Origin of the sequence: Agrobacterium tumefaciens, from assembly GCF_013318015.2 — a bacterium.
Lineage (GTDB): Bacteria > Pseudomonadota > Alphaproteobacteria > Rhizobiales > Rhizobiaceae > Agrobacterium > Agrobacterium tumefaciens.
Genome location: NZ_CP115846.1, coordinates 1 through 206,366, shown reverse-complemented (window position 1 = coordinate 206,366; position 206,366 = coordinate 1). Strand labels below are relative to the sequence as shown.

Sequence of the window (206,366 nt, the reverse complement as noted above, 5' to 3'; positions counted from 1 at the left end):
GGTGTTATCTCTTGTCACGGTTAATTGGCGCGTATTGCCATTTATCCGTGACGATTACCTAATGCGGGTGAGGTTGCAAGACGTTTTTGGTTAATGAAAGGTTACGCGCGTTTCAATCGAAATCACACTAAATCCCGATTCTTCAAATGCTATCTGTGAGTTAGACCGATTCCCTTCTTCTGTGCGACGTGGCACCAAGTGCAGATCTGCACAACCTTGTCGGCGTCTGGCCGGCCTCACCCGCTCGCATTTCGCGCCTTGGAACACCGACTCGGTAGAATCACCTGAGGTGCAAATCTGCACGTAGGCAAACGCACCGTGAGATGATTTCTGTTCGCATGACCTGTTCATGCGGAGATTACGATGCGGATACTCACAGTTTCGCCGGACCAATACGAACGGTATCGAAGCTTCCTCAAACAGATGCACCGCCTTCGCGCGACGGTGTTCGGTGGCCGTCTCGAATGGGACGTCTCCATCATCGCTGGGGAAGAGCGCGACCAATACGATAATTTCATGCCGAGCTACCTTCTGGCGATTACTGACAGTGGGCGGGTCGCCGGTTGCGTCCGTCTCCTTCCGGCCTTCGGGCCCACGATGCTCGATCAGACCTTTACCCAATTGCTCAATGCAGGCTCGCTCACCGCACATCCGGGAATGGTGGAAAGTTCGCGCTTCTGCGTCGATACCGACCTTGTAACACGGAGAGATGCGAGCCAACTGCACTTTGCGACGCTTACCCTGTTCGCCGGCATCATCGAATGGGCGATGGCCGGCGGCTACACGGAGATCGTCACAGCGACCGATCTTCGCTTCGAGCGTATCCTGAAGCGTGCAGGCTGGCCGATGCGACGGCTGGGTGAACCGGCTGCAATCGGCAACACTATCGCTATTGCCGGAAGCCTGCCTGCCGATCGCGCCAGCTTCGCTCGGGTCTGCCCTTCAGGCTATCATCCGATCCCGCGGACCGACGTGACAGCGATCAGGAGCGCCGCGTGACCCAGCTACGCTCCCACTCCCGTCTCGTCCGCAAGCTCCAGGATGCCCTTGGCGATCAGCTCTGCGTCGCCCTCGACGACGCGACGGTCGTCGAGATCATGCTCAACCCCGATGGCAAGCTCTTCATCGAGCGCCTGGGCCATGGCGTGGCCCCTGCAGGTTTGCTCAGCCCGGCCGCGGCAGAAGTGATCATTGGCAGCGTCGCGCACGCACTGCAATCAGAAGCCGACGACGAGCAACCGATCATCTCCGGCGAATTGCCGATCGGCGGCCATCGTTTCGAGGGCCTGCTGCCGCCAGTGGTTTCCGGACCGAGTTTCACTATCCGGCGGCGGGCTTCGCGCCTGATCCCGCTCGACGACTATGTGAAGCATAAGATCATGACGGCGGCGCAGGTATCGGTTCTGCGCAGCGCGATCGCTTCTCGCATGAACATTGTGATTTCTGGCGGCACCGGTTCGGGCAAGACGACGCTTGCCAACGCGGTCATTGCCGAAATCGTAGCGAATGCGCCGGACGATCGGATCGTCATTCTCGAAGACACGGCGGAGATCCAATGCGCCGCCGAGAACGCGGTCGCGCTCCACACGAGCGACACGATCGATATGGCCCGGCTTCTCAAGAGCACCATGCGTCTGCGGCCCGACCGGATCATCGTTGGTGAGGTGCGCGACGGGGCGGCCCTCACGCTACTCAAGGCCTGGAACACCGGGCATCCGGGCGGCGTCACCACCATCCACTCGAACACGGCGATGTCGGCGCTTCGCCGGCTCGAACAATTGACCGCGGAGGTGAGCCAGCAGCCCATGCAGGAAGTGGTAGGCGAGGCGGTGGACCTGATCGTCTCGATAGAACGAACGGGGAAGGGGAGGCGGGTCCGTGAGGTCATCCATGTCGAGGGTTTCGCAAACGCCCGCTACCGAACCGAGCACTACGCGCAGATCGATGAGGATAGTCATGTCGCATAAGATCAGGATTGCCATCGCGCTTGCGGCATTCGCCGCCGTCTCTTTCATCGGTTTGGCGGATCCGGCCTTCGCCTCTTCAGGCGGCAGTCTGCCGTGGGAATCCCCGCTTCAGCAAATCCAGCAATCGATCACCGGGCCGGTTGCCGGCTTCATCGCACTCGCCGCAGTCGCGATCGCCGGCGGCATGCTGATCTTCGGGGGCGAGTTGAATGATTTCGCAAGGCGGCTTTGCTACGTCGCCCTCGTTGGCGGCGTGTTGCTCGGCGCGACACAGATCGTCGCCCTGTTCGGCGCAACTGGCGCTTCGATTGGCGAGATGGAGGCTCGAACCGGGCCTGGGATCATCGAACTGGTAATGCTTCGCGCGCAAGGGGAGGGGGCCCATGGCTGAGCCGGGTTCCAACCTTGCGCGTTCTCGGGTCCACCGGGCGCTGTCGCGCCCGAACCTGCTGATGGGCGCCGACCGCGAGCTGGTATTGCTCACCGGGCTTGCCGCCGTGGTCCTGATCTTCGTCGTGCTGACGTGGTACGCCGCATTGTTCGGCGTCGCGATCTGGCTCGTTGCGGTCGCGGCCCTTCGCATGATGGCGAAATCCGACCCGCTGATGCGCCGCGTTTATCTGCGGCATGTCTCCTATCGGTCCCACTATCGGCCGACCTCGACGCCCTGGCGCAAGTTCTGAGGTCGCGGGCATGGTGGCACTGAAACAGTTCCGACACTCCGGCCCGTCCTTCGCCGATCTGGTTCCTTATGCAGGCCTGGTCGACAACGGGGTGATCCTGCTGAAAGACGGCTCGCTGATGGCCGGCTGGTATTTCGCGGGTCCGGATAGCGAAAGCTCGACCGATGCAGAGCGCAACGAGGTGTCGCGCCAGATCAACACGATCCTGTCGCGGCTCGGCTCGGGCTGGATGATACAGGTCGAAGCTTTGCGGGTCCCGACGATCGACTATCCGGCAGAGGACGCCTGCCATTTCCCCGATCCGGTGACGCGCGCCATCGATACGGAGCGCAGGTCTCACTTTGAGAGGGAGAGCGGACATTTCGAGAGCCGGCACGCGCTGATCCTGACCTGGCGGCCGCCGGAGCTACGGCGATCGGGCCTGACGCGCTACGTCTATGCCGATGAAGGGAGCCGTTCTGCTACCTACGCCGATACGGCGCTCGATTCCTTCCGGACCTCGATCCGCGAAGTGGAGCAGTATCTTGCCAATGTCGTCTCCATACGCCGCATGGTGACGAGGGAAACCGAAGAGCGTGGCGGTTTCCGCGTCGCGCGCTACGACGAGCTGTTCCAGTTCATCCGCTTCTGCATCACCGGCGAGAACCACCCGATCCGCCTGCCGGATATCCCGATGTATCTCGACTGGCTTGTCACCGCTGAGCTTCAGCACGGCCTGACGCCGACCGTCGAGAACCGTTTCCTCGGTGTCGTCGCCATCGACGGCTTAGCCGCAGAGAGCTGGCCGGGGATCCTGAACAGCCTCGACCTGATGCCGCTCACCTATCGATGGTCGTCGCGCTTTGTCTTTCTCGATGAGCAGGAGGCACGCTCGAGGCTGGAGCGCACCCGCAAGAAGTGGCAGCAGAAGGTCAGGCCGTTTTTCGACCAGCTTTTCCAGACCCAGAGCCGCTCCGTCGACCAGGACGCCATGATGATGGTGGCCGAGACCGAGGATGCAATCGCTCAAGCCGCGTCACAGCTTGTCGCCTATGGCTATTACACGCCGGTCATCGTCCTGTTCGATGAACAGCAACCACGCCTTCAGGAAAAGTGCGAGGCGATCCGTCGCCTGATCCAGGCCGAGGGTTTTGGCGCCCGGATCGAGACGCTTAACGCGACCGACGCTTTCCTCGGCAGCCTGCCCGGCGTCTCCTATGCCAACATCCGCGAGCCACTGGTCAACACCCGTAATCTCGCCGACCTCATCCCGCTGAACTCGATCTGGTCGGGAAGTCCTGTCGCACCTTGCCCGTTCTATCCGGCCGGTTCACCGCCGCTCATGCAGGTCGCCAGCGGCTCGACGCCGTTCCGTCTGAACCTGCATGTCGATGATGTCGGGCATGCGCTGGTCTTTGGCCCGACGGGTTCGGGGAAGTCGACATTGCTTTCGCTGATCGCGGCGCAGTTCCGACGCTATGCGGGGGCGCAGATATTTGCCTTTGACAAGGGGCGGTCGATGCTGCCGTTGACGCTGGCGATCGGTGGCGATCACTACGAGATCGGCGGCGACGCGGCCGGAGAAGGGGAGGGGGCCTCGCCGCGGCTGGCCTTCTGCCCGCTCGCAGAACTCTCGACGGACGGCGATCGCGCCTGGGCGGCCGAGTGGATCGAGACGCTCGTTGCCCTGCAAGGGGTCACTGTCACACCCGACTATCGCAACGCCATCTCCAGGCAACTGGCGCTGATGGCGGAATCGCGCGGCCGCTCGCTCTCGGACTTCGTCTCCGGCGTCCAGATGCGCGAGATCAAGGATGCGCTCCACCATTACACCGTCGACGGCCCGATGGGTCAGCTGCTCGACGCGGAGGAGGACGGACTGGCGCTGGGGGCCTTCCAGTGCTTCGAGGTCGAGGAGCTGATGAACCTGGGCGAGCGCAATCTCGTACCGGTCCTGCTCTATATGTTCCGGCGGGTCGAGAAGCGACTGACAGGTGCTCCAAGCCTGATTATCCTCGATGAAGCCTGGCTGATGCTCGGTCATCCGACCTTTCGCGACAAGATCCGCGAATGGTTGAAGGTCCTGCGAAAAGCCAATTGCGCGGTCGTACTCGCCACGCAGTCGATCTCGGACGCGGAGCGCTCCGGCATCATCGACGTCCTGAAGGAGAGCTGCCCGACCAAAATTTGCCTGCCGAACGGGGCGGCCCGAGAGCCGGGCACGAGGGAATTCTACGAGCGCATCGGCTTCAACGAGCGCCAGATCGAGATCGTCGCGACCGCCATTCCGAAGCGAGATTATTACGTCGTCTCTCCGGAGGGCCGTCGTCTCTTCGACATGGCGCTAGGACCAGTAGCGCTCTCCTTCGTCGGAGCGTCCGGCAAGGAAGATCTGAAGCGCATCCGCGCGCTTCATTCAGAACACGGGGCCGCATCGCCTCTTCAATGGCTCCAGCAAAGGGGGATCGCCCATGCCGATACACTCTTCCCGGCCGACTAGACTAGCCCGCCACGCGATGATTGCGGCCATCCTTCTCTCAAGTACCTCACCGATGCCAGCTGTGGCGGGCGGCGTGACCGGTCAGGCGACCGAATGGACGCAGCTCGCCAACAACACCGAACTCATCTCACTGGTCGGCGAATCGGCGGAGCAGGTCAACAACCAGATCACCCAGATCTCACAGCTGGCCGAGCAGATCCAGAACCAGCTCAAGATCTACCAGAACATGCTGCAGAATACCGCGCAGCTTCCGAACCATATCTGGGGCCAGGTCGAAGGCGACCTGCAGAGCCTGCAAAGCGTCGTTAACCAGGGGCAGGGCGTCGCCTTTTCGATGGGCAATATCGACGATGTGTTGAAGCAGCGTTTCCAGAGTTTTTCCGAGATGAAAAGCAACCTGCCTGACGGCGCTAGCTTTTCCTCGACCTACCAGAGCTGGTCCGACACCAACCGCGATACGATCGCCGGGACGCTCAAGGCCGCGAACCTGACAGCCGAACAATTCTCCAGCGAGGAAAGCACCATGTCGTCGTTGCGCTCCATGTCGGAATCATCCGACGGCCAGATGAAGGCGCTGCAGGTCGGGCATCAGATCGCCGCACAGCAGGTGGCGCAGATGCAAAAGCTTCGCGGTCTCGTTTCCCAGCAGATGACCATGATGGGCACATGGTTCCAGTCCGAGCAGGCGCAAAAGGATCTGGCGCAGGCGCGTCGTGAACAGTTCTTCGGCGGCACAGAGCAGGATATCCGCGGAGGACAGACGATGGAGCCTCGGTGGTGAGCCCGCGCCTGATCATTATCCTCGTGGGCGCAGGGATCGTCGCTGCGGGTGGCGCTGTCAGCTGGAAGCTGATCCAGCCCGAGCCGACCTCGATATCCGGTTCAGGTGCGGCCGCAACCGGTCCCGCCTCCGATGAAGAAAAGCGCCAACATCGCGAGCAGTTCCTCAGTGGTGATACCACCCGCGACATCCGCGGCGGGCAGGAGATGAAGCCACGATGGTAATCGTCCGCACCTCCCGCCGACTTGAACTTACCCTCATTGCAATCGGCGTTGCCCTTGTCGCAAGCACGTCGGCCCTTGCACAGCAGGGCGCAGTGCTCACCACATTGGAAAACTCCGTCGTGACGGCCGCCAAGGGCTGGGAGACGACCGTGATGAATGCGGCACGTTCGCTGTTCTGGATCCTAGCCGGGATTGAGGTCGGGATCGCCGCTGTGTGGCTGGCGATCAATGCCGCCTCGCTCGATAGCTGGTTTGCGGAACTCGTCAAGCGCATCATGTTCATCGGTCTCTTCGCCTTCATCCTCAACGAAGGGCCAGCGTTTGCCAAAGCCGTGGTCGACAGCCTCTATCAGATCGGCGCCGGCAGCGGTTCGGCCTCACCCGCCAATATCTTTGATGCCGGAATCCGCGTTGCGACCAAAATGTCGGAGCAGGCGAAGTTCGGCGTCTTCGAGGACAACGCGCTGGCGATCGCCGCCGTGTTTGCCATGGTGGTTGTCGTCGTGTCGTTCTCGCTCGTTGCGGCAATCTTCGTCGCCGTCATGGTCGAGATGTATGTTGGTCTGCTTGCCGGCATGATCATGCTCGGGCTTGGCGGCTCGTCCTACACCAAGGATTTTGCCGTCAAATATCTGGTCTATGCTTTTTCGGTTGGCATGAAGCTCATGGCGATGGTGATGATCGCCAAGATCGGCTCCGACATCCTGCTCGGTCTGGCCGAAGCGCCGACGGCCACCTCCGAACAGTTCATCACGACGCTTGCCATCGCCGGGATTTCGGTCGTGATCTTTGTCATCGCCATGTACGTCCCGCCGATCCTTCAGGGCGTGGTGCAGGGTGCGTCGGTAGGCGGCGGCATGGAAGCCATCCGCCATGGCGGGCAGGCCGCATCCGCAGCACTCGGCGCCGGGTTCCTGACGATCGGCGCGGCAAATCGGGGATTTGAGGCAGCAAGTGCCGCAAGGGCAGGCGGAGCGTCTTTGGCAAGTGCCGCCATGCGTGGCCTGGAAGCCGGAGTCGGCGGCGCGGCCGGCGCAGTTGGCTCGGCTGCCAAGGACAAGGCCATTGGCTCGCCCGGCGCCTATGCCGGTTCGATGCTCGGCCTCGCCAACGCCAAGCTCGATCAGCAATCCGGCCGGCCTGGTACACCGCCGCCACCACCGATCAATGACAAGAAATAAGAGGCTGACAGCGCATGGCTGGAACCACTCCACCAGACAATCCCTATATCGCTGCGCGAAACGAATGGAACGAGCGCTACGGCTCGTATGTGAAAGCGGCCGCCGCCTGGCGCATCGTCGGCATCACCGGCATGACAATGGCGGTGATCGGTTTCGGCTATGCGCTCTACCAGAGCACGCAGGTGAAGCTGATCCCCTATATCGTCGAGGTCGACAAGCTCGGCACGGCCGTCAATGCCGGCTTTCCGCAACAGATCGAATATGCCGATCCGCGCGTGGTGCGTGCCACGCTCGGCAGTTTCGTCTCGAACTTCCGCTCCGTCACGCCCGACGCCCTCGTCCAGAAACAATATATCGACCGGACCTACGGGCTGCTGCGGACATCCGATCCGGCGACCGAAAAGGTCAATGCCTGGTTCCGCTCGAATTCGCCGTTCGAAAAGGCGAAGACAGCGACCGTGGCCATCGAGGTCAACAACATCGTCGCGCTATCGAACCAGAGCTATCAGGTCGACTGGACCGAATTCGAGCGCGATCGCCGAGGCAAGGAAACGGCGACACGCCGCTTCCGCGGCATTGCCACTGTGACGCTGACGCCGCCCCAGGACGAAGGCATCATCCGTCTCAATCCCATTGGTCTCTATCTCCGCGATTTCGACTGGACTGCACAGCTTTGAAAGGCATGACCTGAACATGAATTCTAGACTTCGATTTTTATCAGTCATGCTGAATGCCACCGCGATCCTTTCTGCATTCTTGGTCGTTTCCCTCATCAACGCGTCAGAGGCGTTCTCCGCTGATGGCGTCAGCCCCAATGAGGGGAAGGGCTTGGGGCTTTCGACCCAATGGCGCGGGTCGAAGGGTCTGGTCACCAAAGGCGCGGACGGTAAGGTGATCTTTCTCTATGGCGAGGTTCAGCCATCGGTCGTCTGCTCACCGCTGCAGGTCTGCGATATCGAACTTCAGGGCGGCGAGGTGGTGCGCGATGTGCTGGTCGGGGATACGGTCCGCTGGAAAGTAGAGCCGGCGACATCGGGCGCGGCCGGCGGCCAGGCCATCCACCTGATCGTCAAGCCATCGGAACCGGAGCTCGTCACTTCGATGGTCGTGACCACATCCCGGCGGACATATCATATCCAGCTCAAGTCGCATCCCACGCAATATATGGCCCGTGTCGGCTTCGAATATCCCGAGGATGTTTCCACGAAACTCGCCGACGTCAACGCTCGGCTTGAAGCCAGTACGATCCCCGGCGCCGGGGTGCCGGCGGAGCACTTAAGCTTTTCCTATTCCATATCGGGCAGTGCCGGCTGGCGGCCGACACGGGTCTATTCCGATGGCCTGAAAACCTACATCCAGTTCCCGCGGTCGATCTCGGGTCAGGATGCGCCGATTCTCTTCGTCGTCTCCGGTGGCCAGAACCGTATCGTCAACTACCGCATGAAGAGCAATATGATGGTGGTCGATTACAACATCGATCGCGCGGTGCTCGTCTCGGGCGTCGGCTGGAAACAACAAAAGGTGACGATCAGCAGGGGAGGGCGGTGATGAAGATTCTTGCCTTCATGCGACGCCCGCTGAACCATAAAACTGGCCTTGCTGCCGCCTGCATCCTCGCCATCCTCCTTTCTGGGTGCCAATCGATCGATACAGAAGGTCTTGTCGCCAGCAACGCGCCGCCCGAAATCTCTGGACCGGCGGCGAGCGCCATTGCTTGCGACATGGTCAGCCGTCTTGTCGAACAGATCGGGCCGGGCAAGGCAACCGTTGCACTAAAGGTCGATACTTCACCCTTCGGTCAGGCACTGGACGCGGCGCTGAAGGGATGGGGCTATGCGGTCGTCACCGACCAGAAGACGGATAGCGGAGCGACCGTCCTCCCACTTGCCTATGTGATCATACCATTCGACGGGCAGGTACTGGCGCGCCTTTCGACCAACAGCGTCGAACTCGGCCGCGCTTACACGGTGACTTCGACCGGTGCCATGGCGACGAGCGCGCTTTCGCTGATGCGGCGCGGGTGAGGGCGAATATCATGGTGCAATCCCTCAACCTCGGCGGCGCGCAGAACAGTCAGGCGGCATCAGGCATTCGCCGGATCAATCGCCTGCCGATCGTCGTCGTCATCGTGCTGGCAGTCGCCTTCCTCGCCATCATCTTCTATGGGCTCGCCTCGCGCGGGCTTTATTTCGGGAGGGATAAAGGCCCGGAGACCAGTTCCGGCGATCCCGCCTCAACTTTTGCCGATCAGATCAAGCGCGGTGTCACCGACGGTATTATCGACGAACCGCAGCAACAGACGACGTTTCAGCCGACCCCTGTCGAGACGAAGCAGGTGGACGAAAAGGCGAGTAATCCGTTCACCGCGACTCCGGAGACGCGTCAGGAACAGCGGCGCGGACAAGAACTGGAGCCGGAGGCGGTCTGGCGTGCACGCCTCGAGCGCGAGCAACGGGAGCAATATCTCCGTGAAAGACAGCGCCAGCACATGGCGCGCATGCAGGCCAACGATGCTGCCTATGATGCGCCGCTCGCCATCGATCGCGGCAAGCTGGAAGCTCGAGCAACAACAGACGAGGTCATAGCAAACAGAACAGCAGCGAACTCGACTTCAACGACAGGAGCTTCCGATCTGTATGCCGCCGCCTTACGCGCCGGCCTCGGCGGTCAAAACATCGATCCCAACGGGCAGAACAGCAAGGAAGACTTCTTCAACGCCGATCTTAAGGACCTCGGCTATCTGCCAAATCGCGTCGTGCCGCAGCAGTCACTCTACGAACTGAAACGAGGCTCGGTCATCCCGGCAACACTGATATCAGGCATAAATTCGGATCTGCCCGGCCGAATTACCGCGCAGGTGAGCCAGAACGTCTATGACAGCGCAACCGGACATCGCCTGCTGATCCCGCAAGGGACGAAACTGCTCGGCCGTTACGACAGCAAGGTATCGTTCGGCCAGAGCCGCGTACTCGTCGTCTGGTCCGATATTATCTTTCCGAACGGCGCGACTCTGCAGATCGGCGGCATGGCGGGAACGGACGCTGAAGGTTATGGCGGGTTTAACGATAAGGTGGATAACCACTACCTCAAAACGTTTGGTTCGGCCGTGCTGATTGCCCTGATCGGAACCGGGATCGACATGGCCGTGCCGCAGAGTTCGACGCTGGCGACCCAGGACACCGCCTCGGATGCCGCCAGGCGGAATTTCGCGGAGACGTTCGGGCGGGTTGCGGACCGGACAATCCAGCGCAATATGGATGTCCAGCCCACGCTGGAAATCCGGCCGGGATACAACTTTAATGTCCTGGTTGATCAGGACATAGTATTTCCGAGCATTTACAAAAAGTGATAATGAATCAAAGCTTTGGCATGGCTTCGAAAAGGTGATGTGCGCGCCATCATCTAGGCCCGCGTTCCCTTCACGTGCCAAGCCATTTAACATTTCTAGTTTCGATCGTGCCTCTCGAAATCCAGCTCTCACGCGATTCGAGTCCAAGATGAATGATCGGCGGTTGGCCGCCGATCATTCATCTTTACCGCTTGAGATGAGGCGCCACGAGTTCAAGGTCGGCGCGCTCAGGCGATCCTTCGCCTCATTCCTCTGGTGCCAATAGGGGTAGATCAGAGGCGGAAGGCTCACGTCGTCCAACCGCTGCCGTTCCTCGGCAGTCAAGATCAGCTCCGCCGCGGCGAGGTTGTCCTTGAACTGCGCCTCGGTGCGACCGCCGATAACAACGGAAGTGATGGGCTTCAGGCCGATGAGCCAGGCAAGCGCAACCTGGGCAACGGAGATGCCTCGGCCGTCGGCAATTTCGACGAGCTTGTCGACAATGTTCCACAGTCGGTTTTCATCGCGGATCGGCGGTTCCTTCCAACCAGCGAGCTGACGGCTACCTTCTGGGGCTGCCTGGTCGCGACGATGCTTGCCTGAAAGAAGGCCCCCCGAGAGCGGGCTCTACACGAGCACGCCAAGGCCCTGGTCGACGGTCACAGGAAGAAGCTCGTATTCTGCATCACGGGCTTCGAGGGTGTAGTGGACCTGCTGGCTTACGAACCGCTCGCGTCTATCGCGCTTCGCTGACACCCATTACCTTCATGATGTGCCAGTCCGAGAAGTTGGAGCAACCGATGTAGCGCACTTTGCCCTGACGAACGAGGGTATCGAGCGCCTCCATGGTTTCGTCAAGTGGCGTGTGCCCATCCCATTCGTGCAACTGATACAGGTCGATGACATCGGTTTTCAGCCGTTTGAGGCTGGCTTCACACGCTTCGATGAGATGTGCCGGGAGTTGCCTGCGTCGTTGGGACCCTTGCCCATCGGGAAGCGCGCCTTCGTGGCAACAAGGACGCCGTTCTTGCGTTTGCCACCAAGAACCTCACCAATGATCTCTTCGGACTTCCCGTCCGAGTACACATCTGCGGTATCGATCAGGTTGACACCTGCATCGATACACACGTCGACGAGCCTTTGAGCTTCGGGGACACCAAGATCTCCGACCTTCCGCGCCCCCCCAAGGTCATCGTGCCCATCGTGATCGTTGAAACCCTGAGACCTGAGCGGCCTAGCTGTCGATATTCCATTACGTCATCCCTCCGTAAACTGCGGAATCGATTCTTGATGCCGCAGCGGCTCGGCAGGCGCAGTCACGCTCCCGAAGGGCGATCGCCCGTCCTTCGACATCGCTGCGAAGGTCGGCCGACCACCCTTCTCCGGGAGGAAGCTTTCAGAATTCACCGAGGCCGATCGCGGAGCCGGCTCCCACCAAACCGCAGTTATTCAGTGAGTTCCCTTATGACCCGGAAGCCGAGTTCAGTCTGCGAAATACGTCTGTTCCGTGATGAGCGGCGCCGACGGCATGGATCCCTTCATCTCGAAGCCCCAATTGAGCTTGCTCTTTCTGGCCCAGGCCCCCAGGTTTTCGGTGAGAGGGATCGCGCACACATTGCCGACGATCAGTTTTTGCGCTTCTTTCCAAAGTTCGATCTGCTTGGCCGGATCGACTTCGGTACGAGCAGCCTCGATCTGCTCGTCGGCGACGTTGCAATGACTGAAGTTTACGACGGCGGTCGGTTTTCCGATCTCGCTGTTCGAGTGGTAGAACTGCGTGAGGTAGTAGTCGGCAATCGGGAACCGCGCCGCGCCGTAGAGGACGATGGGGCTCAGATCCTTGCGGATCATCTGGTGCCAGGTCGCGTGTTCGACGGGTTGGAGAGTGAGGGTGATACCGCCCTCGGCGGCCTGAGCCTGAACCAGTTGCGCCAGGCTCTCCAGGCCCGGCAACTGGCTGGCGAGCATGGTGACGGTTATCCCGTTCGGGAACCCGGCTTCAGCCAGCAGGGCCTTCGACTTCGCAGGGTCGTATTCCAAAACCCCTGCGTCGGGATTGAAGCCGAGATTGTTCGACGGGATGACCGACGGGACTGCCCGGTTAACGCGATCGCCTCTGTACTTAGCAATCTGCGCCGCGTTCACCGCATGAGCGAGAGCCTGACGGACACGGATGTCGTTGAAGGGTGGCTTTGTTATGTTGACGTGAAGGACATTCAGTTCCGCCGGTTCAATGGTATCGACCCGGTTTTCTGGATTTGCCTCGAGCCGCGTCAACCAACGCTGATCTTGATTGCCTTGCTCGACATCGAGTTCGCCGGACTCGAATGCCAGATCGCGAGCAGCGTCATTGTTGAGGAACCTGTAGGTCACCTTCGAAAGCTTGGGCTTCCCTCTGAAGTACTCAGCATAAGCCGTCAAAGTCACGGACTGACCGGGCTGCACGGATGCCACTTGGAACGGGCCGAAACCGACTGGACGACGCTTAAAGTCTTCCCCACGCTCTTCGTAGGCCTTCTTCGAAATGATGAAGCCGCCCGAGTAGTTAGAGAGAAGCGCCAGCAGGCTGGGGACTCGCTTGGAAAGCGTGATGCGAACGGTGCTCGCATCGACCGCTTCAACCTTCTGGATGGCAGCATAGTCTCCAGAGAAGGCCGAGCGCTTGGGGTCCCGGGCCTTCTCCAGGCTGAACACGACGTCGTCTGTGTTCACATCCCCGAAGCCCGACTGCCACTTGACACCCGGTCGGAGCTTGAATGTCCAGACCAGTTGGTCTGCACTCGGGCTCCAGCTTTCCGCCAGGTCGGGTTCGATCGTGGAGGGGTTTGCCGAGCCGGGGGCAAAACGGACCAGGGCGCCGAACACGTATGATGCCAGCGTCCGATCCGATGTGGTCGTCGCGAAGTGCGGATCAAGCGTTGTCACATCTTCGGCGGCTACTCCCATGGAAAGTTCCGTCTTCGCGGCGTAGGCCACGTTCGGAAGCGAAGCGATGCCTCCCACCACGCCGACGGCGATAGCCACAGATGTCCAGTAAGCTTTGTATTTCATGCGAACTCCCCTTTTCACTGATGAATTTTACCTGCATCTGGACCATCCACCGCAGTATCCTATGCGTGTCTCGGCAAGGCTGACCGGGCGCAGCCATCTCGTCGCCCGATCTTGTCAAACGCGCACGAAATGCCTCTCGTCCACCGCGGCCCACTGCTGTCCGTCCGGAGTGAACCCGAGCGGCTTGATCGGGCTGGCGGGCGGCTGGGACTGAGGTGTCGCCACAGTCCGTTTGGAGCGCTGGCTCGGATGCGTGATCGGGACAGCCGAAAGCAGGCGCTTGGTGTAGCTGTGACCCGGACGGCCGATAACATCATCGCGGCTGCCGATCTCGACCAGCTCTCCGAAATACATGACGGCAACCCTGTTGCAGATCTTCTCAATGGCCGCCATGTCGTGGCTGATGAAGAGATACGAGATGCCGAAATCCGACTGGAGGTCCATCATCAGATCGATGATCTGACCCTTGATCGCAACATCCAGTGCCGAGACGGCTTCATCTGCAATGATCAACTTGGGCGACATTGCAAGGGCTCTTGCTATGCAAATCCTCTGGCGCTGCCCTCCTGAGAACTCGTGCGGAAGGCTGGAGGCGCGTGCGGGGTCCAGACCGACTTTCTGAAGGAGCCATTCCATCTTCTCGCGCAGCGCCGGGCCGGAGGCTATTCCGTGCACGTGCATGGGTTCCATGATGGCAGATCCGACCGTCTGACGGCTGTCGAGCGAACCGAACGGGTCCTGAAAGATCATCTGAACATCGCGGCGCAACGCGGCCAAGCTTGCGTGCTCGGAGTAGTCGACCGTGCGACCGTCCACGACGATCGTTCCTCCATGCCGCGGCGCGAGATCGATTATCGCCTTTCCAATCGTCGACTTGCCAGACCCGGACTCTCCGACAAGCCCGAGCGTCTCGCCCTTGCCGATCGCGAACGACACCTTCTCCACCGCGTGCACGTTGCCCTGCACCGTTCCGAGAAGCCCTCCGCGTAGAGGGAAGCGAACGCTGAGGTCGCGAACTTCCAGGACCGGTCCTCCCCCATCGTAGGAAAGAGGAAGACCGTCGATCTTGGAGGTCGGCTGATCGATAGCGATCAGCTTCCCCGCAACCGAGGGAGCGGCTTCGATCAGGACGCGGGTGTAAGGGCTCTCCGGCTCCGTGAAGACAGTTTCGACTGAACCCGACTCCACAACCTGTCCGGCACGCATGACGAGCACGCGGTCGGCGATCTCGGCGACCACGCCCATGTCGTGCGTGATGAAGAGAAGCGCGACGTTCGTCTCGCGTTGAAGTTCCTTCAGAAGCTCGAGTATCTGGGCTTGAACGGTTACGTCGAGCGCCGTGGTCGGCTCGTCCGCAATGATCACCGAAGGATTGCAGGCGAGTGCCATGGCGATCATCACGCGCTGGCGCATGCCGCCGGAGAAGGTATGCGGATAGTTGTTGATCCGCCGCTCGGGATCCGGGATGCCGACCTTCCTGAGCATTTCAAGGACGGCGTTGCGCAGTTCCTTGCCGCGGAGGCCGCGGTGAATGCTAATGACTTCTCCGATCTGAACGCCGACCTTCTGGACGGGATTCAACGATGTCATCGGTTCCTGGAAGATCATGCTGATCTTGCCCCCACGGATACCGCACATCTCTGTTTCCGTCAGGGAGAGAAGCTCGCGGCCGTCCAGCTTGATCGATCCGCTGGCCTTGGCAACGCCATCCGGCAGCAAGCCCATGATCGCCAGCGAGGTTACGCTCTTGCCGGACCCGGACTCGCCCACCACAGCCAGTGTCGACCCTGGCGCTATGTCGAAGCTCAAATCATGGACGACCTGCTTCCTGCCGAAGGCCACCTTGAGGTTCTTTACTGAGAGTACCGCGGGCTGGGTCATCAGTGAGAATCCTTCATTCGGGGATCGATAAGGTCGCGCAGACCGTCACCGATCAGATTGAATGCCAGAACGAGCAGCAGGATCGCCAGGCTCGGAAACAGGGCAAGGTATGGAGAACTCAGGATGACCTGGAAGCCGTCCCGCACCATGCCGCCCCAGGTCGGCGCAGGCGGCGCAATACCGAGCCCGACGAAAGCCAGTGATGCCTCCGTCCTCACTGCGTTCGCCATCCAAAGCGAGGCCAGCACCATCACCTCCGGGAGAATGGCCGGGAGTATGTGACGGAACAGAATTCGCGGTCCGGAGAAACCCATGGCGCTGCACGCCTGCACGTACTCCCTGTCGCGCTGTGTCAGGACGGCGGCTCTCGCAACGCGGGCGAATGCGGGGACGGACGTGAACGCGATGGCGGCAATGATGTTCGTCATCGTGGCGCCCATGAGGGCAACTAGAGCTATACCGAGGATCAGCGACGGGAAGGCCAGGATGACATCCATCACCTGCATGAGGATGATGTCGATCCTCCCTCCCCTGAATCCGGCGATCATTCCGATGAAGGTGCCGATCACCATTGCGGCAAGAACGGCGAGAGAGCCGATCAGCAGCGAGTAGCGCGCACCATAGACCAGCCGGGTCCAGATATCGCGGCCGAACTGATCCGCGCCGAGGAGGTAGTCAGCCCCTGGCGGAGAGAGTTGATCGAACAGGTTTTGCTTGGCAGGCGGATAGAAAGATATCTGCGGCGCCAGGATGGCGGCGGCAACGAGCGCCACGATTATGGCCGTGCCGATCCACATGGATGGGTTCATGCGAATGAGGAAGCTTGTGGCTTTCCGCGACCCTTGGTCGGGACTCGTCGAAGGAACGGTGGAATTGCTCATTTGTACTGCACCCTTGGATCAAAGAGACCGTAAGTGAGATCTGTCGCGAGGTTCACGATCACGACGATTAGCGTGTAGACGACCACCATGCCTTGAAGCAGCGTGTAGTCCCGCTGGCTCAGCGCGGTCAGGATCAGTTTGCCAAGACCGGGCCGCGAGAAGACGATTTCGGTGAGAACCGAGTTACCGATCAGGATGCCGAGGTAGAGGCCGACGACAGTGCTGATTGGAATCAGGCAGTTTCCGAGAGCATGTCTCCAGATGACGACAGCAGGTCTCGCCCCTTTCGCTCGTGCAGTGCGAACGAAATCCTGGTTGAGCACCTCGAGCATCGCGGAACGCGTCACTCTCGTGATGTAGGCCATCATGATCAGCGCGAGCGAGACGACCGGCAGCGTCATCTGCCAGAGGCGGTTGACGATACCTTCATCACCACCAGCGCTGATCACGGGAAACCAGCGGAGATTGATGGCGAACACGATCAGCAGGACGATCGCGGAGACGAAGCCCGGAAGCGACAGCCCGATAAGCGAGATCAGCCGGAGAATGTAGTCCGGCAGCTTGCTGCGCTTCACCGCCGCCCATACTCCCGTCGGAACTCCGAGCGCCAGGCCCACCACCAGGGAGGCGAAGGTCAGTTCCAGCGTGTAAGGGAGGACGTTCAAGACCTCCTCCGTGACTGGCCGACCCGATACCATCGAATTGCCGAGGTCACCTGTCACGGCATTCGCTAGAAAGTGAACATACTGAAGGCCGATCGATTGATCGAGACCGAGACGCTGCCGCAAAGCCGCGACGCTCTCCGCACTAGCCTGATCACCCAGGATCATGAGCACGGGGTCACCAGGAAGTATCCGGACCATTAGGAAGATGAGCGTGAGAACGCTCAGGAGGGTCACAACAGCAAACCCTAGCCGCTTCGCCAGGTAGATTAACATGATTTCGCTCCCCAGGGGCGCGCGTTCGTCCGCACTGCTCCCAATCGTTCAAAAAAGCCAGAGGGACGCTTGGATGGCAGCCCCGGGCGTGGCGAGGTCGAAAGCTGCAATTTATTGCCGCTTACCACACCAGACTTGCAGCGCATAATGCCATTGGTTCAGAAAACGTCAATAGTAAGCGGCGTTTCGCGGAAGATTTTTATCATATTCGAAGTTTTATGACGTTTTTTGATGATTTGAGCTTGCGGATTATGATCATTCCCAATATTTCATGATCGTTCACTGCATTGGCGCGGTGAGCGAGCGTGGGCGCCATGTGGCGAATGCGCTGGTCTAGCGCCATCCGGCAGGCTGGTGTGATTCATCTAACCCAATGAGGAAAGAAATGGTCGAGGTCATCAAGGTTAAGTCTGGCAGCCTTTACGAAACGAAGGAGAGCTATTCGCGTATCGTGGCCGTAGATAACTGGATCTACGTCTCCAACACCGCAGGCCGCAATTACAAGACGCGCGAGATGTCCACCGACCCGGTGGAACAGGCAACTCAGTGCTTCAACAACATCGAGCGGGCCCTTGCCTCTGTCGGCGCATCCCTAAAGGATGTCATCAATTCAACGATCTACATCCCGAACGTTGCAGACGCTCCGACTGTGATGGCCTACGTCGGCGAGCGTTTCAGGGGCATCGACCCGGCCCGCACGGTCCTGTGCACGCCGCTCGGGAACGACGAGTTCAAGGTCGAGATCGAAGTGCAGGCTTACAAGGGAGCTGGCGCTGTCGAAGCGAAGCTGATCGACATCAGCCAGTGATTTTTCGGCTGGAAGGTCGGCGCAAGCCGGCCTCCCAAATGAATGAAACCTTCCATCCATCCGATTTCTCGCATAGTAAATGATCATGGCAGTGAGAACAGCGAGAACACGCTTGAACGATAAGAATGTTGCTCAGGACGACGATTTTCTTCCCGCGGAACGGCGCTCGAAGATTCTGGATTGGTTTTCGACCAATTCGGTTGCTTCCACGCAGGATCTCGCCCGGCGTCTGAATGCGTCAATTTCTACCATCCGACGCGATCTGGATTCGCTGGCGGCGGACGGACTGCTCAAACGAACCCACGGGGGCGCTGTCCGCGTTCGGCAGAACACGACCTACGAGCAGCGGATGGAGGAAGCGCGCAACACCTCGGTTGAGGAAAAGCGCGCGATCGCGAAAGCGGCCGCCAGCATTCTGCAGCCGGGACAGAGCGTTCTCATCGACTCGAAGTCGACCTCGCATCTTCTCGCCCATGCGATTGCTGAGCTCGCAATTCCGCTCACTGTCATCACCAACGATGTCCAGGTTGCCGCGATCCTCGCTAACCGGGACCCGATCTCAGTGGTTGTTCCAGGTGGGACATGCAGGCACGGCGCTTACGTCCTTCTTGGTGAAACCAGCACCAAGTTCGTACGCGAATTGAATTGCGATCACTATTTTCTCTGTACGCATGCTGTGGATCCTAGCGGACCGACGGACACATGGCTGGATCTCGTCCAGCTTCAAAGAGCCATGGTGGGAGCCGCGATAGAGACGACGCTGATCATCGACAGCAGCAAGTTCGGCAGTCGCAAGATCTACAGCGTGGTTCCAATGAAGCAGATCAAGCGTATCATCACGGATGAAGGGCTACCGCAGGATGATCGCGACAGATATTCTGCACTCGTAGACGAACTGGTGATCGCGCCATTCCTTGAGGAGTCTCCTTCAGAACAGGAAGTGTAGTCGAAACCGTCCTCCTCCGATTATTTCGTCCGGAGATCGTATGATCGGCTCCCTGCCCTTTCTAAACCTTGAACTGCTTGAGGCGACGGCACGCATTCGAGGGAGGTTACCCTATCCAGGGAACCGTGTGAAACGGGCTGAGCTGGCGGCCATCCAAGAAGATCTCGAATTTGCTGACCTGCCCCAGCCCGAGATCGAGCTGGATATGGATGCCGGCGGCTGAAAGATCGTAAGTCTCCAAGGACGTCGCCCTTTGAAGTAACCATTCGATACTAAATAAGTGCCGCGGTTGGCATCTGGGCAAAGATTTAGTAGCCGCGCCACGTTGAGCCTGGCGCGGCGAAACGGTTTTCAACTCAGGCGAAGGCTGTCTGCTGATGGCTTTCCACACTCCGGTAGCTGTAGACGCGCTCGGCGAAATCGGAAGTGATCCTCTCTTCCTTGACGTCGCGCCGGACGGCTTCCGGAGAGCGGCCGGACGGCGAACCGTAGCCACCTCCGCCAGGTGTGATGATCTGGATCACCTGGCCTGCCCTCAACTGCACCGTTCCGGGTAGATTGTGTTCGTCATTCCCGAAATCGAAATCGGAGCCCGTTGCCTCCAGGCCGCCGTTCAAGCCCCACGGATGGACCGTGAAGCGGGCCCCGTCCACGTTGCAGCGGCAATCGGCCTCAATGCGGTAGACTCGGCGCAGGCCCATCCCGCCGCGCCAGGTACCTGCTCCCGCTGAACCGTTTACGAGTTCATAGCGCAGCAGTGTCAAGGGGTACTCCAGCTCGAGAGCCTCCACCGGGAGGTTTGAGGTGTTCGTCATGTGGACGTGAATGCCACTCAAGCCATCTGCCGTGGGCCGTGCGCCGCCACCGCCGCCGATCGTCTCAAGATACACCCAGAGAGAACCGTCCTCTCGCGTACCAGTGAACAGGGCACCGGTGCAGGCTCCGTTCCCTGCGGCCGTCACCTTCCCAGGCAGGGCCTTCGCGAGCGCGCCTTGCACCAGATCAGCGACACGCTGGCAGGCGATGATGCGGCCATCGACTGCCGCAGGATGCGTGCAGTTGAGCAGTGAGCCCAGAGGTGCCTTGACCGTGATCGGACGGGACAAACCCGCGTTCGGCAGGATCGTCGGATCGATGACCGCCTTGACCGCGTAGTAGCACGTCGCCAGCAGCGCGGTGTAGATAACGTTCAGGCCCGCAGGCACCTGCGGCGGCGCTTCAAACGCAATGTTCATCGCATCGCCCTTGATGGTGATATCGACCTTGAGCTCCATGATTTCGGAGAACTGGTTGCTGTCGAAGTAGTCGGCGAAGCTGTAGACACCATCTGGTATCGCTGCGATCCCTGCCCGCATCTTACGTTCTGCATAGTCCTGGAGTGCGTCCCCGGCTGCGAGCACCTTGTCAGCACCATATTTGGCGCAGAGGTCCTGCATTCGCTGCACGCACAGCCCATTGGCGGACATCTGCGCTCTCAGATCGGAGAGCCGTTCGTGAGGTACCTGGCAGTTCAGGAGAAACACATCCTGGAGATCCCGCTGCAGTTTCCCCTCGCGATACAGCCGCACGGGAGGCAACCTGATCCCTTCCTGATAGATGTGGGCATGACCGCGGTCTGCGAAGTCCGCGTGATGAGCGGTGTTCACGGCCCATCCGACCATCGTCGATTCGTGGAAGATGGGCTCGGCCAATACGATGTCGGGCAAGTGGGTTGCGCCTCCCTCGTACGCATCGTTTCCGATGAACACGTCGCCCGGTTTGATATCGTCGGCCGCGTAGCGTTTGTTGATATGTGGAATGATCCCGATGAAGCTGCCGAGATGCATAGGGATGTGTTCTGCCTGGCACAGCGTGTTGCCACGGTGATCGAACAGCGCGGTGGAGCAATCACGACGTTCCTTGATGTTGGTGGAGTAGCTGGCCCGTACCAGCGCCTCGCCCATCTCCTCGACGATTGAGGTCAGCGCGCTGCCAATGACTTCTACGGTGATCGGGTCGATCTTGGTCATGCCCGCGTCTCCAAAATAAGGTTGAGATAAGGGTCTACGGTCGCCTGCATGTTCGGGAGGACCACTGTCGTCGTATCCATCTGCTCAACGATCGCAGGGCCCTCGATGCGGTTTCCCGCTTTCAGCCTGTACCGTGCATAGACCGAGCAGGCGACGAAATCTTTGACCTCGTCCATGTACACGTCGCGCTTTCCGATGATGGCCGGCTGGCAATCCGGACCTTCGCTTTCCGTCGGAGCGAACTCGGCCTTGTTGACCAAGCCTGCCGCTTCCAGCCGCAGCGTCACAATCTGGATCTGTTCGCCTTCGGCAATGAAGCCGAACCGTTGCTGATGAGCGCTCTCGAAGCCCTTCACCATGGCCTGCAGCGTGTTTTCATCGACTTGTCCGGCCGGAACGTTGACCTGCAACTCATAGTTCTGACCGACGTACCGCATGTCCGCAGTGCGGTTGACGACGCGACGATCGGCTTCGATTCCTTCCTGGGCAAACCAGGATTCAGCTTGGCCCTCGAGCGTCTCGAACCCACTGATGATCGGCTCCACCGCGTCCTGATCAACCTTCATGAGCCGCGAAATGGCGAAATCGGAACGGAGGTCGGTCAGGAGAAGGCCGAGCGCGCACAGGGTGCCGGGCGTCAGCGGCACGATGATGCGGCTCATGTCCAGCTCTTTCGCAAGCCGCGCCGCGTGGAGCGGGCCTGCGCCGCCAAACGCCATCAGGGCGTAGTCTCGGGGGTCGTGGCCACGCTGGACGCTGATGAGGCGTATGGCCTTGGCCATGTTGGCCGTTAGCACCGAGATGATCCCTTGTGCCGTCTCCATGAGACCGAGACCGAGCTTGTCAGCAAGGCGCTGGACGGCATCGACGGCGAGGTCTCGCCGAACCTTCATGCGGCCGCCAAGGATCTCAATGGGATTGAGCGTATGCAACACGATGTTCGCATCCGTGACCGTTGCTTCGGTGTTGCCGCGACCGTAGCAGGCAGGACCGGGATCAGCCCCAGCGGAGCGAGGACCGACTTTCAGCAGTCCTCCGCTGTCGACGAACGCGATGGATCCACCGCCGGCGCCCACTGTGTGAATGTCCAGCATCGGAGCCTTGATCGGGTAGCCATGAACGTTGGCCTCGCCCGTCAGTTTGCATACGCCACCCTGCATCAGCGCAACGTCGCTGGAGGTGCCGCCGACATCGAACGTGATGATGTTTTCGAATCCGGCCATGCGGCCAACCGCCTGCGCTGCGACGACCCCCGTGCTCGGTCCAGACAGTACCGTGCGTACTGGTAGGCGGGCAGCGGTGTCGAAACCGATGACACCACCGTTCGACTGGGTCAGTTGCGGAGTGATCGTCACGCCGAGATCCGCAAGGCGCTGTTTCAGGCGTTCGATGTAGCGTTGCATTACGGGACCGAGATACGCATTTACCACGGTCGTGGAGAGACGCTCGTACTCACGAAACTCAGGCGCGACCTGATGCGAGACGCTGACGAACACGTCCGGCATCTCTTCACGCAGGATCTCGACGACCCTCTGCTCGTTCACGCTGTTCAGGAAGCCGTAGAGGAAGCAGACCGCGACAGCCTTGACATCCTCCTCCGAGAGCTTCCGCACGGCTGCTCGCAGCTTGTCCTCGTCCAGGGAGAGATCGACCGCACCCTCGCACGTGAGGCGTTCCGGCACTTCCTGCCGCCGATCTCGGCTGACGAGAACCTCTGGCTTTTCCGCGTGCATGTCATAGAGACTCGGCCGCTTCTGACGCCCGATCTCGAGAAGGTCGCGGAAGCCGTCCGTGGTGATGAGCCCGGTCGGCACGCCTTTCAGCTCGATGAGCGCGTTGGTGGCCACAGTCGTGCCATGGCCAAGGAAGGCCACCTGCGACGCCGTGCTGCCAACGGTAGAAAGTCCCTCGGAAACGCCGTTGGAAATCCCACGTGATGGGTCATCCGGTGTCGACGGGACCTTCCAGATGTTGAGCTTTCCAGTTTCGTCGTCGAACAGGCATACGTCCGTGAACGTACCGCCGGAATCAACACCAATTCTCAATGCCATGGTTTCACCCTCTTTGGCCAAGGTCCAGCAAGCGTATCAGGCTGCCTTGGTCTTCTTGAAACGATCGAAGCGGAATGGAGCGGGATCGACACAGGCCTTCGCCCCGGTCACGAGATCGGCCATCAGCTTCCCTGATCCTGGTCCGATGCCGAACCCGTGTCCGGAGAAACCACTGGCGATAAAGAAGCCAGGGATGCCGCCAGCCGGACCTATGACAGGTATGGCATCGGGGGTGACGTCGATGAGGCCAGCCCAGCTCTGCGTGATGCGGCTGTCTGCGAAGGCCGGAAACGCCTTTACGAGATGTGCGAACCCTTCCCTGTTGAACCGCTCGAACGGCATCGGATCGAGAATTCGCACCTGTTCGAAGGGTGAAATCTCGTCGGCCGCCCAGTATCGTGGCGTTCGCCATTCGTCGATGAACCTGCTGCCGACGCGCAGTTTCAATTCACCCCATCCCTTGATCAGTGTCGGCATGAAGTCGGAAAAGAGACGGAAACTGTCAGGGACGATGGGAGCGATGTTTGCGTTGCGCATCGCGATCGAGAAGCTTCCGTCGTGCCGGCGGCGGAACGAGAAGTTGTCAGCGCCGACGGGCATGTCCGGTACGCCGTCGACCGAGGTTGCGCGCGCGACTGTCGCGAGGATCTTCAACTGGGGGAAGTCGACACCCAGGTTACCGCTGAACAGTCTCGACCATGCGCCCCCCGCCAGGACGACGGAAGAACAGGCTATGCGCCCCCGCTCGGTAACGACACCGCTTACAGCACCCCCAGAGCGCTCTATCGATCGGACCGCACAGCCTGTAATGATGTGGGCTCCAGCACGGATTGCGCCGCGAGCGATCGCTGGTGCGGCCTTGAAAGGCTCGGCGCGCCCGTCTGTCGATGTGTGTAGCGCGGCAGTGAAGCCATCACTCATGCCCGGAAGGTGCTGCCTCAACTCCTCTTTTCGGAGCAAGCGCGAGTCCAGCCCATACGCACGCGCATGCTCGAGCCATGCCTCGTATTCGGCCTCTTGGCGCACATTGCGGCACAGGTAGGCGATCCCTGTCTGTGTAAAACCCGTCTCGTCCCCGATACGGGCGTTTAGTCCCTTCCAGAGCGAAAGACTTTCGATCGCGAGCGGAATTTCAGACGCATCGCGGCCCATCTGGCGTACCCAGCCCCAGTTCCTGCCGGATTGTTCGCCTGCGATGAGACCTTTTTCACAGAGCGCAACGGACACGCCCCGCTCGGCAAGTTCCAGCGCAGTTGAAACACCAATGATACCGCCGCCAATGACGACGACATCAACCTTCGCTGGCAATGTTTGCGCTGAAGGAACAGCGTCTGGTATAATACGTGACATGGTTTGAATACCGGCCTTTCAAAGTGTGTCTTCGAGCCGGCAGTTCACCAGCATCTCAGCCATTGCAGCATTGTTTGGAAGCTCAATCGCGGTCCGGACGAGTGATGCCAGCGTGTCGGGCTGGATCATGTCGTCCGGGCTGACCTTATTCGTGTAGGAACTCATCTCGGTGCGAACGAAGCTCGGACATATCGCAGTGGCGCGCACACCCTTTTCCCAAGCTACATGACGTGTCGTGTGGGTCAGGCCCATCACCGCGAACTTCGTCATGTTGTATCCGACGAAGGAATTTCGAACCCGCTTGCCTGACATCGACGCGAGATTGACGATGCGGCCTGATAAGGAGGCTTCCAGATGCGGCATGCACAAGCGCGTCATCCGGAGGGGGCCTTTGACATTGACTGCCCACAGCCTGTCGAGCGCCTCGTCGTTGTCGTCCATGAGGGAGACTTGCTCGCCGAGTCCGGCATTGTTCACGAGCGCATCGATCCTTCCAAACCTGTCAACGGCGGAGGAAACCCAGGATTCCGCGGACGCTGGATCATAGGCATCGTAGTGAGCGTAATGCACCTGATCGCTCTGGAGGCCGAAATGAGCTTCCAGCATCTTGATGTCGCGTGCGCCAAGACTGAGGCGGAATCCGTGCTCCGCTAACTCACGGGCAATGGCTAGACCGATGCCACGCGCTGCTCCTGAGATCATTACGACACGGGAATTGATTGGTTGCATTGCTGATCCTCCGGCCACGACCACTGATTACTCGTGTGTTTCGCTGCGACGGTAAGCGCGCTTTGGATTTATGACAAGCGGCGTCTGATAGAAATTTACAGAAAAACGTCAGCAAACTCCACAAATGAAAAGTTTCTGTCAGATATGTGGACGATCACTTGACGATGTTTGGCGATTTATGCCTTAATCGCGACTGATAAGTGCAAAAAGCACCCTATAACAATGGGAACGAACTCTCCGGCACCGGAGAGCCTATCGCAGATCGGATGACGTATGCCGGGTAGGGAAATTCTTCGGGTTGATAATCTTTCAGTTGCCTTCAAGGGCGACAGCGGCTTGCGGGCCGTGGTCAACAACGTCTCGCTCTCGCTGGTTTCAGGCGAGATCCTGGGGCTGGTCGGCGAGAGCGGCAGCGGAAAGACGGTTCTGTCTCTCGCCGCCATGGGATTGCTTCCGCGCAACGCGGTCGTGACGAGCGGAAGCGTGCAGTTTGATGGCGAGGACTTGCTGAAAGCGCGTCAGGCCACGCTGCGGAAGCTCCGCGGACGGCGCATATCAATGATCTTCCAGGATCCGATGGCGTCGCTCGATCCGGTGTTCACTTGCGGTGATCAGATCGTGGAGGCGATCCGCCTTCATGAAGCCATCACCCGCGGGCAGGCAATGGAACGGGCTCGCAGTCTTCTCGAAAGGGTTGGGATCGCGGATCCGGCCCGCTGCATGCGCTCATATCCTCACGAACTTTCCGGCGGACAATGTCAGCGTGTGATGATCGCGATGGCGGTAGCCTGCAAGCCCGATGTCATTATCGCGGACGAGCCCACCACCGCACTCGATGTGACCGTTCAGAAGCAGGTCCTCGGGTTACTGCGCAGCCTCAATCAGGAGATCGGCGCGGCCATCATGCTGATCACTCACGATCTGGGCGTAATCTACGAGGTCGCCGACCGCGTCGCAGTCATCTATCGGGGCGACCTTATGGAGGAAGCGTCGACTGCCGACCTCTTCGCGTGGCCAAAGAGTGCCTATACTAAGGCTCTCATATCTTCGATGCCGTCCGTCTCGCAGGCGAAAACCCGCCTTCCCGTGATCGGACGAGACGCGACCGGCGCGATCGCAAGCATCGTCAATGAGCCGCGGGCTCTGAAGGCGCAGGTTGCACCATCGCCGAAAGCAGAGATCCTCCTCACCATCCGGAACCTGACGAAGACATTCTGGACGCGGGAAAGCGCGTTCTCGACTCCGCATGCGTTTCGTGCCGTCGACGACGTCAGCCTCGAGATCCCGGCGCGCACGACAGTCGGGCTCGTCGGTGAATCCGGATGTGGGAAGTCGACCTTATCCCGTCTCGTCATGCGGTTGATGAAACCGGATAGCGGCGCCATCGAACTTCTAGGGACAGACCTTGCTGCCCTGAATCCAGAGGAATTGCGCATCGCCAGACGAGACTTCGCGCTCGTATTCCAGAATCCCTACGGATCTCTCAATCCAAGGCAGACGGTCACCGATCTTGTAGCTGCCCCCATCGACATCCACTATAATGGCCGCGATCGCGAGGCCAGGGTGGCGAAACTGCTCGACGCCGTCGGTCTCCCACGCGATGCCATGACACGCTATCCCCATGAATTCTCCGGGGGTCAGCGACAGCGGATCGTGGTGGCGCGCGCCCTCGCCCTCAATCCAAAGCTTTTGATCTGCGATGAGGCGGTATCGGCACTCGACGTTTCGGTTCAGGCCCAGGTCCTCAACCTTCTGCAGGATCTCCAGGACGAGTTCGAACTCACATACCTCTTCATTTCACACGACATGTCCGTCGTTCGCCATGTCAGCGACACCATCGCCGTGATGCAGAAGGGCAAAATCGTCGAAACGGGTTCCGCCGCCGATGTCTTCGACAATCCCAAGGCTGGCTACACCCGTACACTTCTGAGCGCTGTGCCCAAGGTTGGCGAGCGTTCGACCGCTCTGGAGGCGCATCGATGAAGACGCTGACGGTACTTGTTATCACCTTGGGGTCGAGGCTCGCCACCGCGCTGATCCAGCTCTGGGTCATCGCCACCCTGGTCTTCTCCATCATGTACATCATGCCGGGCGATCCCGTGCTGTTGCTTCTCGGCCCCGAGAGCAATCCATCGCCGGAGACGATCGCGGCGATGCGAACCCAGCTAGGTCTCGATCAGCCGGTTCTGACGCAGTACGTCAAGTGGCTGAGCGGTGCCGCCATCGGGGACCTTGGAAACTCGCTCGACGGTTATCCGGTGATTGACTACGTAACCGCAAGCCTGCCGAAGACCATGGAACTCGCCTCGGCAGCAATCCTGATCGCCGCCCTGATAGGCGTGCCGGTCGGCATAGCGGCGGCGCTGCGGCGGGGACGGTTCCTGGACGGATTGCTGACCTCTCTGTCGACACTCGGCATCTCCGTTCCGGTCTACATCCTCGGATCGCTCCTCATCCTCCTACTCAGCATCAAGCTCGGCTGGCTCCCCGCCAGCGGATACACCGATATTTCCCGCAACGTCTATCTGCACTTTCAGAAGCTGACGTTGCCAGGTCTGACACTCGGGCTCGGCCTTGCCGCCTCGATTGCACGCATGACCCGGTCCTCGATGCTGGAGATACTCGGGCGTGACTTCGTGCGGTCGCTACGTGCGAGGGGAATGCGTGAAGGCAGGGTGATCTGGATGCACGTGCTGCGCAACGCCTCCATCCCGATCGTCACCATCGTCGGCCTTCAACTCGGAAACCTCATGGGTGGCACCGTCCTGGTCGAGGCTCTCTTCAACTGGCCGGGACTGAGCACCCTCCTCGTGACCGCAGTCTCGAACCGCAACTACCCTCTCGTCCAGGGAAGCATCCTAACGATCGCCGCGCTCTTCATCCTCATCAACCTGTGTGTCGACCTCCTCTACAGCTTGCTCGACCCACGCATCCGACGGAAACGCGCATGAAGATCTCCATTCTTTTCCGTCGCCCGCTTGTCCTCGCCAGCATCCTCGTCGTCTCGGCAGTCCTGGCTACAGCGCTGATCGGACCTTTGGTCGCGCCACATGATCCGCTTCTCATCAACCAGAACTCCGTCAATCAACCGAGTTCGGTTCAGTATCTGCTCGGCACTGACGAGTTCGGTCGCGACATCCTTTCCCGTCTGCTGATCGGTATCCGGCCAACCATCATCGTTGCCGTGATATCGACGATCATTGCTGCCGTCGGCGGGACGGCTCTTGGAATAATTGGGGCGTACAGTCGCCCGACGCTTGCATTCTTCGTGATGCGCGCCGTTGACATCATGCTCAGCTTCCCGGCCATCCTGCTGGCGCTTCTTGCAGTTGGCTTCTGGAAGAGCGGAGTCGCGAGCCTGAGTGTGGTTATCGGCATCATTTTCATTCCGCAGTTCGCCCGCGTTGCCCAGTCCGCCACGCTTCAGGTCATTCGACAGGAATACGTCGAAGCGGAACACGCGATGGGGGCTCGCTACCTGCGAGTCGTGTTCAAGGCCATCCTGCCCAATATCCTGTCTCCGCTCGTCGTCCAGGGAACGTTGACGATCGCTGCCGCGATCCTGCTCGAATCTGGACTGAGCTTCCTCGGGCTTGGAATCGTTCCACCCGAGCCTTCCTGGGGACAGATGATCGGCACAGCTCGCGGTTACCTCAACCAGAACCCCATGTATGTCGTCTGGCCCTCTGCTTGCCTCGCCTTCACGGTGCTCGCAATCAACATTCTTGGCGACGCGCTCCGTGACCATCTCGACCCGAGATTGCGTGAAAACTAAAAATCTTAACTAGGAAAGGGAACAGCATGAAAAGACTCATTCAACTCGCTGTCGCGGCTGGCCTTCTTGGCCTCCCTGCGACGACAGCCCTCGCTGGTGGTACTCTGTACTTCGGCCTTTCGAGCGAACCTTCCTCGCTCGATACAGTGATCCAGCCGGGCACGTCTGGACGAACTGTGAAGCTCGCGATCCATCGCGGTCTCGTCAACTACGGCATCGATGGCAAGATTTCGCCGGAACTCGCCGAGAGCTACGACATCAGCCCTGACGCAAAAGAATTTACTTTTCATCTCCGACAGGCGACTTTCCACGATGGTTCGCCTGTCACCGCTGCAGACGTGAAAGCGTCCCTGGAGCGGATGATCGATCCGGCGGGCAAAGCCGCATTCCGCAACGAGCTTTCCATCATTTCGAAGATCGAGACTCCGGACGCGAAAACAGTGAAGCTCACGCTGTCCAGCCCCTCCATGGCTCTGGTCGATTATCTGGCGCTTCCGGAATCCGTGATCGTGCCTGCTGCGTGGCTCCAGAAGAATGCCGCGAACCCCACCGCCTCGCCAGTCGGTGCCGGTCCGTTCCAATTCGTCAACTGGACGCGCGGCCGCGAAATCGTCGTCAAGAAGTTCGCGGGCTACTACAAGAAGGGCAAGCCCGATCTCGACGAAGTTCACTACGTATTCTATGGCGACGAGAACACTCGCGTGAACGCGCTGAAATCCGGTGACGTCGACGTGATCGAATATGTTCCTGCGAAGGACTCCGCGGACCTGGAAAAGGGGCCCGGCACACAGCTTCTGCGCAACACCGGTCCGTTCATGGGGTTGCAGTTCAACACGAAGTTCGAACCGTTCTCCAAGCCGGAGGTCCGTCAGGCGATCTCATACGCCGTCGATCGTAGCGTGATCATCAACACGGCATTCAACGGATTGGGCCAGGCGCTCTGGGGCATCGCCATTCCAAAAGGCTACATGGGGTATTCCGAGGCGAAGGCCAACTACTTCAAGCATGATCCGGAGAAGGCAAAGGCGCTGCTAGCCAAGGCGGGGTATCCTAACGGCTTCACCGTGAGGCTGCTCGCGACTTCGCAGTACAGCTTCCATCAGAACACCGCCATCGCGATCCAGTCCGAACTGGCGAAGATCGAGATCAAGGTCACGCTTGACCTCCCGGACTGGGCGAGCCGGATGTCGAAGACGAACAATGGGGACTACGACTTCACCGTGCTTGGAAGCCTTGGCGAGATCACCGATGCGGACTGGCTGAGCAACTACTACTACGGTGGCGACAAGCTCGTCCGAACCAACAACTCGCCTTACTTCAACGATGCCAAGATCAACGAGCTCCTGGACAAGGGCCGCAGCACCGTCGACAAGGCCGAACGTGCAAAGATCTACGACGAATTCGTCGATCGCGCCCTCGAGTTGTCACCGCTCGTCTACTTCATGTGGCGCGAGCAGAGCTATGCCGTCAAGAAAGGTGTCACGGGCTTCACGAACATGCCTGGGTTCCTGACGTTCCAGTCGGGTTTCAGTATCGAGAACACAAAAATCGATTAAATTATGCTGGCCGCCGGAGGTCATCTTGCGGCGGCCAATTTATTCTGATGACCACAGTTTCGGGTCCGCTTACAACTACCTCGTCGTGTGGCCACCGTCTACAACGAGAATATCCCCAGTCACATAGCTAGACGCCTCCGAGGCAAGGAACAAGATCGCGGCTGCCACCTCCTCGGCTTTGCCGAAGCGCTTCATCGGCGTCATCTCACGCCAGATTGGGCCCCGAACAGGATGCTCCATACCTGCTCGTGACATGATCGTTTCGATATAACCGGGAGCAACAGCATTGACCCTAATATTATCTTCGGCCAATTCGCTTGCGAGGCTTTTGGTCATCATATGAACCGCAGCTTTGGAGCTATTATAAGCAACCTGATTCTGGGGAATATTTGAGACGATCCCGGACATCGACCCAACGTTGACAATCGTGCCGCCTCCCGTGTCGCGCATTGAATTGATGACAGCTTGCGAGCACCAGAACACCGAGTCGACATTCAATGCCATCACGTCGCGCCATTGTTCTTCAGTAAATAGAGGCGTGTCACCTCCGTTCGCAAGGCCGGCATTATTGACCAGAATGTCTATTTTGCCAGCATCTTCTATAACTTTATTGACGAGCTCCGTCGCCGCATCACGTGTCGTCAGGTCAGCAGGAATAAAAGTTACGGCATAGCCCGAACTCTGTATCTTGCCGCCGTCTTCATATTCCTCGCGACGCGCACTCAGGTAAAGCTTGGCGCCAGCCTCACCAAAAGCGTGAGCAGCCGCCAGCCCTATGCCGCGCGTTCCGCCTGTTATCAAAGCGACTTTTCCGTCTAATCGGAATTTTTGCAAAACGCTTCTGAGTTCCATTTCTTTTCCAATATCTTGGTGCGCCACAGTGAACCTGATCAGGTAGCGTCGTTGTGAGCAACCTACGCTGTGAAGCACAACGGCCGCGTCACGTGAGCGTTCGACCAATCGATTTTGACGCAATCGGCGGGTCCACGCCACGAATTCTGAAGACTTGCGAGCAAAACCAGAATGACCCAATGCCGGAACGCAAAGCTTCCTGCTGCTGGCGCTGAACAAATATCACCGCCTGTCCAACGCCAGGCGGTTAGCATTCTGACAATGCTACCGTGCTGAGATTTTGCCTCCTTTAGTACGGGGCATCGCCAACCGAACCGCGCGCCACTAGGGTCGCTGGAAGAAGCACCTCTTTTGCAGAGTTGGTAGCCTCACCGTTCAAACGGGCGATCAGATCTTCCGTGGCCGCGGTCGCGAGCTCCTTTATGGGCTGTGAAATCACTGTCAGCGGAGGAGTGGTCGCGGCGGTCCAGTCAGCATTATCGAAGCAAATGAGGGAAATATCGTCGGGAATCGAAAGGTTCATTTCCCGGACGACCTCGAGGAGAACCAGGGCCACCGAGCTGTCTGTAGCCAAAAAGGCAGTAGGACGATCTGAAGAACTGCATAGCACGCGCACTTGTTGCGCCAGATTGCCTGGATCCCAGCCGCCCAAAACTACCAGTTCGGGAGCGATCGGTATTTCAGCATCATGCAAAGCTGCGCGGTAACCGTCGATGCGCTCGCGAACCGACGAAATGAGGTAATGCTGCTCGCCATGTGCTGGAGCGTTTGACACTAGGGCGATACTCCTGTGGCCTCGTCCGATGAGTGTGGTCACGGCCTCATAGGCTGCACGGAAATTGTCGATCGCGAAGGTGTCAGCGGAAAGCACGGGGACCCGTCTGTCCAGAAGAACAATCGGACAGTCTCTCCCGGACGCGTTTACAAGATGCTCTACCTCACTGCTTGAGGTCGGTGAAATGATCAATCCATCGACGCGCTTCGCTAGGAGAACGCGCACCGCATCTCGCTCGAGTTCAATATCCTCGTCCGTCGTCGCCAGGATCACGACAAAACCGTGTGAGCTAGCTGTATCCGTAATGGCTCGGATAGCCCGAGCAAAATACAAGTTCTCAATATCGGCTATCACGACACCGATTGTCTTACTGCGACCGGTGGCCATGCTTCTTGCAAGCTGATTGGGTTGATACGCCAAGCTCGTGGCAGCCTCCTGAACCAGTTGCCGCGTTTGCGCACGGACATAGCCATAGTCACCGAGAACCCTCGCAGCCGTCGCGCGCGAGACACCCGATGCGCGCGCAACATCGGCTATCGTCGGAGCAGCACTTCCGCGACCTTTTTCAGCGATGAAATTCTTAGTTTCGGGCGTATCATCTTGGGCGATGCTGCGGTCCTGACATTGATTGTCATCTTTCACGAAAATTGAAATTCCCTCGTCTTAGACATTTTTCGGCATGCAGGGGGTACCTCCATCCCGGGCGACGTGACGCAACGGAAGAAAGTGTGGCCAGACAGCAGGCGCCTGCTCCAGACCCATTAAGACTTCTTCCTCAGATGAGGTGAGAGCAATTCGAGATCTGCCTCACTCAGCCTGTCTGCTGCATTGTTGCGCTGGTGCCAGTAAGGATAGAGCAAGGGGGGAATACTGACCTCATCGAGCCGTTCTCGTTCTTCGTTCGAAAGCTTCAGATCAGCAGCCGCGAGATTGTCTTTAAACTGCGCCTCAGTTCGTCCACCGATGATAACTGAGGTAACAACCTTGCGGCCCAACAGCCAAGCCAGTGCAACCTGAGCCGCAGAAACGCCGCGGCCCTCAGCAATCGATACCAGCGTATCAACGATATTCCAGAGGCGGTTTTCGTCGCGGATCGGCGGCTCGGTCCAGCCAGCAAACTGGCGGCTGCCTTCTGGAGCCGCTCGGTCGCGGCGGTGCTTTCCGGAAAGCAGGCCGCCCGCAAGCGGGCTCCAGATAAGCACGCCGATGCCCTGGTCGACGGAAATCGGCAACAGTTCATATTCGGCATCGCGCGCTTCGAGGGTGTAATGGATCTGCTGGCTTACAAAACGCTGACGTTTATCCTTCTCACTGACGCCGAGCGCCTTCATGATCTGCCAGCCCGTGAAATTCGAGCAGCCGATGTATCTGACCTTCCCTTGGCGAACGAGGGTATCGAGGGCTTCCATCGTTTCTTCCAATGGTGTCTGCCCATCCCATTCGTGAACCTGGTAAAGGTCGATGACGTCGGTCTTCAGCCTTTTCAGGCTCGCCTCACACGCTGCGATCAGATATTGACGCGACAGACCCCCGTCGTTCGGACCCGGCCCCATGTTAAAGCGCGCTTTTGTGGCGATCAACGTGCTGCCTTTGCGCTTTCCGCCGAGAATATCGCCGACAATCTCTTCGGACTTGCCGTCGGAATAGACATCGGCCGTGTCGATCAAGTTGACCCCGGCATCAAGGCAGAGATCCACAAGTCGCTTCGCCTCTGGTACGCCAAGATCGCCGACAGTTTTTGCCCAGCCGACGCCACCAAAGGTCATCGTACCAATAGTCAAGGTCGACACCTTGAGGCCTGAACGCCCTAATAAGCGATACTCCATAGTTTTCCTCCTCGTGAATTCGACTAAAAGCTACCGAGAATACTGGCGCCTTGATCAGCTGAGCTGACCAACGATCGACAGCGAGCGAAAAGCTCGCGACCAGTGCCATGCTGTTGCGACCGAAGATCGTGGCTTATGGCCGGACGCGCGTGGAACTCCTCCTCATCTCCGAGGAAAGTCAATGTGCCCACGTTGGCATCCAGCTTAATGAGGTCGCCATCGCGAATTTTGGCAATAGCACCGCCATCCGAAGCTTCCGGCGTGATATGGATCGCGGCCGGAACCTTGCCCGAGGCACCCGACATCCGTCCGTCGGTGACCAATGCAACCTTGAAGCCTCGATCTTGCAATACACCAAGCGCCGGAGTGAGTTTGTGGAGTTCGGGCATGCCGATTGATCTCGGCCCCTGGAACCGGACGACGGCAATAAGATCGCCATCGAGTTCACCGTTGCGGAACGCTTGCTGAAGCTCTTCCTGAGCATGGAATACACGTGCTGGCGCTTCGATGACGCGGTTCTCCGGCTTGACGGCAGAGACCTTGATGACTGACTTGCCAATATTGCCCGACAGCAACTTCAATCCACCGTTCGGGGAGAATGCGTGGCTGACCGGCGCAAGCACCTTTGGATTACTCGACGCCAGGGATGTCCGGTGAAACACCACCTCGTTACCCTCTAGCCCTGGTGTGACCGCATATTTTCGAAGACCTCTTCCCCAGATCGTATCGACGTCCTCGTGCAGGAAGCCGCCGTCGATCAATTCGCGGATTAGAAAGCCCATGCCTCCGGCGGAGTGGAAATGGTTCACGTCGGCAGAGCCATTTGGATAGACACGCGCTAGAAGTGGCACAACATCGCTGAGATCGCTCATGTCTTGCCAGGTGACATGCAGTCCGGCTGCTTGTGCAATTGCGATGATGTGAAGCGTATGATTTGTGGAGCCGCCGGTCGAAAGTAATCCCACAATACCGTTTACAATCGACCTCTCATCGATGATGTGACCGATCGGTGTATAGTTTTTTCCTCCGGCTGTCAGCGAAAGCGCACGACGAGTTGCCTCACGGGTGAGGGCTTCGCGCAAGGATGTGTTCGCGTTGACGAAGCTCGAACCCGGGATATGAAGCCCCATAATTTCCATGAGCATCTGGTTGGAGTTCGCAGTGCCGTAGAAGGTGCATGTGCCAGGCGAATGATAAGACTTCGCCTCGGCGTCGAGCAACCGCGCGCGGTCGATCTTACCCTCCGATGAAAGCTGGCGAATGCGCGCTTTCTCATCATTCGAGAGGCCCGATGTCATGGGGCCTGCCGGTACAAAGACCGCAGGAAGATGGCCGAAGGACAGCGCTCCGATAAGAAGCCCTGGAACGATCTTGTCGCAGACCCCAAGGTATACCGCAGCATCGAACATATTATGGCTGAGCGCGATCGCGGTGGACATCGCGATCACGTCACGGCTAAATAACGATAAGTCCATTCCAGGCTGCCCCTGCGTGACCCCGTCACACATTGCCGGCACACCACCAGCGATCTGCGCAGTCGCGCCCACCGCGTGGGCTGCAGCCTTGATGATGTCCGGATAGGTGCCGTAGGGCTGATGGGCGCTCAACATGTCATTATAGGAGGTGACAATGCCAAGATTCAGTGCTTCCGATCCGCTCAGCATCGCCTTTTCGGACGACGAGCATGCGGCGAAGCCGTGAGCCAGGTTGCCACAAGACAGCGCGGAACGATGTACGCCACCCTTTCTCTGCGCCTCGATAAGCTCAAGATAATTTTGACGCGATTGCGCGCTTCGTGCCGCTATGCGGCCTGTCACAGCTTGAATGGTGGTATGAACGGACATCTGATTACCCTACGACGCCAGAATATTTAAATGCCTGGCTTGAGCCAGCCGCTGCCCGGAAGTGGTTTTAGTTGCTGTGCGATCGGTGACACTTCACCGATGTAGACGCGGTCGTGCCTGGTGACGATGAACGCAATGTACTCTGCAACGTCCTCGGGCTGGAGCAGTTGCGAACGGTCATCGATGTGATTATCGGAGCGCTGCTGGGTATCAACGGCACCTGGGCAAACCGCCGTTGCCTTAACGCCGAACTCAATACCTTCCTGGTCCGTGGTCTGGGTGAATCCAAGCATTCCAAATTTCGAAGCAGCGTAAGCGCCGAACTTGGCGGAGGCGACCTTACCAGCACGCGAAACGACGTTAATAATATGGCCATGACGCCGATCGCACATGTGCTGGAAGAATGCTTGTGTGCATAGGAACGTGCCCTTTAGGTTGATGGCCATCATCCAGTCCCAATCAGCTTCCTTGATGTTCGGGATGGTGTTATGGATCGCCACGCCGGCGTTGTTCACGAGAATATCGACTGCGCCGAACCGGTCGAACGCCGCTTTCGCCAAGGCATCTACCTCGGATTTATGCTGCACATCGGTCCGCACGGCCAGTGCCTCGGGGCCGATTGCGCGGATCTCGGCAGCTACTGCCTCGACTTCGTTGAGTTCGATCGCAGCCAGGACGACATTGCAGCCTTCCTTGGCCAGCTCCAGGGCGGTCGCACGCCCAATGCCGCGGCCAGCGCCTGTGACGACGGCGGTTTTGCCTTGCAGTTTCATTTAATCACCTTCGGATTGATATTCCCGTTCTGGGTAAGCGCAGGCGGGAGAGTTGAACTTCGGATCATTGAACGCGATGTGATCGCAAACTGATACCGCTCTCATATGGGACCGCTCTCACCTTGTTGTCAAGAGTGTTCAAGCGTCGGCTTGCGAGCAATCAATTGTGCAAGGATCAGGAGGTGGACGGCGGCGTATTACCCGTGTCGCGTCCCCTGCTTTCGAAAAGCTGCGGGATGCTAACCGAGCCACGGCTAATCAGCGTCGCCGAAAGCAGGGTCTCTTTGGCCTGGCTCTTTAGATCGCCCTGAAGCCGAGCAATGAGTCGTTCGGTCACCGCTGATGCCAGTTCTTTTATCGGTTGCGCGATGACGGTCAGGGGAGGAGTAACGGCAACCGTCCAATCCGCATTCTCAAAGCATATCAGAGACACGTCATCGGGAACGCTCAGGCCAACGTCTCTTAAAACACCAAGGATCACCAAGGCTACCGCGCTTGTCACCGCCAGGAATGCGGTTGGGCGCTCATCGCTTTGGCAAAGCTTGCGCAGCTTTTGCGCAAGCTGTTCATTATTGCCGCCGCCGAAGAGGGCAAGCTTTGGGTCGTTCTGGATTCCCGCGTCGTGAAGCGCAGCCTTGTAGCCCTCCAAGCGCTCGCGAACGGGTGACGTCAGATACTTCTGACCACCTTCAAATCTTGAATTTGAGACCAACGCGATGCGCTTGTGGCCTGACCTGACGAACGTCCCTACCGCCTCACGAGCCGCCGGAAAGTTATCGATCGCAACCGTATCCGCCTTTAGAACAGGCACACGCCTGTCGAGAAGTACGAACGGGCAACCCAAGTTACGCGCTTCAACGAGATGATCGACGTCGACGCTTGACGCTGGTGAGACAATCAATCCATCAACTCGTTTGGCCAGCATGACCCGGACTGCGGAGCGCTCGAGCTCAACATTTTCGTCGGTGTTTGCCAAAACGACATCGAAACCGTTCGCGTTCGCAGTATCCGTAATCGCCCGGATAGCCCTTGCAAAATACAGGTTCTCGATATCGGCAACCACCACACCGATGGTCTTGGTGCGGCCGGTCGCCATACTTCGAGCGAGTTGGTTCGGTTGATAAGCCAGCCGTTTGGCCGCATCGAGAACCAGTTCGCGCGCCTCCGATCCGGCGTACCCATATCCGCCCAGCACCCGCGCTGCCGTTGCGCGCGAAACCCCGGCTGCGCGCGCAACGTCGCTCACTGTCGGCTGAGAGTTCGCGCGTTCACTTGTCTTCATTTGATTGTCCGCATTTTCGCTCGTCCCATCGTCAATAGCAGAGAATGAGTATCTAACAAAACACTTGACAGCACGCCCAAAATTGTGAGACCGGTGTCACATGAGAGCGCGCTCACAGTCTCAACTCAGAAAGCGAAGCATGATGACCAACTACCCAAATCTCGTCTCTCCCGATCCCGAATTCCGCAGCACCATCGAAGCGGCCCTGACCCAGCGAGAAAGGATCGCAGAGGTTGTCAAAGCGGCTGCAAAGGGCGCGCGAAATATTTTCCTGATCGGCTGCGGCGGTTCGTACAATGACTTCTCGGCGGCTGCCTACAGGTGCGATCGCAGCGCGAAAATCCCGACCTTCCACTTCAACAGTGAAGAGTTCAACCGCCGTTCGCCGGCACTGCTCTCCGCAGATTCCGTCGTTCTCGTCGCCTCACATAATGGTACGACGAAAGAAACGATCGAGGCAGCTCGCCATTGCCGTTCAGTCGGCGCCCGTGTCATCGGATTTACCAAGAATGAGACGACACCGCTCGCTGCCGAGTGCGATGACGTGTTTACCTACAATAGCGACCGGACCATTCTGGCGCCGAAGCAATTGCTCGTCGGCATGGTGGTGACGGCCCTCCTTCGAGAAACCGGCGCCGAACTCGACTATGCGGCAATCGAACAGGCTTATGCGGCCGTTCCTGCTGCTTTTGAAAAGGCGATCGAAGAAGCTGAGGCTAATCTTCACGAAACGGCGGTCGCCTTCGGTTCCGAACCCCTCACCTATGTGCTCTCCGCTGGTCCCAATCAGGGCGCCGGCTATGGCTTCGCCATGTGCTACCTCATGGAAATGCAGTGGAAGCACGCCTCGTGGTTCAACGCCAACGAGTTCCTGCATGGTGCTTTTGAAGTCGTTCAGCCTGATACCCCTGTCCTCCTGTTCAAGGGCGAGGACGATACCCGCGCCATAATCGATCGGGTCGAGACATTTCTTACCAAGAACACCCAGCGCTGCCGTGTCGTGGACTCGAAGGACTATAGCCTTCCAGGCGTTCCAGCGTCGGTGCGCGGGGAAATTACGCCTCTTCTCCTTTCGACATTGTCTAGGCGACTGGCCGAGCACTATCAAGCCGTCACAGGTCACGACCTAAACGATCGCCGATACATGTTCAAAACAACTTACTGAGGTCGTCAAATGCGTGTTTGTGGCGTGGGTGACAATGTTGTCGACCGGTATTTCAATCAGAAGCTCATGTTCCCGGGCGGCAACGCGGTAAACTTTGCCGTCCACGCCCAGCGCAGTGGACTAAGTGCCGCTTATCTCGGTGTCATTGGCACCGATTCCCATGGCGATCTCATTCGATCCAGCTTGCAGGCGGAGGGTGTTGAACTCACACGTCTGCGAGTCAAGGAGGGGCCGAACGCTTTCGCAACGGTGCACATGGATGACGACGGCAACAATCGCGTCTGGGGTCTGTGCGAGAAAGGCGTTTCGATGTTCAAACTCGACAGTGCCGATCTCGAATATCTGGCCGGCTTCGACCTTGCTCACACCGGGGAAACGAGCCAGCTTGATAGTCAGCTCCCTGAGATCAGGGAGCGCGTTGCGATCTCCTTCGACTTCTCCGATCGCAGTCTGGATTATGCCGCAGACGTCTTGCCCTACGTCAAGGTGGCGGCGTTCTCCAGATCGAATGCCAGCGATGATGAAGTGAAACACGTTCTGGACACGGCCCTTTCGGCAGGCGTCGAGCTCGTGACTGTAACGCAAGGGGCTCGGGGCGCTACGGTTTGCCACAAGGGCAATGTGCTCTTTGCGCCTGCGGTTCCGGTCGATGCAGTTGACACGCTTGGGGCTGGAGACGCGTTTCTCAGCCGGCTCGTGTGCCGCGTGCTGACTGGAGCATCGCTTAAGGACGCCGCCAGCGACGGAGCGCAATATGCGGCGCACATCTGCGGTACACGTGGCGCATTCGGCCACGCACGCACCATCACACGAGAGATACCGGCTTAACGTCAAGTCGATTTAAGGCTTGCGAGTATCAAAATAACAAGTTGGGGAATGCAATGTATCAAAACCCTGAGACGTCAGAACTGAAATTTCCATCCGACGCGGAGTATCGCAATCGCATTGAGCGCACCCAGGCGGCGATGAAGCATGCCGCCATTGATATTCTTGCCATCTCCGGCTTCGATTACCTGCGCTTCTTCACCGGCCTGAACGGTCTTCCGATCGGCAGGCCGATCTGGCTGGTGTTTGAACAGCAAGGACAGCCGGCGTTCGTTTCCCCTCGCAGCGAAGCCAAGGAGATCAGAGCGAGATGCACGACACCTGTCGAAGCTGAATGGGTCGAATGGGAAGAACCGATACCTGCGCCGATGTCCCATCAGGACGCTCTCGCGAAGTACATCGGCGAGATCGCACCTCATGCTCAGGCGATCGGCGTCGACTTCAACTCAACCTGGGCTTCCAACATCGAACTGGTGAGACAGGTTCTTGGCTCCGAACGCATAAAGGATGCAACATCCTTTTTGCGTGATCAGCTTGCTCTCAAGAATGCTGTCGTCATCGATGGTATTCGTCGGGCGACAGATATTGTCGGGCATCAGTACGCCGCCGCTCGTCAAGCCATCACACCTGGCGCCGCAGAATGGCAGGTTACGCTTGCCTCGCTTACGGCTGCTATCAAGCGGAGCGCTGAGTTTCTGGGTAACGACGCGGAACAGCCCAGATTCTGGCCGCACCAGATGAACATGGTCGGAAGTGGTCCTGAACGCACTGCTCGTTGCCACTGCTCTGGTGGTGGTAGGATCATGAATGACGGCGAGAATGTGCAGATCTGCCTTTGTGGCCAAGTCTTCGCAGGCTACGGAGTTTGTTTCGACCGACCTATCGCCGTCGGTTCGAAGCCGCTCTCTGCTGAGCTTCGCAAGGTAGTCGATTTCGCTCGTCGAGCTCAGGAAGCTGCTTTGGCGAAAATCCGACCCGGCGTCACTGCTGGCGAGGTCCATGCAGCCGCCGTCGACGTTATTGAACAGGGCGGTTGGGACAGCCCGTTTTTGCATCGAACGGGCCGGGGAATTGGATATTCCGACTGGGACGGCATTGAACTCAAGGCGAACTCCGCCGTTCAACTCCAAGCCGGTATGGTCCTCAGCGTCGAACCTGGGATCTACGTCGATGGTATCGGTGGTGCCCGTTTCGGTGACACCGTGCTTGTCACCGACAGTGGTTATGAGGTCCTGACACCATTCGAGCTTGGTAGGGACGTGTGATGAACGACCAGCCGCTACCCGCCGTCTCGTTTCAGGCTGTGACGCGCCGCTATGGTCCTGTCACTGCCGTTGATAAGGTCAGCCTGGATATCGCGCAGGGAGAATTCTTTGCCCTGCTCGGATCGAGCGGTTCCGGGAAGACAACCCTCCTTATGCTGCTGGCGGGGTTCGAAAGGACGACGGAGGGCCGTGTTCTGATGTCGGGTACACCTGTTTCAGACGTGCCGCCACATCGGCGGCAGATCGGTGTAGTCTTCCAGAACTATGCACTTTTTCCGCATTTGACCGCGGCTGAAAATGTCGCGTACCCCCTTAGAATGCGCGGTGTTGGGCGCAGCGAACGAGAAGAGAGGGTTAAGGCCGCTCTCAGCCTGGTTAATCTGACCGACCGCGGAGCGTCATATCCAATACAAATGTCTGGGGGGCAGCAACAACGTGTTGCACTCGCGCGAGCTCTGGTTTTCAGTCCTTCCATTCTCCTTATGGATGAACCCCTTGGCGCCCTCGACCGGCGGCTCCGTGACCAGATGCAGCAGGAACTGAAGCGAATTCAGCATGAGCTTGGCATCACGGTTATCTACGTCACCCATGACCAATCGGAAGCGATGGCCATGGCTGACCGGATCGGCATTATGTCCGGTGGAAAGCTGCTTCAGGTCGCCGACCCGGAGACAATCTACGCTCATCCGTCCAACCACTTTGTGGCACGCTTCATCGGGGAATGTTCGATCCTTCGGGTAAGTGGCACGGACGGAGGCAAGGGTTATGAGATCGGCGGTGCACGTCAGGCGCTGCCGTCCCCGGCAGACGGACCGTTCGATATCGTCGTCAGACCCGAGAACGTGACGATCCTCTCGCCATTGAAACCTTCAACAGAAAGCTCATTCGGCGTTTCCGCCACGATCCGGGATGTGACCTACCTCGGTGCTGGCTGGCGTGTCGCCTTGCAACTATCCGACGGGCAGTCCCTGCTCGCCAACGTCATGCGTGGAGATGATCTTGCCGGGAGCCTTACTCCTGGTGCGGCCGTCATCGCGCAGTGGCCGCCGGCGTCCGTCGCAATTCTTCCGACAGAAGGATGACCCTGAAGCGGAATTTTGAAGTGGGAAAACCCATGACATCCAGAGGAGAAAAACGATGAATTCGACCACATTCTTCAAGCGCATCTCGACCACTTTGCTTGCTGCCACCGGTGTCATCATGCTTTCGGGCGCCGCATCTGCCGCCGACCTCGTTATCTCCTCTTACGGAGGTTCCTTTCAGGAAGCGCAGACAAAGGCCTATTTCGACCCGTATGCCAAGGCGAGTGGGGTCAAGGTAACCGGTACCACTGGTACCGGATATGCCAAGGTCAAAGCCATGGTAGAGAGCGGCAATGTCACCTGGGACGTGATCTCCGCCGAGAGCCCTGCCTTCGCGAGTGAGGTGAAGGACGGCCTGCTTGAGCCGATCGATTACTCGGTCGTAAAGGCCGATAACATTCCGGAAAATTTCCGCACCAAATACGGCGTTGGCTACATGGTTTTCGGGACCAACCTCGCATGGAACAAGGACAAGTTTCCGAACGAAGTCACTCCGGCTCAATTTTTTGACCCGAGCGTAAAGGCCCGGCGTGTCCTCCCGTCTGATGCAACCTACTCTCTTGAATTTGCGCTGATGGGAGACGGCGTGAAGCCGGCCGATCTCTATCCTCTCGACGTGCAACGCGCCTTGAAAGTCATTGACCGGGTGAAAGATCAGGTCATCGGTTACAAGGGCGCATCCGACATCCAGGCTCTCATGCAGCAGGGTGAGGCCGACATGGTTTACGCTGGCACAGGGCGTATCAAGAACGCCATCAAGGCAGGGGCAAATTGGGGTTATACCTGGGAAGGCGCCCTTGCCGATACCGAATACTGGGCAGTACCCAAGGGTGCCCGGAATGCAGGTGAAGCGATGAAGTTCATCAATTTCGCCGCTCAAGCCGAACAACAGGCCGAACTCACGCGCGTGATCGCATACGGCCCGACCAACGTCGATGCGCTGAGACTCCTTGACCCGGCTGTTGCCAAGGATCTGCCAAGCTACCCGGCTAACGCCAAAGTAAGCGCCGTTCTCAACTCGAAGTGGTGGAACGACAACTACGACTCGGTGAAGGCCGAGTGGGCCACGTACATCATGCAATAAGTTCAGGCGGCGAGGAGTAACACAATGAAACAGAATTTACTTGCGAACCGGGGTCAAACTTTACTGCTGGTGCCCGTTTTCGTGCTCTTGCTCCTCGCCTTCTTCATTCCACTGCTCGCAATAGTGCCACAAGCCTTTGGCGGCGACGCTGTGGCGCGCTTCATGCGCATATTCGCAGGCTCAGTCTATCTTAAAATTACCTGGACGACCGTACGCATAAGCCTTGAAGCGACCGCAATAACACTGGTGATCTCGTATCCGCTTGCATGGTTCCTCAGCCGGGCAACCGGTATAAAGGCGCTCCTTCTCGGATTGTTGGTGCTTGTTCCTTTTCTGACGAGTGTTCTGGTGCGCACGTTCGCCTGGATCGCGATCCTCGGCCAGCGCGGCCTTGTCAACGGAACACTGCTCAGTCTTGGCCTCATCTCAGAGCCGCTCCCATTGTTGTTCAGCGAGCCTGCTGTTGTGCTGGCGCTCGTGCATTCCTCCATTCCAATGATGGTTTTCTCGCTCGTCACAGTCCTACGACGTATCGACGGACGTATTCTGCTCGCAGCAAATACACTTGGCGCTAACCCGCTACGCGCCTGGCTGGGAGTGGTTGTTCCGCTGTCGATCCGTGGCATTCAATCGGGCGTCATCATCACCTTCCTTTTCACGATCGCGAGCTTCATAGCGCCGGCACTTTTGGGTAACCAAAGGCAGCAAATGCTTGCACAGGTTATCCAATCGGAGATCGAGACGGGTGCGGATTGGGCCATGGCCGCGGCCCTTGGCATAACGCTTGCCATCGTTGCGACGATCGTGGTCACAGCACTGACGATGGTCGCCCGCTTCCTGTCGCGTTGGCAGCGCCCTGCCCCACTTTCTATTACCTCTCAGGGACATTCAGAGGAAAAGCCGGACACCTCTCTGCTTCGCCGATCGGTAGCGTTGCCGAAAGCAAATCCCGGACTGTCATCATTGTGGAGAGCGGGAAGCGCGGTTGTGCCAGCGATATACCTAGTGTTGATATCGTCGTACATCTTGCTTCCACTGCTCATTCTCTTCCCTGTCAGTTTCAGTTCGGCGGATGTCCTCATTTTCCCGCCTCCCGGCTTTTCGCTACGCTGGTTCGAAACGATCCTCGGCAGCTCCGAATGGATGGGCGCAGCTCTGACCAGTCTCCGGATCGGGATTGCCACCTGCATCCTCAGCCTTCTTCTCGCAATCCTTGCCGTGCTGGGCTTTGGTGGGCGCCGCTTTTGGTTTCAAGGCGCTCTGGAGGCACTTGTGCAGTCGCCGCTTAGTGTACCGGCCGTTGTCTTCGCGCTGGGGGCGTATTTGACCTTCGCGCGAGTGGGGTTGGTAGATACTGAGATGGGTATCATCCTTGCGCATACCGTGCTGATTTTCCCGGTTGTTTATCTGGTCGCCTCAGCAACCTACAGCTCAATCGATCCGGCGCTGTCACTCGCGGCGGCAAGCCTTGGTGCAAATCCATGGCGCGTCTTTCGCACCGTTGTCTTCCCCTTGTTGCTTCCCGGCCTCGCCATCGGCGGTCTTCTAGCAATGCTGCTGTCATTCGATGAATCGGTCGCATCGATCTTCCTGAGTGACCTTTCCGTCAAGACACTGCCACGAAAGCTCTGGGAAGGCATTCGCTTCAATACCAGCCCTGAATCAGCGGCTGTTTCCGCACTGCTGCTCGGCGTGACCTGCACGGTGATCATGATTGGCATGGCATTCACGCTGCGACGTCGAAAGGCAGCCGGGACGCCGGGCGCGATTGCCATTCTCGCACAGCCGTCGACAGACGGTGATTGATCCTTTCTTCGTTCGTGCCTCCCAAGGCAACTTGGCTGCCGCCGGAATTCGACGGCGGCAGCCGGAGAGAAACTGAGCGGGACATTCCGCAGCAGATGAAGCTGAAGCAACGAAATCAGCCAGGAGATGGAGTGACAAAAGCTTGCAAAGACGCGGGCAAGGAAATGCCCGATCTCATCGACAATTACCGACCGCTTCGTCTGAAGGCGGTGGTGGCTGCAACGACGGTAAAGGCAAGCGCGCCAGAACCGACAGGCTGTGAGAATGCCGAGACAGGAAGCTTGCCATGGGTGTTTTCGGAGATGCCTTTTTCAGACTAATCCTGGCTGGTCCGGCAAGGGTGGATGCAGGTGGCGCATGCGCGCTCACTTACGGCGGACCGAAGCCTGATCCGGATCAGTCAGGTGCCTACCCAGTGAAGACTCAGTTGAGCGGCGAAGGGTAACCCGGACCCTACGGGTACCGGGGCCGCTATCCGCCAAAGAGAAAAGTTCGGTCAGGATATGGGCGGAGCGTGATGCTCGCTTTCAGGGAGGGGATGGGAATGAGAAGTTTGAGATCGGTTACGGGCGCTATATCCGGGTTTATAGCGAGACGGGCACCACTTTCCTGCTCTGCAGTGGACAAATTGTTGTCACGTTACAGCATCCGCGCAAAAGTACTTCTTTTCGTATTCCCTTTTGTTATCAGCATCTCTGCCGTTGGCGCCCAATCGGCCGCAGATCTTGCCAAGCGTACTGAACAGCAGGCAGCTTCGCTTGAAGAAACTGCAGCGGCAGTGGACAAGATTACAGCCACCGTCCGTTCCTCAGCCGAACGCGTCAGGGATGTTGAACAGATCGTTCAGGAGGCAAAGCAAAGCGCTGACCTTTCGGCGGGCGTTGTCAGGAACGCTATAGATGCAATGGAGCGCATCGAGAGCGCATCGCGTCACATCGAGCAGATTATCGGCGTCATTGATGAGATCACCTTCCAGACCAACTTGCTGGCGCTCAACGCCGGTATCGAAGCCGCCCGTGCCGGTGAAGCCGGCAAGGGCTTCGCGGTCGTCGCTATGGAAGTCCGTGAATTGGCGCAGCGCTCGGCTGCTGCTGCTCAAGAAATCAAGGATCTGATCAACAGATCAACGAGTGAAGTCGGCTCTGGTTCGCAGTCGGTCCAGGAAACCGGCACGGTTTTGGCGAAGATCAGCGCGCAGACCGCCATTATCAGTCAGCATGTCGAAATGATTGCACGCGCAAGCCACGACCAGTCTGGTGCGCTGCAGGAAGTCAATGCAACGATCAACCATATTGATCACATTGCCCAGCAGAACGCTGCGATGGTGGAGGAAGTGACAGCTGCGAGCCTTGAGCTGGCTGCAGAGGCCGACACCCTTACCACTTTGATTACGCAATTTCAGCTTGAAGCGAAATCGAAAACTGCCGTCGGCCGAGCTGCATAAGCACGTCTGCTCTGGTGGTCTAGACGGCTGTTCTCCGATCGACGCCCGGTGTGCAGTGTACTCAAAACGAATGGCGCCTTTATGAACAAAGGGGAATGAAAATGAGAAAGACAAGATTGATCCAAGTCGCAGCCGCCGTGTCGACCATCCTGGCTCTCGGCACGTATTCAGCCGCTTTCGCAGCTGACGTTGTGATTGCGTCATCGGGTGGCGGATGGCAGGAAGCGCAGGACAAGGCGCTTTGGGCGCCTGCGGCCAAAGCTCTAAATATTACTTACACCCAAGACACTTTTCAGAATTGGGCTGAGGCCCGCGCACAGGTCGAATCTGGTTCCGTGACCTGGGATATAATCCAGATTGGTATTGCTGACGAACCGCAGGCAAAGGCCGCTGGTGTCCTTGAGAAGCTGGATCCTGACGTCGTCAACAAAGCTGACTTCCCCCCGGGCTCTGTCACAGACAACTTCGTGGCCAACAGCAATTACTCGACACTCATCGCCTGGAACAAGAAAACTTACGGCGACAACGGCCCGAAATCGATGGCTGACTTCTTCGACGTCAAGAAATTCCCGGGCAAGCGGGCTCTCTGGAACCAGCCGGTGGGCATGATCGAAGCCGCAGCATTGGCATTGGGGACCCCTCGTGACAAGGTTTACGAGTTTCTCTCGACCGAAGAAGGCCGCAAGGCATCTATCGCCAAGCTGACAGAGCTCGCGCCAAGTGTGTCCGTGTGGTGGGAAAGCGGTGCACAAGCAGCGCAGCTGATCAAGGACGGCGAAGTGGACATGATCATCACCTGGGGCGGTCGCGTACAGGGTGCGATCAACGATGGTGCGAGCTTTGCCTACACCTTCAACGACGCGCAGCTCGGTACCGACGGTTATGCCGTTGTGAAAGGCGCTCCGCATCGCGATGCAGCCATGCGCTTTTTGAAGGAAATGTCTAAAGCCGAGTATCAGAAGGATCTTCCGAACTCGTTCGCAACGGCTCCGGCAAACATGAAGGCGTATGACCTGGCGAAGTATACGCCTGAAAAGATGGCGACGATGGCGTCCGCTCCGGAAAATGTCGCTGTCCAGTACTCAGTCGATCCGAATTTCTGGGCGAAGTACGCAAAGTGGGCCTCGGAAGCTTACGACAACGTCCGCTCACGCTGACTGCTGACCCTGTCCAGCCCTTTATTCCAAAGGGCTGGGTCTCCAGCTTCATTCGCCGCACTTTGTGGCAGCCGAATAGCCAGTCGAATGAAGATGCGCAGTTGTCCCGATGAAGGATCGAACATGCAAACAAAATCAGAATCTACCAACGACAGACTACAACCGTCTTCGCTTCCGATTACGGTCGCGGGCGTAACAAAATCTTACGGCGCTCTTCAAGTTCTGTCGGACATCAATCTCCATATCAAAAGTGGGGAATTCCTGACATTGCTGGGTCCTTCCGGATCTGGCAAGACGACGCTCCTTATGACGCTCGCCGGCTTCATACGCCCTGATCTCGGATCTTTGAAGTTTGGGGAAGAGGAGGTGGTCTTAAAGGCACCTCATCTTCGGCGGGTGGGGATGATGTTCCAAAACTATGCGCTTTTCCCGCACATGAGCGTCGAAGCGAACATCGGATATCCTTTGAAAATCCGAGGTGAAGATCGAGCGACGATAAAATCCAAAGTTCAAGGCGTACTTGAAACGGTCCAGCTGGGTGGTTACGGACACAGAAAGATTTCCGAACTCTCGGGCGGCCAACGGCAACGGATTGCTCTCGCTCGGGCGATCGTCTTCAAACCGAAAATCCTCCTCATGGACGAGCCGCTATCTGCGCTCGACAAGAACCTCCGGGAGCTCATGCAATTGGAGTTGCGCAACATGCATGAGCAACTCGGCATGACCACGGTTCTTGTGACGCATGATCAGCGGGAGGCTTTGACGATGTCAGACCGCATTGCCGTACTGCGGAATGGCAAGATTGCCCAGGTCGATACCTCAGAGACTCTCTACTCCGAGCCAAACTCCGAGTTCGTCGCATCGTTTATGGGCGAATCCTCCTTCCTCGCGCTCGATCACGACGGAACGTCGTTCTCCTTTCACGGCAAGCAGATAGTGGCGCCAACGGCCAACAAGGAAGGTGTCGCTCGCCATCTGCTCGTGCTTCGTCCAGAGAAGCTTGATTTCATTCGTGACGAAGATCGTTCCTCCTACAATTCCTTTGATGGGACCGTTGAGAAGATCTTGTTCCAAGGAGAGAGCTGCCTGATACAGGTCAAACTGACGACAGGCGATCTGATACAGGTCCGTCGAAACCTGCGGGAAAGCAATAGATCCATTCTTCCCCACGTCAATGATCAAATCATTCTCGGCCTTCACCCTAGCGAAACCCGGATCGTGGCGGGAGAATGAGACGATGACAACCTCTTTTGTAACTCCAGAATATCCTGATCGCAGCGAACTCAATCGCAGGGCTTTGCGGACCGACCAGCGAAAGGAAGCGCGAAAGCTGGTTGGCCTGACCCTGCCCGCAACGCTGGTACTACTTGTCGCACTTCTGGTCCCGCTCGGGGTCATGACGTACCTGTCTTTCGTTGGCGAAGACGGAGGTTTCAGTTTTGAGAATTACACCAGGCTATTCGAGAGCGGCATTTATGGAAGGATTTTCGCCACAACATTCATCGTCGCATTTCTGACGACGGCGATCGTCGTCATAATCGGTTATCCCCACGCCTATCTCCTGTCTCAGCTGCCCGCAAGTGTGGCCGGCATCGTTATGCTCGGCGTCCTTATGCCCCTGTGGACGCCGGTCCTGGTGAGAACCTATGCCTGGCTCGCCCTTCTCCAGAGCAAAGGGATTATTAACAATACACTCGTGCACCTCGGTGTTGTCACCGATCCGCTTCCATTGGCGAACAACCTTACGGGGACTTTGATCGGCATGGTCCAGGTGATGCTGCCGTTTCTTATTCTGCCTCTATACGGATCCATGAAGGCGGTGGATGCCAATCTCATGTACGCCGCCTCCAATCTCGGCGCCAAACCGTCCAGAGCATTCCGGGACGTTTTCTTCCCCCTCTCCTTGCCTGGCCTTTCGTCAGGCGCGCTGATTGTGTTTGTGCTTTGCCTTGGCTTTTACGTCACTCCCGCGGTTCTCGGCGGAGGAAAAGTAATCATGGTCGCAATGCGGATCGACGCAAACGTTCGCATTTACTCAAGCTGGGGCGCGGCGAGCGCTCTGGGCGTAGTTCTTATTCTGGTTACAGCCGTGCTTCTTGGCTTGGCCTACTGGAGCAGAAATCGGTTTGGGGGATCGAAATGAATTGGTTCACACGAACGGTTACACCTACGCAGATCAGAAACGTTGACCGCCTATGGCTGTATGCGATCGGCGCCTTGGGCCTCATATTTCTACTGGTCCCGACACTGATCGTCATTCCAATGTCCTTCTCGGATTCGCAGTATCTAGAGTTTCCGCCGAAAGCCCTGTCGTTGAAATGGTACCAGAACTATTTCGGATCCTCCGAATGGATGCGGGCAACGCTCGTGTCCTTGCGGGCAGCTTTTCTAACTTCAATCTTTGCAACGACAATCGGTACCGCAGCCGCTTACGGGACCTGGGTCGGCACTGCGAGATTCAGAACGCCACTTTCCGGACTTTTCATACTTCCACTGTCTGTACCGAGCATCTTGGTGGCCATCGGGTCACTCTTCGTTTTTTCCAGACTGGGTTTGGTCAACACGACGTTCGGCCTGGTTCTGGCTCACACCATGCTGGCGATACCATTTGTGTTCATCGTCGTAACGGCCGGCCTGACGTCCTACGATTTGAACCAGGAGATGGCCGCAAGAAGCCTTGGCGCATCTCGCGTCCGGGCATTCTTCACAGTGACGCTGCCTCAGATCAAATTCTCGGTCATCACCTCAGCCCTGTTTGCGTTCTATGTTTCCCTCGACGAGGTGATCGTAGCGATGTTCATCTCGACAGGCACAGGCGGAACACTCAACAGGAAGATGTTCAACGCTTTGCGTGACCAGGTCGATCCAACAATTGCGGCAATCTCGACATGCATGGTTGCCGTGTCCGTCATCCTCCTGCTTCTGGCGCAGAAATTTCAACCTAAACAGACAAAGGGGTAAATGGATAATGCCTTTTAAACGCCATTGGGGAGCTGCGGACTGTCGGCGCGGATAGTTTACCGCAAAGATGCCGACAACACTCATATGGAGATGAAGAATGCAGCACTGGCTGGACAAGCTGACTGATCTTGCCGCGATCGAAGGCGATGAGTGCATCCTGAAGACCGGGCTGGCGGACATCGCCGACCATTTCGGCTTCACCGGCTATGCCTACCTTCATATCCAGCACAGGCACATCACCGCCGTGACCAACTATCATCGCCAATAGCAATCAACCTACTTCGACAAGAAGTTCGAAGCGCTCGATCCGGTCGTCAAACGCGCGAGGTCCCGGAAGCAGAGCTGGCTCGGGAAATCTGTACAGGGGGGATAAGTGGAATTTCTGCCTGACTTCGGCTTAGATGCCGGGAACAGGAGATACCATGACGAGACGACCGCGCCGGAACCACAGCCCGGCTTTCAAGGCAAAAGTGGCGCTCGCCGCCATTCGAGGCGAGCAGACGCTGGTGGAACTGTCCCAGCAGTTTGACGTGCACGCCAACCAGATCAAGCAGTGGAAAGAGCAGCTCCTTGAGGGGGCGACAGGCGTTTTTGGCGATGAAGCGAAGACGGAACCGGCGGGTCCAACCGTCGATGTCAAAACGCTGCACGCCAAGATCGGGGAGCTGACGCTGGAGAATGATTTTTTATCCGGTGCGCTCGGCAAGGCGGGATTGCTGGGCGGAAAGAAATGATCGACCGCCAGCATAAGCTATCCGTCGTGCGCCAGGCCAAGCTTCTCGGCTTCAGCCGTGGCAGTGTCTATTATCTGCCTCGTCCAGTGCCTGACGGCGATCTTGCCCTGATGCGCCGGATCGACCAACTGCATCTCGACTACCCGTTTGCCGGAAGTCGAATGTTGCAAGGGCTCTTGAGGGGAGAAGGGCTGGAAGCTGGGCGGTTGCACATCGCCACACTGATGAAGAAGATGGGCATCGAAGCTATCTACCGCCGCCCGAACACATCCAAACCGGCACCTGGGCACAAAATCTATCCCTATCTTCTGCGCAAACTGGCGGTCACAAGGCCCAACCAGGTCTGGGCGATGGACCTGACATATATTCCGATGGCTCGCGGCTTTGTCTATCTCTGCGCCGTCGTGGACTGGTTTAGCCGGAGGGTTTTGTCGTGGCGATTGTCGATCACGATGGAAGCAGCCTTCTGCATCGAAGCGGTCGAGGAAGCGCTGGCCCTTTATGGCAAACCCGACATATTCAATACCGACCAAGGCTCGCAATTTACCTCGGTGGACTTCACGGCGGTGCTGAAGAAGGCGGAATGCGTGTTTCACTAATCTCGGGACAGCGCTTCCGGTAATTCGCGGACAGCGATTTCAGTAAATACGGGACAGCGATTCCGCTAATTCCGAGACAGTCTCGGATGCAGATTTAGGTCGATTTTCGCAAGCGCCGTTCTGGCAGATTGCCTCCTCATCATCGGTTGAGAGGGGCCATGCCAAGACGGAAGCAAGCGAGACGAACGACAGTGAAAGACATTCGATCGATACTGCGGCTGACGCATGAACAGGGCCTTTCGGTTCGCGCCGTTTCGGAACGCCTGAAGATCAGCAAAACCTCTGTGGCGACGTATCTGCTGCGAGCGAAGGAGACCGGCCTTTCGGTCTGGCCGTTACCTGCGGGTCTCGATGACGATGCCGCGCTGGAGCGACATCTCTTCCGGCGGGTTGGTCGACCGCCACAAGACCTGGTCGAGCCGGATTGGCGGTCCGTTTCTGCCGAGCTGAAGCGCAAGGGTGTGACGCTGACGCTGCTGTGGCAGGAATACAGGGCGAGCCATCCCGACGGCTACGGCTACACATGGTTCTGCGACCGTTTTGCCGCCTTCGAACGCCGCGCTCACGCAACCTTCCGCAACCGCCATGAGGCGGGCGCGGTGATGCAGACGGATTACGCCGGCCACACCATCCCCATCACCGACCCTTCGACCGGCGTCATCCACTCTGCGCAAATCTTCGTGGCGATGCTTCCCGCCTCGTCACTGACATTCGCTTATGCCAGCTTCAGCCAGAAACTGCCGGACTGGATCGAGGGTCAGGAACGCGCACTGAGCTTCTTCGGCGGCGTCCCGAAGGCGATCGTGTGCGACAATCTGAAGGCAGGCGTTGCCAAGGCTCTGTGGTTCGAGCCCACGCTCAACGCCACCTTCGCTGCCATGGCCGAACATTATGATACGACCATCCTGCCGACCAGAAGCCGCAAGCCGCGTGACAAAGCCAAGGTCGAAGGCGCCGTGCTGATCGTCGAGCGTTGGATACTGGCTCGCCTCAGAAACCGGCGCTTCTTCAGCGTGTCTGATCTAAACGCCGCGATCTCGGTTCTGCTTGACGACTTGAACAACCGCCCGATGCGCCATATCGGCAAGTCGCGCCGAGATCTGTTCGAGGAGGTGGAGAGAAAGGCGCTTGCGCCGCTGCCAGCGACGCCATTCGACTATGCGGAATGGAAATCGGCAAAGGTCCATCCCGATTACCACGTCGAAGTCGACAAGACATTCTACTCTGTGCCGCATCGCTTGATCGGCCGACAAGTTGATGTGCGTCTTACCCATCGGGTGGTCGAGATATTCCTCGATCACAAGCGGATTGCCAGCCATATCAGGCGTTCTCAGCGATCCGGGCATGTCACAATCAACGAGCACATGCCCAAATCCCACCAGCGTTATGCCAACACGACGCCGGCATCACTTTTGAACCAAGCCGCAAGGATCGGGGTGAACACTGCCATTCTGGTCGAGCGGGTGATGCGCGATCGTCCTCATCCCGAACAGGGATATCGCTCGGCTTTCGGCATTCTGTCCCTTGCCCGCCGTTATGAGACGGATCGCCTGGAAGCGGCTTGTGAGCGGGCGCTGGTCATAAACTCCATCACCTATTCCTCTGTCGCCGCCATTCTCAAATCCGGTCTCGATCGGACCAAACCCCAGATCGATTCGGCAAAACCCACCCCGCCGCACACCAACATCCGCGGTGGCTCCTATTACCAGTGAAGGAAAAGGAAAGACCCATGCTGACACATCCAACTCTTGAACAGATGCAGGCCCTTGGCCTTGCCGGAATGGCAACGGCCTATCGCGAACTTGCCGCTCAGAACAACAGCAGCGATCTCAGCCGTGACGAGTGGCTTGGCCTGATGCTTGATCGGGAAACGGCTCTGCGATCCGACAAGCGCCTGACCAACCGGCTTGCAGCTTCAAAGCTCCGCTTTCCCGATGCCTGCATCGAGAACATCGACTTTGCCGCTCATCGTGGTCTCGACCGCCGCAACACTTTGTCGCTTGCGCAAGGGGCATGGCTGAAGGCGCATGAGAATATGATCATCACAGGCCAGACCGGCACGGGAAAAACCTGGCTTGCCTGCGCCTTCGGTCGCCAAGCTGCCCGGCTCGATCATTCCATCCTGTATCTGCGCATGCCGCGTCTGTTCGAAGACCTTAGCCTTGCCAGGCTCGACGGTCGCTTTCCACGGCTGGTCGATAAACTCGCCCGCGTCCCGTTGCTGATCCTCGACGACTGGGGAACGCACACGCTCACCGATCAACAGCGCCTCGACTTGTTGGAAATCTTCGAGGAACGCTATCGCCGGAAATCGACGCTCATCACCGCGCAGCTTCCCGTCGCCCAGTGGCACGACATGATAGGAGAACCGACAATAGCAGACGCAATCCTCGATCGGATCATCCACAATGCGCACCGCATTGCCCTTGAAGGCGACAGCATGCGACGGCAAAAAACACCATCCCACTTGACCGGCGCTGAAAACGGAGAAATCAATCTCTCATGACTTCAACCAGGCAGGCGAAAATCGACCACATCATGCTGTCCCGGAATTAGTGAAACCACTGTCCGCGATTTACTGAAACGACTGTCCCGTTCTCCCGAAATACGCAGGCGGAAATCGCCATCTCGATGGATGGCAAGGGTGCGTGGCGGGACAACGTGTTCGTCGAACGGCTCTGGCGTTCAATCAAATACGAGGAAGTCTACCTCCATGCCTACAAGACCGTGTCCGAGGCCCGCGTCGGCATTGTCCGATATCTGACCTTCTATAATAGCCGACGCCCACATTCATCCCTTGACCGGCAGACGCCGGATCAGGCCTACTTCAACGCGCTGGCACCAATGATGGTGGCGGCATAATCGAGGGGGAAATCCACTTAACGAAACGCCCGAAACTGTTCAGACAAACCGAACCACCTCTGACCTCGTTGGCATATCGCAACTTTCCCTCAACCGCCTGACACGCGATCTCAATGTCTAGCCCAAAAAGAGCCTCGGATACCCTACGCCAGCAGAAGTATTCGCCGTCAATTTGCAGGCTGCCCCCTTCCCTTCAAGCTGGCTATGATGCACTTGGATTAGGGCTTCCAAAAAAATTTACAACCGAACAAACAAACAAATACAGAAATTTAGACAATAAAAATGAATTACAACCGCATATATCCTGCCATCAGTCATCACAAAATCAACAATTAATGAGTTTTAATAAAGTACAGAAACAGACGATAATTTTAAGTCGGTTGACTGTCTACGCGATAAAGAAATCGCGGACTACAGCTCCTCGAAACATTGCACTGGGTCAATAATGCAGCTCTCTCCTAATTTATTAATCATGACGCATCGAATGACGCGAGTGTCATTTAAGTCAGAAATGGCCGACAACGAAACGTATTCCGCACTAAAATCAGGGGCTCGACGTGGACATGATTTGGTATCGCTTACTACACGGTATAAATAGCTCAAACTCCTATCTCAAACCTACATCCAACAGCCCACGCAAAGACAGTCTACGCTTCCTGTGAAGTAGTTTCAGCATTCAAAAATGGACCTGTCCAAGCTAAACTCGCCATCACAAGAGCAATATCACCATCGAGTGCGACGCGCGCAGAATGCGATGATGCAATCCGGGGTCGACGTAATCGTCTTGTCTGGTCCGGACTTCCATAATTATTTTACCGGGCTATGGGGTCTGCCGGTAGGCAGGACAGTCTGGTTAGTGATGCATCAATCTGGAAAACCAATTTTTGTCGCGCCCCGTAGTGAGGCGTTAGAAATAAAGGCGCGATGCGAGACCAAGGTGGCCGCGGAGTGGTTTGAATGGGAACGGAAAATAGCTGGTCCTATGGCACATCAGGATGCGCTCTCTGCGTGTATCAGCCTGACCACCGGCTCGATCGGTTTGGACTATAACTATACGTCTGGTTCAAACCTCGAATTGATTAAGCGGACGTTTGGAGCGGAGCGGGTCAGGGATGTGACATTGCTCTTGCAAGATCTCTGGGCCTGCAAGGATGCAGAAGGAATTGCAGCTATCAAGCAGAGCTGCGACATTGTAGGTCACCAATTCATGCAGTGCCGTCAAGTTATTTCACCCGGGACTTGTGAATGGCGTGTCACCCTTGCTAGCGTCCAGACTGCCATTGAAAGAAACGGTCAATTGCTGGGTGAAAATGAGGAGCTGCCACGTTTCTGGCCTCATCAACTAAATATGGTTGGTAGTGGTGCCGATCGAACAGCAAGATGCCACACTTCCGGTGGCGGCCGGATAATGCAAGACGGCGAACATGCACAAGTTTGCTTATGCGGTCAGTTGTTCCGTGGGCACGCAGTCTGTTTCGACCGCCCTCTCCCTGTTGGTTCAAAACCCTTGTCGGGTGATATTCGCAAGGTTATAAAAACAGCGCGTGACGCGCAGTTGGCTGCTTTGTCGGCGATACGTCCGGGAGTGATGGCAGGTGAGGTCCATGCGGCTGCAGTGGCTGTAGTGAACAGAGGTGGATGGACAGACCCGTTCTTACACCGGACTGGGCGCGGGATAGGATATTCAGATTGGGATGGGATTGAGCTTAAAGCCGGCGCTGAGACCGTGCTCAAGGTAGGCAATGTTCTCAGCGTCGAGCCCGGCATCTATGTCAATGGCATTGGTGGAGCGCGCTTCGGGGATACCGTGCTAGTAACTGAGACCGGATATGAGGCCCTCACTCCGCTTGATCTTGGCAAAGATATTTGACGCATTTATTAGTATACGTTAATCTAGTGCAGTATTTTCTATTCGCTCTTTATGTAATCCGTTACAATGAATAAATATTAAAATCCGATGATTGACTGCTATTTGTATTAAATCGTTTTTAATGGATAGTTTTATTATGATACTTGTAATATCTCGATTAAAACATAGATAATAATAATATTTATTTAATATTTTTGCGTCGCACATTGCAAATCTATCTGAAATTACAAGATATCGACACATTATTTAAGATACACAGACATTAACCCTGAGACTGTTGGACATCAACGGGTAGATTCCTTCATGCATAGCACCTCATTCTTGGGGACAAAAGCACGGTTTGGACGTTCAATTGCTGCGCGAACGAGCTTTGCTATATCCTCGGGTTGGATCATCTCATCAGGTCCAATCAAATTTGTCCAAGAACTCATGTCAGTCGCAACGAAACCGGGGCATATGTCAACGGCCCGCACGCCATGGTCCCATCCCACATGTTGAGTTGTTTTCGTGAGGCCTGCCAGCCCATGCTTGGTCATATTGTAGCCAACCAAAGAATTCGCTACACGCTGGCCAGACATTGAGTTGAGATTAACGATACGGCCAGAACCAGATTCAATCAGATATGGCAAGCATAGCTTTGTCATGATCAGAGGGGCCACGCAGTTGATATCCCATTGCTTTTGAAGCAGCTCAACATTGATCTCTTTCTCGAGGTCAACATGATCGCCACAGCCAGCATTGTTTACTAAGCCATCGATCCTGTTAAATTTTGCGATGGTCGTGCCCACCCAATCTTTCATCGAGCTATGATCCAGTGCATCAAAACGTGCGTAGTGAAGAGCTTCGTTCTCGTCGCCAAAAGCTGCTACCAGGTCTTGTATGTTACGCGCACCCAGACTTACTCGATAGCCGTGCCTGATAAGGTCTTCTGCGATGGCCTTGCCTATGCCCCGAGTTACGCCACTGACCATAACCACAGGACTTTGGATTACACGCACAGACCAGTTGTCAGCAACCAGACTGAAATGTAGAACACGCCCGTTGGCGGTATGCTCGTCAGTTATAGCAGCCCCTAGTAGTGCCGCAACAACCCTGAGTACACCTCCATGGCCGACGAGAAGCACGTTTTCTCTACATCCGTGCTTGAGAGCCTTGGCGACACGGATTGAGAAGATTTCAGTAGATTCACAATCGGGATAGTCGTCCTCAAACATTTGAAGCGGGCCGAAGCCCCCTTCGTGTCTACCAAAATCCCGCTCCTGAAGATCATTTGCAATCTGGAAGCTGGGGCAGCCCGGATTAGCGATGTAGGCAGTCTGAAGTGCACGTAAAAGCGGTGAACAGACAACACCGCTTATTGGAAGCGACCGAAGAACATTGCCGGCCAACAGAGCCTGGCGTTCCCCTTTCGCGTTGAGACCGATGTTCGTTCCGGAACCCTGCACGCCCCAGAGCTTCTCACCGTTCACGACAATTTCTTTCTCGTTGAGGTCGGTCGCGCCATGTCGGATGAAGTAAAAACTTTTGATACCAGCGGGGGCCTTCGCAGAGCCGAGGTAGGTCTGAGAAATTGGCATTTTCACGTGTGGAAGATATGAATTTTTTTGAGAAACTAGATAAGATTAATGAATATCGGTGTTTTGGTTTTTTCTTGTGGCCGTCTTTGTTTATATTGAGATTTTTCAAATCAGTGCGCAAGACATGACGTAAGTATCTGAGTCAGTTTTTATTTTCTATTTTGGTGGCTTATTTCGGCGCGTGGGACATGGCAACCGGGCCTGAATTTCGCCGGTATTCTGTTTCTATTCCAACTTTTTCTTGATCCGCAGCCATTAACGACTTTTGAATAGATACTCCGACACGCCAAGCCTCGCTAGTCAAAAGTGTACCAAACAACGCTTTACAGCAAGAACGGAATGCGCGTGACGCTCGCGGTGACGCCATTTTGCTCTTTCAGAAAAGGATAAATAGCCTTGCTTCCTATTATATCTTCCCTAATTACCAATACATTACACTAGCATCTGAATTTCATAACCAATCTCGATACACCAAATCGATGGACATGCTGTATGCACCCCTCTCAATCGGATCAGCCGAGATCGCTCAACAACTCGACCCTACAATCAGGCAGCTTGAAAATGTCGCAGACGCCGGGCGCCGTGTAGCCGCCACTGGACTGAGGCAGGTGTTCTTCGTATCTGCTGGTGCTGGGTTGGCAATCGGAAAAAGCTTGAATGCGTATACTGACGAGGTTGCGCAAAACCTCCGCTTCATTAGCTACGCCGCTTCGAGATTCGTGGAACTAATGAAAGCCAACCCATCAATCGCTGATGCTCCAGACACATTGATTGTCCTGTCTTCAAAGTCTGGGAAAACTCCAGAAACTGTAGAAGCAGCGAAGCGCCTGAAAAACAAACCTTGTAAAACAGTCGTCTTTACAAAGTCCCAAGACACTCCGCTCGCCTCATATGATCACAGTGCGTTTTTCAGCGGGGAAACAACCCAGGCTTTCCAGGCTACCTACATGCTAATGGCGTCATTTACTGGCGGTATTTTGGAAATCAAGGAAAGTTGGAGCTTTATGCCAGCCCTAACTTCATCCCTGAAAGCGCTACCGGTGGCATTATTCCATGCTGCAAGGAAGTCTGTGTTGGCTGGAGAGGCATTTGCTGAAGACTTCAAGAGTGATACCCCCCTTTATTTCATAGCCTCAGGATCTGGCCTACTCGTCCCGCACGCTTACGGGCTTTGCGTTCTGCAGGAAAGGTTCGGGTTCGACGTGCATGTTGTTAACGCCACTGACTTTTTCCACAGTGTCGTGGAGACAGTGCGTCCTGGTACGAAGGCGCGCTTTATTCTCACCGTCCCAGGAGATGGAAGCCAGGGTAGCATGCTGGATATAAAGACTTTTTTTGAAAAAGCCGCCAAAGACTATCCGGTAAGCTTTCACGTGCTTGATACCAAGGATTTCGACACTTCGGGCATAGACCCAGAAATCCTTAAAATCGTTGGCGCCCTCATTTGCGAAGCTTACCTGAAACCTTGGACTCCCATATTGGCAAAGGCAACCAAACAAACAATGAATGATCCGCTCCTGCATATGGGGCGGTTCAAGTATTACAACTGCCATTTGGGCTGAGTTGAAGACATGCTCCTGTCAGAAATTCCGTGATCTTACTCAATATTCAGTAATCACGACCCATGTCCTAAATGTGTGTGGCTTTATCTGTGTTTGTGTTGTTTCAGCAATTTATGTAACGTTTCCTTTTCTTATGAATTTTCAAATAAATTATCGATAGTACTATGAATATTTCATATCGTGGATCGTCTCAATCACAATGATGCGTAGTGACCCGATAAATAATTTAAGCGTCCTTAATACCAATCCTAAAATAATTGAAACAAATAAAATTTTTTTGTAATTTTTATGATAGCAAATGGATTCTCCAGCAAGCCTGCAACAAAATATTGTGTATTTCTAAATAGATTTGGAGATTAAAATCTCAAGAAAGCAAAATTTCATTTAACAACACAGCAATTTAGTACATAAATCAAAATTATGCTTAACCATATCCATAATATTAAACAGAATTACATTTTTCAACAAAATGTTTTGGGATAATATCTCCTTTCGCTAATCTAGCACTGGAAGCAATTAAAGTAGGCCCACACAGAACGCTTTGCAACACTGACAACGCTAGCGGTTGGTCGGAGCTCAGGCCGCGGAGGAAAGGCCGCTCCAAACGCGACAACTTCAGATAACCGACTTGCTGCCCCGAGAATTATGCAGCAGTTTTTCGGTGCATGCGAGCCCACAAATGAGGTGCAGGTCACACACCTTGCCAAGTGACGACAAATCGTTAGGCGGGCCTAGGGCGACTTTTGCGACAGCGTGCCGGGGCTCAGCAGCTTAAAATTCAAAAGCGCTAATCAATGCTATCAATCTGTCGTGTTTTCACACGGCATCAAACGGTCACCAATGACGTCAATGGGCTTCCCAGGTCAATATAAGAACCAACGGCTCAGACTTACCAGCGGCAGGTATTTTGTAGTACATCCAAAACTGCGATGACGGTAGCTAATTGGCAGGTTCGAGATTTGACGCTTATCCTGCGCACCGGCGAGATGCAGAGTCGCTTGGATCAGGCGAGAACGGATTTCGGAGCTTTACTTCCCGAAACTCTATACTTTCAGCCTTCCGCGATTAGACTTGGTGAGTTTGATGATGAGTACATCCTCACTCGACAAGAGCTGGTCTATGTTTACCTTCGTGAAGATATTGCACGCCAATGCGCCTTGCGTCGACGCCTACCGTCCAACTCCTCTAACTCCGGAATAATGGCAACTGCAATACCGCCGTGGTTGATGGATGCACGCAGGCTGAATCAAGTCATGCAGGAAAGGTGCGATCAAGGTGGCCTCGTCAACTACTATCAAGGCCCGCATACAAATCAGTTCTTTTTAGCGATCATGCCAAGCAACTGCTTTGTTCGGTTCGGGACCGACGTAATCAACAATGAAAACTACGGCTTTTATGCCCGGGGAGGAAATTACACTGAGGAAGGAGAAGATGACGACGATGAAGACGAGACTGGCGGAGCGGAAACAAGAGATTCTCAGACAGGAAACCTTATCAATTATCCGATCATTGCTTTAGGGTCATGCCATCTTTCGGCATAATTCCCGTCGACGACTCCTAATAAAGTCGGCTAATCTATGAGAGTGTGCTTTGGATCTTTGTTATTCTTCATGTTTCCAATGTCATCTAGTAACGAAATAAATACGTTATATTCGTCTAAAAGCAGGGAATTTTTTCGGAAAACATCACCACCCATCATGGGTGTTTCTTGCAGTTTTCGAATCTAGCCTGGTAACAATCTAACGGGCGTCTATTTCTAACCATACCGTGAGATTGTGATTTAAATTAATTCAATGAACAACTTAACATCATTACTCTTAAATAAGAATATAATTATCTCTAAGTTTTACCGGGTTCGATTGAATATGACAAGAACTACAAGTTCAATACTATTTGCCTTATTCCTTTAATACTTAATACAACGAGGTTCTCAGACACACCTTGACATAATAATAGATTTTATAAGCACCTCTATGATGCAACTACTAGAATGACATAGACTTCGAAACCCGGCGCCATTAAAACTAGACAGCACCATCTGACTCCACGTCATCAAGAGCAGCCTCAGGGAGGAAAGCTGAACAGCCCACAGCGATCAAGTGATAATCCAACGGTTGGCTGGCGTCTGGCATTCTCCTTTTCCAAATGTCCTTGCTTTGACCAAAAGTGTTCCGGACGGCTCCTACGTGCTTGAACTCGTTGCTGGCCTGAATTGTTAGAAAGTACGAGGATGAGTGTTCATTTCTGCTGTAGTTGATCCGACCACCGTCTCCGCTGAAGGCTTGCAGTTGCTCCCTCACCTGCCGGAATGTATAACTGTCAGAATAGGGCTCCAACGTCGTGGCAATCAATCCATCAGGAGCATTTGAAACTAGAACCATGCTTTGCCGGCATATCCGATAATTCTCTTCATCGAGATAGACGTACAGAAATTCCCCGCTAGGATCGATGATGTCGCCAGACTTAGTGTGCAGATCGGTTTGGAACTTTTTTCGATAAGCTTTTGAAAGCTCCGAGAGTTCATCCTGCAGTTGATCATCTTTGCCATGAGAAAGGCATGGTACAAGCCAACCTTGCCGAGTCATGCTCTTTCGATCCTGCGTTTTTAAGAAAAGAAACAGCTGAGCTTGGCTGCAATGGTAACAATTAGTGTCAAACTAAATATTAATAGGCAAACTGAAGACACTCCCCGCAAATTTCGCAGTTTTTGTCGCTTTCACGAATATCCGTGACTTTTTGCGCGAATAATGGAAATGATTCCCGGTGTATAAACAACGTATAAGAACTTATTTATAATGTTAAAAAAGGTGTATTTACTCTTATTCGTTCGATGACGAAAATGGAAGAACATTCATAAAACTTATGTTCTAAATGAACACTTAAATAGGTTATTTTACAATCATATCTATATCCAGACATCGTAATTTTAAGACGCAGTCTAGTATTTCCAAAGGAATTAAGAAGCTGTTCGCCAGCATAAATTTTGAAAACAGGATGATGTCTGAAGCACTTGCCGCCCTGCCACAACAAGACAAAGCTAAAAACAATTGCGAACATCTTATTCAAATGAAGACAGGTGTGACGCGGAGCTGGTGCAAACTAATACATTCCGAATGGATGACCTTCGAATCCGTCGTAAGCGGCTGCGTTAACTCGAGGGAATTTCTGTTCTTGTCGGCGTGCATGGATGAGATACTCCTGAGCGATCCCATGAATCAACTTATCCTCCATATCTGCGTCAAGCTGCAATAGCATATCGGATGTGATCTGGTTCTGGCTAGCAAACAACATGGCATATCGATATCCATCGATCTCTTTCAGTATGGGCCTCAGCCGAGGCTCTTTCCAAAGATCAACCAACTCTTGGATAATAGAAAGGCCTGCAGCGGGGCGTAACATCTGCTTAACTCTGGCCTTGGCCACGTTCATGAAGGTCTCCTCGTCTGCTAACTCGTGGCGAATAATATGCCAACGAAAATCCGCACTCCAATAACTGCTTTGCGCCATGCACTTGAGCAACGAGATAGATCCTCCCTCAAGAATAAGCCCGCCGTGGGCCTCATAATTATACACCTCCCCCATCAGCCTTTCATGAGCTTGCTTGGCTGCGATGATACCCTTCACCAGAGGCCGATCATCAAGGTATAGACGGCTCGTTCCTTTCAGTTCTTCCACTGTTGGTCGTCCGCTTCCGGTTGACAGCTGAGGACAACATTGGACCCGATCGAGCGAAAGGACTGGAAGCCCAGTCTGCTGGGCAAGAGCTACCGCGGTCGACGTCTTTCCTGTGCAAGTTGGACCGAAAATTAGACGCAGATCCATAAGTTTTTTGCGGTATCTTGAATACAAATTGATTTTTGGATTAGAGAAGTGTACTACCAGAGGCGGTTATATTGCCTCCTCGAGATTCCTTATTGAAGAGCAACTGGCTTTACCGTCTCCCCAAAGGGCAATTTGTTTTCAGCAAAGTGTGGGGCATGGCTGTCTCCTTGAAAGCAATTTGTCACTAACGAGGGCACCCTTAAGTCAAATAAGGCTGACTAAATCAGCAATACAGAGGCAGCTATTCATGCCACTCGGGGACGTTTTTCCGCGCTTTACTGCCATTTGTCTGCGCTGATTACACCATTGCTGGCGACAGAGTGAGATCTTTTGTAATATTTGATTAGGTGAGACGTCAAAATAAGGGCGACTATTTCACAATTGACGTAAATTTCCCTCTAGTTAGGCACATATGATAGCAATTCTTTAACAACGGCGTCTATTATTTACTTCTTGCAGTCGTTGTCATTGTAACAGAATCAAAGATATGGTTGAAATAACAGTGCCATTTCAATAAATGCGACAGTTAATATTTTAATTATACATCATCATATTATGGCACGCTTCAACATCATGAAAGATCAATACAATAACATACATTTTTTATTTTACGCCATTACCTTCGTTGTTGAAAATCAAGATTGCATTAATATGCAATTTATAAAACGTGCAATACTTGTAACAGGATCCGTAGATTAATTTCTATTGCGGTAGTTATATCTCTTCCAAGAGTGTTCGAGAGGATTGTCCTTTGCCAAAATACCTCCACAATTGTGGATAATTGCACAGACGGCGTTACACGCGGTCTGAATAGCGCCCTCCACCCATCCACCGGTGAAGGAACAACTGCAACCCGCCAAGTAAACTCCGGTATCATTAGTCATGTCCAGCGCTTGAAAGAAAAGTTCTTCAGAATAAAAATCCTCGCCACGCCGGTTGAGTTTGAAAGCTCCCCCGGCATTCTCGTCTGTAAGCCAATCATGTTGAACAACATTTTGGTCGTAATCAGCGCAGGCGGGAACTAGATGCTGGGCAAACTCCGGGAAAGATCTCGAAATTGCGTCCCGCAGCAGACAGAATCGCTCTTTTTTGTCGGGAACCGCCAACAGCTTGTGGGAGTCGTCCTCCCATGTATAACTGATGAGCACCAGACCTTTACCATTCGGATCCTGCGGCTCATAGTCCAGGCAGTACACTGCTTTTGCGATCCCGTCCATGAGGACACAGGACGGGAGGATATGGTCTAACCAAAATTTTCGTTCAGTCAGCAGGAAGAGTTTTGACGAGCCTGTCATATGGCTGTTATCAACCGCTTGGTTCACTGGTGCACGAAAAATGGTGGTATCGCATGTCAGACAATGCCTGAGTTGGATATTTGCGAGTCCAGATGTAACCACCACCTTATCATAAAGTTCAGATATCCCGCTCTTAAGCCTTATCTTTATTTTTGTCTTTTCCTTCTCAATCGCCCTGACTTGAACATGGCGTATACGCTGGCTTACAGACACACCGTTAACCACTTGAGTGGCTATTCGACGTGGAAGTTCTGAGATTCCTTCAGAGCACATCCGCTGATTTTCTTCATATCCGTTTATGACCAAGCGAAGGATCTCAATAAACCCGCTTTCAAAAACTGGACCAAACCCGCCAGATCCTATTCCCATTAGCTTGAATAGGTCCCAATCATGAGGGAAACTCCATGTTTCACCACCAGGAGGATGCGTGCCCAGAAAGATCCTCTCTATCGCTGAAGAGAAGGACTCCCTCCCGAAACGGTTCAGCCAAGTTTGCCAGGAGTCATGAGCCCGCCTAATGTCTCCTGATTTCAAGGCTTGAGTAATAGCAACAGGCGAAGCCAACACAATATCTCCCTCATGGAAACCGTCCTTCAAGAACGCACGCCAACCGCTGTAAACGCGATGGAACAGCTTCGGTGGCTGCTGCCCGGCTTTCCACATGTATCGGAGGCCTTGGTAGACCAAGTTAGTGTCGACTGTGCCGGGATTTGGGAACGGCCTCATCGAAGACAGGCCGTACCGCTCGAGGAAGAAAAACAAGCACGATGCAGCAGGAGGAAATCGCATCGCCCCCATTTCGGCCACCACGCTGGGAGCGTCCTTGAAAGCATGTGACCAAAGCTTGCCTCCAACCCGATCACTTGCTTCATATATTGTAACATCGTCTACAGCAGCATGAAGCAGTTCGCTTGCCACCACGAGTCCGGAAATGCCAGCGCCAATGATCGCCACTTTTGGCTTAGGAACATCTTCCGGAAAGAAGCCGATCCGTCCACTATCGGAACATTGGTCAAAAAACGATCTGTAGTCATAGAGCAAGTCAATTGTTGGAAAGGAACCTGCCGAAGCCTTCAGCATCAGGTTTCGACCATAAGCTACCATGTCAAATGGTACGGCCTCTTCAAGGGTCAGGGTAAACCCGGTAACGCGTTTCGTCGTGCCTTTCTCGTACGGCGGCATTTGCAGGGTTCGGGAGCGGGCAGTCTTAGAGATTGAGATGGCCACGAAATGACTAAGATCGCTGGATGCACATCTTTTACCGCTCAGCAAAAACAGGGTTTGGAGAAGTTGTGCTTCGGAGAAATCCATACAAAATGGTGTAAGGTCGATGGCAACGAGACCACTCACTCTTGCTCGCGCCCAAGGTTCCGATTCAAGTATCCGCCCCAGAATTTCCTTGCCAACATAGATGTAAGCGGAGAGGGCTGCTACCTTCTCACCAGCTGAGATCTCGGGAAAGCGACCGTCGGCCAGCCTTTTGCAAGCTAACCCAGCGCTGCACTCGCCGGAGATTTGAGTAATCCTCCTTCCCCTAGAAGCTTCACGTTCTGAGAAGGCATCGGAAACCCTGCGGTCCAATTCATCAGCCTTATCGACCATTATCAGATCCACCATTTTGGTAGAGAAATGATCGCACTGGTTATCAAGGAGAGCTGAAGCTGACATTGCTAGAAAAGATTGGTCTTTGTGTAGATAACTAACGACATCAACCGTTTCTATTTAAGTTGCAAATCGGGGAACATACTGTTCATTGACATCCCAATGGAAAGCGACAATTTGGGCATTTTTTAATACAATATTCACGCAGGTCCACCTCGCCGCTCAATCAAGTTGAATATTGATTGATACAATACTGTTTCCGTTTGAAAAAGCGACCTTAGTGCCTCCAATGATTAGTATCATACGCCTTGATTGCGGAATTCCCTCCAATAATCGCGCAATTTGGGTCAAAGCGCGGTATATTTATTTAATCTGAAATGGCCCTGAAATCCCCAAACCAGAAAAATGGTGCCCATTACCTCGTTAGCACAAACCCTAGAACGCCTGAGACGGAAAGACTACTCCTGCTTAGAACTAGTAGAAACTCTGATAGCGCGTTGCCAAGCTGCAAAACCATTAAATGCCCTTCTGGCTACAGACTGGGATGGCTTGCGGCGAAGCGCCAAAAAAATTGATCGTCATGGAAACGCCGGATTAGGTCTTTGCGGCATTCCACTCTGTTTTAAGGCGAACATCGCGACCGGCATATTTCCTACAAGCGCTGCTACTCCGGCGCTGATAAACCACTTGCCAAAGATACCATCCCGCGTCGCAGAAAGACTTTTTTCAGCTGGAGCACTGCCGGGTGCCTCGGGAAACATGCATGAGTTATCGTTTGGAATTACGAGCAACAACTATGCCACCGGTGCGGTGCGGAACCCGTGGAATCCAAGTCTGATACCAGGAGGCTCAAGCGGTGGTGTGGCTGCTGCGGTGGCAAGCCGATTGATGTTAGGCGGCATAGGCACCGATACCGGTGCATCTGTTCGCCTACCCGCAGCCCTGTGTGGCGTAGTAGGATTTCGACCGACGCTTGCTCGATATCCAAGAGATCGGATAATACCGGTCAGCCCCACCCGGGACACCGCCGGAATCATAGCGCAGTGCGTAGCCGATGTTATAATCCTCGATCAGGTGATTTCCGGACGGTCGGCGAAAATTTCACCCATGCCGCTGAAGGGGCTTCGGATCGGCCTCCCCACTACCTACTTTTACGATGACCTTGATGCTGATGTGGCCTTCGCAGCTGAAACGACGATTCGCTTGCTAGCCAACAGAGGCGTAACCTTTGTTGAAGCCGACATCCCCCACCTAGAGGAACTGAACAGTGGGGCAAGTTTGCCAATTGCGCTTTACGAATTTCCACACGCTCTAAAAAAGTATCTCGACGATTTTGTGGGAACAGTTTCTTTTTCTGACGTTATCAAAGGAATTCGTAGCCCCGATGTAGCGAACATTGTCAGTGCGCAAATTGATGGGCAACAAATTTCCAACGATGAATATGAACTGGCGCGTCAATCCTTCAGGCCAAGGCTCCAGGCCACTTATCGGAATTACTTCAGACTCTATCAGTTAGATGCAATCCTTTTCCCAACTGCACCCTTAGCGGCCAAAGCCATAGGTCAGGAGTCGTCAGTCATCCACAATGGCTCAATGATGAACACTTTCAAGATCTACGTGCGAAATGTGGACCCAAGCAGCAACGCAGGCCTACCTGGGTTGAGCCTTCCTGCCTGCCTTACACCTGATCGCTTGCCTGTTGGAATGGAAATTGACGGATTAGCGGGGTCAGACCACCGTCTGTTAGCAATCGGGGCAGCATTAGAAAAAGCCATAAATTTTCCTTCCTTTCCCGATGCTTTTAATTAGCTGTATGCCACGCCACTTATTGTCTAATAAATCTGCACTTCAGTTAGCATTATCTGAATGTGATAGAAATTTCTTCAGACAGGCTTGTCGTTCCCGAAATCAAAACAGCTACTTGATATATATATTCTACAGTTATTGCGTCTCCACGGAACAGAATACGCATTATCTTTTGACTCAATAGTGAATTAGATTCCCAAATAAAATTAAAGTAGAGAATTTCGTAGGCTGCACCTACAATTTGTTTTGAGCGCCAGAACGGCTCAAAGATTAGACAGGGGCCCCAAGCCAAAAATATTAACCATATATATCTTTAGCAAATAATTTATCACTCATAAAGCACGCAACAATACAACATAGAATTCATAGTACATATGGGAAATACGCTGATTATCTTAATGCTGGCTACAGCATTTTATTATCATTACATAGGATCGATACATTTCGTTACAATCGGACACTGTTGCTTCATCCCCGCTGACACACCTCTGCGCATTAGACCAAGCGCTTCAACAAGAAGGTGGGAGCCATTGACCACCACACCTTGGGTTCTTTTTCAGCCCGTTATCATGAAAGAGGGCTTTGCCGACCGCGATTATTTCAACACAGAAAGGATCAACCCGGGATGGCGCTAAGAAGCTATCGCAGCCGATCTTCATATGCGAGAAACTTGGATTTTGAAGCGAAGTAGGAAGGAAAGCAATATAAGCATCCAAATCATGTGTTTCATTGCTTGTATTCTGACAGACGTTGTTGTGCCACGACCTCATAGTTTCTTTTGTTATTCCTTCCGCATAGGGTGGAACGGTGGAGATGACTACGCCTTCGTCGGAAACGCCGTCATAAAATCGCTTGTGTGCGTACTTTCGCATTGCTTGAAACGAACAATAAACGTACATTAGTGAATCATTGAGTATAATATACAGGGGTATACCTGCTGGGCCTGGCAAGCAAGCAACTTCGCAAAAGCGCTTGACCACTTCATCTATAGCTGGATCAATGGGAACATCAGTATTAATGATGGAATTCATCCAGGAACGTTGAGCAGGTATGAGATCCTCTTGTGCAAAGCTGCGATAAGCAATCTCTGTGTGACGTAGGACGAGTTTAAGTTCACGCCGATCTTGTATATTCGAGCTGTCGATAATGTTGAATATCGGTCGACTGTGATACATATCGAACTAGTTACTTATTTTTGAATGTAAATTTCAGTCACAGTCAATAATTAAACGCGCTTCAGTGCCCCTTATATTGGGCGACTCTATAGCATCAATCACGGGATTGGTTTGAAATTAATTGAGTCGAATCTCAACACCGAAGTATTTCGTCCTTTTACCCTATTAAACTATTTATCTTGATGGAGGATTTTTCAAAAATGGGGCCTGCCTTTCGCTGAAAACACCGACAAAGGTGTGATGTTAGGTCGAAAATTTGAAGATTTGCGCAACTAATCGGATAGTGGCCGACAAATTGACGCCGAAAATAACAATGACTGATTATCCGTGGAGTGATTCCAGCTAAGTTATGCCCCACAATAAAATATTAGCTAAAACTGTCAGCATTTGTGCATTATTTAAGTACTCCATTTGGCAATATCTATATACTCCACGACAAATTTTGCTTGTCACTTTTAGATCGAAATCGCTGCAATTCCCGCCGTGCACCTGGCAATTCGCTTTAGCTCGCAAATGGCTGTGAATGTAAGAGTACTTTATATTTTACTCACCATGTCGTGTCGTAACCTCCCGTTTTTTTGCGCAGGTCCTTTGTCAACGTAAGCCACTCAAGGTGGAAGGAACCGTTTGGCCGGCTTGGACACTCCATTGGGATCTACCAGAAAACGTTACTCCCCCCGAGGTTCTCGCACGCCATTCTGTCCCAAGGCTTCTAGAGCGGCTCGAGGAAGACCTGCCCTTACAGGTCATTGAGCACAGAGGAATGTTCAATTTAGGGAAACGAATTCAAGAATGCACCGCGAGCTCATTGTTGGCCGCGCTCGGGCAAGGAGGACGCAATCTGAGCGAGTTGGACGTCTGTTTAACTTCAGATAATGTAGCTATCGTTTCTCATGATCTTAACACTTGGCGAGTGTCTGAAAAGTTGGGAGATAAGCTTTTCAATGAAATTCACTCATCAAAAATCAAGGATGTACCTGTTATTATTCGAGAGGTATCAAATGGGATAATACAAGACAAGTATCTTGAAACCATTGATCATATTCCTTTGTTAACTGAAATATTCAGCAAGGTATTTTTGGCTAATCCAGATGCCACCATTTTCCTAGACGGTAGGAACTACGAGGCTCACGTGATTGTGGCTTGGCTTAGCCACCGGCCGGAATACCATCAAAGAGTTGTTGTACTTTTCTATACATTTGAATACCCACACGGCGGTGCCTTCGTTGATGCAGTTTTAAATGCCCAGCCCGCATCTGCTTGGAGGAAATCAATCGCCCTGATGCCCGCTCTTTTTCCTGAAGAACTGTGCCGACTGGCCCGTCTGCGTCAAGTTACTGAACCCACAGTCGATGATTTGTATTTGGCAGGCAAAGCCTGGTTTGATTCCATGCTAATGCAAGACATGAGGATCGTGGCGGCACATGTTGTTTTCTCCGGGGTGACCAGAAATTTGCTGGGCCAAGTTGTCGATAAAGATGTCTTGTTGGCTTTCGATTCAGATCAAGCCGCAGTGAGACTCGCGTATTACCTCAAGGAGGATACGATGATTAGAGCTAAACGCCCTCACCTGAAGTTTGCTGCGGTCACTAGATGCTATGACTTCGCAGCCCTCCTGGATTCCGGCGAGCGGGGTGAGTTCTCCATCGACATTAAAACAGGCAGGGCCCGACGTCATGAGACAGACGAGCGGAAACACATACGTTGGAGAAAAGGAACACCAGGAAATTCGGCAACAATTGCGGACTGGGTAATCTCAGATCGACCTGAAGATGAAATGGCTATCTGGGAATGGCGAAATCAAGGAATCGATCGTGAAGTTTCTCATCTAAGTCCACACTTGGATCTTAATATAGAAACGTCAAAATAAAAGTCTCGTAATTGAAACAATATGTTTATTAATTTCGATATATCAATGTGTTCACGCGTATTCTAAATTGCAGTGGCATAATTGGAGACCAGGTTTCTATTTTTGCGGCACGCCGCACTCGGTGACCCTTGGCCACGTCCATTTGTCTTTACGATTTTTTCAAAAATGCGATAATTTCGGGAAATCACTTCAAACTTAGTCGCTCGGATTCTCGATATTCAATAATTGAACTGCGAAATTATCGGGTTTGTGTTCGACAAATAATACCTATTAAATACCTATCTGATTACCTGTAGCATACAACCATGTTCTATCAATATAGCATGATCGCTATTTTAAAATTTTTATTGATGGCCATATCAGCCAATAAAACATTTGTTTCAACAACATCACAAGGACCGCACTCGAACATAGATAATTATTTAAGCGAAAGCACAACCAGACAGCAAATTAATACAGATTCAGCGATTAAAGTAGAAATGCTTTGAAACAGATCGGAGCTTCTTGAAGAAGCGCTTCCAAGGTCTATGACGTTCATTCGGCACTCGATTTCCCGAAAGCAAGGGTTTGCAAGGATGATCTTGCGTCGGGGTCAGATTTGGAGGCCGCACGGGGTACACGGCGTCGGCTCCTAAAGCCGCTTCGGCCCAATTATCAGTTGTCTCCGCCGTTGGAACGTTGCGTGACAATTCGACACTGGCCCGAACATGATTCAAACGAGAACTCTCCCCGACGCTTTTCCAGTCCCAGGACGAGCCATCAGCTAGTATTTCGCTGAACAACGCTCTACCGAACGCGATGATGTGGCAAGGGAGTTCCAACCCTCCTTCTCGTAGAAAGAATTGGACATTTTCGCCACCCAGGTAAAACCGCGGCCCTCGCCGGAAAGCCGTGGTGGGAAGGAAGGCCACAAAATGACTCAAGTCTTCTTCGCCGGTTCCAGCTTCGACGCGATTTCCATCGCGTAAACGCTTGAACAAACATCGCACCATTTCGATTGTAACTCCGGTTCGGTAAGGAGCTAACGTGCATGCGAGAAGGTTCGCCCTTCCGAATTGGCAAAGATCCTTAGACTGCACATGACTCAGCATAGCTTCCCGGGAACAATAAACATAGATTGGCGCCGCGTCTTTACAGATCACCTCCTGCTCTGCGATGGACTGAAGCGTCGGCGGACGAGGAAATGGGAGACGAAGATATAACGCGGAAATTTCGTTTTTTAGCGCGCTCTCTGCCAATCGTCCCCGCCAGTATTTCGTCCAAATCTCCTGATAAATCAGGAGATTATCGCGGATATAGATATGATATAGGATGCATGCACTGGTCAAAAATAGATGCATTTCCATTCTGTCATTAATAGATTCAAGACTAAGCGGAGCGAAGCCTGGACGTGGTGGAACCATCATATCTATTTGCAAAAATGGTCTTCACCTCATCCGCTCAAAAGGCTTTAAATAGACCCTGCATCCAATTACACAGTTCGTCACACACAAGATAACTTTCGCTTACGACTATTTCCCGCTATTCATTGACTTTGTGTGGCATCAAAACGTATATGTCGTTATATGTATGGTATTTTTTTAAAACTATAGGTATCCGAGGCAATTGCCTGGGGATAAGAACTTTGAACAGCATGTTTACTATTTTACGACATATCGCACTGTTCTGTATGAATATTTGTTTCAAAAACACAAACAAACGAGATAATTTATTTCGCTTAGAAAGATGCTACAGTGCTTGAAAACAGAACGTAGTACATAGTGGCAATAGCCCACGATCTGCTGCCGACGTGCAACAGCAGATTATCATAACTTAAAAGATATTTCACAATAAACCGGTAAACGGCGATGCGGACCTTCTGGCTTCATTCCAACGCTTAGTTTCTTACAGGCAGGTGTTTGTCTTTCCGGTGAAGCAACAACGCAGAATTCCAAGACCAGAAGGCCTTTTTTTGGCAGCGGGATAGGCCAAACCAACCGCTACGACTTCAAAATGAAAGCGGGATCCTGGGAGCAGCGCAAAGAACTTATGAACATAACGATCATTGTGAACCTCATAAACGCTATATGGCAATTTCAGAAACGACTTGCTCGGGAGAAAGGCGACATAGGCTTCCAAAGCATCCGGAAGGAGGCAAGACCCTGGGGATATCAGGTTATGCCCATAGCGGACCTTCTCACGCGTCACGCCTGCATCGAAGGGTGACATGGAGCACACGACCGAGCCGATCTCTGAATGAAAAGACACAATACGTTCTTTTGCATATTCCTCAAGCTTCCTGCGAGGACAGTAAATGTAGAGCGGATTATCATTCACGGCGATTGTGTCCAACGGCCCCAACCTCGGTCCGTGCAAGCATGCACACCTGCTGAACCATGTCAGGATTCCGGTCACAGCATCACCCGGATCGTCGTAGAGTACGAGTGACTTGACCCAATTTTTTTGGGCATCAGCCAAGGTTTGTTCCACAAAATTGCGATAAACCACGACTGCTCCGATCAGCACGAGCTTGGCCTCTTCGCGGTTCCGGATCCGCAGCAGGCTAATCACCCTGAAAACAGGACGCTGATATACCATCATTAAGCTTTATGAGGGGTGTAGCATCCGGAGCTCTTTGGAGCCCCAGAGATTGAATCTTGCTTTATAGCTGAAAAACGCATGTGCAGGGAACTTGATCATGGTAATTTTACGGCTTTATACTGTTGAAATGCCTTCTGGAAACAGCATTCCTGTCTGTTAAACTACAAACAGGACCCGTTACTTAACTATTGGATGAGCGTAGGGCCGTTTTTTCGATAATTGACATGTGAATGACATAAAGCAGGTTTCGAGCTTATCGAGGTGATCCTTATCGCCACATTGTCAAAAAGCATCCACCATAGTCCTATAATTGCTGACAGACACGTAGCGTGCCTCCCTGGCTCATCGCAAAATTGAGGCTTGTGCCTTCGCTTGGCTCGTGACGAAGCCAGCTTTCGATGCCCGAAAACGATGGCCCACATTGTCTCACGAATCATTACGATTCTGTCAAAAAAATACGCTGTTTCACCAGGATGAATTTTCAATTTGTGTAAAATCTGTTCAATAAATAATACTTCCTCAAAGATGTTTCAGAAAAGCATCAAGGACTTATTTTTATTAAATTATTTTTATCACATTCTTATCCTTGCATGAAACATGCATCCATATCATTACATGTCTCATCGGGAGATACACAGTGGCACTAGCATGGTTATATTGATCCCATACACTAGGGTTGTTTTCTATCCATGAATAGAAAACAGATTAAGTGCTGATAAGGTTCTGTAGTTCATCGAAGCTGAGATTTGGCAAACCAAATTCCTCGTCCGACTGGGAGAACAGCGTCTTCCCCACTGCGACGATGTCGTATGGGATTATGTCGTTCTCTTCTCTACTGAAAACGACAAAATGCTCCTCCGCGCCACCACGGGTGGTGATTTTGGACATGCTGATCGTGAATTTCTTACTGGGCAAAATGGCCACGAAGCAGCTTACGGCATGCGGCATGCTATAGGCGCCTGGCAAGATACTGTTGAGTACGTTCTTGAGCTCCTCTGCTGGAATATCCGTTCGGTATGGTGGGAGTGATGAAGCCAGCACAAATTTGCGATAGCACCGCAATAGGGTTTTTCCTTCGACGTATTGCGATAATAAATTCAGGGAGGTGTAGATGTAGATTGGTGAGTCATGTTGGCAAATTCTATCTGGCTGGACGGCGCCAGGAATGCTGCAACACGGCGTGAAGACACAGCTTTTGATTGCGCGCAGAGTCTCTTCGTCTAGGCCGGATTCGGACAGGACTCGGACAACCCAAGATTGCTGGAAGGGGAGAATCTTTCGAGTGAGGAAATCCCTATAATTTGCGACCGCCGCGCATAGGCTCTGCTGAAGTTCTTCCAGGGAGGTGTTTGCGAACAAATCAATTGTCGGAAAGACGGGGCGATCATCCCCTGAGGGTATCATATTTTGATTGTAAGACATTAGTGAGGTGTGCATGGCCGAAGGCTAGTGGCCCTCTATTATAACACTCACCTGCCCAGTGATTGTCAAACATCGCAATAAAGAAAGTTTAGGTTACTATTTCGCTCGTGCCGCACTTGTCAAAGTGGGAAGTGAGCATATCAACATTTTCAAACGCTTGTTCCCAGAACACCGACGAATTCATTTGACCGTCACCAGAGCTTTGATGCTACTCAGATATTTGGGCACCGCGATGGGACCCGTGAAACAGCCTGGGTCCACTTTTGAATTGCGTTGCTCCTGAACATCATACCAACTGCCACGATAAGGACTTGTTTTTCACACTTTCGTGTAAATCAATAGTCAGCAATCGAACCTGCCGACAAATTTGAAAATCTCTCAACAAGTCTCGCAATGAGGTGAAACTGCTGTGTTCGAAACACGGAAGCAACCATGTTTCGGTTGGGTTGGAGAGGTTTATCTTAGCGACTCTCTTTCAAGAACGCGTCCCATGCCATACAGCCAGTCATTCAGGCAACGTCGCGCAGTTTGTCATTTCGCCCTACAATCACAGCGGCGCTAGAGGAAGCGACAGATTTTCGAATGATAGCTGGCTTTCCGAGAGTCGAGTTAAACTGTTGATGTGGGTTCTGCGTGCCAGATTGAATATTTCAATTTCATTGATACAGTTAAATATTCCGCGTATATGCCTCCCCTTTCCTTTAACGTTATGAACGTGCTGTTATACCATTCCAAATGGAAAAATACAAATTCGCTGAAATACCAACAATTGAAATTCATTGAATCGCACTTGGCTCTATAATATTACACGATCCGTCGTACAGATTAAGTCATTGGCATCATTATTAGGCGAACGGCACATTTTCTTTCCGAATAGAAAACTCGTTTTCCTTTAAAAAAACAACTGACTATCGTCTAGTCGACGCCGCTGCTTTGACTTATAGGCCAAAACAGGACCGAGACCCACGCGGTGCATTTTTATTCGGTGGATTCGAGCACAATTAATAAAGGAGCTTTTGCATTCCCTGGATGCCTCAAGCTGTGCCAAGTTATCAATGGAGAACCAGAACACTCCGGTTGAGGCGATAGAAAGAAAGCTCAAAAGCAGCTGGCTTCACTCCCTCCATGTCAGAAAAATCCTCCCTTCACCCTTCTTGGGAGGACCTTACTCTTACATCACTGAGGAAACCGATGTCGGCCAAGAAGCAGACTGCATTCGAGGCCATTCCGTCACTCTACTGCCAGAAGATGAAGGCATGGTATCACATCATATGCAGCAGATCTTTTGTTCAACGCACCAGCCAGCGGCCCATGACCATGTAGATGCGTTTGCTTTAAGAGCAGCACCGGAACCGGCCGTCATTCCTGATGAAGATATTGCCGACAAATCTTATCGTCCATTCGCCAGTTCGGAGAACAGCTTGACGGATATCCTCATGCGCATGCCCCTATCCACGCGAAACGCTTGGGCCACTCAAGCGCGCAAGGAAAGAGACGACGCCTTTCGAGTTATTCTTGAACTCCCCAGCCTGCCCAAAGAAGTTAAAAAGTACCTGCGTCGAAGCGCGCAATCCATTCAAACGCAAGAAATGAGGTGGCAACTAAAATGCCACCTACCCCTTTCGGAGAGGGGTCTGTTCTGGCTTTGGTTGGTCATAATGCAGTTGGCGGTTGTCCTGCCCGACATAGTATCTGCCTCACTTGGAGCGGAAGTTGCCGTCTTGCGCTCTGGGCCTATTACTCTGCAAACACAGCTTATGGTGCTTGCGATTTTTGATTATCCTTGGGCGGACACGAGGCTCGCCGCTCACCTGGCTTGCGAAGTCTTCCTCGGAGGATTGCCAGTTTTAATTTTTGGCTTATTCGCCATTGCTATGCCCCAACATGAGGGAACCACATTTCACACCGCCAAAGATGTAGCATGGAAGGCGTCACTATGCATTCTGTGGCAAATGCTGATGCAGAACAGGAAGAACATCCGGGATTTATTAAAATACTCTTTCTTGCGGATGAAAAGGATTTCTACAGCTCAGAGTTCCGATTTCACTTCTGAATACACAAGATTGAGGAATTCCAGCGCCATCATCTATTCCTGGCTCGACACCTTTGAGGTGAGTAACCGTCTCCGTATTCAGATCGGTTACCACAAACAAGACCATGAAGATGCCCTGAGGGTTCTCCGGTGGGTCGGCCATATTGCCGACGATAAAGACCGCAATCCTCGGGGAGGCAAAGCAGGCATACTAGTAGCAATCCTGACGATGGCTGGCCTGATATGCCTCTCTACGTTTCCAACCGATGCCTATTCAGGCCTTATTGCGGCGGCCAATCTTGTGCCGTTAGCTGCGCGGGCCGCTGTTGACGTTATGGATAATTCGCAAAGCTCGCACGATCTGTTGCGCCTTTTCACCGCAACCGCCGGCGTAAGTTTTCCAAGCACTTTATTCGTGCTGGGCAATTCGAGTTACTGGCTTCTGACGAAAAAAACTTTTCTTGCTGGGTTCGCCAACATTCATTTCTGGATAGCCTTCGTACTGATCTTTTTCCTGAGCCTTTTTCCCAAACTTTGGGGGAGACTATTCATGCACGTTGGCTCGAGACTCCTCAATGATCGTTCAGAGCCGACGTTATAGAGCAAGATGGAAAATCTGTACCGTGATATTATTATAGAATCCTGTATATCAGACATAGGAAGCAATTTATGTTATCTATCTATTCTCTGTAATATTGAATTACTTATATAAGTTTCATATTTTATAATAGTCTATATATCTTGGTATATAAATGTATTTATAACTTTAAATAACTCGTAAAATAATTATAACTGTAATGACTCCGCGCAATATTTACACATAGACACACACATCATCTCATTGATGCTTGGTAATAATTGTCATTAGATTGTTTTTATGCATAGATGCACTCGAAATCAGCCAATTTTAGACAAGTATCAAACGGATGTGAATTCAGTACATTAAAAACGTCCGCAATGTGTTATTAAGTTGTCTAAGCGTCAATTTGTTTACACCACAATATATCCTGCCACCAGCCAGCCAACAGCTCCCCGACCGGCAGCTCGGCACAAAATCACCACTCGATACAGGCAGCCCATCAGTCCGGGACGGCGTCAGCGGGAGAGCCGTTGTAAGGCGGCAGACTTTGCTCATGTTACCGATGCTATTCGGAAGAACGGCAACCAAGCTGCCGGGTTTGAAACACGGATGATCTCGCGGAGGGTAGCATGTTGATTGTAACGATGACAGAGCGTTGCTGCCTGTGATCAAATATCATCTCCCTCGCAGAGATCCGAATTATCAGCCTTCTTATTCATTTCTCGCTTAACCGTGACAGGCTGTCGATCTTGAGAACTATGCCGACATAATAGGAAATCGCTGGATAAAGCCGCTGAGGAAGCTGAGTGGCGCTATTTCTTTAGAAGTGAACGGTTGACGATATCAACTCCCCTATCCATTGCTCACCGAATGGTACAGGTCGGGGACCCGAAGTTCCGACTGTCGGCCTGATGCATTCCCGGCTGATCGACCCTGCCGCTATTGCCCGCCAGGCCGACCTCGATGCGATGAACATCGAGATATACCACTTCGCCAGCGGCGAGGCGCGCCAGCTTCGAGACAAGGGCTTCGCGGCATTCTGCTACCTGCCAGCCGGACATCATGAAAAGCTGATGCAGTACGGCATCAATGTCGAAGCTCAGGTTATCCAGGGAACCCGCGACGGGGAGCTCGACCAGTTTCTCGGAGATGATGTCGCACAGGTTGCAAGGCTGAAAGAAGAAGCAAATGGCTGATCAGAATATGCCAAAGTCTGCCGAGCAGGATACCGCTGCCATTGTCGAGAAGATCGCCCGCAAAGCCGGCGAGCGTGCCCTCGATCACTTTCGTTCCCTGTCGAGCCTTCCCGTCGAGACAAAGGGACACCTCGACCTCGTTACCGAGGCCGACAAGGACGTTGAGGCATTCCTGATTGGCAGCTTGCGGGAGGCGTTCCCCGATGATGGCATCATGGGTGAAGAAAGTGGCGAGATTCCTGGCGCCTCCGGGCGCGTGTGGGTCATCGATCCGATCGACGGAACATTCAACTTCGTCCGCGGCGGCCAGAATTGGGCGATCTCGATTGGTCTGTACGAGAACCGTCGTCCGTCATTCGGCGTGATTTATGCACCTGTTCGAGATCTGATTCTGGTCGGCGGCAAGACCGTTCCAACACGGTTGAACGGTCAACCGATCAAGCCGCTGCCAGCGCTTGATATGTCGCGTGCCTCGACCGGTTTCAGCCGCTTTATTTCGGATGATCTGAAGATCAGCTTCCGGTTCTGCGGCGCCGCGACCTTGTCGATGATCGAAGTGGCGATGGGCGAGACCGACGGCTACGTGTCGCTCGGGGATTTGACCTGGGATGTGATGGCGGCACTGCCGATACTCGGCCATCTCGGCATCTCCAATACGATCGACTGGGACAGGATCGATCTCTCGTCGAAGCTCCGTTTTGCGTGCGGAAGCGAGGAATTCCTCAGCAAGGTGCGCCCACTGATCGAAAAGGTCTCAGCGGCCGCGTAGTCGAAGCCCCGGCGCTTTGATTGAACACTTCTTCGCAATCGTGGCGCAGCGCCTTTACAGGCCGCGGCGCCGCTCAAAAGCCGGATGCGGTTCTTGTTTCGAAGGAATCCTGCATCGGAAAGGAATATTCAGTTCGTTGAACGCGTCGGCACCCGCGCCAGGGATGACCGCTACGCTTTCTCAATTCGAGGGTGGATCACGCCATGCCCGGTGAACCTGCAGGACAAACAGCTTTAGCACGACTGGCAATGGTAGCTGACAAGCTCTGGACCGGCGAAATCAGGACCCAGTACGCCGCTATTTGCTATCGGCGAACCGATGACAGTTCAGGCCCAATCGAGGTTCTCCTTATTACCAGCCGGGGTACCGGGCGCTGGGTATACCCAAAGGTTGGCCAATGGCGAAAAAGAAGCCGCATGAGGTCGCAAGCCAGGAAGCCTGGGAGGAGGCTGGTGTCCGGGGACGCGTCCGAAAAAAGGCTTGGGGTCATTACACCTACGTGAAGAGGCTTGGTGACGGCGAGTTCATTCCGGCAATGGTCCAGGTCCATCTTCTCGATGTCCAGCGGATGGAAGACGACTTTCCGGAACGCCATCAACGCGAGCTTCAATGGTTCAGTCCCCGTCTGGCGGCATCGGCGGTCGGCGAGCCGGAGCTACGCGGCCTCTTTGCGAGGCTCGAAGAACGAGAAATCCAACGGGCCGCCGCCGTCGCCTCCAAAGCGGATTAAGCGCCTCAGAACTGGAAATCATTATGAACAATATTATCGCAACGGGCTTCAATACGGCATCGACGGACGGCGAGCTTGACAGCCTCGAGAGAGAGCTGCGCCGCCTTGAGGCAATCGGCGTCGACACGGTCGAACTCGCCCTTTCCAGCCTCGATCTGATCGCAGGTGGCCGCATCGTCAAAGAGCGTGCCGATCGGCTCAGAACCCTTCTTGAGACGTTTTCCTTCCGCTATACCGTGCACGGCCTCGTGTCCTCGAACTTCATGGACCCGGCAACGCGCCGGCACCAGGTCGATGCTGCAAAGGCACGGGTCGAGATTTGCGACAGCATCGACGCCCGCGTTCTCGTCCAGCACGCGGGCTTTCTGCGCGCCGATCAGATCGCTCAACGCGCCGGCGCTGACGAGCGTCAATGCGAAGCGCTGCTCGAATCGGGCGAGCATGCCAAAGCGTACGGTATTCGCATCGCCTTTGAGAATATTTTCACAACGGAGCCGGGCCAGTATCGTCAGACTCCGGCCGAAGTTGCCGCAACGGTGAAAGCCGTCAATCATCCGGATGTCGTAGCCCTGATCGACTTCAGCCACGCCTACCTGGAATGTAAGCCCACGGTGAAGGCCGTCTTGCGATGACGGCCTGCTGACTGCCAGTCCTAGTGGTAACACTAGGAGTAGTCATATGGCGAAGCATCCAATTGAGGTGATCACGTCTGTGGAGCGCCGTCGGCGTTGGTCACGCGAAGATAAAGAGCGGCTCGTCGCTGCGTGCTTTGAGCCAGACGCGGTCATCTCCGAGATTGCCCGCGCGGCCGGCATCCATGTCAGCCAGTTGTTCCGTTGGCGCAAAGAGCTTTGTCGGATCGAGGAGCCAAGATCTGACACTGCGGCTTTGGTGCCGGTAATCGTGTCCGAGGCCGCTTCGACAGTCTCCCCCGCTCAGCCGGAACCACCCACCAAATTCCTTCCTCGTCGGAAGCGCAGTGATGTAACAATCGAACTAGGTCGGGGTCGGCGTGTCCGCGTGGAAAGCGACATCGACACGGACGCGCTTGGCCGGATTCTCGATTGCGTATTGGGTCTGCGATGATCCCGGTTCCGAGTGGTGTGAAGGTCTGGCTGGCCACGGGCTATACGGACATGCGCAATTATGCGGCGATGATAATTATGCGGAGTCGATGACGTCGATGGACGCCTTGGGCGACTTCTTGACATCCATCGGCTCCACATAACTATGCGCTATCGCGTGGCAAGCATCGCGATCAGTTTATCCGGCGGGCGGAATTTGCCTGGCTTGATGCCGAGTGGCACCAAAGCGTTGAGCATCTCGAGTTTTTCGGTCGGGTCTGCGTGTTTCACTAATCTCGGGACAGCGCTTCCGGTAATTCGCGGACAGCGATTTCAGTAAATACGGGACAGCGATTCCGCTAATTCCGAGACAGTCTCGGATGCAGATTTAGGTCGATTTTCGCAAGCGCCGTTCTGGCAGATTGCCTCCTCATCATCGGTTGAGAGGGGCCATGCCAAGACGGAAGCAAGCGAGACGAACGACAGTGAAAGACATTCGATCGATACTGCGGCTGACGCATGAACAGGGCCTTTCGGTTCGCGCCGTTTCGGAACGCCTGAAGATCAGCAAAACCTCTGTGGCGACGTATCTGCTGCGAGCGAAGGAGACCGGCCTTTCGGTCTGGCCGTTACCTGCGGGTCTCGATGACGATGCCGCGCTGGAGCGACATCTCTTCCGGCGGGTTGGTCGACCGCCACAAGACCTGGTCGAGCCGGATTGGCGGTCCGTTTCTGCCGAGCTGAAGCGCAAGGGTGTGACGCTGACGCTGCTGTGGCAGGAATACAGGGCGAGCCATCCCGACGGCTACGGCTACACATGGTTCTGCGACCGTTTTGCCGCCTTCGAACGCCGCGCTCACGCAACCTTCCGCAACCGCCATGAGGCGGGCGCGGTGATGCAGACGGATTACGCCGGCCACACCATCCCCATCACCGACCCTTCGACCGGCGTCATCCACTCTGCGCAAATCTTCGTGGCGATGCTTCCCGCCTCGTCACTGACATTCGCTTATGCCAGCTTCAGCCAGAAACTGCCGGACTGGATCGAGGGTCAGGAACGCGCACTGAGCTTCTTCGGCGGCGTCCCGAAGGCGATCGTGTGCGACAATCTGAAGGCAGGCGTTGCCAAGGCTCTGTGGTTCGAGCCCACGCTCAACGCCACCTTCGCTGCCATGGCCGAACATTATGATACGACCATCCTGCCGACCAGAAGCCGCAAGCCGCGTGACAAAGCCAAGGTCGAAGGCGCCGTGCTGATCGTCGAGCGTTGGATACTGGCTCGCCTCAGAAACCGGCGCTTCTTCAGCGTGTCTGATCTAAACGCCGCGATCTCGGTTCTGCTTGACGACTTGAACAACCGCCCGATGCGCCATATCGGCAAGTCGCGCCGAGATCTGTTCGAGGAGGTGGAGAGAAAGGCGCTTGCGCCGCTGCCAGCGACGCCATTCGACTATGCGGAATGGAAATCGGCAAAGGTCCATCCCGATTACCACGTCGAAGTCGACAAGACATTCTACTCTGTGCCGCATCGCTTGATCGGCCGACAAGTTGATGTGCGTCTTACCCATCGGGTGGTCGAGATATTCCTCGATCACAAGCGGATTGCCAGCCATATCAGGCGTTCTCAGCGATCCGGGCATGTCACAATCAACGAGCACATGCCCAAATCCCACCAGCGTTATGCCAACACGACGCCGGCATCACTTTTGAACCAAGCCGCAAGGATCGGGGTGAACACTGCCATTCTGGTCGAGCGGGTGATGCGCGATCGTCCTCATCCCGAACAGGGATATCGCTCGGCTTTCGGCATTCTGTCCCTTGCCCGCCGTTATGAGACGGATCGCCTGGAAGCGGCTTGTGAGCGGGCGCTGGTCATAAACTCCATCACCTATTCCTCTGTCGCCGCCATTCTCAAATCCGGTCTCGATCGGACCAAACCCCAGATCGATTCGGCAAAACCCACCCCGCCGCACACCAACATCCGCGGTGGCTCCTATTACCAGTGAAGGAAAAGGAAAGACCCATGCTGACACATCCAACTCTTGAACAGATGCAGGCCCTTGGCCTTGCCGGAATGGCAACGGCCTATCGCGAACTTGCCGCTCAGAACAACAGCAGCGATCTCAGCCGTGACGAGTGGCTTGGCCTGATGCTTGATCGGGAAACGGCTCTGCGATCCGACAAGCGCCTGACCAACCGGCTTGCAGCTTCAAAGCTCCGCTTTCCCGATGCCTGCATCGAGAACATCGACTTTGCCGCTCATCGTGGTCTCGACCGCCGCAACACTTTGTCGCTTGCGCAAGGGGCATGGCTGAAGGCGCATGAGAATATGATCATCACAGGCCAGACCGGCACGGGAAAAACCTGGCTTGCCTGCGCCTTCGGTCGCCAAGCTGCCCGGCTCGATCATTCCATCCTGTATCTGCGCATGCCGCGTCTGTTCGAAGACCTTAGCCTTGCCAGGCTCGACGGTCGCTTTCCACGGCTGGTCGATAAACTCGCCCGCGTCCCGTTGCTGATCCTCGACGACTGGGGAACGCACACGCTCACCGATCAACAGCGCCTCGACTTGTTGGAAATCTTCGAGGAACGCTATCGCCGGAAATCGACGCTCATCACCGCGCAGCTTCCCGTCGCCCAGTGGCACGACATGATAGGAGAACCGACAATAGCAGACGCAATCCTCGATCGGATCATCCACAATGCGCACCGCATTGCCCTTGAAGGCGACAGCATGCGACGGCAAAAAACACCATCCCACTTGACCGGCGCTGAAAACGGAGAAATCAATCTCTCATGACTTCAACCAGGCAGGCGAAAATCGACCACATCATGCTGTCCCGGAATTAGTGAAACCACTGTCCGCGATTTACTGAAACGACTGTCCCGTTCTCCCGAAATACGCACGGGTCAGCTCGCAGGTAGATCTCCGTGCTCTGGAGAGTGGCGTGACCCAGCCACAGCGCTACTTTGCGAATGTCGCGCGTCGCCTGAAGCATGTGCATTGCGCAGCTATGGCGCAGGACATGTGGCGATATCGACTTCGTCGCCAACGTGGGCGCGACGCTGACGGCGGCGGTGGCGTGCTTTTCGAGGATGTATTCGAAACCGGAGCGGGTCATCATCCTACCAGCGTTGTTCAGGAAGAGCGCCGTGTCGCCATTCTTGGGTCTGACCGCGATCCAGGCGCGGATCGCGGCTGCAGTCTCATGCCAGAGCGGTAGCACGCGCTCTCGACGTCCTTTGCCGATGATATGGATGCTAGCGGGTGACCGTCCGTCGAACTGGTCGAGGGTGAGTCCAACGAGTTCGGAAACGCGCAGCCCGCCGGCGAAAGCCAGATGCAGCATGGCTCGATCCCGAATGCCTGATAATGACCGCCGATCCGGTGCACTAAGCAGCGCTTGCACTTCGGCACGCGAAAGCGAAGCCACGAGCGCCTCGTCAATCTTCTTCATCGGAATAGCGTGCACCCTAAAGGCCTGATCCAGCACTGCGGGTACGCGATGCTCGAGATAGCGGAAGAAGGACTTCACGGCCGCCAGCCTGGCGTTGCGCGAACGGGCCTTGTTGCCACGCGTTTCTTCGATGTGTTCGAGAAAGGTGAGGATCATCGGTACGTCGAAATCTTCGATCTGCAGCAGACACGGTCGCTTGCTCAATCGTCGCGCGGCAAACGTCACCAGCAGCTGGAAGCTATAGGCATAGGCATCGCAAGTGTGAACGCTTGCACGTCGTTCCCGGGGAAGATGTTCGCGCAGGAAGGCGGTGAGGTGCTGGGCAAGTTGGGTCATGCCGTCACTCCTCGATGCAATGTCTCGCCGGCTGCCGACATATGCGTCATCAGCTCCGGCGTTGACTGGAGATACCAGTAAGTATCGGTTACATGGGCGTGCCCCAGATAGGTACTGAGTGCGGTGATATGCTGCGCGACCGCCTGGGAATCGTGCGCACAGTGTTCGAGAGAGCGGACGGCGAACGTGTGGCGAAGATCGTGAATCCGCGGCCCTCGCGATCCTGCAGCCCCTCGCAACCCGATCGATCGCATAATCTGCAAGAAGACCGTTATCACTGTCGGATAAGCGAGCGGCGTTCCCTGATGCGATATGAAAAGCGCATCGCTCTGACTTGCTGCCTTCAGGCGAGTGGCGAGGTATCCGTCCAAAGCGCGTCGGGTGGTCGGGTGGAGCGGCAGCAACCGGCTCTTCTTGAACTTGGTCTGGGCGATGATCAACCCATCGTCGGTCACATCCGGCAATCGAATGGCGATCGCCTCCGAAACACGCATGCCCGTCGCGGCAATCAGCCCGAACATCGTGGCGTAGGTGAGCGGCCTGATTGAACCGTCAGGGCCAAGTCGCTGAGCGTCGTCTATCAGCTGTCGGATCTCCCCGGGACTATAAATGTAGGGCGTGCGGCGATTGCGAGTTGCGCGGCCGAAAAGATCAGCGGAGGGAACTTCGTGGCGCGAATCTTCGGCATGCAGCGAGAGCGCGAAGCGACGGACCGCCAATAGGCGGTTGCGACGTTGTTCGCGTGAAGGCGCCTGTAGCGCCCACTCATGCACGGTTGCTGTCGTTATAAAATGCTCACCGCGATGCTCGGCAAAGGTGACGAAGTTGCGCAGGAGAATGCCTGGGGTCCTAAACTTGAATCCCAGGGCTTGATGCAGCGCCGCATGGTCGGCGAGGAGCTGACTCAGCATGGGAGCTCTCCCGGCCAAGGCTGGGCAACCTGCTCCAGCATCGCGACATCGACCTTAGCGTAATGTGCGGTCATATCGATCGAACGGTGACGCAGCACCGTGCCAACAGCTTCGAGTGTGGCCCCCGCGCGGAGCATCGAGGTTGCCGCCGAGTGGCGCAGCAAGCACGCTCCCGACGACGGGGGATCTGAAATGCCCGCACGTTTTAGCGCCAGCGCTACGATCGTGGAGACATGACTGGACTGTGAAAATGACCGGAAGGGAGCAATCATTGTAAGAAAGACCGCCTCTTGAGGCACGCGCGGCCGTTCCTGCTCGATGTATGCGAGAAGTGCATCACCGACGTCCTGCGGTAATGGCAGCCGAACTTGCCGGCGCGCTTTGCCACTTAGGCGCAGCATACCTGACGTCCATTCGATGTCGTCGAGCCTGAGTCCGGCCACATCCCCGGCCCGCAGTCCAAGACGAGCTAATAGAAGCAGGATTGCCCGGTCCCGCAGTTGGCCTCTGCTGAGTTGATCGCAGGATGCAATGACGCTTTCAACCTCGGTGGCTGCAAGATACCGCGGCAACGATGAAAGGCGCCACTGCAAGACCGGGGGAATGGCGTGATCGAGGTTGGGACGGCACAAGCTGGCACCCGCGAGGTAGCGGAGATAGCTGCGCAAGGCGCTTGTTATGGTCCTCAGATTAGCTGGCCCGGTTCGCTCGCGCCACTCCCGGACAACGTTACGGATCAGGGCGGCATCATAGTCGAGGGTCGCCGCGCCGAGCACCGGCAAGAGCTTATGGAGGTCGCGAAGGTGACGGGTGATCGTTCGTTCCGACAGTCCTCGGTGGACGCGCAACCAGCTCTGATAGCCGTCAAGCAGGGGATATGGCGACGCGATCTTCGGGGGTGGACATACGACACCTGCCCCTTGCAGGAAAACAACGAACCTCCCGGCACGGCGAGAGTATTTTGGCGAGACCCGCAGCCACTGTCGCCCACCGGCACATCGACAGCGATGTTCGGCAAAGCGACGAACGACATCACCATCGATGACGTCCATCGAGATCCCCGATTTATCAAGCCAAGCTGCGAAATGACGAGCCGAGGCCGTGTAGCCTTCAATGGTCAGCGGCGTATACCTCTGAGCGGCAAGCTCATCTGCGAACCGATCGATCCATGACGACAAAGGGCCGGGATCGAGGAACCGGTGATTACGACTATTGGCATCCATGTTACTCTCCTCACAGGGTGAACCCATCGTGAGGGAGCATATTATGTGGAGCGACCGCGCCTGCGCATTTTAACTAAGCAGCTATAATGAATACATAATCTATAGAATTGCGTCATCGACTCTGCATAATTATCATCGCCGCATAATTACGGAAGTCGACCGGCTTGCTCGCGACCATGATCCGTACGCGGTTCGACGGAAAGATCATGCCGGAACCGCGCAGGCACGCGCAATAGCGGCAATGCGGGCGGCAGACGCACCTTCTTCCAGGCGGATGGTGACAGCGCCGACGATGATCTCAGGGCGGCTAGTTTTATTGATCAGCGGCTCCGCAACGGGTGGATCGATGACTACCGCTGCGAACTCCACTGGGTCATCGGGTGCAGGTAGAACAAGCTTGCCCTGCCGCGCCATCGTTCGCCAAGTCGAAAGGCGGTTCGCCCGCAATCCATAGCGCTCGGCGCCCTCATTCACCATCGCGCGCCAGGTCTCAAGCTTTCCGAAACGATCTGCGCCTTGACCTCGTCCGGCCAATGCCGGTGAATCTCACGTCCAGACTTCCTGGTTGTGAGAAACTCCAATGTACTCTCCATGGAGAAACTCCCGTTGCTCGTCCATGGAAAGCCGATCACAGATTAGGGCGGCGAGAACAACGGGGGGGTAGGACATCGGTTACGCTGAAGCCCTGTTTTCCGGCATAGGTATCGCGGGGCCGCACGACACGGCAGGTGGGCTTTGATGAGACACTCACGGCATTGCTCCTATGGGCTGGCGGTTCAACATAGCTACATTGCAAGCTACACAAACGTTCTCGCAGAGTCATCTAATATGCGTAGAGGCTGCGCAGCGGGATGTCACAACTCTGAACTATTCCTCGAGCACCACCTCGAAGTGGTGTGTTCCGCACATCTTGGCCTGTTTCAATCAAGCCACTGGGTGGACACTTGAATCGGTAATTTCATTCTAAAGTGAAAGCCCTCCTGACATGGAGCGCTCTCGGCTCCGTGAGCTTTCCAAAACCCTCGGTCGCTCATGATCCGCCTTCGGCAAAGGACCCGGTAATGGCACACTAAGCAGTTCATCCAGTAACGCTTGCTGTTCCGAATTTGTCAAATGGTCGCCTTGCATCGAGAGTTCTGGTCGTGTTTCTGAGACGCGCGACAAGCCCGGTTCGCCAAACAAAGCCTGCGGATCAAAGCGCTCACTTGTCGCATTGGTCGAGTGATCGCGTTCCAAAGGCCCTTGCGAATGTTCATCGAACACACTCTCCGACACTGAACTCGTTCGCACCAGGCTGTCTCCGGAAGCTCCACGGAGGCTGTCCTCAACACGCCCGCCTGGTGCGCCATGTACTTCCAAAGGCGGCGGGACTGGCACGCTATGCAGGAAACTCAAGAGCTCTTGCTCGTTTGGATCCGACTGATGATTATTGATCGGAAATAAGGACATCGGCGGCGCTTGGGAATCCGTTCTGCCGACCGGCGATTGCGGATCGGCGGATGGGTTTATCGAGGCCCGCCGCGAACCTAACATCGTTATTCTTTCCGGCGATCCGGGAAACGACATCTCTGTTATTGACCGGCTTGACCGGAAGAGATTTCCCCGCCTCTCACTGAGGTTTTTTTCCTCTTGCTTTTCCCTTTCATTATCACGCTGGAGATTGACCGCCACTGGCCCTTTTTCCGACTTAGCGCCTTCCCTTGGAAAAACTGGATCTGAGGCACGCACATTTGACGATGGAGGTAGTGTTTGGGAACCGACCCGTCGCTCGGAGTTCGGTTGCCGAAACAAGGGTGAATTTTGTATAACGCCATCAAATCGTCGGTCTTTTGCAGGCACAACCCTAGGCTCAGCCTCATCACGACGGCCGTCTCTAAGAGAGTTGACCAGATGCGACTGCGGCGCCGAATCCACATTTGCCGTCTCCCGTGGAGGCGATCTAGGGATAACTGCGCGCTCTTGCCAAGCCTTCCTATGCTCAATGGATTCCGAATTTCGCAGCTTCTGAGCGTCGTGTTCTTGTTCACTTAGCGTCGTCAGTTTCCGACGAACCGTCACGCCGAGTATCTTTTTTGAGACTTTTTTGATATCAGCGTTCAAATACGCTGTTTCACTCTTGTAGATCTTACCGAACGTATGCTTGGTGCTCGTCAATTGCCCGCTAGCCTCATCGTAGACAGCCGATCGCTTGTTGAAGAGCCGTCGATGACTCGATATATCTCGGCCAAGTTCGTTGCCCTCTGTGTCTAGCAGGGATCTATAAGATTTGCTGAATGCGCCACCAAGTTTTCGAATTGTCGTCTGAGAGGTCTGACGATCCACGGCTTTCGTCGAATTCTTGGAAAAGCCGAGACGTTTGCTGCCGATGAGCTCGAGGTTGCCTTTTTCGTCCCGCTCAAAAGTTTCCTGCTTGGAACCTTTTCGACGGGTTAGTTCACGAAAGAGCCGGTTTTCCGGTCCGCTCCGGTAGGGTGTGCTGACCTTCTCGGAAATAGGTTGAAATAGCCGATTTCGGTTGACAAACTGCGTGCGGAACAGCAGGCCATTTTCGTCTCGTTCCCATTTTTCTTCAAAGCGTCCGTCTTTGTATTTCACATGCTTCGCGCGAAGTGTACCGTCCTCGGCATAAAGATGGCTGCTAACGCTCCTCCAGGTCTTCTTTTCGTGGAGACCCAAGTAAACATTGCCAGTCTCTGCGTTACGCTTCAGAACCTTTCTTGTTTTTCTTATTATACCATGCTCGCGCGTTAATTCTTTTGGGCTGTCGACCCGAAGCTGTTTATTTCCAAGCATTTTATAGCTTATTTCGCCTCGAAAGCCGTCTTCCAGCTTGTCGATTATCTGCATATCGGCGACATATTTTCGCTTCTGGTCCGGCGTTTCGAGCCGGGCTAGATTCCTTGTTGCCTCCTCTTCAGTAAGCGAGGCTTTACGCATTTGCTTAGAAAGCCGCTTAGCAGAACGGCGCATGTCAGCCGTAAGCGACTTCGCGACACTCTTCTTCGTCGTGTCGACCATTGTTGAATCCTTTCAAATGCATATTTTGAACTAAAGGGCTTCGTCACTGACGCGGTATCAGGAAATCTACAGACTGTTTACGGTTGGGCCGCGCGGTCGGCTTTCATAAGTCCGCCGGCTGTCACTGATGGGGGGCAATGCTGGCTCCGGCCGGACAAAAGCACGTGAATATCTATCGGACGGTTCAGCGAGAAGCTGCGCTGCGTCGCTCGGTAATTTCATCATCAGGCGCTCATATTCCACAACATTAGTGTAAGTGCCGGTTCTTTGCCCCTTTTCATTGCGATCCGCTATCAGGACATCTTTTTGAGACAGTTGTTGCAACTTTTCCGGGGACAAATCTGGAACCTCACGTAAGTTCGGGCCATCCGCAACAATAACCGCTGCCTGTCTGTCAAACTGCTCAAACTTGACACTATTCGCATGACTTTGCCGACCCATCGACACGGGCAGACCAACTTTATCCATCAGTTGGGTAAAGTGTTCGGGGTCGGAATATTCCAGTCTTGAAGGTGACATGTAACGGTTTCCGTCGCGAGCAAGGACCTGAACTCGATCCCACAACTTTCCCTCTTTCAAGGCTTGCGTCCAAGGGGAGTTGGGTAGGTTTTGCAATAGGTAGTCAACGCTTACATGGCGATCGCGAGTCATGCCTCCCTGGCCATCTGGCTGCCTTCCCATATTCACAGTCGCAGCCGGAAACTGCTTGTTGTGAGCTCGATTCTCGCCGGCGAACTCTGCGAAACGGATATCCGCACTGCCCCGCTCCCATGATTCCAAATATTTGGAGTCATGCATAATCCCAGATTTGGATTTGAGCTTGATCTCGGTATCGCTACCGTATTTAGTTTTGATTGCGCGTTCGAATTCCTCAAATCGCTTGTTAGCGTAAGCGTCGCCCGCAAACCTGTACGAGAAATGTATATCATTTTGCGGGGTCTTGATTAAGATATCCGGCAGCAGTGAACCAGCTTGAAACTGGTGCTCATAGCGTTTTTGAATTTCTCTGCGCCCGTATTTCTCTGTTTGTATATATCTATCCTCAGGCCTCAATTTATAATTTCGGTCGAGCTTAATATTCTTGTCTGTTTGATAGAAGATGTCGGTGCCAGTGATGCCCATCTCTGCGTGAGCGCGATTCCAGACTTCCAACTTGTACTGAAAACACTGTTTACTCTGTTCTCTTGGCTCCAGGTTATGCAATTGTGCAGCCAATTGCTCCGGGATATCGATCCTCTCGAATGCGAGGGGCGGGGGATAGTAGTTGCCGACTCCATCCCTATAGAGCCGGCAGCTCGCATTGAATTCCGCCTTGGTGGGCAGATGATCGAGGTTACCTTTAGTAGTACCTGCGAACTTGTCTTGTCCGGTTTGCCGCACAAGAATATACTCGTCGGTACGCCGATCATGGCCTGGTAAAGCCATCTTCGCGAATAAGTTGGATAGCTCATTTTCAACCTCAGACCGATTGCCTTGAGCGCTGCTAGAAACATGACTTGACTGAGAATCGAGCATGTCCGCATCCAACCGCGGGCCGAGATCATCCGTGTGAGTCGGGCTTCCGTGCATGTTGTGTTCGGGAGTTTCTTGGCTACCCGTCATATCAATTTCGGACATCCCGGTGGAATTTACGCCCTCCCTCTTCTGGCGCTTCAAATTCACGAAATCAGAAGTTTCGACATTGCCTGCTGCGGTCTCAGTGATATTTTCACCATTGCCTTCGGCCTTCGGATCCATCGTCTAACTCCTTTTAGCCGGCTAGGTTTTCTTCGGGGAGCGGGCAGTGAAGGACAAAATTCTCCAGTTCAATCATTTCGAGATCCAAACTCGTAAAGCCATTTGACTGGTGATGGTCGCTCAACTCCTCTTTGTGAATTTCTTGCGGCTTCTCAACCGCCAAGACAGGCATGTTTTTATTCGCATTTAGCTTGATGATCACCATATCATTGTTTCTCCTACAGAAATTACGATTTTCCTAGTGCCTTCCGCTCCGATCCTGCCCAGCCCAAATCCATCGAACGGAAAATTATCGGTGCAAATTAAGGTTTGCTCCATCTTCATGGCCCCGAATGGCCCGGTGCGAGTGTAGGGCCTCCTGCACAACTCTCTTCAGACGTGGCGCATGCTTTGCCGGAAGCCCACCATCGTCGACGGTTTTCATCTTTCTCTTGAACCAAAAGTCGCTCAAAACAAGTCACACAGTGAGGTTGTCGGTTTGCCGCCAGGTCAACTTGACTATCGACGTAAGCGGCTTCAGCCGGTAGCCTGCGCGGGACGAAAGCCGTCCGATCAACATCATCACGGTGCATTGCTTTCTAGGCTGCTGCAGCGGCAGTCACTCTTCGGACACAATCAAGACTCCTAATAGAATTGAGCCTTCGGTGAATCTACCATCCGAGCCTCCGTCATTAAACGAATATCGCGTTTCATATGTAATTCTTGCCAAGTCACGGAGTTAGCACGACTTTATCGAATAAGGCCGCAGGAGATAGTGATCGAGTAACCGGTGCCGTGTGAATGTAATTCTTTCGGAATGCCACAATGACTGGTCATTCGGGATCCCGCCGTTAGCGTTTACGGTGTTCTGCACGGCCTCGACCCCACGGATCAGACTCTTCGCTTGTCGAGGGGGATAGTATTCCTCGACGCGCCTCGACAATCTCAAAGCGCCCAGCAAATCCCTCATCATCCGCCATGCCAAATCTCCAGCTCTTGCCGGAGACGTATTGGCACGGACTTCAATGCTCAGGAATATCCGTATTCAATGGGATGGAGACGGCGGATACGTTGTACGGTCGCAAATTTCGGCTCTCGGCGAACTCAAGTTTGCCCTATCATCCGACGATGGCGAGTTGTGCAGTTCATTCAAGGTCGATCGAGCGGCATCAAGAGCTTGGCGATCCTCGCCAACGGAGACGGAAGCGGCTTGATGCGCGATCGTCATCTCCGACTCTAGCCGCTCATCGCGTTCGTTTCGAAGATGACTATTGGCATCTCCTCGTTGCGACCGGGAGGGGTTAACGGGAGGATTCTGCCAGACTTGTTTATCGAGGGCGCGCTCCGCGGCGCGTAGTCTTTGAGCGTCAAGTTCGCGTTTGCTTAAAGTCTTCAATTCTTTACCGACCGTGACGCCCTGGATTTTCCTGGAGACCCATGGCGGGCCCGCGAGAACTTCATCTTTGCTGAGAGAGGTTGCGCGGCCCCTCGAAAAATCGACCATAACGGGAATATGCCATGAGATCGATCGCACGGGGCTTGGCAATAGAAGCTGTCGTGCGTTTCTCCGCCGATTATTTTCCAGGGACGAGACAAGCAGATGGTGGATCAAAAGTTGAATGGCACTGCTGTCAAGAAATCGATTGCGAAGTCCGTAACAATCATTGTCTAGGCGACTTTGTCAGCGATTGAACGCTTTGTCTCTGCCTCGATCGCGCGGATCATAAACCCGTCGTTCATCGGGCTCGTCGGTAGTATATTCAACCTTAGCGGTCGACGATTGAGCTTCCAAAGGTGACGCGCCAATTAAGCCGGCGGTCCGGTTCAACGCCGCAACGAGTGCCTGCTTTTTCTGCCGTACACCAAGTTGTTTGGCGTCCAGATCCTTCTTTACGTCGTACAGGGCCAAAAACCGCTGATACACTTGACACTCACGCTCGAGAGTTGGCCATTTTCCGGTCAATGCGGTCTCGCGGGCAAGCACAGCTTCCGTTTGCCCACGAGGCCCAAGGTGTAGCAATGGGGGCGCTTGTTCTTTACTGGGTGGTGAAAGGACCGGATCACGACTCACTGTATAGTTGTAGCTAATTGTCGCAACTTGAATTGGCATGGTAACCCCATCGGGCGTTTCACTTTGGAGACCATGGGTGGCGAGCTGGTGCGCGTAGCCCAGCTGGTTCAACTGGTACCCATTTGAAGCTGTTGCACCTTCCGCGGACGCAACAGGGTCCGACAGGGTTGCCCTTTGATCTGCGCGATAGCTCGCATCATCTGGCCATCCGCGCCCGACCAGTCCAGTCCGTCCTCTTCCTGTCCCTACGTGTTGCCGATGAAGCTCCTTGTATTCGAGGTATGCCGGCATTGGCCTTTCGAGACGACGGCCTTCTTTGGTCGCCCGCAAAGTATCGTGGACGACCTTAAATCCGAAAATGTGCTCCGATTCGTATTTCCCGGTCTCTGTAGCCAGCCGAGCTCGTTCGTTTTTCCGGCTTGCATAGGTACCAATATTATCGGTTCGCGGCCGAGTAGTTTGTTCCGACGGAGAGGGCTCAGCCGCTTGTCCGCAATCTTCGGACAACAGTCCTTGCGCACCGAACTTGCCGCCGTGAATAGTCGCGTTTACTGCCCGGCGGCCTTTGGTGCCTAATCGCTTAATTTTACTGACGCCATCCAAACGATTACATTTGGCGATGCTTTCCGTTGGATTTGCATCCGGTCCAGGCGACCCGAAATTTAATGCACGCCTCGTTTCCAATTGTGAGCATGCCGGTGATTGCAGGTGACTCGCCTCTTGTGCTGCCAGATATGCGAAGGCGGGCCGGCCTGAATCTGATTGATTACCCAAAGCGCGGTTGGACTTGTTGGCGTCACTCGATTGCGAAGTGGGGCTAAGCGCCTCGGCTTCCGCAAACGGATCATGTTCATCGGGAATCCAGGCCAACGGATCAAGATCCGCAAGGCGCGCGTTCACCACAAGATTTTGCCATCGCGGTTGGGCAGGCTGCCTCCACCTTCCATACGCTTGACGTTCCGCATCCCCTAGCGACATTCCCTCGTATAGAAAGACTGGCGAGGATGTCTTTGCAAGTAACGAATTCGAAACCGAAGAGCTTGCTATGGAAGCCTGGCGCGCATCTAGGATGAGGGCTTCCCATGACGGTCGTTCCGGTTTGCTCCAGTTCTCGTATGCAGCATGCTCGGGTTCCCCGAGCTTCATTCCATCATAGATAAATGACGCGGAAGAACTCTTCCGCTGGTCGGTCGAGTCCTTCAGGCTGGCCTGTCTTGCATCGGGCCGAAACTCTAAGTTTTCTTCAAGGGAATTGTGCTCGTCTGTAATCCAAGAAGAATGGTCGAGTTCTGCCATGCGTGCATTAACGACGAGGTCCTCCCACGTGGGCTGAGCGTCCTCTTGCCATTCTTTGTAGGCTTGCCGTTCCCCCTCACCCAGTGGAATTCCCTCATACTCAAAAGTCGAGGAAGACCCTTCTGAAGCAAAGAGCCAGGCGGAGCTGTCAATTGCATCAAGGCGCGCCTTAAGTACCAGGTCTTTCCACGTGGGCGGCTCCGCGTTGCCCCAGTTATCATATGCCTCGCGCTCGGGTTCTCCGAGCCTCATCCCGTCATAGTAAAACGATGTAGAAGAATTCTCGTCCTGGTCGATCGGTTTTTTCCGCTTGCGTTTCGACGCTTGAGACCGAAACTCCTCGCCTTCTTTGAGGGGATTGTGCTCGTCTGCAATGTCAGCACAAGGATCAGGTTCCGCCATTCGTGCGTTGACAACGAGGTCTTCCCATGTGGGCTGAGCCTCCTCTTGCCATTCTTTGTAGGCTTGCCGTTCCCCCTCACCCAGCGGAATCCCTTCATATCTGAAGATCAAAGGCGACTCCTCGCCCAAATCGGGGAGCCAAGCGGAACTGTCGATTGCATCAAGGCGCGCCCTGAGTACCAGATCTTTCCATGTAGGCCGGTTCGATGGACACCAGTTCTCGTATGCTTCACGCTCCGCGGCGCCAAGCTTCATGCCATCATAGTCAAATGATGCAGATGGATGCTCGCCGCGATCGGTTTGGCCCTCAAGCGAGTCGTCAGCCGGACGGTTCCTGGGCTCGATTAGATTAAGGACAGGGGTAGCTCCGGCGGGAACTTCGGCAAACGATGCAGTCGAACCGCTAAGATCGACGTTCGGGTTTCCTGACGGTTTCATGGCGATATCTGCTTAATCGGCAACCTCGGGGTCTAGCTCCGCATTCGATACAACCGGAATATCTGACGACGCCCCGCATCGAATGATTCCAATGTGAAAGGCAGCTTGAAGTCATTTCACCGAGTGCGAGGACGCGGGTCCATATCGTTGCTGAAGCGCAATGATCTGCTCCAGCAGCTGCTGTTGTGCAATCATAGCGGGAGCCATTTCAGCTGAAACACCGAAATCTGGCACCACGCCACCGGCGTCTTCTTTCACCTCATCGCTTTCAATAAGGCCCTGGGGGACGTCAATTCCAATTGGGAGGCTGTCCAGCTCGTCATCCATTTCACTGTTTTGCGGTGTAGCGGCTTCCATATTATTAGGTATCGAATCGATGTCACCTAAGCCCTGCGCCTCCGTGACGACGGCTTGTTGACTGAGGTCTTGCCCATCCCGATGGACACCTTCCGAAAGCATCAAAGATGCGGGCTCAGGGAGAGCGCCAATTTGGCATTCGAAAAGGCGCCTCAGCATACGATCGGAATAATATCGCACCTTTCGTAGTTTGAGAGGCGGATGCCCTTTAATAAGGACGATTTCATTGTTATCGTCAAGCAAGCGCACTTGTTCGGGGCGCAAAAGCGGTGCCCCCTGATCGGAAATCTGGATGTTATGATCGAACATTCGGGCTTGACTGTATGAGGTCGAACGCGCCTTGAACGTATATTCGCCGATAGCTTTCGAGATATAGGTCGGTGTTTCGTCGTCGGCCGTGGCCATAAATACTTGCACGCCAGTGTTACTGAGAAAGTTTTGTTTGCCCGCGTCATCGTAGGTGCCCGTCAAAGCCGAGAGACTCTGAATAATAAACATGAAGCGGCCTTTGTAACCGGCGATGGTTGTAATCGCGGTCTCGATTGCCTCAAGCTTCCCCAAGTGTTTAAATTCGTCAAGGAGAAACAAAACTTCATGCCGCTCATCTTTACCTGGCAGTGATCGCTGCAGAATTGACACGACCTGCTGAAAAAGGAGGCGCATCAATGGCGCCACGACCTCGAGGTCGTTGGGACTGACGCAAAGATAGACGCAGGTCCTCTTCCGACGCAGATCATAGACGGAAAAATCTGATCGACTTGTCGCTGCTTTAACCAATGGATCAGCCCACAGGTTAAGTCCGCCGTCGCCGAGCACTGATGTATAAGAAGTCAAAATTTTCGTGTCGTTACCCGCCATATTGTCGAAAATGCGCTGAGCCTCTTTATTTCGGCTTTCTTCCGCGAGGTGCGCAAAAAGTTTGTACTTCTCTCCAGGTTGAGCAAATAAGTCGTAGACCGCACCAATTGTTGGCGTACCGCGCTCAATACAGGTAAGGATGCCCGCAACGAAAAGGTCCCGCGCGCCGTCGATAAAGCCTTCCGCTCCCTTGCCTTTGGCCGTGATGAGGTTTGCGGCGAGGCGGCGCGTCTCGGTAAACTGCCGCTCGGGCGGTAAAGCTGCAATATCGAGGACGGGATTGTAACAATGAGTCCGTCGCTCTGGATCCAGAGGTGAGAACTTGAAAACGGCGTCGCCGCCCGCTTTGCGTGCTCTGGAAGTCAGCTCAAAAAGCTCGCCTTTGACGTCGAGGGCTATCACCGAACCCTTGAAGGTTAGGAGCGTCGGAATAACGACGCCAACGCCTTTGCCGGCGCGCGTTGGCGCGACAACAAGACTGTGAGGCTGTTCGCCATTGGTCAGATAGCTGCCGAACCAACGAGGGCCACACGTCTTGCCAAAGATCGGCCCCTTGATACGATTATAGCGCTGCAGGTAACCGGCGTGCCGCATTTCGCCAAATCCCGCCCAACGAGCCGTGCCATGATGCTCGTGATTGCGAAACGATATGATAAGTTGGCTTAACAGCACAACAATAGACGTCGAGACGACAATGGCTAAACCGCAATAGAAGACGGGGGTCGCATGACCCATATAGAGCGGGGTCTCGTACCAAAAGGCGAAGACGCTAAACGTCATCATCGCTTCGCCATTGAAACCATGGCGAAATGTTACATAGAGACTTGCCGCGCAAAAACCGGCTGCCAGCGAACATACGATGCTGACAGCTAAACGCTGGGGCGTAGTCTTGCTCGAATTCATCACTTCACCGAGATTCTTCGATCGATCGCAAATTGAGCTTTTGATTTGGGTGTTGCTGCGAACAACACAGCCTTTACCGCCCGTAACCTTCACGTGAACGCGAATCCAATCCTCTCATATAAGGGTGTGTCCTGCGATCACGGTCATCCCGTTTCCAAATGTCGTCTATTGCCGAATGTTCTGCCGCATGACTAGCCAGTTGTCGGTCCGCGCTGGGTCTAGACATCACGTCGCGAACGGGCGTTAACGCGCGAGTTCTACCAAGATTGTCATGCCCCAAAGCAGGAGCAGGGTCACCAAGCCTGGCAGCGGTGTTTTCGACGTCATTTCGCGCCCTAGAACTGTCAACGGCCGGCGTCACGTAAGTGTTCTCTACCAATTTGTCACAAGTCTTTTGTGCCTCGTAGAACCACGATGTAATCGGCTGATTGGCATTGGGAACCAACGGGGTAACCGATCGAGGGCTAACCCGGGGTGCAGAAGAGTTGCCCAAATCAAACCGCGTATCGGCTTCGGTCGAGATTTTTTGCTTCCCCTTTTCAACAGCAGTTCTTGCGATCCGCTCCGACTCTTCGATATGGGCCAGATCGGCATCGGTTAGATCGGGGAAATCCTCAAGGCTTGCTTGCGATGTCTTCGGTGAACGTGAACGCTCGCCATTCAGTCTGGTAAGACTCACACTATCGATCGGCATCTTCTCCGCGCGTTCGACAACGCCCTCTTTCCGGAAGACGTTGTCTGCTCCCGCTCCGCGCAAATCTGGTACTATATTTCGCACTGATAAAGATCTGTTGGAGTGAGATTCGACTAGTGCGTCGATTTTTGCCAGTTCGGCCTCGGTGAAATCAGGGAAGTCATCGAGCTCCACTCCTGAGGACCTCAGCGCTTGCGGTGAATGCCCGCCACCGCGACCAAAAGGTACCTCCCAGTTAGTGGGCACCCCGTTCGCCCTGTCGGACACGCCTTCTTTCTGGAAAGCGCCGCCTGGTCCGCGCTCACGCAAGTCCGGTGCGGCGCTCTCCCCGGCCGGGGGCCCCTTGGAGAGAGATTCGAACACCGCATCGACTTTTGCCAGGTCGGCGTCGGTCAGTTCAGGGGAATCGCGGTTTGTTTGTGATAACTTCTGCGCACGCGGTGAAAGGTCATGATGGGATCCAAGGATTGCGGCGCCAAGGGCACCCCTCCCCTGTTCGCTCGAGCGGTCACTGCTGACATCGTCGAGAGTTTCAGTGTGTGCGCTATGAGAACTTGCCTCAGCATTCGAATTAGGCGTTGTTACGGTAACTGAAAGGCTCTGAGCTTCGCGCCCACTATACCGGCTGTCCGCGGAATCGCCGAACTCCTCCAGCCCTCGGAGCGGTGACGAAATGGTGTTGCCTGAATTCCTGGTCGTCTCGCTGCCAGTATCCCTCTCGAACCATTCTGCGAGTGGGCCTGAATAGAGAGCGGAACCAGGAGTGCCATCGGGAAACGTCGAACTTTCCTGCGCAGATTTCTGTGCTCTATCTGCCGATGGCTGAGCATTGTACACGCCCGGTTCCGGCGCGCCTTGCCAGTTCGACGAATGCGCGGCCCGGTTCACGGGCGAAGATGCCGAGATAGTATTGATCTCTATGCCTAAGCCGTCTTTCCTCTTTATGGTTAATCCGCTTGCATTGCCGGGATACTCAATTTCGCGCGGTCGCTTTATGCCCCTTGCACTTAAATCTGGCAACGCACTGGCTTCCCTATCTTGTTTATTAAGATTTTCCCGTTCAAGCTCACGCAGATACTGCATACCGGTGCGGAAAGAACCGCTTTTTTTCCGCAAAATTGCGGATAGGTCCGTGCGGGCTTCGGATATTCCTGGCGGGATTACGGGATCCCGCAGACGGGCCGCTCCCAGTCGTCCGCCACTCGCCGATGTTTCTTGGACGCCGTGCGGCATATCTTCAATTGGCGGTCGCGACAAAGCCGTTGGGACCGAAGTGTCCCGACCGTCTTCTCCAGCAACGATTGATTGTGCCTGGATGGGGATCCGCGCGGTCCCACGCCCTTCATCATTCGAAGCCACAGGAACGGGCCACGCATAGTGTCTGGTGAACTCTTCATTTGCCATCACTCGGTCCTTCTCTATCTCCTATTTCCCCCACGCCCGTCCTTGCTGCGCTCATCTCTCTCGCGTTTGCGTTCACTCGGTTCTCCATCATCATCTTCACGCGGACGCTTTGAAGGGACACCTCTCCGTTGCTGGAGGTGGGCTGTAGCAGACAATGAATCGGTTGCGGTGCTGGCCCGCGTCGTGGCCGTCGGTGGAGATGGCCGAGACGTTCCAGCTTGCCGTACTAAGGCGCCACTACTGCCATCCTGTTCGCCGGCGTTCGCCTGGGGCCCAACCGCGATGCCTTCCAATGTCACACGTTTTGCTCCACTCGGCCCTCCGTCGTCATCATGAGGACGCTTTGCACGCCGCTGCCCGTTGTGTGTCGTGTGCGTGGCAGCTTCAGTTGCTGCGCGAGGAATATCGGGAGTGCGGTTTGCGCTCTCCACACGGCCCTCGGCAACACGCGAAGAGCCGCTCCCTATGTCGTCCGCGAGAATGGTTTCGGAAACGAATGGTTGAGCAAGGCGCTCCGTCTCCAATGCAACCCGCACAAGGACACCGGCTTCGTTGCTGACACCAGCTGGCTCCTGGAGATGAACTTGCGACTCATTCTGCCGATTGTTGGGCCGAGGCATGTCCTCCGGTCCGCCCGCGGATGCTTCAAATGGGGATGTATCGAAAGGTTGGCTGAATTCTGGATGATCTCCTTGCGGCGACGACTGTTCCAAATCCGCGTCTTCGAAACGGATTTGGCGAGCCTGCTCCCGCTCAAGGCGCCGATATTGGGCATAAGTGATCGGCCGCTCGGTGATGCCACGTTCTGCTCGTCGGCTCGCATCGAGGGCAATGCCATGACGAAGTGAAATCTCGGCCATCTTTATGCGCAGGGCGTCGTAATTCAGTTGGGGATGGCGCCGAGATATCTTCAGCCAGCCGTGTCCTAAAAGTTCGCGCCGATTGACGACGACATGCAGATGTGGGTGGTCGCGATCGATGTGGAAGGCCGTAAGATAGTTGTATCGGCCCCCCCCTGCGCCTGACCCAAACATCTCGGCTGCCCACTCCCGGCTCGCCGCATAAGCCGCTACCTGGCTTGTACCGGCGGGGAAGCTTACAATAATATGGGTGGTCAACTCCTGTTGCCTTTCCTCGTCTGGCTGACTTTCGTCATAAGTTCCAGTCTCTTGAACCCAGCTTCGGGCAAGTTCGTGGATTTGATCCGGTGGCAGGGGAATATCGAGATGTCGGGCTGAACGCTGCAGCTCCAGCCTGCCCTTCCGGGATAGATACTCCAACTGATTGATAATTTGTTGAAGGGTCTTGGTGCCACCTCCCGGCACAATGCGAATGATAACTTGAGCTCGATCGGGCATCGAATATGTTCCCCGCCAAGTGCTACGTCAGTGCTACAAGGCGTCTTTCAGCAGCGAGCAACCGTCGATCCGCCGCCGTGATACGGACAAAATGGAACGGAGCAAGCCGTCGAGGTCAGCGAAAGATTTACCGAAGGCGATACGTTCAGCTCGCAAAGCCTCCAAATCCATTGTCGGATTTTCGGCATAGGCAGATAGCAGCGCGGCAATGTTGCTTGAGAGTGTTCCTATGGATTGTAGTATGGCCTCCATCCTTTGACGAGTCTCTGCGTCGATTTCAAGAAAGCCACCAATGCGGCGCACCGCAACCCGTATGGCCATGCTGTCGGAGAGGCCCAGCAAGCGTGCCTGATGAGAAAAACTCTCATATTCGGCCGATCTTAATCGGGTACTGACGACCTTGAAGCCTTCAACCTTCACGCATTCGCGCTGGTTGACGGCAATGTCACTTGAGGTGGGCCTACTGCCTTGCGACATAGCTTCCTCCATAGAAGACGGAAAGATCTGAACTTGCCCCGCCGTAGCATTTCCTCGTCGTGGCAGATGGGAATCTAGCCATATACAAAACGAAATCAAGAACACATAAGGGATATTTATTTTTATATTATTACAATTGAAATTATATTACAATAAAATTGAAATATAAAATCAGGTAATTACTACATTACTCATGAATGATCGCAAAATCATACACACAAATAAAAGTACAGACGCACTTCCGCTTCACAAAATCGACAGGATAAGGACATGAAACTTCTGACATTTTGCTCCTTCAAGGGAGGAGCCGGCAAAACCACGGCACTCATGGGTCTTTGCGCCGCCTTTGCAAGTGACGGCAAACGATTGGCTCTCTTCGACGCTGATGAAAACCGACCACTAACGCGATGGAAAGAAAACGCCCTTCGCAGCAATACCTGGGGCTCCTTCTGCGAAGTCTACGCCGCCGAGGAAATGGCACTCCTTGAGGCGGCCTATGAGGACGCCGAACTCCAGGGATTTGATTATGCGCTGGCCGATACGCATGGTGGTTCGAGCGAACTCAACAACACGATCATTGCCAGCTCAAACCTGCTTCTGATCCCGACCATGTTAACTCCGCTCGATATCGATGAAGCATTGTCGACCTACCGCTATGTCATTGAACTGCTGCTGAGCGAGAACTTGGCAATTCCGACAGCCGTATTGCGCCAACGCGTGCCGGTTGGTCGATTGACCACATCGCAGCGCGCGATGTCGGACATGCTCGCAAGCCTTCCAGTTGTACAGTCTCCCATGCACGAGAGAGACGCATTTGCCGCGATGAAGGAACGTGGCATGTTGCATCTCACATTGCTGAATATGAGAACCGATCCGACAATGCGCCTCCTCGAACGGAATCTCAGAATCGCCATGGAGGAACTCGTCACTATCTCCAAATTGGTTAGCGAAGCCCTGGAGGGGTGAAGATGGGAATTCGCAAACCCGCTTTGTCTGTCGGGGAGGCCAGGCGGCTTGCCGCCGCTCGACCCGAAATCGTCCATCCTTCTTTGCCTGTTGCCACCCAAAACTCGACCCTGCCGCAGCCGCCTGAAAATCTCGACGAGGAAGATCGACGACCTGCCCCAGCCACCGCCAAGCGTTGTCACAGCTCTGATCAGCAATCGATGCTGACCGTGGATGCTTTGAGTTCGACGACAGCGCCAGAAAAGATCCAGGTCTTCCTTTCAGCGCGCCCGCCCGCGCCTGAAGTATCGAAGATATATGACAACCTGATCCTGCAATACAGTCCTTCCAAGTCGCTACAAATGATCTTGCGCCGTGCGCTTGGCGATTTTGAAAACATGCTGGCGGATGGATCGTTTCGTGCGGCTCCGAAGAGTTATCCGATCCCTCACACAGCTTTCGAAAAATCAATCATCGTTCAGACCTCCCGCATGTTCCCGGTCTCGCTAATAGAAGCCGCTCGCAATCACTTTGATCCATTGGGATTGGAGACCGCCCGGGCTTTTGGCCACAAGCTGGCTACCGCAGCGCTTGCATGTTTCTTTGCTCGGGAGAAGGCAACGAACAGCTGATCTCTCAAAAGATAGGACCCATCCAATCACTCCGCAGTGCTGAGTTTTTCGGATAGTACCGAGGAAAGGCAGCTTTGCCGAGCCGCATAGCAATCTGCTCACGTTGGGAACAGATTGCTAAAGGCGAAATGCACCTCTACCTCAGGCCGCCATCACACCCCCGTACGAAACATCCACGTCAGCGTCAAAGAAATAGCCAGCACCTCTTGCAGTCTTGATCAACTGAGGGGTCGTCGGATCCCCCTCAAGCTTCCGGCGCAGCCGCAAAATGAGGACATCAATACTTCTGTCATACACCTCCTCCTCGCGTACCCGACTGGCGATCAGAAGCTGCTCCCGGGATAGGACGTCGCGCGGCTTCTCCAGGAAAGCAACCAGGAGATTAAACTCACCTGCCGTGAGTTTCACCTCACTGCCCTCTTCCGAAATCAAGCGGCGTCGCCTGAGATTAAGTGTCCAGTCAGCGAAACTAAATGAGCGTCGATCTTTGGTTCGCGCGACACTGGGCCGCACGCGTAACGCAACACGGATGCGCGCCAGAAATTCCCGCGTCCCAAAAGGCTTGGCAATAAAATCGGTTGCTCCCAACTCGAGCGCAATAACTTTGTCCGCCTCTTCGAGGCGAGCGCCGCTAATAATTATGATTGGAACATCGGACTTCGTGGCCAGACTACGAACAATTTCAAGCCCATCTTCGCGGCCCAAATTAAGATCGACGACCACGACATCGACCGTCTCGGAGCAGAGTACACGATTGAACTGCTTGCTGTCGGCTACCGCAGTCACCTTAAAGGCATGGATCGTAAGATACTCGACTATAAGATGCCGCATAGCGACATCGTCATCGATGACAAGAACGTGTTTCAACGGTTCACCTCTCAATCTAGGATCCTGGCCAGCCATTTGCAGCTCAACAGAATTTATACACGTAAAGATTGTATTCGTTAGACTCCACTCTTTAATTTTCTCTCACTACACGGGCATTTCGGCAAGATTTCGACCAAACCGCGCACGACAGAAATGCAAACTAGATGTCTACGTTTGATGACAAAGATTGCTGAGCATTGCTACAAACGTAATTCTACAACGCGCCATGCGGCATTTAGAAACATGGATCACAACTACTGCTGGTTAAGAAGATCGCCTATTGTCTCACCGCGCCGACGCGCATCGGCAGCGAGCCAGATTTCGCCCACCTCGTAAATGTCACCGTGGGCACGGAAGGGTACGATGACATCAACTGCGGTTGCGAGCATGTCAATCAGGGTGCGATCTTCCAAGCTAGCCCCCTGAGCGCTGCTTTTCACGAGCGAAAATAGCTTTTTGAAACCTTGGACGGGATTGGCACCATGTATTGTGGAAATCGATCCCGGATGCCCTGAGACGACTTCACTCAGATAAGCCCACGCGGCATCGTCGCGTATCTCGCCGAGCAGTATTCGGTCCGGTCGCATGCGCAAGCTAGCCTGTAGCAGATGCTCAGCGGTCACTGCGCCCAGCCCAGCCCCATTCTTAGAATACAGCAGCCTTACGTGGTTCTCGTGTGGAATGACGAGTTCGAGCGTATCTTCGATGGTAATCAGCCTTTCCTGCGGCGGGATAGCGTTGATCAAGGTCTTGCTCATCGTTGTCTTGCCACTCCCGGTGGGTCCGCAAAGCAGCATCGTCAACCGACCAACGACACATGCGTGCAGAAACGCCTCCAGATCCCCGTTGTCATAGTACCGAAGGATAGCTTCATCATGCTCATCATGCCGTTTTTTTCGTCCCTTCCACTGATTCCACCTCGGAGCATCGTAACGGGACGAGACTTCTTTGAGACTAGAAACACGGGAACTTGGCCGTCGAATCGTCAAGCTGACGGTGCCCGACGGTACCGTCGGCGGCAAACAGATTTGCAGCCGCTCGCCGTCTGGAAGTTCAGTTGCGCAAAGTGGGTTGCGTGGTCCAACGTCCTGTTTTCTCAGCGCGCCTGCTAAAATAGCGATATCTTCGAGATCGTCATAGGAGACAGGCAAAGGGAACTTGAGGAAGGCGCCGGCCTGGCGCACAAATGCCTCCCCAGGTCGATTTATCGCAACTTCTTCGGTCCGCGGGTCATCGAGCCATTCCAAAATCGGCTTGAGAAGGATTCGTAATTGCGGATCCACCTCCATTTGTATCGTATCTCCATCTGTAAGTGATAAGTTGAATTCGTTATGGACGGCGATCCCGCCCCCGCGCCGCGCGACCAGCCATACGAAGCTGGTATATGCCTGAGAAATCGAGATCCCGTGCGACAAAAATGGAGACCGTGTCGCCCTGATTCTTCTTCAGGGTTGGCGGTATGTTGATCGTGGCCTTGAGGGCTGTGTCTGCCGTTTGTTCACCGTTATTCTGGACGCTGTTGAAGCTCGTCCCTCCACCCGAGCTGCCAGCGTAGGTGCTCGCTGCCTGGAAGGCACCTTGGACGACACTCAAGAGCATGGCCCCGCTAAAGCGCTGCCAGAAGTGATTGTCGACGGTGCCCGGCAATCCCGAGCGACCGAGTTCGTCAGCGCTTGGTGACGCAAGCGAAATCATGGCATGGTCGGGTGTCTCCGCCCGATCCCAGAGCACAAAAACACGCGTATCTCCCTGTTGCAAACCGCGCTGGATCTCGCCAACAACGGTGGTGCCGCGATCAAGAAGCACAACGTTGTTCGTTGTTCCACGAACATCCCAGGGTAACACGCATTTTACATAGCCTGCCAGACTGGTGTCGATTGCCGTTTGCAAGATACATGGAATAATCGTCCCCTCCGTCACCATGAAGTCGGGATGAGGCAAGAGCGTAGCCCTGGTGGGCTGCAGCTCGGTGGGCTTCATGCGTATCGAGAGATCATTCTCGGCGGACACTTCGACCTTCGGCAAAGGACTGTCTTCCCCATTGCCTTCGCGTCTTCGGTCCGTTTCGCCTTGTTGAACGCGCTTGCTGGTCCCTTGATCACCACTGGTGTACGCAAAAATCGGTGTTTCTTCCGGCCGCGGCTCATGCCGTTCCGGCTCACTTCGTGCTGGCGGAGGAGCAGTCGGCTGAACAGCTTCCTGGGCAGCCGGAGGATCAAGTGTAACGTCAATCGGAGCCGGATGAAATGGCTTGGTGTTCGTGGCGATCATGGTTGACGGGGGTGCGTTCCCGTTTTCCTTCTTTTCACGCCCGCCAAGCCAAATGAGGCTAAGTGATAGCGCGAGAACTACACCTCCTACGATCAACTTTTGAGCCCCCGAAAGGCGCCGGTGATGTGTGTCGGAGACCAGGGACCCCGACGCATCGACATCATGCGCCGATTGCTGATTGTCGTCGTTCATCCTCTCACCTCCTTTAGGACGCGCTTCACATCGGGCCTCACAGTGCCCGTCTCCGGCCTGCGGCCGACGGGATCGTAGGCGGTATTCCAAATGCATAATACCGTGTGGCCATCCCTCAGACGCCAACCACGGGAAACCGAAGAAATCTCGACATAGCTCCCTTTGACTGAATAGTTAGCGACAGCTTCCTTTCCATCCGGATTTATCGTGTAGATGGAGGGTATGCGTACATTACCTGGGAAGTGAAATACCGTCGTAAATCCATCATCGAAGACTTCGAGCGGCAACAGCGAACGATCGCCCTGAGCGACATAGTGCCAATTCTTGTCCTCGGCACCAACGGTCGTGGCAGGCTGCTCCAATAAACCCTCTGCTCTCTGTTGATATTGCGCTTCCGCACGTATACGGTCTGCAACAGCCTTCTCTTGTGCCGCCTTCTGGCGAGCCGCTGCGTCATCGGCAGGGTAAGCGAATTGTACGCTGTAGTAGAGATCGGCCTGCTCTTTATCGAGGTGCGGCAGCGTCTTGGAAGAGATGCTGAAAACGTAGCGTCGCATACCGGCGTCACTCGCAGTTAGCACGACCACTGGCTGGGGTGGGAGAACCTTGCTAGCCTTGAAGAAAAGATAATTTCCGCGTGGAAGGGCCGCGAGATCTTTGCTATTGGAAACGGCAACAGCTGTCACCGTTTCGTTAGCCCCGAAAGTAACAACCAAAGTAGCTCCAACCGCCGTTGAAAGGCGCACCACTTGATCGGGATTGTAAGCGAGATAACGCATGCGCGGATCAAGTCTGCCCGCCGTTGGCGTGTCTTCAGCCCTCGCGCCAATCGCCGCAAAAAGTAAACATGCCAGAGTGAGAAATGCTTTTTTCGTCATGGTTCGCTGTGGCCTGCGTTCGAAACGGTATCTTCCGATGTCTGGTAGGAGGTGACAACCAAGCCTCCCGGGTTGGTCAGTCTCAATCTGCCGGGCAAGCTGGTCACCTTTTCATAACGAACCGTAGCAGTCCAAGTGCTCGCCATCGGCATTTTGCCGTCAACGATGAGGGTTCGCTTATAGCGAATTTGCTGCACACCCGGAGTAACATCATTCGAAGCGATGTGTTCGACCTCTAGCCTGCCGTGTTTGCCGAGGATGACTTGAGGCGAAGTTGGATTGGGATAATTGAAGAATTGCTGATAATTTTGGCGCACCATTGGGGCGCTGAAGTTCGAGACCAGGTCATAGGCGTACTGGGCGGTATCGGCATCATAGCTCTCGCGCAGCCGAACATACTCCCACAGTGAGGCGTTAACGACGGCCTCCTCTTGAGTTGCAGGCAATCGGGAGACGGACACCTCGCTGTCAACGGTGCCATCCGGCCGTATCCATAGATATACCGGCACAAGCCTGATCAGCGGCACCATGGTGGCAATTGTGAAGGCTTGCGCAACATTCCCCAAAACCGCGATGGTTGCGACAGCTGCAATGACCTTGGAGAGGCGCCGCGCTGATTTCGCACGCGCAGTTTGGAAAGCTTCCACTTCCTTGTAGTGCTCAGCCAGGGTTTCCCGCGCTACTAGCAAGGCGTATTCAGACCCCTTCATGGCGACCACCTACGTTGCTGAGCTGAAGATCTGACGGCGTAGGCTGCCATCGCCCCACATTCAGCGGGAATATCGGGCCTTTGCAGCTCGCCAATTTATCGTTTGTCTGGCAGCCGCCTAAAGCGAGAGCCAGGCACAGGAGGCAATATTTCATAGAGTTCTCCACCGACGTGAATTTTTTTGCGGGACCTAACGACGCTCGACCTGAGCGAAGCGACGGTACAAGCTGTTGGCAGATTGGGTCGCGCCGCTCCAATAACTGCCTCCGATGTTGCCGGCGATTGCCGGCAAAGCGACAATGAGTGCGTCACCAGTCAGAAAGAACATGTCGAGTTCGTAAAGACCAATGATCTTGGCCGCGGTCGTACCGGCAAGGGTGATTACACCAAGCATAAGCGTGAGTGCAGTCGCTTCGGTTAGGATGACTATTGTCGCCACGAGGTTTAGCAGGAGAAGTAGGAGACCATAGGTGATAAGTTGCCCGATCCACTTTGCCGCGATGTCGCGCGTGCGATCAAAGATATATCCCGTGAGGATCAAAGGGCCGATCGCCAGAAGCACTTTCATGAGAATTCCGACGGCGTCGTAGATTCCGAAGGCAGACCAGAGCGTGCCGTAAAAGACCCACTGAGCCCCCTGGAAAGCAAGGATGTCCTGGTCATTCATCGGGCCGATTTCAGATGCAATTCTCTGAAATGCAGCCTGGGTTAGGGCGAACATTGTATCGAGCTGAGCGGGAATGGTCTGCAGAGGCAGGCCGCTGCCACTAAACTGCTGAATAAAGTTTGGAATCGTCTCTTCAAAGACTGAAACCACATAGTCGTGGTAGTTGGCCTGCCCGACGACAAGGGCAACAACGACGGTGACCGTGATCACCCGAGTGATACCGCCGCGCGTGTCGATTTCGCCACGCATGACCAGAATACCCTGAACGATAATCCAAAGAGTGACGCAGGCGACCAATGGCGCGCTCACCGCCTCTTGGATCGTCCCAAGCATTGTGTCCAGGCTTGTCGTAAAGGCTAGATCGAAGATCGTATGAATGGCCGTAAACGGCGCCGGGATCGTGAAATTCATCGTTTGGACCTGACCTTGACTGGCTTGTCGCAGAATGTCGGATACAATGAACTCGCATCCTGAAATGTGCAGATGGGCGGCACGAATAAGTCGCCCAGTCTCAGGGGACGGCCCCAAAGATGACCGCAGTCTTTTGATGCTCCTTACGTTGAGCGGCCGCCTCTTCCGCCTCATGAAGGCCAGCCTGCGCGGTGGTCATCGTTAACAAGCTGGTCGCCTGTACATTTTGAATCATTGCGTCATGGATCTGCTTGAGAAGCAAACCGTTGGTAACGGTTGCCTGCATGATATTGCGAGAGCGAGAAAGCTGTGTCGAGGTCTCGGCATTCGCTGTTAAGCGTTTGTCCATCGTCTCCAGGTTGTCAGCCGCAATGCCCGCGCTATTTGCGGAACCGGTGATCTGCGATCGCAACAGATCCGCTTCAGCGTCGCCACCAACTACGGCTCGATCTGTATCGGTGGTGATCGCACGTGCCGTGGTCGACATTGGCATTCGCGGCGAAAACATTTCCGTGTCCAAGTCCCTGGTCGAGGGATACTGATTTTTTTGGTTGAGCGAAGTTAGTAGGCCGGTGACGCCATAAGCCGAGGTTAACATCGCCACCATCGTTATGGTCTGTTCGAGATTTGCCGCAGTCTCGAGCGCCGTCGCCAGCGTCTCAGCTTCCGTCGCCGGATCGCTGACAACGAACTGCGCCCGCGCGGGCCCGACCGAAAGAAGGCTGACGGCCATGGCCGCAGCAACAAGTTGCATGATCTTCATAGTTCCCCACCTTTGATCAATCTTTTGCCTCGTGGTAACGAGCCATAAATTCGCCGAGCCAGGCTGATGGGTTGTCCCCCTGTACTTTGCGAAGCTGATCCGCGAAGCGCACCGTGTTGGCGCGCCCCGAAAGTACGGCGACATATTCGCGCATTTCCCGCAGATCGAATTCGCAGACGACGCTTCCGCTTTCTCGTTTAAGCAGAAACTTCCGGCTACCTACTGCCATGTCTTCACGGATCGCCTGAAATTCCTTTTCAGTACATTTCAGTCCATCGATGTAAGCCGATCGATCTGCCGTGGGTGAAGGATAGAAAATCTTCGTCATACATTGCGCGACGAGACTGGCGCCTAGCTGCGATTCCAGGACATGCTCAGGTTGCTGCGTTGCCAGTATCAGCATCCCATTGTTTTTGCGGACAGTAAGCAGGAACTTGTCGACGACCGCCGCAAATTTAGGATTTAGCAAATAGGCGCGAAACTCATCGCAACTCATCACAAACCGACGGCCGTCAACCATGGCTCCAATGCGGTGCAGAAGATATGCTGCGGCGGCAGCGCATACTTCCTCATATTCGAGAAGATGCGTCATGTCGAAACCAGTAATCGAAGGATCCAACTTTACTTCATCGAGCTCGCCGTCGAACGCCCAGCCTAGTGCATTGCCACGGCACCAGCGTTGGAGTCTCGCTCCCGCCCCTTCGGCGGGTCCATGCAACAAAAATTCGCGTAACCCCGCGATTGAGCGCATGTGGGGATCAAACGAGAGCTGCCGATGGATACCCCGCACCAGACGGCGATTTTCCTCGGGGGATATTCCTCCACGGCCATCGCTCTCAATGAGCGCCACGATCCATTCGCGCAGAAAATCATGTGAAGCCGCTGTATTTTCCAGGCCACGCAATGGCGCCAATCCGCTCGGCGCTCCTCTACGGAGCGCCAAATATGTACCCCCGGTGGCGCGAACCAGCAGCTCACTGCCGCGGTCCTTGTCGAAGAGGACAACCGCACCCGCGCGGTCGACCATGCTCTGCTCGAGCATCGCGAGGATAAAGGTCATGAGCGTCGTTTTACCCCTCCCGATGGGACCGAATATCGCCGTCATGCCGACATCGTGCTCGTGCGGGATGTAGTCGAAAGGGGTTCCACCATTGGTACGAAAGCGCGCAATCGCGTTGCCCCAGTGACCTGAGCCGGATCCCTCGGGAAAATTCTCGAATGAGACTAAACCAGCGAAGTTGCGCGATGTGATCGCTCCCGGACGCGTGCGCCACTTATAGTTGCCTGGCAGCTGCGACCAATAAGCCGCCTCCATGCCGATGCCCTCTTGGACAACAACAGCTCCCGCATCCGCCAATCGCGTCCGGGCGCGGGCACCTCTATCTGCAAGACTATTGAGATCATTTGCATATATGCAAAGACTCAAATGATGCGCCCCCATAACGAATTCGTTGCTCGCTAGTGCGTCCTCCGCCTCGGATAACTTGCTGATTTGGGTGACGGCTTTGTCGCCAGAACTCAACATTTGGCTGGACTTGAGGCTGAGCTTCGAGTGGGCTTGCGAGCGAGTCAGAAACGAGAAGCTCTGCGTCAGAACAAGCGGAAAATCGAGAGACAGTAGCACGTTGAGCATACCCGGTCGCGTCGTTGCGGGGTATTCGCGAAACGAGTAAATAGATCCCACATAACTATCTTTTGGTGTTCGGATCTCGAGTCCCCGCTTGCCGCAAATAACTCGGTCGGTATAGATCGAGGCGCCGAGCGAACCGCTAACGACGGGAACCGGCGTGAATCGACCAGTCATTATCAGCCGCAGAGCTTCTCCAACCTCCGTAAAAAGCACATCTTGCTTCTCACGAATACCAAGACGACGCAGGCCGTACGCTTCGAGAGCGCCAGCGACAAGATGCCAGAGATCTTCCAGGTTCCTGGTTTGAGCTGTGAGATCGTTTTCTTTTTGTCTGTAGCGTTTGGTGAACCTTCTCCTCACTTTGCCAAGCGCGGCCCGGGGAGACACGATCAGCGTAAGGAAGTGGTCATTGCGAAGGAGTTTGCCGGAGAGAACGCGCTCCTCAAAAGCTTCGCTCAGACTGGCGGAAAAAGCGCTACGGAAATGTCGCGCGGGTGACGGCGGCACATCGTCATGACGTACGAGGTGAGCATATATTGACACATGATCATCAGCGATATTGCGCAAGAGCGTATTAAATGCACGGCAACGTGCATTGCGCATTTCGGCATCTTCGAGTTCGAAGGCCATGCCACTTACGTGCGCCATCGTCATGATCGATCCATCTTCTAGAAGGACAATATGGTCGCTGAGGTGCCCGACGTAGGGTAGATAGACCTCGCCAGACCTTTCGGTTGTGCCACTTGCTCCGAGCATTACGCCATTCCTCTCCCTCGCGCGGGAACCTTGATTGGATTTGGGCTAACGCTTGCGCCGCCCCAAATCAGACCATCAACGCTCCTTCCCGCCGTCTGCAAAAAAAGTAGAACGACGCTGGCCGCGTTATAGTCTCGTTCCACCACAAGCCGCGCTCCGAACCACAAGGGCACGAGAACGACTTCGTACAGCGGGTTCTGAACGATGACGATGACAAAGCCGGCAAACATCACGAGTAGCCCCGCCAACGTCAGCGGCACGCCAAGAAACAATGCGGGCCGTGTCGCCGCCAAGTAAAGGGTTGCTTCTTCCAGACGATCATTCATTAGCCACCTCCAGTCAGCGTTTTGCCCAGGAAGCTGGCTCCAAACATGATGACAATGCCGCCGACGACGCCGGCAACGAGACCGAGTGAAGCGCGACCGAACATCCAGGAGATTCCGATGGCCACGATGCCAAGAACAGCGAGTGACTGGCCGAACGGACCAAGGATAAACGTGCATATGTTGTTAACCATTGTGGCTGGGTCAGTGCCGCCACCTGCAGATTGGGCCGCGGCCGGCCCAGAGGAGAAAATGCTCCACCCCATTGCACCGACCACGCTCGGCGCATAGCCGGATACCATGCGCATCACCGCGTTCGAGAGCGAGAGGCGATTCAGATGTACACGGTATCTTTCAAAGCATCGCATTATTGCGGACCTCCTTGATTTAAGTCGAACAAGAGTTGATCGTCGTCTTCGGATTTGCGGTTGTCCTCGTCTGGCGGCGGAGGCGGACCGGATGATCCGCCAGCTCCGCCCTCCGGGGAACGACGCTTATATGCCCCCCAAACATCCCATGTTTCCTCGGATCCCGGCTTCTCACGATCATCTTTTGGACGCGCGGTTAACGGGGGGACGAGCTGTTGAGCGGCCGTTTCAACTTTTCGCACGTAGCCGTTCGCGAAGCCGTGCGTGAAATCACCGGTGTTATAGGCGGAGATTGCCCGACGAAGCGACAATTGCTCGTCGTCAGCCGTGTTGCCGCCAGCGTAGCGGCTCCCAAGCAAGTTTGCAGCGACAGATAATGACGTGCAAGGTTGAAGGGCTCCGTCAGGTGTCAGACCGAGCACGGAAAAATTCCGGGAATTGATCTGCATGAGCCCAACATCCAGCGAATGCCGTGCTTCGAGACGGTCCATCACGACTTGCGTTGCTTGAGCCTGGTTCTGCCAGTGAAGCGTTTCGCCGGTGGTATTGTCATGCACAGCAAGCGGATCAAAGCGACTTTCGACCTGAGCGATCGCTGCAAGCGTAGATGGAGCAACGGATGGAGCGCATTCGCGTGCAAAATTATTGAACTCAGCAAATGAAAGTGGGGCAGCACCGCTCGACGGGCACGTGGAGGCCAGTAAGATAATCGACAGCGGCCCTGTTGCCTTCAACATTCCCCATCTCCCCAAGCTCATAACCAACACAGCCACTTCGGTCGGAAGAAATGCTGTCATCTGATGTTCACGATTATCGGGAGGGTCGGTTACTCTAGGATTTTTGTTTTCTTCTTTTCGATTTCATTTGAAGCGAAAACGGCTTTCCATGCACTTAAGGGTGCGCCGACGAAAGATGGCTCTCTAAGACAACGGCGAGGATCTAGAATGCCGTCGAAGTGAAATTCCAGGGCGGAATGAACGGGGGATGGTTTCAATAAACTGTGGCACTTCGCAGGCTCCGATCAGGGTGTCGATCGCGCCATTTGCGTGGCGAGGGTATCCGCCTATGCCGACTATCCTATGTCCGAGCTCAGCGAACATATGTCTTGTTCTTCGAAGACGGTATCGAAGACCTCCAGCAGATAATCGCCAACCTTCGGGTCTCAGAAGACGCACCGCCACAACCGACTGCCCAAAGCGATTGCGAGGAACCATAGCTGTAGGCGCGCCGAACAGACGTGCTGATTACCCTGGTCGAGTCTCCTGAAAAACATCCTCAACTCTAGGCTTTGATCTTGGTACGAATCGCGTAGGCCATTGTCCTGGAGGATATAGGTTTGGGCAGAAAAAGCGCGGACGTCATGTCATCGCTGGAAAGTGACATTTTAAGATCACTTCCTCCAATGATGATGGACGCCGTCTTGAAGGCTGCGTGCAAAGCAGTAGCACTCTGATTCTCGGGAAGAGACGATTGGTCAACTAGAACCAGATCGGCTTGCTTGCCTTTTGATATCCAATTGCAAAGGTCTGCACATGTCTTAAAGCCCACCGGCTCATAGCCCAGAGCGGCGATCTTGTCTTCGTACACCTCCCGCAAGACAGGATCTGGCTCAATCAATGCCACAATTTCTCCGTTGCCACGCGGTGTTTTACAGGGCCCAAAAAACGCGTCCGGGCTGACGGGCTTCTTCGAGGAAGGAGGTAGATAAATGTCGAAGCGCGTCCCTCGCCCTACGGCTGAAGTAACGTCAATATATCCTGCAAGCGCGCTGACATGACCGTGCACGGCAGCAAGACCTAGACCCGTGCCGCCGCTGCAAGAGCGTGTTGTAAAGAAAGGCTCAAAAATGTGGGGGAGCACAGTTTCGGCAATGCCTTCACCGTCGTCGCTGACAGAAAGAAGAACATAGTCGCCAGCTGGCATAACACCATGCGCCAGTACTTTCTGTCGGGATACAAAAATTCGGCTAACGATGATGTCGATTTGACCATCGGCGGTAAACGCCTGGGAAGCGTTCTTGCAAAGATTCATCAGCATCTGCTGAACCTCTAGCGGGCTTCCTTCGACTACGCTCTTCTTGTCGTCAAACTTGAACTTCAGCTCGATGTTGCGCTGCAATGCAACACGCAATAAGGGAGCAATTTCCATTACGAGTTCGGAGACACTGAACGGCTTTGTCACGCGTTCTAGTTTTCGACTTAGAGTCAAGATCTGATCGATAATGAGCCTGGCTCTGTCACCCGACGAAATAATTTGGTCAATGTGTCTTCGGGTGACAGATGACCGACGCAGCATGTTTTGCGCCATTTCAGCGTACCCGAGGATTGCTCCCAAAATGTTGTTGAACTCATGCGCTATTCCACCAGCAAGTGTACCAACTGCCTGAAGACGTTCCGCATGCTCTAATCGCCTCTCCAGAATATCGCATTCGGTCTGCTTACGCCGAACATCGATATAGTGGCAGAGGCAGGCGGTGGCGAGTTCAAGAAGCTGAACTTCGCCTGGACAAGATTTCAGACGATGGCCCTGGTAACCGAGGGAACAAATCGCTATCAGTTGATCCGTAGATTTGTGTGCCAGCAGCATAGAAACGCCCGGAGTCTCCGGAGGGAGGCAGCTGACCTTTCGCGTCGACATGATGCGGAATACTGACGCACGCTCATCCGCTCTGGCAAGAGAAACCATCTCGCGTAGCGCGAGGTCCTCCCAGACGGGCTCAGGCAGCTTCGCAGCGAAACTTTCGACAGCCCACCTGTCACCATGGTCCACCAATGCTAGTGCACACGATTCCGCATTAAAGAAGCGTTGAATAATTCCAAGCGCAGCTTGCGCGGACGAATTGAGGGACGACGCTGTGGCCCCTCCCCCCTCGAAACAAACCCCAATCTCTTTGATTACCTCTTCGTAATCCAAACGCCGCGTTAACCAAGCCGTTTTCCGACGCAGCCTATAGACCAGTGAGATGATGTAGATGCAAAGGCCCACCGAAACGGAACCCAAGAAGATCCGTGCCCGCTGCTCCCTCACGCTTTGCAAGCTATAGGCCTCCAAACACTTGCGCTCCAATCTTTCGGCAATTTCAGCGGTGTCGGAGGTCTGAATCATGTTTACGGCATCGTTCACACGGGGCAAAAGCGACAAGATGACGCGACCCTCGCCTGCAAGTATACGGATAGGAACTTCAGCCCCACCGCTAGCTTTTTGGAGCATGTCGAGTTCGTGACTGATCTCCAACGAGAGTGCTGGGCTTGGCTGACGCACAAACTGCAGCATCAGGCTGCCCAATTCGTTCGAATTTTCGACCGTCTGATCCGTCGACGACATTTTGGGAAGAATACTAAGCGCGCGAGTGAAGCTGGCAAGCGAATCTTGCAGGAGCACGTTTTGCGCTCCGAAGGCTGCAACGGCCGCGTCGGTCGTATCCACAGACACCTTTAGCTTGTCGAGCAGTTGAGAGAAATCATTGCCGATCACAAGATGAGATTGTTTAAATAGTCGCTTCAAATTTTCCAGGTTCTTCCGCAAAGCTCCCAACCTGGAGATAATGGGCCGGTAGTTCGCCACCACACCCGCTTCCGCGCGGAGTACATCCCGCTGCAGCGAAGCACTGTCGATGTTAATAGCTCGCAATTGGGTCAGGATCGCCCGATTGGTTTCATTGTCCTGCCAAGACGTAATCGCCATCAAGGCAAAAATCATTGCAGCAACTACCAAGGCCAGGATAGACCAAGGCTTGGCGCCTGTCTTGAAATCTTGCCGAGACGGTGAATACCTTCCATTCATCCGCACTTACGTCCTCGTACCAGCGCTCAGTCCCACCCCGGTGGCCCTTAGGCCGCACAGTAGGGTTTGTAAATGGGTTTGAAGCAACAAACGTCGACTCAGTGTGTTTCAAATGAAACACAGCCTCGGCATTCCAATGGATGTTTCCGGTTGCCGAGGTGTTCTTTGACTCCGCGCGGTGGCTGGTAGGATCGATATGGTCGGGATGTCGCCGTTTGCACCGAGAAAAATGAAATCGTCGACATTAACAATATGGCTGATCATGCGTCGACAGGGCAAGTTGCTATGCTATGCGCAGCGAGAACTGCCGTGGCGGCTGCCGCGGACACTAGCGGATATTAGGTCTGTGTTCGTACCACCTTAGAGGCTGTCGGCTTCGAAACGAAGCCAGGACGTCAGCGGCATATGAGACCCAACCGGCTTTTTCGTGTGCATATCCGTTAAATATTCTTCAGCGGCATTTTTCATTTCAGGTGACCAAGCAAAGCTGCAACACGAACTGTCAGGTGCTGACGGAGCATACCGCGCGGCCGATGTGGCTTCCCTACTCAAATCGCCTATCCGCTTTTCGACGTTGCGTTAACGGGGTGCGCTGCATTCACCATAAGCAGGTGTCGGGGCCAAACTCCTCAATTGTTCAGGAGGACAACGGGATGGAAACTCTCATGGCCGAATGAGCCGGCAACGTCAAAAATGTACGATTACAAATGTAGCGCGATATTAGTTCAGCAGATTGCGTAAAGCTGGTAAAAATCATGCAGTAAAACATCATAATCCGAATTGAAAAATCTGGTTTGGAACAGATGGGATATCCCATTAAATTTATATGAGGCGCACATGTTACTCCATCTCATCTACGGACCGACTTGCAGCGGCAAAACGGACATGGCGATCCAAATCGCACAAGAAACCGGGTGGCCGGTGGTTGCCCTTGATCGTGTGCAATGCTGTCCTCAAATCGCGACAGGTAGCGGAAGACCTTTGGAATCGGAATTGCAATCAACGCGGAGAATATATTTGGATTCCCGCCCCCTCACCGAGGGCATCCTTGACGCTGAGAGTGCCCATCGTCGACTCATATTCGAAGTGGATTGGCGGAAGTCCGAAGAGGGTCTTATTCTCGAGGGCGGGTCGATTTCGCTTCTCAATTGCATGGCTAAAAGTCCGTTTTGGAGATCGGGTTTTCAATGGCATGTCAAGCGGCTACGTCTTGGGGATTCGGACGCCTTTCTCACCCGAGCCAAGCAACGCGTTGCGGAAATGTTTGCCATCCGGGAAGATCGCCCCTCGTTGTTGGAGGAGTTGGCGGAACTCTGGAACTACCCTGCCGCTCGACCGATTTTGGAAGATATCGACGGATATCGCTGCGCAATTCGTTTTGCGCGCGAACACGATCTCGCAATCAGCCAGTTGCCAAATATTGATGCGGGGCGGCACGTAGAGCTCATAGAGGCCATAGCTAATGAATATCTTGAACATGCGCTCTCGCAGGAGCGCGATTTTCCTCAGTGGCCAGAAGATGCGCAGGACAGCCTGTTTGCCCGGTCACGCTGACGCGAATTCAGTGATTCGCCGCTTCATCATTTGACCTGCGTGTTGGATGGCCATCGGCGGCGCAGCATCGGTCGGCGTCACCTCCAAGCGCGACATGCGGCGCGCCAAAGCTATTCGCACATCTTATTTGAGTAAGTGATTTCTTTCGAAGCACCTCGGTCGGCGCTCGGTCCTCGAGGGATTTGGCCGCTTCCGAGTTTCAGCAGTTGCAGATTTCGATTAGCCGGCGTCGGTCAGGCTTCAAAGTCGACTTCCATCAAAGCCATTTTGGTTACACGTCGACATTGCATCTCAGCAAGACGAGTGGCTGTGCCGACTGATATCGACCGATTGCCATTACGTACAGCAGGCTTATTCGGTTACATTTGAAACCAATCTTTGGTCTCCTGTAATCATTATACTGCTGATGGACTGCACATATCGTCGGTAAGCTTACACAAGGAGTACGATGACATGGGGCACCAAAAGAAATCAGACAAGCGCCTGGGCTACTCGTATCTGCGACTGGCAACTATCGACGGCGTATCCCTGCCTGATCTACAACTATCGCCCGACCGGCAGCAGCGCCCGACTTCGACGAAGAGGTCCTTTTTCGAGCAATTGCTCCTGGATTTTGCGTTCGGTTGCGAACTATTTTATCCGATCCAGCTATATGAGCATCTTGCAACGCGCGAGGGGGAAGACCAAGAGCGCTGACCCGCAAGTGAGAATAACGATTCGATGGATTTGGGAGAAATCCAACCAGCCGCCGCGCTCCTGGTTTGAATCCCAAGTCCATTGGATTTCCAAGTGCCATGATGAAAATTGTCGCCACGCTGGACGAAAACCAACGTGGTATCTCACTCGTCAACACCTGCAAATTCCAACCATAGGTCGGCGAGTGGACGGAGGATATCATGGACAATATCGATGCGACGCAAGCAAAGAACGGCTCGGGCACATAGGCTTCAACAGGTGCGAACCTGCGCGGCAGGAACATCAAAAGATGGTAAGAAAGTCAATCGGGAACCTGACCGGTATACGGTGCGCGCAAGGCGCAGTCCAGATATTGCTGCCGGTATCATATATGCTGACAACGCGCGCTCGCCTCCCAAAATCAACGCAATTTGACCGCAGGGTTCGCCCATCAAATTTGCCCCACAAAGGATTTCACTCTCCGTGTCATTATGCGCTTCGAAATGTATTCGCATCGCCGCACTTGCAGCGGCCTCCATCGTGCTGGGCACCCAGATCGCAATTGCGCAAGAACCGTCTAGCGGGTCTCAGTGGCTGAACACGCCGGCATCTCAAGTGGAAGCGCTTGCGGTCCTCCAGACCTTGAATGCCAATCTCCTGAGTAACGCCAGTGCTACGTTGACCCTTGACCGCTGGTGCGCCGGGCACAAGCTCGCACCGGAAGGTTCCAAGATCGTAGCTTGGCGTGTGCGCGGGCAAGACAAGCCGGCCGATGATCACATCCGTGAACTCCTGACCGTCGGACCCGACGAGCCGATCGCTTATCGCCGCGTTCGCCTAGTCTGCGGCGACCGCGTCTTGTCCGAGGCCGACAATTGGTATGTGCCGGCAAGATTAACGGCCGAGATGAATCAGGCATTGAATACCAGCGATATCGCGTTTGGCAGAGCCGTTCTGGCTCTCAATTTCACACGCACCAATCTATCTGCCAAGCTACTCTGGTCTCCTCTATCCGAAGGCTGGGACATGGACGGCTTGATTGCGTCTGGGAGGGGATCTCTTGCCCTGCCGCCATTCCTGCTCGAACATCGTGCTGTGCTGAAACTTCCTGACGGCACGCCGTTTAGTACCTTGGTAGAAAGCTACACAAGCAAAGTATTAGACTTTCCGGTTCCACGCTCGCTTGCTCAGTAGTGTTTTGCGACGGCTACCGAATTCACTGCTCGAAAGCGAACGGATCGATTCGAGTCATACAGATCGCTTTTCAAGCTCTGGAGCTCGCTATGAAGGCGTGCTGCACAGGATCGGCTCGTCGGAGCCGTGTTGGACGGCTGGCTGAAAACATTTGGGCGAGGCTGGCCATCCTACCGCGGTTGTCTCCCCAGATCATTCATGAAGGGACTGGCTCAGACGGCCAGCGCTAATGTTCCCGTGATACGTCAATAGGTTCGCCGATCGATACTGTTCATGCCACGATCGGCTAGCGGCTCCATCCCCTATAAGAGACGCGAACGCACTTTGCCGCGAGAGGGAAGCCTATTTTCACAATAGCCGGTTGGCGCAGGCGGCGGACGATCCGCTGCGCCTTAACTGCTTGTTTTTCTTCCCGCCCTGGATGCGCGGATGCGCGGGAGCAACACGGATAGCTATGGTTATCGGGAAGAACGATGTCAGGTTCAAAAGCTCTACGGAGTGGGCGATTAATCGCGCCGAAGAGATTGTGTCCGCCCAAGAAGTGAATTTGCTTCGCTCGACATCGGAAGGTCGTCGATGGAGCACCGATTATTGTGTCATGCGCCTGACTATTGCGATTATTGAAGCGCTGAACGAAGGTCGCAATTTTGAACAAGCCCGTTCGACGTCGTTTTAAAGCACTGATCGCCAGCCGCCAAGCGCGGTTTGTGCTCTATTTTGCCCAATCTCATTGCCGGTCACGGAGATCAGTGGAATTTTAGCCCTCTCACCAAAGGCTAAGTTGGTGAGAGGGCGTGTCGCTGACACGGGGTGTCGATGGTGTCAACGACCAGGGCAAGATGCCAATACCCCAAAAGGAGTCCGATGAACATCCGGCTCTGATCGCAAGGTTCGTGCAAAATTTGCGACCGGCTATCCAAGCCGATCATGAGTTCCATCGGTGGGCCAGTTATTCACCAGCCACGAGAAGCTGAACTTTTGGGTGCTATCTGGCAGACTGATATCGGCTTAGATGCGCAATCCGGCGAAAGCTACAGGCAACGCAGCTCGAATTGTGGGAGCCTCGCCAAGCGGGCGCAATGGGCCAAACAGCGATTGGCAGCCATATTGTTAAGGCAACCGAAGCATATAGCTCACCGCATTGTTCCGGAATTCTCTCTCCCCCTGGGAGAGGCCACCAGCTCAGCTCGTGCATGATTGTAGGCGTTTGCAATGGATTTCGCGATCGGCCGTACGGCATGAAATTGCTCGTTCGAACTAATTGGCGCATCTGTTATCAATGCATCGACTGATTTCTCAATCGCGTCGACGGTCTTTTCCAAAAATGGGCCTTGCGACGCGGGCGTACGGCCGGACACAGAAAGGTCTGCAATATTCCGGCCTTGATCCCGATGATGGGTCGTACTGGCATAAACTTGTGCAAGCTCCTCATGATCAACTATCGCGTTCAGAATTTGAGCCTTTTGAGTGTCGTTTAAATGATCATGCCCACTTATGAGCGCTTGGGCAGCGCTACGGCGAGTGTCTACCGATTCATCTTGTCTAAAAATGTCAATCGCTCGGCCTACCAACCTGTTTCTATTTGCCGCATCAAAATCACCGAGGTGCCGCGCAACGCTGGCAATCGCCAAAGCTTGATCAGATGCTTCAGACAAATCGAGAACGTGATCTACGAACGTACGTTTTGCCCCTGAAGACTGGAATTTAAGAATTGGTCCGACACTATGTGTTCGGGATGATGGAAAGATGGGTCCGTCGGCAGGGTCAGCTCCGGGATGTTCCGGTAAGCGATCGTCGGTTATTGTTGCCTTATACAGGGCCCTGGCTGAAGCACCAAGCCGGTTGACTCGAGCATGAAATAAGGCAACAGGGCTTGCTTGAACCGCATCCCGTACTTGGCGACCTGCGAGCTGAAAATTCGTGAGATTATTTGCCGTTTCCACCGGATTGTCGGAGTGCAAATGTGTCGCAATTTCGGCGTGCAGTTCAGGTGGAAAATGAGTTTTTCGTTCCGCATCCCTCCCAACAGCGGAAGGGTCTTGAGGGATGCCGGTCTGCTGCTTTTCTCCATCCATTGATCAGCCTCCAATATCGCTTCGACTACCCGACTCTACCACTTGGGCATGGGCGGCCGAACCGATTTCACGCTACATTTGAAATCGCACCCTCGTCGGGCTAGGATTCGTCCAAGGGATGCGGAAAGAAACTCCACGAAAAGGCGTTTCATTGCTATCACCCGCAATTATGCCGCTACGGTGAAGGCATCAGCACATTAAAAGCTTCCTCGTGAGACAGAGAAGTGAAACTATCTTCTTTTCGGCTAGCTCAACCTGATGAGAGATGCTCACGGGTGGGTTTGGAGAAACGACTCACTTTCGGATCGAGCGATAGGATATTTGTAATCTTCGCGCTACGTAATTTGATAGTCTGTAGCGTGAAGGTGACAAATGCCGACTCCCCGCAATCCTGCCATAGTGCGGCGTACACTGCGCAAGCTCGGCGCAGACGTACAAGACGCTCGCCAGCGTCGCCGGTTGCCGATGGCAGTCGTTGCGGAACGCGCCTTTAGTCCCGCTCTACCTTGCAAAGGGTCGAAGCCGAGGACACCAATGTCAGCATCTGCATTTATACCGGCGTTCTGCAGGCACTGGCCAGGGCCGACCTGTCCAAGCACGTCCATCCCAAGCGCCTGACCGGATCGTCCCGCGACGGCTGACTTCGAGGTGCATATTGACCTTGACGGCCGAGCGCGCCCGAGGCACAGAGACCATCCTCTTCGAGTACCTAGGGGACCCGGACCGCTTCTCGCTGGAGCCAGCGCTTGCACTGACGCACGGCGCTTTCGCTCATCCTGCCGGACTAGCGACGTTCGGCTCCATCGGCGACTCCGCGCCGGATACTTGGGGACGCCACCTCATGCAGCGCGCCGAGCGCCGCCTCGCCGAACGCGAAGGCTGCGCCGTTCGTACCCTAGCCGAAAGCGACTACCTGCTTGGCGTCGCCGACGAGACCCGGCCTGGCGCACTCCGCTTCCGCTGGGTTGGCGAGGAGGTTTTCCAGGCAGCGATTCGTGCTGGCGTTCCTGCCCTGATCGAGCTTGGTCGGCTACTCCAGATCACCGAGCACATCCTCCGGGACGAGGAAACGGATGAGGACCTCCAACTCATCTTTGCCCCAGGCTCCTCCCTTGGCGATGCCTGCCCGAAGGCGTCGGTTATCGACCAACATGGTCGACTCTCAAACGCGAAATTCCCGAAGGAGACCAACGACTACAGCATGGAGAGCAGGAAAGAGATCGCGCTGCGGCTGGCCGGCCAGGCCGGTATCGTCACTCCTCGGCACGAGCTGATCGACGTCGCCGGCAAGGCCGTCATGTTGTCGCGACGCTTCGATCGCGAAGGGGCGATCCGCACCCCGTTCCTTTCGACGATGGCGACGATGGGCGGCGAGCGCGGCAGCTCTCCGGAGATCGTCGATGCCTTTGCCAAACACGGCGCCCAAGGTAAGACGGACGCCCATGTCCTCTATCGGCGTGTCGTCTTCAATGTGCTGATTTCCAATGTCGACGATCACCTGCAATCACGGTTTCCTGTGGCTGAGAAAGGCGGACTGGTCTCTCTCGCCGGCATACGACCTCAATCCCGTTCCGACCGATCTGAAGGCTCGGGAGCTGACGGCGAACATCGATCTCGAGGAGGGCACCTGCTCACTCGATCTGCTGGAGGCCGCGTCGGAGTTCTTCGCGCTCACGCTGCCGCAGGCCCGCGTGATTATCAAAGAGGTCGCGACCGTGACCGCAACCTGGCGCGATACCGCCAAGGCGATCGGCGCCCGCTCAGCCGAGATCAACCGCATCGCCAGCACCTTCATGCCGATTTCAAACGGGCGCTTGCGCTATGACGAGTACCTTTTTCATAACTCGAACCACCATCTGCAAATTGCCTCGCCGGGCAGATTAAGCCAAATCTGATTGGCGTCACACAGGAGTCAGAGATCACTATGGAGCGAAGAAACTCAACCCGTGACTGATCGCGCACTTGTAGTCCAAGCTGGTACCTTTTCTCTCGTAGCTTGGCATGTTGAATACGACCATAGTCAGTTCGGCGTCACCGTCCAACCGGATTTGGTAGCGAAGAAACTGAAGAATAGGCTTACCGTCACGATCAATAGTAAAGTGCTGATCCGCAAAAGCGAGGGTGCCGTCAGAAGTGATTCTATACCCATCTATGCGAATGCCTCCGCGCGTCTTCGTCGGCGGTGTATCGTCGGTCCCCGGAGTACACAAACTTAAATCGACCATAACGTCCACTGGCTTGCCGGTAGTCAGTGCAAGCGTAATCTCGGGAAAGGTTGCTAGTACATGACTATCATTGGCAGCGTTTGCAGCCGTAGCCAAAAGTATCCCAAACAGGGTGGTTAACATAAGTTTCATAGGTGATCCTATTTAGATTGACTAAAAGAAGGTAAGCCATTGAGCTTTGAGATGAGGAGTCAGTCGCCTTAGCAAGCCCTGCCTTGCAGTCGCCCCGTCCGCTTGATGAGAAGCAATTTCTCAGCGGGGACGATGATTCCACTAGGATGGCGTTTTCGGCATCTCCATGTTTCTGTTTGGTATGAAGTGTTGAGGGCGGCGGATTTCCCGTGAAGCTCCGAGCGCCATGAGGCGATCCACGCGCTCATTCGCACGCGCTCCGGTGCTTCGAGACATTGCAGTTCACGGACAGCAAAACGCAATTCCGGAGTGCGGGCCGCGCCGTTGCACTATCGCCACTGTGAGAATTTTCAGGCCCCGTATTCGGCTGTTTATTTCCGCGCATGGACAGGGCTCCGAAACGGTCCTCTTTTCCAAAGGCTGCACTCAGGGAAGATCGGCTCAATTGATACCCCTTTGCATTTTTTAGTTCAGTGCAGTCGACGCTGCATCACCGTGTTGCACCAAACCGCAACCAGAGGGGTGGGGCCGGATAGGTAAGGCTTTCTAACCTAGGCGTTTTAGGCCGCAGCGTGAAACCGGAAAAACCGCTGCGTCTACCATCCCTATCACGTCCGGTTGACACGGCCCTGCAGACGAACGTAGGCTCGGACGGTTTCAGAAGGATTTCAGGAACGCCGGCGAAAGCTTCATTTGAAACAAATGAGGCCGCACACTCGAGACCTGATGTCCCTTAAGAATTTGCTAGGGAAGTGATAGGGGATCAAACTGCATTCGCGTCATGGGGCGGTTCAACTAAAGACGTCCCCAAAATTCCCGTCAGCGGCAAGACGATGCGATGTGTCAACTTACAACAGCGCGGTGGATCCAGGAAATTATCGCGATAGTCCAGAGCGACTTCTGTCACGTGAAGAAGCGTCTAGCTCGGCTCGCGTACGGTTGTAGACCTCATTGATATTTTTCTCAAAGCTTTCGTTCGTCGTTAGGAGTCCCACTGCATTTGGACCGCCTCTCGCTAACGACGCACTATATCTCTCAATTGTCTCAATTACTGTGTCTACAGCTCTGACCTCAGGCTCCGCCGCGTCCCTATATCGTCTAGGATTTGCGTCCATGGTTTTTTGAACCTCGAAATCGGCTATGGCTCGGCCAAACAGGGGAGACAGTCGCGGACGGCTGCTCCTCTCTTGTTGTATGCGAGCCAGTTGATCCGCATTTAGGTACTTTTCGCCTTGGATTAGCACGTCGGCCGCAGGGCATTTCTGGCCCATATTCCAGGTCAAAGGGGGGTCTAGCCGCAAAATTTCGATAGAGCGTTCGATAAGTCGCGTCTTGTTTGCTTCACCAAGTTCATCCAAGTGTTTTATGACACTAAGAATTGCGTCGCACTGAGCAGATTCGGGCAAATTGAGGATATTGGTGACAAATCTCGATTTTCCCGCTTCAGACTGGAACTTAAGAATTGGGCCAACGGCTCGCGTTCTGGCCGTCGGAGAGGGTCGGTTCGTCTCCCACTCAGGTAATTGATTTCCGGGAATGACCGTATCGAACACGGTTTTGGCGGAGGCGCCAATTCGTTTCATTCGTGCGTGATATTTTCCGACGGGATCACTTGTAACGGCTTCACGACCTGCACGCCCTGTACGTTCCAGGCTTCCAAGATTTCGTGCCGTTTCTACCGGGTCCTGGGTAGGAATATAAGTTGCCACCTTAGCCAAAAGCTCGGGAGGCATATCCCTATTTGTCGATGTAGAATGGACTTCCGTACGGGAAGCTTTGGATTCATCATCTAAGCTTCGTTGGCTGGGCTCCATCGTGCATGCACCTTCTTTCTCTCAATCGGTCGGAGCCTACTGTGATCAAGAGAGAGCCTCAATTTTTATTGTATTACTTTTGCAATTAACACCCTGTGATTCAATTGACCTGGTACAAATGCAAGATGTTGAGGTAGTAATTTTCCGAAACCGAGGGATGAGTAGTATCTTAGCGCCGTAGATGGTCACCCTCACGTTTAAGCGCCCAGCGATGCCGATTGCCACAGGCAGAATGACATAGGAAAATAGCTTATGGTCAATCTTATAGTGTGATATTAATCAGACTATAGCATGATTGCTTCTCCTAACGCGCATGCTTCAGGCTGACTGATTATAAAGATAATCTTTACATTTCGATTCTTTGAAACGGTCGCATTCCTACGGCTTAATGCCAAGCGACAGCGGTTACGATTATATAAGCGTAACCGGTAGACTAATCGGTCCGCGGAAGCCGAAGCCGCGCCATTGCACCGCGTCCGGGTTAGTCAGCGTCATGTTCGGAAAACGTTCAAACAGCATAGGCAACATGATCGCCCCGACGGTTTGACGCGAGATTGGCGCACCGGCACAGTGATGCGGCCCCGAGCCGAAGGACTGGTGCGCATTATTCTGGCGGAAGACATTGAAGCGCTCTCCGTCGTCAAAGACATCTTCGTCACGATTGGCAGAGGCTTGGATGGTCATCACGGTATCGCCCTTCGGGACAAGAAAACCGCGAATTTCCGTGTCCTCCAGGACGAGGCGCGAACTCGCCTGGATCGGAGCAACCCAGCGCACGCCCTCCTCGAAGACCTGCTCCCAGCACTGCTGCCTCTTAACCTCCTCGAACTGCTCCGGATTGGTCAGCAATCCATAGACGATCGTGCCGAGAGCGTCGCGAGGCTCGTTGATGCCTCCGCCGATGGCGATCTTGATGTTGGCGTAAATCTGACTCATGGGTATGGGATCAGATGCGTTCACCATGATCGCGAAAGCCGAGGGGTTCGGTTCCGCCCGGTGCTTTTCGACCAAGTTGTCGAAGAGCCGGTTCATCTCCGCATTGGCTTCGTTTGACCGCTCGAAAGGCTCAGGCCGCCATCCGAAGTTGCCCGCCCCTTCAATTAGCCGCTGCGACCAACGTATCATTTCTGCGTCGGATGCTTCGCTAATTCCAAGGATATGAGCCAGGATACGGGCAGCCACCGGGCCACAGATCTCCGCGAACAGATCTACTGTGCTGCCGCGGGAAAGGCGATCAAGATACTCGTTTACGATGTCCCGATAGATCGCCGCCCAATGCTCCGCGGTCGTTTTGGGAGCAAAGGCCTTAACCATGGCCATTCTTTCGCGGGCGTGTTCCGCGCCGTCCTTGCGCATTAGAGTATGGGCCTGGAAGGCCGGCTTCATTGGCGTGTTTGGGTCATCCGAACTGAAGCGCCTGGGCTGATCCTTCACCATCTTCGTGTCGGAGGCCTTGGTCAGAAACGTTCGCATCACTGAGGCGACCCGCACCACCGGGGTCTGCGCGCGCATTCGGCGATAAATCGGATAGGGATCAAGTGTAAGGTCGTCGATTGTGGTTACGCGATCCACTGGTGCCAATTGCATTGGGAGTTCTCCCGGTTCATTTAACCCTGGCTGTGATACGCAACGTCATCTCCGTCAACAGAATGGAACGGTGACCTCACCGATCGACGCCCAGATTGACTGTCATCCCCGTGGCGCGCCGTGCACCCCCGTGACCTATCATCCGTGGCCAGTCGCCTGTCACCCTAAGGCTCGGCGCGCGGCGCAGAAGTGTTCCAAGTCCTTCTTGCAATTCAATCCGCGCCAGAGCTTCGCCGAGGCACCGATGCACACCCGCGCCAAATCCGAGGTGCCTGCGCATTTGTTTGCGTTTTATGTCAAAAAGCTGAGGATGCTCGTAGTGTCTCTCGTCCCGCAGGCCGGACATGATGCTTAGGGCTAGGAAACTTCCCTTTGGCAATACGTACCCATCCAGATCAATATCTTCGAGCGCCAACCGCGGGAAAGACCCAACTGATGGCTCGAAGCGGAGCCCTTCCTCCACTGCGGCCGCGACGCCGGATTGATCGTGGCATAGAGAGGACCAGACAACAGGATTTTGCAGCAAAAGAGTCGGCAGCATCACCATCGCGTTACGAGTTGCATCGCTTCCGGCGAGTATGAGAAACACCAATTGCATGATCTCCTCGATGGGTGAAAGCGTTCCTTCTTCCCGCACCGCTTTCAAGTAGCAAGAGAGGAAGTCATCGCTTATACGTCGGCTGCGATCCGCTACCACTGCCCGGACATAATCCTGGAGCTCGACGGCAGAAGCCTCAATCTCCGGAAAATCGTCTTCTCCCCACGAAGGACTCAAGCAGCGCGAAACTTTGTAGACAAGTCGCGTGAAGAAAGGTGCATCCCCAAATGGCAAACCAAGTACACTGGCAATCGTTAGCGCAGGCAATTTCGACGCATACATTTCAGCAAAGTCAAAATCGTCAACTCTCTGTACATCGTCCCACAACTGCTCCGTTAACTTCGTGATCTCCGGGCGTAGCGCGTCGATCATCCGGAATGCAAAGGTCTTCGCAAAGGCTGAGCGCCGTTTCACATGAACCTCGCCGTTTGAAAAGAGCATGCTGTAGCGGATTAAGTCGAAAACGGCGCCGCCGGTTACGCCTCGATTTAACATGAGTTCTGTTTCTATTTGCCTCGTACGAGGATCGGTGCCCAGCAGAAAGATATCATCCGCGCGGAGAACCAAAAAGACGCCGTCCTCCCTCCGAAGGAACGGGCGCTTAGGTCGCCATTCAGCAAAAATTTCATGGCCTTCAGAATCAAGCCTGCTTACAGGAACAGCATCAGGATCGAGCTCTTTTGGCTGCGTGGCGTTTTGAAACTGCTGGTCGGTCCCAGAAATGCTGCTCGTGATCATTTTTACATACTTTCATCGAAAGTCGATACCAGAATCGACGTAAACCGTATGGGAATTCAAATCCTTAGCTTCAATAATAAGCCTTCGGTTTAACGTAGCAACAAAAGATATGTCGACAAATTTGAATCTCGTTTCATCTGTAATATGGTCGAAATTATATTTCCGGCTTTGGTGCTTGAGGCGCTCGTCGCACAGGCCGCAGGCTACCGTCGACCAACTTTGTCCGTCGCGGACTTGGTGGAAAGCTGTAGGGATTGCGCCTAAGTTTGCCGCAAATGCATTGTCCATTTTAAGCACAAAAGTTAGATGTGCGAATTCCACTCTGAACCCGGCCGCCATTCCAATCATTGACCGGCCACCGTTCCGATCTGAAGCCGGCCACCATTCCTATCAATAACCGGTCAGTTTCCGGCACTCAAGTTCCCCTGGGTCAGCAACACTGGCATGTGTCCCCTCGATATCCACGAGGGGAATTTAATGCCTGCAAAAAGAAAGCTGACCATGCGACACATACGACAAATGCTGCTGCTTGCGGGTAGCGGAACGAGTAGCCGCGAGATCGCTGTAATGCTTGGCATTGCTCGCAGCACCGTGCAGGACAACTTGAAGCGGGCTGCGATGGCAGGGCTAAGTTGGCCCCTCGCCAGCGGCCTGACAGACGATGTTCTCGAGGCCAAGCTCTTCGTTCACCCCGGCGTCAAGCAGGGCCAGCGACTGCGCCAAGAGCCCGACTGGGGACCGCTTTCAATCGAGCTGAAGAAGCCAGGCGTGACGCTGCTGATTCTTTGGGAGGAATACCGCAGCGCCCATCCGGATGGGTATGGATATAGCCGTTATGTTGCGGCCAAATTTATGTTGCGGCTGCAGGCGATGAGCCAAGGATCTCGGTGATTTCCTTGGCCCAAGCCGCCACATAAGAAGAACGGCGATTGTAGTTGCCTACAACCCTTTCAGGAATGCCATCAAGGACGGCAGGGATCGTGGCCGTGGGGGCTCTGTCAAGCCGCTGATATCCACCTTGGCCAACGCCTTGGCCTTCATTTCCAGATCTACCTCGGCGTAGATGTGTGTGGTGTCCAACGACACATGGCCCAGCCACGCGCGGATCGTGTTGATATCAACGCCCGCACGCAGGAGGTGGACGGCTGTCGTGTGCCGAATGGTATGGGGGCTGACGCGCTTCGTGGCCAGAGTCGGCACGGTTTTGCTCGCCGTAGCGGCATATTGCGTCACGACGCGGTGTATTCCGAACCGTGTCAAAGGTTCCTTCATTCGCCCCAGAAAGACTGCATCGCTCCTATCCCGATCGGTCACGAGGCGAGCCAGCGATATCGCCGTCGCCGGCCACAATGGGCAGATCCGGATCTTGTTTCCCTTGCCACGAAGGCGCACTGACGGAGACGCGCCCAGCTGAAGATTGCCGATCGTCAATTTTGCTGCCTCATCGGCGCACGCGCCACTGTTGTACAAGAATAAAAGCAGAGCATGGTCGCGCACCCCAAGATTTGTACGCCTGTCGGGTTGATCGAGGAGCGCATCCATCTCGGCCTTTTCGAGATAGCCGATCGCGGCCTTTGCCGTCTTCTTGAATGGGATTGCCCTTATCTCGGAACACCAGGCCAGGTGGACCGGCGAACGCATGCCGATGAAGCGTGCCAGTGAATGAATGGTCGCAAGCCGTTGGTTACGGGTTACTTCGCTGCATCGGCGATCAAGTTCCAGATGGTCCAGGAATTTGCGGACGATTGCCGGCGTCAGCGTGTCGCGGTAGCTGGCTTGGGTGTTGCGAGAAAGATTGCGTTCGGCGACCAAATGCTCCAACAGGAAACGACGGATCCAGGGACCAAGGAGGCTCTCATCCTTCATGGTCGGCCCCCATTGCACACTGCGCAAAGCGCTGGCTGGCTGCATCGAGGAGATCCGGCGTCATGTGCAAATAGCGCTGCGTTGAACGTATATCGATGTGGCCAAGGTAGGTTGCGAGTTGCGGGAGCAACCGTTGCACGTCTTGACCGGAGCGATACCAGGCAATCACCCGGTGCACGGCCGCCGTGTGACGAATATCGTGCAGTCGTGGCGGCCGAAGCTCGCCGATAAGCGTCGACGACATCGGTGAGCATCATTGCAGCGCCCCCAGGTCGAATGCACCAACCTCGCGAAGGGCTGCCAAGTTCACCTTGGCGTAGATACTGGTTGTCGCCGCGCTGCGGTGTCCCAAGTGGTCCCCGATCTCCTTTATCGACAGACCTTCGGCAAGAAGCCGAGAGGCGCAGGCATGGCGTAACGCGGGGCTGCGCGATAAGCTCGATCCGACGTTACGTTTGTCGGACGCATAGCTTCAAGCACGCGGCACCACTCCAAAGTTGCAGACCATCTGAAACCGACAGTGGGATCATCGATCGATGTCAGACGACGCTATCAGACCTAAAACGGTCGCCCGCCGGAGCACCTGTGACCTCACGCGATCTCCTATCGGCCACCGGCTCAATTGCAGCAATGAATGCCGAAAGGCGAGACGGCGACGTGAAGCGAAACACGCGGCCGGGAAACCTTCCCATCAGCACCAGATCTTGCTCTCGTTGTTCTTTTCGATATTTGATAACAAAGCGTAGGAAAGACCAATCGAAGCGTTCAGGGCACCCTGGTATAAGTTCATCATCGCGATTGCGACCCAACCCGACGGCTGTTCTCCGGATTACCCGCCAGACGCAAAGCCAAGTCGGATAGTTGAGGTGGATAAGCGTGTCGGCCGCTGCCAACCGATGCTCAAGTGTACCGCTGTAGTTTCCGTCCATAATCCACGCCGATTGCGAGAGTAAGCTCGCGATCGTCCTTTCCCATGCTGCGCGATCCGGCCGCTGCCAACCCGGCAGCCAGTAATGTCGATCAAGATGTACGAGAGGAAGATCGGTGATCTTGGCGAGCTGCTTCGCAAGCGTGGATTTTCCAGCACCTGGGCAACCGACGATCAAGACGCGTTTCATTTCCTGTCCCCCGTTTGAGGCCCTACCAGCTCCTTTAGTTGGAACAACAGCAATCGGTCAGTTCAACTTGCAACGAGTTCTTGCAGCTTTCGCCAGGCAGAAGCAAAGGTCTGTCCTGTGCCAGGTCGGTGCGGGGTTCGATGCCGAGCGCAAACACTCCGGACTGATAAGCTCTCCAGATAGCAAGCTTGTTCAGTTGGTCGCGAGTGAACGTCAGGCCGACGGATATGTCGAGTTCACGGTTGCTGACAACGATCGGATCCGCTTCCGGAATCTCTAGGCTATCGACCGAGTCGACGTATTCGCCGTAATCGTCACTTGGCCGAGGTGGATCCACGACCAATTTTGCCGCAAGGAGCTCAGGAAGACCCGTGATCTCGAGGTTCTGATCCAGAAACGGATAGCCGTAGTTCAGGTGATAGATTATTGCATGTCCAGACGGGCGAAACCCCCGGTTTGTCACTGTGTCGTCAATCCGCAGCGCCTGACCAAAGACTGGTAAAGTGATCCTCCGTCTCAGCTCCAGGTTTTCGCCGAAGACACTTGCCTGCCTGACGATCCCCTCACAGAAGATCTCACCGGATTCTGGGTCGACGTCATATCCGACCAATCTTGCTTTTTCGGTCGAGATTCTGCCATGCTGAGGCATGCTTTTCGTCTTCAGGTGCGGATGATTATAGTGGGCAATATCAACTTCCAGAGGACGGCTGATGTGGTCGAGCCCGCATGTCACAAGGAAGCCATCGAAGTTGCGCATGAAAGCCCAGCCGCCTTCGGAGCCTGGATCAACCATTGGAAAACGCATCTGAGTCGGCGAGTTCCAACCAATATTGGTCCCCCTGAACGAAAGGCTGGAAATATCGAAGCCGCGATCCAACGCCACTTCGAACGCAATTCCTGTTGCATTTCGAGCGATCAACAGCCGTTGGCCACGCGCCGGACCGTCCTCGAGGGTCGCCAGCCGGATATCTGCTATGGCTCTTAGGTCGGGTGTTTTCTTGAGAAGTTCGATGTCCATGTCGTCCTCAATTGTGTGGGTCACTGCTGTCGCAGCTTTAAAAGCAGTTGTTTGAGCTCCGGCTCGATAACCAATCCAGAAGCTTCCTCCGGAGAAAACCACCTGATCTGGCGTTGTCCTTTCTCGGGGAAATCATCCTTCAGGGTCGATACGGTCAGCAGGTGAACCTGAACCAGACAAGGGATGAATTCGTCATGTGATACCTTCTTGTCATAGCGGTAGTGACCATACGGGTTTTTGCAGACTCTTCCCCGCACGCCGGCTTCTTCCCAAGCTTCCTCCCGTGCGACTCGATGAAGCTTTTTCCTGCCCTCCGACCAGCCCTTGGGGATTACCCAGCGGCCAGTTTCGCGGCTGGTGATCAGAAGCGCTTCCATCTCGCTGTTAATAAGGCTTGTCGAGCGTACGCAAATCGCGCCGCATTGGTCCGCGTCGACCAATGGCGATCTGTGACCGTTATTGTCAGAGGCGCGCCGCATTATGCGGCCAGCGCCACTTTATCGAGCAACGGCTTCACCTTCTCCAGGAAGTCGTGGCTTCCACAAGCAAACCGGAGTTTGGCCGACAAGTCGGTCCTGTCCCAGTCGATCGTATCCGCAACACCCAGATTGCTCAAAATAGGCAACGCTGCCATAACGTCCCACGTCGAGTCTCCCAATGAAACGTAGCCATCTGTCTCGCCCATGGCCACCTCGACCATCGAGAGTGTCGCAGCGCCGCAGAAACGGAAGCTGATATTGAGATCATCCGAGATATAACGGATGACTTCGAGCCTGTCCGCTGTCGAAGCCGAAGGATGGTAGCTGAACCCGGTCGATGCACGCGACATATCGAGCGGCGGAAGTGGCTTGACCGCCATGCCGTTGAGCTTCGTCTCCACCGTTTTCCCTCCAACAAACATCAGGTTTCGGACTGGAGCGAAGATAACCCCGAATGTAGGACGCTTGTTTTCATAGAGACCGATGGAAATTGCCCAGTTCTGACCGCCGCGGACGAAATTGAATGTCCCATCAATCGGATCGATCACCCAGATACGACCTGAACGCCCTTTGATTTCGCCCCCTTCTTCTCCAAATACGCCGTCTGCGGGAAACGCCTCCCGCAACTGCGCGATAAGAAATGTTTCGACCTCCTTGTCCGCCTTCGTCACAAGATCGAGATGTCCCTTGGTCTCGACCGACAGGCTCGATAGGGAGCGGAAATGAGCGAGGGCAAGGTCGCCTGCCTTGCGCGCGATCTCTTCCACAATCGAAGCTGTTTCTCCTGCGTGAGATGTCGATGTGTCCCGATCAGCCATTTGCACGGTCCTTGAGCCTGGCGACCTGTGCGACGTCGTCGCCGAGCAACTGATCCAACTGACCTTCACGAACCCACTGAACGACCTGCGTTTCCACGTCCACGCCGTACTGCGCGAGTTTTTCATGGTACCCCGTCGGTAGGTAGCAAAAAGCGGCAAATCCCTCGTTGTGGAGTTGGCGGGCTTCACCGCTGGCGAAATGGTAGATCTCGATGTTCATGGCATCGAGATTGGCCTGACGGGCAAGGGCGGCTGGATCGATGAGGCGCGAATGCATCAGGCCAACGGTCGGTACCTCGGGAATTGCTTCCTTGACGGCCTTCAGCTGAACGTAGTCGAAGGAAGAGAACTGGAGGAGATCCGCACAGCCCAATTCATCGATGAGCGTCCTCAACTTTGGGAAGAAGACGTCGTTCGCGTCGTAGATCTTCAGTTCAAGCTGATAGATAATGCCAAGCTCACGGGCGAACTGAAGCGCGTCCTTAAGTAGCGGCACACGCTCTCCGACAAACTCCGAACTGAACCAACTCCCTGCGTCGAGTTTCGACAACTCCGAATAGGTCATGTCGTGAACGATGCCGTGACCGTCTGTTGTGCGGTCGACGGTCTTGTCGTGAATAAGCACAAGTTCTCCATCGCGGGTAATTCCGAGATCGGTTTCGCATGTGACGTTACGTCCGCCGAATTCAAACGCCTTCCGAAACGCCGCGAGCGTGTTTTCGGGGGCGCCGGCGCTGTGGCCGCGATGGCCGCCCAGGCGGATCGTCTCCGGTGTCATTCTGAGAGGGTTCATTTTCATTCCTTTCGTTTATCGCAGGCGCGCGTCGAAGCGATCGCGCAAGTAGTCGCCGAGCAGGCTGATGGACAGGGTGGTGAGAACAATAACAACGCCGGGCAACGCGATGAGCCACCAGGCAATCGCGATATAGTTTCTGCCGTCTGCGACCATCAGCCCAAGGCTCGTTTCCGGCGGTTGGATCCCAAGCCCAAGGAAGCTCAATCCGCTTTCGAGCAGGATGATATCCGGGAAATTCAGGGTGATTTGAACGATGAGCGGTCCAGCAATGTTTGGAAGGACGTGGCGCACATAGATCCGAAGCGATGGTACGCCGACGATGCGCGCCGCCTCCGCATATCCCTCCTGGTTCGCACTCAAGACGAGGCCACGCGTCAGCCGCGCATAACGCTCGAATGATGCGACACCAACGAGCATAAGAAGTATCAGCGGGCTTGACCCGAGAAACGCCAGGACACCAAGCGCGAAGATTATAAAGGGCACGGAAGCCTTCGCGTCTGCGAAGCCCATAATGAGATTGTCGACCCAGCCACCGAAATGTGCCGCAAGAAATCCGAGGGTCGTACCGATGAACGCGCAGATGAGAGAACCGACAAGAGCGATCATCAAAGACGTCTGGGTAGCGACCAGAATGTTGCTGAGCACGTCACGACCGAGATAATCAGTTCCCAGCAAATGTCCCGGCGCACCCGTCGGCGCAAATCGCGCCAGAGGTGACTGCTGCAGATAGTCGAACGGTGCCAACCATTGCGCCGTCATGCCCACGAAGACGACAACCGCAATCCAGATCAGGCATAGCCAGATACTGATCGGAATGCGGCGGGCAGATTTCAGGAATTGCCGCTTTGGTAATGAGAGTGTCGTACTAGCCATTTTTTTGAAGCCTGATTTTCGGGTTCAGCACCGCATAGAGAACATCGACGATCAAGTTGATCGTGACCATGAACGCCGTGAAGAGAAGGATCATTGCCTGAACGACATTGAGATCGCTGAGCGTGATTGCTCGAACAAAACCGCTACCAAGCCCGGGCCAGGCGAATACGGTCTCTACGATAGCCGACCCCCCCAGCAAGCCAGCTGCAACGAAACCCAGCATGGTCACCATCGGGATCGCCGCGTTCGGGAGCGCGTGGCGGATAACCACTTCCCACTTGGGAATACCATCGGCGCGAGCCGCTGCGATATAGGGCTGTTCCAGAACTTCGATCAGCGCGGAACGTGCAAAGCGCGCAATCGCAGCCGCATTGACAAGACCGAATGTCGCAACGGGCAGGATCGCATGCTGCCAGGTGGAACTTCCCGAGCTCGGCAGCACACGAAACCAGACGGCAAACACGAAGATGAGCGTCAGTCCGAGCAAGAAATTTGGTACGCTATAGCCGAGAACAGCGCCTGCCATGACGGATTTGTCGGCGGCACTGTCGCGGCGGACTGCTGCGATGATTCCCGCGGGGATACCGACGAGTATGCTTAGCACGAATGCTGAAATCGTCAGCGTCAATGTCTTGGGTATACGTTCGGCGATGACGGTGAATACCTCACGACCGTCGGCTGCCGATACCCCGAAGTCGCCTCTGAGCGCGCTGGCGAGATAGATCAGGAACTGTTCAGGAATGGATCTGTCCAGGCCCCATGCTGTTCGGAATGCTGCCAGCGCCTCTGGCGTCGCGTTCTCGCCCAACATGGCCCGAGCTGGATCTCCACCCAACCTGAGAATGATGAAGACAAACGTCACGGTCAGCATCATGACAATGATCGCTCGAACGAGGCGTGCAAGGATGAAACTAATCATCGCGCCACCTCCATCATCTGCGCCGGATCAGTCTGCGCGACTATAGATCTCGGAAACTCTTCCGCTCTATGGCACGCTGCCAGTTGCCCACCCGCAGGCCGAAGCAGCGGCGTTTCTTTCGCACATCTTTCGATTGCAAAAGGACAGCGTGACCGGAAGGCACAGCCAGTCATTACCTTGCCAGCGTCGAGTTCCCCCTTGATCGGTGGTTCAATATTGCGGACCGTCGGGTCCATAGTGGGGACGGAGGCAAGCAATGCGCGGGTATAGGGATGGCGTGGCCACGCATAGACAGATTTGATATCGCCGGTTTCGACGACGCGGCCAAGATACATCACGACAATACGATCAACGAGATGGCGAACGATGCGCAGGTCGTGGGTGATGAACACATACGCCAGATCAAGCTCCTGCCAGAGCTGCCGAAGCAACGCAACGACCTGGGCTTGCACAGAGACGTCGAGCGCAGATACCGCCTCATCGAATACGACCAATTTGGGGTCGAGGATCAAAGCTCGGGCAATAACAACTCTTTGTCGCTGCCCTCCCGACATCTGATGTGGATAGCGGTTCATCATCGCGCTCGAGAGGCCGACCCGGTCCAGCATGGTTGCCGCCCGATCACGCGCGCCCGCGCGGTTGGCAACCCGGTGAACCCAGACGGCTTCAGCGATTTGCTCGCCGATCGTCATTTGTGGATTAAGGGCGGACAGCGGGTTTTGCTGTACCAGGGAGGTCTCCTTTCGGAACGTCGACCAGTCTCGCGCGCTACGATCTGTGTGCGCGAGTCCTTCGAACAAGACCTCTCCCTCGGTGGTGGAGGTCAAGCCGAGCAGAAGTCTACCGAGTGTCGATTTCCCGCTCCCAGATTCACCGACGACACCTACCCGCTCACGCGGCGCAAGTTCGAGATCAATTGAATTAACCGCCACATGTACCGATGGCTTTACGAAAAGCCCGGATTTCAGGCGAAAGACCTTGGTGACCCCGCGGGCCTGAAGAAGAGGCGCACTCATGGGCTCACCGGATGGTAACAGGCCGCGTCGTGGAACGCGCCGACGTTGACAGGCCCGGGAAAGCTCACGGAACATTGTTCGCTCGCGCGGGGACAGCGTGGGTGATAATAACATCCGGCAGGCAGGTTATCGAGAAGAGGAACAGAACCCGGGATTGGTACTGGCGGCTCCAGGTCGTCCGCATCGATCGTTGGCATGCAGCCGATCAGGGCGCGAGCGTAAGGATGCGCTGCACGCTCCAACAATTCCGCAACCGGCGCCGTTTCGACGATCTTTCCGCAATACATGACCGCCGCACGATCCGCGAGGCGGGCGATCACGCCAAGATCGTGCGACACGATCAAAAGCGCCATGCCTGTTTCAGATCTGAGTTCCTCCAGAAGATGAAGGATCTGCGCCTGCGTCGTGACATCGAGCGCTGTCGTGGGCTCGTCGGCGATCATCAGCTTAGGCTTCGCAGCGAGCGCGTGGGCAATCATGACGCGCTGGTTCATACCGCCCGAGAACTCATGAGGATAGGATCGCAGCCGACTTTTGGCGCGGTCGATACCGACACGTTCGAGAAGACGCATGGCCTCGAGCCGTGCATCGTTGCCCTCCAGACCCTGATGGCGATAAAGGCTGCTCTCGAGATAATAACCGATCGAATGAACCGGATTGAGGCTGCTGGTCGGGTCCTGATAGATCATGGCAATAGCCGGCTTGCCATCAGCCTTTGGTCCACTGTCCAGCTCAATAGTTCCGCCCGTCTGCGAAATCCCTCGCGGCAATGCCTTGGCTATTGCGTAACATGTCATGCTCTTTCCGCAGCCCGACTCCCCGACGAGTCCAAGCGTCTGCCCTGCATCCAGTGAAAAACTGACACCGTTGATGATTGTGATATCGCGCGCCGGCACCTGAACGACCAGGTCGCGAACTGTTAGTAGATTTGACAACTTAGGCTCCTCCAGGGCGACGCGCACACCTCGCGCGCGCCGCCTTCTCGATTAACGAGTTCAGCCGAAGCTGAGATTGTTGCGGAATTCCATCATCTCGAAGCTCACGGGCTTCCAGTGGACATCCTTGCGCGCGGCATAAACGTCATACGGCTGATAGAGAATGACGGCTGGCGCCTCCTCTTCGAAAATGTCCCGCATGCGATTGTAGGCGTCGAAGCGCTCCTTGCCATTCGGCAGAACCGTGACCTTCTGACATAATTCGTTGAACTCGGCCGGCGCCTTCCAACCCCAACGCTTTTGAACCTGACCATTCGGCCCGAATTCGGGGACGATCGTGGCGTAGGCATCGGTCATCCATTGGCCGTTGGACCAGTTTCTGATCCAGGTCTGGTTGTCCGGGGGGAAGCTACCCGGTGCGTAGGTTTTCATGACCACGTTCACACCGATCTGCTTCCACATTTCGATCATCATCATCAACGCAGGCATGGCGTTGGCATAATAGTTGCCCATCGTGTGATAGGTGATCGGCGTTCCATCGTAGCCGCTCTCCTTGACGAGACGCTTGGCCTCCTCGACATTATATTCCATGGCCTTACGCTTTGGATCGAAGGTTTCCCCATAGTTCGGGAAATTGAAGCCGGCCGGGATAGATGCTTGTTTCTTCCAGAGCGCTTCAACCATGATTGGCCGGTTGACAGCCAGAGCAAGAGCGCGCCGAAGCTTCTTATCCTTGAAAACTTCTTGGTTCATATTGAAGGTGAACATGTGGAAGTTTTCGATGAGCGTCCCGCGCGTTTCGAGGTCCGGATAGCTATTTATCAGCTGAATGTCGTCCGGCGTCAGGGTAGTGATGATATCGTATTCACCGCTGATCAGACCCGCGACGCGTGTGGCTGGCTCTGCGACGATCTGGTAGGTGATCTTCGATGCAGTCGGCTTTGGACCCCAGTAGGCGTCGTTGGCTTCCAGCACCACACGGTCGCCGGCAACAAATTCCACGAACTTGTACGGGCCTGTTCCAACGGGCTTGTTACCGAAATCTACTGCTCCCAGTTTCTTGTAGTATTCTTTGGGAACAATGCGGCTCATCCAGGATGCGACGAAGGTCTCGATGAGATAGCTCGGGGTCTTTGTGCGAAGTGTGACTGTGTATTTGTCCTCGACCACGGGCTCATCGAAATCGAGCGAATAGGATTTCCCAAGCGGGATTTTCTTGATCGCTTCGGGACCCCAAAGGCGTTCGGAAGAAAAGGTGTATGCGACATCGTCCGCGGTCAGTTCAACACCATCGTGGAACATGACCTTCTGCCGCAGCTTGAAGCGAACCGATTTCTCATCGATGCGCTCCCAGCTCTCGGCAAGTGCCGGAACGAGGTCGATGGCATTGCCGGGAGCTCCCTTCGCGAAAAAATCGCGCCCTATCAGCGTGTCGAATATCTGGTTGACGATACGCGGGCCGACATTGCTGATTGCATTGACCGGCTCCAGCGAGTTCGGCAATCCGTTCACACCCAGGCGAAGCGCCCGGCGTTCTTGCGCGAAGGTGAACTTCGCACCGGCAGTTGAAGCGACCGCTATCGCCGCGGTGCCCATCATAAAATTCCTGCGATTGGTCTTAAGCATGTGGTTTTCCTCCCAGCTCTGTTGAATGAGGCTTTAATTCGCGCGCGGCCGTCGAACCTAGTTCGCAACAACGAACTTCTTCCGCAGCTTTTCCGGTATTGTCTCAATGATGGTTCGGGTTCCAGAGTCGGTGACGATCACACCGACATCCTCGATCCTGGCCGTCACCGAGAGGCTCGATTTTGTGAATTTCGAATGATCCGCGACGACGATCACGCGGCTCGAAACTTCGATCATGGCGCGAGCGACACTCGCGTTCACGGGCGACGACGTACAGATCAATCCGCGATCAACATCGATCGACGCCGCGTTGAGAATGAGTTTGTCGACATTGAACTGGCGGATAAATTGCTCCGCCAAAGGGCCGCGGAAGGAGCGGTTCGTTTCGGTATACTCGCCCCCGACCGAATAAATGCTTTTGCCCTCCCCTCTCGTCAATTCCTCGACAATGTCGAGACCATTCGAGATGAAGGTGAGGTTTCTGCGGTCAGCGAGCTTCTTGGCAACTTCCAGCGCAGTTGTACCGGCGTCCAGAAGAACCGTGTCACCCTCGACGATCATACCGGCAACGACTCCGGCTATGGCCGCCTTCTCCGCCCGATTCCAGACGGCGCGGGCAGCGTTCGGCTTGTCCTGTGTAACCTGCGTGACGCTGACCGCACCGCCGTGAGTTCGACGCAAGAGTCCGGCCTCGTGGAGTTCGCTCAAGTCGCGCCTCGCGGTGGCCACCGAAATCTGGAAGTGCTCCGTCAATCTGCCGATAGCCAAAAACTGCTCATCGCGCAAAAGCTCAACGATTTTCGCCTGGCGGTCCTGAGTTGAGTTGAACACCAATGCTTCCCTTCCAACAAGAAATGGTCTATATCGCTCACACTATGAGCGTAATCGTTCTTCGTCAAATGAAAGTTTGGTGACAGTTTTGTTGCAACGCACCAATACATTACAAGTGATTACGCATTGTTGGGGATCAAGAAGCTTCGGGTAGGTAAGCAGAAGCCTTTGTTAATGTGATCGAAATCGCTCACTTTCGCACCGCACCAAGATCGTAAGCTTCTAGGAGGAGTGATGACTCATTCATGTCGAACTGCCGTCAACAAAACCGGCGCGGATCAGCGCTACTCCGCACGACAACAATACGAAACCAGTTGGAATTCATCTTGCCTGCGATACGGCGCGGGCAAGATGCCGGTGGGCAGCTCTCCTCCCTGCTCGCCCACCGGCACCCTCATCAACCGCAAGCTGGACAAGGTCTGCGACGAGAACCGCTTCCCTCTCGAGACAAATCAAGACGGCACCCGTCTGGCCGATCTCTGTTGCGAGCAGCCGCTTGGCTGATCAAGGCTTACTTCCAACAGAATTAGCGAGAGGCGCGACTTGGAATCGACAATCGTTCTCATAAATCTCTGCGGCGCCGTCGCGTTGCTGCTGTTCGGCCTGGCCCAGGTGAAGGACGGAGCCTCCCGTGCGCTTGGGGCCAGATTGCGAACGGGCCTCGCCTCCGGCACGAAAAGCAGCGCCCGGTCGTTTCTATCAGGGTTCGTCGCCACAGTCGCGCTTCAGAGTTCTACAGCGACGGCGCTGATGGTCTCCTCGTTTGTGGAACGAGAGCTTATCAAGCCTCGCATGGCGCAGGTCGTCCTCCTCGGCGCCAATGTCGGAACGGCGGTCACCGCCTGGATCGTCGCAACGGGCATCGAATGGGTGTCCCCTGCCCTACTCTTCGTCGGCATCATTCTCTATCGAGGCGGTTCGACCTCCAGGCAGGGCGCCGGAACAGCGTTGCTCGGTATCGCGCTGATGCTGCTGTCACTACACCTACTCAGCAACGCGACCGAGCCGCTTCGCCATTCGCCGGCGCTCGCAGCGTTTATCGGCCTGCTTGAAAACGCCTGGCCGGTCGCGATGATCTTTTCCGCGGCCATCGCATTCGCTTCATCTTCAAGCTTGGCTGCGGTCGTTCTGATTTTGTCGTTGACCTCCACCGGAATCCTCTCTGGCGGGCTTGTCGTAGCGCTGGTTCTTGGAGCCAATTTCGGTGGCGCAATACCTCCGGTGATCGCGTCGTTATCAGCATCGGCGGCGGCCAAGCGGGTCACACTAGGCAATCTGATTGTCCGGGCAATCGGCTGCCTGCTGATCCTGCCAGTGGCCGATATTTTGGCCAGCTGGCTTTCGATGTTGCCGGTCCCAGCGTCCAAACTTCCCGTGGACGCGCATCTCGCGTTAAATATCTGCCTGGCTCTCCTGGCCATGCCGTTTTCCCGCCTTCTTGCACGGTGGATGGGGGTCCTCATCCCCGCGTCCGAACAGGCTGACAACACACCGAAATTCCTCGATCCGGATGAGCTATCAACACCAGTCGTAGCACTGACGAGTGCTGCACGCGAAGTGCTTGGCGTTGGAGACCTGATCGAAAGAATGCTCTTGAGAGTGTCGGACGCGTTCCAGCAGAACAACGCCGCGAGATTGAAGGAAATTGCGCAGCTTGAGCGCCAGGTCGACCGGTTACAGCAGGAGGTCAAGGTTTACTTATCGAAACTCGGCCGTACTGGACTGTCGGAAGACGAAGGCCGACGCTCGATCGTCATCATCGACTACGCCATCAACCTCGAACATATCGGGGATATTGTCGAGAAAGGTCTGCTGCCCGAGGTCACGAAGAAGATCGCCCACGGTTTGAAATTCTCTGATGACGTCTTCTCCGAACTAACACAACTCTTCCAGCTCACCGTCGATAATCTCCGGATCGCACAAACAATCCTTATCACCCGGGACATCAATCTCGCGCGTCAGCTCATGGAGCGGAAAGTCGAAGTCCGGCACATGGAAAAACAGTCTTCCGAGCGCCACCTGGAACGTCTGCGCGACGGGCGCACCGACAGCCTTCAAACCAGCTCGCTTCACCTCGACATCTTGCGTGATCTCAAGCGGATCAACGCGCATATCGTCTCGGTTGCTCACCCGATCATGGACGAGCAAGGATTACTGGGCGAGAGCCGTCTCATCGCGGGCGGCTCTGCAGACTGAGTGAAAGAAAATCAACTCGTCCTCGTAAGACGACACATACTGGAAATTGAAATGCAAAACAAAGTGCAGTTTATCACCTATGTTGACCGCCTGACCAGAGGTGGTTTCAGGCAATTGAAGGAACTGGTCGATGGCAAGTTCGCTGGCCTGTTCGGCGGCGTCCATGTCTTGCCTTTCTTCAATCCGATCGATGGCGCTGATGCCGGATTCGATCCAACAGATCACACGATCGTCGATCCGCGCCTCGGCGACTGGGAGGATGTGCGGGCTTTGTCGGGATCCGTGGAAATCATGGCCGATCTTATCGTCAACCATGTCTCATCGCAATCCGGCGCATTCACGGACTTCATTGCCAAGGGTTCGGCGTCCGAATTTGCCGACATGTTCATGACGTTCGAAAAGGTATTTCCCGATGGCGCCACCGAAGAAGACCTTCTGAGGATCTATCGACCGCGCCCCGGTTTACCGTTTTCGAAGGTGACCCTGGCTGATGGTACTCAGCGGATGCTCTGGACAACCTTCACACCGGAGCAGATCGACATCGATGTCCACAGCGCCAAAGGCACAACCTATCTCGAAACGATCCTCGATCGCTTTTCGGAGGCGAATGTGACGGCGATCCGCCTCGACGCCGCGGGATACGCGATCAAGAAAGCGGGCAGCAGTTGCTTCATGATCGACGATACCTACGCATTCCTCGAAGAAGTGGCTGGAAAGGCCCGCAACCGCGGCATGGAGGTTCTGGTCGAGATTCATAGTTATCATCGTGACCAAATCGAGATCGCGAAGAAGGTCGACCGGGTCTACGATTTCGCACTACCACCGCTCATCTTGCATGCATTGTTTACGGGAGACGCCACGCCGCTGGCAAAGTGGCTGGCAATAAGCCCCCGTAACGCGATCACCGTTCTCGACACCCATGACGGGATCGGCGTTATAGATGTCGGCGCCCGTAGCGACGGCCGGGCGGGCCTCCTCGAACCCCAGGCGATCGACAATCTTGTGGAAGAGATCCATAGGCGATCGGATGGCCAGAGCCGCCAGGCGACGGGGGCCGCTGCATCGAATCTGGACCTTTATCAGGTAAACTGCACCTACTATGACGCGCTTGGTCGCAACGATAATGATTATCTCATCGCTCGGGCAATTCAGTTTTTTGCTCCAGGAATTCCGCAAGTCTATTATGTCGGTTTATTGGGCGGCGTAAACGATATGGACCTGCTCGCCAAAACGGGCGTGGGGCGTGACATTAACCGGCACTATTACGGCAACGACGAAATCGGTACGGCCCTTGAGACCCCGCTCTTCCATCGCCTTTCAAATCTGATCCGTTTCAGGAACACCCATCCCGCCTTCGGTGGAGCGCTCAAGGCCACCATTGCTGATGCCGGAGCGTTGGTGCTTTCATGGCAACACGGCGATGCTTTTGCTGAATTGAAGATCTCATTTGCCGACCGCAAGGCGAGCATTGCCGCATCTGGTCAGAGCGAGATGCAGATCGTCGAGTGAACTGCACGCAAGTGCCGCTTCCCCGGCTCGATAGCATGTACAGGGGGATAGTACGGATATTCGTGAAGCGTTGGAGCATGTATGCCTCGTGGAAAAATGCTTCGGCTCAGCCTGAGTTGTCTGGGTAAAAGAGGATGAAAGCAGATTCAGCCCGGCGGTCGGCTGCTGGGAGCAAACGTTAGAGTAGGCATCGCACACCAGCATATGGGGGTATGGAATGCAGCACTGGCTGGACAAGTTGACCGATCTTGCCGCAATTCAGGGCGACGAGTGCATCCTGAAAGATGGCCTTGCCGACCTTGCCGAACATTTCGGCTTCACCGGCTACGCCTATCTCCATATCCAGCACAAACACACCATCGCGGTCACCAATTATCATCGTGACTGGCGATCGGCTTATTTCGAGAACAACTTCGACAAGCTCGATCCGGTCGTCAAGCGCGCGAAATCCAGGAAGCAAGTCTTTGCCTGGTCCGGCGAACAGGAACGATCGCGGCTATCGAAGGAAGAGCGTGCCTTCTACGCGCATGCGGCCGATTTCGGCATCCGCTCCGGCATCACCATTCCGATCAAGACCGCCAACGGATCAATGTCGATGTTCACGCTGGCGTCGGAAAGGCCGGCGATCGACCTCGACCGTGAGATCGACGCGGTCGCAGCCGCGGGCGCCGTCGGGCAGCTCCATGCCCGCATCTCTTTCCTTCAGACCACTCCGACAGTGGAAGATGCCGCCTGGCTCGATCCGAAAGAGGCGACCTATCTCAGATGGATCGCCGTCGGCATGACAATGGAGGAAGTCGCAGACGTGGAGGGCGTCAAGTACAACAGCGTCCGTGTCAAGCTCCGCGAGGCCATGAAGCGCTTCGACGTTCGCAGCAAGGCCCATCTCACCGCCCTCGCAATCAGAAGAAAGCTGATCTGAAAACGTGACAGACAAACCAGGGGAGAGGAATGATGTCAGTAACTTCCTATACGTTCTACATCTATTCTCAGGCGACTGCCGATGATCAGGCGCACTGGCTGCACGGGCACACCACCGTTCAGTTTTTCGATAGCCTGGAAGCGGCCCGGCAGGAGATAGTCAAGTTGCACGAAGACCTAAGCCAGGATCTCGACCTCACGTGGCGTCCGCTCTATCTCGAAAAAATCGAGACCCGGGCCGTCACAAAACACCTGCTGCTGTCTTTGCTCAATCGCAACATGGAAGCGCTTATCGAGCGGCACATGATTGTTGATACAATCTCCTCCTTCTCTTCGAGCGCTTTAAGCGGGCATAATTGATGGATGCCAGTTCCATGTTTAAATGAAGATTAAACATCGTATGCAACTATTCGCGCTCTGCCGCGACCTTCGGTCCGGTAAGTATCCTTGGGAGGTCGCCTAGTGAATATTCTCAATCGTGGTGCCAATGCATGCGCGGTACTTGCCGCCCTCTCTAAATCTCAAGCCATGATCGAATTCGATCTGACCGGAAGGATACTCACCGCCAACGACAATTTCTGCCGGGCGCTCGGCTATGAGCTATCCGAAATTATCGGCAAACATCACAGCATGTTCGTTGAACCGGACTTTGTAAAATCGGCGGATTATAAGGCGTTTTGGGCGAAACTCGCCGCCGGCAACTTCGACCAGCAGCAATATAAGCGCATCGGCAAGGGCGGCAAGGAAGTCTGGATCGAGGCGTCCTATAACCCTGTCATGCGCCGTGGCAAGCCGGTCAAGGTTGTCAAGATCGCCACCGACATCACCGCCCAGAAGCTGAAAGTTGCAGAAGATGCCGGCAAGATCGAGGCTTTGTCGCGGGCGCAGGCGATTATCGAGTTCACGCCGACCGGCGACGTCCTGACCGCCAACGAGAATTTCCTGTCCGCCCTCGGATATTCTCTGAGCGAGATCCAGGGCAAACACCATTCGATGTTCTGCGAACCATCCTATACCGCGTCGCCCGACTATCGGAATTTCTGGAAGATGCTTGCAGGCGGGGATTTGATGGCGGACGAGTTCATGCGGCTCGGCAAGGGTGGTCGCAAGGTCTTTATCCAGGCATCCTATAATCCGATCTTCGATATGAACGGCAGAGTTTTCAAGGTCGTGAAATTCGCGACCGACGTGACCACCCGGGTCGAAAACGTCGAACAGCTCGCGGGCTGCCTGAACAGGCTGGCGGACGGTGACCTGGCGCAGCAAATCGAAAAACCGTTCATCCCCTCGCTCGAACGTTTGCGCACCGATTTCAACGCCGCCTCCGACAAGCTGAAGCGCGCGATGGCGACTGTCGCCGACAACGCCAGGGCGATCTCCGCGGGATCCAGCGAGATTCGGACCGCCGCCGACGAGCTGGCAAAACGCACCGAGCAACAAGCCGCCTCGGTCGAGGAGACCGCCGCTGCGCTCGAGGAAATCACCACAACGGTCAAGGATTCCAGTCGTCGGGCGGAGGAGGCTGGCCAACTCGTTGCACGCACCCGCGAACATGCAGAGCATTCCGGGGAGGTGGTGCGCGACGCGATCGGCGCCATGGATCAGATCGAAACGTCCTCTCGCGAGATCTCCAACATCATCGGTGTCATCGATGAGATCGCGTTCCAGACCAACCTCCTGGCGCTGAATGCCGGTGTCGAAGCGGCCCGTGCCGGCGAAGCGGGCAAGGGATTCGCGGTCGTCGCGCAGGAAGTCCGCGAGCTCGCGCAGCGATCGGCCAAGGCCGCCAAGGAAATCAAGACGCTGATCACCTCGTCGGGCAGCCAGGTCCAGAGCGGGGTATCGCTTGTCACGAAAGCCGGTTCCGCGCTGCAGGAAATCGCAACCCAGGTCCACGACATCAACACGAATGTCGTCGCGATTGTCGAAGCGGCACGCGAGCAGTCGAACGCTCTCGGTGAGATCAACAAGGCCGTTAACAGCGTCGATCAGGGAACGCAACAAAACGCCGCGATGGTCGAGGAGCAGACGGCGGCCAGCCACAGCCTTGCTCGCGAGGCCGCCGCGCTATTCGAGCTGCTGGAGCATTTCAGGTTCGATGATAGCGGCCGAACGCAAGCGTTTGCTGGCCAGGTTCATCAGCCATCCGTCGCGCCAGTCGCCAAACAGTCGACCCGCGCTGCCCAGGTCTTCGCTGCGTAGGGTTCCACCGCAGTCGTTATCAAAGAGACCGAACGGAGGAGCTCGTGTCAGGCCGCCTTTCCTCCGATGAAGATAGCGGGTCTGAGCTGCCGCAATAGTTCAGGGTATGACATCATAGCCCGCTATAAAAATTAGCCATGAGACAAACGGAAACCGGTTCAGTTCACGGTGGCGTTCGGGATATAGCCAAGAATGCTGATCAGCGTGCTGACAGCGCTCATCTGCGCGTGCATCTCGATACTGGCCTCGATGTAACACAGATGCTGTGGGCCTCCGACTTCCTTTCCCGACTTATAGCTTTCCGGCAGGGCCTGGAAAAGTTCGTCGGCCTTTTCGACCAGTCGTCGATGCGCACGGATTGCGTCTATGGTCAGTTTCTCGAGGTCAGCCGGGTGTAGTCCACGAGTTAAGCCGACCAGTGGCCGGAGCTCAACTTTTTTCGTCAATGTTGCATCTTCCGATTCCATTCCTGACCTAACCCTGGTTTTGTCTGCGGTGCGCCCCCGCTGACGTTGAACCCTTTGAACCCTAGCCGGGGGTTAGAATCCGAGATGAATCGGCCCTGAGACCTTTAGCACCGAGGCGCCTGGACATGAGTCACAGGCCCCCGGCCACAAGGTCAGAGGGTTCCTGGCACCGTTTCGGTCAGCGCCAACCGTTCATCTGCGGATTCTAAGCCGCAACACAGCGCGTACTGCGTCATGCCCTTTATAAGAGCCATTCCAAAGAGATGCCAGCGCCGATCGACAGAACGACGGTGCAAATCTTCACATGCCCACCTCGATGCAAGGCACAAAATACCTCAAGGCCTATGCTTTCGAAGAAGAAATCAACGCGACTTGCGACCAGGGTTAGAATGCATTGTTGAAGCGTGACGACACTTAGTTGTTTTCCGCCATGGTCTCATTAACTGCGATTCGCTTGGCACACGGACCGAGCAATTTTTCGCTCCTGGCCCGCGTTCATCGACGCAGACGCGAGGAACCTGTTCCTCACTTCCCGCGCGCGCCGATGCCGGAAAGGTCGATCCGAATACCGGCCTTGTTCGGGTCAGCTGGTTCCGCCTCGAGTGCAGTATCGACGTTGCCGCCCTTCATCTTGTCACTACCGGCTTCGGACGTTTCCGCTTCCACCCCAGGATCCGGCTCTGGCAGCTTCACGTCGCCCGGATCGGCTGCCCGGAACACCGCTGTCCCCTCGAAATACCCCGTTTGCCATGCGATGATCGCGTCTTCAAAAACCTGCGGAAGGACCTCGCTTTCGGTAGGGTTACCGTACCATTTGGTGACGATACGATAGACTTTGGCGAACAGGGCCGTGCCCATTTTGATGTTTTCGCAAGGCTCGATCAGGTCCGGCTTCAACTGGCCCGCCTCGACGATACCGAGCCCGGCGGGATACTGCGTCAAGCCGACCCGAACGATATTGCGACCGAGGTTCTGGCGTATCAATGCGAGCGCCTCGTCCGGCGTTGTCGGCCTCGGCACAAGCACGATGCGGTTGCCGGAGCGGACAGTGACCGCGAGCGGGTCCGGCGCCCCTGCCCGTTCGATGAACTGTTCGACGATCGCGGGTTTCAGGCCGGGATCGCTGCATTCCTTGATGAGGGCGGAATCGACCATCGCGAAAGTCTCCTTATGTGTTGAAAGCCGTGACGACGGGTCGCCCGAAGAGTTTCGCCCAGGCGATCACGCCTGCTTGTTGGATGGCGACGATCGACGTTCCCTCGGTCCACCATCCGTTGCCCGTGGCGACGATGGCGGCGGGGGAAAACAGCATCGAGTGCAGTATGGGCCAGACGATGAGCTGCTCGTAGCAGATCAGCGGCGCGATCCTCGTGCCAGCGAGATCCACGGCCGGGTTGGCGAAGAAATGCGCTTGAGCGCCACCGCCCTGCCCGGTCCATTGCAACCATGGCTGCCACATCGATACCGGGATCGGCATCCGCTCGCGATAGAGGATCCGTGTTTCACCCTCCGAGACCGTCACCATGACGTTGTCGTAGCCGCCCGGATCGATGACGGCCGCGCCGGCGATCACGGTGACGTCCGCCCCTCGCAAGCCCGCCTGCCAAAGCCGTGCGACAGTCGGGGTCCATAAGCCGAGGGCGCTTTCGGGAAGAACGATGACACGGGTTTCCGCTCCTGCCGCCGCGCGCACCGTTGCGATCAGGTCACGGTGATGGTCAAGCGAACCATCACGTCCAAGCGTTTGACCCTGTTCGAGGTCGACGCCTTTCCATCCATCCGGTAGGACAGGTTGCGTCCACGTAGCGGCGGACCAGAACCAGAAGCCTCCCAGGGCAATGGCAGCAGCCGGCCAGTATCGCGATGTCATCATCGCGAGGCCGGCTGTGGTCGCACCCAGCCCCCACCATCCAAAGCCGGGAAACAGAATGCCCGCTGCGGTTAGTGGATGCGCCCACCCGGTGATGCCGAAGGGCGGCAGCCCCATCAGCACCGCGGCCGCAAGGTAGCGCACCGGCTTTCCCCAACCCAGAGCGCCCCTTCCCGGAAGCCTCTTTTGCAAGCGCGCGGGCCAGAACGCCGCATGCACGGCGACAAAGCCGGCCGAGGCCGCCAGCCATAGCAGGAGGCCGTGCCAGAAATCGGCGGCGTAGAAGTTCGCCACACCCTGCGGCAGGCCGCGCGAGGCGGTGAGGAAGTACCCGGCAGACACCGCGCCCGCAACCAGTCGTGATGGAGATTGCGCCCATAGCAACGGAAAGAGCATGGCTGTCGGAAGAAGGAGGGCCTCGCCGCTCCAGCCGACCGCTCCGACGGCGATCGAAAGCAGGATCAGGAGCGCCACACGCCAGCGGTCACGGGTCAAACGTGAACACCGGCCGCGCCAGGCCGAGAAGACCGCTGTCCGGGATCGGGCCGAAGTATCGTGAATCATAGGAACTCGCAAAGGAAGAATGGAGAAATAGAAATCCTGGCGGCACGACGCCGCCGGCGAAGGGCGCGATCGCCCTGCCCTCGCTGTCCGTCGCGCTGACAGTGGAAGCCGATACGGGATGACCGTCGATGACAATCCGATCGGCGATTTCGACGCGCTGACCGGGAAGCGCCAGAACGGACTTTATGAGCGGCGCGAACCAACCTGGGCAGAGCCCGGAACGGAGATAGCCGCGTAGCCAGGCTTCCTCGAAGAAGGCGTTGTGCGGCGGGCAGACAAACACCAGATCGCCGGACTGAACCGGGCGTCGGAGCTTTTCCACACGCCAGAGCCCAAGGGGTTCGCTCGGCGTGACGTTCACTCGATAACCACCGATGAGCCCCATGACGGTGGCGCCGCTCAAGACGAGGCCTGCGACACCGAGAAACCGGATGACAGCGCGTTTGCTCATTGTTTCAGCACCGGTGCCTGGCGCAACGTCTGCCGCAATTCCTCGGCCTGTTTCAGCGACTGCACGGTGCGCTCGTGGGCGGCGAGCTGCTGGGCCGTGCGCATGATCGGCCAGGCTTGCTTCAACTGCTCTTTCTGCTCCGGCCGCATACCATCGGAGAGTTTTTCGTACAGCTTTCCGGACGGCTCGCGCGCCACGTTGCTCAGCAGGGTCCGCTCCCCGAAGCGTTCGGTAACAGCCTGGTTGAACCCGTCGATCTCGAGCTTGGTCTCGCGATTGCTGAGCGCATATCCAAGGGCCGCCGGCAGATCGTTCCGGTCGATCGCGTCGCGCACGCGCTCAAGCACCAAGCGTGCGGCCGGCGAGAGCGCCGGGATGTCGATCGAGACGCGCTGGCGCAGGGCTTGTTCTTCGGTCACTATCCGCAGCGTCGCGGTCTCGCGCATCCGCAGATATTGCTCCAGATCGCGCTTCAGGGCGGGAACATTGACCTCTGCGACGCGGCGCGCCTCGCGCTCCGTCTTGCTGGCCAGAATACCGGTCTTGCCCTTCAGCGCCCCGATCGATGCCGGCTCCGCCTCAAGCTTCTGCAAGACCGCTTTCGCTGCCTCCTTATCTGCCAGAACCGTATCGAAGTTGACGGCGCGGAAGGCGGTTTCGGGATCGGCGAAGACGTAGCGGAAGCGCGCCGAGACCTCCTCCCATTGCTGCTTCAGCGTGGGATCGGCGCCGAGCTTGTCACCGACCGTATCGGCAACAGAGCCGGAGAATGTCTTGATGCCTGTGACCATGGGCGCGGCCTCCTTCATCGTTTGGGTTTTTGGGGATTGGTCGAGGCCGAGGCGCTCACCGAGCGCACGAAGCCTATGAACGAGATCGGAAACCTTTGTTTTTTGGCGCAGCGTCCAGTCGAGCCGGTCGCGCAGCATTGTTCGAGCCACCTGCATGATGTGCAGGCCACGGTTTTCGGCAAAGCGCAGCGCCTCGCGGTAGAGTTTGCCGCGCTCGTAATCGAGCGTCGTCTCCTTGGCGTTCTTTCGGGAAAGAACCTTGGCTATGCCACCGTTGAAGGCGAAGGAACGGCGTCCGTAATAGAGCTGGAGATCCTCGCGATGGCGGGTCATCGCGACATAGGTCAGATGCCGATCGAGCGAGAGAGAGGCCAGCACCTTGACCCTGTCGACAGTGGCGCCCTGAGACTTGTGGATGGTCGTCGCATAGCCGTGATCGAGATTGCTGTAGAAGCGTTGTTCGACCACAACATGCCGCCGATGATCCCGATCCCCGACCACCGCAACGATGCGGTTCGGCACAGCCTCAACGACATGGCCGATCATGCCGTTCTTGACCCCAAGTGAGGTCTCATTCTTCAGGAAGACGATCTGATCGCCTGCGTCGAAACGGCGTTCGCCGTCAGCCGTTCTGAAGACGTGGCCCTCGCCGACGATGCCGCGCTCGACCAGCTTCTCGCGCGCCATGACGTTGAGCATGCGCACGTCGCGGCGCAGATGGGCGAGGATCAATGTCGTCTTCGTCTGATCGTAATCACGGTTCCAGTCGGCGATCAGGCGCTCAACCGCTTCCGCCTTCAGACGTTCGCCAACAATTCTCGCATTGGCATTGTAGAGCGCCAACGCCTTCTCGACATTGCCGCGCGCCAGATCGAGCGACGCCTTGCGCATCCAGTCCTCGCGCTGGCGATAGATCGTTTCGAGTTCAGCGTAACCAATCCGATCGACAATGGCGCGGAAAGCGGCCCCCGCTTCGATCGGCTGAAGCTGCTCGGGATCGCCGACTAGCACGATCTTTGCCCCTGCCCTGACAACGGCATCGACAAAGCCCGCCATCTGTTTCGAGGCCACCATGCCGGCCTCGTCCATGACGAAGACGGTTTTATTGTCGAGCACGTCACGACCGCGGTTCCAGCGCAGCTCCCAGGAGGAGAGCGTGCGGCTCTCGATGCCGGCTTCCTTCTCCAGACCCTCCGCCGCTTTGCCGGCGAGCGCGCCACCGACGACACGATATCCGGCCAGCTCCCACGCCTCCCGCGCCGCCTTCATCATCGTGGTCTTACCAGCACCCGCGCGTCCGACGACCGCGGCGATGCGGGCCGGACCGGCGATGCACTCGATGGCTGCTTTCTGTTCCTCCGACAGCCGCCCATGCCGCCCAAACGTCCCTGCGAGCACCGCCGTGGAAACGGCATGCGTTTCCTTGTCCGACAGCCACATCGCCTGTCGCGCCATCGTCGCTTCCAGCCGGATCATCGCCCGTGTCGAATAGCGCGCCGGCACTTTCTCTCCGGTCGCGAACTCGATCGTGTCGCGCTGCAGCCGTAGCACCTCCGGATTCAGGATGATGCGCAACATCAGCTGCTGGAAGACGGCCGGATCGTCGACATAGCGGTGCAGCACTTTCGCGACATCGCGTTCATCGAAGACGCTCTTTTCCCGCATGATCAGGTCGAGCACGATGGCTGGATTTTTGAGGATGCGGCGGGTGTTTTCCGAGCGGCGTTCTTCGTTCAGTTCAATCCTTTCGAGCTCCGGCCGAACACCCTTTTGTTCCGCTTTCCGCGAGATTGCCTTGGCGCCAACTCCGAGATGGATCGTCGGTTCGAGGTCGATTCCCTGCTTCTCGTAGGAGCGGCCATCGATCTTGAGATCGATGCCGCCAAGCGTCAGGTGATGGTTCAGCCGTTCGAACCATCCATCGCGCAGGACGTTGAAATCGTCCGTCGAACCGGCCCAGAGTTCGTAGAGGATTTTGCCGGATTTCGTGCGAACCAGCTGGCCGTCCTCACCAATGACCGCTACCTTCTTGGCCCCGAACCCGTCCTCGGTCAGCGGCCGCAATGTGGTCATCAGGTGGATGTGCGGATTGCCGGGATTGTCGTGATAGACCCAGTCGGCGACCATGCCCTTCCCCAGGATATGTTTCTCCACGAAATCACGGACCAGGGCGATGTTCTGCTCGGATGTAAGCTCCCGCGGCAGTGCAATCGTCAGGTCGCGGGCCAGCTGCGCGTCGGAGCGTTTTTCGAAAGCCTCGACCTTGTTCCAGAAGGCCTCAGAGGCCCCGGCGACAGAACAGTCTGCAATCAACGCGCGGACCCATTTCGGGGCATCCGCCGGGAGTATGAATTCCTCATGCACCAGCCCTTGCTTACGGGTGTAGTCGATGGTGCGGGCCTCGCGCTCGTATTCCATCTTCGCGCAGTGCCGGTAGGCCGCAGACAGCACCACGCTGCGGCCGTCGCCGCGGCTGACGATGCGGGCTGAGAAGTGGGCGATGGCCACTGCGGTAAAAGCTCCCGTTTGAACGTCGTTCGTCGGGAGCGGTGAGGCCACAGTGGGCCCCTGTTTGGCCCCCTACGCAAGGCGTCGCGTCAGCGACGTATAATTGCGCCCTTGGATCCGCTCTCGTCGAGCGGCGGGATCATCCTCCAAAGTGTCGGCTTTGCCGACGTGCAGATCTGCACATTTCTTGCGAAGTGCTTTTGAGGAAATCTTGCAGCGGAACAGACGCCGCAGGATTTCCAGGGAGATGCGACCGGAATGAAGAAACCATCATCGAAGATCAGGGAAGAAATTGCCAGATTGCAGGATCAGCTGAAACAGGCCGAAACACGCGAGGCCGAACGAATCGGCAGGATTGCGTTGAAGGCCGGTCTTGGTGAAATCGACATCGAGGAGTCACAGCTTCAGGCAGCCTTCGAGGAAGTCGCCAAACGGTTTCGTGGCGGCAAGGGCTCGGCGACCGGAAAGAGACAAGCCGGAGAGAGCCGGACCGGTAACGAGCCGTCCGCGGCGCTCGCGTCTGGCGCGGATGAAGGCGGGTCTGGCGAGGCTTGAACGGATGGCAAAGTCGATGACGTCAGACGCACGCAAGAAGGACACCCGCGTAAAAATCGAGCTCGGCGGGCTGATCGTCAAGGCAGGACTGCGTTACGAAAAGCGGGCGCTGCTGCTCGGGCTGTTGGTCGACGGCGGCCGCCGGCTCAAGGGCGACGAAGAAGAGCGGTCACGCTTGACCGCCATCGGCGCGGAGGCGTTCGGCCATGACGATGAATAGGCTTTTGCTGATGATCCTGCCGGCAATCATAATGCTCGCGGCGATGTTCGCGACATCCGGGATGGAGCAGCGACTGGCGGCATTCGGAACGTCCCCGCAGGCGAAGCTGATGCTGGGACGCGCCGGGCTCGCGCTCCCCTACATCGCTGCGGTGGCGATCGGCATAATTGGCCTCTTCGCCGCGAACGGATCGGCCAACATCAAGGCCGCCGGTCTGAGCGTGCTGGCCGGAAGCGGCGTGGTCATTACCATCGCAACACTGCGCGAAGTAATCCGCCTGAATAGCATCGCAAGCAGCGTGCCGGCCGAACAATCGGTTCTGGCCTATGCTGATCCGGTGACGATGATCGGCGCAAGCATTGCCTTCATCAGCGGAATGTTCGCGCTGCGTGTCGCGATCAAGGGCAATGCCGCGTTCGCAACAACAGCGCCCAAACGGATCGGCGGCAAGCGGGCTGTGCATGGCGAGGCCGACTGGATGAAGATCCAGGAGGCGGCAAAACTGTTTCCCGAACGAGGCGGCATCATCATCGGCGAGCGCTATCGGGTTGATCGCGACAGTGTTGCCGCCATGCCGTTTCGCGCTGACGATCGACAAAGCTGGGGCGCTGGCGGCAAGTCGCCGCTGCTCTGCTTCGACGGTTCCTTCGGATCGTCGCATGGCATCGTCTTCGCCGGCTCCGGCGGTTTCAAGACGACATCGGTGACGATCCCGACCGCGCTCAAATGGGGCGGCGGGCTTGTCGTTCTGGACCCGTCAAGCGAGGTCGCGCCGATGGTCTCGGAGCATCGGCGTCAGGCCGGCCGAAAGGTGATCGTGCTCGATCCGACAGCCGGCGGTGTCGGCTTCAACGCCCTCGACTGGATCGGCCGTCATGGCAATACGAAGGAAGAGGATATCGTCGCCGTCGCCACATGGATCATGACCGACAATCCGAGGACGGCATCCGCCCGCGACGACTTCTTCAGGGCGTCGGCGATGCAGCTCCTGACGGCTCTGATCGCCGACGTCTGCCTGTCAGGGCACACGGAAGCGGAAGACCAGACGCTGCGCCGTGTCCGTGCCAACCTGTCCGAACCGGAACCCAAGCTGCGCGCGCGCCTGACAAAAATCTACGAGCAGTCGGAATCGGACTTCGTGAAGGAGAATGTATCAGTCTTCGTCAACATGACGCCGGAGACTTTTTCGGGTGTTTATGCCAATGCGGTGAAGGAAACCCATTGGCTGTCCTATCCCAACTATGCCGGACTTGTATCGGGCGACAGCTTTTCGACCGACGATCTCGCCGACGGCGGAACGGACATCTTCATCGCGCTCGACCTGAAGGTGCTGGAAGCCCATCCCGGCCTCGCGCGTGTCGTCATCGGCTCGCTGCTCAACGCGATCTATAACCGCAACGGCAATGTGAAGGGTCGCACCCTCTTCCTGCTCGACGAGGTGGCGCGTCTCGGCTACCTGCGCATCCTCGAAACCGCCCGCGACGCAGGCCGCAAATACGGCATTATGCTGACGATGATCTTCCAGTCGCTCGGCCAGATGCGTGAGGCCTATGGCGGGCGTGATGCGACGAGCAAATGGTTCGAATCCGCATCATGGATTTCGTTTGCCGCGATAAACGATCCCGACACCGCCGACTATATCTCGAAGCGCTGCGGCGACACCACGGTCGAGGTCGACCAGACCAACCGTTCGACCGGAATGAAAGGATCGTCTCGATCGCGATCGAAGCAGCTCAGTCGCCGGCCATTGATCCTGCCGCATGAAGTTCTGCGCATGCGCAGCGACGAGCAGATCGTCTTCACCTCCGGAAATCCTCCGCTCCGGTGCGGGCGCGCCATCTGGTTCCGGCGTGAAGACATGAAAGCCTGCGTCGGCGAGAACAGATTCCATCGAACCGGAACCGCTCCGAACGCAAACGAACCTGCACAGCCCTGACAGAAGGAAAGGAAACGCCCGTGAGGCATTGGAGAAAAATCCGGTATTCGCTGATCGGCCCGCTGATGATCTGGGTCGTGTTCATCATCGCCATGCCGTTTCTCGGCATGGGCGCAATTATCTCTCTCGGGATACTTTCGCCCCTTAGCGAGGCGATCCTGAAAGCCGAGACTATGTTTTGCGTTCTGATCCTTGCACCGCTCGCAGCCCTTGCCGAGATCGCGCCGCCTATCGTGACGAGAGAAGAGGTGCGGTGGCGCAATCGCAACAGCGAGACGCTCTTCGAAGGTGCCGTGATATGGGAAGACATTGCGTTTCTGCGGCCCATCCTGAACCGGATACGTTCAACGAGGGGAAGCGTCGGCAGCAGGCGGACGAACGCGACACTGCGGCGAATGCTAGAACGGTCAGCACGTGATGCATCGGTCGATGTGGGTTGCCTTGCTCGTGGTTGGGCTCGGGGTTGGCGGCATGTTGTGCTTCGAGCGCACCGGCGGGCTGGATCGGACGGTCGCGCTCACCTCTGCTCCTGCAGAGGACACGCTTTCAGCGTCGTTCTCGATCTGTGGTGAAGACAGCCGCATGAACTGCGTCGTCGACGGCGACACCTTCTGGTTCAAGGGAGAGAAAATCCGGATCGCCGATATCGACACACCTGAACTCAGCCCGCCCCGTTGCACGGCAGAACGGGTCAAGGGCGAGGCGGCCAAAGCACGTATTCTGGTTCTCCTAAACGCTGGCCCATTCTCGATGAGCACGGGCTTGCGAGACGAAGACAGGTATGGTCGCAAGCTCGGGACTGTCAGCCGTAAAGGGCAATCGTTTGGCGAGATTCTCGTGGGAGAAGGCCTTGCGCGTCGATGGGACGGTGCGCGTCGAAGCTGGTGCGATAGCTGACCGCAAACCAGGCCGTTCCAACGTTATCATCCGCCGGCACGGCCGGCCATGCGAGAGGATCGTTATCCGAATGGAACGAAACCGCATGGCGGGTTCGGTGCGCCTGCGCATAGAGCCGTGCGGCGAAGCCGTCTCGCCCAGTCCCCGTTTGATATCATCACGAAGATGAATCGGTGACACCGGATCGATTCAGATAACTCGTTGGACGCGGCTTGCCGAGATAGCAACAATGAGGGCATGGAAGACACGGAGATATGCCCGGTTCATCTTCACCGCGTTGATGCGGCGCAGAACATGCGGCGCTTCTACATGCTGGCGATCCAGCCGACACTGTTCGGCGGGGCTTCGGTCATCCGCAACTGGGGCCGGATCGGATCGGGCGGCCAGACGATGATGCAGACCTTCGATCGTCCGGACGATGCGAATACAGCACTCTCCCGTCTCGAACGAACGAAGAGACGACGTGGCTATGGGGACGCGGGCAGCACCGAATAGCCGGTTCAATAGACCGACTTCCTGCATTTCCTGTGGCTTTCGCTGATCTTACGGGCGTTCTTGCCTTTCTGCCCCTTTCTTCGCCACATCTTCATTGTCAAAGCTGAAGGACCGAAAACCAAAGAGGCCCGTCCTTCATGACCACGACCAACGAAATCGCCGACAAGATCGCAGCCGAACAGAACCTCCCCAAGGCGCAGGCCAAGACGATCGTCGAAAGCGTCTTTAAACAGATCACCGACGCGGCGCTTGCTGGCGCTGAAACGTCGATACCATCGTTTGGAAAGTTTAAGCTGAAGGACACTCCGGAGCGCGAGGGACGCAATCCGGCGACCGGCGCGACGATCAAGATCGCGGCGTCGAAGAAGCTGACGTTTACACCCGGCAAGGCGGTCAAGGACGCGCTGAACGGCTGAAGCGACCACGCTGCCGAAGCGGCAGCATGATGGAAGCCTCCTAGAAAGGAGGCTCCGCGCTGACGCGGCCGTCCTGCTCGGCCTCGATGGCTGCAAGCTCGGCCTGCACCATCTCCAGCTCCGCCGCGATCTGGCGGCGCTCGGCCGGATCGCAGGCATTCCTGAGTTCGGCCCGAAGCTCTTCGCGCTGAATTTCGAGAGAAATCGTCATCGTCGTCTCCTTGACGTTTGTGAAAGACGACGGCGCGCGTCATGGCGAAGCGGAGGGGTCCAGCATCGCGGGACGCGACCGCCGGAGGCGGCGAGTGGAGGAACCGATTTGCGGAAGCCGCCAAAGGCGGGAGGAGCAAATTGGAGGCGCCGCTCGTGCTGGACGCCTTCGGTTCGCCATGGCACCATTGGACGAACTGAGCAGCTCACACCTCCTCGTATGGCACCGGAAAAGCCGGAAGCAGGCTCGATGCCTGCGCCCGGCTTCGTCAATGGGAACGAAAAAAGAGCCCCGCCTTTCGGCGAAGCTCTTCGGGGTGATCAGGCCTCCCGCTTTGGGCGACTCCAGATGAGGGCGTATTCGCCGTCCTTCTCGCCCGGCCAAAGGGCTGCGGTGATCGGGGCATTGAAGCTCGGGTCGTCGAGCTTGACGGAGATGAAGGGCTCGCCGTCGTTGGAGACCTTGTTCCAACCCGCGCCGACCTCGACGCCGTTGCCGGCGGTGATGCGGAAGTCCGGAGCGTCGCGCGAGACGCGCTCGATGGGGTTCAGGCGGGCCTTCATGCTGACTGTGAGCGTGCGCACGTTGCCGATGATGGAGTTGTTGCCGTTGGTGGTGAATTCGCCGATGACTGCCATTGTCGTAACCTTTCCGGTTTGCTCGGGCCGCGCCTATCGCGTCCTCGATGACGGTGTTAAGACCGACGGCGATCGACGCCGCACCGCTGGCGGCCGGAACGAAGTGGAGGACGGCCGGGAGCGGCTTTCTTGGCCCGCGAGGAATGCGAACCTGTTCGCAGGGGAAGAAAGTTGCGTATGGCCGTTGCGGCCAAGGCGATCGAGACGAAGGCGTCCTTCGGTCACACCAGATTCATCGAGGTCTGCGTGGGTGTGGCCTGTCCGAACCGGACCGACCACGACATGCCGCGAGACCAATCGTTGAACTCACCACCAGCACGCCGCTGGCACAATCGTTTTCGGCACCCTGCTCACACTACGTCACGGCTGCGGCCCTGCGATTTCGTTCGACGCCTTCGCCGATGGGTGCGGGTGCGTCTGAACTACCTGTCGTTCGACAGTCGAGCGATGCCGAGACGGCTCTGACTCGACGTCATGAACATCGCATTGCTCCACGCGTCGAATAGATAAGGAGGTGTCGAACCGGCTGTCGCTGTACGAACTCGGCCTGCACATGCTTCAGCACATGGCGTTGACCCGCAAAAGGCACCATCCCCAAGGCCGTTTCGAACGGCACCCATCGAAACTCGCTATGTTCGTGATTGATGACAACAGTTGCCCCAGCATCCACGAAACCAACGAAGACCGGCAGCATGCTGATTGCGTCGCGATCCGCCTCATAGAACTGCTCACATATGTCTGCCGAATAGAGCTGACCACAAGTCAGGCCGGTTTCTTCACGAACTTCGCGCAGCGCTGCTTCCCACGCTTTCTCCCCCTCTTCAATTCCACCGGCAATCTGGCACCAGTCGCCGATCAGCGTGCGATTCCGGCGTAAAAGCAGTACCTCGGGTCCAGCGGCGACGTTGCGAAGAAGTACGACGGATACGGCAAAACATCGGATCGGAATTTCAGCCATCTGCTGCGCTTCCCTTCATTCACATAGTTTCCGGCAGACCTAAGCGACATCAATCCATCAGGGGTAAACATTCGCATTTCGATGGTCTATAGCAGTTTGCAACTTCCAGTCATTTGTCTCCCGGAATAACAATGATCCTTTTTCATCATACTTCTGTTTCCCTTGCCGAGGGAATTTTGGCATCGCAGCTCAACCAGGGTCACGTCACCAGGCGGTCCGGAGAGCCATTGCGCGACGTCGTATGGCTGACGATCGATGAAAGCCACGAGGGGCACGGACTGACGACGGGAGAACAACTCGATCCAGTGCACCGTTCTTATGTTGAAAAAGTCGAGCAAACGAAGCTTCGCCAGGGGCGTGTGTGGACGGCCGATAAGACGCGCATCAGAATTAAGGTCAAAATTCCGACGCGGGACCGCAAGCTTTTCAACTATTCTGCCTGGTCCCGGAAAAACGACGGTCCGAGGTTCGCGAAGTTCATGGGCCTTTCCTGCGTCGAGTCCGTGGCGGGTCTGAACGCTTCGGAGCTGGAAAGGTTGATGTTGATGACAGCGACGAAAGAAGAGACCTGGTATCTCTCGTTCCGGCCCATCGATCCTAAGGAATTTGAAGAAGTATTATACCGGACGGAGGACGGCTACATCCCGTATGACTTCGAACTTCACGGCCGCCACGAGCTTGAGAACGTGGGAATTTATACGGCAGGGAAGGCGGCCTTGGAGGAATTGCGCGAGGTTGTCGCGTCGCGACACGGGTATGACCGTGCAAGTGCTGTCGTAACCTGTGCTGATCTCGCGATGCCGGCAAACGTTGTCGTTCGTGGCGGAGGAATCAACGTGGCTTTCAACCTCGACACCCTCCGGCGACTTGAAGGTAGCGCCGGCCCGTACGAGGAGGAGATTGTAGCCTGGATTGAACGGCATCGTTTGGATCTCAACGAGGCCTGGCAGAAAAGCCGGACGCAGCTCATCAGCTACTCGTAAAATTCGGCGATTTTTGCCGCTTCGATTAACCTTCTCTGTCCAAACTCCATCATGGTGAGCAGTTGCGCCATCCCTCAATCGCCACGGTCGTCACTCCGCAGTCAAAGTCGGTCAACCAGTCCGACGCCTTCCTTGCCAGCAAACACAATCAGCTCAATCTGTTCAACTCGATCGATCATCTGGTTACGGATGAGAAGAAACTCAGCGACAGTGAACGGGGCGCAATCGAACACCATATCGTAAATATTCGCGCGGCTATCGCCCGATCGCTGTGGTCAAAGGAAATTTATGTCGGTACGTCTCTCTTGGATGAGCATGTTCTCGCATGCGCTAAGCAAGGTGGGGGTGGCGTTCCCGGAAAAATGCTGAGTGATCTCGCTTCGGCCGGAGTCGAGCGTCCCGGGTTCGTCCTTTATCCGCTAACCAGCTTCGGCATGAAGATGGAGATGCTGCCCTGGAGGAATTCGGGACTGAAAAGCCACATCCTGTTTCGTGCGGCCGGGTTTGCCGTCAGCGCCCAGACCAATTCAGTCGCGCGGGCACATGACCGCCTGATCGAAATGGCACGCGGGTTGGGCATACGGCAACGTATAGAGCGAGGCGACATCGAACATTTCTCGCATGCTGCGCAATGGCTTAAAACCAACCCGTTGCTGCTCGTCAAGCTGACATCGCACACGGGAGACATGTATGAAAACCAGTTTGTCTACACCCTCAAGATCCGGTCGGCTGCGTCCGCGCTCCTGATGCTTCACGCGCTGTCGGTCGAGCGGGACGGCTCGATCGACAAATTCAGCTCGTCCGCTCACGTCAACAACTGGGAAACACTCGACATCCGCCACTATCTGATCGGGGAAGGTCGACGCTCTGGAAAGATTGCCACCCGGCGCGTCCCCATGAACGTGTCGGCGCTGGATCTCGCGAGACTGTCGGATGTCGCCGCCGTAGTCTCGACAGAGGCGATGGAGACGAACACGATGAAGCGTTTCGAAAGACAAATCGTGGCTGCGCTCAAGACTGTCGAGCAGGGATATTTCCGGCACGTCCATCTCACGGCCGGCTCAAAGATGGAGGCGAGGTTCTACAAGCGCATCGTCACCGCGCTCGACTGGTTCCGACAGTCATTCGGTTCACATGCCAACGAGTCGGAGGCGATTGTCGCTCTTGCGGTGGCGTTCGAAACGTTGCTCACCGACCACTATCAGCCAGGCGTGGCGGAACGCATCAAGCGCCGGGCTGGAATTTGCATGAAAGGCGTTCCCCGCGTTTCCTCCTATCAGCAAAGTATCATTGAACTCTACCACGCCCGCGGCAGCATCGTTCACACGGGGGAACTTGGCCAAGCCGCGAACGTAGAACGTGCTCAGGCAGCGTTTGCGCGATGCTTCTGCAGTCTCGTCTCTCGCCTCCCAAGCGGTCGGCTACCGAACAGCGATCCCGTTCGCAACCTGCTCGGCGACACCGGATGAATCGAGAGTACGCATTAGGAGGACTGGTCTTTTCGTGCTCTATGATGCTTGCTATATTAAGGTGAAAAATTGGAGCAGACATGGCAAAAGTCGTCGTCAAAAAGCTTAATGGCCCTAAGTCCGGAGTGCGTGGCAAAGCGGTTACGGAGAAACGGGTTCGGGATTCGAGCAGCGGGCAGTTCGTCACTGTGCGGACGATCGACGCAAAGAGCCAAACTTTCGGGCAAGATCTTACCTATGTCTTCAGCAGGAATGTCGCCAAGGCCCGCCGTGATAATAAGGCCGTGACTGGCGTTGTCGATCGTGCGCCTGAAAAAGCTTGAGCAGCCCGTCTTTCTGATTGTTGCTGGCCCGAACGGATCCGGTAAGAGCAGCGTCTACGCAAATGCGGATCTCGAGTTGGAAGGGCGCTCCGTATGGATCGTCAACCCCGATCTTCTCGCCGCCCGGATCCGTGAGGTAGAAAACAAACCACTTCCGGAAGCCAACTTGGTTGCTGTTCAGCGCATTGAGGCCTGGATTCAGTCATCGATATCCGTTCATAAGACGATCGGGGTAGAGACCGTTTTATCGACGGATAAGTACCGCCGTCTGGTTGAGGCGGCTGAAGCCGTGGGATTTGCCATCTGGCTTTTCTACACCGTTTTGGACAGCCCGGAGCGGTCGATCGAACGTATCAAACTTCGCGTTGCGAAGGGTGGACACGACGTTCCGGCTGATAAAGTGCGTGCCCGTTACGCAAGATCGCTCGATCAACTCCCGTGGTTTCTCGAACGAGCTGACAGAGCCTGGATTTGGGACAATAGCGGTGCGACGCCCAAGCTGATCGGCGAAAAACAGGATGGTGTGATCGGCCTTGATGAGAATGCTCTCGCGGTCGTCGCTTCAGCTGTGAAATCCATCGCGACCGAGTGATGAAATGGGCTCGATGCCCACCTCCGGCTTCACCATGTGAGAAAAAGACGAAAAAGAGCCCCGCCTTGTCGAGCGGAGCTCCTCTGGGTGATCAGGCCTCCCGCTTCGGGCGGTTCCAGATGAGGGCGTATTCGCCTTCCTTCTCGCCCGGCCAAAGGGCTGCGGTGATCGGGGCGTTGAAGCTCGGGTCGTCCAGCTTGACGGAGATGAAGGGCTCGCCATCGTTGGAGACCTTGTTCCAACCCGCGCCGACCTCAACACCGTTGCCGGCGGTGATGCGGAAGTCCGGAGCGTCGCGCGAGACGCGCTCGATGGGGTTCAGGCGGGCCTTCATGCTGACTGTGAGCGTGCGCACGTTGCCGATGATGGAGTTGTTGCCGTTGGTGGTGAATTCGCCGATGACTGCCATTGTGGTAACCTTTCCGGTTTGCTCGGGCCGCGCCCATCGCGTCCTCGATGACGGTGTTAAGACCGACGGCGATCGACGCCGCACCGCTGGCGGCCGGAACGAAGTGGAGGACGGCCGGGAGCGGCTTTCTTGGCCCGCGAGGAATGCGAACCTGTTCGCAGGGGAAGAAAGTTGCGTATGGCCGTTGCGGCCAAGGCGATCGAGACGAAGGCGTCCTTCGGTCACACCAGATTCATCGAGGTCTGCGTGGGTGTGGCCTGTCCGAACCGGATCGACCACGACATGCCGCGAGACCAATCGTTGAACTCACCACCAGCACGCCGCTGGCACAATCGTTTTCGGCACCCTGCTCACACCACGTCACGGCTGCGGACCTGCCGTTCCTTCGACGCCATCGCCGATGGGTGCGTCTGCACTACCGACCGTTCGACAGCAGAGCCATCTTCGACTGGATGGTGTCTCCTCCCAACCGGCAAGGGCCTCGGCTATGCTGCAATCCGCCTTGCCTTCAGCGCCCCACACCGCACCGGCTGGTTGGCATGGAAAGTGTCCCCCGCTTCGGGAAGTGACTGGGCCGGCGTCTTTCACGGCAGAGCTCCACCATATGGCGGTGCCTCTTCCGCTCCAAATGGAGCGGTCATCCGTTATCGCAGCGCCAGAACGCTGCCCTAGACGCCACACATGCCTTCGCATTCGATGGGCCAGAGATCGAGTTGGCCATGATCGGCGGCCGTCGACAGGTCGGCTTCGTCAAGAGGAACACATGAGCGATGAAGATAAACTTCGCCACGGATGCGTCGAATGCCGGTCCGCAGTGCCCGATCGACTATCACCGCGTCTGCCCAGGCTTCCGGATCATGATCACGCATGTGACGCCAGCGTCCGTTATCGTGAAACGGGCATCCGATGCAGGCCGATTTCGGGGGCGTCGGATAATCATGACGGCGCAACCAGGCCAGGCAATCGCGCCTGCTCATGCGCTGTTCGATCAACGGCCAACGATTGATCTGCCAGTCCTCGGATGAGGGTTTGATCCGGCTGGCCTCGTCTGTCGAAATGCCAATCCACTGCTCCGCGACCGCATGATCAGGTGATCGCTTGCGCGTGAGGCCCAACAATTCCCGGACTTTCCTTCGGATCGGCACGATCTTGTAATCCGCAGTGCAGGCCCTGCGCATCATGCCGATCGATACGGTCTCGCGCGATGTCGCGCGGGAACCGATCTGGACGAGTTCGCCGTCGTCGTCCTCATCGAGAACCGGTCGTGCGCTCCTGGCTGGCGTCACGGTTTTTGCAAAAGCCGGAATCGAAGCCCAGCGCTTGCCGGCGGCGGCGTCCATGAGATTGTCGCGAATATTGCCGGCCGACACGACATGGACAGGGAACGGAAGGACATTCGGCGACATCAACCATTCGAGATGATCGTAGACGGCTTTTGGCTCCCAACCGGTATCGGCGAAGATCGCGCAATCGGGCATCGGCCCGATCTCACCATGCGCTGCCATCAGCGCCACGGTGGTGGACTGGACGCCGGCGCCCAGCGAAAGCGCCCGCAGCCGGATCGGGGAGGCCGCGCCCTCCCCGGTAAAGTTCGGAACCAGCAGCATCAGGCCGCCTCCTGTCCGGAAGCCACCTGCGGCTGAAGGTCGTGCAGATAGGCGACAGCGCGTTGCGCATGCGCCGCCGCATTGAAGATTGCCCTCTTGTCGGAACCGAGTATCTCGGCCCAACTCTGGATATAGGCGGCATGATCCGGGCGCGGCTCCAGCTCCGGCACGATACCCAGATGGGCGCAGATCATCGCTGCCCCAAGCTCCACGAGCATCTCTTCGAAGGCCCTCTCGCGGCGATCCTTGTGATAGCGGCTCAGGTCCCTGTTCAGCCGGGCAGGACCGCCCGCCCAATGCAAGGTTTCGTGCGCTCTCGTCGCAACGAAAGAGGCCATGTCCCGGAATTGTTCGGGCCGCGGCAGCTGGATATGGTCGGAGACGGGAGAATAATAGGCCTTGTCCCCGCCGTACCGGACGACAGCACCCGTGTTATCGAAGAAGCGATCGGCATGCTCAATACGCTCGAGCGGTTTCGCGATCGGTTCGGGGCGACTGTAATATTGATCTGCAAGGCCATCGATCTGATCGCAATTGAAAACTGTATATGCCTTCAGGAATGGGATATCGCGCTCGACCTCTCCGCCGCCCGCATCGGGTTCGGTTTTGGTGAAGCGGCTGGCATAGACGACGGTCGCGCCGCTCTCGCCCTTGCGCACGTGAGCGCCGAGTTCGTTTGCCTGGCGCAGCGTCATCCATGTGGACGACCTGTAACCACTGGCGACGCTCTCCGACCAGAGAAGGAGAACATTGAGGCCGGTGTAAGGCTGTCCGTTGTGACGAAGCGGTCGGCTCACGCGGCCCGATAGATTGGCCGCGCTCCACGGCTGTACCCATGGACGCACGCCCTTTTCCAGGTCAGTGACGATCCTGTCGGTGATGCGTGCATAGATGTCGGTCCGCGTGTTTGCTGTTTTCCTGCTCATTTTCAAACCTCCGTTTAAGGAGGCCGCGCCCATCGCGGCCCCGTCGCGGAGGGCCGAAAGCAGGAGCGATCGGGGGGAAGGCGCACCGGAACGGCCGGAACGCAAGTGGAGGACGGCGTAGCCGTTGCGGCTTGCGGCCGGATCCTGCAGGACCGAAGAACGGGACGGGGCCGCGATGCCGCGCCGCCCGCTTTTTGTCTTTCCTCTGAATTTCGCTCCGACGGTGACACGAAAAATGGCCGCCTCGGAGTGAGGCGGCCTTATCCCGACGAAGGCGGAGCCGGAGCTCCGCCGGAGACGTCTTAGCCAAGAGCGTCCATCTGTGCTGCGGCCGCCTTGCGGTCGAGCGCCTGGCCGGGATTGTCGACCGGCCGATCGAATGGCTTCCACGCTTCGCCGACGATCTGTTCGTAGGCTGCGACGGCACCTTCAGCTGCCAGGCGAAGCGCGTGGGCCTGAATACCCATGTCGGCTGCGAACTCACGCTTGCGCTGGGCGGCGCTGTCGTAACCGACCGGCCCATCGAGATCCTCGTCGCGAGCCTCCGACGCACCCTTGGCGGTCGCATCGCGTGCTTCGGTGACGGCCTTGCTGTAGAACTGGCCAGCGCCATGGGCCGATCCGACATAGGCGCCGACGATGCGCTGGAGATGGATCTGCATCGCCCGTTCGCCGAGGCCATCAGAGAGGCCGGTCGCTGTTTCGACGATCAGGCGTTCGTGCATGTCGCGGATGCCGTCGCTGTCGAGGATGGCCGTCCCGAAGCTTTCGGCGATCCGGAGCGCCTGCACTTCATCGGGGCATGTCAGGCGGACCATTTCGATAGTGGCGCCTTTGCGGAGTTGCACAACGCGTGCGGCGGGGCGTGCGGCTTGGCGGGAAGGAGTTGCGGGCTTTGCCATGATGGCTTCCTTTTCGGTTTGTCCGAAGCGTTCGGCCCCTTGGCCGTTCTGTCCTTCGGTGCGGTCGAAAAGAACCGGCGCAAGCCGGGCGGTTCAGGGTCCGGGCAGGCCTGATCGAGCGAAGCAGGGGGGCGGGCAAGCGGAACCCACGGTTCTGCGAAGCCCGCGTCCCTGTTTTGTCGAGAGCGGCATGACCGGCCGCCCCGCGGCGCGACAGCGGCCTTGAACCGGACGGGCGCTGGTTCAGACCGCCACGAAACCGAAGGACAGAACGGCCAAGGGGCTGATCCCGGATGCCGAAGCCGGAGAGGAAATCATGCAAGGCACGCGCCAGATCTGCCTCGATGAGCCGACCCATTCGATCCGCGTGTGTCAGCCACCTCCGCACCGCCAGGATGGGTTGCCGATCTGCCTGATAGGCCGGCGCCAACCGCTGGGTTTGCTCGCCGCACCAATCCACGATAGACGCCCACCTGATATCACGACCAGCGAACAAGTATTCGCAAAAGGAAACACCAGATGAGTGACCAGAACGACGACGACTATATGTACGACGAACTGACCGGTGAATGGCGTCCAGCATCAGAAATTGCGGCAGAGAAAGCAAAGGCCGCTCAAGTGCGCGACGCCTCCGGCAACGTGCTGGCCGATGGCGAGTCCGTCGTGCTGATCAAGGACCTGAAGGTCAAAGGCGCCGGCCAGACCCTGAAGCAGGGCACGGTCATCCGCTCGATCCGGCTGACCGACAATCCGGAAGAGATTGACTGCCGGCATGACGCAATCAAAGGCTTGGTCCTGCGCACCGAGTTCGTGCGCAAGCGTTGATCAGGGCTGTGCCGATTGCTCAAGGTTTCGGCAGCCGATAGCAGTCCAGCCAGGTTGGGCCGTGCGTGTTGCGCAACTTGCGAAGGATCTGGCCGTCATCGCAGCGCCCTTCGCCCATCCAGACGGTGTTGAGAATGCGCTTCCAGGATCGGCCGTGCCTGGCCGCGTAATCCTGAAGCGCCTTTACCTCCTGATCCGTGAGGGACGGAAGCGGTTCATGGCGCTTCATGGTATCGCCTCCTGCAATGCCGCAATCGCGGACTGCTGACGCATAAGCTTGCGCGTCAGAGCATCGATCTCTGGCTGGCGCTGCGCGGTGATCGCCGCAAGATTGGAGCGGTAGCGGGTGAGGAAGGCGTCGGGTTCGAGAGGCCTGCCGCGGCGATATCCGTGTTTGCGCCGCCCAAGCGATGGGATCAGCGCGGTCATCCTGCGAATGATCTGGCGGTCGATCATATCGAGCTGATGCCGCGTCTGCCGGCACGCTTCTTCCATGCGCCGCAATTCCGCCTGTCGATCGATGGACCGGTTCATGCCGACGTCCTCCCCGTCCACGAGACAAAGCTTGATGGGCCGTCGTAGGCTGCGTGGCGCGCTTCATCGATGATGAAGCCGAAACGGCCTGCTTCGTATTCGGGTGACGGCACGAGAAATCGCCGTTCCGCGCCGCCATGATCGCGCCTGCCTCCGCGCGTGGCGATCACCTCGGTCATGCCCGGATGATGATCGGATCGAAGTGCCGAGATCACGATCCAGTCGCCGGCGTGCTCGAGTTCGAACGCGCGGCGATCCTTCACATGAGATTCGCCGGGAGTAAGCACAGTCGCGAAAATCGCCTCCCACGCATCGGGCTCCCAATCCTTTAGCGTCTCGCTGGCGCAACGCTTCTCGAAGCTGGTGAACAGTTCAGGGAAGGTGTGCGCCACGGCAGCCCAAGCGCAATCCTCCTCGTAGAACCCGTCGTCCGCCCGGAGCAGCGGATGGACCGTGCGGTTTCGATCGGCCGAGAGCCTGAAGCCGCCGTGGCTTGCACTGGAGTGGAATTCGACCCCCTCGGCATAGGTTGTCGAGTGCTGGGACGAACCCCATGGCGTATGCACGTGGGTGGCGATATTTCGACGTCCGAGCACCTGTTTTTCGCGCTGATGTTCGGCCTGTTCAAGGACGTGTGCACTAAACGCCGCCTCGTCAGTGAGTTCGCCGGAATGGCCGTAGAAGTCTCCCCGTCGCCACTCGGGAAACGGACGCCCAATCTTCCAGCCGGTGGCCAGATAATGCCGTCCGGCATGACCTGGCAGCATGGCAAAGGCGTGATCGCCGACGCGGGCGACGGGAAAGCCTTCGCAGGACAGACCAAAGGAAACCCCCGGAAATCCGGGGATGCAGTCGGGCATGTGTGTGGTGGGAAGATCGATCATGCGGCAGCCCTCCCTTCCACGACATCGGCGGCGATCTCATCCGCCGTGACGTCCTCGAGGACGGCGGACGGGTAGCCATGGGTGGTCAGCCATTCCTGCGCAGCCTGCCGGCTCGCCGCGAGATGGACGAGCTCGGCGCTATCGCCGGGGCGGTCGAAGACACGGCAACTGCCGACCGCCGGGCGTTCGACGATGGTGAACATCAGGCTGGCTTCCAGCGAAAATGTGCGGTGGACGCGGATCGTAATAACACCGCCGCCGCCATAGTCGCCTTCGTGCAGCGTGAAGCTGGGCGGCAGGATGATGTTGCCGGCGCCGCGCTCATCCTGCTTGCGGATCAGCCGGCCGCTGCTGTTGTTGGTCTTCCACGCGGACAGCTTTTTGCGATGGCGCTCCGGCGGGCGCGGCCGGCCGTCGGCCCACGCCAGAACGGTGCCGATCGGGACCAGGAATGCGAGATATGCGGACATGTTGATCTCCTTGATCTTCAGGGGTGGAAACGAAGCCGCCGCCGGTGGAAATCACCGGCGGCGGACATTCATTCGGAAGGGGAACGAGGGACGCGGCTACTCCGCAGCGATCCCGTAAGCATCCTGCTCTTCGTCAGGATCGACGGCTTCGGGAGCGTCGTCGGCGCTGTCTGGAAGGTCGGCCTCGTCTTCGGGGGTGGCGAGGCCTTCTTCCTCACCAAGAGCGGAACCATCGACGTCTTCTTCTTCCGCGCTGTTGTCGTCCCTACCGTCATGACCCTTGGTGTCGCCATCGAGCACCTCACCACTCTTGATCAGATCCACGATGTCCTGCGGATCGGGCGCGAAGAGTGCGGCGGTGTGAACGAAGCGTTCTTGCCTGAAGTGGTCGACGAGAGCCGCGCGCGTCTCCCGCACCTTCTGGCGCGGAAGGACGTTGGCTTCCTTCGCAGCCGCTTCCATCGCCTGGCGAGACAGGCACAGCAGAAAGTCCTCCGAGCCCATGTTCGGCAGGAAGTTGTCGGCGCCGATCGCGTCGCCTGCGATCCGGGAGATCACGCCGCTGTTGGACATACCCCGGCGGCACGACAGCACATCGATCAGCATCGAACGCGCGGCCACGCGCAGCGTCTCCCCGTCGAAGGCGAGCCGGCCGTCTTCGCCGATCAGCCGGGCGGCGTGGCGCTTGAAACGCTTCGGTCCGAACACGGTATCGCTGGCGCCGGAATCGACGCGGACGTTCAGGCCGGCGAATGCAAGCACGAGCAGGGCCATCAGCATGTCGTCCTCGATCGGGGCGCGTCCAAGAGCCTCATGCAGGGCATCGGTGCGGAAGTCACCGATCATGTCCTGGCCTTTCTGGGTCACCTCCGGCCGGGACTTTGGTGCATCGACGACGGTGTCGTCAGTCTCGGGCAGACCGCCCGCAGTGGCCGCGCCACCTTTGCCTTTCTTCTTCTCCTCGGGTATCCTGTACGCCACCGACTGCACCTTGCCGTCACGGTCGAGATACATCCCGACATGATCGGACTTGGACGGCTTGCCGTAAACGCGCTCCGCCTTCTTCGGCAGTTCCGGCTGACCCCAGTTGTTGACCTCGATGATCGCCCCCTTCTTCGGAAGGTTGCTCGTCATCCATTCCTGCTGGGCGCCGAGAAACGCTTCCACGTTGGTGGTGTAGCGGCTGTCCTGGTCGGCCGGGGCGAACAGATCCTCTACCCATTCGATGCCGTAGGCAGCGGCGAGATCATCCCCGAAGCTCGCATCCTTGGCGAACATGCGGGTCTTCGAGAGCGCCCGAGAAATATTGTACCAGTCGGCCCGCTCGGACTTTTTGGGCTTGTTTGCCTTCCACACCTCCTTCTGCTCGTCGAGCGATGCTGCGGCGATGGTCCGCAGCTGCTGCTCGTTCGGCATGTCGCCGAGCGACATATGGTCGAGCATGGCCTGCAGCACATTGGCCAGGAGTCTGAGCTTCCTGATCTGGCGGACCGGCAGTGCGAGCGCCACGCCGATCGCTTCCTCGGTCCAGCCCAGCGCAACCAGGCGTTCGATGCCGCGCCATTGGTCGACGGGGTTGAGCGGCTCGCGGGCGATGTTTTCCACCATCGAGCGCATTGCACCGTTGTCGTTGGCAGCTTCGACGACGAGGACGGTGATTTCCTCCATTCCCGCTGCGATGGCCTGCTTCACGCGGCGGTGTCCGGCCTGGATGATGTAGCCATTGCCACCGTCGATTTCCGGTGAGATGACCGGCGGCTGGATGATGCCGACCGCTTTTACCGTCGCGAGCAACAGCGCGTCAGACTGCGGCGAGGATTTCGAGCGACGCGTGTCGTCGGGATTGTCCTTCAGCGCACGGGGATCGAGTTTGAGGATTTGCATGAGATTGGCTCCTTCCGGGATTGGTGAGCCGGCGCCTTGCCGGCCCTTTTCCGTCTTCAGTTCTTTCCGAAGACATTTCCCGGACCGCGGAGCGGACGGGCCGGTGCAACTGCGGCCGAGCATCCCTGCCCGGCCGGCCAAGCGGGGCTTACAGCCCTGCGCAGGACGATGGGCCGGGATTGCGCAGTGCCGCGGTTGAGCGCAAGCGTCAGCGGCCTGCCCGATCTGCGAGCAAGCTTTCCCCTTCCTTATTTTCTCATTTCAAAAGAGCGTCCCTGTGGGCAGATGTTGTCACGAGTGTCGCTTTTCAAGCCGCGATCCGCTCACCGACATCAGCCGCCAGGGCCGCCTCGACCTCGGCAAGCTGCCGGTGTTTTTCGGCCAGTTCCCCGGCGAATGCGAATTCACTGCCTTCGCCGCGCGACTGGTACGACGCCAACCTGCGGCGGGCGTCGCCGAGACGCTGGCGATAGCGCTCCCGCTCGCCTTCGAAATCGTCGAGCGCGTGCTCGAGGCGTGAAACAGCCCCGAGCGGCGTCACCGTAATCGGAAGCTCGATCTCGTAGTCCGCGCCGGTTCGCTTCAGCATGGTGGTGTAGCGATAGCCATCCTTGCCATAACGCTGGCCGTCAAATTCGAGCTCGAAACCGCCGATCGAGGCGATGACGGCCTCGCCCTCTTGGCTGAGCTGGACAAGGGTCAGGATCTCCTTCATGAGGGCGCGACCCGCGTCCTTGCGTTCGGAGTAGTCTTTCCCCGCGACCGTCAGGGTGAAGGCCTCGCCAGCGGTCGGAACCAGGCGCGTGATGTCCTGACCGATCTCCGCAATCCGCCGTGTCGATACCTCGATGTCGCGCTCGGCATCGCGAAGCTGCCGGCGAACGGCGTGCTGGTCGTCGATATGCGCTGCACGGAGCCGCTCCAGCCGGGCGATGTCCGCTTCGAGCCCGGCCTTCCGCATCAGCCGCTGATCGCCCGACGCGATGGCCTTGGCCATTGCGAACTGGTTGGCCTGCCCTTCGCCTATATCGTCCAGCCGCCGGATCGAGGTGTCACCGGAGAGCGCGGCCGCGATGAACCGGGCCTTGCGCTCGTTGTTCTGCCACATCGTGGCATCGAGGCTGCCTTCGGTCGCGTAGGCGAAGATATCGACCTCGTCGTGCTGGTTGCCCTGCCGAACGATGCGGCCCTCGCGCTGCTCGATCTGCGAGGGAAGCCAGGGGACGTCGAGATGGTGCAGCGCCCTCAGGCGGAGCTGGGCATTGACCCCGGTCCCCATCGTTTCCGACGAGCCGATCAGGAAGCGGACCCTGCCGGCCCTGACGTCGCCGAACAGCCGCTGCTTGGCCTCCGACTTCTTGAAGTCCTGCATGAAGGCGATCTCGGACGCCGGGACACCCATGCGGATCAGCTCATCGCGGATCCAGCGATAGGCGGAAAAGCCCCTCGTCTTCTCGACGCTGATGGTGCCCAGGTCGGAAAAGATCATCTGCACAGCACCTGGCAACTCGAACGGCTTGCCGTCATGGCGGAGATAGGTGTTGCCCGAAGTCCCCTTCCAGATATTGAAGGCGTTCGAGACGAGACTGTTGAGCTTGTTGTCCGGCTCGTTGTCATTGTCGGCATCGACCAGGCGCAGGTCGATCGCGGCATGCCGGCCATCGGTGATGACGGAAAGCAGAATGTCGTCGCCCGGCTGCGGCGGCCCCTCGCGCTCCTCGATCGTCTTGATGCGCTCGGCCAGCACCATCTGGTAGTGCTTGAACGCCTGCGTGGGCTTCGACGTGACGATCTGGCGCCTGCCGGTCGAGATCGCCGGCACCTTCACGTACTCGCGCAGATCCGCCGGCATCACGACATCCGCGAAGCTGCGGAACATCGCGATCAGCTCGGGCACATTGACGAAGCTGGCGAAACGGGACACCGGCTTGTACTTGCCGGATGGCTGAAGCTCCAGCTCGGTGGTCGTGTCGCCGAAGGTCGACGCCCAGGCGTCGAACTCGTGCAGGCCACGCTCCTCCAGCGCTGCATGCCCCATCAACCGCTGGACCGAGAACATTTCTCCGAGCGTATTTGTAATCGGCGTGCCCGAAGCGAGCACAAGCGCCCGACCGGGATTGACCGTCTCGATGAAGCGGGATTTCACATAGAGGTCCCAGGCGCGCTGCGAGCCGTTCGGATCGACGCCCTTCAACGTCGACATATTGGTCGCGAAGCTGAGCTTCCTGAACTCCTGCGCCTCGTCGACGATGATCTGGTCGACGCCGATCTCGGCGATGGTGAGGAGATCGTCCTTGCGGGTGGAGAGTGCTTCCAGCCGTTCCTGCAGGCCCTCCTTCAGGCGCTCGAGGCGCTTGCGAGAGACACGGTCCTCATCCTCGACCTTCAGGAGCAAGGTTTCGTAGAGCTCCAGCTCGTCGTGAATCATTTGGCTTTCAAACGCGGCAGGGACACCGATGAACCTGAAGGCGGAATGCGTGATGATGATCGCATCCCAGGTCGCGGTCGCCGCGCGCGACAGGAACCGGGCGCGCTTGTCCTTCGAAAAGTTCGTCTCGTCGGCAACGAGGATACGAGCCGCGGGATAGAGCGCCAGAAACTCGCGTGCGGCCTGCGCAAGGCAATGCCCCGGCACGACCTGCATCGCCTTGGCGATCAGGCCGAGACGCCGCTGCTCCATGATGCTTGCCGCCATCGTCATGGTCTTGCCGGCGCCGACGGCATGGGCAAGATAGGTCGAGCCGGATGAGATGATCCTCCAGATCCCGCGTTTCTGGTGTCCATAAAGAACGAAGGCGCCCGAGGCGCCTGGAAGGTTGAGATGATCGCCGTTGAACTTTCGCGGCGCGATGTTGTTGAAGCGGTCGTTATAGACGCGCGCCAGCCGGTCGGTGCGATCGGGATCGGACCATATCCAGCGCTGGAAAGCGTCCTTGATCTTCTGGAGCTTGTCGCGGGCCGCTTCCGTGTCGACGACGTTCAGCACGCGCCGCTCGGCGCCACCCGCTTCCTTGATCGTATCGAAGATCTGCGGCACCCGGCTGTTCAGGGCGTCGGACAGCAGTTCGCCGGCGTGCCGGCGGTCCGTTCCCCATTCGGACGTTCCGGCGGCCAGATAGCCGAGCTGGCGGGCCTCGACGGTCCATGACGCCAGTTCGGGCATATGATGGATCCGGATATCGGTTCCCATCATCTCCTTGACGAAGGCGACGACGTCGGCGGCCGGTATCCATGGAGCGCCTAGACGGGCGGTGATGTCGGAAGGTCGAAGATCGACCGGCTGAACGCCCGCCAGAGCGGTGACGTTACGCTCATAGACGGGATCGAGCGCGGCCGCGGCTTCAGCAACCTTGAGTTTGTCGCGAACCGGACCGGACAGATAGGCGTCGGCCATCTGCCACGAGCCATCGGCGGGATCGCGGAAGATCGCACTGCCGAGCTCAGCGACGACATCGTCTGGATCACGGTGCAGAAGTTCCGCGATATGGTCGAGATCGACGCGCCCGCGTTCGTTGAGCACCACGGCGAGTGCATCTGCCGCACTGGTGATGACAGGCGGTGCGGGCGGCGAGATGACACGCTCGGTGAAGATCGCGCCGGGCTTCGCGGTGTCGTTTTCGAGGTCGTAGTCCTCAATCGAGGCGACCAGCCAGCAATCGGGATCGTCCGCGAACGGCTGGAGATTGGGCCGTCGATGGCTCTCGCGTGTCTCGCCTGTCTCCGGGTCCTCTGCGATCGAGACCGTAGTGTGGTTGATCGGACCGAAGTCGCGCACAAAGCTCGACCAGGCGATGCGCAGCCTGATCTGCAAATCCTTCCAGGGCCGGTCCTGCTCCTGGGCTTTCAGTACCTCCCGCACGGCGCCGCGTACTGGAATGAGCTTCCGGATGATGCGGACATGCTTCTCCGGGATGCCGTCGGCGCTGCGGCGCTTGCGGACCTTCACAGCAACGGGCTCGCCGTCGATAACCTGCAGGAGGCCGCGGGCATTGTCGAAGAAGAAGCTGCCTTCGCGCACATGCCGGTCGGACGGCAGGTCGGCAGGCGCCGCATCGGTCCCGTCCTCAAGATCGAGATCGACCGCGGTGGGTTTGCCGTCATAGCGGCTTTCCGGGAGGAGGTTGATGGCGGCCGACAAGGCGGCGGCGAGATACTCGCTGCCACGCGAAAGGCATGTATAGGTCTCGCCGAAGGGACCGGTGGTGAGCGCATGGGTGCCGAGCACGAAATCCGGATGCTGCGCGAACCATCTGTTCACCCGGATGGCGCCCTCGTCGGCAGTCGCGGGCCGCACCTCCTCAATGTCGAGCCATGAGAGATCGCTCTCGGGTTCGGCGACCTTGCGCTTGCGGAAGAAAAGGATGTCCACGACGACGTCCGTGCCTGCGTCGGCGCGGAAGCTGCCTTCGGGCAGGCGGATGGCCGCAATCAGGTCCGCCGTCTTCGCGATATGCTCGCGCGCTGCCGAATCTGCCTTGTCCATCGTGCCGGAACTCGTGACAAAGGCGGCGAAAGCGCCCGGCTTCAGCAGGTCGACCGACCGGGCGACGAAATAGTCGTGAAGTTGCAGGCCGAGCGAGCGATAGGCCCGGTCTGATCGCACGGTGCGGTCGGAGAACGGCGGATTGCCGATGGCGAGGTCGAAGCTCGCCGGCAATTCCGTGCGCGCAAAATCTCCGGCGACGATCCGCGCCCGCGGCTGCAACAGCCGGACGATGCGGGCAGTGACGGGATCGAGTTCAACGCCGGTGACGTGCGACAGATCACGAAGCGCTTCCGGCATCATCGCCGGAAACAGGCCTGTGCCGATCCCCGGCTCCAGCACCCGCCCGCCACGCCATCCGAGACGCTGAAGCCCTGACCAGATCGCCCGGACGATGAACTCGGGCGTGAAATGGGCATATTGGGTGCAGCGGGCAAGCGACGCATAGTCGGTCTCGCCGACCGCATCCTCCAGATCGGAACCGATCTCGTCCCAGCCCTTGCGGAATTCGAGCTCGCCCGGACGGCGGAAGACGCCGTTGGCAAGATCGGACGCGCCGAAGCCGGTGAAGCGGATCAGCGTCTCCTGTTCTTCGCGCGTCGCAGGACGTTTGCTCGCCTCGATCTCGGCCGCGAGCCGGATCGCTGCAATATTGTCGCGCGCACGGTCCTTCCAGCTGCGGGCGAGACCACGGTCATCGACGAGATGGAAGTTCAGGCCACGGGCACGGCACGGCCGGGACGACGGCCGCACGACTGCGGCGATCGGCAAAGCCGGCGCTGGAGTTGTAGGATCGGGATCATCGTCTGGTTCGAAGTTGCTGGCGAAGGCCGTCACGCCAAGGCCGAGGCCGGACGAAAGCGCGGTGTTGCCGAAAAGATCGATGGTGAAGGGATCGTCATGTGACATGCTGGAATCTCCTGGGTGAAGGCGCGCGTCGCCGTCCCGCTGGAAGGCTCCAGTCGGCTGACGACATGCGTGGGATGAGGGGGATTGGGTGGGCTTGACTGCCGCCAGTTGGCGACTGTCGATGGATCGCTAGTTTCGCTCGATCACGAAGAGCTGCATCGAGTCCTGCAGGAACGCGATCTTCAGATGCGTGCAGCCGGGGCTTGCCGCGATCAGTTTTACGAGCATGGCGCCATCGAGAAACTCGACGCCGTCATCGCCGCCGAAATGCTGGCGCTTGTAGTGCCAGTAGTCGGGATTGGTCTTCGGATCGCACTCTTCGGCATAGACGACGAACGGCCGCTGCCCTGCGGCGAGCTTGCCGTTGGAGAGGATGTAGACGCCCTCGTCGCCGACCAGCCAGACACCGGGCTTTTCATCCCGGCCGGGGTACAGACCGTAGTGGGGATTGCGGAAACCGCCGTTGAGGTAGGCGTCGAGCCGTCCGCGCATCATGACGACGCGGATGTCCGTCACGGAAAAGGTGAACATCGCCGCCTCCCGTCAAGCCGCTATCGCGTCAGGGAGGTACCGCAGATGCACCGGTAGCTTCGATGCGATCTCCGCATCCGTGAGGTCGTCGAGCAGCTTCTGGACGGTGCCTTGGGGTCCGCCGTAAAACAGCACGGTCCGCTTGCCGTGGTCGCGTTCCGGCCAGCGCTCGCCGGCATAGCCGCGATAGTCATCGTGGGTGCTCGACCAGATGTGGTCCAGGCGTTCCTCGCGCGTCATCGCCCGAACGGGCCGGGTTTCCCGCTCTACGATTACGCCGCGCATTCGCTCGGGCGAGCCCTTGTCGGACAAGTCGCAATAGGCATGGAAATACCGCATGCGGTCATCGATCTTCAGGGTGAAGAAAATACTCGTGATGTTGCCGGTGAGGAACTCGCGCATGGCGAACATGTCGCCTCGCATGAACAGCGGCGGCAGGATCTCGAACATGTAATCGTGCTGTGCCTGTGCGATTTCGAACCATTCCCCGCAATACAGCGCGCTATCGTCATTCTCCCAGCGGTTCGGGCGTTGCGGGTGGCGGTCGAACATGCGGAACATCTGCCGGCGGTCGGCGATGCCTTCAAAGACTTTTCGTATCGAAGAGACGGTCATGGGCAGGCTCCTTTCAGCCTTATCGGGAAGGACACGCGGCTCATCCTCGCGATGTCGCCATCCTCTTCAGCCCTTCCTGACCCCTCCTTGGCGCCGCCTCTCCGCCCAGACGGGTCAAGGGCCGCGCAGCGGGCGAAGCTTTACCCTTGACGCGGCTGGCGGGCATGCGGCAACTGGCCTTCCCTTCTCCTTCCCCTCCTTGCTATTTCATTCAGCTGAAATCACCTTACAGTCTGGTTTGATCGCTCGCTCTATCATTCTTTGGGCTGATTATTTGGCATTGATAATCAGAGTGTAACCTGATAATTTGTGCGCAACAATCAGCCTGTTGTCTGATAATCAGCCGCGGTAGAAAGTTGAACGATGAAGGACGACGCAAGAAAGCGAGCGCGCAGAAGGCTTGACGAGCGTCTTCGCGGGCTACAGCCGGCAGAGGGCTTCAGGGCACCGCCAAAAGGATGGGTCCGGGCGTTGCGCGACGCGCTCGGCATGACAGGAGCGCAGCTCGGCTCGAGGATGGGAATCCGGCCCCAGACCGTGGAAGCGATCGAGAAGTCGGAGGCATCCGGAACGATCCAGCTCAGTACGTTGCGGCGTGCGGCAGAGGCACTCGACTGCACGCTGGTCTACGCATTGGTCCCGAATACGTCGCTCGAGGCCGCCGTCAATGAGCGCGCGCGCAAGATCGCAATGCGCGAACTGCAACGGGTCGCACACACAATGCGCCTCGAAGCGCAGGGAACAGACAATGGCGATCTTGAAGCCCGCGTCCAGGCCTACATTCGCGACCAGCTTTCCGAGCGCGACCTCTGGTCAGAAAGATGACCGACCTCTTCCAGGAACCCGAGGACGCAACACCGCTCGAGCCGCAGGAGCGCGAGGGCCTGCTTCAAAGCTGGATCACCCACAGGCAGGATCTCAACGAGGCGGAACAGGAGAACATCGTCGAGGGCGCCGCCTGGGCGCGTGGACGACGGCGCATGCCGGTCGACAGGATGCTGACCGAAGACTTCATGCGTACATTGCATCGACGCATGTTCGGCGAGGTCTGGCAATGGGCAGGCAGCTTCCGAACGACAGAGCGCAATATCGGCATCCAGGCCTACCGAATTCCGGTCGAACTCACGGTGCTGCTCGATGACGTTCGGTATTGGGTCGAGCATGAGACATTCGCGCCGGACGAGATCGCAATACGTTTCCACCATCGCCTGGTCGCCATCCATCCGTTTCCGAACGGCAACGGACGTCACGCGCGGCTGGCCGCCGATCTGCTCGTGGAAAAACTGGGCGCTGAGCCCTTCGGCTGGGGTAGCGGAAGCCTGGGCGACGTGGGAGATCTGCGCACACGGTACATCGCGGCACTGCAGGCCGCGGATAATCACGACATCGCGCCTCTCCTCGAATTCGCGCGCAGCTGAGCGCAAAGGTCCTCGTTCCAGTCCTCGTGGTGGGGACGGTGGCGCTCAAATCTGCAGTCGGCGTCCCGGGCAATTGCTTCCAACCGATCAGCGTAAATATCGCCCTGCGCGTTATTATCCGTGGCGGCGACTACCAACATACCCTTCCGCGCCGCCAATAAACGGATCGCCGCATCGGTGGCAGGGGCCCAGCCGCCGCCGGTACTGACATAGAGGGTATCGCGCCGATTACTCTCCAGCGCGGCAAGGCTCATGGCGTCGATGGCAGCCTCCGTCACGCAAAGGCGCGGCGCATGGATCGCGCCGAACCTGAACAACACTTTCGCTCCACCGGTGGAAAAGCCGCGCCATTCCGGCCCGCGTTCCTCCCAGCCGGAGACGGCGCCCTCGCTGTCACGGTGAGCGGCCCACATACTGCCGCGCGGACCTTCGCGCACGAGATCATGCCGGATCGCTGCGCGGATGGTCGCTTCCGGAACGCAACGGTCGTCGCGCAGATAGCGCCAGGTCATCGAACCCGGCCACGGCTTGCGGCGCTTCCTCCATCGTTCTGAAACTCCGGCCGGCATTTCGATCTCGCGCGCAGCGTGGGCCCAGACCGGCTCCTTCGGGACGAAGTCGACCAGCGATGCGACATGGTCGAGGGCTTCGACAAAGGGCACTCGGTCGAGATGCTCGACAAGACCGAAAACGTCACCCTTGGCATCGGACAGCGGATCGAACCAGCCCCTGCCCTCGTGAATCACGATGATTATGGCCCCGCCGCCGCGGAATTTGACCGCCCTGCGGGTGCTCTCCTTCAGGTCGATGGCAAACCCAGCCTTCTCCAGCACGGCAGCGCATTGCACCCGATCCCTGAGGTCTTCCAGTTCCTTCTTTTCCATTTTTCTTCCCGACGCGCATTGCGTCCGCCCTTCCTTCTGTTTCCATTTCCCCGCACCCGCGGGGTCCTCTCCGGAGGCCGCGAAGAGCAAAGAAGGCAAGGGCGCGGCTGGCAACCTGCAGATCTGCACCTTGCGCTGACGGATCGTGCAGCCGCGGCGCAGCTTCCCTTGCCGCCTGCCGCTCGCAAGCGGCACGAGGGAGAAGGGTCTCAATGAGACCCGCCCGGAACGTATTCATGCACGATCACCAGATCGTCTTCGTCATCGAGTTCGTCGCTCGGGAGAACGCCGAACTCGTCGCCGGACCGGAAGAGCGTGACCGGAACCATCAGAGTGCGGGAAAGCTGAAAGGCGTGGTTTTGGGCAAGGGAAAGATCGGTGTTCATCTGAAGGCTCCATCTTTGGAGCGGGCCATTCCCGCTCGATGGCTCCCGTCAGTGTCCGGAACCGGTCGCGATCACCGCGAGGGCGAAGCCGAGCGGCGGCAGCATGCTAGCCGACCCCGCAGCGGGTTGATCGTCGGAGATCCGGGGCCGGACCAGGAAGCCATCCATCAAGAGCGGAATGGCACGTCTCCTATGGACCTCGTTCAACCGACAATGATCATGCGGGAGCAAACCTTATAGCGAATGCGGATCTCTCCGAGATCTGCTCTCCTCAGAGGCCGGTTTTGGTATCAATTCGGAAGCGCGGTAAGACTGAGCTGGTGAGAACAGCGGAAGAAATTGGAACGCGTGATGAAAAGCGAGGACATTGCCGTACTGGCTCAACAGCTAAAGGAGCAGGAGTGAAAGCATGGGTTCGAACGCTTGCGTCTAGAGGCCCGGGGCGAGGACCCTTATTAGTTGTGCATCACTCGCGGAGATCGCCATGACCTTAGTCTGAAATAATCGTCAGCTTTACCGTTCAGCAGGTCAGCCTCGATATCAAAGGCTGACTGCACGATTGAGTCCATTTCCCTTTCGCGATCTACTGCGAAATAACGCTCCTCAAGTCTGCGCTGCTGTATTTCGATGGAATCCCGCCAGTAGCGGGTTCCTTTTATGTCAGTATGTGTCTCGACATATCTAGCCAGGGGACCGCCACGTTCCCGACGCATGTAGCCCGGGCAGGCGCAGCAAAACTCGTAGAGCTTGTCGTCGCTGCTTGCGATCCAGACATCATGCTCGATGATGCCGAAGTTGAACTGCTCGCGCGAATTGTTCACGATATCTGCAGCAGCAATCAGCTTCAGGTCGTTAGCTCCATTCAAAGCGATGCGCTCCAGTACTTTGTCGGGTGTCAAGCCTTTGCCGCCACCCTTTTTCAGTTTCACGAAGTTGTTTGTGATAGCTACTTTCCGCGTCCTGAGTTGGTCAGTTAAGCCATTTTCGGGGGCGAAGACATATCGAGCGATCGTCAGTTCCTTGAGACTGATGAGATCCAGTACCTCGGCGCAATAATCGATGTAGAGGGCGAATTTTTCCAGGCCATTCAACGCCTCTAATCGATGGATGACGTTCATAGCGAGCAGCGAAGCATATGAGCACGAGATTGCCTTCTGACGCTCCAGCGACAGCGCGCTAAAATGCTCAGGGTCCATCTTTCCACCAGCATACGGAACCTTCATCGAGTTTGGGTCCTCACGGAAATTTGGCAGATAGTCTGCAAGAAACCTGTCGAACGCTGCTTCAACGTCGCCTCGACGCGCTGGGGGCAGTTCTTGGTAAGCCGCTGCGGGCGAGATGAATACGCCATACCTGGAGGTCTTCTCGATGAGTCTCGCGAGTTCCAGAACACCAGCATTCTTAAGTTCCTGGTGTCGCTGGCCGGTCTTATAGGCGCTTTCGATTGCAATCAGGATATTGGTGTCGAACATAATATTGGTTTGTCGACCATTCCGATGGTTTTCTCGGATGGCATCCCTGTCGAGGTTGATAATTTCGGTTGAGTTCGACGACGATTTGAAAGCGCGTATCATGAGGTTCTCTGTTTTATGCTCTGCGTAGTTCTCGGTCCCGAAATCTGGGTCTTCTTGTCGATACCAATCTTCCGCTGGCCTCTCCTGTATAATAATCTGATGATCTAAACTTAACCTCGGGCTCAGACAGCGATTTTTGTTCTGGAAATTGCGCTCAAGCTTTATTTTGCTTTAAAATTGCTGCGAGCGGACTGACAACTCCCTGGGCGCCACCGCGCCTCAGGATGGGGAAAATCAATGGAAGTTCCGGCTTTTGATTTTCAGCGTATCAATGTGAAGATCGGGCGCTTATCCCGAGCCGGAGACTATGCCGAGCCCGTTCCTTAAAGCCCGAGATTTCAGGTGAAGCCGCCTGGCAAGCTCGGCATATTTCAGACCACTTGAAGGTAAGCCGCGACCCATTGCAGCCATCTTTTATGATCAATACTGTCTCGATCGAGCCGTCTGGTGAAGGAGCGATCAATGTCTGAAACACCCTGGTTGGCAAAGGCGAAGCGTCTCCAAGCGATAGCTTCGACCGGGCATTCGTTCTGCAAAGATGAGTTTGATCGTGAACGCTACGAGGAAATCGCAGCAATAGCGAACGCCATGTTGGCTGATCTCGCCGATGTTCCGGTGGAACGCATTCGCGACTTGGTCTCTGACTTTGCCAAAGGGTATGCCACGCCTAAAATCGACGTTCGCGCAGCTCTGATCGAAAATGGCAAAATACTGCTTGTGCGCGAGAGATCCGACGGTCTGTGGACGCTTCCGGGAGGCTTTGCAGACGTAGGGCTTTCGGCCTCCGAGAATGTAGTAAAGGAGGTACGGGAAGAAGCTGGTATCGCCGTTTCGGTGTGTCAGCTCTACAGCGTTCGCCACAAGGCCAAGAGCAGTTATGAGCCAGATGCGCGGGACTTTTACAAGATGTTCTTCCTTTGCCGCCGAACGGGTGAACTGACGCTGACAAGCGGGCTGGAAACCAGCGAAGTTTCTTTCTTCGAACGCGGCCGACTTCCACCATTATCGCGAAGCCGCTCCATTGAGCGCGACGTCGAGCTGGCCTTCGAATTCAAAGACGGTCGCCAAACGATAGCCGTTATTGATTGAACATATTTACAGTGTTCCGATGAACATTTCCGGCGCAAGGATACTACCATCAAACATTTAGAGAACGGGTCTGCTGGCGCCGCAGGATAGCCTGCGGCGTCAAGTTGCTAAAGGTTGTCAAGAAACGACAAGAGTTTATCGTTAGCTTTGAAGCGACAGAAAGGCTGCTTGCTCAGCGAGGCAACCTTTGCAAGTGCGGCCTCCTTGATCGCCAGATGCGCATGAAGGTAGGCTTGGGTGGAGCGTGTGGATTCGTGGCCAAGCCAAAGTGAGATGACAGTGCTGTCCACCCCCGCATCCAGCAATTCCATCGCCGCACTGTGACGAAGAACGTGCGGTGAAATGCGCTTGGCTCGCAATGACGGGCATTGCTGTGCCGCCTGCTTCACATGCTTCGCCAGCAGATATTGAACCGCGTCCGGACTCATCCGAGATCCATGCACGGTCGGGAAGAGGATGTCGGACTGGCCCAATCTTGGCTCGTCCAGCCATTGTTTAGGCACGGAACTCAGAATTTTGGTGAGCGGAGTGACGCGCTCCTTCCGTCCTTTTCCGAAACATCTAATATGCGCGCCAGTGTCCAGGGTGACAGCGCCGCGATCGGGGCCGACCAGTTCGGAGAGCCGCATGCCCGTCTGTATTGCCGTCAGGAGGAGGCAGTAGTCGCGGCGACCGATCCATAATCGCCTGTCCGGTGCTGCCAGGAGCGCCTTGATCTCATCCCGGACAAGGAACTGTACCTCGCGCCTCGTGCCGATCTTGCCGGGGATGGCGAGCACGCGTTGGATCTGATGGCTAAAGGTAGGCTCCTCGAATGCAAGGAACCGAAAGAAGGCTCGAATAGCGGTAAGCCTGAGATTGTAGGTGGCGGTGCCCGATCGTCTTTCTGCGGTGAGGTCATCCAGGAATGCTATGACGAGCTCTGCATCGAAATCTTCAAGCATCAGGGATGATGGCTGCTTGCCCGTCTTGCGGTGGGCGAACCTCAAAAAGAGCTTGAAGGTGTCGCGGTAGGAGGCGACGGTATGCGTGCTGACATTGCGTTGGCGCATTAGCCGCTGTGTAAAGAAGCGCTCGATAAGACGTGGAAGCGAACTGGTCATTGTGCCGCCTCCCATCGCGCGTCGAGACGGAGTTTGGCTTGCTCCAGAAGATCGGGATGTGCGCTTAGATACCAGTATGTGTCGGCCACCTTTCCATGGCCGAGATATGTCGAAAGTTCCGGGATTCGACGATCGACGTTCTCGCCGTTCCTGTACCAGTCCAGAAGTGTGCGCACCGCGAAGGTATGGCGAAGATCGTGAATCCTTGGCCCCTCTGTCTCGGAAGCTCCCCGCAGTCGGGCCTCACGGGTCCAGAGAATGAAGGAGAAATGAGGGTTGGCATGGTTCAGACCCCGCCCACGATCCCCTGTGAAGAAGAACCTGCTGGCGCGCGGGTCGGCAGACGATCTCGCTCATCAGAATACCGTCGGAGTGCGTCCCAGGTGCTGCGATGCAAAGGTATGTGTCGGCTCTTACCGAACTTGGTCTCACGGATCGTCAATGTTCCGGTGTCCATGTCGGCATCCTCCCGTAGGAGGCGGGCGGCCTCAGAAAACCGCATTCCTGTCGATGCGAGCAATCCGAAGAAATAATGATAGGTCACACCTCGGAAGCTGCCCGGATGCAGGCGAGGCATGGCGCTCAGAAGATCAGCGACCTGCTCGTCGGAATAGATGAAGGGTCGGGGTCGTCGCTGCGGTACGAAAATGCCAGAGGGTGGAACCTCTGTCTTTGGATCAGTCAGTGCGACATGGCGGGAGAATGACCTGACCGTCGACAGCCGCGATGACCAAGTCCGCGGCCCGTACTGGTGTTCCGCCCATTCAACGGCGAGCTTCGCGGTAATGTGGTCTTGGCCCCGTGATTGGGCATAGGCGACGAATTTGCGTAGTCGACTCTCCTGACTGCTCAGTTTGAAGCCAAGGGACCGACGCAGCGTCAGGTATTGCTCAAGGGATGCCAGCATGGTGCTCATAGGCTTGCTCCCAACCATGGCCGGGCAAGCGATCGAAGCCCCTCGGTGTCGAGCTTCGCATAGATCCTCGTTGTATTTGGCTCCTTGTGGCGAAGGACCTGAGCCAGTTCCGTGAGGCTGACGCCTGAGCGGATCGCCATCGTCGCAAACGTGTGTCTGAATATATGAGCGTGATGAGAGCGGAGCCCCGTGATCTGCGCGCGCTTCAAGGCCCTCCTGGCAATACTGACAGGAAATGACCGTGAAATTGCGAAGGACTTCCTACAGATGCTCGCCAAACGCGCGGCTGAGAAAAAAGGTTCTCGTGAATGAGCAAGGTATTCAGCCTCAAGATGGCAAGGCAACGCGCCGAGGCTCTGCTTAAGGAGGAGGAACTCTTGTCTCTTCCGGTCGATCCTTTTGCGATAGCGGCGAGCCGTGACATCATGGTGGAGGGTAAGCCGGAGACAGTCGGCGGCGTGTCGGGTATGCTGCTACGGCACGGAAACGATTTCGGCATAGTCTACGCCACCCATATCCGCAGCGAAGGGTTTCAGCGTTGCCCACGAGCTTGGCCATTATTTTCTCCCGGGTCACGTGGATCAGGTTATTCAGAACGGCATTCACGTTTCTCGCGGCGGATTCGTCACGAATGATCCCTACGAGCTTGAAGCCGATCACTTCGCGGCCGGGCTGTTGATGCCGGAACAGCCGTTCCGCAAGGAGATTGACCGCCGGGAGCCCGGCCTGGCAGCTATCGAAGTCGTCGCGGATCTCTGTATAACCTCAAGGACGGCTGCAGCGATCCGGGACGCGGAAGTAGGCGATGCTGCTACTGCCGTGATCATAAGCACCGGCGGTGTCATTGATTATTGCTTCATGTCCGAGGCCATGAAATCTCTCCCAAAACTTGACTGGCTTCGCAAGGGTATCGAGTTGCCCATGGGTACGGTAACTGCCACGCTTGCTGCTGATCCGAGGCGCGTCGCCTCTAGAGAGCGGGTCAAGGATGAGATCGATGTCCGAGAGTGGCTCGGAGGCCCCACACGCGAGACGGTCAAGGAAGAGTCCCTTGGCCTTGGCGCCTACGGGAAAGTGCTCACAATTTTGACGTCTACCAAGATTGGGCAGGAATTGGAGCCTGACGAAGAGGACGAACAGCAAGAATTAATTGAAAGCTGGACCCCACGCTTCAAGCGTTGAAGGACTGACCTTGAATTGCCACAGGCGACGTTTTGATGCCATCATTTCGTAGCCGGATCTGGAGAAGAGCGCCCGAAAATCCGCTGACTCTACGTCGGGTCCCACTCCGCGCTCAACCGAATTCCGAATGCACCTTCCGATGCTCGGCCCGAGGTTGTGACACTGGAGACTGCAGAAATAACAATGCGAGATCAGGCCATCATTTAAAGCGCTAAGTCTCTGCCGATCATTCGCGTGGCCTGGGCGGTCGCTTTACACGGGGCGAAGATAATGATGCAGCAGCAGCCCGCCGATGGGGAGGGAAGCTGGATCATACTTAAAAGACACATTTTGAGGTTGACCGTAGTAGGTTTACGCACTATGTTGCCCCGTAGTCGTACTACGGAGTTTATATGGGCGACAGGACAGTCACGGACCGCATGAAGCGGCAGCGCGAACTGCGCGCGGCGGAAGGATGGCAGAAGGTGACCGTATGGGTTCCAACCGTGGTAGATGCCGAAGATGTCAAGAAACTCGCTGCCGAGCGCCGGGCCAGGGCCGAAGCGCTCGCCGGCCTTAGCGAAGAGGTGCCTAAAGTGAACGTCGACGCAGCCGAACGGATCGCGAGGGCGATCGCCGAGCATGGCTCCAAGGCTTACAATACGCCCTCGGGCGCCGTCCTCGAATTGATGAAAGAACTCGCCAAGGAAGATGATTTGGAAAGTCTCGCGAGTGCGTTCGTCATCATAGCAAGGGCAAAGCCAACCAACGCAAAATTCATTACCGCACGCGTGCCGGCCATGATCAGCGAGTTTCTTATCCGCCATCGCGGAATCGACGGGGGTGCGATGGGCAAATGGGGCATGTCAAACCCGGGCTGGGCCGATGAGATCAAGGCGGCCATACGCGAACCGGAACGGTTCCCGCAGGTTGTCGACGCCCTGGCGCAAACCATTAAGCGCAGTCAGACCGTGCAATAATGCGAGAAGCGGACGTCGAGCATTCGCAAATTCCGGAAAGGGGTTCGCCTTACAGCGGCAACATCCGAGCAACTCTGTTGCTAGCGGCTGCACGAATCATATCTTAGAAATTGAAACACCAGGTGAGGACTGGCCTGACCTGGTGCACAAATATCGGTGTCGAAGGCGCATGGCAAGCCAGTGGGGCCTGTTCGACTGCTTTGGAGTAGTTATCTACGTAATATGGCAGAAAGTCAAGTTCCTTTTCCCTACCTGCCGGCGCAACTGCAGGCCATCCGTGCCTCGATTTCCGAGCCGCGCTTCGCAACTTACCTTGCAAAGGGCGGCAATCACGAAGAATATGCGATGGCGCTGTATCTCTACAACGCCCGGGTTGCCAAAGCGTTCCTCTATCCGCTTAATGTGGCAGAAGTGACACTGCGAAATGCCGTCGACGGGATCCTTGTCGCAAGGTTCGGAGCGAACTGGCATCAGGACGCCACATTCCGCGATCAAACTCTGACAGGGAATGGCTTGGCGACGCTCGACAAGGCGATACAAAGGGCGGGCGCGGGCGCAGCACGTGACCAGATCGTCGCGACGCTCACCTTCGATTTTTGGTCGAACCTCTTTCGGCCGGAATATGGTGGCCTCTGGCGCACCACCGTCAATATCGCTTTCCCCCATCTACAGCACGGCGAAAGCCGCCAGGAAATCCAGAACCTGGTAAAGCCGATCAATGTCTTCCGGAATCGCGTGGCCCATCACGAACCGGTTCTTGATCTAAACGTGACTGACATTCATGCCAAGATCGTGCGGCTGATCGAATTACGATGCGCCGAAACGGCAACCTGGATGAAGCATCACTCCACTCTCAGCACCGTCGTCAGAACGCGCCCTCGCCGGGACGGCACCAATGCCAACACGCTGGCCGCGAAGCTCGATCCGGGGTTCGTGCCAGTCAGGCCGGAAACGGGTTTGAGTGAGCTGGCCGAGCTGCTCGACGAAAAGCATCAGGCAATCATCTGCCTCGACGATGACGGGCGTCCGATCGCGGCGCTCACAGTAGTAGACGCCATCCGCTTCATCACAGAGTGCGCAAAGAGGTTGGGTGGGATGATCGATCTTAATGATCATACGGTTTCGGACCTGGTCAAGGTGGCCAACCTCGCGGACCGATGGACGCAAATGGATGACGCCACCCCGCTCGCCTTGGCGGTGAAGGAACTCCAGAAGCCGCGTATCCAGATTCTCGTCGGGATTGAGGCCGCATCAGGCAAGGCCACAGGCGCGATTTTGCGCGCACACCGCCGCTATTGACCGGAAGGATTGCACTTGAGCTTCAAATTGGTGGATTCTGGATGGTCGGACGAACTGGATATCGGGATGCGGGAAAGACCGGAAACGGTTCTGATCGTATGTCCGTTCATCAAGAAGCAGACCGTAGAGCGCCTGATTTTCGCGCATTGCCCTCGTGATCTTCGCGTCATCACTCGATTCGACCTCAACGCCTTCAATGCGGGGGTAAGCGATATGGATGCGCTGTCTCTCCTTCTCCGAAGCGGAGCGAAAATCCGGGGAGTCGTCGGCGTCCATTCCAAAATGTATATCTTCGGCGGCAAGCGGGCGATCGTAACAAGCGCGAATCTCACCGAAGCCGCCATGTTTCAGAATAAGGAGTTCGGCTTCGCCGCTGATGACCACTTCATCGCCGCACAGTGCCAGAATTATTTCGACCGCTTATGGGCCAGCACCAGACACGATCTGTCGCAAGCCGATATCGAGCGATGGCGGCAAATTCTCGCCCCGTACCGTGTCGGGACGAGAGATAGCATTTCTCTACCCGACTTCGGAGAGACGGTGAATTCGACATCGCCGTTCGTACTGGAGCCTCCGACCGATGCGCCTATGCAGTCTTTCGTCAAATTCTTCGGAAGAGCGGACAACCGCGTGTCGCTATCTATGGGGATCGACGAGGAGGTTATTCGCTCCGGTTCGCATTGGGCATGCACGTACCCGAGTGGAAAGCGGCCACGCCAGGTTCGAGAGGGGGCCATCATGTTCATGGCTCGTATGGTTCAGGCGCGGAGCGACTACATTATCTACGGGCGCGCCATTAGCAGGGAACACAGACCAATTCTGGATGACGCCACACCAGCCGACGTGTCGGTGAGAGTATGGAAGGAGAATTGGCCTCACTACGTTCGCGTCCACGATCCCGTCTTCATTAACGGACCGCTTTCGGCAGGAGTGTCCATGGTCGATATGATGACCGAACTTGGTCCGAATTCTTTTGCGCCAACGCAACGCAATCTGAACGCCGGCAGTGGAGGCAATCTCAATCCGCGGCGCGCCATCATGAGAAAACCGCATATGGAGCTCACGCCACAGGCCTATAGGTGGATATTCGATCGGCTCGAGAAATCGATGATGCGGTATGGTGCGCTCGATCTCACCGACTCGCGTTTCGACCTTCCGGCGGCGCAAGACAACTCCCCAGATGCGCTTGCGACCACCCCACAGCTGTCAATGCAGTCTTTAGAGGATTAGAAAATGGATATCCCGCACGTCTCGCGTCAGCCACCTGAGATCGGTAGCCGGGTGAAAATCTACTTTGATCGTAAGTCGGCTGATCTCAGCATTGAGACCCCTGAGGGACAGCGCAGCAGGGATTTTATGGGCGTTTGCATCGGAGACGCTGTTTTCGACACGGAACCCACCGCCAGGAGCAGCACCCGCTGCATCGTGACGGGAACTTTTCTTGCTGTCCCGGGCTCACGTGAGAGCCGCGATATCGAGTCGGAAATCCGCGCGCAGGGCAGATCGCATCTGGAGTTTTACTGGTGGCGTGACAAGACGTGGCCACTCCGCAAAGCGCGCCTGGCGTTCATTGCGAAGCCTCATGGTGGCTTCCCGACTTCGATGGTCGTCGACGGAGAAGACTAACAGGGGGCGCCTCGGCGCCGTCTGTAGTCTACAGATCAAAGATTTCGAGGCCTGAAATTATCATTTGCGCCGTTCCCAGCAATGATCTGGGAAGTCTCGCTGCAAAGGCCTGCCTACCGCTATCGACAATTGCCATTATGCGATGTCGGCCGTCCATGACTGAGATCCAGCCCTCCTCTTTTGAGGTCGGTGTCAGCACCGGAAAACCTATTGGTTGGTTGGAACCGATCCGGCGCACCCAATAGTCATATTTCCCTTGCTTGAAATCCACGCCGCCGCCGCCTCTCCTATCGATCGACCAAAACCATGGTGCATGATTTCCGAGGTGCTGATCAAACCCAGCACTCGGCACTTGGACGGTTACATAGTCGTCCAGGTCCGCGAGCGGCACTTTTTCATTTGAGATATAGGTGAGGCCAAGAAGGGTCGTCATGGAGCGAGCATCTCTGATGGAATTATGGGGTTGTAGTAATTTACATGAATTCCCTGGTCAGAAGGTGAAACCAACACCCCGACATAAAGTCGGCCATTTAACCCAGCGTCCGGAAGCGTCGAAGGGAGCGCGGCGAACGGCGGTCAAGAAGCAGGACCCCGTCAAGACCGGACGAAACACTTCTATCCTGCCGACCCGCATAGGTCTGCGACCGACCTTCAAGGGCAGAGAAGACCTGAGCGACACGCCTGCGACGCGTTGCTTCAGTCGGGGGCCGCTCTTGTACCAAGGCAAGGATTTCCTTGTCGATACCCAAGAACACACCATCATCGATCTCGCGGCCGACATAACCCGCACCAACCTGATCGGATAGATCAAGTACCGGCTGATCGAGGATAATGGAGTAGGCTCGTGTAATCGCTTCGAAGAGATCAAACGTCACGGTGATGCCGTCACCCTTTGCCGGCGGATCCAGCACTCTGCCCTCTGCACCACCGGCCTTGAACATGAAGAAGTTTGCACAGCGCGTGGTCGGCGCCCGTCCGTTGACCGTGTGAAGCGCCGAAACCTGCCCCAGTGCCTTCGCAACGGTGCTTGCGGCTGGCGCTCGGATGCGACCCTTACTCTCGAACACATGGCGTTCCCTTCGCTTGATGCCGATAAAGTCGGGACGCGATTTTGGAGGAGGAGGCGCTGCGCCAGCCTTCGGCGCGACCGGAGCCGTTGGGGATCCCCATCGGCAGGAGGCAAGGCCGGCGACATGCACGAGATACTGCACGCTCATCTGACTCTGAGCATACCAGTGCGTGAACGCCTCGCCGAAAAGGAACGAAACCCCCACCTTCTCCGACTGCTCCAAACTCCGAAAATAGGCCGTCGTGTTCAAGGAGGCATCCAGATAGCCCGTCGCCATCGCGACCAGCATTTTCTCCCGCCAGGGGCCAACGGTGCGGACAGCGGCTCGACGGCTGGGATAGCCGACGGTCAGCAACGAGCGGATGATGTCGGCATGTGTCGCTGGCAACGTTTTCGTGCCATTCAACGCCGTAAATCGTCCAGAGAAGTTTGCGGAAGTGACTGTAACGGACATGCCTATCGCCCGGCCCGGATTGACACCCCGATAGACCGCAGGGCGGGTATCAGGTCGGCTTGACGAACTAACTCGACCGCCGGAGAGGCGACAAGTTTCTCACCGACGGCCCGATCGTAGACCGCCACGCAATCTGTTGCAGTGAGGCGTGAGGAATAGAGCAATCCATCGACAGCATAGGATCGAAAGATCGACTCGCTCAGTCTCTGCCCTTCCTGATGTTCCTTGCCCCGGGCTGCGTCCGTGCTGACGCCCAACCTCAGGAGGCCGGTCGTGCGCAGGTCGAGAAGAATGAGAGCATCCGTGGCCGTCACCTCAGTGACCGACCAGTCCTCGATTTCACTCTCATCCAGCACTCGGTCCTGCGTCCCCTCGAAGCGGTCGCGCACGATCGTCTCCGCAATCGCGGTCGCGAGATCATATGCGGCATAAAGCAGTCGGAACATCTGGTTTGGACTTGAGAATCGCGATTGACCGAAACCCATGCCGAGCGGGGTCGACATGTGGGCTACAGGGATGATGCGGAGATAGGATTGAGGGAGAAACGCAAGCGCGAGCTCCCGAACCGTTTGAGGATCAAGTTTCACGATTCAGCTCAACCAAAATCGCGCTCAGCTGCATCCAGAACCTCGTCAAGATTGCCCATCTTGAGATTGTCGAGCGGCGTTCCGCCTATGCTTGGCTTCGGCTGGATCAACCATTGCCACGCTGAACGCGGATTGCGGATGATTTTGGTGACCTGAGGCATGCCCTCGACCGGCCGGCCATCCACAAACTGAGCCAGGGGAAAGACATGCTTTCGCTCGCCCTTGAGCAGACCGACTACAGCTCCGCGCTTGTGCCAGTCGTGTAAGGTCGATCGCTTCGTGCCGAACTTTTTCTCGATATCGCCCGGACCGGCGACCGGACCGGCCCAGTCTTCGATGCGGGTTGGCGTCGCAAATTCGTCGAGCCTGCGGCGCCCTTCCTCAATGCCTACCGATTGACCCAGACCAGCACCTCGGCTGACCTCCACAGGCTTTTCGACCGATACCTCCGCGAGCACATGACCTGGCTTCGCAGCCAGTTCGGCGACGGCGGCTTCGACAATATGGGCGAGTTCCGTTTCGTCGTCGGCAATCCGACGCTGTTGCTCGACAGAAAGGCGCGCTGCTACCGCAGAGACCACGGCCATGACCTTGCCAGTCGCCGCAAGAGCCTGCTTTGAAAGGCCTGGATTGTGTCGGGCCAGAACCTTGAGAACATCGGCTACCGCAGCCGGATTGACTTCCAGCTTTGCGCCCATCTGCGATTTACGGGTGACAGCGACCATCTTCGTCTTCCTTCTTGACTACAGCCAAGATAATGCGGATTGTCCGGTTTGTCCAGATTGTTGCCATCAGAGGGCGTCGCGTTGGTTTCCCGCTGAACAACGCTTGATCAGGCAACAGCCTTGATGTCGGAGGGGATCGATATCGTCGCGACGGCCGCAACGACAGAGGCAATGCCCGCCAGAACGAATGTCGTGGACAGCGATGACGTGATCACCATGCCGGCCAAGGCGGAACCAAGAGGGAAACCGGCCAGATTCAGGCTCATCGAAATCGACATGACGCGGCCGAGTTGTTGCGGATCGGTTCGACGCTGGCGAAGCGTCAGAAGAGCAACATCGATCGGACCGGACATGACGCCGGCAAGCATGAGGCCGATCGCCAGCCCGCCAAACCCAAACTCAGCTGCCACGGGCCATGCCGCCAAGGCCGTAATTACCATTCCGATAGCCATAATGTGACGCTCGCGACCGGTCGTTCGTATGTGCCCAGCGAACAGCGCACCAATCCCGCCGGCAATGCCCATCGCAGCCCACAGGAAGCCTGTCACCGAACTCCCAATGGAAGTGTCGTAATGGTTGGCGACAAAAACCGGAACGACGACATAGAGAACGCCCCAGGTGATCTGATACATCGAATAGGAGATGGCAAGGCCGCGCAGTGTCGGTTGCCGAGCCACGACCTGGATGCCTTCCAAAGTCTGCCGCATGAACGACGCCTGCCCTGACGCCAGACCTGGAAGGAGCGGTACGAGGGACATGCATATTGCCGCGCCTGCATAGAAGAGGGCGATCATGGACATCGCACTTTCAGGACCAAGCCACGCGACAATGATGCCGGCCATCGCTGGCCCGACGACATCAACGACGGCATAGACCGCCGTATCCAGCGCATTTGCTCGATCGAGTGCGTGAGACGGAACCAGGCGAGGCAATAGGGTGCGGGTGCCAGCTGCGCCCAACGGACCGGCGAGGGAAAACAATATCACCAGAAAGAACAGGACCGGTGGCGTCGTCCAGTTGAGCCAGCTCACGGTACTGATTGCGGCAATCAATATGGCGCTGGCAATCATGTCGATTCTGACAGCTATCGTCGGTCCGACGCGATCAAGCAGAACACCCGCGATTGGACTAACCATCAGGCCAGGCACGATTGCCGCGAAAGTCAGCCAGCCGGCCAGTGCCGGTGACGAGAACCGCGCCAGCACGAACAGCACCAACGTGAGAATGAACATGCGTCCGGCCAGACGCGAGAGGGTAGCAGCGAAAATGAGAGGCGTCAGACCGGGAATTGTGGTGAGGGCTCGGTATGAATTTTGCTGTTCCATCGTGACCTGCGAAAGATGGTTGGATTTTTGAACATCAATCAAGTGCGCTCGGAATGTCCGGGCTGAATGCAAAGGCAAGTATCAGGCAGTTCTCTGAATGCCGAGACGTCGTAATTCCCGGTAGACAGTTGAGCGACCAAGGCCAAGCTGCTTGGCGGCTTCGGTCGGGGATGTCTTAGCTTCGATGAGTTTGATCGCCGCGTCTATCTTTTTCATGTCGAGGGGTTGGCGGCCGGGGCGCTTGCCCTTGGCTCTCGCCGCGACGATACCGTCCTTCGTCCGTTCCGAAATCAACCGTCGCTCGAAATGGGCAATGGCCCCGAAGACATGAAAGATCAGCTCGCCGGCGGCTGACGACGTATCGATCTTCTCTTCAAGGCTCAGCAGGTCGATCTGACGCTCGCGCAGCATCTTCACGGTCTCAAGCAGTTCGGCCAAAGACCGGCCGAGGCGATCCAGCCGAACGATCGCTAGCGTGTCGCCAGCGCGAGCATAGGCAATGAGATCCGCCAGACCCGGCCGATCCATGCTCTTGCCGGACTTCACATCGGTGAACACCTTGATCGCTCCGGCGTGTTCGAGACGCAGCGTCTGACCCGCTACATCCTGATCGCCGGTCGAGACGCGCGCATATCCAAGAATTGCCCCCATGATGGCGTCTCCGAAACGGCCGTTCTGTGGACGGTGACAACCGACCTCATTCCGCCACTGAAAAATCGTCCATATAATACGTCTCTTTATTCTCTGCTGTCCATAGATTATCACGCCCTTTTGTGGACGAGTTAGCAGGGTGAAGATGCGCAAACATGAACTTTTGACCGAGCACGAACGGCGACAGCTCTTATATGGGGTCGGAACAAGATCTGTTCCCGCAGACACGCTAAGGCCGAACGGAATGTGAACTTTCGTCGCGAACCCGCATGACGGTCTGTCGGCTGGTTGCGAATTTTCGCGCGATCGCCGAAACGCTCATGCCTTTCGCTAGATCTTCGCGTACATCTTTCTTCTGCTCTTCACTGAGCGTGGCCGGCCGGCCGAGGGTCTTGCCTTCCGATTTGGCGCGCTTGAGGCCGGATTGCGTCCGCTCGACCAGCAGATCGTTCGAACTGGGCGACGGCGTTAAGCACCTGCATGGTCATTGTGCCGGATGAACTGGTCAGGTCCGCGCCGCCGAGAGCGAGACAATAGATCCGTTCCGCAGAATTGTGGATGGCTGAGATAGATATCTTATCCCATCCGATCGAAGCTCATCGTGCCACATCTTGGGAGGGCACAGATCTGGCAGGCTTCTTGAATGGATCAAGGACCGTGACGCCCCGGCTCTGAAAATCCGCGACGTTGCGTTTCACGATGACCAGATCATTTACCTGCGCTGTCGCGGCCAAGCCGGTATCGTCGGTATTCTTTTCAGATTGACCGAGCATCTGCCCCCAACGGCGTGCGACAGCCTCGTCGACCGGGAGAATACGACCTTGATAAGCGGCGAAGATTGCGTCGGCAGCCTTGGCAATCGCGTTCGCCACAGTGTCATCGGCTTTCCGCTTCTTCTCGATGCCTTTCGAAATCTGTCGAACCGAGATCACGCTGATGGCGAGATCGGTATCATCGATCGTATCGAGCCAAGCCGCGACATTCTCGTGCGGTTCGGGTCGACCAATCTCTTTCAGGACATTTGTATCGAGCAGGTATTTCAAGCTCAGTCATCCAGCGCGCTAAGATCGGCTGCGCGCATGGCGGCTTTTGCCGTTTGCTTCGGGTACGGCCGGCCCGCCTTCGGATGCGCCTCCGCATAAACTCGCGCCGCCACGACCTGTTGTTCCTTCAAGGAGGGATAGTCGCGAAGGACCTCTTCGACCGTGACGCCGGCGTCGAGAAGAGCAGCGATCCGATGAGCCTCGATGTGCGTGCCTCGGATGACCGGCTCCTTCCCGGATAGGTCGACCTGATCGGTGAGCTTCTCGAGTTCCTTCAGCTTGCGCTCGACGAAGACTAAGTGCTGACCGATGTCGTAGCGCTGTTTGCCGAACACGACTTCCTTCGCGAGACCGCGCTTTAGGGAGGTCTGCAACGCCTCATAGAACTCGGATTGGCTCTTGGGCGTGAGCGCCAGTTTGAGTTCGTCATAGGCATGGAGAAACACCAGCTCAGCTTGACCGAACTGTCGAATGCTTCGACCACCTCGCTTCACGAGTTGCGGCTTAATCGGCGCGCGCTCGACAACCTTCTTGAAGATGTCCAGCGGCGCGCCCACTACAAAAGCCGCCTGTGCCGTTGTCAGATGTTCCATCCGATCGCCTCTCTAATTCACCCCGAAAGATAGGGCCGAATTAGAGATAGTGCAAGGCCCCCGTTTGATTTCATTTTGGCAGGGTGTTTCAGACAATACCCCAGGCTCGGTAGCTTCCACGTCCCGTCATTTCCCGAACACCCAGCTCGGCGATCAGATCGAGCGCCGCGCGATGGCTCACTCGCAACTCCTTGGTAATCATGGATGAGGAGACGATCGGCCGGGTTAAAAGCAAATCCACGACACCGGGAAGGCTGCTTGACGACCGCTTTCCTTGGAGCTTGCGCTCTAGGCGGTCCCGGGCTTGGCCTAACCGAATGATTTCTTTCATCCCCAATGCTGCCCCTTCCGCCATGGCCTCAAGCGTGGCGACCAGTCGCCGCGTCCGGTCCCGAGACCGGCGACGATCGCGCGGAACAACCTTCAGGCCGAAATTGAGCCCGAACAGGTGCGACGCGAGCTTGCCGCGCGCGCGAAGATAGGAACTCACCAGTTGCGCACCGAGCCAATGTTGTCTTTGCAGCGGTTCCAGAGTTTCCCACGCATCCCAGAGGATCGCAGAACTGAGCGTCGGCGGCATCGCCGCAACCTGCTGCATGACGGCTTTCCATTCCGAAAGCCGGCCGCCTTCGTCCCAGTCCGGATCCCGAATGATCAGTTCGCCAAGGGCCAAAGATCCCGCCTTGTGTTCCTGATCCTTCCCTGTCGCGGCTGCGAGCGTGCGAGCCGACCGGTCAAGAAGCGCGTCGATTTCTGCCATCTCGTCGGCGAAACCATCATGGACCTCATCCGACGTCACCTCTGCTAGCGGTGCTCGCGCGCCCTCCCCTGACACCTCACGTGCGGGAGGGATCGAAGCCCGGGCAATCAAGTTTTCGAGACCTGATTGGCTGATCGCCCAGTCTGCCTCAGCCCCGGCTATTCGCCTCCGGGCCCGGAGGATAGAATGTGCGATGGTGATGTCGTGCGTAGGGGCCCGAACATCCCGCTCGGCATCGTGGAGAACTAGGTCTTCGACGTGTACGAGTTCGCCGGCGACCCACATGCTGGCGGTGGCGTCATGGAAGTGCGCTCGCTCGATGAAGCCCGGTCCCACTACACTACGTCGCACAATCTCATCCAGGCGTGCTAGTTGATCCTCGGCGTGAGCGACCGCCGGAAAAAGAAGCGCCAGAGGCAAATCGCCGATTTCATAGGCCATTGGTATTCCCTGTTAAATTGTTCAATATTGAAGCTATTATAACGTTAACTTCAATCACAGGTGAGAGATTTTCCGCCTACTTTATATATAGAACGGAGCGGCGCTCCTGATTGTACAGCTGGACCGTCGGCGGACGTCGAAGCGCCCAAAAACGTTGTCTTTCAGCGCATTTTTTTACCAAAGTGACCACGCACATGCGTCAAGAGACGTTTACAAACGATCGTTTATCCTTATCCTCTGCGTTTGGAAAACTGCCCTTCAACATTCCTCAGGCGCTGCAAATGGCTCGTAACACGCAAAATCGACGTTCCGGTCGGCCTCAGGGCCGTATAATCGGCTATGCCCGCGTTTCGACGGACGAACAGGCGACGGAAGCGCAGGAGATCGAACTCAGGTCGGCCGGTTGCGACATTATCGTTCAAGAACATGGTTCCGGCGCGTCGCGTGCCCGCCCTGCTCTTTCCAAACTGCTTCGGGAGATTAGCGCTGGCGACACGCTTGTTGTGGTACGACTTGACCGCCTGGCGCGCTCGGTCAGTCATCTGCTCGAGGTAATCGAGGATATGACGGCGAAGGGCGCGCATTTCCGGTCGCTGCGCGATCCTATCGACACGTCGACGCCGCAAGGAATGTTTTCCCTCCAGGTTCTCGGCGCCGTGGCGCAGCTCGAACGCGCGCTCATTTCCGAACGAACGAAGGCGGGTATCCGCGCAGCCAAGTCCAAAGGAAAGCTTTCCGGCAACCCGGGCATCCGGGAAAAGCGCCCGGAGGCGCTGGCAAGGATGACCGCGGCCCAGAAAGCGGCATATGGCGATAGGATTCAGGCGTCCGCGAACCAATGGCTTCCTACCGTTCGTCGCATGCGACCGGATCACACATGGGACGACATCGCCCGAATGCTCAAGCAGCGGGGCCTCGACTGGACGCCAGAACGTCTTCGCCGCGCCGTGAAGTGGATGGTGAGGGAACGCCTGGTGGATGCAGCGCTCCTGAAAAAATCTCCTCCCCGTCTTCCCGAAGATCGCCTGATGACGCTTGTGGCCGGCATCCATTCTTCGAACCCAGACCTGAAGCTCCGCGAGATCGCCGGCCAGCTTGAAAGACTGCACGAGCGCACGCCGCGCGGTGGATCCAAATGGGCGCCCTCGTCCGTCAAGAACCTGATCGACCGCGCCCGACGTTCCGGGTTGATCACCGACGTCGACATCGCCGCGGCTGAATAGCGAGAGGATCACCAAGATCTCGGCTTTCGCAGGTTTTTGAGCAGCGATTCCGATACGTGGAGGCGGCTGTCATCCTCGACCTCCTCAGCAGTTCGCGGCTTTCCAGCGCCGACTGCATTCTTCTGCTCGTCCAGCTTCGCCCGGAGCAACGCCATGACCATCGGCCAGGTCGAAAACTTCCCATCCTTGGCCCGGTCGGTCAGGCTGCGCAGATAGCCCCCAGCGTTATTGATCTGACCGGCCCGCTGATAGATCGAAGCCAGCGTGATCGCCGCGTGTTGCTCGCCCATGGTTTCGCGGGCCTCCCGCCAGGCGCTCGGACTAATCCCCAGCATCGGCCGGGCAAGCTCAGCCGCCGCCAGCAAGTCGCGCCAATGCCGAATTGGACCTCCCTGGGCCAATTCCCGCATTTCGGGGCAGGCATCCAGCACGATTCCCAAAGGCAGCTCGCGTTTCGGCAAGCTCCGTACATTGTCGGTTTCCGCAACGCTGCCGCCCGCTTCATCTTTTTTTCCAGAGCCGTATTCAGATTCAAATTTAGAGTCTGGATTTGAATTCTGTTTGTGGCGACCGATATGGGACTCATTGGCGTCCAGATTCATCGTTTTTGTGAAAGATTCCAATACGTCACGGATCTCGATGCAGAGTTCCTGAAGCTCTTGCCCAATACTCTCGACAAGCTGCCGAGGTGCCGAGCGTGGCAGGCGGACGATGATCCCCTGATAGGTCTGGGTAACTCTTCCCCAGTTTCCAGGAACGCTCTCTTCGACGCCAGTTTCGATCATTTTGACAATGTCACGACGAAGAAGAGTCAAGCGCTCCTTGGCCACCCGGAAGGCCTTTTTTTCAGCTTGCACTGTCTGGGCCAGATCTCGGAACTCCTCGGCCCGCGCGACGATCGGCGACAGATCGAACCCATAGGCCTGCTCAATCTCCCCTCCCCTTCCCTTGCGGGCGAACCGCTTGCCATTGGGGCTGTCGCGGCGAATGATGAGCCCGCAATCAACCAGTATGGCAAGATGCCGGCGCAGTGTCGTGGCGGGCATGCCGTTGGCGCGAGCCATCAGCTGTTCGTTAGAAGGCCATACGACCAGTTCGGCACCACCAGTCAAGGCGGTCTCCGGGTAAAACGTCAACAGCGCGTTCAGGATCGAGAGTGAGCGGTCCGTGGCTCCGATCAGTCCCCGGGATTCACGGATGTGCTGGAAGACCTGCCATTTGTGGGCGACAGTGTCTGATGCGACCGCTTTTGCTGCCATCTGGCTTGCAATATGGCCGAGCGTCATCGGCCGCCGCCCAAAGGACGTCGTTGAGATATGCGTCTGCATTTCCTTTTACCTTTTGTTAGGCAATTGAAATCCGCCCGTCGAAATGACGCTTTCCCTTACGGGACCCTTGACTACGATTCCTGGAAATGCGATTCTCTTAGCTGCGAGACTACAGAGAAGGTCTTCCGGAACGCCGTTTCGGGGGCCTTTTTCTTTTGCGGTGAGAGCCAGTCCATCTCAGTCGAGCGGAGCTTTAAATTGGATGAAACCCTGACTATTGGTCGAGCTAGCCTCCTCCGTTGGTTTCAATGAACTGGGCGTACAGACTGTCCAACTGGTCAGCGACATATTCGCCAAAAGTTGGCACCAGTCTCTCGTCGAAAACCAGAGCCGTTCGTCCAGTTTCTTGTCGGATCGTCGCTGCCTTTTTCCCCTTTGGCGTGCTCCAGGCCCTTACCTTTTTTGGAGTCTTCGCAGGTGGCCTTGAAACGGCGTTGAAAATGAGGTTAAAGCGGGTATCGCTATCAGATTGCTTGAACTGCTCTGACCCAAGCATCGCTTCGATTGCGTCCGTTGCCTTAGGCTTCCCAAGCCCCTCGGCAAGTGCGACCCAACGCGATCGACCCGCTTTCGACGCTGGGCCGATTTGTGTGGCGAGGTTCAGCGGTATGCCCCTTGCTACAGTTATGTAGCGGCTGAGGTCGGCCTTGTCAGTGGATAGCGCGGCAATGATGGTGGCTCTATCAAAACCCGCATCTTCGAGGCGCAGGGCGAAGAGAGCCTTCTCAATGAACGAGAGGTCAGCACGGTTAAGATTTTCGCGGCCCTGGGCCACGACCAGTTCACAGTCCGTGAGATTTCGAACAATGGCAGAAACCTCTCTCCGCAGATTTACTGCCGCGCGCAGCCGCCGCCTTCCATATACGATCTGATATCGACCGGCAGCCTCAGGGTGCGGTCTGACAAGAACCGGCACCTGCTGCCCCTCCTGCGAAATGCTCGCCTCAAGCTGCTCGAATTTCGGATCCACGTCTGAGGGCAGCCGATCCGCGATCGGCGACCCGTCGATCATGGACGGATCCAGGGACACGACGGCTTCGCCTGTAGCCAGTTGATCCTGCAGCCGAGCTGCAGCCTTTGCGCCCTCAGCCATCTCTTGCAAAGACGAACCCATGGCCGAAATCGCTCCGGTACGAACACGAGCGGTCGACTTGTCGACTGCTGCTCTATCGGTCGCAGGTTGCTTCTTGAGGAACAAAGTATCGATTGCGTCTTTGCGGCTCATGATATCGGCCTCTTGGGTTTGGCGTCGTGGCGTCGCATTTTTGATTGCAAATGCGCTTGGTTGGGAGCTCCCAACAAGACAAGACAACTGCACCCTGGCCAATTAGCGATGGGCGTGCGTCGTCGTCTCAAATTACCCCGGCTTCTCCAGTGCCCCATGTCCAGGGGGCGAATCAACACCTGTCTGTTGGGAGCTCCCAACAGATCTGTGAGGAACGCAAAGCCTTTCATTAGACCCGCCCCCACGCCATCTTGATCAAAGCCTCGATCTCCGAATTCACCGCATCTAAAGATTCCATCGCCCGGTCGTATGTCGACCGGGTAAGGTTCTCTCGCCCTATCTCATAGAGCGTCTGCTTGGTTAAACCGGCATCAGATACCGCTGCCGACTTGACCATAGGATTTGTAAGGACGTGATCCTCGAACATGTTGCGCAGCAGTGCCGTCACTTTCGTCTGCGGCGCGTCCTGGGGCTCATAGCGCGTCAAGAGATAGCGTATGAAATCGTACTGGAGATTGCCCCCCGCCTCTTTCACGACACCCAGAAGGTCGCGTGTCATGAGGAGAAACTGGCTCATGGAAGCGATATCCAGCATCTGAGGATGTACGGTGATTACCATTGATGTTGCAGCACACAACCCGCTGAGAGTCAAAAACCCAAGCTGAGGAGGGCAGTCGATGACCACGACATCGTAATCGTCGGCGACCTCATCAAAGGCTTGGGCCACGCGAGTGAAGAACAATCCGTCGCGCGTACCTTTGTCAGTCAATGCTTTCGGGGTGGTATGCTCGAACTCCATAAGCTCGAGATTTCCAGGAACAAGGTGAAGACCATCAAAATACGTCGGTCGGATCACATCTCGCAACGGACGACGTGTGTCGTCGTACCGAATAGCCGCATAGAGCGTTTCGTTTGCACCGACATCAGTTTCTGGCAGAACGCCGAGGAGTGCTGAAAGACTAGCCTGCGGATCGAGATCGACTGCGAGAACCCTGTAACCTTGCAACGCCAGATACTGTGCAAGATGAGCGGACGTCGTCGTCTTCCCAGAGCCACCTTTGAAGTTGGTTACAGCAACGACTTGCAAATGCTCAGAACCTCGGCGATGAGGCACAAAATCAATGCTTTCACGTCCTCGAGTCGAGCCGGCAAGCATCTGCCGGATTTCGTTTATCTGACCGAGGGTGTAAAAGCGCCGTCCGTTGCTGGCGAGTTCAGGTTGCGGCCCTTCGCCAGCCAGTGTCATCTTTCGAAGAGTTGAGTCAGATATTTTCATCAAGCGTGCGGCTTCACCCGAGGTGAATTTGCGCAAGCTCTTGTGCGACGTCGGAGGAAACAACGCCTCGCTCATCGCTTGAAGCTGAGAGCTGAGCTGCTCAGCATGCTCACCAATGGTAACATCTACCGACGGGCGATCATTTCGGGATATGGCAGCGGCTTTGCTCAC

General features: G+C 56.3%; 180 protein-coding genes and 14 pseudogenes. 86 read left to right on the top strand and 108 right to left on the bottom strand.

What is annotated here, in order from left to right:
- The first annotated feature begins 363 nt into the window (after positions 1 to 363).
- Genes traI through trbI form a run of 12 tightly spaced genes read left to right on the top strand, consistent with a single transcriptional unit; the run spans position 364 to position 10,664 of the window.
- Positions 364 to 999, top strand: coding sequence for an acyl-homoserine-lactone synthase (traI, locus tag G6L97_RS28140; protein WP_174004600.1), 636 nt, complete (start codon positions 364 to 366; stop codon positions 997 to 999).
- Positions 996 to 1,967, top strand: a complete 972-nt coding sequence (gene trbB / locus G6L97_RS28135) for a P-type conjugative transfer ATPase TrbB (protein ID WP_174004598.1) — start codon at positions 996 to 998, stop codon at positions 1,965 to 1,967. The genes traI and trbB overlap by 4 nt, the downstream gene beginning before the upstream one ends.
- Positions 1,957 to 2,358 carry a conjugal transfer pilin TrbC gene (trbC, locus tag G6L97_RS28130; RefSeq protein WP_174004596.1) on the top strand — a complete coding sequence of 134 codons (402 nt, stop codon included), beginning with the start codon at positions 1,957 to 1,959 and terminating at the stop codon, positions 2,356 to 2,358. The genes trbB and trbC overlap by 11 nt, the downstream gene beginning before the upstream one ends.
- Positions 2,351 to 2,650, top strand: a complete 300-nt coding sequence (locus G6L97_RS28125; RefSeq protein ID WP_174004594.1) for a conjugal transfer protein TrbD — start codon at positions 2,351 to 2,353, stop codon at positions 2,648 to 2,650. The genes trbC and G6L97_RS28125 overlap by 8 nt, the downstream gene beginning before the upstream one ends.
- A gap of 10 nt (positions 2,651 to 2,660) precedes the next feature.
- A complete protein-coding gene (locus G6L97_RS28120; protein WP_174004592.1) occupies positions 2,661 to 5,129 on the top strand; it encodes a conjugal transfer protein TrbE in 2,469 nt (822 codons plus the stop codon).
- Positions 5,101 to 5,910 (top strand): P-type conjugative transfer protein TrbJ, encoded by an 810-nt coding sequence (gene trbJ / locus G6L97_RS28115; protein ID WP_172690624.1) that lies wholly within the window; start codon positions 5,101 to 5,103, stop codon positions 5,908 to 5,910. The genes G6L97_RS28120 and trbJ overlap by 29 nt, the downstream gene beginning before the upstream one ends.
- A complete protein-coding gene (gene trbK, locus G6L97_RS28110) occupies positions 5,907 to 6,134 on the top strand; it encodes an entry exclusion protein TrbK (protein WP_172690683.1) in 228 nt (75 codons plus the stop codon). The genes trbJ and trbK overlap by 4 nt, the downstream gene beginning before the upstream one ends.
- Positions 6,128 to 7,315, top strand: coding sequence for a P-type conjugative transfer protein TrbL (gene trbL / locus G6L97_RS28105; protein WP_172690623.1), 1,188 nt, complete (start codon positions 6,128 to 6,130; stop codon positions 7,313 to 7,315). The genes trbK and trbL overlap by 7 nt, the downstream gene beginning before the upstream one ends.
- Positions 7,316 to 7,329: 14 nt before the next feature.
- The gene (locus tag G6L97_RS28100) at positions 7,330 to 7,992 is read left to right on the top strand and encodes a conjugal transfer protein TrbF (RefSeq protein WP_172690622.1); all 663 of its coding nucleotides are present in this window, start codon (positions 7,330 to 7,332) and stop codon (positions 7,990 to 7,992) included.
- A 46-nt stretch (positions 7,993 to 8,038) separates the two neighbouring features.
- A complete protein-coding gene (trbG, locus tag G6L97_RS28095) occupies positions 8,039 to 8,863 on the top strand; it encodes a P-type conjugative transfer protein TrbG (RefSeq protein WP_174004590.1) in 825 nt (274 codons plus the stop codon).
- Positions 8,863 to 9,339 (top strand): conjugal transfer protein TrbH, encoded by a 477-nt coding sequence (gene trbH, locus G6L97_RS28090; RefSeq protein ID WP_174004588.1) that lies wholly within the window; start codon positions 8,863 to 8,865, stop codon positions 9,337 to 9,339. The genes trbG and trbH overlap by 1 nt, the downstream gene beginning before the upstream one ends.
- A gap of 11 nt (positions 9,340 to 9,350) precedes the next feature.
- Positions 9,351 to 10,664, top strand: a complete 1,314-nt coding sequence (gene trbI, locus G6L97_RS28085) for an IncP-type conjugal transfer protein TrbI (RefSeq protein ID WP_174004586.1) — start codon at positions 9,351 to 9,353, stop codon at positions 10,662 to 10,664.
- Positions 10,665 to 10,838: 174 nt separating this feature from the next.
- Here trbI and G6L97_RS28080 read toward each other — a convergent pair.
- The 6 genes and pseudogenes from G6L97_RS28080 to G6L97_RS28055 form a co-directional block, all read right to left on the bottom strand.
- Positions 10,839 to 11,210: pseudogene (locus tag G6L97_RS28080) on the bottom strand (aldo/keto reductase); the annotation flags it as partial.
- Between the two features lie 169 nt (positions 11,211 to 11,379).
- Positions 11,380 to 11,771 (bottom strand): annotated as a pseudogene (locus G6L97_RS28075) (aldo/keto reductase).
- Between the two features lie 354 nt (positions 11,772 to 12,125).
- Complete coding sequence (locus G6L97_RS28070) at positions 12,126 to 13,694, bottom strand: ABC transporter substrate-binding protein (RefSeq protein ID WP_172690618.1); 1,569 nt, start codon at positions 13,692 to 13,694, stop codon at positions 12,126 to 12,128.
- Positions 13,695 to 13,808: 114 nt separating this feature from the next.
- Positions 13,809 to 15,575 (bottom strand): ABC transporter ATP-binding protein, encoded by a 1,767-nt coding sequence (locus tag G6L97_RS28065; RefSeq protein WP_172690728.1) that lies wholly within the window; start codon positions 15,573 to 15,575, stop codon positions 13,809 to 13,811.
- Positions 15,575 to 16,384, bottom strand: a complete 810-nt coding sequence (locus G6L97_RS28060; RefSeq protein WP_262514015.1) for an ABC transporter permease — start codon at positions 16,382 to 16,384, stop codon at positions 15,575 to 15,577. The genes G6L97_RS28065 and G6L97_RS28060 overlap by 1 nt, the downstream gene beginning before the upstream one ends.
- Before the next feature lie 68 nt (positions 16,385 to 16,452).
- Complete coding sequence (locus G6L97_RS28055) at positions 16,453 to 17,394, bottom strand: ABC transporter permease (protein WP_172690615.1); 942 nt, start codon at positions 17,392 to 17,394, stop codon at positions 16,453 to 16,455.
- Between the two features lie 385 nt (positions 17,395 to 17,779).
- Here G6L97_RS28055 and G6L97_RS28050 point away from each other — a divergent pair, with 385 nt between their 5' ends.
- From G6L97_RS28050 to G6L97_RS28040, 3 genes are all read left to right on the top strand, one after another.
- On the top strand, positions 17,780 to 18,202 hold the full coding sequence (locus G6L97_RS28050; RefSeq protein ID WP_010892433.1) for a RidA family protein: 423 nt from the start codon (positions 17,780 to 17,782) through the stop codon (positions 18,200 to 18,202).
- 112 nt (positions 18,203 to 18,314) lie between these two features.
- Positions 18,315 to 19,148: a DeoR/GlpR family DNA-binding transcription regulator gene (locus G6L97_RS28045; protein ID WP_234905228.1), complete on the top strand. Its 834-nt coding sequence runs from the start codon at positions 18,315 to 18,317 to the stop codon at positions 19,146 to 19,148.
- A 40-nt stretch (positions 19,149 to 19,188) separates the two neighbouring features.
- Positions 19,189 to 19,371, top strand: a complete 183-nt coding sequence (locus tag G6L97_RS28040; RefSeq protein WP_172690614.1) for a hypothetical protein — start codon at positions 19,189 to 19,191, stop codon at positions 19,369 to 19,371.
- 133 nt (positions 19,372 to 19,504) lie between these two features.
- Here G6L97_RS28040 and G6L97_RS28035 read toward each other — a convergent pair whose 3' ends face one another.
- The 4 genes from G6L97_RS28035 to G6L97_RS28020 are packed head-to-tail and all read right to left on the bottom strand — an operon-like array spanning position 19,505 to position 25,287.
- A complete protein-coding gene (locus tag G6L97_RS28035) occupies positions 19,505 to 21,157 on the bottom strand; it encodes a hydantoinase B/oxoprolinase family protein (RefSeq protein WP_172690613.1) in 1,653 nt (550 codons plus the stop codon).
- Complete coding sequence (locus G6L97_RS28030) at positions 21,154 to 23,208, bottom strand: hydantoinase/oxoprolinase family protein (RefSeq protein WP_172690681.1); 2,055 nt, start codon at positions 23,206 to 23,208, stop codon at positions 21,154 to 21,156. The genes G6L97_RS28035 and G6L97_RS28030 overlap by 4 nt, the downstream gene beginning before the upstream one ends.
- 36 nt (positions 23,209 to 23,244) lie before the next feature.
- Entirely contained in the window at positions 23,245 to 24,558 is a 1,314-nt protein-coding gene (locus G6L97_RS28025) for an NAD(P)/FAD-dependent oxidoreductase (protein WP_172690727.1), read from the bottom strand.
- 18 nt (positions 24,559 to 24,576) lie between these two features.
- Positions 24,577 to 25,287: an SDR family NAD(P)-dependent oxidoreductase gene (locus tag G6L97_RS28020; RefSeq protein WP_234905227.1), complete on the bottom strand. Its 711-nt coding sequence runs from the start codon at positions 25,285 to 25,287 to the stop codon at positions 24,577 to 24,579.
- 273 nt (positions 25,288 to 25,560) lie between these two features.
- Between G6L97_RS28020 and G6L97_RS28015 the strand changes: the two genes are divergently transcribed.
- The 4 genes from G6L97_RS28015 to G6L97_RS28000 are packed head-to-tail and all read left to right on the top strand — an operon-like array spanning position 25,561 to position 30,618.
- Positions 25,561 to 27,270 carry an ABC transporter ATP-binding protein gene (locus G6L97_RS28015; protein WP_174004584.1) on the top strand — a complete coding sequence of 570 codons (1,710 nt, stop codon included), beginning with the start codon at positions 25,561 to 25,563 and terminating at the stop codon, positions 27,268 to 27,270.
- Positions 27,267 to 28,238 carry an ABC transporter permease gene (locus tag G6L97_RS28010; protein ID WP_174004582.1) on the top strand — a complete coding sequence of 324 codons (972 nt, stop codon included), beginning with the start codon at positions 27,267 to 27,269 and terminating at the stop codon, positions 28,236 to 28,238. The genes G6L97_RS28015 and G6L97_RS28010 overlap by 4 nt, the downstream gene beginning before the upstream one ends.
- Entirely contained in the window at positions 28,235 to 29,062 is an 828-nt protein-coding gene (locus G6L97_RS28005; protein WP_172690608.1) for an ABC transporter permease, read from the top strand. The genes G6L97_RS28010 and G6L97_RS28005 overlap by 4 nt, the downstream gene beginning before the upstream one ends.
- 26 nt (positions 29,063 to 29,088) lie before the next feature.
- Positions 29,089 to 30,618, top strand: coding sequence for an ABC transporter substrate-binding protein (locus G6L97_RS28000; protein WP_174004580.1), 1,530 nt, complete (start codon positions 29,089 to 29,091; stop codon positions 30,616 to 30,618).
- A 75-nt stretch (positions 30,619 to 30,693) separates the two neighbouring features.
- On the opposite strand, the gene G6L97_RS27995 is transcribed toward G6L97_RS28000, so the two are convergent.
- From G6L97_RS27995 to G6L97_RS27970, 6 genes are all read right to left on the bottom strand, one after another.
- A complete protein-coding gene (locus tag G6L97_RS27995) occupies positions 30,694 to 31,470 on the bottom strand; it encodes an SDR family NAD(P)-dependent oxidoreductase (protein ID WP_172690680.1) in 777 nt (258 codons plus the stop codon).
- 289 nt (positions 31,471 to 31,759) lie between these two features.
- Positions 31,760 to 32,887, bottom strand: coding sequence for a LacI family DNA-binding transcriptional regulator (locus tag G6L97_RS27990; protein WP_234887808.1), 1,128 nt, complete (start codon positions 32,885 to 32,887; stop codon positions 31,760 to 31,762).
- Positions 32,888 to 33,006: 119 nt separating this feature from the next.
- Positions 33,007 to 34,071, bottom strand: coding sequence for an aldo/keto reductase (locus tag G6L97_RS27985; RefSeq protein WP_172690606.1), 1,065 nt, complete (start codon positions 34,069 to 34,071; stop codon positions 33,007 to 33,009).
- Between the two features lie 23 nt (positions 34,072 to 34,094).
- Positions 34,095 to 35,915, bottom strand: coding sequence for a phosphogluconate dehydratase (gene edd, locus G6L97_RS27980; protein ID WP_172690605.1), 1,821 nt, complete (start codon positions 35,913 to 35,915; stop codon positions 34,095 to 34,097).
- A 26-nt stretch (positions 35,916 to 35,941) separates the two neighbouring features.
- A complete protein-coding gene (locus G6L97_RS27975; RefSeq protein WP_172690604.1) occupies positions 35,942 to 36,688 on the bottom strand; it encodes an SDR family oxidoreductase in 747 nt (248 codons plus the stop codon).
- Between the two features lie 175 nt (positions 36,689 to 36,863).
- Positions 36,864 to 37,970: a LacI family DNA-binding transcriptional regulator gene (locus tag G6L97_RS27970; RefSeq protein WP_172690603.1), complete on the bottom strand. Its 1,107-nt coding sequence runs from the start codon at positions 37,968 to 37,970 to the stop codon at positions 36,864 to 36,866.
- 139 nt (positions 37,971 to 38,109) lie between these two features.
- Here G6L97_RS27970 and G6L97_RS27965 point away from each other — a divergent pair, with 139 nt between their 5' ends.
- The 18 genes and pseudogenes from G6L97_RS27965 (at position 38,110) to G6L97_RS27880 (ending at position 56,824) form a co-directional block, all read left to right on the top strand.
- Positions 38,110 to 39,135: an SIS domain-containing protein gene (locus tag G6L97_RS27965; RefSeq protein WP_234887807.1), complete on the top strand. Its 1,026-nt coding sequence runs from the start codon at positions 38,110 to 38,112 to the stop codon at positions 39,133 to 39,135.
- 9 nt (positions 39,136 to 39,144) lie between these two features.
- Positions 39,145 to 39,963, top strand: coding sequence for a fructoselysine 6-kinase (locus G6L97_RS27960; RefSeq protein ID WP_174004578.1), 819 nt, complete (start codon positions 39,145 to 39,147; stop codon positions 39,961 to 39,963).
- A gap of 53 nt (positions 39,964 to 40,016) precedes the next feature.
- Positions 40,017 to 41,225, top strand: a complete 1,209-nt coding sequence (locus tag G6L97_RS27955) for a M24 family metallopeptidase (protein ID WP_172690601.1) — start codon at positions 40,017 to 40,019, stop codon at positions 41,223 to 41,225.
- On the top strand, positions 41,225 to 42,307 hold the full coding sequence (locus G6L97_RS27950; protein WP_172690600.1) for an ABC transporter ATP-binding protein: 1,083 nt from the start codon (positions 41,225 to 41,227) through the stop codon (positions 42,305 to 42,307). Before G6L97_RS27955 ends, G6L97_RS27950 begins: the two co-directional genes overlap by 1 nt.
- Positions 42,308 to 42,362: 55 nt before the next feature.
- The gene (locus G6L97_RS27945) at positions 42,363 to 43,391 is read left to right on the top strand and encodes an ABC transporter substrate-binding protein (RefSeq protein ID WP_172690599.1); all 1,029 of its coding nucleotides are present in this window, start codon (positions 42,363 to 42,365) and stop codon (positions 43,389 to 43,391) included.
- Positions 43,392 to 43,415: 24 nt separating this feature from the next.
- Positions 43,416 to 45,197, top strand: coding sequence for an ABC transporter permease subunit (locus tag G6L97_RS27940; protein ID WP_172690598.1), 1,782 nt, complete (start codon positions 43,416 to 43,418; stop codon positions 45,195 to 45,197).
- A gap of 131 nt (positions 45,198 to 45,328) precedes the next feature.
- A complete protein-coding gene (locus tag G6L97_RS27935; RefSeq protein WP_174004576.1) occupies positions 45,329 to 45,517 on the top strand; it encodes a hypothetical protein in 189 nt (62 codons plus the stop codon).
- A 386-nt stretch (positions 45,518 to 45,903) separates the two neighbouring features.
- Positions 45,904 to 46,641: pseudogene (locus tag G6L97_RS27930) on the top strand (methyl-accepting chemotaxis protein); the annotation flags it as partial.
- A 101-nt stretch (positions 46,642 to 46,742) separates the two neighbouring features.
- Entirely contained in the window at positions 46,743 to 47,798 is a 1,056-nt protein-coding gene (locus tag G6L97_RS27925) for an ABC transporter substrate-binding protein (protein WP_172690724.1), read from the top strand.
- A 123-nt stretch (positions 47,799 to 47,921) separates the two neighbouring features.
- Positions 47,922 to 49,031, top strand: coding sequence for an ABC transporter ATP-binding protein (locus tag G6L97_RS27920; protein ID WP_172690677.1), 1,110 nt, complete (start codon positions 47,922 to 47,924; stop codon positions 49,029 to 49,031).
- Positions 49,032 to 49,035: 4 nt separating this feature from the next.
- Positions 49,036 to 49,941: an ABC transporter permease gene (locus G6L97_RS27915; RefSeq protein WP_172690676.1), complete on the top strand. Its 906-nt coding sequence runs from the start codon at positions 49,036 to 49,038 to the stop codon at positions 49,939 to 49,941.
- Positions 49,938 to 50,759, top strand: a complete 822-nt coding sequence (locus G6L97_RS27910; RefSeq protein ID WP_172690595.1) for an ABC transporter permease — start codon at positions 49,938 to 49,940, stop codon at positions 50,757 to 50,759. The genes G6L97_RS27915 and G6L97_RS27910 overlap by 4 nt, the downstream gene beginning before the upstream one ends.
- A 97-nt stretch (positions 50,760 to 50,856) precedes the next feature.
- Positions 50,857 to 51,114, top strand: a pseudogene (locus G6L97_RS27905) (autoinducer binding domain-containing protein); the annotation flags it as partial.
- A 67-nt stretch (positions 51,115 to 51,181) separates the two neighbouring features.
- Positions 51,182 to 52,077 (top strand): annotated as a pseudogene (locus G6L97_RS27900) (IS3 family transposase); the annotation flags it as partial.
- 173 nt (positions 52,078 to 52,250) lie between these two features.
- Complete coding sequence (istA, locus tag G6L97_RS27895; protein ID WP_174004805.1) at positions 52,251 to 53,804, top strand: IS21 family transposase; 1,554 nt, start codon at positions 52,251 to 52,253, stop codon at positions 53,802 to 53,804.
- A 17-nt stretch (positions 53,805 to 53,821) separates the two neighbouring features.
- A complete protein-coding gene (gene istB, locus G6L97_RS27890) occupies positions 53,822 to 54,598 on the top strand; it encodes an IS21-like element helper ATPase IstB (RefSeq protein WP_174004807.1) in 777 nt (258 codons plus the stop codon).
- Positions 54,599 to 54,705: 107 nt separating this feature from the next.
- A pseudogene (locus tag G6L97_RS27885) lies at positions 54,706 to 54,954 on the top strand (integrase core domain-containing protein); the annotation flags it as partial.
- Positions 54,955 to 55,636: 682 nt separating this feature from the next.
- Positions 55,637 to 56,824 (top strand): M24 family metallopeptidase, encoded by a 1,188-nt coding sequence (locus G6L97_RS27880; RefSeq protein ID WP_172690594.1) that lies wholly within the window; start codon positions 55,637 to 55,639, stop codon positions 56,822 to 56,824.
- Between the two features lie 284 nt (positions 56,825 to 57,108).
- Here the strand turns inward: G6L97_RS27880 and G6L97_RS27875 are convergent, their stop codons facing one another.
- Positions 57,109 to 58,401 carry an SDR family NAD(P)-dependent oxidoreductase gene (locus G6L97_RS27875; protein ID WP_174004736.1) on the bottom strand — a complete coding sequence of 431 codons (1,293 nt, stop codon included), beginning with the start codon at positions 58,399 to 58,401 and terminating at the stop codon, positions 57,109 to 57,111.
- A 368-nt stretch (positions 58,402 to 58,769) separates the two neighbouring features.
- Here G6L97_RS27875 and G6L97_RS27870 point away from each other — a divergent pair, with 368 nt between their 5' ends.
- Positions 58,770 to 59,963, top strand: a complete 1,194-nt coding sequence (locus G6L97_RS27870; RefSeq protein ID WP_174004734.1) for an SIS domain-containing protein — start codon at positions 58,770 to 58,772, stop codon at positions 59,961 to 59,963.
- A 929-nt stretch (positions 59,964 to 60,892) separates the two neighbouring features.
- Positions 60,893 to 61,504: a RolB family protein gene (locus tag G6L97_RS27865; protein WP_174004732.1), complete on the top strand. Its 612-nt coding sequence runs from the start codon at positions 60,893 to 60,895 to the stop codon at positions 61,502 to 61,504.
- 483 nt (positions 61,505 to 61,987) lie between these two features.
- On the opposite strand, the gene G6L97_RS27860 is transcribed toward G6L97_RS27865, so the two are convergent.
- The 3 genes from G6L97_RS27860 to G6L97_RS27850 all read right to left on the bottom strand — a co-directional run bounded on the left by G6L97_RS27860 (position 61,988) and on the right by G6L97_RS27850 (position 66,682).
- The gene (locus G6L97_RS27860) at positions 61,988 to 62,548 is read right to left on the bottom strand and encodes a RolB family protein (protein ID WP_010891459.1); all 561 of its coding nucleotides are present in this window, start codon (positions 62,546 to 62,548) and stop codon (positions 61,988 to 61,990) included.
- Between the two features lie 514 nt (positions 62,549 to 63,062).
- Positions 63,063 to 63,785 carry an adenylate dimethylallyltransferase Ipt gene (gene ipt / locus G6L97_RS27855; RefSeq protein WP_010891460.1) on the bottom strand — a complete coding sequence of 241 codons (723 nt, stop codon included), beginning with the start codon at positions 63,783 to 63,785 and terminating at the stop codon, positions 63,063 to 63,065.
- A gap of 695 nt (positions 63,786 to 64,480) precedes the next feature.
- Positions 64,481 to 66,682 (bottom strand): FAD-dependent oxidoreductase, encoded by a 2,202-nt coding sequence (locus G6L97_RS27850; protein ID WP_236773750.1) that lies wholly within the window; start codon positions 66,680 to 66,682, stop codon positions 64,481 to 64,483.
- Positions 66,683 to 67,087: 405 nt separating this feature from the next.
- Here G6L97_RS27850 and iaaH point away from each other — a divergent pair, with 405 nt between their 5' ends.
- Positions 67,088 to 68,491: an indoleacetamide hydrolase gene (gene iaaH / locus G6L97_RS27845; protein WP_174004728.1), complete on the top strand. Its 1,404-nt coding sequence runs from the start codon at positions 67,088 to 67,090 to the stop codon at positions 68,489 to 68,491.
- A gap of 506 nt (positions 68,492 to 68,997) precedes the next feature.
- Here the strand turns inward: iaaH and G6L97_RS27840 are convergent.
- On the bottom strand, positions 68,998 to 69,663 hold the full coding sequence (locus G6L97_RS27840; RefSeq protein ID WP_083212579.1) for a RolB family protein: 666 nt from the start codon (positions 69,661 to 69,663) through the stop codon (positions 68,998 to 69,000).
- Positions 69,664 to 70,426: 763 nt separating this feature from the next.
- On the opposite strand from G6L97_RS27840, the gene G6L97_RS27835 reads away from it, so the two are divergent.
- Positions 70,427 to 71,533 carry a glycerophosphodiester phosphodiesterase family protein gene (locus G6L97_RS27835; protein WP_010891464.1) on the top strand — a complete coding sequence of 369 codons (1,107 nt, stop codon included), beginning with the start codon at positions 70,427 to 70,429 and terminating at the stop codon, positions 71,531 to 71,533.
- Positions 71,534 to 71,994: 461 nt separating this feature from the next.
- Here G6L97_RS27835 and G6L97_RS27830 read toward each other — a convergent pair whose 3' ends face one another.
- The 3 genes from G6L97_RS27830 to G6L97_RS27820 form a co-directional block, all read right to left on the bottom strand.
- A complete protein-coding gene (locus G6L97_RS27830) occupies positions 71,995 to 72,939 on the bottom strand; it encodes a RolB family protein (RefSeq protein WP_010891465.1) in 945 nt (314 codons plus the stop codon).
- A 478-nt stretch (positions 72,940 to 73,417) separates the two neighbouring features.
- The gene (locus tag G6L97_RS27825) at positions 73,418 to 74,113 is read right to left on the bottom strand and encodes a RolB family protein (protein WP_099086244.1); all 696 of its coding nucleotides are present in this window, start codon (positions 74,111 to 74,113) and stop codon (positions 73,418 to 73,420) included.
- A 705-nt stretch (positions 74,114 to 74,818) separates the two neighbouring features.
- Positions 74,819 to 75,535, bottom strand: coding sequence for a RolB family protein (locus tag G6L97_RS27820; protein WP_045231701.1), 717 nt, complete (start codon positions 75,533 to 75,535; stop codon positions 74,819 to 74,821).
- Between the two features lie 1,055 nt (positions 75,536 to 76,590).
- On the opposite strand from G6L97_RS27820, the gene G6L97_RS27815 reads away from it, so the two are divergent.
- The 8 genes and pseudogenes from G6L97_RS27815 to istB (G6L97_RS27780) all read left to right on the top strand — a co-directional run bounded on the left by G6L97_RS27815 (position 76,591) and on the right by istB (G6L97_RS27780) (position 84,706).
- Positions 76,591 to 78,168: a C protein gene (locus tag G6L97_RS27815; protein WP_174004726.1), complete on the top strand. Its 1,578-nt coding sequence runs from the start codon at positions 76,591 to 76,593 to the stop codon at positions 78,166 to 78,168.
- An 866-nt stretch (positions 78,169 to 79,034) separates the two neighbouring features.
- Positions 79,035 to 79,343, top strand: a pseudogene (locus G6L97_RS27810) (phosphodiesterase); the annotation flags it as partial.
- Complete coding sequence (locus G6L97_RS27805) at positions 79,336 to 80,112, top strand: inositol monophosphatase family protein (RefSeq protein ID WP_065698661.1); 777 nt, start codon at positions 79,336 to 79,338, stop codon at positions 80,110 to 80,112. The pseudogene G6L97_RS27810 and the gene G6L97_RS27805, both read left to right, overlap by 8 nt.
- Positions 80,113 to 80,315: 203 nt before the next feature.
- Positions 80,316 to 80,842 (top strand): annotated as a pseudogene (locus G6L97_RS27800) (NUDIX hydrolase).
- A gap of 23 nt (positions 80,843 to 80,865) precedes the next feature.
- Positions 80,866 to 81,441 (top strand): annotated as a pseudogene (locus G6L97_RS27795) (sugar phosphate isomerase/epimerase family protein); the annotation flags it as partial.
- A 79-nt stretch (positions 81,442 to 81,520) separates the two neighbouring features.
- On the top strand, positions 81,521 to 81,928 hold the full coding sequence (tnpA, locus tag G6L97_RS27790) for an IS66-like element accessory protein TnpA (protein ID WP_174004724.1): 408 nt from the start codon (positions 81,521 to 81,523) through the stop codon (positions 81,926 to 81,928).
- Between the two features lie 430 nt (positions 81,929 to 82,358).
- Positions 82,359 to 83,912, top strand: coding sequence for an IS21 family transposase (istA, locus tag G6L97_RS27785; protein WP_174004805.1), 1,554 nt, complete (start codon positions 82,359 to 82,361; stop codon positions 83,910 to 83,912).
- 17 nt (positions 83,913 to 83,929) lie between these two features.
- On the top strand, positions 83,930 to 84,706 hold the full coding sequence (gene istB / locus G6L97_RS27780; protein ID WP_174004807.1) for an IS21-like element helper ATPase IstB: 777 nt from the start codon (positions 83,930 to 83,932) through the stop codon (positions 84,704 to 84,706).
- A gap of 46 nt (positions 84,707 to 84,752) precedes the next feature.
- Here istB (G6L97_RS27780) and G6L97_RS27775 read toward each other — a convergent pair whose 3' ends face one another.
- From G6L97_RS27775 to virD1, 14 genes are all read right to left on the bottom strand, one after another.
- Positions 84,753 to 85,700, bottom strand: coding sequence for a tyrosine-type recombinase/integrase (locus G6L97_RS27775; RefSeq protein ID WP_174004709.1), 948 nt, complete (start codon positions 85,698 to 85,700; stop codon positions 84,753 to 84,755).
- Positions 85,697 to 86,611, bottom strand: coding sequence for a tyrosine-type recombinase/integrase (locus tag G6L97_RS27770; protein ID WP_174004707.1), 915 nt, complete (start codon positions 86,609 to 86,611; stop codon positions 85,697 to 85,699). Before G6L97_RS27770 ends, G6L97_RS27775 begins: the two co-directional genes overlap by 4 nt.
- Positions 86,605 to 87,834, bottom strand: a complete 1,230-nt coding sequence (locus tag G6L97_RS27765) for a tyrosine-type recombinase/integrase (protein ID WP_174004706.1) — start codon at positions 87,832 to 87,834, stop codon at positions 86,605 to 86,607. Before G6L97_RS27765 ends, G6L97_RS27770 begins: the two co-directional genes overlap by 7 nt.
- A gap of 204 nt (positions 87,835 to 88,038) precedes the next feature.
- Positions 88,039 to 88,311, bottom strand: coding sequence for a hypothetical protein (locus tag G6L97_RS27760; protein ID WP_108722683.1), 273 nt, complete (start codon positions 88,309 to 88,311; stop codon positions 88,039 to 88,041).
- Positions 88,312 to 88,797: 486 nt separating this feature from the next.
- Positions 88,798 to 90,852: a virA/G regulated protein gene (locus G6L97_RS27755; RefSeq protein WP_174004704.1), complete on the bottom strand. Its 2,055-nt coding sequence runs from the start codon at positions 90,850 to 90,852 to the stop codon at positions 88,798 to 88,800.
- Between the two features lie 66 nt (positions 90,853 to 90,918).
- Entirely contained in the window at positions 90,919 to 92,589 is a 1,671-nt protein-coding gene (locus G6L97_RS27750) for a type IV secretion system single-stranded DNA binding effector VirE2 (RefSeq protein ID WP_010891481.1), read from the bottom strand.
- Positions 92,590 to 92,602: 13 nt separating this feature from the next.
- On the bottom strand, positions 92,603 to 92,794 hold the full coding sequence (virE1, locus tag G6L97_RS27745) for a type IV secretion system effector chaperone VirE1 (RefSeq protein WP_010891482.1): 192 nt from the start codon (positions 92,792 to 92,794) through the stop codon (positions 92,603 to 92,605).
- Positions 92,795 to 92,909: 115 nt separating this feature from the next.
- Complete coding sequence (gene virE3 / locus G6L97_RS27740) at positions 92,910 to 93,161, bottom strand: type IV secretion system virulence effector VirE3 (RefSeq protein ID WP_174004702.1); 252 nt, start codon at positions 93,159 to 93,161, stop codon at positions 92,910 to 92,912.
- A gap of 452 nt (positions 93,162 to 93,613) precedes the next feature.
- Entirely contained in the window at positions 93,614 to 94,072 is a 459-nt protein-coding gene (locus G6L97_RS27735; RefSeq protein ID WP_233278938.1) for a virA/G regulated protein, read from the bottom strand.
- Positions 94,073 to 94,249: 177 nt separating this feature from the next.
- On the bottom strand, positions 94,250 to 96,775 hold the full coding sequence (locus G6L97_RS27730) for a virA/G regulated protein (RefSeq protein ID WP_174004700.1): 2,526 nt from the start codon (positions 96,773 to 96,775) through the stop codon (positions 94,250 to 94,252).
- A 111-nt stretch (positions 96,776 to 96,886) separates the two neighbouring features.
- Entirely contained in the window at positions 96,887 to 98,893 is a 2,007-nt protein-coding gene (gene virD4 / locus G6L97_RS27725) for a type IV secretion system ATPase VirD4 (protein ID WP_174004722.1), read from the bottom strand.
- A gap of 73 nt (positions 98,894 to 98,966) precedes the next feature.
- On the bottom strand, positions 98,967 to 100,991 hold the full coding sequence (locus tag G6L97_RS27720; RefSeq protein WP_174004698.1) for a protein virD3: 2,025 nt from the start codon (positions 100,989 to 100,991) through the stop codon (positions 98,967 to 98,969).
- A 14-nt stretch (positions 100,992 to 101,005) separates the two neighbouring features.
- A complete protein-coding gene (locus G6L97_RS27715) occupies positions 101,006 to 102,349 on the bottom strand; it encodes a T-DNA border endonuclease VirD2 (protein ID WP_174004696.1) in 1,344 nt (447 codons plus the stop codon).
- 33 nt (positions 102,350 to 102,382) lie between these two features.
- Positions 102,383 to 102,826 carry a T-DNA border endonuclease subunit VirD1 gene (gene virD1, locus G6L97_RS27710; RefSeq protein ID WP_174004694.1) on the bottom strand — a complete coding sequence of 148 codons (444 nt, stop codon included), beginning with the start codon at positions 102,824 to 102,826 and terminating at the stop codon, positions 102,383 to 102,385.
- 270 nt (positions 102,827 to 103,096) lie between these two features.
- Between virD1 and G6L97_RS27705 the strand changes: the two genes are divergently transcribed.
- Together G6L97_RS27705 and G6L97_RS27700 are read left to right on the top strand one after the other, a co-directional pair.
- Positions 103,097 to 103,792, top strand: a complete 696-nt coding sequence (locus tag G6L97_RS27705; RefSeq protein WP_010891490.1) for a conjugal transfer ATPase VirC1 — start codon at positions 103,097 to 103,099, stop codon at positions 103,790 to 103,792.
- A 2-nt stretch (positions 103,793 to 103,794) separates the two neighbouring features.
- A complete protein-coding gene (locus G6L97_RS27700) occupies positions 103,795 to 104,403 on the top strand; it encodes a conjugal transfer protein VirC2 (protein ID WP_010891491.1) in 609 nt (202 codons plus the stop codon).
- Positions 104,404 to 104,544: 141 nt separating this feature from the next.
- On the opposite strand, the gene virG is transcribed toward G6L97_RS27700, so the two are convergent.
- From virG to virA, 13 genes are all read right to left on the bottom strand, one after another.
- Entirely contained in the window at positions 104,545 to 105,306 is a 762-nt protein-coding gene (gene virG / locus G6L97_RS27695; RefSeq protein ID WP_010891492.1) for a two-component system response regulator VirG, read from the bottom strand.
- Between the two features lie 218 nt (positions 105,307 to 105,524).
- Entirely contained in the window at positions 105,525 to 106,559 is a 1,035-nt protein-coding gene (gene virB11 / locus G6L97_RS27690; protein ID WP_174004692.1) for a P-type DNA transfer ATPase VirB11, read from the bottom strand.
- A gap of 40 nt (positions 106,560 to 106,599) precedes the next feature.
- Positions 106,600 to 107,733: a type IV secretion system protein VirB10 gene (gene virB10 / locus G6L97_RS27685; protein ID WP_174004690.1), complete on the bottom strand. Its 1,134-nt coding sequence runs from the start codon at positions 107,731 to 107,733 to the stop codon at positions 106,600 to 106,602.
- Positions 107,730 to 108,611, bottom strand: coding sequence for a P-type conjugative transfer protein VirB9 (gene virB9, locus G6L97_RS27680; RefSeq protein ID WP_010891495.1), 882 nt, complete (start codon positions 108,609 to 108,611; stop codon positions 107,730 to 107,732). The genes virB10 and virB9 overlap by 4 nt, the downstream gene beginning before the upstream one ends.
- Entirely contained in the window at positions 108,608 to 109,321 is a 714-nt protein-coding gene (locus tag G6L97_RS27675; RefSeq protein ID WP_010891496.1) for a type IV secretion system protein VirB8, read from the bottom strand. Before G6L97_RS27675 ends, virB9 begins: the two co-directional genes overlap by 4 nt.
- Entirely contained in the window at positions 109,308 to 109,475 is a 168-nt protein-coding gene (locus tag G6L97_RS27670; RefSeq protein ID WP_010891497.1) for a type IV secretion system lipoprotein VirB7, read from the bottom strand. The genes G6L97_RS27675 and G6L97_RS27670 overlap by 14 nt, the downstream gene beginning before the upstream one ends.
- Positions 109,476 to 109,510: 35 nt before the next feature.
- Positions 109,511 to 110,398, bottom strand: coding sequence for a type IV secretion system protein (locus G6L97_RS27665; protein WP_174004688.1), 888 nt, complete (start codon positions 110,396 to 110,398; stop codon positions 109,511 to 109,513).
- A gap of 100 nt (positions 110,399 to 110,498) precedes the next feature.
- Positions 110,499 to 111,161 (bottom strand): pilin minor subunit VirB5, encoded by a 663-nt coding sequence (virB5, locus tag G6L97_RS27660; RefSeq protein WP_010891499.1) that lies wholly within the window; start codon positions 111,159 to 111,161, stop codon positions 110,499 to 110,501.
- 16 nt (positions 111,162 to 111,177) lie between these two features.
- A complete protein-coding gene (virB4, locus tag G6L97_RS27655; RefSeq protein WP_174004686.1) occupies positions 111,178 to 113,547 on the bottom strand; it encodes a type IV secretion/conjugal transfer ATPase VirB4 in 2,370 nt (789 codons plus the stop codon).
- Positions 113,547 to 113,873, bottom strand: a complete 327-nt coding sequence (locus tag G6L97_RS27650) for a type IV secretion system protein VirB3 (RefSeq protein ID WP_010891501.1) — start codon at positions 113,871 to 113,873, stop codon at positions 113,547 to 113,549. The genes virB4 and G6L97_RS27650 overlap by 1 nt, the downstream gene beginning before the upstream one ends.
- A complete protein-coding gene (gene virB2 / locus G6L97_RS27645; protein WP_370363082.1) occupies positions 113,873 to 114,178 on the bottom strand; it encodes a pilin major subunit VirB2 in 306 nt (101 codons plus the stop codon). Before virB2 ends, G6L97_RS27650 begins: the two co-directional genes overlap by 1 nt.
- A gap of 59 nt (positions 114,179 to 114,237) precedes the next feature.
- Positions 114,238 to 114,975 (bottom strand): type IV secretion system lytic transglycosylase VirB1, encoded by a 738-nt coding sequence (locus G6L97_RS27640; protein WP_010974915.1) that lies wholly within the window; start codon positions 114,973 to 114,975, stop codon positions 114,238 to 114,240.
- A 544-nt stretch (positions 114,976 to 115,519) separates the two neighbouring features.
- Positions 115,520 to 118,021, bottom strand: a complete 2,502-nt coding sequence (gene virA, locus G6L97_RS27635; RefSeq protein WP_174004684.1) for a two-component system sensor kinase VirA — start codon at positions 118,019 to 118,021, stop codon at positions 115,520 to 115,522.
- 837 nt (positions 118,022 to 118,858) lie between these two features.
- On the opposite strand from virA, the pseudogene tzs reads away from it, so the two are divergent.
- From tzs to G6L97_RS27615, 4 genes and pseudogenes are all read left to right on the top strand, one after another.
- Positions 118,859 to 119,589, top strand: a pseudogene (gene tzs / locus G6L97_RS27630) ((dimethylallyl)adenosine tRNA methylthiotransferase).
- 439 nt (positions 119,590 to 120,028) lie between these two features.
- A complete protein-coding gene (locus G6L97_RS27625; RefSeq protein ID WP_174004682.1) occupies positions 120,029 to 120,271 on the top strand; it encodes a hypothetical protein in 243 nt (80 codons plus the stop codon).
- A 462-nt stretch (positions 120,272 to 120,733) separates the two neighbouring features.
- Positions 120,734 to 121,444, top strand: a complete 711-nt coding sequence (locus tag G6L97_RS27620; protein WP_174004681.1) for a hypothetical protein — start codon at positions 120,734 to 120,736, stop codon at positions 121,442 to 121,444.
- A 361-nt stretch (positions 121,445 to 121,805) separates the two neighbouring features.
- Positions 121,806 to 122,120: a hypothetical protein gene (locus G6L97_RS27615; protein ID WP_174004679.1), complete on the top strand. Its 315-nt coding sequence runs from the start codon at positions 121,806 to 121,808 to the stop codon at positions 122,118 to 122,120.
- 457 nt (positions 122,121 to 122,577) lie between these two features.
- On the opposite strand, the gene G6L97_RS27610 is transcribed toward G6L97_RS27615, so the two are convergent.
- Entirely contained in the window at positions 122,578 to 123,519 is a 942-nt protein-coding gene (locus tag G6L97_RS27610) for a hypothetical protein (protein WP_174004677.1), read from the bottom strand.
- 372 nt (positions 123,520 to 123,891) lie between these two features.
- Here G6L97_RS27610 and G6L97_RS27605 point away from each other — a divergent pair.
- Both G6L97_RS27605 and G6L97_RS27600 read left to right on the top strand, forming a co-directional pair.
- Positions 123,892 to 124,160, top strand: a pseudogene (locus tag G6L97_RS27605) (hypothetical protein).
- Between the two features lie 7 nt (positions 124,161 to 124,167).
- Positions 124,168 to 125,312 (top strand): annotated as a pseudogene (locus tag G6L97_RS27600) (type II toxin-antitoxin system HipA family toxin); the annotation flags it as partial.
- A gap of 129 nt (positions 125,313 to 125,441) precedes the next feature.
- Here G6L97_RS27600 and G6L97_RS27595 read toward each other — a convergent pair.
- The 3 genes from G6L97_RS27595 to G6L97_RS27585 all read right to left on the bottom strand — a co-directional run bounded on the left by G6L97_RS27595 (position 125,442) and on the right by G6L97_RS27585 (position 130,613).
- A complete protein-coding gene (locus G6L97_RS27595) occupies positions 125,442 to 125,876 on the bottom strand; it encodes a VirK family protein (RefSeq protein WP_174004675.1) in 435 nt (144 codons plus the stop codon).
- A 2,225-nt stretch (positions 125,877 to 128,101) separates the two neighbouring features.
- Positions 128,102 to 129,277 carry a cytochrome P450 gene (locus G6L97_RS27590; RefSeq protein ID WP_174004673.1) on the bottom strand — a complete coding sequence of 392 codons (1,176 nt, stop codon included), beginning with the start codon at positions 129,275 to 129,277 and terminating at the stop codon, positions 128,102 to 128,104.
- A gap of 76 nt (positions 129,278 to 129,353) precedes the next feature.
- The gene (locus G6L97_RS27585; RefSeq protein ID WP_174004671.1) at positions 129,354 to 130,613 is read right to left on the bottom strand and encodes a cytochrome P450; all 1,260 of its coding nucleotides are present in this window, start codon (positions 130,611 to 130,613) and stop codon (positions 129,354 to 129,356) included.
- 477 nt (positions 130,614 to 131,090) lie between these two features.
- On the opposite strand from G6L97_RS27585, the gene G6L97_RS27580 reads away from it, so the two are divergent.
- On the top strand, positions 131,091 to 131,504 hold the full coding sequence (locus G6L97_RS27580) for a hypothetical protein (protein ID WP_211391384.1): 414 nt from the start codon (positions 131,091 to 131,093) through the stop codon (positions 131,502 to 131,504).
- 48 nt (positions 131,505 to 131,552) lie between these two features.
- Here the strand turns inward: G6L97_RS27580 and G6L97_RS27575 are convergent, their stop codons facing one another.
- The 14 genes from G6L97_RS27575 to G6L97_RS27510 form a co-directional block, all read right to left on the bottom strand.
- Positions 131,553 to 132,479, bottom strand: a complete 927-nt coding sequence (locus G6L97_RS27575; RefSeq protein ID WP_174004669.1) for a tyrosine-type recombinase/integrase — start codon at positions 132,477 to 132,479, stop codon at positions 131,553 to 131,555.
- Positions 132,469 to 132,723 carry a site-specific integrase gene (locus G6L97_RS27570; RefSeq protein ID WP_211391382.1) on the bottom strand — a complete coding sequence of 85 codons (255 nt, stop codon included), beginning with the start codon at positions 132,721 to 132,723 and terminating at the stop codon, positions 132,469 to 132,471. The genes G6L97_RS27575 and G6L97_RS27570 overlap by 11 nt, the downstream gene beginning before the upstream one ends.
- A gap of 9 nt (positions 132,724 to 132,732) precedes the next feature.
- On the bottom strand, positions 132,733 to 132,852 hold the full coding sequence (locus G6L97_RS27565) for a hypothetical protein (RefSeq protein ID WP_407655376.1): 120 nt from the start codon (positions 132,850 to 132,852) through the stop codon (positions 132,733 to 132,735).
- Positions 132,853 to 133,018: 166 nt separating this feature from the next.
- Positions 133,019 to 133,597: a P-loop NTPase family protein gene (locus tag G6L97_RS27560; protein ID WP_174004667.1), complete on the bottom strand. Its 579-nt coding sequence runs from the start codon at positions 133,595 to 133,597 to the stop codon at positions 133,019 to 133,021.
- A 34-nt stretch (positions 133,598 to 133,631) separates the two neighbouring features.
- Entirely contained in the window at positions 133,632 to 134,615 is a 984-nt protein-coding gene (locus tag G6L97_RS27555) for an aldose 1-epimerase family protein (RefSeq protein ID WP_174004665.1), read from the bottom strand.
- Positions 134,616 to 134,635: 20 nt separating this feature from the next.
- Entirely contained in the window at positions 134,636 to 134,992 is a 357-nt protein-coding gene (locus G6L97_RS27550; RefSeq protein ID WP_233278960.1) for an NUDIX hydrolase, read from the bottom strand.
- Positions 134,993 to 135,093: 101 nt separating this feature from the next.
- Complete coding sequence (locus tag G6L97_RS27545) at positions 135,094 to 135,912, bottom strand: inositol monophosphatase family protein (RefSeq protein WP_156619735.1); 819 nt, start codon at positions 135,910 to 135,912, stop codon at positions 135,094 to 135,096.
- Positions 135,905 to 136,705, bottom strand: coding sequence for a glycerophosphodiester phosphodiesterase family protein (locus G6L97_RS27540; protein ID WP_174004661.1), 801 nt, complete (start codon positions 136,703 to 136,705; stop codon positions 135,905 to 135,907). The genes G6L97_RS27545 and G6L97_RS27540 overlap by 8 nt, the downstream gene beginning before the upstream one ends.
- A 15-nt stretch (positions 136,706 to 136,720) precedes the next feature.
- The gene (locus tag G6L97_RS27535) at positions 136,721 to 137,581 is read right to left on the bottom strand and encodes an ABC transporter permease (RefSeq protein ID WP_174004659.1); all 861 of its coding nucleotides are present in this window, start codon (positions 137,579 to 137,581) and stop codon (positions 136,721 to 136,723) included.
- A complete protein-coding gene (locus G6L97_RS27530) occupies positions 137,574 to 138,500 on the bottom strand; it encodes an ABC transporter permease (protein ID WP_003523857.1) in 927 nt (308 codons plus the stop codon). The genes G6L97_RS27535 and G6L97_RS27530 overlap by 8 nt, the downstream gene beginning before the upstream one ends.
- Complete coding sequence (locus G6L97_RS27525) at positions 138,497 to 139,516, bottom strand: oligopeptide/dipeptide ABC transporter ATP-binding protein (RefSeq protein WP_010974903.1); 1,020 nt, start codon at positions 139,514 to 139,516, stop codon at positions 138,497 to 138,499. The genes G6L97_RS27530 and G6L97_RS27525 overlap by 4 nt, the downstream gene beginning before the upstream one ends.
- Positions 139,513 to 140,451, bottom strand: coding sequence for an ABC transporter ATP-binding protein (locus G6L97_RS27520; RefSeq protein ID WP_065698653.1), 939 nt, complete (start codon positions 140,449 to 140,451; stop codon positions 139,513 to 139,515). Before G6L97_RS27520 ends, G6L97_RS27525 begins: the two co-directional genes overlap by 4 nt.
- Positions 140,452 to 140,511: 60 nt before the next feature.
- A complete protein-coding gene (locus tag G6L97_RS27515) occupies positions 140,512 to 142,077 on the bottom strand; it encodes an ABC transporter substrate-binding protein (protein ID WP_174004657.1) in 1,566 nt (521 codons plus the stop codon).
- 57 nt (positions 142,078 to 142,134) lie between these two features.
- A complete protein-coding gene (locus G6L97_RS27510) occupies positions 142,135 to 142,911 on the bottom strand; it encodes a DeoR/GlpR family DNA-binding transcription regulator (RefSeq protein WP_010974787.1) in 777 nt (258 codons plus the stop codon).
- Between the two features lie 231 nt (positions 142,912 to 143,142).
- Here G6L97_RS27510 and G6L97_RS27505 point away from each other — a divergent pair, with 231 nt between their 5' ends.
- The 6 genes from G6L97_RS27505 (at position 143,143) to G6L97_RS27480 (ending at position 149,736) form a co-directional block, all read left to right on the top strand.
- Positions 143,143 to 143,412 (top strand): hypothetical protein, encoded by a 270-nt coding sequence (locus tag G6L97_RS27505; RefSeq protein WP_174004655.1) that lies wholly within the window; start codon positions 143,143 to 143,145, stop codon positions 143,410 to 143,412.
- Between the two features lie 39 nt (positions 143,413 to 143,451).
- Positions 143,452 to 145,104, top strand: coding sequence for a Na/Pi cotransporter family protein (locus tag G6L97_RS27500; protein ID WP_174004653.1), 1,653 nt, complete (start codon positions 143,452 to 143,454; stop codon positions 145,102 to 145,104).
- A 51-nt stretch (positions 145,105 to 145,155) separates the two neighbouring features.
- Complete coding sequence (gene gtfA / locus G6L97_RS27495) at positions 145,156 to 146,613, top strand: sucrose phosphorylase (protein WP_065698651.1); 1,458 nt, start codon at positions 145,156 to 145,158, stop codon at positions 146,611 to 146,613.
- A gap of 217 nt (positions 146,614 to 146,830) precedes the next feature.
- On the top strand, positions 146,831 to 147,535 hold the full coding sequence (traR, locus tag G6L97_RS27490; protein WP_010891527.1) for an autoinducer-binding transcriptional regulator TraR: 705 nt from the start codon (positions 146,831 to 146,833) through the stop codon (positions 147,533 to 147,535).
- Positions 147,536 to 147,564: 29 nt separating this feature from the next.
- Positions 147,565 to 147,894, top strand: coding sequence for a hypothetical protein (locus G6L97_RS27485; RefSeq protein WP_010891528.1), 330 nt, complete (start codon positions 147,565 to 147,567; stop codon positions 147,892 to 147,894).
- 102 nt (positions 147,895 to 147,996) lie between these two features.
- Positions 147,997 to 149,736, top strand: coding sequence for a methyl-accepting chemotaxis protein (locus tag G6L97_RS27480; RefSeq protein ID WP_174004650.1), 1,740 nt, complete (start codon positions 147,997 to 147,999; stop codon positions 149,734 to 149,736).
- A gap of 158 nt (positions 149,737 to 149,894) precedes the next feature.
- On the opposite strand, the gene G6L97_RS27475 is transcribed toward G6L97_RS27480, so the two are convergent.
- The 5 genes from G6L97_RS27475 to traA all read right to left on the bottom strand — a co-directional run bounded on the left by G6L97_RS27475 (position 149,895) and on the right by traA (position 156,387).
- On the bottom strand, positions 149,895 to 150,203 hold the full coding sequence (locus G6L97_RS27475; RefSeq protein WP_003523843.1) for a transcriptional repressor TraM: 309 nt from the start codon (positions 150,201 to 150,203) through the stop codon (positions 149,895 to 149,897).
- Between the two features lie 525 nt (positions 150,204 to 150,728).
- Positions 150,729 to 151,358, bottom strand: coding sequence for a TraH family protein (locus G6L97_RS27470; RefSeq protein WP_010974898.1), 630 nt, complete (start codon positions 151,356 to 151,358; stop codon positions 150,729 to 150,731).
- 13 nt (positions 151,359 to 151,371) lie between these two features.
- A complete protein-coding gene (locus tag G6L97_RS27465; protein WP_010974790.1) occupies positions 151,372 to 152,568 on the bottom strand; it encodes a conjugal transfer protein TraB in 1,197 nt (398 codons plus the stop codon).
- Positions 152,558 to 153,088: a conjugative transfer signal peptidase TraF gene (gene traF, locus G6L97_RS27460; protein ID WP_010974897.1), complete on the bottom strand. Its 531-nt coding sequence runs from the start codon at positions 153,086 to 153,088 to the stop codon at positions 152,558 to 152,560. The genes G6L97_RS27465 and traF overlap by 11 nt, the downstream gene beginning before the upstream one ends.
- Positions 153,085 to 156,387, bottom strand: a complete 3,303-nt coding sequence (gene traA, locus G6L97_RS27455; protein ID WP_174004720.1) for a Ti-type conjugative transfer relaxase TraA — start codon at positions 156,385 to 156,387, stop codon at positions 153,085 to 153,087. Before traA ends, traF begins: the two co-directional genes overlap by 4 nt.
- A gap of 258 nt (positions 156,388 to 156,645) precedes the next feature.
- Between traA and traC the strand changes: the two genes are divergently transcribed.
- The 6 genes from traC to G6L97_RS27425 all read left to right on the top strand — a co-directional run bounded on the left by traC (position 156,646) and on the right by G6L97_RS27425 (position 160,906).
- Positions 156,646 to 156,942, top strand: coding sequence for a conjugal transfer protein TraC (gene traC / locus G6L97_RS27450; RefSeq protein ID WP_003523837.1), 297 nt, complete (start codon positions 156,646 to 156,648; stop codon positions 156,940 to 156,942).
- 4 nt (positions 156,943 to 156,946) lie between these two features.
- On the top strand, positions 156,947 to 157,162 hold the full coding sequence (gene traD / locus G6L97_RS27445; RefSeq protein WP_174004648.1) for a type IV conjugative transfer system coupling protein TraD: 216 nt from the start codon (positions 156,947 to 156,949) through the stop codon (positions 157,160 to 157,162).
- On the top strand, positions 157,149 to 159,098 hold the full coding sequence (traG, locus tag G6L97_RS27440) for a Ti-type conjugative transfer system protein TraG (protein ID WP_174004646.1): 1,950 nt from the start codon (positions 157,149 to 157,151) through the stop codon (positions 159,096 to 159,098). Before traD ends, traG begins: the two co-directional genes overlap by 14 nt.
- Positions 159,099 to 159,515: 417 nt before the next feature.
- Positions 159,516 to 159,995: a thermonuclease family protein gene (locus tag G6L97_RS27435; RefSeq protein WP_174004718.1), complete on the top strand. Its 480-nt coding sequence runs from the start codon at positions 159,516 to 159,518 to the stop codon at positions 159,993 to 159,995.
- A 237-nt stretch (positions 159,996 to 160,232) separates the two neighbouring features.
- Positions 160,233 to 160,490: a WGR domain-containing protein gene (locus G6L97_RS27430; RefSeq protein ID WP_174004644.1), complete on the top strand. Its 258-nt coding sequence runs from the start codon at positions 160,233 to 160,235 to the stop codon at positions 160,488 to 160,490.
- A 137-nt stretch (positions 160,491 to 160,627) separates the two neighbouring features.
- Entirely contained in the window at positions 160,628 to 160,906 is a 279-nt protein-coding gene (locus G6L97_RS27425; protein WP_003523830.1) for an HU family DNA-binding protein, read from the top strand.
- Between the two features lie 40 nt (positions 160,907 to 160,946).
- Here the strand turns inward: G6L97_RS27425 and G6L97_RS27420 are convergent, their stop codons facing one another.
- From G6L97_RS27420 to G6L97_RS27410, 3 genes are all read right to left on the bottom strand, one after another.
- Positions 160,947 to 161,117, bottom strand: coding sequence for a hypothetical protein (locus tag G6L97_RS27420; protein ID WP_003523829.1), 171 nt, complete (start codon positions 161,115 to 161,117; stop codon positions 160,947 to 160,949).
- 320 nt (positions 161,118 to 161,437) lie between these two features.
- Positions 161,438 to 161,755, bottom strand: coding sequence for a DUF736 domain-containing protein (locus tag G6L97_RS27415; RefSeq protein WP_156619724.1), 318 nt, complete (start codon positions 161,753 to 161,755; stop codon positions 161,438 to 161,440).
- A 472-nt stretch (positions 161,756 to 162,227) separates the two neighbouring features.
- Positions 162,228 to 162,713, bottom strand: a complete 486-nt coding sequence (locus G6L97_RS27410; protein ID WP_174004642.1) for an NUDIX hydrolase — start codon at positions 162,711 to 162,713, stop codon at positions 162,228 to 162,230.
- A gap of 131 nt (positions 162,714 to 162,844) precedes the next feature.
- On the opposite strand from G6L97_RS27410, the gene G6L97_RS27405 reads away from it, so the two are divergent.
- The 4 genes from G6L97_RS27405 (at position 162,845) to G6L97_RS27390 (ending at position 166,080) form a co-directional block, all read left to right on the top strand.
- Positions 162,845 to 163,696, top strand: a complete 852-nt coding sequence (locus G6L97_RS27405; RefSeq protein WP_156619723.1) for a DUF4160 domain-containing protein — start codon at positions 162,845 to 162,847, stop codon at positions 163,694 to 163,696.
- A gap of 62 nt (positions 163,697 to 163,758) precedes the next feature.
- The gene (locus G6L97_RS27400) at positions 163,759 to 165,165 is read left to right on the top strand and encodes a HEPN domain-containing protein (protein WP_010974890.1); all 1,407 of its coding nucleotides are present in this window, start codon (positions 163,759 to 163,761) and stop codon (positions 165,163 to 165,165) included.
- An 80-nt stretch (positions 165,166 to 165,245) separates the two neighbouring features.
- Positions 165,246 to 165,488 carry a hypothetical protein gene (locus tag G6L97_RS27395; protein ID WP_003524955.1) on the top strand — a complete coding sequence of 81 codons (243 nt, stop codon included), beginning with the start codon at positions 165,246 to 165,248 and terminating at the stop codon, positions 165,486 to 165,488.
- On the top strand, positions 165,460 to 166,080 hold the full coding sequence (locus G6L97_RS27390) for a zeta toxin family protein (RefSeq protein WP_174004640.1): 621 nt from the start codon (positions 165,460 to 165,462) through the stop codon (positions 166,078 to 166,080). Before G6L97_RS27395 ends, G6L97_RS27390 begins: the two co-directional genes overlap by 29 nt.
- A 91-nt stretch (positions 166,081 to 166,171) precedes the next feature.
- Here the strand turns inward: G6L97_RS27390 and G6L97_RS27385 are convergent, their stop codons facing one another.
- Positions 166,172 to 166,489 carry a DUF736 domain-containing protein gene (locus G6L97_RS27385; protein ID WP_041699416.1) on the bottom strand — a complete coding sequence of 106 codons (318 nt, stop codon included), beginning with the start codon at positions 166,487 to 166,489 and terminating at the stop codon, positions 166,172 to 166,174.
- A gap of 171 nt (positions 166,490 to 166,660) precedes the next feature.
- Here G6L97_RS27385 and G6L97_RS27380 point away from each other — a divergent pair, with 171 nt between their 5' ends.
- Positions 166,661 to 167,161: a hypothetical protein gene (locus tag G6L97_RS27380; protein WP_174004638.1), complete on the top strand. Its 501-nt coding sequence runs from the start codon at positions 166,661 to 166,663 to the stop codon at positions 167,159 to 167,161.
- On the opposite strand, the gene G6L97_RS27375 is transcribed toward G6L97_RS27380, so the two are convergent.
- The 3 genes from G6L97_RS27375 to G6L97_RS27365 form a co-directional block, all read right to left on the bottom strand.
- Positions 167,158 to 168,096, bottom strand: coding sequence for a hypothetical protein (locus G6L97_RS27375; protein WP_174004636.1), 939 nt, complete (start codon positions 168,094 to 168,096; stop codon positions 167,158 to 167,160). The genes G6L97_RS27380 and G6L97_RS27375 overlap by 4 nt on opposite strands.
- Positions 168,096 to 169,022, bottom strand: coding sequence for an ArdC family protein (locus tag G6L97_RS27370; protein WP_174004634.1), 927 nt, complete (start codon positions 169,020 to 169,022; stop codon positions 168,096 to 168,098). Before G6L97_RS27370 ends, G6L97_RS27375 begins: the two co-directional genes overlap by 1 nt.
- A 302-nt stretch (positions 169,023 to 169,324) precedes the next feature.
- Entirely contained in the window at positions 169,325 to 169,924 is a 600-nt protein-coding gene (locus G6L97_RS27365; RefSeq protein WP_003524945.1) for a hypothetical protein, read from the bottom strand.
- A 519-nt stretch (positions 169,925 to 170,443) separates the two neighbouring features.
- Here G6L97_RS27365 and G6L97_RS27360 point away from each other — a divergent pair.
- Complete coding sequence (locus tag G6L97_RS27360; protein WP_003524944.1) at positions 170,444 to 170,749, top strand: alkylphosphonate utilization protein; 306 nt, start codon at positions 170,444 to 170,446, stop codon at positions 170,747 to 170,749.
- A 19-nt stretch (positions 170,750 to 170,768) separates the two neighbouring features.
- Here the strand turns inward: G6L97_RS27360 and G6L97_RS27355 are convergent, their stop codons facing one another.
- The 8 genes from G6L97_RS27355 to G6L97_RS27320 all read right to left on the bottom strand — a co-directional run bounded on the left by G6L97_RS27355 (position 170,769) and on the right by G6L97_RS27320 (position 181,059).
- On the bottom strand, positions 170,769 to 170,978 hold the full coding sequence (locus G6L97_RS27355; RefSeq protein ID WP_003524943.1) for a hypothetical protein: 210 nt from the start codon (positions 170,976 to 170,978) through the stop codon (positions 170,769 to 170,771).
- Complete coding sequence (locus G6L97_RS27350; protein ID WP_003524942.1) at positions 170,975 to 171,283, bottom strand: hypothetical protein; 309 nt, start codon at positions 171,281 to 171,283, stop codon at positions 170,975 to 170,977. Before G6L97_RS27350 ends, G6L97_RS27355 begins: the two co-directional genes overlap by 4 nt.
- Positions 171,280 to 172,167, bottom strand: coding sequence for a DUF7007 domain-containing protein (locus G6L97_RS27345; RefSeq protein WP_174004632.1), 888 nt, complete (start codon positions 172,165 to 172,167; stop codon positions 171,280 to 171,282). The genes G6L97_RS27350 and G6L97_RS27345 overlap by 4 nt, the downstream gene beginning before the upstream one ends.
- Positions 172,164 to 172,637 carry a hypothetical protein gene (locus G6L97_RS27340; protein ID WP_174004630.1) on the bottom strand — a complete coding sequence of 158 codons (474 nt, stop codon included), beginning with the start codon at positions 172,635 to 172,637 and terminating at the stop codon, positions 172,164 to 172,166. The genes G6L97_RS27345 and G6L97_RS27340 overlap by 4 nt, the downstream gene beginning before the upstream one ends.
- A gap of 96 nt (positions 172,638 to 172,733) precedes the next feature.
- Complete coding sequence (locus G6L97_RS27335; RefSeq protein WP_174004628.1) at positions 172,734 to 174,521, bottom strand: ParB N-terminal domain-containing protein; 1,788 nt, start codon at positions 174,519 to 174,521, stop codon at positions 172,734 to 172,736.
- Positions 174,522 to 174,828: 307 nt separating this feature from the next.
- Entirely contained in the window at positions 174,829 to 179,913 is a 5,085-nt protein-coding gene (locus tag G6L97_RS27330; RefSeq protein ID WP_174004626.1) for a lactate dehydrogenase, read from the bottom strand.
- A 129-nt stretch (positions 179,914 to 180,042) separates the two neighbouring features.
- A complete protein-coding gene (locus tag G6L97_RS27325; protein WP_174004624.1) occupies positions 180,043 to 180,444 on the bottom strand; it encodes a DUF3085 domain-containing protein in 402 nt (133 codons plus the stop codon).
- Positions 180,445 to 180,456: 12 nt separating this feature from the next.
- Positions 180,457 to 181,059: a DUF1419 domain-containing protein gene (locus G6L97_RS27320; protein WP_174004623.1), complete on the bottom strand. Its 603-nt coding sequence runs from the start codon at positions 181,057 to 181,059 to the stop codon at positions 180,457 to 180,459.
- A gap of 363 nt (positions 181,060 to 181,422) precedes the next feature.
- Here G6L97_RS27320 and G6L97_RS27315 point away from each other — a divergent pair, with 363 nt between their 5' ends.
- Both G6L97_RS27315 and G6L97_RS27310 read left to right on the top strand, forming a co-directional pair.
- Entirely contained in the window at positions 181,423 to 181,884 is a 462-nt protein-coding gene (locus G6L97_RS27315; protein WP_174004621.1) for a mobile mystery protein A, read from the top strand.
- A complete protein-coding gene (locus G6L97_RS27310; protein ID WP_174004619.1) occupies positions 181,881 to 182,477 on the top strand; it encodes a mobile mystery protein B in 597 nt (198 codons plus the stop codon). The genes G6L97_RS27315 and G6L97_RS27310 overlap by 4 nt, the downstream gene beginning before the upstream one ends.
- Here G6L97_RS27310 and G6L97_RS27305 read toward each other — a convergent pair.
- The 3 genes from G6L97_RS27305 to G6L97_RS27295 all read right to left on the bottom strand — a co-directional run bounded on the left by G6L97_RS27305 (position 182,438) and on the right by G6L97_RS27295 (position 185,321).
- A complete protein-coding gene (locus G6L97_RS27305) occupies positions 182,438 to 183,361 on the bottom strand; it encodes a DUF3991 and toprim domain-containing protein (protein WP_236773730.1) in 924 nt (307 codons plus the stop codon). The genes G6L97_RS27310 and G6L97_RS27305 overlap by 40 nt on opposite strands.
- 209 nt (positions 183,362 to 183,570) lie before the next feature.
- Entirely contained in the window at positions 183,571 to 183,747 is a 177-nt protein-coding gene (locus G6L97_RS27300; protein WP_162992505.1) for a hypothetical protein, read from the bottom strand.
- A gap of 455 nt (positions 183,748 to 184,202) precedes the next feature.
- On the bottom strand, positions 184,203 to 185,321 hold the full coding sequence (locus G6L97_RS27295) for a hypothetical protein (RefSeq protein WP_174004617.1): 1,119 nt from the start codon (positions 185,319 to 185,321) through the stop codon (positions 184,203 to 184,205).
- 462 nt (positions 185,322 to 185,783) lie between these two features.
- On the opposite strand from G6L97_RS27295, the gene G6L97_RS27290 reads away from it, so the two are divergent.
- Positions 185,784 to 186,410 carry an NUDIX hydrolase gene (locus tag G6L97_RS27290; RefSeq protein ID WP_010891604.1) on the top strand — a complete coding sequence of 209 codons (627 nt, stop codon included), beginning with the start codon at positions 185,784 to 185,786 and terminating at the stop codon, positions 186,408 to 186,410.
- A gap of 107 nt (positions 186,411 to 186,517) precedes the next feature.
- Here the strand turns inward: G6L97_RS27290 and G6L97_RS27285 are convergent, their stop codons facing one another.
- The 3 genes from G6L97_RS27285 to G6L97_RS27275 form a co-directional block, all read right to left on the bottom strand.
- Complete coding sequence (locus G6L97_RS27285) at positions 186,518 to 187,513, bottom strand: tyrosine-type recombinase/integrase (protein ID WP_174004615.1); 996 nt, start codon at positions 187,511 to 187,513, stop codon at positions 186,518 to 186,520.
- 286 nt (positions 187,514 to 187,799) lie between these two features.
- The gene (locus G6L97_RS27280) at positions 187,800 to 188,429 is read right to left on the bottom strand and encodes a tyrosine-type recombinase/integrase (protein WP_236773728.1); all 630 of its coding nucleotides are present in this window, start codon (positions 188,427 to 188,429) and stop codon (positions 187,800 to 187,802) included.
- Complete coding sequence (locus tag G6L97_RS27275) at positions 188,426 to 188,638, bottom strand: tyrosine-type recombinase/integrase (protein ID WP_236773726.1); 213 nt, start codon at positions 188,636 to 188,638, stop codon at positions 188,426 to 188,428. The genes G6L97_RS27280 and G6L97_RS27275 overlap by 4 nt, the downstream gene beginning before the upstream one ends.
- Positions 188,639 to 188,737: 99 nt before the next feature.
- On the opposite strand from G6L97_RS27275, the gene G6L97_RS27270 reads away from it, so the two are divergent.
- The 6 genes and pseudogenes from G6L97_RS27270 to G6L97_RS27245 all read left to right on the top strand — a co-directional run bounded on the left by G6L97_RS27270 (position 188,738) and on the right by G6L97_RS27245 (position 193,495).
- The gene (locus tag G6L97_RS27270) at positions 188,738 to 189,064 is read left to right on the top strand and encodes a hypothetical protein (protein ID WP_236773724.1); all 327 of its coding nucleotides are present in this window, start codon (positions 188,738 to 188,740) and stop codon (positions 189,062 to 189,064) included.
- Complete coding sequence (locus G6L97_RS27265) at positions 189,006 to 189,611, top strand: ImmA/IrrE family metallo-endopeptidase (protein WP_272438537.1); 606 nt, start codon at positions 189,006 to 189,008, stop codon at positions 189,609 to 189,611. The genes G6L97_RS27270 and G6L97_RS27265 overlap by 59 nt, the downstream gene beginning before the upstream one ends.
- 392 nt (positions 189,612 to 190,003) lie before the next feature.
- Positions 190,004 to 190,570 (top strand): hypothetical protein, encoded by a 567-nt coding sequence (locus tag G6L97_RS27260; RefSeq protein ID WP_174004613.1) that lies wholly within the window; start codon positions 190,004 to 190,006, stop codon positions 190,568 to 190,570.
- 156 nt (positions 190,571 to 190,726) lie between these two features.
- The gene (locus tag G6L97_RS27255) at positions 190,727 to 191,869 is read left to right on the top strand and encodes an Abi family protein (RefSeq protein ID WP_065698699.1); all 1,143 of its coding nucleotides are present in this window, start codon (positions 190,727 to 190,729) and stop codon (positions 191,867 to 191,869) included.
- Positions 191,870 to 191,935: 66 nt separating this feature from the next.
- A pseudogene (locus G6L97_RS28290) lies at positions 191,936 to 192,235 on the top strand (phospholipase D family protein); the annotation flags it as partial.
- A gap of 867 nt (positions 192,236 to 193,102) precedes the next feature.
- Positions 193,103 to 193,495, top strand: coding sequence for a hypothetical protein (locus G6L97_RS27245; RefSeq protein WP_174004611.1), 393 nt, complete (start codon positions 193,103 to 193,105; stop codon positions 193,493 to 193,495).
- Positions 193,496 to 193,523: 28 nt separating this feature from the next.
- Here G6L97_RS27245 and G6L97_RS27240 read toward each other — a convergent pair whose 3' ends face one another.
- From G6L97_RS27240 to G6L97_RS27195, 10 genes and pseudogenes are all read right to left on the bottom strand, one after another.
- Positions 193,524 to 193,928, bottom strand: a complete 405-nt coding sequence (locus tag G6L97_RS27240) for a hypothetical protein (protein ID WP_065698697.1) — start codon at positions 193,926 to 193,928, stop codon at positions 193,524 to 193,526.
- Positions 193,929 to 194,025: 97 nt separating this feature from the next.
- Positions 194,026 to 195,018, bottom strand: coding sequence for a hypothetical protein (locus G6L97_RS27235; RefSeq protein WP_065702841.1), 993 nt, complete (start codon positions 195,016 to 195,018; stop codon positions 194,026 to 194,028).
- A 2-nt stretch (positions 195,019 to 195,020) separates the two neighbouring features.
- Entirely contained in the window at positions 195,021 to 195,605 is a 585-nt protein-coding gene (locus G6L97_RS27230) for an RES family NAD+ phosphorylase (protein WP_010891612.1), read from the bottom strand.
- Positions 195,606 to 195,613: 8 nt separating this feature from the next.
- Positions 195,614 to 196,330, bottom strand: a complete 717-nt coding sequence (locus G6L97_RS27225) for an antitoxin Xre/MbcA/ParS-like domain-containing protein (protein WP_010891613.1) — start codon at positions 196,328 to 196,330, stop codon at positions 195,614 to 195,616.
- A 107-nt stretch (positions 196,331 to 196,437) separates the two neighbouring features.
- Positions 196,438 to 197,655, bottom strand: a complete 1,218-nt coding sequence (locus G6L97_RS27220) for an MFS transporter (RefSeq protein WP_174004609.1) — start codon at positions 197,653 to 197,655, stop codon at positions 196,438 to 196,440.
- Between the two features lie 81 nt (positions 197,656 to 197,736).
- Positions 197,737 to 198,306, bottom strand: a complete 570-nt coding sequence (locus G6L97_RS27215; RefSeq protein ID WP_010891615.1) for a recombinase family protein — start codon at positions 198,304 to 198,306, stop codon at positions 197,737 to 197,739.
- Positions 198,307 to 198,535: 229 nt separating this feature from the next.
- Positions 198,536 to 198,896, bottom strand: a pseudogene (locus tag G6L97_RS27210) (recombinase family protein); the annotation flags it as partial.
- Positions 198,897 to 198,902: 6 nt separating this feature from the next.
- Positions 198,903 to 199,349 carry a type II toxin-antitoxin system VapC family toxin gene (locus G6L97_RS27205; RefSeq protein ID WP_174004607.1) on the bottom strand — a complete coding sequence of 149 codons (447 nt, stop codon included), beginning with the start codon at positions 199,347 to 199,349 and terminating at the stop codon, positions 198,903 to 198,905.
- A gap of 2 nt (positions 199,350 to 199,351) precedes the next feature.
- Positions 199,352 to 199,942, bottom strand: a complete 591-nt coding sequence (locus G6L97_RS27200) for a DUF433 domain-containing protein (protein WP_174004605.1) — start codon at positions 199,940 to 199,942, stop codon at positions 199,352 to 199,354.
- Positions 199,943 to 200,030: 88 nt separating this feature from the next.
- Positions 200,031 to 201,143 (bottom strand): RHE_PE00001 family protein, encoded by a 1,113-nt coding sequence (locus tag G6L97_RS27195; protein WP_010891618.1) that lies wholly within the window; start codon positions 201,141 to 201,143, stop codon positions 200,031 to 200,033.
- 281 nt (positions 201,144 to 201,424) lie between these two features.
- Here G6L97_RS27195 and G6L97_RS27190 point away from each other — a divergent pair, with 281 nt between their 5' ends.
- Positions 201,425 to 202,366 (top strand): recombinase family protein, encoded by a 942-nt coding sequence (locus tag G6L97_RS27190; protein ID WP_174004711.1) that lies wholly within the window; start codon positions 201,425 to 201,427, stop codon positions 202,364 to 202,366.
- Between the two features lie 8 nt (positions 202,367 to 202,374).
- Here the strand turns inward: G6L97_RS27190 and repC are convergent, their stop codons facing one another.
- The 3 genes from repC to repA form a co-directional block, all read right to left on the bottom strand.
- Entirely contained in the window at positions 202,375 to 203,694 is a 1,320-nt protein-coding gene (gene repC, locus G6L97_RS27185; RefSeq protein WP_174004603.1) for a plasmid replication protein RepC, read from the bottom strand.
- 226 nt (positions 203,695 to 203,920) lie between these two features.
- Positions 203,921 to 204,919: a plasmid partitioning protein RepB gene (gene repB / locus G6L97_RS27180; protein ID WP_174004601.1), complete on the bottom strand. Its 999-nt coding sequence runs from the start codon at positions 204,917 to 204,919 to the stop codon at positions 203,921 to 203,923.
- A 229-nt stretch (positions 204,920 to 205,148) separates the two neighbouring features.
- Positions 205,149 to 206,366 (bottom strand): plasmid partitioning protein RepA, encoded by a 1,218-nt coding sequence (gene repA, locus G6L97_RS27175; RefSeq protein ID WP_010891622.1) that lies wholly within the window; start codon positions 206,364 to 206,366, stop codon positions 205,149 to 205,151.

Excerpts from the sequence above, each read along its gene's own strand:
- traI (WP_174004600.1), top strand. The coding sequence starts at position 364 with ATGCGGATACTCACAGTTTCGCCGGACCAATACGAACGGTATCGAAGC.
- trbC (WP_174004596.1), top strand. The coding sequence starts at position 1,957 with ATGTCGCATAAGATCAGGATTGCCATCGCGCTTGCGGCATTCGCCGCC.
- G6L97_RS28125 (WP_174004594.1), top strand. The coding sequence starts at position 2,351 with ATGGCTGAGCCGGGTTCCAACCTTGCGCGTTCTCGGGTCCACCGGGCG.
- G6L97_RS28120 (WP_174004592.1), top strand. The coding sequence starts at position 2,661 with ATGGTGGCACTGAAACAGTTCCGACACTCCGGCCCGTCCTTCGCCGAT.
- trbJ (WP_172690624.1), top strand. The coding sequence starts at position 5,101 with ATGCCGATACACTCTTCCCGGCCGACTAGACTAGCCCGCCACGCGATG.
- trbL (WP_172690623.1), top strand. The coding sequence starts at position 6,128 with ATGGTAATCGTCCGCACCTCCCGCCGACTTGAACTTACCCTCATTGCA.
- G6L97_RS28100 (WP_172690622.1), top strand. The coding sequence starts at position 7,330 with ATGGCTGGAACCACTCCACCAGACAATCCCTATATCGCTGCGCGAAAC.
- trbG (WP_174004590.1), top strand. The coding sequence starts at position 8,039 with ATGCTGAATGCCACCGCGATCCTTTCTGCATTCTTGGTCGTTTCCCTC.
- trbH (WP_174004588.1), top strand. The coding sequence starts at position 8,863 with ATGAAGATTCTTGCCTTCATGCGACGCCCGCTGAACCATAAAACTGGC.
- trbI (WP_174004586.1), top strand. The coding sequence starts at position 9,351 with ATGGTGCAATCCCTCAACCTCGGCGGCGCGCAGAACAGTCAGGCGGCA.
- G6L97_RS28070 (WP_172690618.1), bottom strand. The coding sequence starts at position 13,694 with ATGAAATACAAAGCTTACTGGACATCTGTGGCTATCGCCGTCGGCGTG.
- G6L97_RS28065 (WP_172690728.1), bottom strand. The coding sequence starts at position 15,575 with ATGACCCAGCCCGCGGTACTCTCAGTAAAGAACCTCAAGGTGGCCTTC.
- G6L97_RS28060 (WP_262514015.1), bottom strand. The coding sequence starts at position 16,384 with ATGAACCCATCCATGTGGATCGGCACGGCCATAATCGTGGCGCTCGTT.
- G6L97_RS28055 (WP_172690615.1), bottom strand. The coding sequence starts at position 17,394 with ATGTTAATCTACCTGGCGAAGCGGCTAGGGTTTGCTGTTGTGACCCTC.
- G6L97_RS28050 (WP_010892433.1), top strand. The coding sequence starts at position 17,780 with ATGGTCGAGGTCATCAAGGTTAAGTCTGGCAGCCTTTACGAAACGAAG.
- G6L97_RS28040 (WP_172690614.1), top strand. The coding sequence starts at position 19,189 with ATGATCGGCTCCCTGCCCTTTCTAAACCTTGAACTGCTTGAGGCGACG.
- G6L97_RS28035 (WP_172690613.1), bottom strand. The coding sequence starts at position 21,157 with ATGACCAAGATCGACCCGATCACCGTAGAAGTCATTGGCAGCGCGCTG.
- G6L97_RS28030 (WP_172690681.1), bottom strand. The coding sequence starts at position 23,208 with ATGGCATTGAGAATTGGTGTTGATTCCGGCGGTACGTTCACGGACGTA.
- G6L97_RS28025 (WP_172690727.1), bottom strand. The coding sequence starts at position 24,558 with ATGTCACGTATTATACCAGACGCTGTTCCTTCAGCGCAAACATTGCCA.
- G6L97_RS28020 (WP_234905227.1), bottom strand. The coding sequence starts at position 25,287 with ATGCAACCAATCAATTCCCGTGTCGTAATGATCTCAGGAGCAGCGCGT.
- G6L97_RS28015 (WP_174004584.1), top strand. The coding sequence starts at position 25,561 with ATGCCGGGTAGGGAAATTCTTCGGGTTGATAATCTTTCAGTTGCCTTC.
- G6L97_RS28010 (WP_174004582.1), top strand. The coding sequence starts at position 27,267 with ATGAAGACGCTGACGGTACTTGTTATCACCTTGGGGTCGAGGCTCGCC.
- G6L97_RS28005 (WP_172690608.1), top strand. The coding sequence starts at position 28,235 with ATGAAGATCTCCATTCTTTTCCGTCGCCCGCTTGTCCTCGCCAGCATC.
- G6L97_RS28000 (WP_174004580.1), top strand. The coding sequence starts at position 29,089 with ATGAAAAGACTCATTCAACTCGCTGTCGCGGCTGGCCTTCTTGGCCTC.
- G6L97_RS27995 (WP_172690680.1), bottom strand. The coding sequence starts at position 31,470 with ATGGAACTCAGAAGCGTTTTGCAAAAATTCCGATTAGACGGAAAAGTC.
- G6L97_RS27985 (WP_172690606.1), bottom strand. The coding sequence starts at position 34,071 with ATGGAGTATCGCTTATTAGGGCGTTCAGGCCTCAAGGTGTCGACCTTG.
- edd (WP_172690605.1), bottom strand. The coding sequence starts at position 35,915 with ATGTCCGTTCATACCACCATTCAAGCTGTGACAGGCCGCATAGCGGCA.
- G6L97_RS27975 (WP_172690604.1), bottom strand. The coding sequence starts at position 36,688 with ATGAAACTGCAAGGCAAAACCGCCGTCGTCACAGGCGCTGGCCGCGGC.
- G6L97_RS27970 (WP_172690603.1), bottom strand. The coding sequence starts at position 37,970 with ATGAAGACAAGTGAACGCGCGAACTCTCAGCCGACAGTGAGCGACGTT.
- G6L97_RS27965 (WP_234887807.1), top strand. The coding sequence starts at position 38,110 with ATGATGACCAACTACCCAAATCTCGTCTCTCCCGATCCCGAATTCCGC.
- G6L97_RS27960 (WP_174004578.1), top strand. The coding sequence starts at position 39,145 with ATGCGTGTTTGTGGCGTGGGTGACAATGTTGTCGACCGGTATTTCAAT.
- G6L97_RS27955 (WP_172690601.1), top strand. The coding sequence starts at position 40,017 with ATGTATCAAAACCCTGAGACGTCAGAACTGAAATTTCCATCCGACGCG.
- G6L97_RS27950 (WP_172690600.1), top strand. The coding sequence starts at position 41,225 with ATGAACGACCAGCCGCTACCCGCCGTCTCGTTTCAGGCTGTGACGCGC.
- G6L97_RS27945 (WP_172690599.1), top strand. The coding sequence starts at position 42,363 with ATGAATTCGACCACATTCTTCAAGCGCATCTCGACCACTTTGCTTGCT.
- G6L97_RS27940 (WP_172690598.1), top strand. The coding sequence starts at position 43,416 with ATGAAACAGAATTTACTTGCGAACCGGGGTCAAACTTTACTGCTGGTG.
- G6L97_RS27925 (WP_172690724.1), top strand. The coding sequence starts at position 46,743 with ATGAGAAAGACAAGATTGATCCAAGTCGCAGCCGCCGTGTCGACCATC.
- G6L97_RS27920 (WP_172690677.1), top strand. The coding sequence starts at position 47,922 with ATGCAAACAAAATCAGAATCTACCAACGACAGACTACAACCGTCTTCG.
- G6L97_RS27915 (WP_172690676.1), top strand. The coding sequence starts at position 49,036 with ATGACAACCTCTTTTGTAACTCCAGAATATCCTGATCGCAGCGAACTC.
- G6L97_RS27910 (WP_172690595.1), top strand. The coding sequence starts at position 49,938 with ATGAATTGGTTCACACGAACGGTTACACCTACGCAGATCAGAAACGTT.
- istA (WP_174004805.1), top strand. The coding sequence starts at position 52,251 with ATGCCAAGACGGAAGCAAGCGAGACGAACGACAGTGAAAGACATTCGA.
- istB (WP_174004807.1), top strand. The coding sequence starts at position 53,822 with ATGCTGACACATCCAACTCTTGAACAGATGCAGGCCCTTGGCCTTGCC.
- G6L97_RS27880 (WP_172690594.1), top strand. The coding sequence starts at position 55,637 with ATGGACCTGTCCAAGCTAAACTCGCCATCACAAGAGCAATATCACCAT.
- G6L97_RS27875 (WP_174004736.1), bottom strand. The coding sequence starts at position 58,401 with ATGCCAATTTCTCAGACCTACCTCGGCTCTGCGAAGGCCCCCGCTGGT.
- G6L97_RS27865 (WP_174004732.1), top strand. The coding sequence starts at position 60,893 with ATGACGGTAGCTAATTGGCAGGTTCGAGATTTGACGCTTATCCTGCGC.
- G6L97_RS27860 (WP_010891459.1), bottom strand. The coding sequence starts at position 62,548 with ATGACTCGGCAAGGTTGGCTTGTACCATGCCTTTCTCATGGCAAAGAT.
- ipt (WP_010891460.1), bottom strand. The coding sequence starts at position 63,785 with ATGGATCTGCGTCTAATTTTCGGTCCAACTTGCACAGGAAAGACGTCG.
- G6L97_RS27850 (WP_236773750.1), bottom strand. The coding sequence starts at position 66,682 with ATGGTCGATAAGGCTGATGAATTGGACCGCAGGGTTTCCGATGCCTTC.
- iaaH (WP_174004728.1), top strand. The coding sequence starts at position 67,088 with ATGGTGCCCATTACCTCGTTAGCACAAACCCTAGAACGCCTGAGACGG.
- G6L97_RS27840 (WP_083212579.1), bottom strand. The coding sequence starts at position 69,663 with ATGTATCACAGTCGACCGATATTCAACATTATCGACAGCTCGAATATA.
- G6L97_RS27835 (WP_010891464.1), top strand. The coding sequence starts at position 70,427 with ATGTTCAATTTAGGGAAACGAATTCAAGAATGCACCGCGAGCTCATTG.
- G6L97_RS27830 (WP_010891465.1), bottom strand. The coding sequence starts at position 72,939 with ATGATGGTTCCACCACGTCCAGGCTTCGCTCCGCTTAGTCTTGAATCT.
- G6L97_RS27825 (WP_099086244.1), bottom strand. The coding sequence starts at position 74,113 with ATGATGGTATATCAGCGTCCTGTTTTCAGGGTGATTAGCCTGCTGCGG.
- G6L97_RS27820 (WP_045231701.1), bottom strand. The coding sequence starts at position 75,535 with ATGTCTTACAATCAAAATATGATACCCTCAGGGGATGATCGCCCCGTC.
- G6L97_RS27815 (WP_174004726.1), top strand. The coding sequence starts at position 76,591 with ATGGAGAACCAGAACACTCCGGTTGAGGCGATAGAAAGAAAGCTCAAA.
- G6L97_RS27805 (WP_065698661.1), top strand. The coding sequence starts at position 79,336 with ATGGCTGATCAGAATATGCCAAAGTCTGCCGAGCAGGATACCGCTGCC.
- tnpA (WP_174004724.1), top strand. The coding sequence starts at position 81,521 with ATGGCGAAGCATCCAATTGAGGTGATCACGTCTGTGGAGCGCCGTCGG.
- istA (WP_174004805.1), top strand. The coding sequence starts at position 82,359 with ATGCCAAGACGGAAGCAAGCGAGACGAACGACAGTGAAAGACATTCGA.
- istB (WP_174004807.1), top strand. The coding sequence starts at position 83,930 with ATGCTGACACATCCAACTCTTGAACAGATGCAGGCCCTTGGCCTTGCC.
- G6L97_RS27775 (WP_174004709.1), bottom strand. The coding sequence starts at position 85,700 with ATGACCCAACTTGCCCAGCACCTCACCGCCTTCCTGCGCGAACATCTT.
- G6L97_RS27770 (WP_174004707.1), bottom strand. The coding sequence starts at position 86,611 with ATGCTGAGTCAGCTCCTCGCCGACCATGCGGCGCTGCATCAAGCCCTG.
- G6L97_RS27765 (WP_174004706.1), bottom strand. The coding sequence starts at position 87,834 with ATGGATGCCAATAGTCGTAATCACCGGTTCCTCGATCCCGGCCCTTTG.
- G6L97_RS27760 (WP_108722683.1), bottom strand. The coding sequence starts at position 88,311 with ATGGTGAATGAGGGCGCCGAGCGCTATGGATTGCGGGCGAACCGCCTT.
- G6L97_RS27755 (WP_174004704.1), bottom strand. The coding sequence starts at position 90,852 with ATGGTCGACACGACGAAGAAGAGTGTCGCGAAGTCGCTTACGGCTGAC.
- G6L97_RS27750 (WP_010891481.1), bottom strand. The coding sequence starts at position 92,589 with ATGGATCCGAAGGCCGAAGGCAATGGTGAAAATATCACTGAGACCGCA.
- virE1 (WP_010891482.1), bottom strand. The coding sequence starts at position 92,794 with ATGGTGATCATCAAGCTAAATGCGAATAAAAACATGCCTGTCTTGGCG.
- virE3 (WP_174004702.1), bottom strand. The coding sequence starts at position 93,161 with ATGCACCGTGATGATGTTGATCGGACGGCTTTCGTCCCGCGCAGGCTA.
- G6L97_RS27735 (WP_233278938.1), bottom strand. The coding sequence starts at position 94,072 with ATGGTCGATTTTTCGAGGGGCCGCGCAACCTCTCTCAGCAAAGATGAA.
- G6L97_RS27730 (WP_174004700.1), bottom strand. The coding sequence starts at position 96,775 with ATGAAACCGTCAGGAAACCCGAACGTCGATCTTAGCGGTTCGACTGCA.
- virD4 (WP_174004722.1), bottom strand. The coding sequence starts at position 98,893 with ATGAATTCGAGCAAGACTACGCCCCAGCGTTTAGCTGTCAGCATCGTA.
- G6L97_RS27720 (WP_174004698.1), bottom strand. The coding sequence starts at position 100,991 with ATGGCAAATGAAGAGTTCACCAGACACTATGCGTGGCCCGTTCCTGTG.
- G6L97_RS27715 (WP_174004696.1), bottom strand. The coding sequence starts at position 102,349 with ATGCCCGATCGAGCTCAAGTTATCATTCGCATTGTGCCGGGAGGTGGC.
- virD1 (WP_174004694.1), bottom strand. The coding sequence starts at position 102,826 with ATGTCGCAAGGCAGTAGGCCCACCTCAAGTGACATTGCCGTCAACCAG.
- G6L97_RS27705 (WP_010891490.1), top strand. The coding sequence starts at position 103,097 with ATGAAACTTCTGACATTTTGCTCCTTCAAGGGAGGAGCCGGCAAAACC.
- G6L97_RS27700 (WP_010891491.1), top strand. The coding sequence starts at position 103,795 with ATGGGAATTCGCAAACCCGCTTTGTCTGTCGGGGAGGCCAGGCGGCTT.
- virG (WP_010891492.1), bottom strand. The coding sequence starts at position 105,306 with ATGGCTGGCCAGGATCCTAGATTGAGAGGTGAACCGTTGAAACACGTT.
- virB11 (WP_174004692.1), bottom strand. The coding sequence starts at position 106,559 with ATGGAGGTGGATCCGCAATTACGAATCCTTCTCAAGCCGATTTTGGAA.
- virB10 (WP_174004690.1), bottom strand. The coding sequence starts at position 107,733 with ATGAACGACGACAATCAGCAATCGGCGCATGATGTCGATGCGTCGGGG.
- virB9 (WP_010891495.1), bottom strand. The coding sequence starts at position 108,611 with ATGACGAAAAAAGCATTTCTCACTCTGGCATGTTTACTTTTTGCGGCG.
- G6L97_RS27675 (WP_010891496.1), bottom strand. The coding sequence starts at position 109,321 with ATGAAGGGGTCTGAATACGCCTTGCTAGTAGCGCGGGAAACCCTGGCT.
- G6L97_RS27670 (WP_010891497.1), bottom strand. The coding sequence starts at position 109,475 with ATGAAATATTGCCTCCTGTGCCTGGCTCTCGCTTTAGGCGGCTGCCAG.
- G6L97_RS27665 (WP_174004688.1), bottom strand. The coding sequence starts at position 110,398 with ATGAATTTCACGATCCCGGCGCCGTTTACGGCCATTCATACGATCTTC.
- virB5 (WP_010891499.1), bottom strand. The coding sequence starts at position 111,161 with ATGAAGATCATGCAACTTGTTGCTGCGGCCATGGCCGTCAGCCTTCTT.
- virB4 (WP_174004686.1), bottom strand. The coding sequence starts at position 113,547 with ATGCTCGGAGCAAGTGGCACAACCGAAAGGTCTGGCGAGGTCTATCTA.
- G6L97_RS27650 (WP_010891501.1), bottom strand. The coding sequence starts at position 113,873 with ATGAATGATCGTCTGGAAGAAGCAACCCTTTACTTGGCGGCGACACGG.
- virB2 (WP_370363082.1), bottom strand. The coding sequence starts at position 114,178 with ATGCGCATGGTATCCGGCTATGCGCCGAGCGTGGTCGGTGCAATGGGG.
- G6L97_RS27640 (WP_010974915.1), bottom strand. The coding sequence starts at position 114,975 with ATGTTGAAGGCAACAGGGCCGCTGTCGATTATCTTACTGGCCTCCACG.
- virA (WP_174004684.1), bottom strand. The coding sequence starts at position 118,021 with ATGAATGGAAGGTATTCACCGTCTCGGCAAGATTTCAAGACAGGCGCC.
- G6L97_RS27625 (WP_174004682.1), top strand. The coding sequence starts at position 120,029 with ATGGGGCACCAAAAGAAATCAGACAAGCGCCTGGGCTACTCGTATCTG.
- G6L97_RS27610 (WP_174004677.1), bottom strand. The coding sequence starts at position 123,519 with ATGGATGGAGAAAAGCAGCAGACCGGCATCCCTCAAGACCCTTCCGCT.
- G6L97_RS27595 (WP_174004675.1), bottom strand. The coding sequence starts at position 125,876 with ATGAAACTTATGTTAACCACCCTGTTTGGGATACTTTTGGCTACGGCT.
- G6L97_RS27590 (WP_174004673.1), bottom strand. The coding sequence starts at position 129,277 with ATGCAATTGGCACCAGTGGATCGCGTAACCACAATCGACGACCTTACA.
- G6L97_RS27585 (WP_174004671.1), bottom strand. The coding sequence starts at position 130,613 with ATGATCACGAGCAGCATTTCTGGGACCGACCAGCAGTTTCAAAACGCC.
- G6L97_RS27580 (WP_211391384.1), top strand. The coding sequence starts at position 131,091 with ATGCCTGCAAAAAGAAAGCTGACCATGCGACACATACGACAAATGCTG.
- G6L97_RS27575 (WP_174004669.1), bottom strand. The coding sequence starts at position 132,479 with ATGAAGGATGAGAGCCTCCTTGGTCCCTGGATCCGTCGTTTCCTGTTG.
- G6L97_RS27570 (WP_211391382.1), bottom strand. The coding sequence starts at position 132,723 with ATGTCGTCGACGCTTATCGGCGAGCTTCGGCCGCCACGACTGCACGAT.
- G6L97_RS27560 (WP_174004667.1), bottom strand. The coding sequence starts at position 133,597 with ATGAAACGCGTCTTGATCGTCGGTTGCCCAGGTGCTGGAAAATCCACG.
- G6L97_RS27555 (WP_174004665.1), bottom strand. The coding sequence starts at position 134,615 with ATGGACATCGAACTTCTCAAGAAAACACCCGACCTAAGAGCCATAGCA.
- G6L97_RS27550 (WP_233278960.1), bottom strand. The coding sequence starts at position 134,992 with ATGGAAGCGCTTCTGATCACCAGCCGCGAAACTGGCCGCTGGGTAATC.
- G6L97_RS27545 (WP_156619735.1), bottom strand. The coding sequence starts at position 135,912 with ATGGCTGATCGGGACACATCGACATCTCACGCAGGAGAAACAGCTTCG.
- G6L97_RS27540 (WP_174004661.1), bottom strand. The coding sequence starts at position 136,705 with ATGAACCCTCTCAGAATGACACCGGAGACGATCCGCCTGGGCGGCCAT.
- G6L97_RS27535 (WP_174004659.1), bottom strand. The coding sequence starts at position 137,581 with ATGGCTAGTACGACACTCTCATTACCAAAGCGGCAATTCCTGAAATCT.
- G6L97_RS27530 (WP_003523857.1), bottom strand. The coding sequence starts at position 138,500 with ATGATTAGTTTCATCCTTGCACGCCTCGTTCGAGCGATCATTGTCATG.
- G6L97_RS27525 (WP_010974903.1), bottom strand. The coding sequence starts at position 139,516 with ATGAGTGCGCCTCTTCTTCAGGCCCGCGGGGTCACCAAGGTCTTTCGC.
- G6L97_RS27515 (WP_174004657.1), bottom strand. The coding sequence starts at position 142,077 with ATGCTTAAGACCAATCGCAGGAATTTTATGATGGGCACCGCGGCGATA.
- G6L97_RS27505 (WP_174004655.1), top strand. The coding sequence starts at position 143,143 with ATGACTCATTCATGTCGAACTGCCGTCAACAAAACCGGCGCGGATCAG.
- gtfA (WP_065698651.1), top strand. The coding sequence starts at position 145,156 with ATGCAAAACAAAGTGCAGTTTATCACCTATGTTGACCGCCTGACCAGA.
- traR (WP_010891527.1), top strand. The coding sequence starts at position 146,831 with ATGCAGCACTGGCTGGACAAGTTGACCGATCTTGCCGCAATTCAGGGC.
- G6L97_RS27485 (WP_010891528.1), top strand. The coding sequence starts at position 147,565 with ATGATGTCAGTAACTTCCTATACGTTCTACATCTATTCTCAGGCGACT.
- G6L97_RS27475 (WP_003523843.1), bottom strand. The coding sequence starts at position 150,203 with ATGGAATCGGAAGATGCAACATTGACGAAAAAAGTTGAGCTCCGGCCA.
- G6L97_RS27470 (WP_010974898.1), bottom strand. The coding sequence starts at position 151,358 with ATGGTCGATTCCGCCCTCATCAAGGAATGCAGCGATCCCGGCCTGAAA.
- traF (WP_010974897.1), bottom strand. The coding sequence starts at position 153,088 with ATGAGCAAACGCGCTGTCATCCGGTTTCTCGGTGTCGCAGGCCTCGTC.
- traC (WP_003523837.1), top strand. The coding sequence starts at position 156,646 with ATGAAGAAACCATCATCGAAGATCAGGGAAGAAATTGCCAGATTGCAG.
- traD (WP_174004648.1), top strand. The coding sequence starts at position 156,947 with ATGGCAAAGTCGATGACGTCAGACGCACGCAAGAAGGACACCCGCGTA.
- traG (WP_174004646.1), top strand. The coding sequence starts at position 157,149 with ATGACGATGAATAGGCTTTTGCTGATGATCCTGCCGGCAATCATAATG.
- G6L97_RS27435 (WP_174004718.1), top strand. The coding sequence starts at position 159,516 with ATGCATCGGTCGATGTGGGTTGCCTTGCTCGTGGTTGGGCTCGGGGTT.
- G6L97_RS27430 (WP_174004644.1), top strand. The coding sequence starts at position 160,233 with ATGGAAGACACGGAGATATGCCCGGTTCATCTTCACCGCGTTGATGCG.
- G6L97_RS27425 (WP_003523830.1), top strand. The coding sequence starts at position 160,628 with ATGACCACGACCAACGAAATCGCCGACAAGATCGCAGCCGAACAGAAC.
- G6L97_RS27420 (WP_003523829.1), bottom strand. The coding sequence starts at position 161,117 with ATGACGATTTCTCTCGAAATTCAGCGCGAAGAGCTTCGGGCCGAACTC.
- G6L97_RS27415 (WP_156619724.1), bottom strand. The coding sequence starts at position 161,755 with ATGGCAGTCATCGGCGAATTCACCACCAACGGCAACAACTCCATCATC.
- G6L97_RS27410 (WP_174004642.1), bottom strand. The coding sequence starts at position 162,713 with ATGGCTGAAATTCCGATCCGATGTTTTGCCGTATCCGTCGTACTTCTT.
- G6L97_RS27405 (WP_156619723.1), top strand. The coding sequence starts at position 162,845 with ATGATCCTTTTTCATCATACTTCTGTTTCCCTTGCCGAGGGAATTTTG.
- G6L97_RS27395 (WP_003524955.1), top strand. The coding sequence starts at position 165,246 with ATGGCAAAAGTCGTCGTCAAAAAGCTTAATGGCCCTAAGTCCGGAGTG.
- G6L97_RS27385 (WP_041699416.1), bottom strand. The coding sequence starts at position 166,489 with ATGGCAGTCATCGGCGAATTCACCACCAACGGCAACAACTCCATCATC.
- G6L97_RS27375 (WP_174004636.1), bottom strand. The coding sequence starts at position 168,096 with ATGCTGCTGGTTCCGAACTTTACCGGGGAGGGCGCGGCCTCCCCGATC.
- G6L97_RS27370 (WP_174004634.1), bottom strand. The coding sequence starts at position 169,022 with ATGAGCAGGAAAACAGCAAACACGCGGACCGACATCTATGCACGCATC.
- G6L97_RS27365 (WP_003524945.1), bottom strand. The coding sequence starts at position 169,924 with ATGGCAAAGCCCGCAACTCCTTCCCGCCAAGCCGCACGCCCCGCCGCA.
- G6L97_RS27360 (WP_003524944.1), top strand. The coding sequence starts at position 170,444 with ATGAGTGACCAGAACGACGACGACTATATGTACGACGAACTGACCGGT.
- G6L97_RS27355 (WP_003524943.1), bottom strand. The coding sequence starts at position 170,978 with ATGAAGCGCCATGAACCGCTTCCGTCCCTCACGGATCAGGAGGTAAAG.
- G6L97_RS27350 (WP_003524942.1), bottom strand. The coding sequence starts at position 171,283 with ATGAACCGGTCCATCGATCGACAGGCGGAATTGCGGCGCATGGAAGAA.
- G6L97_RS27345 (WP_174004632.1), bottom strand. The coding sequence starts at position 172,167 with ATGATCGATCTTCCCACCACACACATGCCCGACTGCATCCCCGGATTT.
- G6L97_RS27340 (WP_174004630.1), bottom strand. The coding sequence starts at position 172,637 with ATGTCCGCATATCTCGCATTCCTGGTCCCGATCGGCACCGTTCTGGCG.
- G6L97_RS27335 (WP_174004628.1), bottom strand. The coding sequence starts at position 174,521 with ATGCAAATCCTCAAACTCGATCCCCGTGCGCTGAAGGACAATCCCGAC.
- G6L97_RS27330 (WP_174004626.1), bottom strand. The coding sequence starts at position 179,913 with ATGTCACATGACGATCCCTTCACCATCGATCTTTTCGGCAACACCGCG.
- G6L97_RS27325 (WP_174004624.1), bottom strand. The coding sequence starts at position 180,444 with ATGTTCACCTTTTCCGTGACGGACATCCGCGTCGTCATGATGCGCGGA.
- G6L97_RS27320 (WP_174004623.1), bottom strand. The coding sequence starts at position 181,059 with ATGACCGTCTCTTCGATACGAAAAGTCTTTGAAGGCATCGCCGACCGC.
- G6L97_RS27315 (WP_174004621.1), top strand. The coding sequence starts at position 181,423 with ATGAAGGACGACGCAAGAAAGCGAGCGCGCAGAAGGCTTGACGAGCGT.
- G6L97_RS27310 (WP_174004619.1), top strand. The coding sequence starts at position 181,881 with ATGACCGACCTCTTCCAGGAACCCGAGGACGCAACACCGCTCGAGCCG.
- G6L97_RS27305 (WP_236773730.1), bottom strand. The coding sequence starts at position 183,361 with ATGGAAAAGAAGGAACTGGAAGACCTCAGGGATCGGGTGCAATGCGCT.
- G6L97_RS27300 (WP_162992505.1), bottom strand. The coding sequence starts at position 183,747 with ATGAACACCGATCTTTCCCTTGCCCAAAACCACGCCTTTCAGCTTTCC.
- G6L97_RS27295 (WP_174004617.1), bottom strand. The coding sequence starts at position 185,321 with ATGATACGCGCTTTCAAATCGTCGTCGAACTCAACCGAAATTATCAAC.
- G6L97_RS27290 (WP_010891604.1), top strand. The coding sequence starts at position 185,784 with ATGTCTGAAACACCCTGGTTGGCAAAGGCGAAGCGTCTCCAAGCGATA.
- G6L97_RS27285 (WP_174004615.1), bottom strand. The coding sequence starts at position 187,513 with ATGACCAGTTCGCTTCCACGTCTTATCGAGCGCTTCTTTACACAGCGG.
- G6L97_RS27280 (WP_236773728.1), bottom strand. The coding sequence starts at position 188,429 with ATGAGCACCATGCTGGCATCCCTTGAGCAATACCTGACGCTGCGTCGG.
- G6L97_RS27270 (WP_236773724.1), top strand. The coding sequence starts at position 188,738 with ATGAGCAAGGTATTCAGCCTCAAGATGGCAAGGCAACGCGCCGAGGCT.
- G6L97_RS27260 (WP_174004613.1), top strand. The coding sequence starts at position 190,004 with ATGGGCGACAGGACAGTCACGGACCGCATGAAGCGGCAGCGCGAACTG.
- G6L97_RS27245 (WP_174004611.1), top strand. The coding sequence starts at position 193,103 with ATGGATATCCCGCACGTCTCGCGTCAGCCACCTGAGATCGGTAGCCGG.
- G6L97_RS27240 (WP_065698697.1), bottom strand. The coding sequence starts at position 193,928 with ATGACGACCCTTCTTGGCCTCACCTATATCTCAAATGAAAAAGTGCCG.
- G6L97_RS27235 (WP_065702841.1), bottom strand. The coding sequence starts at position 195,018 with ATGTCCGTTACAGTCACTTCCGCAAACTTCTCTGGACGATTTACGGCG.
- G6L97_RS27225 (WP_010891613.1), bottom strand. The coding sequence starts at position 196,330 with ATGGTCGCTGTCACCCGTAAATCGCAGATGGGCGCAAAGCTGGAAGTC.
- G6L97_RS27220 (WP_174004609.1), bottom strand. The coding sequence starts at position 197,655 with ATGGAACAGCAAAATTCATACCGAGCCCTCACCACAATTCCCGGTCTG.
- G6L97_RS27215 (WP_010891615.1), bottom strand. The coding sequence starts at position 198,306 with ATGGGGGCAATTCTTGGATATGCGCGCGTCTCGACCGGCGATCAGGAT.
- G6L97_RS27200 (WP_174004605.1), bottom strand. The coding sequence starts at position 199,942 with ATGGAACATCTGACAACGGCACAGGCGGCTTTTGTAGTGGGCGCGCCG.
- G6L97_RS27195 (WP_010891618.1), bottom strand. The coding sequence starts at position 201,143 with ATGGCCTATGAAATCGGCGATTTGCCTCTGGCGCTTCTTTTTCCGGCG.
- G6L97_RS27190 (WP_174004711.1), top strand. The coding sequence starts at position 201,425 with ATGGCTCGTAACACGCAAAATCGACGTTCCGGTCGGCCTCAGGGCCGT.
- repC (WP_174004603.1), bottom strand. The coding sequence starts at position 203,694 with ATGCAGACGCATATCTCAACGACGTCCTTTGGGCGGCGGCCGATGACG.
- repB (WP_174004601.1), bottom strand. The coding sequence starts at position 204,919 with ATGAGCCGCAAAGACGCAATCGATACTTTGTTCCTCAAGAAGCAACCT.